198 protein-coding genes, 2 pseudogenes and 1 riboswitch (1 of these 201 running past the window's edge) are annotated in these 185955 nt (G+C 62.8%); of the genes and pseudogenes, 74 read left to right on the forward strand and 126 right to left on the reverse strand.

The window, feature by feature from the left end:
* From BJD99_RS07540 to BJD99_RS07555, 4 genes are all read left to right on the forward strand, one after another.
* Positions 1–129: the end of an SDR family NAD(P)-dependent oxidoreductase gene (locus BJD99_RS07540; protein WP_179142228.1), read on the forward strand. It extends 735 nt beyond the left edge of the window; the window shows 129 of its 864 coding nt (coding positions 736–864); the start codon falls outside the window, past its left edge; it ends in the stop codon at positions 127–129.
* 69 nt (positions 130–198) lie between these two features.
* Positions 199–675: a nuclear transport factor 2 family protein gene (locus tag BJD99_RS07545; protein ID WP_084346381.1), complete on the forward strand. Its 477-nt coding sequence runs from the start codon at positions 199–201 to the stop codon at positions 673–675.
* Positions 676–843: 168 nt separating this feature from the next.
* The gene (locus BJD99_RS07550) at positions 844–2127 is read left to right on the forward strand and encodes an Hsp70 family protein (protein WP_084346174.1); all 1284 of its coding nucleotides are present in this window, start codon (positions 844–846) and stop codon (positions 2125–2127) included.
* Between the two features lie 62 nt (positions 2128–2189).
* The gene (locus BJD99_RS07555; RefSeq protein ID WP_084346382.1) at positions 2190–3059 is read left to right on the forward strand and encodes a 1,4-dihydroxy-2-naphthoate polyprenyltransferase; all 870 of its coding nucleotides are present in this window, start codon (positions 2190–2192) and stop codon (positions 3057–3059) included.
* 4 nt (positions 3060–3063) lie between these two features.
* Here BJD99_RS07555 and BJD99_RS07560 read toward each other — a convergent pair whose 3' ends face one another.
* Positions 3064–3444, reverse strand: coding sequence for a phage holin family protein (locus BJD99_RS07560; RefSeq protein WP_084346175.1), 381 nt, complete (start codon positions 3442–3444; stop codon positions 3064–3066).
* A gap of 75 nt (positions 3445–3519) precedes the next feature.
* On the opposite strand from BJD99_RS07560, the gene pepN reads away from it, so the two are divergent.
* Both pepN and BJD99_RS07570 read left to right on the forward strand, forming a co-directional pair.
* Entirely contained in the window at positions 3520–5976 is a 2457-nt protein-coding gene (pepN, locus tag BJD99_RS07565) for an aminopeptidase N (RefSeq protein ID WP_179142229.1), read from the forward strand.
* A 49-nt stretch (positions 5977–6025) separates the two neighbouring features.
* Complete coding sequence (locus tag BJD99_RS07570; protein WP_084346177.1) at positions 6026–6328, forward strand: hypothetical protein; 303 nt, start codon at positions 6026–6028, stop codon at positions 6326–6328.
* Positions 6329–6347: 19 nt separating this feature from the next.
* Here the strand turns inward: BJD99_RS07570 and BJD99_RS07575 are convergent, their stop codons facing one another.
* The gene (locus BJD99_RS07575) at positions 6348–7436 is read right to left on the reverse strand and encodes a PLP-dependent cysteine synthase family protein (RefSeq protein ID WP_084346178.1); all 1089 of its coding nucleotides are present in this window, start codon (positions 7434–7436) and stop codon (positions 6348–6350) included.
* Positions 7436–7756, reverse strand: coding sequence for a DUF4229 domain-containing protein (locus BJD99_RS07580; protein ID WP_084346179.1), 321 nt, complete (start codon positions 7754–7756; stop codon positions 7436–7438). Before BJD99_RS07580 ends, BJD99_RS07575 begins: the two co-directional genes overlap by 1 nt.
* 337 nt (positions 7757–8093) lie before the next feature.
* Here BJD99_RS07580 and BJD99_RS07585 point away from each other — a divergent pair, with 337 nt between their 5' ends.
* Together BJD99_RS07585 and BJD99_RS07590 are read left to right on the forward strand one after the other, a co-directional pair.
* On the forward strand, positions 8094–8306 hold the full coding sequence (locus tag BJD99_RS07585; RefSeq protein WP_084346180.1) for a BldC family transcriptional regulator: 213 nt from the start codon (positions 8094–8096) through the stop codon (positions 8304–8306).
* 100 nt (positions 8307–8406) lie between these two features.
* Positions 8407–8607: a hypothetical protein gene (locus BJD99_RS07590; protein ID WP_084346181.1), complete on the forward strand. Its 201-nt coding sequence runs from the start codon at positions 8407–8409 to the stop codon at positions 8605–8607.
* 49 nt (positions 8608–8656) lie between these two features.
* On the opposite strand, the gene BJD99_RS07595 is transcribed toward BJD99_RS07590, so the two are convergent.
* The 12 genes from BJD99_RS07595 to BJD99_RS07650 form a co-directional block, all read right to left on the reverse strand.
* On the reverse strand, positions 8657–10048 hold the full coding sequence (locus tag BJD99_RS07595; RefSeq protein ID WP_256895540.1) for a MinD/ParA family protein: 1392 nt from the start codon (positions 10046–10048) through the stop codon (positions 8657–8659).
* A gap of 92 nt (positions 10049–10140) precedes the next feature.
* A complete protein-coding gene (ccsB, locus tag BJD99_RS07600; RefSeq protein ID WP_084346182.1) occupies positions 10141–11109 on the reverse strand; it encodes a c-type cytochrome biogenesis protein CcsB in 969 nt (322 codons plus the stop codon).
* Positions 11110–11112: 3 nt separating this feature from the next.
* Positions 11113–12756, reverse strand: coding sequence for a cytochrome c biogenesis protein ResB (locus BJD99_RS07605; protein ID WP_084346183.1), 1644 nt, complete (start codon positions 12754–12756; stop codon positions 11113–11115).
* Positions 12753–13574: a cytochrome c biogenesis CcdA family protein gene (locus BJD99_RS07610; RefSeq protein WP_084346184.1), complete on the reverse strand. Its 822-nt coding sequence runs from the start codon at positions 13572–13574 to the stop codon at positions 12753–12755. Before BJD99_RS07610 ends, BJD99_RS07605 begins: the two co-directional genes overlap by 4 nt.
* A complete protein-coding gene (locus BJD99_RS07615) occupies positions 13571–14173 on the reverse strand; it encodes a TlpA disulfide reductase family protein (RefSeq protein WP_084346185.1) in 603 nt (200 codons plus the stop codon). Before BJD99_RS07615 ends, BJD99_RS07610 begins: the two co-directional genes overlap by 4 nt.
* Positions 14166–14840 (reverse strand): histidine phosphatase family protein, encoded by a 675-nt coding sequence (locus BJD99_RS07620; protein ID WP_084346186.1) that lies wholly within the window; start codon positions 14838–14840, stop codon positions 14166–14168. Before BJD99_RS07620 ends, BJD99_RS07615 begins: the two co-directional genes overlap by 8 nt.
* The gene (gene hemL, locus BJD99_RS07625; RefSeq protein ID WP_084346384.1) at positions 14837–16162 is read right to left on the reverse strand and encodes a glutamate-1-semialdehyde 2,1-aminomutase; all 1326 of its coding nucleotides are present in this window, start codon (positions 16160–16162) and stop codon (positions 14837–14839) included. Before hemL ends, BJD99_RS07620 begins: the two co-directional genes overlap by 4 nt.
* Before the next feature lie 52 nt (positions 16163–16214).
* Entirely contained in the window at positions 16215–16916 is a 702-nt protein-coding gene (locus tag BJD99_RS07630; protein WP_084346187.1) for an alpha/beta fold hydrolase, read from the reverse strand.
* Between the two features lie 143 nt (positions 16917–17059).
* On the reverse strand, positions 17060–17713 hold the full coding sequence (locus BJD99_RS21245; protein WP_256895541.1) for a hypothetical protein: 654 nt from the start codon (positions 17711–17713) through the stop codon (positions 17060–17062).
* Positions 17714–17846: 133 nt separating this feature from the next.
* The gene (bioD, locus tag BJD99_RS07640) at positions 17847–18527 is read right to left on the reverse strand and encodes a dethiobiotin synthase (RefSeq protein ID WP_084346188.1); all 681 of its coding nucleotides are present in this window, start codon (positions 18525–18527) and stop codon (positions 17847–17849) included.
* Complete coding sequence (locus BJD99_RS07645) at positions 18524–19666, reverse strand: 8-amino-7-oxononanoate synthase (RefSeq protein WP_084346189.1); 1143 nt, start codon at positions 19664–19666, stop codon at positions 18524–18526. The genes bioD and BJD99_RS07645 overlap by 4 nt, the downstream gene beginning before the upstream one ends.
* Before the next feature lie 13 nt (positions 19667–19679).
* Entirely contained in the window at positions 19680–20948 is a 1269-nt protein-coding gene (locus tag BJD99_RS07650) for an adenosylmethionine--8-amino-7-oxononanoate transaminase (RefSeq protein WP_084346190.1), read from the reverse strand.
* A gap of 105 nt (positions 20949–21053) precedes the next feature.
* On the opposite strand from BJD99_RS07650, the gene BJD99_RS07655 reads away from it, so the two are divergent.
* A complete protein-coding gene (locus BJD99_RS07655; protein WP_084346191.1) occupies positions 21054–21260 on the forward strand; it encodes an inositol 2-dehydrogenase in 207 nt (68 codons plus the stop codon).
* Positions 21261–21302: 42 nt separating this feature from the next.
* Entirely contained in the window at positions 21303–23276 is a 1974-nt protein-coding gene (locus tag BJD99_RS07660; RefSeq protein WP_084346192.1) for an acyl-CoA dehydrogenase, read from the forward strand.
* Positions 23277–23367: 91 nt separating this feature from the next.
* Here the strand turns inward: BJD99_RS07660 and BJD99_RS07665 are convergent, their stop codons facing one another.
* The 14 genes from BJD99_RS07665 to BJD99_RS07720 form a co-directional block, all read right to left on the reverse strand.
* Positions 23368–24522, reverse strand: a complete 1155-nt coding sequence (locus tag BJD99_RS07665) for a sorbosone dehydrogenase family protein (protein ID WP_084346385.1) — start codon at positions 24520–24522, stop codon at positions 23368–23370.
* A 71-nt stretch (positions 24523–24593) separates the two neighbouring features.
* Complete coding sequence (locus BJD99_RS07670) at positions 24594–24770, reverse strand: heavy-metal-associated domain-containing protein (protein ID WP_084346386.1); 177 nt, start codon at positions 24768–24770, stop codon at positions 24594–24596.
* Positions 24771–24821: 51 nt separating this feature from the next.
* Positions 24822–25103 carry a metal-sensitive transcriptional regulator gene (locus BJD99_RS07675; RefSeq protein WP_084346193.1) on the reverse strand — a complete coding sequence of 94 codons (282 nt, stop codon included), beginning with the start codon at positions 25101–25103 and terminating at the stop codon, positions 24822–24824.
* 15 nt (positions 25104–25118) lie between these two features.
* Positions 25119–25367, reverse strand: coding sequence for a hypothetical protein (locus tag BJD99_RS07680; RefSeq protein WP_256895543.1), 249 nt, complete (start codon positions 25365–25367; stop codon positions 25119–25121).
* Positions 25364–25837 carry a hypothetical protein gene (locus BJD99_RS07685; protein ID WP_084346388.1) on the reverse strand — a complete coding sequence of 158 codons (474 nt, stop codon included), beginning with the start codon at positions 25835–25837 and terminating at the stop codon, positions 25364–25366. Before BJD99_RS07685 ends, BJD99_RS07680 begins: the two co-directional genes overlap by 4 nt.
* 55 nt (positions 25838–25892) lie before the next feature.
* Positions 25893–26051 (reverse strand): hypothetical protein, encoded by a 159-nt coding sequence (locus BJD99_RS20950; RefSeq protein WP_179142230.1) that lies wholly within the window; start codon positions 26049–26051, stop codon positions 25893–25895.
* A 72-nt stretch (positions 26052–26123) separates the two neighbouring features.
* Positions 26124–26246, reverse strand: a complete 123-nt coding sequence (locus BJD99_RS21250) for a hypothetical protein (protein WP_254900410.1) — start codon at positions 26244–26246, stop codon at positions 26124–26126.
* Positions 26247–26326: 80 nt separating this feature from the next.
* Positions 26327–26950 carry a hypothetical protein gene (locus BJD99_RS07690; RefSeq protein ID WP_084346194.1) on the reverse strand — a complete coding sequence of 208 codons (624 nt, stop codon included), beginning with the start codon at positions 26948–26950 and terminating at the stop codon, positions 26327–26329.
* Positions 26951–26966: 16 nt separating this feature from the next.
* Positions 26967–27941, reverse strand: a complete 975-nt coding sequence (gene hemB, locus BJD99_RS07695; protein ID WP_084346195.1) for a porphobilinogen synthase — start codon at positions 27939–27941, stop codon at positions 26967–26969.
* Positions 27942–28015: 74 nt separating this feature from the next.
* Positions 28016–29578: a bifunctional uroporphyrinogen-III C-methyltransferase/uroporphyrinogen-III synthase gene (locus BJD99_RS07700; protein WP_084346196.1), complete on the reverse strand. Its 1563-nt coding sequence runs from the start codon at positions 29576–29578 to the stop codon at positions 28016–28018.
* Complete coding sequence (gene hemC / locus BJD99_RS07705) at positions 29575–30561, reverse strand: hydroxymethylbilane synthase (RefSeq protein WP_084346197.1); 987 nt, start codon at positions 30559–30561, stop codon at positions 29575–29577. Before hemC ends, BJD99_RS07700 begins: the two co-directional genes overlap by 4 nt.
* Positions 30558–31940 (reverse strand): glutamyl-tRNA reductase, encoded by a 1383-nt coding sequence (locus tag BJD99_RS07710; RefSeq protein WP_084346198.1) that lies wholly within the window; start codon positions 31938–31940, stop codon positions 30558–30560. Before BJD99_RS07710 ends, hemC begins: the two co-directional genes overlap by 4 nt.
* A complete protein-coding gene (locus tag BJD99_RS07715; RefSeq protein ID WP_084346199.1) occupies positions 31937–32755 on the reverse strand; it encodes a redox-sensing transcriptional repressor Rex in 819 nt (272 codons plus the stop codon). The genes BJD99_RS07710 and BJD99_RS07715 overlap by 4 nt, the downstream gene beginning before the upstream one ends.
* Before the next feature lie 182 nt (positions 32756–32937).
* Positions 32938–33210 (reverse strand): glutaredoxin family protein, encoded by a 273-nt coding sequence (locus BJD99_RS07720; protein WP_084346200.1) that lies wholly within the window; start codon positions 33208–33210, stop codon positions 32938–32940.
* Positions 33211–33543: 333 nt separating this feature from the next.
* Between BJD99_RS07720 and BJD99_RS07725 the strand changes: the two genes are divergently transcribed.
* Entirely contained in the window at positions 33544–34473 is a 930-nt protein-coding gene (locus BJD99_RS07725; RefSeq protein WP_084346389.1) for an HAD family phosphatase, read from the forward strand.
* Positions 34474–34492: 19 nt separating this feature from the next.
* Here BJD99_RS07725 and BJD99_RS07730 read toward each other — a convergent pair whose 3' ends face one another.
* The 10 genes from BJD99_RS07730 to BJD99_RS21410 form a co-directional block, all read right to left on the reverse strand.
* On the reverse strand, positions 34493–34981 hold the full coding sequence (locus BJD99_RS07730) for a GNAT family N-acetyltransferase (RefSeq protein WP_084346201.1): 489 nt from the start codon (positions 34979–34981) through the stop codon (positions 34493–34495).
* An 18-nt stretch (positions 34982–34999) separates the two neighbouring features.
* Positions 35000–36058 carry a lysophospholipid acyltransferase family protein gene (locus BJD99_RS07735; RefSeq protein ID WP_084346202.1) on the reverse strand — a complete coding sequence of 353 codons (1059 nt, stop codon included), beginning with the start codon at positions 36056–36058 and terminating at the stop codon, positions 35000–35002.
* Entirely contained in the window at positions 36055–37164 is a 1110-nt protein-coding gene (locus tag BJD99_RS07740; protein WP_179142231.1) for an NAD-dependent epimerase/dehydratase family protein, read from the reverse strand. Before BJD99_RS07740 ends, BJD99_RS07735 begins: the two co-directional genes overlap by 4 nt.
* Before the next feature lie 203 nt (positions 37165–37367).
* Complete coding sequence (locus tag BJD99_RS07745) at positions 37368–37469, reverse strand: 30S ribosomal protein bS22 (RefSeq protein WP_003402602.1); 102 nt, start codon at positions 37467–37469, stop codon at positions 37368–37370.
* 231 nt (positions 37470–37700) lie between these two features.
* Positions 37701–37937, reverse strand: coding sequence for a helix-turn-helix domain-containing protein (locus BJD99_RS07750; RefSeq protein ID WP_084346204.1), 237 nt, complete (start codon positions 37935–37937; stop codon positions 37701–37703).
* A 127-nt stretch (positions 37938–38064) separates the two neighbouring features.
* Entirely contained in the window at positions 38065–38880 is an 816-nt protein-coding gene (proC, locus tag BJD99_RS07755; protein ID WP_084346205.1) for a pyrroline-5-carboxylate reductase, read from the reverse strand.
* Between the two features lie 31 nt (positions 38881–38911).
* Entirely contained in the window at positions 38912–39748 is an 837-nt protein-coding gene (locus BJD99_RS07760; protein ID WP_084346206.1) for a thioesterase family protein, read from the reverse strand.
* 143 nt (positions 39749–39891) lie between these two features.
* The gene (locus tag BJD99_RS07765; RefSeq protein ID WP_179142232.1) at positions 39892–40737 is read right to left on the reverse strand and encodes a sugar phosphate isomerase/epimerase; all 846 of its coding nucleotides are present in this window, start codon (positions 40735–40737) and stop codon (positions 39892–39894) included.
* A gap of 7 nt (positions 40738–40744) precedes the next feature.
* A complete protein-coding gene (locus BJD99_RS07770) occupies positions 40745–42025 on the reverse strand; it encodes a hypothetical protein (protein ID WP_084346207.1) in 1281 nt (426 codons plus the stop codon).
* Positions 42022–42444 (reverse strand): hypothetical protein, encoded by a 423-nt coding sequence (locus BJD99_RS21410; RefSeq protein WP_306294091.1) that lies wholly within the window; start codon positions 42442–42444, stop codon positions 42022–42024. The genes BJD99_RS07770 and BJD99_RS21410 overlap by 4 nt, the downstream gene beginning before the upstream one ends.
* Between BJD99_RS21410 and BJD99_RS07780 the strand changes: the two genes are divergently transcribed.
* A complete protein-coding gene (locus BJD99_RS07780; protein ID WP_247595957.1) occupies positions 42445–43278 on the forward strand; it encodes a hypothetical protein in 834 nt (277 codons plus the stop codon). It abuts the gene before it with no gap.
* A 60-nt stretch (positions 43279–43338) separates the two neighbouring features.
* On the opposite strand, the gene BJD99_RS07785 is transcribed toward BJD99_RS07780, so the two are convergent.
* The 4 genes from BJD99_RS07785 to BJD99_RS07800 all read right to left on the reverse strand — a co-directional run bounded on the left by BJD99_RS07785 (position 43339) and on the right by BJD99_RS07800 (position 47215).
* Positions 43339–44028, reverse strand: coding sequence for a response regulator transcription factor (locus BJD99_RS07785; RefSeq protein WP_084346208.1), 690 nt, complete (start codon positions 44026–44028; stop codon positions 43339–43341).
* Positions 44025–45200 (reverse strand): cell wall metabolism sensor histidine kinase WalK, encoded by a 1176-nt coding sequence (locus BJD99_RS07790; RefSeq protein WP_084346209.1) that lies wholly within the window; start codon positions 45198–45200, stop codon positions 44025–44027. The genes BJD99_RS07785 and BJD99_RS07790 overlap by 4 nt, the downstream gene beginning before the upstream one ends.
* A 150-nt stretch (positions 45201–45350) precedes the next feature.
* Positions 45351–46106, reverse strand: a complete 756-nt coding sequence (locus tag BJD99_RS07795; protein WP_084346210.1) for a phosphoglyceromutase — start codon at positions 46104–46106, stop codon at positions 45351–45353.
* A gap of 137 nt (positions 46107–46243) precedes the next feature.
* Entirely contained in the window at positions 46244–47215 is a 972-nt protein-coding gene (locus tag BJD99_RS07800; protein WP_084346211.1) for a pirin family protein, read from the reverse strand.
* Positions 47216–47289: 74 nt separating this feature from the next.
* Here BJD99_RS07800 and BJD99_RS07805 point away from each other — a divergent pair, with 74 nt between their 5' ends.
* Positions 47290–47643 carry a GNAT family N-acetyltransferase gene (locus BJD99_RS07805; protein WP_084346212.1) on the forward strand — a complete coding sequence of 118 codons (354 nt, stop codon included), beginning with the start codon at positions 47290–47292 and terminating at the stop codon, positions 47641–47643.
* Positions 47644–47661: 18 nt separating this feature from the next.
* Positions 47662–48111: pseudogene (locus tag BJD99_RS07810) on the forward strand (carboxymuconolactone decarboxylase family protein).
* Between the two features lie 30 nt (positions 48112–48141).
* Here the strand turns inward: BJD99_RS07810 and BJD99_RS07815 are convergent.
* Both BJD99_RS07815 and BJD99_RS07820 read right to left on the reverse strand, forming a co-directional pair.
* Positions 48142–49677, reverse strand: coding sequence for an acyl-CoA synthetase (locus BJD99_RS07815; RefSeq protein WP_084346213.1), 1536 nt, complete (start codon positions 49675–49677; stop codon positions 48142–48144).
* A 131-nt stretch (positions 49678–49808) separates the two neighbouring features.
* Entirely contained in the window at positions 49809–51407 is a 1599-nt protein-coding gene (locus tag BJD99_RS07820; protein WP_084346214.1) for an ABC transporter substrate-binding protein, read from the reverse strand.
* 100 nt (positions 51408–51507) lie between these two features.
* Here BJD99_RS07820 and BJD99_RS07825 point away from each other — a divergent pair, with 100 nt between their 5' ends.
* The 5 genes from BJD99_RS07825 (at position 51508) to BJD99_RS20955 (ending at position 55024) form a co-directional block, all read left to right on the forward strand.
* Positions 51508–52128, forward strand: coding sequence for a TetR/AcrR family transcriptional regulator (locus BJD99_RS07825; RefSeq protein ID WP_256895544.1), 621 nt, complete (start codon positions 51508–51510; stop codon positions 52126–52128).
* Between the two features lie 10 nt (positions 52129–52138).
* A complete protein-coding gene (locus BJD99_RS07830) occupies positions 52139–53083 on the forward strand; it encodes a TauD/TfdA family dioxygenase (protein WP_084346215.1) in 945 nt (314 codons plus the stop codon).
* Between the two features lie 50 nt (positions 53084–53133).
* Positions 53134–53826 carry a nitroreductase gene (locus BJD99_RS07835; protein ID WP_179142233.1) on the forward strand — a complete coding sequence of 231 codons (693 nt, stop codon included), beginning with the start codon at positions 53134–53136 and terminating at the stop codon, positions 53824–53826.
* On the forward strand, positions 53823–54572 hold the full coding sequence (locus tag BJD99_RS07840; protein WP_084346216.1) for an enoyl-CoA hydratase-related protein: 750 nt from the start codon (positions 53823–53825) through the stop codon (positions 54570–54572). The genes BJD99_RS07835 and BJD99_RS07840 overlap by 4 nt, the downstream gene beginning before the upstream one ends.
* A 311-nt stretch (positions 54573–54883) precedes the next feature.
* Complete coding sequence (locus tag BJD99_RS20955; RefSeq protein WP_179142234.1) at positions 54884–55024, forward strand: hypothetical protein; 141 nt, start codon at positions 54884–54886, stop codon at positions 55022–55024.
* 512 nt (positions 55025–55536) lie between these two features.
* Here BJD99_RS20955 and BJD99_RS07855 read toward each other — a convergent pair.
* The gene (locus BJD99_RS07855; protein WP_084346219.1) at positions 55537–56187 is read right to left on the reverse strand and encodes a bifunctional 2-polyprenyl-6-hydroxyphenol methylase/3-demethylubiquinol 3-O-methyltransferase UbiG; all 651 of its coding nucleotides are present in this window, start codon (positions 56185–56187) and stop codon (positions 55537–55539) included.
* Between the two features lie 96 nt (positions 56188–56283).
* On the opposite strand from BJD99_RS07855, the gene BJD99_RS07860 reads away from it, so the two are divergent.
* Positions 56284–56880 carry a helix-turn-helix domain-containing protein gene (locus tag BJD99_RS07860; protein ID WP_084346220.1) on the forward strand — a complete coding sequence of 199 codons (597 nt, stop codon included), beginning with the start codon at positions 56284–56286 and terminating at the stop codon, positions 56878–56880.
* 18 nt (positions 56881–56898) lie between these two features.
* On the opposite strand, the gene BJD99_RS07865 is transcribed toward BJD99_RS07860, so the two are convergent.
* From BJD99_RS07865 to BJD99_RS07890, 6 genes are all read right to left on the reverse strand, one after another.
* Positions 56899–58140 (reverse strand): ATP-binding protein, encoded by a 1242-nt coding sequence (locus BJD99_RS07865; RefSeq protein WP_143542088.1) that lies wholly within the window; start codon positions 58138–58140, stop codon positions 56899–56901.
* Positions 58141–58200: 60 nt separating this feature from the next.
* Positions 58201–59790, reverse strand: a complete 1590-nt coding sequence (locus BJD99_RS07870; RefSeq protein ID WP_084346222.1) for an AMP-binding protein — start codon at positions 59788–59790, stop codon at positions 58201–58203.
* A gap of 103 nt (positions 59791–59893) precedes the next feature.
* Positions 59894–60376 (reverse strand): YbjN domain-containing protein, encoded by a 483-nt coding sequence (locus tag BJD99_RS07875; protein WP_084346223.1) that lies wholly within the window; start codon positions 60374–60376, stop codon positions 59894–59896.
* Entirely contained in the window at positions 60373–61716 is a 1344-nt protein-coding gene (mshA, locus tag BJD99_RS07880) for a D-inositol-3-phosphate glycosyltransferase (RefSeq protein ID WP_256895545.1), read from the reverse strand. Before mshA ends, BJD99_RS07875 begins: the two co-directional genes overlap by 4 nt.
* Positions 61717–61735: 19 nt before the next feature.
* Positions 61736–62569 (reverse strand): alpha/beta fold hydrolase, encoded by an 834-nt coding sequence (locus tag BJD99_RS07885; protein ID WP_084346396.1) that lies wholly within the window; start codon positions 62567–62569, stop codon positions 61736–61738.
* Between the two features lie 54 nt (positions 62570–62623).
* Positions 62624–63919, reverse strand: coding sequence for an ROK family protein (locus BJD99_RS07890; protein ID WP_084346224.1), 1296 nt, complete (start codon positions 63917–63919; stop codon positions 62624–62626).
* Positions 63920–64221: 302 nt separating this feature from the next.
* Between BJD99_RS07890 and BJD99_RS07895 the strand changes: the two genes are divergently transcribed.
* Positions 64222–64977 (forward strand): SDR family NAD(P)-dependent oxidoreductase, encoded by a 756-nt coding sequence (locus BJD99_RS07895; protein ID WP_084346225.1) that lies wholly within the window; start codon positions 64222–64224, stop codon positions 64975–64977.
* A 23-nt stretch (positions 64978–65000) separates the two neighbouring features.
* Here the strand turns inward: BJD99_RS07895 and BJD99_RS07900 are convergent, their stop codons facing one another.
* The 3 genes from BJD99_RS07900 to BJD99_RS07910 form a co-directional block, all read right to left on the reverse strand.
* Positions 65001–66236: an Ig-like domain-containing protein gene (locus BJD99_RS07900; protein ID WP_256895546.1), complete on the reverse strand. Its 1236-nt coding sequence runs from the start codon at positions 66234–66236 to the stop codon at positions 65001–65003.
* A 91-nt stretch (positions 66237–66327) separates the two neighbouring features.
* The gene (locus tag BJD99_RS07905; protein WP_084346226.1) at positions 66328–67881 is read right to left on the reverse strand and encodes an MBL fold metallo-hydrolase; all 1554 of its coding nucleotides are present in this window, start codon (positions 67879–67881) and stop codon (positions 66328–66330) included.
* 105 nt (positions 67882–67986) lie between these two features.
* On the reverse strand, positions 67987–69003 hold the full coding sequence (locus BJD99_RS07910; protein ID WP_084346227.1) for a UDP-N-acetylmuramate dehydrogenase: 1017 nt from the start codon (positions 69001–69003) through the stop codon (positions 67987–67989).
* 57 nt (positions 69004–69060) lie between these two features.
* On the opposite strand from BJD99_RS07910, the gene BJD99_RS07915 reads away from it, so the two are divergent.
* The 3 genes from BJD99_RS07915 to BJD99_RS07925 all read left to right on the forward strand — a co-directional run bounded on the left by BJD99_RS07915 (position 69061) and on the right by BJD99_RS07925 (position 71028).
* The gene (locus BJD99_RS07915) at positions 69061–69567 is read left to right on the forward strand and encodes a DUF2505 domain-containing protein (RefSeq protein WP_084346228.1); all 507 of its coding nucleotides are present in this window, start codon (positions 69061–69063) and stop codon (positions 69565–69567) included.
* A gap of 65 nt (positions 69568–69632) precedes the next feature.
* Entirely contained in the window at positions 69633–70136 is a 504-nt protein-coding gene (locus BJD99_RS07920) for a DUF2505 domain-containing protein (RefSeq protein ID WP_084346229.1), read from the forward strand.
* A gap of 139 nt (positions 70137–70275) precedes the next feature.
* The gene (locus BJD99_RS07925) at positions 70276–71028 is read left to right on the forward strand and encodes a class I SAM-dependent methyltransferase (protein WP_179142258.1); all 753 of its coding nucleotides are present in this window, start codon (positions 70276–70278) and stop codon (positions 71026–71028) included.
* Here the strand turns inward: BJD99_RS07925 and BJD99_RS07930 are convergent.
* Positions 71025–71612, reverse strand: coding sequence for a hypothetical protein (locus BJD99_RS07930; protein WP_084346230.1), 588 nt, complete (start codon positions 71610–71612; stop codon positions 71025–71027). The genes BJD99_RS07925 and BJD99_RS07930 overlap by 4 nt on opposite strands.
* A 143-nt stretch (positions 71613–71755) precedes the next feature.
* On the opposite strand from BJD99_RS07930, the gene BJD99_RS07935 reads away from it, so the two are divergent.
* The gene (locus tag BJD99_RS07935; protein ID WP_179142235.1) at positions 71756–72490 is read left to right on the forward strand and encodes a DUF2993 domain-containing protein; all 735 of its coding nucleotides are present in this window, start codon (positions 71756–71758) and stop codon (positions 72488–72490) included.
* A gap of 39 nt (positions 72491–72529) precedes the next feature.
* On the opposite strand, the gene BJD99_RS07940 is transcribed toward BJD99_RS07935, so the two are convergent.
* Both BJD99_RS07940 and deoC read right to left on the reverse strand, forming a co-directional pair.
* On the reverse strand, positions 72530–73165 hold the full coding sequence (locus tag BJD99_RS07940) for a maleylpyruvate isomerase family mycothiol-dependent enzyme (protein ID WP_084346232.1): 636 nt from the start codon (positions 73163–73165) through the stop codon (positions 72530–72532).
* A gap of 67 nt (positions 73166–73232) precedes the next feature.
* On the reverse strand, positions 73233–73883 hold the full coding sequence (deoC, locus tag BJD99_RS07945) for a deoxyribose-phosphate aldolase (RefSeq protein ID WP_084346233.1): 651 nt from the start codon (positions 73881–73883) through the stop codon (positions 73233–73235).
* A gap of 98 nt (positions 73884–73981) precedes the next feature.
* Between deoC and purU the strand changes: the two genes are divergently transcribed.
* Positions 73982–74869, forward strand: a complete 888-nt coding sequence (purU, locus tag BJD99_RS07950) for a formyltetrahydrofolate deformylase (protein ID WP_084346234.1) — start codon at positions 73982–73984, stop codon at positions 74867–74869.
* 13 nt (positions 74870–74882) lie between these two features.
* Here the strand turns inward: purU and BJD99_RS07955 are convergent, their stop codons facing one another.
* The 5 genes from BJD99_RS07955 to BJD99_RS07975 form a co-directional block, all read right to left on the reverse strand.
* Positions 74883–75908 carry an alpha/beta fold hydrolase gene (locus tag BJD99_RS07955; protein ID WP_084346399.1) on the reverse strand — a complete coding sequence of 342 codons (1026 nt, stop codon included), beginning with the start codon at positions 75906–75908 and terminating at the stop codon, positions 74883–74885.
* A gap of 133 nt (positions 75909–76041) precedes the next feature.
* The gene (locus BJD99_RS07960; protein ID WP_084346235.1) at positions 76042–76344 is read right to left on the reverse strand and encodes a DUF2516 family protein; all 303 of its coding nucleotides are present in this window, start codon (positions 76342–76344) and stop codon (positions 76042–76044) included.
* Positions 76345–76399: 55 nt separating this feature from the next.
* Positions 76400–77197, reverse strand: coding sequence for a heparin-binding hemagglutinin (locus BJD99_RS07965; RefSeq protein WP_084346236.1), 798 nt, complete (start codon positions 77195–77197; stop codon positions 76400–76402).
* Positions 77190–77723: a helix-turn-helix domain-containing protein gene (locus tag BJD99_RS07970; protein ID WP_179142236.1), complete on the reverse strand. Its 534-nt coding sequence runs from the start codon at positions 77721–77723 to the stop codon at positions 77190–77192. The genes BJD99_RS07965 and BJD99_RS07970 overlap by 8 nt, the downstream gene beginning before the upstream one ends.
* 128 nt (positions 77724–77851) lie before the next feature.
* The gene (locus BJD99_RS07975; RefSeq protein ID WP_179142237.1) at positions 77852–79102 is read right to left on the reverse strand and encodes a DUF445 domain-containing protein; all 1251 of its coding nucleotides are present in this window, start codon (positions 79100–79102) and stop codon (positions 77852–77854) included.
* Positions 79103–79282: 180 nt separating this feature from the next.
* Here BJD99_RS07975 and BJD99_RS07980 point away from each other — a divergent pair, with 180 nt between their 5' ends.
* A complete protein-coding gene (locus BJD99_RS07980) occupies positions 79283–80038 on the forward strand; it encodes a TetR/AcrR family transcriptional regulator (RefSeq protein ID WP_256895547.1) in 756 nt (251 codons plus the stop codon).
* A gap of 55 nt (positions 80039–80093) precedes the next feature.
* Positions 80094–81062 (forward strand): iron-siderophore ABC transporter substrate-binding protein, encoded by a 969-nt coding sequence (locus tag BJD99_RS07985; protein WP_084346239.1) that lies wholly within the window; start codon positions 80094–80096, stop codon positions 81060–81062.
* A 23-nt stretch (positions 81063–81085) separates the two neighbouring features.
* On the opposite strand, the gene BJD99_RS07990 is transcribed toward BJD99_RS07985, so the two are convergent.
* The gene (locus BJD99_RS07990) at positions 81086–81547 is read right to left on the reverse strand and encodes a PPOX class F420-dependent oxidoreductase (protein ID WP_084346240.1); all 462 of its coding nucleotides are present in this window, start codon (positions 81545–81547) and stop codon (positions 81086–81088) included.
* Between the two features lie 41 nt (positions 81548–81588).
* On the opposite strand from BJD99_RS07990, the gene BJD99_RS07995 reads away from it, so the two are divergent.
* Positions 81589–82494: a PPK2 family polyphosphate kinase gene (locus BJD99_RS07995; RefSeq protein ID WP_084346241.1), complete on the forward strand. Its 906-nt coding sequence runs from the start codon at positions 81589–81591 to the stop codon at positions 82492–82494.
* Positions 82495–82504: 10 nt separating this feature from the next.
* Here BJD99_RS07995 and BJD99_RS08000 read toward each other — a convergent pair whose 3' ends face one another.
* The 7 genes from BJD99_RS08000 to BJD99_RS08030 all read right to left on the reverse strand — a co-directional run bounded on the left by BJD99_RS08000 (position 82505) and on the right by BJD99_RS08030 (position 89677).
* On the reverse strand, positions 82505–82726 hold the full coding sequence (locus BJD99_RS08000; protein WP_084346401.1) for a hypothetical protein: 222 nt from the start codon (positions 82724–82726) through the stop codon (positions 82505–82507).
* A 105-nt stretch (positions 82727–82831) separates the two neighbouring features.
* Complete coding sequence (locus BJD99_RS08005) at positions 82832–83872, reverse strand: NAD(P)-dependent alcohol dehydrogenase (protein WP_084346242.1); 1041 nt, start codon at positions 83870–83872, stop codon at positions 82832–82834.
* Between the two features lie 105 nt (positions 83873–83977).
* The gene (locus tag BJD99_RS08010; RefSeq protein WP_084346243.1) at positions 83978–84253 is read right to left on the reverse strand and encodes a hypothetical protein; all 276 of its coding nucleotides are present in this window, start codon (positions 84251–84253) and stop codon (positions 83978–83980) included.
* On the reverse strand, positions 84250–86550 hold the full coding sequence (gene metE, locus BJD99_RS08015; RefSeq protein ID WP_084346244.1) for a 5-methyltetrahydropteroyltriglutamate--homocysteine S-methyltransferase: 2301 nt from the start codon (positions 86548–86550) through the stop codon (positions 84250–84252). The genes BJD99_RS08010 and metE overlap by 4 nt, the downstream gene beginning before the upstream one ends.
* Positions 86551–86643: 93 nt before the next feature.
* Positions 86644–87528 carry a 3-hydroxybutyryl-CoA dehydrogenase gene (locus BJD99_RS08020; protein WP_084346245.1) on the reverse strand — a complete coding sequence of 295 codons (885 nt, stop codon included), beginning with the start codon at positions 87526–87528 and terminating at the stop codon, positions 86644–86646.
* A 44-nt stretch (positions 87529–87572) separates the two neighbouring features.
* Positions 87573–88862, reverse strand: a complete 1290-nt coding sequence (gene aceA, locus BJD99_RS08025; RefSeq protein WP_084346246.1) for an isocitrate lyase — start codon at positions 88860–88862, stop codon at positions 87573–87575.
* Between the two features lie 401 nt (positions 88863–89263).
* Complete coding sequence (locus BJD99_RS08030) at positions 89264–89677, reverse strand: hypothetical protein (protein WP_084346247.1); 414 nt, start codon at positions 89675–89677, stop codon at positions 89264–89266.
* A gap of 173 nt (positions 89678–89850) precedes the next feature.
* Between BJD99_RS08030 and ramB the strand changes: the two genes are divergently transcribed.
* Both ramB and BJD99_RS21415 read left to right on the forward strand, forming a co-directional pair.
* A complete protein-coding gene (gene ramB / locus BJD99_RS08035; protein ID WP_084346248.1) occupies positions 89851–91263 on the forward strand; it encodes an acetate metabolism transcriptional regulator RamB in 1413 nt (470 codons plus the stop codon).
* Entirely contained in the window at positions 91263–91544 is a 282-nt protein-coding gene (locus BJD99_RS21415; protein WP_306294094.1) for a hypothetical protein, read from the forward strand. The genes ramB and BJD99_RS21415 overlap by 1 nt, the downstream gene beginning before the upstream one ends.
* A 101-nt stretch (positions 91545–91645) precedes the next feature.
* Here BJD99_RS21415 and BJD99_RS21420 read toward each other — a convergent pair.
* The 4 genes and pseudogenes from BJD99_RS21420 to BJD99_RS08050 form a co-directional block, all read right to left on the reverse strand.
* Positions 91646–91924, reverse strand: a pseudogene (locus BJD99_RS21420) (MBL fold metallo-hydrolase); the annotation flags it as partial.
* Complete coding sequence (locus tag BJD99_RS21425; protein ID WP_306294092.1) at positions 91882–92070, reverse strand: hypothetical protein; 189 nt, start codon at positions 92068–92070, stop codon at positions 91882–91884. The gene BJD99_RS21425 and the pseudogene BJD99_RS21420, both read right to left, overlap by 43 nt.
* Before the next feature lie 54 nt (positions 92071–92124).
* A complete protein-coding gene (locus tag BJD99_RS08045) occupies positions 92125–92634 on the reverse strand; it encodes a DUF2029 domain-containing protein (protein ID WP_084346402.1) in 510 nt (169 codons plus the stop codon).
* 12 nt (positions 92635–92646) lie between these two features.
* The gene (locus tag BJD99_RS08050; RefSeq protein ID WP_084346249.1) at positions 92647–92880 is read right to left on the reverse strand and encodes a helix-turn-helix transcriptional regulator; all 234 of its coding nucleotides are present in this window, start codon (positions 92878–92880) and stop codon (positions 92647–92649) included.
* 255 nt (positions 92881–93135) lie between these two features.
* Between BJD99_RS08050 and urtA the strand changes: the two genes are divergently transcribed.
* The 10 genes from urtA (at position 93136) to BJD99_RS08100 (ending at position 102619) form a co-directional block, all read left to right on the forward strand.
* On the forward strand, positions 93136–94410 hold the full coding sequence (urtA, locus tag BJD99_RS08055; RefSeq protein ID WP_084346250.1) for an urea ABC transporter substrate-binding protein: 1275 nt from the start codon (positions 93136–93138) through the stop codon (positions 94408–94410).
* Between the two features lie 90 nt (positions 94411–94500).
* A complete protein-coding gene (urtB, locus tag BJD99_RS08060) occupies positions 94501–95385 on the forward strand; it encodes an urea ABC transporter permease subunit UrtB (protein ID WP_084346251.1) in 885 nt (294 codons plus the stop codon).
* The gene (urtC, locus tag BJD99_RS08065) at positions 95382–96473 is read left to right on the forward strand and encodes an urea ABC transporter permease subunit UrtC (protein WP_084346252.1); all 1092 of its coding nucleotides are present in this window, start codon (positions 95382–95384) and stop codon (positions 96471–96473) included. Before urtB ends, urtC begins: the two co-directional genes overlap by 4 nt.
* Positions 96470–97318: an urea ABC transporter ATP-binding protein UrtD gene (gene urtD / locus BJD99_RS08070; RefSeq protein ID WP_084346253.1), complete on the forward strand. Its 849-nt coding sequence runs from the start codon at positions 96470–96472 to the stop codon at positions 97316–97318. The genes urtC and urtD overlap by 4 nt, the downstream gene beginning before the upstream one ends.
* A complete protein-coding gene (urtE, locus tag BJD99_RS08075) occupies positions 97311–98003 on the forward strand; it encodes an urea ABC transporter ATP-binding subunit UrtE (protein WP_084346254.1) in 693 nt (230 codons plus the stop codon). Before urtD ends, urtE begins: the two co-directional genes overlap by 8 nt.
* Positions 98004–98014: 11 nt before the next feature.
* A complete protein-coding gene (locus tag BJD99_RS08080) occupies positions 98015–98692 on the forward strand; it encodes a GntR family transcriptional regulator (RefSeq protein ID WP_084346255.1) in 678 nt (225 codons plus the stop codon).
* 84 nt (positions 98693–98776) lie between these two features.
* The gene (locus BJD99_RS08085) at positions 98777–100564 is read left to right on the forward strand and encodes an amidohydrolase family protein (protein WP_084346256.1); all 1788 of its coding nucleotides are present in this window, start codon (positions 98777–98779) and stop codon (positions 100562–100564) included.
* Positions 100561–101166 (forward strand): TetR/AcrR family transcriptional regulator, encoded by a 606-nt coding sequence (locus BJD99_RS08090; RefSeq protein WP_084346257.1) that lies wholly within the window; start codon positions 100561–100563, stop codon positions 101164–101166. Before BJD99_RS08085 ends, BJD99_RS08090 begins: the two co-directional genes overlap by 4 nt.
* Positions 101163–101993 carry an alpha/beta fold hydrolase gene (locus BJD99_RS08095; RefSeq protein ID WP_179142238.1) on the forward strand — a complete coding sequence of 277 codons (831 nt, stop codon included), beginning with the start codon at positions 101163–101165 and terminating at the stop codon, positions 101991–101993. Before BJD99_RS08090 ends, BJD99_RS08095 begins: the two co-directional genes overlap by 4 nt.
* A gap of 92 nt (positions 101994–102085) precedes the next feature.
* Positions 102086–102619: a carboxymuconolactone decarboxylase family protein gene (locus tag BJD99_RS08100; protein WP_084346259.1), complete on the forward strand. Its 534-nt coding sequence runs from the start codon at positions 102086–102088 to the stop codon at positions 102617–102619.
* Between the two features lie 17 nt (positions 102620–102636).
* On the opposite strand, the gene BJD99_RS08105 is transcribed toward BJD99_RS08100, so the two are convergent.
* From BJD99_RS08105 to BJD99_RS08115, 3 genes are all read right to left on the reverse strand, one after another.
* Entirely contained in the window at positions 102637–103488 is an 852-nt protein-coding gene (locus BJD99_RS08105; protein WP_084346260.1) for an SDR family oxidoreductase, read from the reverse strand.
* A gap of 160 nt (positions 103489–103648) precedes the next feature.
* Positions 103649–105064, reverse strand: a complete 1416-nt coding sequence (lpdA, locus tag BJD99_RS08110) for a dihydrolipoyl dehydrogenase (protein WP_084346261.1) — start codon at positions 105062–105064, stop codon at positions 103649–103651.
* Positions 105065–105113: 49 nt separating this feature from the next.
* Positions 105114–106073, reverse strand: a complete 960-nt coding sequence (locus BJD99_RS08115) for a dipeptidase (protein ID WP_084346403.1) — start codon at positions 106071–106073, stop codon at positions 105114–105116.
* 106 nt (positions 106074–106179) lie between these two features.
* Between BJD99_RS08115 and BJD99_RS08120 the strand changes: the two genes are divergently transcribed.
* Entirely contained in the window at positions 106180–108210 is a 2031-nt protein-coding gene (locus BJD99_RS08120; RefSeq protein ID WP_084346262.1) for a prolyl oligopeptidase family protein, read from the forward strand.
* 18 nt (positions 108211–108228) lie between these two features.
* On the opposite strand, the gene BJD99_RS08125 is transcribed toward BJD99_RS08120, so the two are convergent.
* Positions 108229–109062, reverse strand: a complete 834-nt coding sequence (locus BJD99_RS08125; RefSeq protein WP_084346263.1) for an alpha/beta fold hydrolase — start codon at positions 109060–109062, stop codon at positions 108229–108231.
* 847 nt (positions 109063–109909) lie between these two features.
* Here BJD99_RS08125 and BJD99_RS08135 point away from each other — a divergent pair.
* Positions 109910–110110, forward strand: coding sequence for a PspC domain-containing protein (locus BJD99_RS08135; protein ID WP_084346265.1), 201 nt, complete (start codon positions 109910–109912; stop codon positions 110108–110110).
* Positions 110111–110136: 26 nt separating this feature from the next.
* On the opposite strand, the gene BJD99_RS08140 is transcribed toward BJD99_RS08135, so the two are convergent.
* The 9 genes from BJD99_RS08140 to BJD99_RS08180 form a co-directional block, all read right to left on the reverse strand.
* Positions 110137–110892: a PIG-L deacetylase family protein gene (locus tag BJD99_RS08140; RefSeq protein ID WP_084346266.1), complete on the reverse strand. Its 756-nt coding sequence runs from the start codon at positions 110890–110892 to the stop codon at positions 110137–110139.
* Positions 110892–113681 (reverse strand): aconitate hydratase, encoded by a 2790-nt coding sequence (locus BJD99_RS08145; protein ID WP_084346267.1) that lies wholly within the window; start codon positions 113679–113681, stop codon positions 110892–110894. The genes BJD99_RS08140 and BJD99_RS08145 overlap by 1 nt, the downstream gene beginning before the upstream one ends.
* 123 nt (positions 113682–113804) lie before the next feature.
* The gene (narI, locus tag BJD99_RS08150; protein WP_084346268.1) at positions 113805–114551 is read right to left on the reverse strand and encodes a respiratory nitrate reductase subunit gamma; all 747 of its coding nucleotides are present in this window, start codon (positions 114549–114551) and stop codon (positions 113805–113807) included.
* Positions 114548–115204 (reverse strand): nitrate reductase molybdenum cofactor assembly chaperone, encoded by a 657-nt coding sequence (gene narJ, locus BJD99_RS08155; RefSeq protein ID WP_084346269.1) that lies wholly within the window; start codon positions 115202–115204, stop codon positions 114548–114550. The genes narI and narJ overlap by 4 nt, the downstream gene beginning before the upstream one ends.
* Positions 115204–116856 carry a nitrate reductase subunit beta gene (gene narH / locus BJD99_RS08160; RefSeq protein WP_084346270.1) on the reverse strand — a complete coding sequence of 551 codons (1653 nt, stop codon included), beginning with the start codon at positions 116854–116856 and terminating at the stop codon, positions 115204–115206. Before narH ends, narJ begins: the two co-directional genes overlap by 1 nt.
* Positions 116856–120575 carry a nitrate reductase subunit alpha gene (locus tag BJD99_RS08165; RefSeq protein ID WP_084346271.1) on the reverse strand — a complete coding sequence of 1240 codons (3720 nt, stop codon included), beginning with the start codon at positions 120573–120575 and terminating at the stop codon, positions 116856–116858. Before BJD99_RS08165 ends, narH begins: the two co-directional genes overlap by 1 nt.
* Positions 120576–120624: 49 nt before the next feature.
* Positions 120625–121683: a tellurite resistance/C4-dicarboxylate transporter family protein gene (locus tag BJD99_RS08170; protein WP_256895548.1), complete on the reverse strand. Its 1059-nt coding sequence runs from the start codon at positions 121681–121683 to the stop codon at positions 120625–120627.
* 197 nt (positions 121684–121880) lie between these two features.
* Positions 121881–122159, reverse strand: coding sequence for a putative quinol monooxygenase (locus tag BJD99_RS08175; protein WP_084346272.1), 279 nt, complete (start codon positions 122157–122159; stop codon positions 121881–121883).
* A gap of 67 nt (positions 122160–122226) precedes the next feature.
* Positions 122227–123624, reverse strand: coding sequence for a glucose-6-phosphate dehydrogenase (NADP(+)) (locus BJD99_RS08180; protein ID WP_143542090.1), 1398 nt, complete (start codon positions 123622–123624; stop codon positions 122227–122229).
* A gap of 50 nt (positions 123625–123674) precedes the next feature.
* Here BJD99_RS08180 and BJD99_RS08185 point away from each other — a divergent pair, with 50 nt between their 5' ends.
* Positions 123675–124277, forward strand: a complete 603-nt coding sequence (locus BJD99_RS08185) for a hypothetical protein (RefSeq protein WP_084346405.1) — start codon at positions 123675–123677, stop codon at positions 124275–124277.
* A gap of 4 nt (positions 124278–124281) precedes the next feature.
* Here the strand turns inward: BJD99_RS08185 and BJD99_RS08190 are convergent, their stop codons facing one another.
* Positions 124282–124854, reverse strand: a complete 573-nt coding sequence (locus tag BJD99_RS08190; RefSeq protein ID WP_084346274.1) for an isochorismatase family protein — start codon at positions 124852–124854, stop codon at positions 124282–124284.
* Between the two features lie 32 nt (positions 124855–124886).
* On the opposite strand from BJD99_RS08190, the gene BJD99_RS08195 reads away from it, so the two are divergent.
* Entirely contained in the window at positions 124887–125672 is a 786-nt protein-coding gene (locus BJD99_RS08195; RefSeq protein WP_084346406.1) for an MOSC domain-containing protein, read from the forward strand.
* On the opposite strand, the gene BJD99_RS08200 is transcribed toward BJD99_RS08195, so the two are convergent.
* From BJD99_RS08200 to groL, 5 genes are all read right to left on the reverse strand, one after another.
* Positions 125632–126291, reverse strand: coding sequence for a cytochrome b/b6 domain-containing protein (locus BJD99_RS08200; protein ID WP_084346275.1), 660 nt, complete (start codon positions 126289–126291; stop codon positions 125632–125634). The genes BJD99_RS08195 and BJD99_RS08200 overlap by 41 nt on opposite strands.
* Positions 126275–127000: a molybdopterin-dependent oxidoreductase gene (locus tag BJD99_RS08205; protein WP_084346276.1), complete on the reverse strand. Its 726-nt coding sequence runs from the start codon at positions 126998–127000 to the stop codon at positions 126275–126277. Before BJD99_RS08205 ends, BJD99_RS08200 begins: the two co-directional genes overlap by 17 nt.
* Before the next feature lie 18 nt (positions 127001–127018).
* Positions 127019–127885: an asparaginase gene (locus BJD99_RS08210; RefSeq protein ID WP_084346277.1), complete on the reverse strand. Its 867-nt coding sequence runs from the start codon at positions 127883–127885 to the stop codon at positions 127019–127021.
* Positions 127886–127940: 55 nt separating this feature from the next.
* Positions 127941–128897, reverse strand: a complete 957-nt coding sequence (ligD, locus tag BJD99_RS08215) for a non-homologous end-joining DNA ligase (RefSeq protein ID WP_084346278.1) — start codon at positions 128895–128897, stop codon at positions 127941–127943.
* A 115-nt stretch (positions 128898–129012) separates the two neighbouring features.
* Complete coding sequence (gene groL, locus BJD99_RS08220) at positions 129013–130638, reverse strand: chaperonin GroEL (RefSeq protein ID WP_084346279.1); 1626 nt, start codon at positions 130636–130638, stop codon at positions 129013–129015.
* 362 nt (positions 130639–131000) lie between these two features.
* On the opposite strand from groL, the gene BJD99_RS08230 reads away from it, so the two are divergent.
* Positions 131001–131348 carry a DoxX family protein gene (locus tag BJD99_RS08230; RefSeq protein WP_084346281.1) on the forward strand — a complete coding sequence of 116 codons (348 nt, stop codon included), beginning with the start codon at positions 131001–131003 and terminating at the stop codon, positions 131346–131348.
* A gap of 23 nt (positions 131349–131371) precedes the next feature.
* On the opposite strand, the gene BJD99_RS08235 is transcribed toward BJD99_RS08230, so the two are convergent.
* Positions 131372–132049 carry a GPP34 family phosphoprotein gene (locus BJD99_RS08235; RefSeq protein ID WP_084346282.1) on the reverse strand — a complete coding sequence of 226 codons (678 nt, stop codon included), beginning with the start codon at positions 132047–132049 and terminating at the stop codon, positions 131372–131374.
* A 460-nt stretch (positions 132050–132509) separates the two neighbouring features.
* On the opposite strand from BJD99_RS08235, the gene BJD99_RS08240 reads away from it, so the two are divergent.
* The 7 genes from BJD99_RS08240 to BJD99_RS08270 all read left to right on the forward strand — a co-directional run bounded on the left by BJD99_RS08240 (position 132510) and on the right by BJD99_RS08270 (position 139107).
* Entirely contained in the window at positions 132510–133319 is an 810-nt protein-coding gene (locus BJD99_RS08240; RefSeq protein ID WP_256895549.1) for a DUF1206 domain-containing protein, read from the forward strand.
* A 133-nt stretch (positions 133320–133452) separates the two neighbouring features.
* Positions 133453–134340 carry a DUF559 domain-containing protein gene (locus BJD99_RS08245; RefSeq protein ID WP_256895550.1) on the forward strand — a complete coding sequence of 296 codons (888 nt, stop codon included), beginning with the start codon at positions 133453–133455 and terminating at the stop codon, positions 134338–134340.
* Between the two features lie 144 nt (positions 134341–134484).
* The gene (locus BJD99_RS08250; RefSeq protein ID WP_084346284.1) at positions 134485–134940 is read left to right on the forward strand and encodes an SRPBCC family protein; all 456 of its coding nucleotides are present in this window, start codon (positions 134485–134487) and stop codon (positions 134938–134940) included.
* 75 nt (positions 134941–135015) lie between these two features.
* Positions 135016–135285, forward strand: coding sequence for a GlsB/YeaQ/YmgE family stress response membrane protein (locus BJD99_RS08255; protein ID WP_084346285.1), 270 nt, complete (start codon positions 135016–135018; stop codon positions 135283–135285).
* Between the two features lie 101 nt (positions 135286–135386).
* Positions 135387–136103: a phosphatidylserine decarboxylase gene (locus BJD99_RS08260; RefSeq protein WP_084346286.1), complete on the forward strand. Its 717-nt coding sequence runs from the start codon at positions 135387–135389 to the stop codon at positions 136101–136103.
* 11 nt (positions 136104–136114) lie between these two features.
* Positions 136115–136972, forward strand: a complete 858-nt coding sequence (gene pssA / locus BJD99_RS08265; RefSeq protein ID WP_084346287.1) for a CDP-diacylglycerol--serine O-phosphatidyltransferase — start codon at positions 136115–136117, stop codon at positions 136970–136972.
* Positions 136969–139107 (forward strand): AAA family ATPase, encoded by a 2139-nt coding sequence (locus tag BJD99_RS08270; RefSeq protein WP_084346288.1) that lies wholly within the window; start codon positions 136969–136971, stop codon positions 139105–139107. Before pssA ends, BJD99_RS08270 begins: the two co-directional genes overlap by 4 nt.
* 35 nt (positions 139108–139142) lie before the next feature.
* Here BJD99_RS08270 and BJD99_RS08275 read toward each other — a convergent pair whose 3' ends face one another.
* From BJD99_RS08275 to BJD99_RS08290, 4 genes are all read right to left on the reverse strand, one after another.
* Positions 139143–139895, reverse strand: coding sequence for an isocitrate lyase/phosphoenolpyruvate mutase family protein (locus BJD99_RS08275; protein WP_084346408.1), 753 nt, complete (start codon positions 139893–139895; stop codon positions 139143–139145).
* Positions 139896–139965: 70 nt separating this feature from the next.
* Positions 139966–140379 (reverse strand): NUDIX domain-containing protein, encoded by a 414-nt coding sequence (locus BJD99_RS08280; protein WP_256895551.1) that lies wholly within the window; start codon positions 140377–140379, stop codon positions 139966–139968.
* Between the two features lie 38 nt (positions 140380–140417).
* On the reverse strand, positions 140418–140894 hold the full coding sequence (locus tag BJD99_RS08285; protein WP_084346289.1) for an SRPBCC family protein: 477 nt from the start codon (positions 140892–140894) through the stop codon (positions 140418–140420).
* Positions 140887–141192 carry a helix-turn-helix transcriptional regulator gene (locus BJD99_RS08290; RefSeq protein WP_084346409.1) on the reverse strand — a complete coding sequence of 102 codons (306 nt, stop codon included), beginning with the start codon at positions 141190–141192 and terminating at the stop codon, positions 140887–140889. Before BJD99_RS08290 ends, BJD99_RS08285 begins: the two co-directional genes overlap by 8 nt.
* Positions 141193–141482: 290 nt before the next feature.
* Between BJD99_RS08290 and BJD99_RS08295 the strand changes: the two genes are divergently transcribed.
* Genes BJD99_RS08295 through mnhG form a run of 6 tightly spaced genes read left to right on the forward strand, consistent with a single transcriptional unit; the run spans position 141483 to position 147819 of the window.
* Positions 141483–144326, forward strand: a complete 2844-nt coding sequence (locus BJD99_RS08295; RefSeq protein ID WP_179142239.1) for a Na+/H+ antiporter subunit A — start codon at positions 141483–141485, stop codon at positions 144324–144326.
* Positions 144323–144958 (forward strand): Na(+)/H(+) antiporter subunit C, encoded by a 636-nt coding sequence (locus tag BJD99_RS08300; RefSeq protein WP_084346290.1) that lies wholly within the window; start codon positions 144323–144325, stop codon positions 144956–144958. Before BJD99_RS08295 ends, BJD99_RS08300 begins: the two co-directional genes overlap by 4 nt.
* Positions 144955–146583 (forward strand): Na+/H+ antiporter subunit D, encoded by a 1629-nt coding sequence (locus BJD99_RS08305; RefSeq protein WP_084346291.1) that lies wholly within the window; start codon positions 144955–144957, stop codon positions 146581–146583. The genes BJD99_RS08300 and BJD99_RS08305 overlap by 4 nt, the downstream gene beginning before the upstream one ends.
* Positions 146584–146588: 5 nt before the next feature.
* Positions 146589–147224: a Na+/H+ antiporter subunit E gene (locus BJD99_RS08310; RefSeq protein ID WP_179142259.1), complete on the forward strand. Its 636-nt coding sequence runs from the start codon at positions 146589–146591 to the stop codon at positions 147222–147224.
* Positions 147221–147478 (forward strand): monovalent cation/H+ antiporter complex subunit F, encoded by a 258-nt coding sequence (locus BJD99_RS08315; RefSeq protein ID WP_084346293.1) that lies wholly within the window; start codon positions 147221–147223, stop codon positions 147476–147478. Before BJD99_RS08310 ends, BJD99_RS08315 begins: the two co-directional genes overlap by 4 nt.
* Positions 147475–147819: a monovalent cation/H(+) antiporter subunit G gene (gene mnhG, locus BJD99_RS08320; protein WP_084346294.1), complete on the forward strand. Its 345-nt coding sequence runs from the start codon at positions 147475–147477 to the stop codon at positions 147817–147819. The genes BJD99_RS08315 and mnhG overlap by 4 nt, the downstream gene beginning before the upstream one ends.
* On the opposite strand, the gene BJD99_RS08325 is transcribed toward mnhG, so the two are convergent.
* The 5 genes from BJD99_RS08325 to BJD99_RS08345 all read right to left on the reverse strand — a co-directional run bounded on the left by BJD99_RS08325 (position 147782) and on the right by BJD99_RS08345 (position 152046).
* On the reverse strand, positions 147782–149128 hold the full coding sequence (locus BJD99_RS08325; protein ID WP_373270525.1) for a DUF5933 domain-containing protein: 1347 nt from the start codon (positions 149126–149128) through the stop codon (positions 147782–147784). The two genes, mnhG and BJD99_RS08325, sit on opposite strands and share 38 nt — an antisense overlap.
* A 37-nt stretch (positions 149129–149165) precedes the next feature.
* Entirely contained in the window at positions 149166–150284 is a 1119-nt protein-coding gene (locus BJD99_RS08330; RefSeq protein WP_084346412.1) for a glutamate--cysteine ligase, read from the reverse strand.
* A gap of 81 nt (positions 150285–150365) precedes the next feature.
* Positions 150366–151064 carry a superoxide dismutase family protein gene (locus BJD99_RS08335; RefSeq protein WP_084346296.1) on the reverse strand — a complete coding sequence of 233 codons (699 nt, stop codon included), beginning with the start codon at positions 151062–151064 and terminating at the stop codon, positions 150366–150368.
* An 85-nt stretch (positions 151065–151149) separates the two neighbouring features.
* Positions 151150–151683 carry a LytR C-terminal domain-containing protein gene (locus tag BJD99_RS08340; RefSeq protein ID WP_179142240.1) on the reverse strand — a complete coding sequence of 178 codons (534 nt, stop codon included), beginning with the start codon at positions 151681–151683 and terminating at the stop codon, positions 151150–151152.
* A 33-nt stretch (positions 151684–151716) separates the two neighbouring features.
* On the reverse strand, positions 151717–152046 hold the full coding sequence (locus BJD99_RS08345) for a DUF3263 domain-containing protein (protein ID WP_084346297.1): 330 nt from the start codon (positions 152044–152046) through the stop codon (positions 151717–151719).
* 275 nt (positions 152047–152321) lie between these two features.
* Here BJD99_RS08345 and BJD99_RS08350 point away from each other — a divergent pair, with 275 nt between their 5' ends.
* From BJD99_RS08350 to BJD99_RS08360, 3 genes are read left to right on the forward strand one after another with little or no spacing between them, the layout of a single operon-like run.
* The gene (locus BJD99_RS08350; protein ID WP_084346298.1) at positions 152322–152915 is read left to right on the forward strand and encodes a peptide deformylase; all 594 of its coding nucleotides are present in this window, start codon (positions 152322–152324) and stop codon (positions 152913–152915) included.
* A gap of 13 nt (positions 152916–152928) precedes the next feature.
* Complete coding sequence (locus BJD99_RS08355; protein ID WP_084346414.1) at positions 152929–153849, forward strand: GNAT family N-acetyltransferase; 921 nt, start codon at positions 152929–152931, stop codon at positions 153847–153849.
* Positions 153850–153901: 52 nt separating this feature from the next.
* Positions 153902–154702 (forward strand): exodeoxyribonuclease III, encoded by an 801-nt coding sequence (locus tag BJD99_RS08360; RefSeq protein WP_084346299.1) that lies wholly within the window; start codon positions 153902–153904, stop codon positions 154700–154702.
* Positions 154703–154710: 8 nt separating this feature from the next.
* Here the strand turns inward: BJD99_RS08360 and BJD99_RS08365 are convergent, their stop codons facing one another.
* Both BJD99_RS08365 and BJD99_RS08370 read right to left on the reverse strand, forming a co-directional pair.
* Positions 154711–155037, reverse strand: coding sequence for a GNAT family N-acetyltransferase (locus BJD99_RS08365; protein WP_179142241.1), 327 nt, complete (start codon positions 155035–155037; stop codon positions 154711–154713).
* A gap of 78 nt (positions 155038–155115) precedes the next feature.
* On the reverse strand, positions 155116–155442 hold the full coding sequence (locus tag BJD99_RS08370; RefSeq protein ID WP_084346300.1) for a GNAT family N-acetyltransferase: 327 nt from the start codon (positions 155440–155442) through the stop codon (positions 155116–155118).
* Between the two features lie 270 nt (positions 155443–155712).
* Between BJD99_RS08370 and thiD the strand changes: the two genes are divergently transcribed.
* Positions 155713–156567 (forward strand): bifunctional hydroxymethylpyrimidine kinase/phosphomethylpyrimidine kinase, encoded by an 855-nt coding sequence (gene thiD, locus BJD99_RS08375; RefSeq protein ID WP_084346416.1) that lies wholly within the window; start codon positions 155713–155715, stop codon positions 156565–156567.
* Here thiD and BJD99_RS08380 read toward each other — a convergent pair.
* The 7 genes from BJD99_RS08380 to thiO form a co-directional block, all read right to left on the reverse strand.
* Complete coding sequence (locus BJD99_RS08380) at positions 156529–157335, reverse strand: adenylate/guanylate cyclase domain-containing protein (protein ID WP_084346301.1); 807 nt, start codon at positions 157333–157335, stop codon at positions 156529–156531. The two genes, thiD and BJD99_RS08380, sit on opposite strands and share 39 nt — an antisense overlap.
* Positions 157336–157367: 32 nt before the next feature.
* Entirely contained in the window at positions 157368–158846 is a 1479-nt protein-coding gene (locus BJD99_RS08385) for a M28 family peptidase (protein ID WP_084346302.1), read from the reverse strand.
* 24 nt (positions 158847–158870) lie between these two features.
* Positions 158871–159668, reverse strand: a complete 798-nt coding sequence (locus tag BJD99_RS08390; RefSeq protein WP_084346303.1) for an ABC transporter permease — start codon at positions 159666–159668, stop codon at positions 158871–158873.
* Positions 159668–160630, reverse strand: a complete 963-nt coding sequence (locus BJD99_RS08395) for an ABC transporter ATP-binding protein (protein ID WP_084346304.1) — start codon at positions 160628–160630, stop codon at positions 159668–159670. The genes BJD99_RS08390 and BJD99_RS08395 overlap by 1 nt, the downstream gene beginning before the upstream one ends.
* Positions 160631–160713: 83 nt before the next feature.
* Positions 160714–161454 (reverse strand): thiazole synthase, encoded by a 741-nt coding sequence (locus BJD99_RS08400; protein WP_084346417.1) that lies wholly within the window; start codon positions 161452–161454, stop codon positions 160714–160716.
* 4 nt (positions 161455–161458) lie between these two features.
* Complete coding sequence (thiS, locus tag BJD99_RS08405; RefSeq protein ID WP_084346305.1) at positions 161459–161674, reverse strand: sulfur carrier protein ThiS; 216 nt, start codon at positions 161672–161674, stop codon at positions 161459–161461.
* On the reverse strand, positions 161671–162732 hold the full coding sequence (gene thiO, locus BJD99_RS08410; RefSeq protein WP_084346306.1) for a glycine oxidase ThiO: 1062 nt from the start codon (positions 162730–162732) through the stop codon (positions 161671–161673). Before thiO ends, thiS begins: the two co-directional genes overlap by 4 nt.
* Positions 162731–162843, reverse strand: a riboswitch (TPP riboswitch). (Overlaps the previous gene by 2 nt.)
* A 25-nt stretch (positions 162844–162868) precedes the next feature.
* Here thiO and thiE point away from each other — a divergent pair.
* Positions 162869–163561: a thiamine phosphate synthase gene (gene thiE / locus BJD99_RS08415; protein WP_084346307.1), complete on the forward strand. Its 693-nt coding sequence runs from the start codon at positions 162869–162871 to the stop codon at positions 163559–163561.
* A gap of 55 nt (positions 163562–163616) precedes the next feature.
* On the opposite strand, the gene BJD99_RS08420 is transcribed toward thiE, so the two are convergent.
* A complete protein-coding gene (locus BJD99_RS08420) occupies positions 163617–164456 on the reverse strand; it encodes an NUDIX hydrolase (RefSeq protein ID WP_084346308.1) in 840 nt (279 codons plus the stop codon).
* 13 nt (positions 164457–164469) lie between these two features.
* Here BJD99_RS08420 and BJD99_RS08425 point away from each other — a divergent pair, with 13 nt between their 5' ends.
* Genes BJD99_RS08425 through BJD99_RS08435 form a run of 3 tightly spaced genes read left to right on the forward strand, consistent with a single transcriptional unit; the run spans position 164470 to position 169135 of the window.
* Positions 164470–165828, forward strand: coding sequence for a hypothetical protein (locus BJD99_RS08425; RefSeq protein ID WP_256895552.1), 1359 nt, complete (start codon positions 164470–164472; stop codon positions 165826–165828).
* Entirely contained in the window at positions 165825–166820 is a 996-nt protein-coding gene (locus BJD99_RS08430) for a glutamate ABC transporter substrate-binding protein (RefSeq protein WP_373270522.1), read from the forward strand. The genes BJD99_RS08425 and BJD99_RS08430 overlap by 4 nt, the downstream gene beginning before the upstream one ends.
* 2 nt (positions 166821–166822) lie before the next feature.
* The gene (locus BJD99_RS08435; protein ID WP_084346310.1) at positions 166823–169135 is read left to right on the forward strand and encodes a serine/threonine-protein kinase; all 2313 of its coding nucleotides are present in this window, start codon (positions 166823–166825) and stop codon (positions 169133–169135) included.
* On the opposite strand, the gene BJD99_RS08440 is transcribed toward BJD99_RS08435, so the two are convergent.
* Together BJD99_RS08440 and pta are read right to left on the reverse strand one after the other, a co-directional pair.
* Positions 169124–170308, reverse strand: a complete 1185-nt coding sequence (locus BJD99_RS08440) for an acetate kinase (protein ID WP_084346311.1) — start codon at positions 170306–170308, stop codon at positions 169124–169126. The two genes, BJD99_RS08435 and BJD99_RS08440, sit on opposite strands and share 12 nt — an antisense overlap.
* The gene (pta, locus tag BJD99_RS08445; RefSeq protein WP_084346312.1) at positions 170305–172380 is read right to left on the reverse strand and encodes a phosphate acetyltransferase; all 2076 of its coding nucleotides are present in this window, start codon (positions 172378–172380) and stop codon (positions 170305–170307) included. Before pta ends, BJD99_RS08440 begins: the two co-directional genes overlap by 4 nt.
* A gap of 61 nt (positions 172381–172441) precedes the next feature.
* Between pta and BJD99_RS08450 the strand changes: the two genes are divergently transcribed.
* Positions 172442–172960, forward strand: a complete 519-nt coding sequence (locus BJD99_RS08450) for a nitroreductase/quinone reductase family protein (protein WP_084346313.1) — start codon at positions 172442–172444, stop codon at positions 172958–172960.
* A gap of 152 nt (positions 172961–173112) precedes the next feature.
* On the opposite strand, the gene fgd is transcribed toward BJD99_RS08450, so the two are convergent.
* The 3 genes from fgd to BJD99_RS08465 form a co-directional block, all read right to left on the reverse strand.
* A complete protein-coding gene (gene fgd, locus BJD99_RS08455; RefSeq protein WP_084346314.1) occupies positions 173113–174126 on the reverse strand; it encodes a glucose-6-phosphate dehydrogenase (coenzyme-F420) in 1014 nt (337 codons plus the stop codon).
* Between the two features lie 79 nt (positions 174127–174205).
* Positions 174206–174547, reverse strand: a complete 342-nt coding sequence (locus BJD99_RS08460) for a YidH family protein (RefSeq protein ID WP_084346315.1) — start codon at positions 174545–174547, stop codon at positions 174206–174208.
* A 38-nt stretch (positions 174548–174585) separates the two neighbouring features.
* Positions 174586–175293, reverse strand: a complete 708-nt coding sequence (locus BJD99_RS08465) for a GNAT family N-acetyltransferase (protein ID WP_084346316.1) — start codon at positions 175291–175293, stop codon at positions 174586–174588.
* Positions 175294–175467: 174 nt separating this feature from the next.
* Between BJD99_RS08465 and BJD99_RS08470 the strand changes: the two genes are divergently transcribed.
* Complete coding sequence (locus BJD99_RS08470; protein ID WP_084346317.1) at positions 175468–175674, forward strand: dodecin; 207 nt, start codon at positions 175468–175470, stop codon at positions 175672–175674.
* Positions 175675–175747: 73 nt separating this feature from the next.
* Here BJD99_RS08470 and BJD99_RS08475 read toward each other — a convergent pair whose 3' ends face one another.
* Genes BJD99_RS08475 through BJD99_RS08485 form a run of 3 tightly spaced genes read right to left on the reverse strand, consistent with a single transcriptional unit; the run spans position 175748 to position 177270 of the window.
* Positions 175748–176554 carry an alpha/beta fold hydrolase gene (locus tag BJD99_RS08475; protein ID WP_084346419.1) on the reverse strand — a complete coding sequence of 269 codons (807 nt, stop codon included), beginning with the start codon at positions 176552–176554 and terminating at the stop codon, positions 175748–175750.
* A gap of 45 nt (positions 176555–176599) precedes the next feature.
* Entirely contained in the window at positions 176600–176923 is a 324-nt protein-coding gene (locus BJD99_RS08480; protein ID WP_084346318.1) for a multidrug efflux SMR transporter, read from the reverse strand.
* Positions 176923–177270 carry a multidrug efflux SMR transporter gene (locus BJD99_RS08485; RefSeq protein WP_084346319.1) on the reverse strand — a complete coding sequence of 116 codons (348 nt, stop codon included), beginning with the start codon at positions 177268–177270 and terminating at the stop codon, positions 176923–176925. The genes BJD99_RS08480 and BJD99_RS08485 overlap by 1 nt, the downstream gene beginning before the upstream one ends.
* Positions 177271–177442: 172 nt before the next feature.
* Here BJD99_RS08485 and BJD99_RS08490 point away from each other — a divergent pair, with 172 nt between their 5' ends.
* The 4 genes from BJD99_RS08490 to BJD99_RS08505 all read left to right on the forward strand — a co-directional run bounded on the left by BJD99_RS08490 (position 177443) and on the right by BJD99_RS08505 (position 181288).
* The gene (locus tag BJD99_RS08490; protein ID WP_084346320.1) at positions 177443–178930 is read left to right on the forward strand and encodes an MFS transporter; all 1488 of its coding nucleotides are present in this window, start codon (positions 177443–177445) and stop codon (positions 178928–178930) included.
* Between the two features lie 132 nt (positions 178931–179062).
* Positions 179063–179329: a WhiB family transcriptional regulator gene (locus BJD99_RS08495; protein WP_084346321.1), complete on the forward strand. Its 267-nt coding sequence runs from the start codon at positions 179063–179065 to the stop codon at positions 179327–179329.
* A gap of 85 nt (positions 179330–179414) precedes the next feature.
* A complete protein-coding gene (locus BJD99_RS08500; RefSeq protein ID WP_373270526.1) occupies positions 179415–180173 on the forward strand; it encodes an HAD-IIA family hydrolase in 759 nt (252 codons plus the stop codon).
* The gene (locus BJD99_RS08505; RefSeq protein WP_084346323.1) at positions 180173–181288 is read left to right on the forward strand and encodes an isochorismate synthase MenF; all 1116 of its coding nucleotides are present in this window, start codon (positions 180173–180175) and stop codon (positions 181286–181288) included. The genes BJD99_RS08500 and BJD99_RS08505 overlap by 1 nt, the downstream gene beginning before the upstream one ends.
* Positions 181289–181317: 29 nt before the next feature.
* Here the strand turns inward: BJD99_RS08505 and BJD99_RS08510 are convergent, their stop codons facing one another.
* Genes BJD99_RS08510 through BJD99_RS08525 form a run of 4 tightly spaced genes read right to left on the reverse strand, consistent with a single transcriptional unit; the run spans position 181318 to position 184463 of the window.
* Complete coding sequence (locus tag BJD99_RS08510; protein WP_084346324.1) at positions 181318–182556, reverse strand: O-succinylhomoserine sulfhydrylase; 1239 nt, start codon at positions 182554–182556, stop codon at positions 181318–181320.
* A 17-nt stretch (positions 182557–182573) separates the two neighbouring features.
* Complete coding sequence (locus BJD99_RS08515) at positions 182574–182987, reverse strand: rhodanese-like domain-containing protein (RefSeq protein WP_084346325.1); 414 nt, start codon at positions 182985–182987, stop codon at positions 182574–182576.
* Between the two features lie 37 nt (positions 182988–183024).
* A complete protein-coding gene (locus BJD99_RS08520) occupies positions 183025–183552 on the reverse strand; it encodes a hypothetical protein (protein WP_084346326.1) in 528 nt (175 codons plus the stop codon).
* Positions 183553–183572: 20 nt separating this feature from the next.
* Positions 183573–184463 carry a TauD/TfdA family dioxygenase gene (locus BJD99_RS08525; protein ID WP_084346327.1) on the reverse strand — a complete coding sequence of 297 codons (891 nt, stop codon included), beginning with the start codon at positions 184461–184463 and terminating at the stop codon, positions 183573–183575.
* A 439-nt stretch (positions 184464–184902) separates the two neighbouring features.
* Here BJD99_RS08525 and BJD99_RS08530 point away from each other — a divergent pair.
* On the forward strand, positions 184903–185955 hold a 1053-nt coding region (locus tag BJD99_RS08530), incomplete at its 3' end, for an FAD-dependent oxidoreductase (RefSeq protein ID WP_084346328.1).

Below are 185955 nucleotides of genomic sequence, written 5' to 3' on the forward strand. Positions count from 1 at the left end.
GGAAACGTTCTGGTCGGTGCAGAGCTCGCCGCCGAACTCGGTGTGGTCGACGTCGACGGAAATCGGCCTCCTTCGCATCGGCCGATGCTGGGCAATCCACCGCAGTACAGTTCCGCGGTAATCGATTGAGGCTCGAACCGATTCAAATTTTCCCGACGAAAGGATTCTGATGTGAGCGTTCCATCGATCGAGCAAAGAATGTCCGCCCTCGAGAAGATCGAGGCAATCAAGTCTCTCAAACATCGCTACCTGAGGGCGTGTGATGCCAAAGACGCCAACACGTTTCGCGCATGCTTCATCGAACGCGGCGCGATCATGGACTACGGCCGACTGGGAAAATACGAAGACGCGGATCCAGTCGTCGAAATCTTCCGCAAAGTTGCGCTGAAGAAGGAATCGGGAAGCTATGTCGTTCTCGACATGCACCACGCATTTCACCCGGAAATTACGCTCATCGACGATGACCATGCCGAAGGCAAGTGGACACTGGCGTTTCGCCAACTCGATATGACCGCACGCACCGAAACCGTGTCGTCCATGGAGTACGAGGACAAATACGTCGTCGAGGACGGCGAATGGAAAATTTCTTATTGCCGGGCGGTCCCACTGTGGTCCATGACCCGACCCTTGGGCGAGTCCGTCGAGGTGGTGCAAGGCTGGGGATTGGACACGTAACTCAGTGTTCGGCGGGGCATGGACCCCGATGTGTGAACGGAAACTTCACTCACCGAAAAGCACCTTCTGGTCTGTTATCGATCGGAGAACCGACCCTTACACGGTAGGCTGACGCGGAAGTTCCACAGGTGTTCCGCCGCCGGCAAGGGAAGGGAAGCCACGAGAGCAATGGATTCAGCAGTCGGCATGTCGATGGGTGTCAGTGGCATTCGAGCAGTTCGCACCGTCGACGGCCGGTCGTTCTCCACCGAATGGTTCCCCACTGCCGGTCCGAGCCCCGATGCCGAGGACGTCGCGCACGCTATCCGGGTCGTCGTCGACCGGTCGGACGCTCCGCATTCTCTCGGCGTCGCCTTCCCCGACCCCGGCTACAGTGCCGCGTTGAAGGCCGCGCTGGTAGAGGAGTACGTGTCGGAGGTACGCGTGATCTCGGAGGTTGCGGGCACTCTCGAACAGCTGAGAGCGGACCCTGAATTCCGGTATCGCACCGTCGCGCTCTACGACCTCGGGGCTACCGGTCTCGAGATGACCGTCGCGGACATCGACAGCGGAACCGTCTACGCCGCGACTCGAACATCCGAGATGAGCGGTGAGGTCCTCGATCGCGCTGTGCGAGATCATCTCCTCACCCTCGATATCCTTGCGATACCGCGCACCGAAGCCGAAGAACACGCGCTGTTGGAATTCAGTTGTGAAGTCAAGGAAGCACTGTCCACGCACGAGGCGACGCAGACTTCCGACGGCGCATTCCGACTGCTGGATCGGCACATGTTCGAACTGCAGATCATGCGGGCGGCCGAGCACTCGGCAATCGCCCTTCGCGATCTCGCCGACATGTCCGAGATTCCGCCCGAGGTGGTGGTCGCAGTCGGTGGCGGCGCCAGAATTCCCCTGTTGAAAGAGGTACTCGGGCGATATCTCCGGATTCCGGTTGTCGTTCCGTGCGATCCGGAGCTGATCAGTGCTCGCGGTGCAGCCCTGTACGCAGCCCGGGTCGACCAGCAGCAGACAGCCGGATCCGGGGCCTCACGCTGGAGCGTCACATCCTGGAGCGTCACATCACTGTTGACCCCGCTCGTACGTTTCGGACTTCCCACCGTCGCTGCATTGGGCTTCTTCATCTGGATGCTGTGGCCCGGCGCCGGTGAGGAACCGTCGCTGACCGGAACCCAGGACACCGCCGTCGAGAAACCCACTGCCGAGGCCGTGCCCACCACGACCTCCTTGCCGAAAGCAGTGGTAACCACCACGGTCGTGGTCCCGACGGCGGATGCTCCGCCCGTTACGACCACTGCGCCGCCTCCAGCTTCGACCACCGAAACTCGGTACGTGCCTGACGATGAGAGCACCGAAGCCCCACCCGCTCCGCCACCTCCGCGGCCGTTCCAGTTGCCGCCGCTTCAGCTGCCGAAATTTCAGCTACCCGAGTTGCCTCGTCTGCCTCTTCCCTGATTCGGGCCTTGTTACTCGGCCCTCCGAGTAGATCTACGACGGCGATGCGCAAGGATCACAGCATGGCCACCACTGCTCAATGGATCGAAGGCGCACGCCCGCGCACGTTGCCCAACGCGATTGCGCCCGTTCTCGTCGGAACAGGTGCAGCGGCGTCACTCGGTGACGCAGTGTGGTGGAAGGCGCTGCTCGCGCTCCTCGTATCGCTGGCGCTCATCATCGGTGTCAACTACGCCAACGACTACTCCGACGGCATCCGTGGAACCGACGACGAACGCGTCGGCCCGCTCCGGCTCGTCGGGTCGAAGGTCGCCTCGCCCGGTTCCGTCAAGGCTGCTGCCGTCGGGTGTTTCCTAGTGGGTGGAGTTGCCGGGATCGCGTTGGCGGTGACCAGCGCATGGTGGCTCATCCTCGTCGGCGCTGTCTGTATCGCGGGTGCTTGGTTCTACACCGGCGGCAAGAAGCCCTACGGGTACAGCGGCCTGGGTGAGGTAGCGGTCTTCGTATTCTTCGGCCTCGTCGCGGTTCTCGGCACCCAGTTCGTGCAGGCAGGTCGCATCGACTGGGTCGGAGCGGTCGCGGCCGTCGCAGTCGGATCGTTCTCGAGCGCTGTGCTCGTCGCCAACAACCTTCGTGACATCGACACCGATCCGGACTCAGGAAAACACACACTCGCTGTGCGACTGGGTGACTCCCGCACCCGCCTGCTCCACCTTGCACTGATGATCGTTCCGTTCGCGGTGACGGTTGCGCTCGTCGCGCGTACACCGTGGGCGTTGCTCGCGTTGCTCGCGTTGCCGCTGGCGGCACGCGCAAACACGCCGGTACGTACGGGTGCGACAGGATTCGCACTCATCCCGGCGCTTCGCGACTCCGGTCTGGCGATGCTGGTGTGGGGCTTGACGACCGGAGCCGCATTGGCGTTCGCGTAGACCGTCAGCGGTTCTCGGGTACGAACGCGCCGAGCAGGAAGTTGACGATCGAAATGATGAGTGCACCCCAGAATGCTGCACCGAAGCCGGCAATCGCCAAGCCGTAATCAGTCACCGAGGAAATCCATGCGGTGAGGAGCAGCATCAGCGCATTGATGACGAGGGTGAACAGTCCGAGAGTCAGAATGACCAGGGGAAGCGACAGCAGTTTCACCATCGGCTTGATGAACGCATTGACGATGGTGAAGACCGCTGCGATGCCGGCCAGGACGATCAAATCCCATCCTGTTCCACGGCCCGAACTCGCGAGTTCGATGCCACCGACCCACTGCGCAGCCAACCAGATCGCAAGAGCGTTGATAACAAGCCGTACCAAAAATGTCATGCGCACAAGACTATGCGGCGCAGCGTCGGTGGGTGTGCCCACCCGCAGCGCTACCGAGCGGCTTACGCTCGACAGGTGAACACTGCGAACCTCACCCGTACCGAGACACGCCGTCGCTCGCGACACATCACCGAAGTCTCGTATCGGATCGAGCTGGATCTACTCGGTGCGACCGACGCCGACACCGACACGTTCACTTCTCGCACCACCATCGACTTCGACGCGTCCACCCCGGCGACCTGGATCGATTTCCTCGGCGCGGAAGTAAAATCGGTCAGGCTCAACGACGTCGAAATTCCAGTGGTCTACGACGGCGCACGCATTCAGCTCTTCGGCTTGGCCTCGAGAAACACGGTCGTCGTCGACGCGTTGGCTCGCTACAGCCGGTCCGGTGAGGGTCTTCACCGTTTCGTCGACCCTGTCGACGACGAGGTATATCTCTACACCCAGTTCGAACCTGCCGACGCCCGACGCGTGTTCGCGAATTTCGAACAGCCCGATATCAAGGCGCCGTTCACCTTTGTGGTCACCGCGCCGTCGGGCTGGGAAGTTCTCTCCAACCGGACTGGAATCCGCACGGGAGACACGGTGACCTTCGCCCCCACCTTGCCCATCTCGACGTATATCACCGCCGTCGCCGCAGGCCCCTATCACCGGTCCGAATCATCCTGGACTCGAGACGATCTCACCGTGGAGCTCGGCGCACTGTGCAGAGCTTCGCTCGCCGAATACTTCGATCCCGAGGACATCTTCGATATCACTCGTCGGGGGCTCGACTTCTTCCACGACAAATTCCGATACCCGTACCCGTTCGGCAAATACGACCAGATCTTCGTTCCCGAGTACAACCTCGGCGCAATGGAGAATCCCGGCTTGGTCACGTTCACCGAATCCTACGTATTCCGTTCCGCTGCAACAGATGCTCAGTACGAAGCTCGTGCCAACACGATTCTGCACGAAATGGCGCACATGTGGTTCGGCGATCTCGTGACCATGGAGTGGTGGGACGACCTGTGGCTGAAAGAATCCTTCGCCGACTTCATGGGCGCATTCGCCTCCGCAGACGCAACGCGCTTCACCGACGCCTGGGTCAGTTTCGCGAACAGGCGTAAGGCCTGGGCGTATCTGCAGGACCAGCTCCCGACGACCCACCCCATCGTCGCCGACATCACCGACCTCGAAGCTGCCAAACTGAACTTCGACGGCATCACCTACGCCAAGGGCGCCAGCGTGCTCAAACAACTGGCGGCATACGTCGGCGACGAGGCTTTCTTCGAGGCCTCGCGGCGGTATTTCGCCGAGTTCGCTTTCGGCAACACGACACTGGCCGATCTGCTGACTCATGCCTCCGCCGCCTCCGGGAGGAATCTGGACAGCTGGGCCACCGCCTGGCTACAGACCAGCGGCGTATCGACACTCTCCTACACCGGCAGCAGCGTCGAGCAGACCGATCCACGCCCGCACCGCCTGGCCATCGGACTGTACGACGCGGATGCCGATGGCAATCTCGTTCGGACGGAGCGTCGCGAGGTCGATATCGTCGATGCGAGTACACCTATCGAATTGCCCAGTGCCGCATTGATTCTCCTCAACGATGACGACCTGACATACGCCAAGATTCGACTCGACGAGAAATCCCTTGCCACTATCTCCGGCTCTCTGGACCGAATTGTCGATCCCTTGGCTCGGGGATTGATCTGGTCGGCACTGTGGAACGCGACACGGGACGCAGAATTCGCACCGACGAAGTTCTTGGACCTCGTCTCGCGGTTCGCGCCGTCGGAGAGCAAGGTCGGCATCTTGGAGGCCGTTCTCGCCAACGCCCAGTACACGATCGATCACTACCTTCCGGACGGTCAGGATGCTGCTCGACTCTGGTTGGACACGTGCTGGTCTCGACTGATGTCGGCCGATGCTGGAAGTGACGCCCAAGTGGTGTGGCTGCGCGCGGTCGGCGCGGCGGCCCAGAACTCCGATTCCAGGGCCGAGGACATCTTCGGACTACTCGACGGCACCCTGCCCCTCGCGGGCCTCGATCTCGATCCACAGCAACGGTGGTTGCTGATGCGCGCTCTCAGCGCATCCGGCCGCGCCCACAAGGACGCGATCGATGCCGAATTGACCTTGGACGCCTCGGCTTCCAGCCGCAATTCGTATCGCGCTGCGATCTCGGCCCGACCGACGTCCGAAGCGAAGTCTGCGGCGTGGTCGGCCTTGATGGACTCCGACGACCTGTCCAACGACGCAGTCGACGCAACGGTCTCCGGGTTCCGTGCCGGTGGGCGACGTGATGTGTCGGCGTCCTTCGACTCTCGCTACTTCGAGGCGATCGCTGACCTCTGGGCCGGGCGAAGTATCGAGATCGCCCGGAGGCTCGTCATCGGATTGTTCCCGCAGCAGCAGAGCACCGAGGACGCCGACGCGTGGCTCGCTGCTCACCAGTGGGCGCCTGCGGCGCTTCGCAGGCTCGTCATCGAACAGCGGGACCACCTCGCCCGGGCCATTCGGGTGCGTGAAGCGGCGAAGTCCTGACCGAACTCGTATGCGGCGTGCGGCGCCCTTCGGCACTACTGTCGGGGGTATGGCTCTGAATACGATTGCAACGTCAGCGCTCGCGGCCGGCGGACTCCTCGGCGGTTTCGCGGTGGCACGGAAGACGAAGAACCGGCCACTCGGAGGCGCTGTCCTCGCGGCGGCAAGTGTCGCATGCACGCTCTCATGGAATGCGTCCTCGGGCCCGAAGGTCGCCGGCGCGCTCCTGGCGACCTACCTCGTGGGTTTCGGGGCCTCGCACCCGCTGGCGAAGAAGATCGGCGCCTGGCCTGCCGTGGGTTCGGTGGCGGCGGCGACGGCAGCGGCGTCGGTCGTGTTGATGCGGGAGTAGAGCCTGCGGGACTGGGGGTTCAGGGTGCGAATTCTCCGGTTTTGAGGAAGTTTTCGAGGACCGATGTCGGGCCGGTCAGGTCCATTCCTTGCTCGGCGACCCAGCTGTCGTCGAAGTAGGTGTCGGCGTAGCGTTCTCCGCCGTCGCACAGCACTGTCACGACGCTGCCGTGGTTGCCGGCGGAGATCATGTCGGAGATGAGCCCGAAGGCACCCCACATGTTGGTTCCGGTCGATCCGCCGACGCGCTTCCCGAGAACTGTGGATGTGTGTCTGGTGGCGGCGACGGATGCTGCGTCGGGCACGGCGATCATGCGATCGATGACCTGTCCGACGAAGGATGGTTCGATTCGTGTACGTCCGATTCCTTCGATCCGAGATGGTTTGTCGGTCTCGTAGTCGGCGCTTCCGCTTTCGTACCCTCCGATGAAGGCGGAGTTCTCCGGGTCCACGACGGCCAATCGTGTGGCGTGCCGTCGGTATCGGATGTAGCGGCCGATGGTGGCGCTGGTGCCGCCGGTTCCTGCTCCTACGACGACCCAGGTGGGTATGGGTGACTCTTCGCGGGTGAGTTGGTCGAAGATGGATTCGGCGATGTTGTTGTTTCCGCGCCAGTCGGTTGCGCGTTCGGCGTGGGTGAACTGGTCCATGTAGTGCGTGTCGGGTTCGGCGGTGAGTCGGTGCGCTTCGGTGTACATCGCGGCAGGGTCGTCGACGAAGTGACATTTTCCGCCGTGGGTTTCGATGAGCGCAATTTTGGCGGGGCTGGTGCTGCGCGGCATGACGGCGACGAAGCGCAGGCCGAGTAGGCGCGCGAAGTATGCCTCACTGACTGCTGTCGATCCGGAGGATGCTTCGACGACGGTGGTGTTCTCGGTAACCCAACCGTTGCAGATCGAGTAGAGGAACAGTGAGCGCGCGAGCCGGTGCTTGAGGCTTCCGGTGATGTGCGTGGACTCGTCTTTGAGGTAGAGCTGGACGTTCCAGGCGGCCGGCAGTGGGTAGCGCAGCAGATGGGTGTCGGCGCTACGTTGGGCGTCGGCGTCGATCAGCCGGACTGCGTTGTCGACCCATTCACGCGACGCCGAGTGATCGACGATGCGGGTCATCAACGGCCGTCTTCTCCGCGGAGCTTCGATTGCAGATCTGCACGCGCTTGCCTGCGTCCCTCGTCCACTCCGGCGATCGACACGTTGACCCGTATGCGAAGTGACTTGAACAGCAGCAGCGACAGCGGCAGGGCGATCAGCACTCCGAACACCGCGGCGACGAGTATGGGCACCTCGACGCCGAAGATGAGACCGATTCCGAAGATGGCGGCGGCGATGACGATGACGAGCAACAAGCGTGCTCCGGTGTAAAGAGCTATGTCACGGAACAGCTGACCCTTTGTTGCGGTGGGCGCGGGGGGCGTGTTGCTTTCGGTCACGACCCCAGGCTACCGCTCGGAACAACCCTTCTCGATGCCGCCTGACTTATCCGATTTGTCCATTACCTCCCCTTTACCAACTTTAGGTCAGTCGAGTACCTAGGGGTCTGGATGTAACCATGGGTCTCGTACACCACGCGTGCTCGACCGATCGGACGAGAACGCAGGTCCTCGCGGGCGGGTCCCGATTCGGGATTCACACCTCACGAGGGCGGGTCTTGCTTCACCGAGGACCCCGTAGGGGTGAAGACACACCAGCAGTACCGGACACATCAGCAGTACCGGACACATCAGCGATCGATCAAACGCGATTCAGCACGCAGGAGGACACGAGAAGATGAGCGCACCAACTCTGCACAAGGCTCAGGATTCACTGCTCACACCGGGGCAGGTAGCGGCGCTCTTTCATGTCGATCCGAAGACTGTGACCCGATGGGCACACGCAGGACGGCTCGGATCACTTCGGACACCCGGCGGCCACCGTCGTTTCCGTGAGTCCGAGGTCATGGCTTTGCTGACCTCGCTGACCACCGAGGCCGGACACAGGTAGCTCGCCGCTCACACAGAAGAGGCGATTCTCAGGAAACTGCGAGCCGCGTGGGGTGCACATCGCATCCCCACGCGGCTACCCTCTTATGAGGAGGTGCGACATGATCTATCTTTTGGCGATGATCGGCTTGGTAGCAGTGATCGTCTTGTTCTGGAAGGCGTTCGGTCCGACGATGCAGGAACCCGCAGGCAAGGTGATCGGGCCTGACGACGACCCAGAATTCCTGTGGAAGATGAATCGCGATACTCGACGCTCGGGCACCGATGGTCAGGATTCGGGAAAACAAGATCAACCAGAGTAACGAGCGAGACGGGTGAACCGTCCTCGCGCCTCTGTCTGCAGCCCGCTCCTCAGGAGCGGGCTGTTCTTGTCCGATCTTCCGTGCGCGCGGCGTCCGGCCGAGTGCTGGGGAAGTCTGCGGCTACGGCAGCAGCCAATTCCAACAGAGCGAACCGAGTCTTGGGTTTGAGTCGACCGAGGTCGATCTCCGCTCCCTCTTCCAGGTGCGGGTCGAAGGGCACGAGCACGACTTGCCTGCAGCGTTGCGCAAAGTGCTCGACCACCTTTGCCAAATCGACTTTCCCCGCTCGCGGCCGCACGGCATTGACGACGGCTACCGAGGATCGAACGAGATCTCGGTAGCCGTGTGCGTCGAGCCAATCGAGGGTGGCCGACGCACTCCTAGCCCCGTCGACCGAGCTGGAACTGACCACAACCAGTGAATCGGAGCCGGACAGGATGCTGTCCATGGCGGAGTGCATCAAACCGGTACCGCAATCGGTCAGGACGATGCTGTAGAACTTTTCGAGCAGATCGACGGCGCGATCGTAGTCGCTGCCGCTGAATGCTTCCGACACAGCAGGGTCGGAGTCCGACGCAAGCACCTCGAGCCTGAACTCGTTCTGCGAGGTGTATCCGCGTACGTCGCTGTATCGATCCAAACTGTCGATGTCGCGCAGCATGTTTCGCACTGTCGCCGGCGTTTCGATGGGCACTTTCTGACTCAGCGTGCCTCGATCGGGATTGGCGTCGACAGCTATGACGCGGTCGCCTCTGATGTCCGCGAACATGGATCCGAGAGTCGCCGTAGTCGTGGTCTTTCCGACGCCGCCCTTGAGGCTGAGCACCGACACTCGGTAGCAGCCGACCAGTTGGCGGTCGACCTGTCGAACGAGGCGCAATTGTTTTTCGTCCCGCGGACTGTTGCCCAGGTTCACCCGCTTGCCCGACGCGGAATACAGCCACCGGCGCCAACCCGATAGTGGCGCGGGGCTGACCTGTTTCACCAGCAACGCATTGGTCAGATCGAGTGCGGACGAAGCGATTACCGGCGTAGGTAGCGAAGTCTGCGGCGCAGTGCGTGGATGCCGATCCTCGGTCGGCATCGGTACCGGCGTCGACCGGAAACCAGGGTCGGGTGCAGTTTCGACCATAGCCTCAGGTGGGTCGAGCAGGGCCTCGGGTGCAGCGTCGGCTGGCGGCTCGGCGATCGTGACAACAGGAGCCTCGGCCTCGTGCACCGCTGCAGCCACGGGTTCAGGTTCAGGCTCACGGGATGGAGCCTCCACCGGCGCGACGACCGAGGCCGTGACGCCCAGTGGTGTGGCTTCTGGCGGTGTGACTTCTGGAGGGGTGACTGCTGGAGGCGTGACTTCAGCAGGTGTAGTGATCGACGAAGGCCGGTCCTCGTCCGGCTCTTCCGGCCGCACCGCCTGCCACGAACTCATTTGCCAATCGGCCATGAACTTGTCCCCCCACCGTTACCGAGACAGGTGACGCGCTCCCCAGCACGCCACCTTCGGTCCTGCCAATAATTTCAGGCGGACGTTACCAGCTAGTTCAGACCGGCATAGGAGTGCAGACCGGAGACCACCATATTGATGATGAAGAGGTTGAACAACATGGTGACGAAACCACCGACGTTGATCCAGGCTGCGCGGGTGTTCCGCCATCCCGACGTTGCACGAGCATGCAGGTACGCGGCGTAGATGACCCAGGTGATGAAGGACATCGTTTCCTTGGGATCCCAGCCCCAGAAGCGACCCCACGCTGCTTCTGCCCAGATTGCACCGAGGATGACGCCTGCACCGAACAGAGGGAACGCCATGATCGTCGTCTTGTACGCGAGCCGATCGAGCGCTTGAGCGTCGGGCAGCTTGGCGGCGAATCTGCCGAGCGCGGTGCTCTTCTCCTCGCCGGCGGGCTGCTTGATGCGCAGCAGAAACAGCAGGCTCGCGACGCCGGAGACGAGCAGGATTCCACTGCCGACGCTGACGATGGTGACGTGGATAGGCAGCCAGTAGGAGCGCAGTGCAGGCACGACGGGTGCTGCGTCGGCGTAGAGCTTCGTGGCGGCAAGGAACATCAGAATGATGATCGGCGCCAGGACGAAGACGAGCATCGGGCGCATCGCTCGCTTACGCAGCAACACGATCGAGGTCAGGGTCGCAGCGGCGGTGGCCATGGTGACGAACTCGTACATGTTGCCCAGCGGGAACCGGTGCGTTGCGAACCCGCGCAGGACGACCGCTGCGACATGCAGCACGAGTGCGAGGATCAGCAGCGCGTATCCCATACCGGCCAGACGCTCGGACAGCGGACGCTTCGGCGCGTCGGCAATGCGCCCCGGGCCGGTGGCTGTCGCGATCGGCGCACCGGAGCCGACAAGTTCCTCGGAGTGGACGGCCGAGGCCTTCACCGAGGCGTACTGCGCAATGAGCAGGATGAATGCGAGTACGTAGATCGTGAATGAGGACTCGAAAGACCAGTCGCTGTACTGCGAGAGCGTCTCGTTAATCGGCATCGGTCAGTTCTCCTGGTCGTTCTTCGTGTTCACAGAGTTTGCGTCGACAGTTTTCACGTCGGCAATCAGACGCTCGCAGAGGTTGTCGAACTCCTCACCCCACCCGGCCTGATCGGTACGAGCCAACCCGCCAAGTTCTACTACAGTACGTCGTGGGTCAGCATCCGCAAGGAGTCGGACCCACACTCGGCGCCTCTTGATCACCAGCGAGACCAGCAGTCCGCTCATCATCGTCAGCGCGAAAACGAGCACCCAGGTCTGCGCCGGATCGTGCGACACCTGCAGATTCACGAACTCTTCGGCACCGTCGAATCGGACCGTCGTGCCGTCGGACAGCGTCGACGCCTCACCTGGCTTCAGGTTGATTCGGTCCTGCTTGACGAGCCTGCCTTGGTTGATCATCTCCTGGTTCAGCGTGAACAGTGACTGCGGAAGTCCGGTATCGAGTCCGGTGTCACCCTTGTAGATGTCGATGGCGACGGCGGGGTCGGTCATCGCCGGGAAGCTGGAGGAGAGCAGCTTGTCGTGGAAGAACGCAGTCGGTGCGAATAGGCCCTCGATCGCGATCTGGTTCTTGCGACGGTCCTCTGCGTCGGGGTAGAGCCCTCCCGGTGGGTCGATGCGCATCACGCCGCTGGAGAGGAAGGTCGTGGCGTCGGTCGGTTGCCACTGGATGGTCTCGGTGCGGGTTTCGCCGTTCGGGAAGGTCACCGTGAATGTCGGTGCGTATCCGTGGCCTTGCAGGTAGACACGGTCCCCTGCCACCCGTAGCGGATGGTTGACCTGCAGGACATCGGACTTCCAGACATTGTTCGCGAGGTCGTCCCCTGCCTGGTACTCGATGTTGGACGTGAACTGCTCGGCCTGACCGTTCTCCAGGTAGTCGGCCTTGAAATCCTCGACCCGGACGCACAGTGGTTCGAGTCCGGTGCCGTCGACGAGGTTGCCTGCGCGGAAACTGTCGTAAATTGCCGGTGAGGTGCTACAGATCCCTGGCCCGTCGTTGGCGATGACCACGACGTTGCCTTCGTATCCGAACAGCTTGCCCAGCGCGATGGCGGCAAGGAGCAGGACGAGCGAGATATGGAAGACGAGGTTGCCGAACTCTCGGAGGTACCCCTTCTCCGCAGACAGCGTCACCTCCCCGTTGCTTTCACGCTTCTCCACGCGCCAGCCGCGCAATTGTGCCTGCACGATTGCTGCAGTGTCCTCGGGTGACCCGTCGGCGACGTACCGACGATGGTGCGGAAGTCGCGACAGGTTCCGGGGAGCCCGAACAGGTCTGGTACGCAAGGCTTTTCCGTGCTCTATGCAGCGCGGAAGAATGCAGCCGATGAGTGAGACGAACAGCAGTACGTAGATGGCGGTGAACCAGAAGCTGCTGAAGACGTCGAACAGTTCCAGCTTGTCCATCAGCGGGCCGAGCGTCGGGCGGGCGGCGATGTACTCGTCGACCTTGCCCGCGTTGAGGCTGCGTTGGGGAACCAATGCACCGGGAATCGCCGCGAAGGCCAGCAGGAAGAGCAGCACGAGCGCCGTCCGCATGCTCGTCAGGCCACGCCAGGTGTTGCGGGCGCCTGCGAGGACGCGTCGCGGCGGGGATTGGCGCCGGGGCGCCTGCTCCGGCCGGGTGTCGAGATCGGTCATATCGGCAACACCACGTCCGATACGAAAGCGTCACGGACCCAACCGACGAACACGTCCCACGCGCCGGTCACGAGGGCAATTCCTACTGCTATCAACATGATTCCGCCGAATACCTGTATCTGTCGTGAATGGGTACGAAGCCAGCCGACTCCGCGAAGTGCGCTGACCGATCCGAAGGCGAGAATGACGAACGGCAATCCGAGTCCGAGGCAGTACGCGACGATGAGTATCACTCCGCGTGCCGCCGTCGCCCCTTCGGTTCCCGCGGCGAGCGAGATGACGCCCGCGAGGGTCGGTCCGAGGCACGGGGTCCATCCCAATGCGAACACGCCACCGAGCAGTGGTGCGCCGACGAGACTGCCGACTCGGCGCGGCTCGAATCGGACGTCGCGCTGCAGGGCAGGCACCAGTCCGACGAACACCAACCCCATTGCGATGGTGACGACGCCACCTATTCGCATCAGCAGTTCGCGATTGACTGCCAGTACCGAGATCGCGCCGAAGACCGTGGCCGTCGCCAGTACGAACACCACGGTGAAGCCGAGGACGAACAGCCCTGCCGCACCGGCGACTCGCATGCGAGTCCGAGTCCGCACCTTCGTCGTCGCAGCTTCCGTCGCGGTCACCGCCGGTGCGTCGGCCCCGACTACCCCCGCGAGATACGACAGATATCCGGGAACCAGCGGAACCACGCACGGCGACGCGAACGAGACGAGACCGGCGAGCACGCACACGCCGAAGGCGAGGACGAGTGGACCCGTCGACGCCGTCGTCTGAAACGTCTCGCCGATGCCCGCCAAGTGGACCGTGTTACTCACTGTTGCTCGGGCCCCTCGCCCGCGACCCGTTCGACGACGGGTTGCAGGTCCTCGGCGAGCAGTTCACGTAGGAAGACTGCTGCGACGCGGTGTTCCTTGTCGAGCACGATCGTGGTGGGAACCACCGAAGTCGGTATGCCGCCGAGAGCGGTGAGGGTGCGCATCGGGGGGTCGTAGATCGACGGGTAGGTCACGTTGTTGTCGATGACGAAGTCCTGGGCCTTGTCCTGGGCGTTGTCGCGGACGTTGATACCGAGGAACTGGACGCCGAGATCCTTGGTGTTCTCGTAGACCTCTTCGAGGTCGTCGGCCTCACCGCGGCACGGTCCGCACCACTGCCCCCAGACATTGATCACGACGGCCTTACCTTCGTAATCGGACAACGACGTCGTGTCGCCTTCGGTCATCAGGTCGGGCCCGGACAACGTGCCGACCGTGCCGCGCTCGGACGGCGGGTCGTAGAAGATCTCGGTCTGGCCACCCGGCGAGACGAAGTCGAAGGTACCGCCGGTGGCAACCGCGTCGGTGCCGGTAGCGCAGGCGCCGAGCAGTGCCACCACGGAGATGCCGGCAGATGCGGCAGTGAGAAATCTACGCACCGGTGATCCTGGGATCGCTGGCACCGCCGGGCTCGGAGTAGACGATGTCCACGAGGGTGTCGCCCTCGTAGACGAGAGAGGTGAGCGAAGCGAGACCGCACTGACGGTGCCGCGGGTCGTGCCAGAGTCGTTCTCCCTGCAGGAATCGCCGCAGTGTCCACACCGGCAACTGATGGCTGACGACGACGGCTTCGTGGCCCACCGCGGCGACACGTGCAGCTCCGACCGCGGCGAGCATGCGGTGCGCGATCTGTAGGTACGGCTCGCCCCACGACGGGGTGAACGGGTTACGTAGCTTCCACCAGTGGCGCGGACGGCTCAGAGCGCCGTCGCCGACTGCGACGCGAAGGCCCTCGAAGTCGTTTCCCGCTTCGATGAGGTTCTCGTCCTCCGCCACCGTGAGCCCGTGCGCCGCCGCGATCGGTGTCGCAGTTTCCTGCGCGCGTTGGAGCGGCGATGCGACAACGAGCGCTATGTCGTGTCCGGCAAGAGCATTGGCGACGGCAGTGGCTTGGGCCTGGCCCGTGACCGACAGCCGGAATCCGGGGAGGCGTCCGTACAGGATGCCCTTCGGATTGTGCACTTCACCGTGACGCAGGACATGGACGATTGTCCTGCTGGCCTGGTGCGGATGCGTGGCGTCGTTCGTGGTGGGCGCGTCGGTCACTTGGAGGTTCCAGCTTCTGCTTGGGCTGCTGCACGAGCGGCGGCGGGTAGAGCGTCGGCGATGATCGAGAAGGCTGTGTCGTCCAGGGCTGCGGAGACGAACCAGGCTTCGAATGCGCTCGGCGGCGGATAGACGCCGCGGGAGAGCAGGCCGTGGAAGAAGGCCGGGTAACGCCAGGTCTCGGCTGCCTTGGCACCTGCATAATCGGTGACCGGTCCGTCGGAGAAGAACACGCTCACCATAGTGCCCGCGAACTGCACATGATGACGAACGCCTGCCGCGGTGAGGGCATCGCCGAGGAGTCCGCCGAGCTGCTTGGAGTTGTTCTCGAGCTTTTCGTAGACCGCCGCATCGGCCAGTCGCAGGCTGGCCAGTCCGGCTGCGACGGCAACCGGGTTACCGGACAAGGTGCCCGCTTGGTAGACCGGACCGGCTGGGGCGAGGTAGGCCATGATGTCGGCGCGACCACCGAATGCAGCTGCGGGGAGCCCGCCGCTCATGACCTTGCCGAAGGTGTAGAGATCGCCTGCGACGCCGTCGATGCCGTACCAACCGGCGGCGCTGACACGGAATCCCGTCATCACTTCGTCCATGATCAGCAGTGCACCGTTGTCGGTGGCGATGCGACGTAGACCCTCGTTGAAGCCGGTGACCGGCGGGACTGCGCCCATGTTGCCTGCGGCAGCCTCGGTGATGATGCAGGCGAACTCGCCTGGATTCTCCGCGAACGCGGTCTCGACGGCAGCGAGGTCGTTGTACGGAACCACGATCGTGTCGCCGGCCTGCGCACCCGTCACGCCTGGCGACGTCGGCAGCCCGAGTGTCGCGAGACCCGAGCCTGCATCGGCGAGCAACGCATCGACATGTCCGTGATAGCAGCCGGAGAACTTGAGGATCTTGGTGCGTCCGGTGAAACCGCGCGCGAGGCGGACCGCGCTCATCGTGGCCTCTGTGCCGGAATTCACAAGGCGAATCTGCTCCACCGGACCCACACGGCCGATGATTTCCTCCGCGAGCTCGATTTCCCGCTGGGTCGGCGCGCCGAACGACAGGCCCGTCGCTGCTGCCTTCTGGACCGCTTCGACCACGACCGGATGGGCGTGTCCGTGGATCATCGGACCCCACGAGGAGATCAGGTCGACGTAGGACTTTCCGTCGGCGTCGATCATCGTGTATCCGCTGGCCTCGGCGATGAACCGTGGGGTTCCACCTACCGATTGGAAGGCGCGAACCGGGGAGTTCACTCCACCAGGAATCACCGCGCTCGCGCGCTCGAAGAGTCGGGCCGAAACAGGGGCATCGTCGCCGGTCGGAACAGTCACGAACTCCAGTGTCCCAGGTTTACCCGTTTCGCCAACTACAGGGCGTAATAATTCACCGATCGCCACCGAGTTCGGCTCGATACGCCTGAAGTCTGTCGGCGAGCAGAATGGGCTGCGACAGTGCCGCCAAGTGCCCACCGGGCATCTCGTCGAGGTCCATCCCGAGCCGTTCTGCTACGACTCTTCGCTGAAACTCGATCGGGAAGAAACGGTCCTCCGCACCCTGCAGGAAACGCGTCGGGACATCGGGCCACTGCGTCGACGGGTACGGAAGGACGAACGGGCCGTCGGATTGTTCGGGAGCACCACGCCGCATGGCCTCGGCAGTGACCTCAGGGGGAACGTCGTGAAAGAAGACGTCGGTAACGAGATCCTCGGTGTCGATCGAACGGCCCTCACGCTGTGCCTGTTCGGCTCGCGCCTGCGCCGACCCCGTCGCCTCCCACCACTCGCCCGGTGACTCTCCGGGCTTCGGCGTCATCGCATTGAGCAGGACGATCATCGAGACTTCTGTTCTCTGCGCGACGAGGGGCGCGGTGAAGCCGCCCAACGATTGCGCAACGAGAACATCGGTACCGACGCCACCCATCGCAGCAAGGACTGCGTCGGTGTACTCGACCAGACCGGCGTCCGGGTCGTCGGCCGGCAGGGTGACCGCGACGACGTCGTAGCCTCGTCGTACCAGCTCCGCTTCCAACAAATGCCAGTACCAGCCGTCGCCGCCCGCACCTGGAATCAGAACGAAATCGTGCATCGACTTCTCCTGCCGTTTGCGGAAATATTTTAATGGCCGGCCGGCTGCGGGATGTAGCAACGACAAAACCCGCCCGCCGAAGTTCCGCTCCCAATAGGAGAACAGACTTCGGCGGGCGGACAGTAGAGAGCTACAGCTGAAACCTACGGTGCGCGGTGCTCGCCACCACGCGGGTCGTTCGGCAGGTGCTCGTCACCACGAACAACCTTGTCACCACGAACAGCACTGTCACCACGGACAGCACTGTCACCACGAACGGCACTGTCCTCGTTGCCTACGACGCCGTCCGGACGCACGTTGCCGTCGCGAACTCCCTCGTCATGGATCGCACCCTCATGGCGGCCGGTTTCGTGATGGGCGGTTTCGTGGTGGCCGGTGTGAGTGGCATTCGGGGCGACCATCTTCTCCGCGGATGCCTTGTCGACACTGCCCGACTTGCTGGTGCCGGTCTTGGTGTTCACGTCGGGATCGATCTTGTTGGCGCGGGCGAACTCCGCATCCAATTCGTCGCGCGAGGTTGCAGCATCACCCTGGTGGGTTTCGGCCTGCAACGACAGACGGCGAGCTTCGGCCGCCTTGGCCTCGGCATCGGCCTGCGAGCGGCGCGCTTTCGCTGCGCTCTCGTCGGCTATCGCCTGGCGCTCCTCGACCTGCACGGACTTTTCGGCAGCCTTCTCACGAATACGTTCGGCTTCCACGCGTCGGCCGGATTTTTGCTTCCTGGCAAGCGCCAGTGCGATCGCAACGATGAGCAGTACTACTACAACAGCAATCACTATCCATACTGCAGTGTTCATTTCCAGCCCCCAACTGTAGGTGTGGCCTCTTGAGTACCCGACGCCGACGGCAATAAACGAAAAGTCCGGTTTTTCTCCCCGTTCTCCCCTTTCACCAGCGGCGCAGTGGTCGAAATTGTGGGCGAATCTCGTGTCACCGAAACAGAATGTCTTCGATTCCGTCGAACCAGGACGGCGCTGCAGCGGTGAATTCGGGTGAGCTCAGCTTGCCCGCGCCTTCCGGTAGGCGGCCCAGCAGTGCCGTCGACGTCACCTCGGGCAGTTCGTCGAGGTTCGAAGTGGCCGCCGTATCGGGCGCACTCGGCCATGACCCGATCACCAGGCCCGCGCACCACACACCGGCCGCTTCGAGCGCAGACACGGTGAGAGCGGAATGATTGAGCGTTCCCAACCCGGCACCGCAGACGACGAGGACCGGGGCGCCTACTCTGCGGGCGACGTCGACAAGAGTGAATCCGCCGAGTCCCAGTCGTACGAGCAGCCCACCTGCGCCCTCGACGAGCACCACGTCGGCGTCGAGGGCGCTCACGGCACCGCAGACGTCTTCGAGTCGAAGTAGCGGCATCGAGCTGCGACGAGCCGCGACGTCGGGTGCCAATGGTTCCGGGTAGCGGGCCAGTTCCAGTAGATTTTCGACCCCGGTGAGTCGAGAAATCTCTTCGAGGTCACCCGGCTCGCCAGTTGCGACACCGGTCTGTGCGGGTTTACATACCGCAACAGAGCGTCCCGACGCTCGTACTGTCGCCGCGAGTGCCGCGGTGACGATGGTCTTGCCGACGTCGGTGGACGTTCCGGTGACGAAGAGAACGCTCACAGAAGTGACCGGTTCAGCACGGATCGCAGGACTTCGCGAACAACGGTGAGGTCGTCCTCGGTCAGCGTGGCCCGTGCGGTGAGTCGCAACCGCGAGGTGCCCTCGGGGACGGACGGCGGGCGAAAGCAGCCGACGTGCACGCCTTGTCTGCGGGCGTACTGCGCGGCTTCAAAGGCTTCGATCGCATCCCCGAGCACGACCGACACGACGGCCGATTCCGGTTCCGCTACTCCGACGATGTCGGCCAAATCCTGCGCCCGCTCGCGCACTGCGACTGCGCGCGCAGGTTCGCGGACGAGTACCGAGAGAGCGGCTCGAGCTGCCGCGACGGCCGCCGGTGCGAGTGCAGTGTCGAAGATGAACGGCCTGGCGACGTCGACGAGGTGCTCCCGCACTGCGGGCGGGCCCAGAACCACCCCGCCCTGGGAGGCGAGGGCCTTCGACAGCGTCGCGGTGATGACCAGGTCCGGCAGGCCGTGCAGACCGAGTTCGTGCACCAACCCACGTCCGCCGGCTCCCCGGACACCGAGTCCGTGTGCTTCGTCGACGATCATCAGAGCGGAGTACTTGCGGCAGAGTGCATGTAGTTCGGTCAGCGGCGCGAGATCGCCGTCGGCGCTGAACACCGAGTCGGTGACGAGGAGCGCTCGCTCTTCCTGCCTGGTCTGCAGCGTCCGCTCGACTGCGCCGAGGTCCGCTCGGTCGAATACCTCGATACGAGCGCGCGAGAGCCTGCAGGCATCGACGAGCGAAGCATGAGAGGCCGAGTCGGACATCACGAGTGCGCCACGACCCGAGAGCGCCGACACCACAGCAAGATTCGCGGTGTATCCCGAGGAGAACACCAATCCCGATTGCGCGCCGACGAAGGCTGCGAGTTCGGATTCGAGCTCACAGTGCAGCGTCGTCGTGCCGGTGACAAGTCTCGATCCGGTCGAACCGGTGCCCCAATCACGCACGGCAGCGCAGGATGCCTCGACAACTTCGGGGTGCCGAACCAGGCCGAGGTAGTCGTTCGACGCGAGATCGATGACCGAATCGCCTCGACGGCGTGCTGTCGGCGTGCGATGTAGCCCGAGCGTTCGGCGGGTGTTCGCCGCTTCGGTCAGCCAGTCGAGTGTCCTCACCCGAGAGACCATACTTGAACAGTGTTCAAGTTGCTGAGGCGATAGCCACCATTGCCTTCGCGATGCGCTCTACGTCCTGCTTCTCGCACACGTACGGCGGCATGGCATAGACCAGCCTGCCGAACGGACGAAGCCACACACCATGAGCCACAGCCGTATCCGTCGCGAGTTGCATGTCGACGGATTCTTGCATCTCGATCACCCCGATCCCGCCTCGCACCCGGACGTCCGCAACACCGGGTAGTGACTGGGCAGGCGCCAAACCCGAGCGCAGGCCCGATTCGAGTGCAGCGACCTCCGTACGCCAGTCTCTGGCGAGAAGTAACTCGACAGCAGCAACCGCGACCGCACACGCCAACGGATTCGCCATGAACGTCGGGCCGTGCATCAAGCCACCGGCCTCGCCTGCACTGATGACCTCCGCGACCTCCGAAGTGCACAGTGTGGCCGCCAGAGTCATGTACCCGCCGGTCAAAGCCTTTCCCACGCACATGACGTCCGGGGCAACGCCCGCGTGGTCGGCCGCGAAGAGTGCGCCGGTTCGACCGAAACCAGTGGCGATCTCGTCGAATACCAGCAAGACATCGTGGTCGTCGGCCATCCGACGCAACTCGGCGAGGTAGCGCGGATCGTGGAACCGCATCCCGCCCGCACCCTGCACTACCGGTTCGACGACGATCGCTGCGATTTCGCCTGCGTTGCTCGCGAGAATCTTTTCGAACAGTTCGACGTAGCCCGGATCGAATTCACTCGGCGGTACGGGAGCGAAGAGCTGGGCATTGAGCACATCGGTCCACAGTGTGTGCATCCCGCCGTCGGGATCACAAATGCTCATCGGCGCGAAAGTGTCGCCGTGATATCCGCCGCGCCAGGTCAACAATCTGCTCTTGCGGGGCAGACCGCGACTGCGCCAGAACTGAATACACATCTTGACCGCGACCTCGACCGAGACCGACCCGGAATCGGCGAGGAACACCTTGTCGAGGCCATCGGGGGTGATGGACACCAGAAGTTCTGCAAGCCGAGCGGCCGGCTGGTGGGTAAGTCCGCCGAACATGACGTGACTCATCTTGCCCAGCTGGTCGCGCACCGCCGCGTCGAGCACCGGATGGCGATATCCGTGCACGGCCGCCCACCACGAGCTCATGCCGTCGACCAGCTCGCGGCCGTCGCTCAGACGCAACCGGACGCCGGCTGCACTCTCCACGACAAGTGGTGCGGTCGAGGCGGGAAAACCGCCGTACGGGTGCCAGACGTGCGCGGCATCGGTTCGCAGAATCTGTGAGGTATCGATGCGCCGACACTAGAGGATCGACCGAGTCGGAAGATTCTGCGGTGCGGGGTATTCGAACGGCAGAACATGTTACGACGATGTTACCGCTGCATTACAGTGAGATGGGTGGAAGCACAACACGAACCCGCGCGGTGCGCATGGCCGGACGGCTGGCGCGAGCACCTCATCAGTGAATTCGACGGCTCCAGCCCACTTGTCACTCGTGCGCTCGCGGACAACGGTGCGTCCCTTTTTCACGACGGCCCGTATGCCCGCAACGAATTCTGGTTGCGACTGCGAGCTTTCGGCCGTAATTATCTGTGGCCTTCCTGACCCTTCACTCCCGGCTCGGCGCCCGAAAGGTTACCGTCGAGTATGGCAACCACTTCTGAGCACCTTCGCAACACCTTGGACGGCCGCTGGCGTGATGTGAAGAACGAGGCCCGCAGGCAACTCGTTCGAGACGAGTTCCGTCCGCACTACACCCCGAACACCGTGATCGCCCGCACCAAAGCTTTGGAACAAATGAAGCTACTTGCTCGAAACGGCGTAGCCGAAGACGGTTTCAAGAAGGAACACGGCGGCGGCGGAGACGTCGGCGGGGCCGTGACGATGATCGAGATGCTCGCCATGTCGGACCTCTCACTGATGGTCAAAGCCGGAGTGCAATGGGGACTGTTCGGCGGGGCCATCGAAAACCTCGGCACCGAACGCCATCACGAGGCCTACGTACGGCGCCTCATCGACCTCGATCTCCTCGGCTGTTTTGCGATGACGGAGACCGGCCACGGCAGCGATGTGCAGGCCCTCGAGACCACCGCCACGTACGACGCCGAGACCGACGAATTCGTCGTGCACTCCCCCACGCCGTCCTCACGCAAGGACTACATCGGCGGCGCGGCCGAAACTGCGACCGTCGCAGCAGTATTCGCGCAGTTGATCACCGCAGGACCGGGCGAGGAGCCGGAAGGACACGGAGTCCACTGCTTCTTCGTTCCGTTGCGCGACGAGAACGGCGCGGACCTCCCCGGAGTTACGACCAGCGACTGCCAGTACAAGGGCGGACTCCCCGGAGTCGACAACGGGCGCATCATGTTCGACCACGTCCGCATTCCGCGCGACAACCTGCTCAACAAGTACGCCGACGTCGCCGCGGACGGCACGTACTCCTCGCCAATCGAGAACTCGAGTCGACGCTTCTTCACGATGCTCGGCACGTTGATTCGTGGTCGCGTCACCGTCGGTGGCAGCGCGGCCGCCGCTGCTCGCGTCGCCCTGGATATCGCGACGCAATATGCCCTGCAGCGCAGGCAGTTCACGGCACCGGATTCCGAAGAAGAAGTCCTCATCATGGACTACCTGGTGCATCAACGTCGACTGTTCCCACTGATCGCCAAGTCCTATGCGTTGCAATTCGCTCAGAACGAGCTCGTGGCAAAGATGCACGAGCTTCAGACGAGTGACGATCCGGATCCAGAGGAGCAGCGCGAGCTGGAGTCCCGCGCAGCGGGGTTGAAAGCAGCCAACACCTGGCACGCGACCGCCGCAATTCAACAAGCGCGCGAAGCCTGCGGTGGCGCAGGCTATCTGGCCGAGAATCGACTCATCTCACTCAAAGCGGATACCGATGTGTTCACCACGTTCGAAGGTGACAACCACGTGTTGACGCAACTCGTCGCGAAAGAGCTACTCACCGCCTATGCCGACGACGTGAAGAGCATGAGCCCGGTCGAGTGGGTTCGCTTCGCCGCGGAGTTCGCCGGCGATCGCGTGATCAAACGCACTGCAGCACAGACGATCATCCAGACCATCCTCGACTCTCGCCAGGACAACGAGGAAGAGGGATCGCTGTTCAATCGCGGCACGCAGGTCGGCATGTTCGAGGATCGCGAGAACTATCTTCTGTCGACGGTCGCACGGCGCCTACAGAAGAACTCGAAGGAAATGAGCGCGTTCGACGCCTTCAACTCCGTCCAGGACCATGTGTTGCACGCGGCGCGCGCGCACATCGATCGGATCGTTCTCGAAGCGTTCTGCGCCGGTATCAACTCGTGTGAGGACGAGGCAGCCAAGACGATTCTCGAGCAGGTGTGCGATCTCTATGCACTCTCCGTCATCGAGGAGGACAAAGCCTGGTTCGTCGAGCACCGCTATCTCTCGACGGAGCGATCGAAGGCCGTCACCCGCGGGATCAACGAGCGGTGCCGCTCGCTGCGTCCGCATGCACTCGAGCTGGTCGAGGGCTTCGGCGTGCCGGAAGAACTCCTCGGCGCCGCGATGCTCGGTCATCCGGGCGCGGGAAGCGACGAGGAGTCTGCAGATCATCCGAGCAAGGCTCACGCAGTCTGACGCCGCCATGAGTTGGGGACCATCGCCGGTTGCGTGATGGTCCCTGAGCGTCATCCGGGGAAAGATGGGCGCCATCGGGGAAAGATGGGCATCATCGAGGAGATATGCGCAGCACCTTGTCATCCGAGCCGTTGTCGGTGGTGAGCAGAAGCGAACCGTCGGGCAGACTCGTGACCGAACGGAGCCTGCCGTACTCGTTCTCGAGCGCAACGGCATGCTGAGCGACCCCGGTACCGTCGTCCGTCAGCTTCAGAAAAACCAGCTTCTGGCCCTGTTGACTGGAAACGACAGCTGCACCGTTCCACTCACCCCACGCTGCGCCGTCGGTGAATGCCAGCCCTGGCGTCGCAATCGTCGGTGATCCGGAACTCCAGACCGCAGCGTGTGCACCCGGCACGCGATCGGGGTCGGTCATCTCCACCGACTCGTCGTAGATTCCCGGCTCGCGATCCGGCTTGTATCCGTAGTTCCCGCCGGGAACCAAGAGGTTCAGTTCGTCGTCTCGGCTCGTGCCCTGCTCCACCTCGTACAGTCGGCCGGCGCCGGGTGCGAATGCCAGGCCCTGCACGTTGCGATGTCCGAGTGTGTACACGCGGTCGGGTGCGTCTGCGGCGGGCGAGCCGTCGGCATCGATGTGAAGCACTTTGCCGCCCAGCGAAGTTCGGTCCTGCGGGACAGTCGGGCTCGCAGTGTCCCCGGTTCCGACGAACAGCGAACCGTCTTCTGCAGCCAGGATTCGGCAGCCGCCATGACGGCCGTTGCCGGCGACCGGGATACCGTCGAGTACGGTCGCGACCCGCGTCAATTTCGTCCAGGCCGCGTCGACGGACCAACGAACGACGGCGATGCGGTTCCCCTCGGAGTCGCCTGAACTGTCCATTCCAGCGTCCCCGCCGAGGACGCCTTGGCAGGTGTACAACGTTCTGGACGAGGAAAAATCCCTTGCCAGTTCGATCCCCATCAGACCTGTTTCACCCTCGGCATAGAGATCGCCGAGATCGGCTTCGAGGTCTGCCACCGATCCGTCCGCACGCTCGACGACGAATCGGCCCGACCGTTCGCCGGTCAGGATTGCGCCGTCGGGCGCCACCACCACATCCCATGGCCTGCTCAGGCCGTCCAGTTCGGTTGTCACATCCAGCGCAGGTGCCCCGCTGTCATCCTGGGCAACCGATCCGGACGAGCACGCCAAAGTCATCGTCATGGCCAGGACAACAATTCCGGAACCGGACAGCAGCTTGTTCATTGCACTGCGCCGGATGGTCTGCCCTCGTGGCGATTCGTTGTCGGGTACACGATCAGGTGCAGTTTCGCTCATCAGGACACGAGTGTGTATCCCGCTTCGGTGACCGCGGAAGCGATGGCAGCCGCGTCGATGTCCTGATCGCTCGTGACGACAACTTCACCGCTGGCGACGTCGACGTCCACGCCGCTCACGCCTGCCAGTTCGGATATCTCCTCGGAGACCGATGCGGCGCAATGCTGGCAGGTCATTCCCTCGACGATGTATTTGTTCTGCACTTGTTCACCTTTCTGTACAGGGAATCAGGATCGGACGAGTCGCGCGATCGCGTCGGACGCTTCTTTGACCTTGGCGTCTGCCTCGGGGCCACCTTTGCGCGCCGCCTCGACGACGCACCCGGCGAGGTGCGCGTCGAGCAATTTCAGCGATACCGACTGCAACGCTTTCGTTGCCGCAGACACCTGTGTGAGTACGTCGATGCAGTAGCGATCCTCGGTGACCATCCGCGAAATGCCCGCAACCTGTCCCTCGATGCGTCTGAGCCTCTTCAGCAGGTCGTCTTGTTCAGTGGCATAGCTGCTCATAGGCCCACTATACCCCTACCGGGTATGCGGAGGTGGCTGAAGGAGTCGTCGAACGCCATCGATCAGCAACAACCCCGCGACGATGACACTCACCGCACCCAGCGCGATCCATGGCCCGGCATAACGGGTGGAGACATACTCGGGCCCACCGTTGTCGGCCGCAGCGAACACCGTCTCGGTCACACCCGCGTTCCAACACAGGATCGCAAGAGCCACGAACATCACCGCGGAGACGATCTCGGTGATAGCGAGTCCCCGGATCACGAGTACTCGATGCGCGCATGTTCGAGCGCTGCCCGCAGTCCGTCGTCGTCCTTGGCCCATGCCTGCACGAGAGCCCCATCTTTCACTCGGAGACCTATCGCAGTGCGTCGACGTGGCACCGAATGCAATTCACCGAGCACTCGCGCTGTCTCCCACTTCTTCGGTTCGTAGTCGCCATCGGAGTAATCGATCGGAGGCAGCACCTCCTCTATGTCCGAGATGTCGAGGGTCTCGGACCCCTGCCGTAAGTGATGGGGCGTAACCGCGACGCTCACATGCTTACGTGCGGCACTGACCTGTACGTAGGTGAAGCCGACCAGGATGAGCGCAAACAGCGCCAGAGCGAACCAGTGGACAACGGGGCCGGTCAGGAGTTCGATCACCAACACCAGCACGCAGAACAGCGGCCCCCACAGCAGTGCCCGCCAGCGAGCGCCCTCCTCGCCGAACAGCAATTCCATGTCCGGCAACGGCGAACCGGCCTGGCGTCCATATGTCACTGTGCAAGCGCCCGGGTCGGAGGCGTCAGCTACTGACGACAGCGGGCAGGACGATCGCGAACGCCGCGAGGATGCCCATGGTCACTACGAGGCCGATCAACAGCAACTCCATCCGCATGCTGTGATCCACACGCTCGGTGCGATCGACATGGGGCGTTTGCCTGGACTCGGTCCGAACCTGCATACGACTCCTCTGACCGCCGATTGTGATGGCTGTCACGCTAGCTCAGGCGGCCACGGAAGACAAAACCGCAGGTCAACCCGCACTGAATCCGAGCGCCATGATGAATACCGCAACGGATACTGCCAGCAGCAAACCGAGAAGCGCCCAGGGCTTACCGCGCTCCTGCTCGACCTCGCGGACTTCCGGTTGCGTCATGTGGGATCCGATCACTCGAGGATGATACCGAGTGATGCTATTCACATGATCAGAGAGGGGCGCAAGTGACACGCCGACATTCACTTCTTGCGTGAAGCGAGAAAATACTCGGTGGACTCCTTGCGGTGCATCAGATAGATCGCACCGGCTGCAAGGACACCCTGCGCGATACCCGCAACCGCCATCGACAGCGCCAACGCACCGTCGGCGGAACCGAGTCCGAACAGCTGAGGCAAGGCAAGAACCACTGTCACCGTCCCGATCATCGTCAGGACCATCCGTGCCCACATCCGGCCGAGCCGCATCTTGTTCACCCAGAACAAGAACAGCGCTCCGAAACCCACTCCTAGGAAGACCATGAAGACGAGCGCTGCGGTCAGGTAACTCTCCGCCGACTCCGCGGTCAACGGCACTGATGGCTGCTGGAGCGCGACATCGTCGACGAGTTGCTGCGCGAAGATCGACTTGTCGCCGTAGACGACAACGAGCGTCATCAGCAACTCGAGCATGCCCAGGAGCGCTACACCCCACCACAGATGCCGCGAAGTCTCGACATCCACCGGCGCCGGTCGTTGGACGGACTCGAGCGGCAGGACATCGAACGACGGAATCTTCATCGACGGTGGGCCGTGTTCGGCCTCCCAGCGTTCCCAGTCCGGCTGTGGCCGGGGACTATCGCCTTCGGGCTGCGATGGATCGGTCATCTCTCACCATGCTCGGTCATAGCCACCCAGCTGCTTCCGTCGCCCAATAGGTCAACACCACATCGGCGCCGGCCCGTCGAATACTGGTCAGGGACTCCAGTATTGCCTCGTCGCGATCGATCCAACCGTTCTGCGCGGCCGCGGTGATCATCGAGTACTCACCCGAAATCTGATATGCGGCAACGGGAACCGAAGAAATATTGGCGATGTCTCGCAGAATATCGAGATACGACATGGCTGGTTTGACCATCACCATGTCCGCCCCCTCCGCCAAGTCGAGCTCGACTTCATGGGCAGCTTCGCGGCGATTAGCCGAATCCTGTTGGTAAGTACGCCTATCACCCTGCAGCGAAGACCCGACCGCCTCCCGGAAAGGGCCGTAGAAAGCCGACGCGTACTTGGCCGAATAAGCGAGCTGGCCGACGGCGTCGTGGCCTGCCGTATCCAGACCTTCCCGGATCGCGGCCACCTGCCCGTCCATCATTCCGCTCGGACCCAATAGATGCGCGCCGGCATCTGCCTGCGACAGAGCCATCTCGACGTACCGTGCCAGCGTCGCATCGTTGTCCACGACGCCGTCGGGGGTCAGTACGCCGCAATGTCCGTGATCGGTGAATTCGTCCAGGCACGTGTCCGCCATGAGCACAGTCGAGTCACCGAGATCGGCCTTCAGGCGCCGAAGTCCGCGATTGAGGATTCCGCCGGGATCACTTGCTCCGGAACCCTCCGCGTCCTTGTCCTCGGGGCGCGGCACGCCGAACAGCATCAGACCACCGACGCCCGCCGCCACGGCATCTTCTGCCGCAGCGCTCAGAGAGTCGAGCGTGTGCTGAAAGACACCGGGCATCGAAGAAATCTCGCGCGGCTCACTCAGCCCGTCCGCCACGAACATGGGCAGCACCAGATGCCGCGCTTGCAAAGACGTTTCAGCCACCAACCGACGCAACGCCGGAGTCCGGCGCAGTCGGCGGGGGCGGTCTACGGGAAACAACTGTACGGGCCCTCCTTCGTCGGGCAGCTACGTGAAAACACCTCTACCAGAGCTATTTCCACGCAGCTCGGGCGTCAGCGCCTGCGACTCTTCTTTCGCGGGGGCGGCAATGCACCTTCGGCACGCAGACGAGCAGCATGCTCGGCCAGTGCCTCGATGAGCGGACCGACCTGCGCGGTCTCCGGCTGAACGTCGACGCGCAGACCGAACTCGACAGCAGTCTCTGCTGTCTTCGGACCGATGCACGCAACGAGCGTGCGCGCGTGCGGCTTTCCAGCGATACCGACGAGATTTCGAACGGTCGAACTCGACGTGAAGCACACCGCGTCGAACCCTCCGGTCTTGATCATCTCGCGGGTCTCGGCGGCAGGCGGCGCGGCGCGCACAGTTCGGTAGGCAGTGACATCGTCGATCTCCCACCCGCGCTCACGAAGTCCCTCGGCAACCGTTTCGGTAGCGATATCGGCACGCGGCAACAGAACCCGATTGACCGGGTCGAACACCTCGTCGTACGGCGGGAAGTCCTCGAGAAGACCGAGCGAAGACTGCTCGCCCGACGGCAGCAGTTCGGGGTTGATACCGAACGACCGAACCTTCTCCGCCGTCGCTTCGCCGACGCACGCGATCTTCACACCCGAAAATGCACGGGCATCGAGACCGAACTCTTCGAACTTCTCCCACACGGCGCGAACTGCATTGGTCGAGGTGAAGACGACCCACTGGTATCTGCCGTCGACGAGTCCCTTGACCGAACGTTCCATCTGAGCCGGGCTACGCGGAGGCTCGACGGCAATGGTCGGAACCTCGATCGGGATGGCACCGTGCGTCACGAGACGATCGCTCATCTCCCCAGCCTGATCCTTGGTACGTGGCACCAGAACGGTCCAGCCGTACAGTGCGCGAGACTCCCACCAGGACATCTTGTTTCGGCCGGAAACGACCTTACCGACCGTGACGACGAGCGATCCGACGAGCTCACTGCCTGCATCGTTCAGCGTGGCGAGGGTGGCCTCGACGGTGCGCTGCTGACGGGTCGTGCCCCGGACCGTGATGGCCGCGGGTGTCTGCGGAGCCAGACCGTGTTCGACGAGCGCACTGGCCGTCTCGGCCAGATGCCCCGACGTCGCGTGCAGTACGAGCGGCCCTGGTGCGGCAGCAAGCGCCGCCCAGTCGACCTCGCCTCGGACGTCGGCCTCGGTGTGTCCGGAACCCAACGCTATTCCGGCGTAACTCGGCACCGCTGAACCGGACGGTAGTCCGGGAAGAACCTCGAACTGGACATGTGTGCGTGCGACGGCGTTGACCTCGGCGATGACCGAGTCGGTGGTCAACGGATCCCCGGACACCAGGCGCACGACATCGTGGCCGTTCTTCGCCTCGGCCAGAAGGGTTTTGGCAACCTCGGCAGGCTCGCCGAGTGCCGGCCGGACATCGACTCCGGTCTCGCCGGTTTCCGGGTCGCGCGGAAGATCGTGACCGACGAGCGCGATAACGCCCTTGTCGACATCGGGGTCGGTGAACGCGAGTTCGGCGGAGCCGAGTACTTCGCGGGCTCGGACCGTCAGCAGAGCTGGGTCACCCGGCCCCGATCCCACGAACAGGATCCGTCCGTTGGCATTCTTGCGGACTGGGCTCATCGGTTGTTCTCCAGTGCTTTCTTGTGTGGGTGGTGAGACGTAGTGGCGGCCGGCTCGGTTATGTCGACCAGCCTGCGGGCGCCTAGATCGAGCATCTCGCGGGCCAGGTCGCGGCCCAGCTCCTCGGCATTGTCGGTGGCACCGACAATCGACGCGCGAATGGAATCGCTGCCGTCGAGGGCTGCCACGCAGGCACGCAGTGACAGTTCTTCGAAGACGTGGCCACTCTCGTCGATGGACTCGACGATGTCGGCGATGGCACCGACCGGAGCCGAGCATCCTGCTTCGAGTTCGGCCAGCAGACCACGCTCGGCGGCAACGCAGGTGCGGGTGTTCGTATCGTCGAGCGTGCGAATCGCCTCGATGAGCTCGGTATCGGCGATCCTGCATTCGACAGCCAATGCACCCTGCGCTGGAGCAGAGATCATCTGTACCGGATCGAGTGCTTCGGTGATGACGTCGAGCCTGCCGATCCGAGCGAGTCCGGCTCGTGCCACGACGACGGCGTCGAGTTCCCCGGACGCCACCTTCCCGATACGGGTGTCGAGGTTTCCCCGCAAGGGCCTGACATCGAGTCCCTGGCCGAGTGCACGCAACTGCGCGGCACGGCGCGGCGCCGACGTCCCGACGGTCGCTCCGACGGGTAGCTCGCCGAGCACGAGGCCGTCACGAGCGACCAGCGCGTCGCGCGGATCTTCCCGCTCGGGGATCGCAGCAATGACGAATCTTTCGTCGGGAGCGGTAGGCAGGTCCTTGTAGGAGTGCACCGCGATGTCGACCTTGCCGTCGGTGAGTGCCTCACGCAACGCCGCAGTGAACACGCCGACTCCGATGGTCTGCACCGGAGCGGCCGACATATCACCGGCAGTTTTGATGATCACGAGTTCTGCGTCGAGACCTGCTGCGATCAGCCCACGCCGGACTGTGTCGGCCTGGGTCGTTGCGAGCAGGCTTCCTCGTGTTCCGATTCTTACGACGGTCACCGCTGTGGTCCCTTCTTGCCGTCGATCCGGCTGGCAGTGAAATCGTCCACGAGTTCCATTCCATTGATCTCGATCGGGCTGGCGACAGCGTCGACCGTTCCCGGGCTCAGTTCGAACAACTCCCGCAGCGCTGCTGCATAGGAGTCGCCGCCAGGGGTGGTGGCTAGTTGCTTGACGCGGACAGTGGGTGAATGCAGGAGCTTGTCCACGACGCGTCGCACTGTCCGGGCGACCTCGTCGCGCTGCGGCGAGTCCAGGCTGGGCAGTCGCGAATCGAGTCGCATGAGTTCTGCTTCGACGACCTCGGCGGCACGCTGGCGTAGCGCTGTCACTGTCGGCGTCACCTCGGCGAGCCGTTGACCGGCGAGGTATCCGGAGAGTTCGGCGGAGACGATTTCGCGCGCGGCAGCAGCGTCGGAAGATGCCGCGCCTGCAGCCGGGTCCCGTTGTAGGGACTCCATATCGAACACGCTGACGCCGGGTAGCCCAGCGACCGTGGGATCGACGTCGCGGGGCAGTCCGAGGTCGCAGATGGCGAGAAGCCGCCCCGGGTCTCGCTGGGCAAGCGCGAGGTGTGCATCCGCAAGGGAGACGACAGCACCGACCGCGCCCGTACAGGTGACGAGCACGTCGCCGTCGGACAGCGCAGCGGGGAGTTGGTCGAAATCCATCGCCGACGCGGGTACACCGGCGGACAGTGCCGTTTCGGCGAGGTGCTCGGCGCGTTCGCGGGTGCGGTTCACCACGATCAGGCGACCGATTCCGGCACGTCCGAGGTGCGCTACGGACAGTCCGCCCATAGCGCCGGCGCCCACCACTACGGCGGTCTTTCCTTCCAGGCTTCCACCGAACATGGCCGCTGCGCGCTCGATCGCCACCGAGACGACGGATGCACCAGCGGAATCGATTCCGGTCTCCGAATGAACACGCTTTCCGACGCGCAACGCCTGCTGCGCCAGTTCGTGGAGCACTCGACCGGACGCCTGCTGGTTGTCCGAAGCCGCGTACGCAGCACGAATCTGTCCCAGAATCTGCTGTTCGCCGATGACCATCGAATCGAGGCCACTGGCTACGGCGAAGAGATGCTCGACGGCTGCTTCGCTGTATCGAACGTAGGCGTGCTGGGTCAGTTCTTGCACTTCCAGACCGGAGTGCTCGGCAAGCACTTCTCCGACGGCGGTCAGAGCGCCATGGAAGGCGTCGACTACGGCGTAGATCTCGACTCGGTTGCACGTCGAGACGACCATGACTTCGGAGATGCTCCCGGTAGCCATGAGCTTGTCGGTAAGTTTCGGTCGATCCGTGTCGGTGACAGCGACACGTTCGAGAACTGCGACGGGAGCGCTACGGTGCGAAATCCCGACGAGAAGGACACTCACGGTGCAATCACCGATCCGTTTCTTGTCGAACTGCTAGGGCTGATGGCTCCGGGTAGTGAACCGGGCGTCACTCGTGGTCCTCGGCTACGTCCGAGGCGCGGATTTCCGGGCAGACTCGGTGATCCATGAGCAGCCTCGTTCCGCGAACTGTTGAAAGAGAGAACCTGCATCTCCACTGCCAGGTCGACTCGACGCACCTCGACACTATCCGGCACGTCGAGCATCACCGGGGAAAAGCTGAGGATGCACTCGACGCCGCCTGCGACGAACGCGGAGGCCACACTCTGAGCGGCGGCGTCGGGGGTGGCGATCACACCGATCGTGGCTTCGAGTTCGCGACACGACTGTTCCAACAGGTCAACGTGTCGGACTTCGAGTCCATCGATGTCGGTGCCGACTCTCTTCGCATCCCGATCGAACAGTCCGACCATCGAGAATCCGCGACGGCCGAAGCCGCCGTATCGCGCAAGTGCCTCACCGAGGTTCCCGACACCGACGAGGACAACCTTGTGTCCGCGATCGAGACCGAGTGCGCTCTCGATCTTGGCCCGCAGGCGCATGACGTCGTAACCGACTCCACGCACGCCGTTCGGGCCGAGGAAGGAGAGATCCTTGCGGAGTTTTGCCGAGCCGACACCCGCGGCGTTGGCCAGTTCTTCGCTCGATACGATGATTACTCCGTCGTCGGCAAGAATTCCGAGGACCCGCAAGTAGGCCGCTAAACGCGTCACCGTAGCCTGTGGAATAACGCGTTCGACCCCAGCAGACCGTTCAACGGTCGCCGGTACAGCCGGGCGCTCTTCGGTCACGTTCATGGCTCCTCGTCCGAACGGCAGCGATGCCGGTCCTCACGCTGATCCTGATACATCCAGATCACGACTCTTTACGAGCATTGATATTGTTCGCACCACGGTAACCGCTTGTGAACGAATGAACAAAGTCGCTGGATCCGTGCTAGAGGGGCCCTCACCTGCAAAGCGAGAGCAATCGCACGTTCTTAGGGTGCCCTGGTGACCGTCAGATCCGCTCGCAATCGTGGCTCGTCGACCTCCCAGTAGCTGTGTTCGCGCCCGTCGAGCAGCACCACCGGAACACGGTCTCCGTACTCCGCTCGCAGGTCAGGGTCGGTGGCCGCCGCTTGGTCCACATCGACGGCCGAGGGAACGATTCCGAAATCAGCACACACCGCAGTCAACTTCTCGAACGCGACGACACAGGTGTGACAACCGGCGCGGGTGAGAAGAACCACGGAAGATTCGTTGGAGCTCATACCCCTACTGTCTCACTGCCAGATGCAGAGACGAAGCTCACAGGCAGGCCGAGACGCCACAGGTATGGATCGAGCCCGCGCGTACGCGCTCGCCCACAGTGACACGGACTAGGGTTGTGGCAGTGCTCGAGCAGGGAGGTGCGCAAGACGATGAACGACGAGAACCCGAAAAAGCCCGACATCAACAGCGAAGATTCCGGCGATTCACACACGCAGGTGTCGGATTCACATGATTCGACAGCGCACGAGCCCGAGGCAGCAGACAGGGCCGAGGAAGTTCGTGGGGACTCGACAGTGCCGGACTTGCCGATAGCGGAGGTGCCGGACGCAGTCATGGTCGACACCCGGCAGCCCGCGGCCGACAAGCGCCGCAAACGTCGATTCCGCAGTCCACTCGGCCCTACCGACGCGCAGGTCCGCGCCAACGTCGCCGGAGAGGCAAGTGCCGATGCAGCACTCGCGCTCCAACTCGACAGCGACGGCTCGGTGCCACTCGACCTGACCGCCGCCGCGTTCTTCGACGTCGACAACACGATGGTGCAGGGCGCGTCGATCATTCACTTCGCCCGCGGTCTGGCCTCCAGAAAGTACTTCACCAGCGGCGATCTGGCCCAGTTCGCTTGGCAGCAAGTGAAATTCAGAGTCAGCGGCAAGGAGAACAGCGACGATGTCGCCAGTGGCCGAGAAAAAGCCTTGTCCTTCATCACCGGAAGATCGACCGCCGAACTGACTCGCCTGGGCGAGGAAATCTACGACGAGATGATCGCCGACAAGATTTGGCCGGGCACCGCCGCACTTGCACAGATGCACCTGGATGCAGGTCAGCAGGTCTGGCTGGTCACCGCGACACCACTGGAGCTGGCTCAGATCATCGCCAAACGACTCGGCCTTACCGGTGCACTAGGAACCGTCGCCGAAAGCAAGGACGGAATATTCACCGGCCTGTTGGTCGGAGATATTCTGCACGGACTCGGCAAGGCTCACGCCGTTCGCACACTCGCCGTCCGCGAGGGTTTGAACCTCAAACGGTGCACCGCGTACTCCGACAGCCACAACGACGTTCCCATGCTGTCGCTGGTCGGCACGGCCGTCGCGGTCAATCCAGACGCAGACCTGCGGGAAGTGGCCAAGAACCGAGGCTGGGAGATCCGTGATTTCCGGACGGGGCGTAAGGCCGCGAGGATCGGGGTCCCGACGGCCCTTGCCATCGGTGCCGTCGGCGGCGGGCTCGCTGCCGTGCTCGGTCGCCGTCGGGCTGCCTGACCAGCTCGGGTTCAAGACGTCACAGACTCAGTTGCATCAGCGTCAGGTCGAGCCACCTGTCGAATTTGACCCCCACTTCGGGGAGCTGTCCGACGGTGACGAAGCCGAATTTGTCGTGCAACGCGATCGAGGTGGCGTTGCCACTTTCGATACCCGCGATCATTGCGTGGATTCCTGCGGCACGGGCGCGCGCTATCAACTCCGCCAGCAGGGCGCTGGCAATGCCCTGACGGTGAAAAGCTTTGTCGACGTATACCGAGTGCTCGACCGTCAGCCGGTACCCACTTTTCGGACGCCACTGCCCGTACGACGCGTACCCAGCGATGAAACCGTCGACGACGGCCGTCAGGACGGGAAATCCAGCCCGAAGACGGCCGTCGAACCAGGTGATTCTTTCGTCGAGTCCCACTTCGGTCTCGTCCCAGATCGCCGTCGTGGTGGCGATGGCGTCGTTGTGAATGGCGAGTATCGAAGGCAGGTCTTCGGTGATGGTGTCACGGATCAGCACCGCGAGGACTTTACAGAGCTACCCGAGGAAGACGTTGCGACGCTTGGCGAGAAGTCGATAGAGCGTGTGCTGGATCGTTTCGCGAACATGGTCGGTCAACTCGAAGAGCACCATCGGATCGTCCGAAGCTTGGGCTTCGTAGGAGTCGGTGTAGATCGGCTTACCGAACTCGATGTACCACTTCGACGGCAGCGGGATGAGACCGAGTGGGCCGAAGTGCGGGAAGAGCGGTGTGACCGGAAAGTACGGCATCCCCATCAGCCGAGCGAGCGTGGTGAGGTCGCCGATTTTCGGGTAGATCTCTTCCGACCCCACGATCGAGCACGGGATGATCGGGGCCCCGGTACGCAGGGCGGCCGATACGAAACCGCCGCGGCCGAACCGTTGCAACTTGTAGCGCTCGCTGAACGGCTTGCCGATTCCCTTGAAGCCCTCGGGGAAGACCGCCGCTACCTCCCCCATACGCAGCAATCGCTCGGCGTCGGGGTTGCAGGCGAGCGTGTGTCCCGCTTTGCGTGCGATCGATCCGACCCCGGGCATCTCGAAAGCCATGTCGGCTGCCAACATTCGCAGTGGTCGGTGCGCGGGATGGTGATCACGCACGGCGACGGAGGTCATCAACGCATCGATCGGGATGACGCCGGCGTGATTGGCGACAACGAGTGCACCACCGTCGTTCGGAATGTTCTCGATGCCCTTGACCTCGACGCGGAACCATTTGTCGAACAATGGCCGCAGCAGCGGAAGCCATACGGCATCGGCGAAGTGGGGGTCGTACCCGAATTCGTCGATCTGGTAGTCACCGGCGAGCCGACGTCGCAGGAACTCGGCGGTTCCGGCAATCTGGTCGACCAATTTTTCTCTGATCGCGTCGATGGGCACGGACACCGGAGCTGTTGCCACCGGCGGTGCGGCGAAGGTCGGAGTGATGAGTGGTGTGGGCGGCCGGACCTCGGAGTACGAGGACGGGTGGCGGCTGCGACTTCGTTCTACCCGGCTTTGGTCTGTGTTTCTCGCGGACGCCGTTCTACCGGACCCACCGCCGTGCAGCGGAATTACCTTCGCCACGTCGCTCACCTCCTTCGTCCTGGACTCGCGACGGTCAGTACCTTCGTCGACACTGCTGCACCTGCATCGACGATCGACAACAGGTGTTTCTCTGCGGCATCGATCCACTCGGTTTTGAGGACCGGACGCAGTGCTGCGCCGCGCACGAAGTCGTCGAATGCCTGCACGGTCGTCCACCGAGGTTCGAAACCGAGGTCGGATCTCATACGGGTCGTGTCGAGCCCGCAGCCGAAATGGAAATAGTCGAGTTGTTCGGTGGTGAACTCGCGCATCATGCCACCCATCAGTGCTCGACCTACGCTCTTGAACAACGCGAACGGAACGGGCGCTTCGATGCGACCCGCACGCCGGATAGCCTGAGAGAGCATGATCGTTCCGTCGGCTCCGACGTTGAACGTGCCTGCCGGTCCGCCGATCGTGGCCCGCTCGAGTGCGGCCAGGGCGTCTTCTTCGTGCAGCAATTGCATGCGTGCATCGCGGCCGACGATACTCGGGATGATCGGGGACGTCATGTACCGCGAGATGGTCCCGTTGAGCCGTGGTCCGATCAGCGGCGCCATCCGCAAAATCGACACAGCGACGTCCGGACGGCGACGGCCGAGCCCGCGGACGTAGCCCTCGATGTCGATGGTGTCCCGAGCGTAGGCGCCCTGCGGCGGACGCCGGGCACTCATCTCCTCGGTGAAATTGACCGGGTCTTTGGCACTGCACCCATAGACGGACGACGAAGACCGCAGGACGACCTTGCGCACAGTCGGTGAGTTCTGACAGACGGCGAAGAGCTGCATCGCCCCGATGACGTTGAGATCCTTCATGGTTGCTCGACCGCCGGAACTGGGCGGTTTGGCAATGGTGGCGGCATGGACGACGGTGTCCACGCCCGCGCTGCGGACGACCTTGCCGATGAGCGGATTGCGGATATCCGCGCGCACGAACTCGGCGCGGCCCATCTTGCGCAGCAGGTCTTTGCTCGGTGAGAGCGTATCGACAGCGATGACACGTTCGATCGATGGATTCTGCGCGAGCCGAGTGACGAGGTAACCCCCGAGAAAACGGCTTACACCGGTCACGAGGACCACTTTCGGCGCCGCTACGCCTCGATCGTTCGAGTTCACACACACCCCCAGGATTCGTGCCGCAACAAGCAGCCTACTGGAATCCAGCGAAGATGTGAGAGTACGAGAAATGGCACCCTGTGCAGGAAGAATGCAGATTCGGACAAGAGTGCTTTTCAGGACTCTCGATGTCGAAAACTGGGTGCATCGACTGCACGAAAAAGGCCCGACACCATAAGGTGACGGGCCTCTTTCGAGGAACTCTATTTACCGAGTTTCCTGCGCTGAACTCGGGTACGACGAAGCAACTTGCGGTGCTTCTTCTTCGACATGCGCTTGCGACGCTTCTTGATCACTGAACCCATGGCGGGTGTTCCTCACGTTCTGTCTACGTTTTCGCGCACGCGAAGTTGCGTACGCCTACCTGGCATCCTCGAACCCCTTACGGAGTTGTCGATCCCCAAGCTGGCGCTCGGGCGCTGCAGAAGCCAGAGCCCGATGCAACAACAGCGACTGGCACGACGAGTGTAGATCTTACCGGTGCAGACATTCGTCTGCGAAACCGGCCCGACTTCACCCGAGAGCGCGAGCGCTACTCAGCCCGCATCGAAGTACGAGGTCTCGAGGTAATCGTGCACAGCTTTTGCATGCACACGAAACGATCGACCCACCCGTACAGCGGGCAACTCTCCGCCGTGTACCAATCGGTACACAGTCATTTTGGACACCCTCATCAGTGACGCCACTTCGGCGACTGTGAGGAACTGCGTTCCAGCAAAAGCTGGTTGGCCATCCAGGGACGAACCCTTGGAAGACTTGCTTATAGGCGTCATTGATCCACTTACCTCCGGCACGTCTCGCGCGGCAGGCTTCCCCTCCTGCCGAACAGACACGCACGTGCTATTGATGAGCTTAGCGGGACCAATGGGGTTACTGCGACGGGTGTAGGCAATCGAATCTCTATTCAGCTGTGATGCCCATCTCAGTGGATCGACGCTTCGCGGCCCCCAAAGCGTCGAAAAACGCTGCTCGGAGGCCGTTTGTTTCCAATTCACGCACTGCTGCGGCCGTCGTTCCGCCAGGAGAAGTTACCGCGTAACGAAGCTCCGTTGCGGACTCTTCGGACCGATCGAGCATCGCCGCGGACCCCACCATCGTCTGAACGACGAGAGAAGTGGACACATCCCGGGCCAATCCGAGGCCGACACCCGCGTCGATCATCGCCTCGGCGACGAGGAAGAAGTACGCCGGCCCGGACCCCGAAACAGCTGTTACAGCGTCGAGCTGAGACTCTTTCACCGTCACCACCTTGCCGACCGAGGACAGAACGGTCCGTACGAGTGCCAGGTGCTCGGCCTTCGCGTGTCGCCCCGGGGCCAGCGCGCTCATGCCCTCGCCCACCAGCATCGGCGTATTCGGCATCACCCGGACGACCGGGAAGCCTGCTGGAAGCTTGGATTCGAACTTCGAAGTCGGCACCCCGGCGGCGAGTGAGACGATCAGTTGTTCGCGTTCTCCGTCCAGGTCGATCTTGGCGACCTCGGTGAGCACGGCATCCACATCACCAGGCTTGACCGCCAGCACGATGACATCCGCGTTCTCCGATGCCTCCGCGATCGACGCCGTCAGGATCCCGAACGTCGAGGCCAACTCGCGGGCTCGGGCCTCGAACTTCTCCGCTACCACCAGGTCGCGGACAGGGTGCCCCGATTCGAGCAGGCCCGCGATCAGCGCCTCACCGATGCGGCCACCGCCGATTACAGCAATTCTCGTCATGGCCGCAACTCTAGAGGCGACCTCACCGTGCCTAGCGCGGGACCATCGCCAGCTGCCTGCTCTGCACGACCACGGCTCCGGTCGAGTCCAGTACCAGGTGATCTTCTTCGAACCACGTAGCGCCGATCACGGTGCTGCTCGCAGCTACCCGCAACCAACCGGGAGCGGGTCGACGACGAAGGTAGGACGTCAACTGCACGGTCGGAGCCCAGCCGAACAGTCCGCGGTTCATCGTCACGGGTGCGCAGATGTCACCGGTCATGTGTGCGAACAGGACGGCGGTGTCGGCATCGGCCTCGTCGCCCGGACGGGGCCGGACCCACATGCGAATCTCCGATTCGCCCTGTTTACCGGTAAGAAAGTGCGCCGATGTCGGGTCGATTCGCATATCGCACCCCTGCGCCAGGTGCACTACCGACGCCATCGGATGTTCCCCGCCGACCGCGTCGGCATCCGCAGGGGGTTCGATAGCCATCGACGCGAGCGCCGAGGGAACTTCGTGTCGCGGCGAGTCGGTATCCGGGCGCCCCAGAGTGACGACGGCCCGCACCGCCACCCGGCCGGCCTGGGACATTTCGACGTCGACGCTCGATACTTGCTTGCCTCGCTTGCGGACGATCGTCGTCAGATCCACCTGGCCGGGGTCGGGCGCATTCAAGTAGCTGACGCTGACGGCGAGAGGTTGCGCCTCCGCGTCGTCGAGCTGAGCCTTCGCTGCCGCTGCACAGGTGGCGAGCATCGTGCCACCGTGCACTTTGGGGCCGATGGTCCAGACGGAGTCGATCACTGCTGCGAAGGAACCCTCGACGTCGGTACGCGCGAGGATCGTCAGTGCGGTAGCCGAACGAAAGGGGCTGGGTTCGGTCATCGGTCGGGCCTTTCGTGGGGGGGTGAAGTCATGGGGGGTGAAGATCGTTTGCGCATGGATTCCACCGGCGTCATCGCCAGGTCGGTCTCGGCGATCCCCCACCGTGCGAGTCCGAAAATGAGTGCGCTGTCGCAGGAGCCGAACTATCCGAGATACCGCCGTGCGAATGCCAAAGCCTGCCCGAGCATCGACGCCCGCTCGGGCAGCGTGCGTGCGTTCTGCGTATTGATCTCGATGACGGCCTGCCCGCGAAAACCTCGACGAACCAACTCTGTGCACACCTCGGCGCATGGTTGTTCGCCGTGCCCGGGGATGAGATGCTCGTCGACCGACGCACCTCGACCGTCGGCCAGATGGAGATGGGCCAGACCCGCACCCATGCGATTCATCATCTCCAACGCATCGGTCCCGGCAGTTGCCGTATGTGACAGATCCAGCGTGTAGTGCGCGTGCCCGGAATCGGTCGGGTCGTAGGACGGCGCGAACGCCGAGAGCGCAGCACCAGGGCCGCCGCGCTTGCGAAGTCTCGCCGCAGATCCTTCCTTGCGGCCGAACAACCGATCTGCACGCATCGGAAACATGTTCTCGACGGCGACCACGACGTCCGAACCCATCTCGAGGTCCGCCACCTGATCGGCGAATCCGTCGGCATACTTCCGCTGCCACCGAAACGGCGGATGCACCACGACTGTCGAGGCACCCAATTTCTCTGCAGCCTGCACCGAACGTTCCAGTTTTGCGGCCGGGTCGGCGCCCCAGACTCGTTGGGAAATCAGCAGGCAAGGGGCATGGATGGCCTGCACCGGAACCGAATACTTACGAGAGAGCGCCGCGACGGCGTCGACTTCCTGGCTCACCGATTCGGCCCACACCATCAGCTCGATGCCGTCGTAGCCGAGTTCTGCCGCATAGCGAAACGCCGCTTCGGTGTTCTGCGGATACACCGAAGCTGTCGACAATCCGACTGCTACCAAGCCTTTCGACGCCACCGTCGACTCAGCCCGTACTCAATTGGAAAGCCAGCGGTCCCAACGTCACGAACACCCCGACTGCGATGGCTATGACCATGCTGAGCAAATCGTCGGTTCGACGCAGAATTCGCACCACGGCCACCAACCCGACGATGACGATGACTGCCAGAGTCAGGGCAACCCATGGCAGCATGTCCCAGAGCTTCTCGAAGCCTTTGAACAAGAGTGCGCCCACCACGATTGCGACGGCGCCCTGTCCTGCGAGTGCGAGCCATTGCTTGGCAGCATTCTTCTTGTCGGATCGTTCCTTCGAGGCGTCCGCGGCCTCAGTCGCGAGATCGTCCTCGGCGACAATCTGGTCTTTCTCATCCTTCTTGTCGACCGCCTCGACCTTCTTGTCGACCGGTTCGAGGACGACGGCATCGGTCACCTCGGTCACAGCGTCATCGGGCTTCGATGCTGCGCGGCGCTCGAACGCTCTCCCGAATTTCGGCTTCGCATCCGGTGTCGGTGCTGCAGCGGGCGACGCCGCTGTCTTCTTCTCGGTTTCCGGTGCCTTCTTTTCGACTGCCTTCTTTTGAGCCACCGCGACCGGGTTGGAGGGTTGCGGTCGCGACTGAGCGGGCATCGCGGCTGTGCTGGGCTGATCGGCCGCCCGCGGCCGAGCCTGCGACGGCTTGTCGACCACGTCGGTCTTCGGAACAGCGTCTGCTTCGGTGCGTGAGAACCGACTGCGTTGAACGAAGCCTGACGTGCGGGAACTGCGCTCGACCGGTTTCGCTTCCTGGTTCGGCTTCGCCACTGTTTCCTGGCGCGACACTGGTTCTTGACGCGGCACTGGTTCTTGACGCGACACTGGGTCTTGACGCGACACTGCTTCCTGACGCGACACGGTGTCTTGACGCGAACGGACCGGCACCGGTCGCGGTGTGGCTGCCGACCCGTAAGGCCGACGCTCGTTCTCGTCGTGAGCCTGATTCAGCAGATCGGCTGCAGCTGTCGTCGATCCCGACAACAGTTCCGGCTCCTGCTGCCTGCGAGAAGATTGCTGGAACTGAGGCTTGGGCGTCGGCTGCGGTGACGGCGCGGCGGCACGCGGCGGTTCGACGACCGGCGCTTCGGCAGAGACCGGTTCGTCGCGCACGACGGGGATTTCCCCGGTCAACTCGGCGACGGAGATACCGCCCTTGACGCCTCGACGGCGGCGTCCGCCCGAATTGAGGTTCGACTTCTGACCGTTCCGCGCGAGTAGCTCGGCAACGGAAATCTGCCCGGTGTCCTCCGGGTTTGCGTTGTTGTTCGTCATGTCGAGCTCACTACCGGATCGCCGGTCGTTTCGGTGTCCAGCTTCCGCACAATCAAACCTTCCCTCAGCGCCCTCGAACGGATTTCGATCGGGTCGATCGACAGTGCTCGCATGCTCGCCTCCGCTACCAAAGCTCCTGACACCGACTGTGGTGACCGATCGTCACCGACGCATCCCCATCCTGCACGGTCCGCGCCCGACCTTCGGACCAACGATCGAATCGTCCTCGACGTTCCCACCGTACGGTCCGGGTTGCCCACAGTAGGTAAATACGTCGGCAGTTCCGATTCGAGCCCACTCCGCAGAACGTCGAAGCGTTCGTTCGCGGCTAGTTCCGGGTCGGGACGGCCACCGACAATCGCATCCATCACCGATGGATGTGTGGTGTTGCTTTCGACGTCGAGCACCCCTAATCGCACATGACCACGGTACTGGGTCTACCGTCCTCTCTTGTGACACCAGGTAGTGGGCAGCAGACTTTTGCTGCAGAAGTTGATCTGGATTTCCCTCGCGAATGGGTGGAATTTCCCGATCCCGACAATGCCGAGCACATCATTGCGGCCGATCTGACATGGCTTCTGTCCAATTGGACGTGTGTCTTCGGCACTCCGGCCTGTCAGGGCACGGTTGCCGGTCGCCCGGACGACGGTTGTTGCTCACATGGCGCCTTCCTGTCCGATGACGACGACAAGCGCAAGCTCGACGAGTCGGTGAAGCTACTTACTCCGGAAGACTGGCAACTGATGGACAAGGGCCTCGGGAAGAAGGGTTACGTCGAACTCGACGACCTCGACGACGAGCAATCGCTGCGCACACGTCGGTACAAGGGTGCGTGCATCTTCCAGAACCGCCCCGGATTCGCCGGCGGCATCGGCTGCGCGCTGCACTCGATGGCCCTACGCAAAGGCATCGAGCCGCTCGAGGTCAAACCCGACGTGTGCTGGCAATTGCCCATCCGCCGCACGCAGGATTGGATCACCCGGCCCGACGGCACCGAGATCCTCAAGACGACCATCGGCGAGTACGACCGTCGCGGTTGGGGCGAGGGCGGTCACGACCTTTCCTGGTACTGCTCCGGCTCCCCCGACGCGCACGTCGGAGAGAAGCAGGTTTTCGAGTCGTACAAGCCCGAACTGACCGAGATGCTCGGAAAGCCCGCGTACGACGAGTTGGCGTCGCTGTGCAAACGCCGTCGCGGATTGGGCCTCATAGCGGTCCACCCGGCAACCCGCGAGGCGCAGCGGACCAAGTAGTTTCAGGCGAGTGGAAATGCTTCGTGGACAAGCACTTCCACTCCCCTGCGATGCGGTCGCCTACCCCTCGAGCTTGTAGCCCAACCCGCGTACGGTGACGAGACGTTCGGGTTTGGCCGGATCCTGCTCGATCTTCGATCGCAGCCGTTTCACGTGCACATCGAGGGTTTTGGTGTCGCCGACATAGTCCGCACCCCACACCCGATCGATCAACTGACCCCGGGTGAGTACGCGCCCGGAGTTGCGCAGCAAATATTCGAGTAGATCGAATTCCTTGAGCGGCAACGTGATCTGCTCGGTGTTCACCAGCACGACGTGCCGTTCGACGTCCATGCGAACAGGCCCGGCTTCGAGCACACCAGTGTCGACGATGCCGTCGAGCTCGGCATCGTTGCCCCGACGCAAGACCGCGCGGATACGTGCGATCAACTCTCTGGCGGAGTAAGGCTTGGTGACGTAGTCGTCTGCGCCGAGTTCGAGCCCGACCACCTTGTCGATCTCACTGTCACGTGCCGTCACCATGATGACGGGAACACCTGAGCGCGAACGTAATTGCTTGCACACGTCCGTTCCGCTCATGCCGGGAAGCATCAAATCGAGGAGCACGATGTCCGCACCTGCCCGATCGAATTCTGCGAGCGCCGAAGGGCCGTCTACGGCGACGGTGACCTCGAAACCCTCCTTCCGGAGGATGAAGGCCAAAGGTTCGGCCAACGATTCCTCGTCCTCGACGATAAGCACGTTGGTCACTGTGTCTCTCTTTCTGTCGACGCAGGGTCGTCTTCTTCGAAGTACGCCGGGATCTGCAGGGTGAAGGTGGATCCGGTGCCGAGCTTGCTCCACAACGAAAGACTGCCGTTGTGGTTGGCTGCGACGTGTTTGGCGATCGCCAGACCGAGGCCGGTGCCGCCGGTGGCTCTCGAACGCGCCTTGTCGACGCGGAAGAATCGCTCGAAGACCCGCTCCTGATCTTCCTTGGCGATGCCGATTCCACGATCGGTAACCGCGAACGCAACATTCGAGCCACGAAGACCTCGACTCACCGAAACGGGTGAACCATCGGGCGAGTATGCGATCGCGTTCTGAATCAGGTTGGCGAGTGCCGTCACGAGTAGCGCCTGGTCCCCCAGTACTTCCAGGCCGCTCGGGTGGTCCGTGGTGACACTGATTCCGGCGTTCTCCGATGCGAGCTTCGACCGATCGAGGGCTTCGTTGACTACGGTATCGACATCCACGACGTCGAGGTCGGGGAGCCTCTCGGCCCCCTGCAGGCGCGAGAGTGCGATCAGCTCGCTCACCATGCTGCCCAGCCTCTTGGATTCGGCGACGACCTTACCGCCGAAATGACGGACCGAGTCCGGGTCGTCAGCTGATTCGAGTAGAGCTTCGGCCAGCAGGCTCATCGCACCGACTGGAGTCTTCAATTCGTGGCTGACGTTGGCGACGAAGTCCCGACGCGTCGCTTCCATCCGGGCCTGCTCGGAATCGTCGTCGGCGAACAGGACAACGAAACGTTGGTCCTCTTTGCTCAGCAGCCGAGCCACGCACCGGACCGCCATCCGGTCTCGACTCGTCGTCGTCCTGGCTTCCTTCGAACTGATGTCGACCTCGACGGGATTCCCGTCGCCGAGAACCTTTTGTGCGGCTTCCCATGCACGACCGTCGATGAGTCGATTACGCACCAGACCGAGTTCCTCGGCCCTCGGATTCGACAGGACGACGTCGTGGAACCTGTCTACGACGGCGATGCCGCTCTCGGACGCGAGAATGATCAGGTCCAGCACCTGCGGCATCGTCAATCCCGATGCCGCGCGTGTCCGCGCCGAATGCCGAGTCGCGAGGTACGGGATCAGAACACCGCCGACGAGGTACCCAACGAAGGCCGCTGCGATAGCCAGCAGCACAGCCGATGCAACACTCACACCGGAATCGTACGTTCGATGTGGAGCTCGTATACGCAGGGCGCAGGCATTCCCCTGGTCGCAACCGGCCTCGCCGACAGTGTTCTTCGACCGTTCATCTGAAGTTCGGGGAATCGGACACCGAATGGAGCCGCCGAACCACCGGAGAGCCTATTTTCCGCCCTGATTGGCGACGGCTGCCGCTCCCGCTGCCGCTGCTTCGGGGTCCAGGTATGTTCCTCCCCGGTTGCTCGGAACCAGCTTGCCCTCGCCGGCTTCGAAGTCGTAGCGCAGCGGAATGCCGGTAGGAATGTTCAGTGCCGCGATATCGGCGTCGGAAATCTCGTCGAGATACTTCACCAACGCCCGCAGTGAGTTGCCGTGCGCCGCGACCAGAACGTTCTTGCCAGCCTTCAGCTCGGCGACGATCGTCTCCTCGAAGTACGGGATGAGCCGGTCTACTACGTCCTTCAGGCATTCGGTCAGCGGCACGGTCGGCAGGTCGGCGTAGCGCGGGTCCGCGTCCTGGCTGTACTTGCTGCCTGCTTCGATCGCGGGCGGCGGCGTGTCGTAGCTACGACGCCACAGCATGAACTGCTCGTCGCCGTACTTGTCCTTGGTCTCCGCCTTGTTCAATCCCTGCAGCGCACCGTAGTGACGCTCGTTGAGGCGCCAGTCACGAACGACGGGGATCCAATGCCGGTCCGCTGCGTCGAGCGCGAGGTTCGCCGTGCTGATCGCTCGACGCAGAAGCGAGGTGTACAACACGTCGGGCAGCAGGTTCGCGTCGACCAGGAGCTCGCCGGCACGCTTGCCTTCGGCCTCTCCCTTGTCCGTCAAGCGGACATCGACCCACCCGGTGAACTGGTTGGAGAAGTTCCATTCACTCTCGCCGTGGCGGAGCAGAATCAAGGTTCCGATACTCATGGGGTCAGTTTCTCATGAACTGCGCAACAGTTGGCGCGCGTGGACCGGACACCGTTTTTACCGACCTGCGCGCCACATTCAGGTCCGAGCACGTGTGCGCGGTTTACAAAAACGGTGTTCGGTCTGCCGAGTGCGTCTCATCCGCGTGGTTGTAACCGGGTGTTCGGCAATTCCGGTGCTGGCAGCGTGCTTTCCCATTCTGCGGGAAATGCCCCGTACTGCGTGGCGGACGAATTGTCTCGACGCGCCTGCTCCCATTCCGTGCGGAACTGGACTATCTCCTCGTGACTGCGTCCGATGAGGTTCCACCACATGATGATTCGCTCGTTCAGCGGTTCACCTCCGAGGAGCAGAACTCGTGCGTCGAGGTCTGTGGATGCGTGCACGGTGATCGTCTCCACGCCGGGCTCGTGATAGATCAATTGCCCGGTGCTGGCTGCTATCCCGGACACGGTGACCTCACCCGTGTCGACGAGGACGCCGTGTTCGAACGTGACATCGACATCGAGACGCGCAGTGCTTCCCGCCGGCACGACTATCTCGGCTCCCACCAAAGGGCTGAACATCTCGACGGGCGAAGTCTGGCCGAACAGCGATCCTAGAAAGACCGCTGCACGAATCCCGCCATGCTCGACTATCGGCGGAACGTAGTGGTGAAATGCAGGTTCGGTGAACCGATGATCGGCCGGCAATGCGATCCACAACTGCACACCGTGCAGGACGGAAGTGTTCGGTGTCGAGAATTCCGAATGCGCTATTCCTGTGCCCGCCGTCATCACGTTCAATTCGCCGGGGCGGACCATCGCGCGCGTTCCAGTGGTGTCACGATGCTCGATTTCACCGCGGAAAAGCCACGACACGGTTTGCAGCCCAGTATGTGGATGACCCGGGACCTGCATGCCAACGCCGGTAGAGACGTCATCTGGCCCGTAGTGATCGACGAAACACCATGCCCCGATCAATGATCGAGTGCGCTGCGGCAGAGTGCGCCGGACGGTCATTGCGCGAGGACCACCCAACGGGACTTCCCGCGCCTCGAGAACTTGTACGACTCGATCAAGACGCGATTCACACGACAACTCCTGCGGCGAGGCTTCCAGGTTACTCACAACCGACCCTCATCTCATGACAACCCGGATGCCGATTCGGACGACAGCCTGGCATTCTGGGGCATAGTGGGATCATGACCAATGGAGACCACAACGACGACGGCCACGGTTCGACAATAGTCGATGCTCCCGATCACCACCGTTACGAAATCCATGTGGACGGGCAGCGCGCCGGGTTCGCGGCCTACATCGATGCCGACAACCAACGGATTTTTCATCACACTGTGATCGACGATCAGTATTCCGGACGAGGCCTGGCCGGAGAATTGGTTGCCGCTGCGTTGAGTCGCACCCGCGATGCCCGTAAGCGCATAGTCCCGGTCTGCTCGTACGTTGCCAGATTCGTCGAAAAGCACCACGACTTCGACGACGCCCTCGACCCGGTTACACCTGCCACACTCGAAATCGTCCGGGCCGAGAACAAGTGACCGCAGGGTCGAGTATTCATCGACAAGCAAAGCCCAACGGTATACAAGGCAATGGCCGCTGCTGCAGGCGAACTCCGGTCGCAGGCCGCTGACGTAGGGCTCGATCGAATCATTTTGGAGCTGGTAAACCTTCGGGTTTCACAGATCAACGGGTGTGCCTTCTGCCTCGACGTGCATAGCGCCGCCGCGTTCAAGGCCGGTGAAACCCTGCAACGCGTTGCGGTCCTACCCAGCTGACGCGAAACCACCCTGTACACCGTGAAAGAACGTGCGGCCCTGCACATCGCCGAAGCCGTCACCCTGGTGAACAAAGAACACTCGAGCGACGAAGACTACGATCTGGTTCGGCAATCTCTCTCCGACGACGAGATATCGTTGCTGATCCTCACCGCGATCACCATCAACTCTTTCAACCGCATTTCGATCTTCAGTGGGCATCCCGTTGTGCCGCGGCCACATTCGTCCTGACCCGCACCCCCACAGCCGGACTCTCTCGGCTCACACGGGAAGGTAGTCCGCGCGCAGGACGTCCTTACGGAGTTTGCCGGACTCCATCCGGGGCAGCTCTTCCCGGAAATCGAGGACCCGCGGCACCTTGAACCGCGAGAGCCCCTCGCGCGCGAACTCCAGCAGCTCCGCTGCCAGCTCAGGACCAGCAACGATGCCTGCCGCCGGCTGCACGATGGCGTGCACGTACTCACCCATGTCCGCGTCGGGCAGGCCGAACACCGCGACGTCGGCGACCGCCGGGTGCATGATCATGTGGCCCTCGATCTCGGCGGGATAGATGTTGACGCCGCCGGAGATGATCATGAACGCCTTGCGGTCGGTCAGGTACAGGTAGCCGTCGGCGTCGACGCGGCCCATGTCGCCGATCGTCCACCACGTCGGCCGGTCCGGGTGCATCGCGCCGGCGGTCTTCGCGTCGTCGTTGTGATAATTGAAGGGTATGTCCTCCCGCGCGAAGTACACGGTCCCGACTTCCCCCGTGTCCACCTCCGCACCGTCGTCGTCGCAGATGTGGATCACGCCCGTCACCGATCGGCCGACGGTGCCTGGCCGCTCCCCCCAGTCCCGCGCCGCGATGAACGTGACGCCGATGCCCTCGGTGCCGGTGTAGTACTCGTCGACGATCGGGCCCAGCCAGTCCAGCACCCCCCGCTTGACGTCGACAGGGCACGGCGCGGCCGAGTGCAGCAGACCCTGCAGCGAGGACAGGTCGTGGCGAGTGCGGATCCCCGGGTCGAGCTTGAGAAGCCGCACCATCATCGTGGGGACGACCTGGGTGTGGGTGACGCGGTGCCGCTCGATCTGCGCGAGGAACTCCTCAGGATCCCACTTCGGCATCACCACGACGGTGCCGCCTATCTCCTGCACCGCGATCGACCAGTTGAACGCCGCCGCATGATAGAGCGGCGCGGGCACGAGATACACCGACTCCTCGTCGATCGTGGTGATCTTGCGGGCCAGGCCGGAGCTCCGGGGTGCGGCCGGATCGTCGACCCGCAGACCGGTCAGTGCACGCTTGACGCCCTTGGGCCGGCCCGTCGTGCCGGAGGAATACAGCATCAGCTGTCCGCGGGGCTCGTCGTCGAGAGGCTCCGCCGACTGCCGCGCCAGCAGCTCCTCGTAGGGCTCGACGCCGTCGATCACGCCGTCGAACATCATGCGGTGCACGGCGGGGTCGAGCAGCGGCAGCAGCCCGGCGGTGGTCTCCCGCAGGCCGTGCGAGCAGATCAGCACCTTCGCGCCGGAGTCCGCCATGATGTAGGCGGCTTCCTCTGGCGTGCTGTGCCGGTTGATCGCAGTGATGTAAAGACCAGAACGCACTGCAGCCCAATAGCTCTCGAAGAACCGGACGTGGTTCTCGGCGAGGATCGCGATGCCGTCGCCCACCTGCAGACCCCGCCCCCGCAGTTCACGGGCCAGCCGGATGGAGCGCTCGTCGAGCTCGGCGTAAGTGACGCCGGGGCCATCGCTCATCCGGACGGCGACGCGGTCGGGATGGGTGCGGGCGTGCAGTGCGGGGTACATCGAGGTCCTCCAGTGTTGGTCGATTGGTTTCATCGGCTCGGAGCCGGGACTTTTTCGTCTCTACAAAACTGATGATCGTCCGGGCTCGGTCCGTTGCCGCAGCATCGCCTCGCGCTCCCCGGAAGAGGTGATCAGTCGGTGGTCCACGCTTTGTCGAACAACAGGATGCCGTCCGAGCTCAATTGCACGCCGCGCACGTTGTCCGCGAACGGCATGAACAACCGATAGGGCCCGGTCACTGCCATCGGCGCGGTCTCGTTGACCAGAGTCTGGATCTCCGCCAGGGTCTGGCGCTGGTCGTCGTCCTCGCGAGCCGTCTGAAGCCGGCCCAGCAGCTCGTCCATGGCGGGGTTGGCGTAACCGAGCACGTTGGACGCGGACGCACTGTGGAGGTTGCCGTACATCCGGATGAACGGGGCCTCGTCGAGCACGTTGAAGCCGGCGTAGGAGACGTCGTAGTCGTGCTGCGCGTACAGCATCTTGACCAGGTCGTTGATCGAGCTGGCGTAGTTGATCTGGACCTCGAAGCCCACGTCCTGAAGCATCGCCTGGATCGCGAGGGCGCTGCGCTGGGTCTCGGGGTCGTTGGTGCCCACGTACGTGATCTTGCCGTCGTAACCATCGGCCTTGGCCTCGGCGAGCAGGCTGCGGGCCGTGTCCGGGTCATAGCCGGCGCCCGGGACGTCGGAGTGCCACCGCGACTGCGGCGCGAACATGTCGCTGCTCGCCACTCCGCTGTCGCTCTGCACGCGCTGGTTGAACAGATCGGGGTTGTACGCGGCGACCAGCGACCGACGGACCCGTTCGTCCGCACCCGGGCGGCCCTCACGGTTGTTGATGATCACCGTGCCGCTCATGTTGGCCGTGTACAACGCGCCGGGCAGACCGGCCTCCTCTGCCTTGTGCACGTTCTCGGGGTTGCGCAGGTAGGCGATCTGCACGTTGTCGGACTGCACCGACTCCAGGCGAGTGGTCTCGTTGACGATCGCGGGGAAGCGCACGGAGTCCAGGTACGGCTTGCCACCCCGGTAGTCCGCCCGCGCCGTCAGCACCAGCTCCTCCTGCGAAGCGAACCGCTCGAGCGTGAACGGCCCCGCCCCGATGGGAGCGAACTCGCCGCCGGCCATCGACGACGGCGCGACGACCATGCCCGGTCCGCTGGTCAGCAGTGCCGGGAACTCCCGCCACGGACGCTGGAGAGTGAACGTGACCGTCGAGTCGTCGGTCGCCTGTGTCTTCTCGACCGAGGCCGCCCACACCTGCGTGTGGGTTCCCTTCTTCTCCAGGTAGCGCTCGATACTCCAGGTCACCGCCGCCGCGTCGACGGGCGTGCCATCGCTGAAGGTGGCGCCGTCGCGGAGTTTCACGGTCCAGACGGTGTTGTCCTCGTTCGCGGCGATCGACTCCGCGAGTTGGGGGACGTATTCGCCGGAATCCTGGTCATAGCGCAGCAGTAGGTCGTAGAGCGCGGCCATCTCGGTGCCGCCAGTGGAGCCGCCGTCCTGCCGGGCGGCCGGGTCCAGGCTGCTCACCGAGGAGTAGCCGGCGTAAGCGATGGTCCCGCCCGGCCTCGGATCACCATCGGCCTGCACCCCGACGAGCCCGTTGGCCACGTCGTCCGAACTCGCCGATGAGGCGGATTCGCCGCTCGAACAACCCACGAGGAGCAGTCCCACCGCGGCGCACGCAGCCACCACGCGGCCGGTTCCCGATAGTGCACGCAAGGCCATATCGCACTCTTTCTTTCAGTCGGAGGCATGCCAGACTTCACCGCCCGCACAGCTCAGGCGACGTTTGACAGCTTAAGGTTACGACCTTAACCTACATCTTGTGACCCCAATCACGGCACGAATCGCGATGATCGACGCCGCCGAGCAGATCATCGCCGAACGCGGACTGCCCGCGCTCACGCTCAAAGACGTCCAGCTCGCGGCGGACCAGTCGAACAAGTCGGCGGCCAAGTACCACTTCGGGTCCCGCGAGGGACTCATCGAGGCCCTCGTCGCGGCGCGTATGGGACCCATCAACGCCCGCAGGACGCAGCTGCTCGAGGAAATAGAGACGTCCGGCGATCCGACGCCCGTCCGACAAGCCGTGAAAGCCCTCGTGCACCCCCTCGCCGCCGAGACACTCGGCCGGCCCGGCAGCCGCTATGCGCGCTTTCTCGTGCAGGCGGTGATCGATCCCGTACTCGCCGAGGTGACCCAGAAACACTTGCAGGCGGAAAGCTACCGTCGCGTCCACCAGCTATTGGTCGCGCTCTGCCCCGCGCCAGGAAAGATCGCGACCTGGCGCACCAACAACGCCGTCATGTTCAGCATGACTGCCCTCGCCACGCGGGAAGGCACAGACCGGACCGACGCCGAGACCACGGCGATCGTCTCCAACCTCGTCGACACCCTCGCCGCCATGATCGAAGCCCCGGTCTCGACCCCCACCCCGTATCTCTAGGAGCCACGCCATGACCTACGCGCTTCCCAGCACCGCAGCCCCCACTCCGACCGACCCGCTGGCATACTTCGGGCCGATCATCGCCCCCCGTCTGACAGCAGCCACGGACGATCGGCCCTACGAACTGTTCACGCTGAACCCGCAGACCCCCACCATCGGCGCCGAGATCTCCGGCATCCGACTCGGCGGGAACCTCACCGAGGAGGTCCTGGCGGAATTGCGCCGCGCGCTGCTCGAGTGGAAGGTGCTGTTCTTCCGCGACCAGGACATCACGCGGGCTGAGCACCGCGCGTTCGCCGCACGGTGGGGAGAGCTCGAGCAGCATCCGTTCTACAAGTACACCCAGCCCGGGCAGAGCGACATCGACGTCGCGACACTGGCCAAGGACGCGACCGCCGTCGGCGCCGAGAACATCTGGCACAACGACGTCACCTGGCATCGGACGCCCTCGTTCGCGGCAGTCCTGCGCGCGGTCGAGATCCCCCCAGTCGGCGGGGACACGCTGTGGGCAGACATGGGCGCGGCATACGATCTGCTGCCCGAAGACATCAAGGCGCGGATCGACCACCTCGAGGCCGAGCACGACTGGCTACGTTCGTTCGGGTCCGGGATGCCACAGGACGCGATCGACATGCTGCGACCCCAGTTCCCGCCGGTCACGCACCCGGTGGTGCGGGTCATCCCCGAGACCGGCCGCCGCGTGCTGTTCGTCAACGTCGCCTTCACCCAGCGCATCCTCGGCATCTCGGCGGACGAATCGAACGAGCTGCTGCGCATGCTCTACCGGCATGCCATGCGCCCAGAGCTGCAAGTTCGGCTGCGCTGGCAACCGAATACGATCGCCTTCTGGGACAACCGCGCCAGCCAGCACTACGCCTCGAGCGACTACTTCCCGGCGCGTCGCGTCATGGAGCGCATCTCGATCGTCGGCGACACGCCCATCGGCGTCGACTAGCACCACCGCGCTATCCCCTTGTCCGGCAATCAAATCAGGAGAGTCCCATCGTGATAGAGGCGCAGGCCCCCAGCCACCACTCCGAGCTGAAAGCGCTGCTCGACACGCGCAGCAGCTGCCGCGCGTTCCGCACCGACCCCGTGCCCAGCAGCACGATCGAGCAGATCCTCGAGATGGCGCAGCGCACGCCGTCCTGGTGCAACACCCAGCCCTGGCAGGTGTCGATCACCGAGGGCGAGGGCACCGAACGGTTCAGGAAAGGGCTCGGCGAGTACGTGCTGACCTCTCCGCAGGCGCCGGACTTCCCCTTCCCCACCGCGTATCAGGGTGATTACGGCGCCCGCCGTAAGGACTGCGCGATGCAGCTGTACGCGAGTGTGGGCATCGCGGCCGGCGACCGCCAGGCATCGTCGGCGCAGACGATGAAGAATTTCGAGCTGTTCGGCGCACCCCATGTCGCCGTCATCACCTCGGACGAGGCCCTCGGGATATACGGAGCCGTCGACTGCGGCCTGTACGTCAACACCTTCCTGCTCGCCGCACACAGCCTCGGTGTAGCGACGATCCCGCAGGCCGCGCTCGCCGGCAGCGCACCCTATCTGCGCGAGTTCTTCGGCCTGCCCGAGGACCGAAAGGTGGTCTGCTCCATCTCGTTCGGCTACGCCGACGACGCGCACCCCGCCAACTCCTTCCGCACCCCGCGGGCGGACATCGGCACGGCCGCGACCTGGGTGCGGGCATGAGCGTCGTCGAGGAGCGTCAGGGCCGGGTACTCGTCATCCGCCTCGAGCGGGAGGCCAAACGCAACGCGATCGACCGGGCCACCGCCGAGGGCATCGACGCGGCACTGAACCGGCTCGAGGACGATCCGGAGTTGTGGGCCGGCATCATCACCGGGACCGCTCAGGTGTTCAGCGCGGGCACCGACCTCAGCGCGGGCGTGAGCCTGCGGACCGAGCGGGGCGGGGAGTACGGCGTCATCCGGCGCGAGCGCCGCACGCCGCTGATCGCCGCGGTCGAAGGACTCGCGCTCGGCGGCGGATTCGAGATCGCACTCGCCTGCGACGCGATCATCGCCTCCCGCACCGCGCGTTTCGGGCTTCCCGAGACCCGACGCGGACTCGTCGCTACCTCGGGCGCGCTCTTCCGCGCCGCCCGGGCGCTGCCACCGAACATCGCGCGGGAGCTACTCATCTCCGGCCGCCACCTGGAGCCAGAACGCGCATACCAGTTGGGTCTGGTCAACGAGGTGGCCGAGCCCGGCCGCGCGCTCGAGCGGGCGCTCGCCCTCGCCGAGGATATCTGCCTGTCCTCCCCCATGGCCGTGGGGGAAACCCTGCGCGCGCTGCGCGCCATCACAGCCGCCGAGGACACCCTCGGCTGGCAGGCCACCGAACAGGCCATCGAGGTATTCCGCGCCTCCGAGGACATGAGCGAGGGCATCAGCGCATTCTTCGACAAGCGTCCGCCCCAGTGGCGCGGCCGCTGACCGTCCAGCAGCGTCGCGGTGGGACGTCCCGGGGTCATCGCCGGCAAACGGGCGGGCCCGGTCCCATCGTGGACCGGCGTCAGATCCAAGATCGCTGCGACGTAACTGGGTTCGCCGTGTCTCCCCACCTGTGCTCGTCCACGCCGATTATGCGGATCCCGCATTGGAGGCTGGAGAGCCGAAAACGAGTAGACAATAGGGGCGGCCGCAGCATCTCGACGCCTGTCCCGTAGCGGGGGTGGTCACAGCTTCTAACGCGTCGAGAAAGTGACACGTACCGAATACCCGCTATGCCCGACATGTGCGCGGCCATGATCACGAACACGATGGCCAGACCGGCGAATCCGGCAGTAGCCAGCCAACTTCCGTTGGCAACTCCCTTGAACAACGCTACGAAAACCAGTACGGCGAAGGCCGCGATGAACACAGCACTCGAGAAACCCGTCCACTGAATTCTCTGCGGCCACCGTGGAATCCACTGGAGCACAGGAAGATCTCTGCGAGGATGCGGATGGTCTCTTTCAGAACCCATGTCAATCCCACAGATTCTGCATGACCTTGGAACCGCCCCAGGCAACGAGACCACCCAGGGCCGCGGCGAACATGCTTAAAATTTCGGTGTCGACCTTCAACGATTCCCCCAATCGTGACCCGAACGGCACTCCAGCTCGGGTGAAAATGCTCGCACCAAAACGATGAACTACCATCACCTGCTGCCGATCAGCGCACCCCCGGTCGTCACCGCGATCCGAAGCTCACTCCCTACGGAATTCCGAGGAACGACGTGACAACGCCGGCGCGTTGTCCGCGCAACCGGCCCTGAGCGATCTCGACAGTGACGTCAATCCCTCATCGGTATCCGAACAGGTGGGCATGGTGTTCCGGTTGCGCGGTTTTCAGGCGGGATCCCGCCGAAAGGTCGTCTTGGTGGAACACCATGCCCACACGCCGGTCGCCCACAAGCTCACGGGCGGCGGACGGCCTTGACGACCACGTCGTGAATCGGGGTACGGCGGCCGTCGGGTGCCGTCGATTCTCGGTGTGATTCGGCGGCGGTGACGACCTCCCAGACGGCAGGGTCGAGGCGTGCCGTGATGCCGGCGGCCGTCGCAGAGGCCGACGCGGGCGGATCCTCGTGCCCATGACCATGACCATGCTCGGTGTCCGCGCCGTGATTCTCGTGATGAAGATGGCCCACGATGAACAAGGTGCCTGCGGGGGCGACCCAGGATGCGATGCGGTCGTAGAACTCGAGTTGCGGCATCGCGGGATGCGCATAGTGAGTGGTCACCAGGTCGTACTTTGCGTCGGGTTCCCAGGTGGACAGGTCGGCCTCGATCCACTGCACCTGATCGGCGACGCCCATGGCGGTGGCTCGCTGGGCCGCGTGAGCAAGAGCATCGGTCGCAATGTCGGCTGCCGTGACCTGCCAACCGCGTTCGGCGAGCCAGATCGCTTCGACTCCGGCGCCACATCCCGCTTCGAGTGCGGTGCCGGGGGTCGAGTCTGCGAATTCTCGGACCAGGTGCGGGTTCGGTTCACTGGCAGCCATCCCCGCAGCGCGGTCGCCCTGCCAGATCTGGTCCCAGTAATTTTTGTCGAACGAGTGCGTCATCGCATGTTCTCCTTCTCGATATAGGTGGCTTCTTCGACAGTGACCGGAGCAGCGCGGTATTGCAAACCTTGTTGCCGAATGGCAAAGTCGAACCGCATGAACAAGGCCACGGATCGCACCATCGATGCCGTAGGACCGCGGCTCAAGCAATTACGACAGCGCCGCGAGATCACGTTGATCGCTCTCGCCGAAGAGACAGGCATTTCAACCAGCACGCTGTCCCGACTCGAAGCAGGACTTCGGCGCCCCACCCTCGAACAGCTGTTACCGCTGGCCCGCGCTTACGGCGTCACTCTGGATGAGCTTGTCGACGCCCCGCCCACCGGTGACCCCCGCATCAACATGCGCCCACTACCCACTGACGACGGCACCACCATCGTGCCTCTGTCGCGTCGACCTGGTGGTATTCAGGCCTACAAGTTCGTCCTCCCCGCCGGTCGTGACGACGCAACTCCTGTGCTACGCACGCACGAAGGTTTCGACTGGGCCTTCGTTCTCGACGGCAGATTACGGCTCGTCCTCGGCGAGCTCGATCTCATCCTCGAACCCGGCGAGGCCGCGGAGTTCGACACCAGGACCCCCCACTGGTTCGGCGCTACCAGCTCCGGCCCGGTGGAGTTTCTCAGTCTGGTCGGCAAGCAGGGCGAGCGCGCGCACGTCCGCGCCGCGCCGACGAAGGCGAGTTCAAAATAGGACGGCTCTTCGAAACTGTTACGGATCGAACCGACGTCGGCGCGCGGCCCGAGCGGGAACGGTGAGAGAAGGCATGACCCTGATGATGAAGCGGTCGAAATGAGGAGCAGTGAATGCCACACCGCCACTGTCGAATTCGTACAACAGCCCTCGGTCCAACAACGATCGGCGGGTCTGCGAACACTGTGTAACCGTGCGGTCGAGCATTCGGGCGATATCGCTCTCGTGCTGCGGATCGGAACCGGCCTCGGCCATCGCCCGCAGATACGAGCGATCCAGATCAGTTGTCGGACCGAACTTTCTGGCGAAGAACGTGGCGTCGAGCGCCTTGCAATACTGCGCCGACGCGGCAGCAACATCCTGCGCGCTGATCGTGTTGCCGGCCTTGTTGGACCAGACCGCACCACCGAGTTCCTGCAGGAAGTAGGGGTACCGGCCGGTGAGTTCGACGGCGGCATCCAACGCGGCTTCCTCGAACTCCACTCCGAGTGCAGCCGCCGGTTCGCTCAGGACACGCCGGGAGTCTGCGTCCGTCAAGGCACCCAGGGCAGGGAACTCGAAGATCCGCTTGGCGTAGCGCTCGATCTCTTCGGTCAGGCCCGCGCGCGGTAAACCTGCCCCCACCAACGTAATCGGCAATTCACGCAGGAACGGTCGGTGAAATGCCGAGACCAATGCAGCGTATTGAGTCTGCGACAAGAGCTGGATTTCGTCGACTGCTATCACCACACCTCGCGAGTTCTCGAGTGCGGCGTCACCCATTGCCAAGATCACCTGAGTCAGGTCGGCGGCCAGATCACCACTGTCCGCTACTCCATCAGCGGTTGCGACGTCCCACTTGGCCATCATCGAGCCGTCTGCACCGCGTCCGAAGGACTGCAGGACCGCGGCTGCGCGAGTGGCAGCCTTGCCCCACCGTGAGCGGGGTGAGAGTCCGAGTAGTGCTCCACGCAATTCGAAGGTGAGTTGACGGCGAAACGCGTCGTCCTCGCGTTTGCTCACCTCGATATCGATGATCACCCAGTTCCGTGCACGTGCCTTCTCCACGCAATCGCGCAACAGTGCCGTCTTGCCCACCCCGCGTAGCCCGACAACGAGCATCGAACGCATGGATCGTTGCCGCTCCAACCCGGTAAGCAACGCGTCGAACAAGCCTTGTTGTTGGGTTCGCCCGATCAACGCCTGCGGTCTTTCCCCCGCGCCAGGGGTGTACGGATTGCTTGTCCCCACCATGACGACGCCCCCCTCGAGTTCCCCCACCGACACGAGCGCACCCCGCTCCTCGCGGAACGGGGTGCGCTTGTCTTCTACCTGCTGTTGCTACTTGCCCGATTCCGCGGCGCGAAGGTCTTTGCGCAGAATCTTGCCTGCCGCGGACTTCGGCACGATATCGATGAATTCGACCTTGCGCACCTTCTTGTGCGGCGATACGCGCTCGGCGACGAAGGCCATCACGCCGTCCGCGTCGATCTTCGCGTCGGCCTGCAGCACGACGAATGCCTTCGGAACCTCTTCGCCTGCTTCGTCGATGACTCCGATGACGGCCGCGTCGGCGATATCCGGGTGCGTCAGCAGTAGCGCTTCCAGCTCTGCGGGCGGCACCTGGTAGCCCTTGTACTTGATCAGTTCCTTCAGGCGATCGACGATGTACACGACGCCCTCGGCATCGACGACGGCGATGTCGCCGGTGTGCAGATAACCGTCGGCGTCAAGTGTTTCGGCTGTCGCCTCGGGGTTGTTGAGGTAACCGACCATGACGTTCGGGCCCTTGACCCACAGCTCGCCGGGCTCCGAGCGCCCCTCGGTCGGAAGAGCGATCTCTTCGAGTGTCCCCGGGTCGACGATCTTGTTGACGGTGTTCGCCAGCGGCAACCCGACCGAACTCAGCGGCATGTCGTCGCGGTCGAATGGAATGGCATGGCTGACGGGGCTGAGCTCGCTCATCCCGTAGCCCTGACGAACTCGCGTATTCAGACGCTTCGCGACGGCCTTGCCGAGCTCCTCGTCGAGCGGGGCAGCACCGGAGAAGATGGTGTGCACGCTCGAGAGGTCGTACTGGTCCACCAGTGGATGCTTGGCCAGCGCCACGGCAACGGGTGGTGCGATGAAGAGGTAGGTGAGCTTGTTGTCCTGGATTATGCGCAGGAATTCGACGAGGTCGAATTTCGGCATCGTGACCAGACGAGCACGCAGTTTCAACGCGATGTTGAGCAGAACGGTCAGCCCGTAGATGTGGAAGAACGGCAGCAGTGCGAGGATCGCGTCGTCGGTGTCGATGCCGACGCGAGGCTCCATCTGGGCAACGTTCGCCACGAGGTTGCGGTGCGTCAGAATCACGCCCTTCGGGACACCGGTCGTGCCCGAGGAGTACGGCAGCACGGCGATATGTGTCGACGGATCGAACGACACCTCCGGCGCGGGCGCGCCCTGCGTGAGGAGGTCCCGCAGACTGGGGTGGCCCTCTGCACCGTCGAGAACGATGATGTGATCGTCCGCCATTCCGACCTTCTCGGCTGCGACCTTGGCCTGCGGGTACAGCGGTGAGACGGTGAAGAGGAACTTCGCGCCGGAGCCGGTGAGCTGCTTGGCGATGTCCTCGGCCGTGTAGAGCGCGTTGATCGTCGTCGCGGTACCACCTGCGCGAAGAATGCCGTGCAACACCGAGGCGAACGCGGGGATGTTCGGCGAGTGCAGCGCTACGACGTCGCCGAGTTCGAGACCGCGGGCTGCGAGGGCTCCGGCGATGCCGTCGATCTGCCCGATGAGAGCCTTGTAGGTGGTGACTGCTCCGGAGCTGCCGTCGACGAGCGCAGGCTTGTCGAGATCAGCCTCCGCGATGGACCCGAACAGATAGTCGTAGACACTGAGGTTCGGGATCTCGACATCGGGAAAGGGGCTGTTGAAGCTCATGGCTCTCCTTCGAACACGCTTACGGCAGATGCTCGAAATCCTACAGTGAACCCCGTCACAACGGGTGATAGACCCATTCGAAACCGACTGTCGGCCACACCGATCAGTCGTCGATGAGATGCTCGAACGCTGCCAGATTGGTCAACGGTTCTCCACGCGAAACACGCCATGCCCATTCACGTTTGATGGATTCGGCGAAACCGAGTTCGAGCAGAACATTGAAGTCACCGTCGGCAGCCTCGAGAATTTGGCCCAGCACTCGGTCGATCTCGTCCCCGGTCACCGCGTGCAGCGACATTCCACCGACGAGGTAGATGTCGCCTACTTTGTCGATCGTGTAGTGAACTCCGTACATTCTCCGGTTGCGTCGGAGGAGGTACTTGTAGACGCCTTCGAAGTTCTCGTCGGGCTTGCGGCACACGAATGCCTCGATGCGAACACCGTGACGACCGACAGTGAGCATCGTCGCGGTCTTGAGCTTGCGCTCCCCCGGCAACTCGACGATGAAGGAATTGTCGTTCTTGCGTTGATATTCGAGTCCGCGCTCGGTCAAGACCTCGTCGATGAGAGTGATCGTGTCGCTCATGCCGTGACGGCTCCTGTTCGTCGTAGTTTCCAGAGTCCCCGTGATCGGCGCGGCGAGAATTCACTCGGCGCTTCATGGCGATCGAAGTGGAACTTGGCGGCCCGGTAGCTCTCCATGAGGCCTTCGGCGGTGCGCTCCCACGAGAAGTCTGCGGCGTGAATCGGCGCGGCAGATGCCATGCGCGCGAGCGCAGTACGGTCGCGCAGCATGTTTCCCAATGCAGTAGCCCAGTCCTCGGTGCGGTGACCCTGTACCAACACACCGGTCTCGCCCGATCGGACCGCGACACCGAGACCGCCTACATCGGCGGCAATCACCGGGGTTCCGCATGCTTGCGCTTCGATGGCAACCAATCCGAACGATTCGTTGTAACTCGGAACGGCTACCACATCAGCGGCGCGATAGATCTGCGCGAGCTTCTCCGAACGCTGTGGCGGCAGAAACGTCACACGCGCCGAAATGCCCAGTACAGCAGCAAGTTCGATGAGACTGTCGGGCCGGTCCAGACCGCTACCCGACGGTCCACCGACCACGAGAATTCGAAGCGGCACACCCGGGTCACGTGCGAGAAGCTCGGCGGCTGCCCGGAGCAGCACGTCGGGTGCTTTGAGCGGTTGGATCCTGCCGACGAACGCGACGACAGTCTCGCTCGGGTCGATTCCGAACTCTGCGCGGGCTGCCTTTTTGTCATCTGGTCGGTACCTGCTCAGATCGGCGCCGGGCGCAACGACGTCGATCGAATCCGGTGATGCCCCGTAGATGTCGATGAGCTGCTGGGCCTCTCCCGAGGTGTTGGCGATCAACCGATCAGCCTCGGCCACGACCTGTTGTTCACCGATCTGCCGGGCTGCTGGTTCCGGTGAGTCACCAGCGGCCATCGATGCGTTCTTGACGGCGGCGAGCGTATGAGCGGTATGCACCAACGGCACACCCCATCGGTCGCGCGCAAGCCAACCGACTTGTCCGGATAGCCAGTAGTGGGAGTGAACGAGGTCGTAGTACCCGATGTCGTGACGCGCTTCTTCGCGAAGTACACCTGCCGCGAATGCGCACAACTGGGTCGGCAGATCCTGCTTGTCCAGGCCCTCGAACGGCCCGGCCACGATGTTGCGCACCAGAACACCTGGTGCTGCCTCGGTGACAGGTTCGTCGGCCGAGGACGTCGCCCGGGTGAAGATCTCCACCTCGACGCCGCGCTTGGCCAGCTCTTTGGCGCTCTGAAGCACATAGACATTCATGCCACCGGCATCACCCATGCCGGGCTGTGCCAGTGGAGAGGTATGCAGTGACAGCACCGCAACCCGGTTCAACTGGCGACCACTCACCGTTCCAGTTTGCACTCCCCCACAGTACGGACGTTCACAGACCCTCGATGAAGGCCCCGACCTCCGCCACGAAACGAGCAGGGTCGGTAACGAACGGACCGTGGTCGACACCCTCCCAATACGACTCGGTGACCTTCGGGATCAACGATGCAGCGTGTCGTCCGGACGAGACGTCGACGACCGTATCGGCGGTTCCGTGCAGGACGAGGGCCGGCACCCCGAGGCTGCTCAGAAGATCATCGTGGGAGGCCGTCCGGTCGAACAATGCGGCCCGGACGCGAGGGGGTGTCGCGAGAGTGAGCCCGAAGAGTTGCTGTGCCTGCGCTCCCTTCCCCTCGACCGGGCCGGTGAGTGCATTACCGAAGCTACCGAGTGCGCGAATGGCGACGCTCGGCACCTCCGACATCGCATCTGGGATCGCCGCGCGCATCGAACTCCCGACCTTTCCGCCGGCTTCCCCTCGGCCGATACCGGTGATCGCGCCCACGAGGACGACCCCCGCCGTCGCCTCGCTCCCGTGTTCGGCGAGGTAGTCGCAGATCACGAGACCGCCGTAGGACCAGCCGAGTAGAACGGCATTCGCCGCTACTGCCTCCGCGGTGAGGACTGCGTGGACGTCACCCGCCCAATTGAGGGGGTCCGCGTAACCGTCGGCGGGCGCGTCCGAATACCCATGTCCGCGCAGATCCACGGCAATCAACCGATACGAGTCGGCCAACCCGTTCAACACGCCCTCACCCCAGCACGCCGAGGACTGCGCCCAGCCGTGCAGCAATATCAACGGCCGAGCGGCAGGATCACCGGAAACTCGGTAGACGATGTTGGTGCCGTCGATGCTGCATGCCTGCCGAACCTCACTCGTTGCCATGGCGCCCATTGTCGCCGAGAGCAGGGCCCGACTCGGCAGCGGCCCAACGCCCGTTCAGGCTGCGGCCCGACGCATGGAGGCGAGCGGATCGGAGTACACCGAACTGAGCGAGACCACTGCTGCCGCGAACTCTTGAACCTTGCTGCCGAAGCCGGTGATGCGAATGTCCCTACGCGGCAACGTCGATGATCGCGAGAACGCCGATGCGACGTGTGGGATTCCGGCGGGATACTCAGTGAAAGCCTGGCCACCGAGCAAAACCCGATCCGGGTTGAAGAGATCACGCAACAACCCGACGGTCTTGCCGAGCGCCTGCGCTCGCTCGGTCAGCACCTCCTGCGCTCCGAGCGATCCGTTCTGTGCGAGTTGATGCAGCGTCGCAACCGACCGGCGTGGCTCGGCCGCCGTCAACACACCTCGCTCGACGGCCGCCGCTACGACGGCTCGGTCGCTGACGGTGGCTTCGAGGCATCCGCGACTGCCGCAGAAGCACTGCGCATTCGATCCGGTCGGCACATGTGCGATCGATCCCGGGCCGGTCGACGGAGTGTGGACGCGTCCGTCGATGGTCAGCGCGATTCCAGCGGTTTCACGGGCGTAGAAGTACAGACTCGTTCCGGTCGTGACCTCGGCGGTCCGCACCGGCGCCAGCAACAGCTCCGATGCGGCCATGGCTTCGACGTGCCCTGACACGGACACCGGAAGCCCCAACCCCCCACCGATGATCGTCCCGACCTGAGCGCCTTCCCAACCCAGTCGTGGATGATCGACCGAGCCGGTCGCCGTATCGACGCGACCACCCACGGCAACTCCCACCCAGAGTGGGGTGCGGCGATGCCACCGCGCGGCGAAAGCACCTGCGCTACGGGTGATGGACGCAAGTGCAGCCGGCGCCGACCCTGGAGGCGTCGAGATCTCGACAGCGCCGAGAATGCGACCACGCAAGTCGCTGATGACGACTTTGGTGACCACGGCACCGATGTGAATTCCGATGGTGGCGTATGGCTCGTGGTTGATCTCGAACGGTATCCGCGGACGTCCGACGGCACCGGAGGCGGTGAGGTCTGCTCGTTCACGAAGAAGTCCGACGCCAAGCAGTGCGGATACTTGCCGGTTGACGGTTGCGATGCTCAATCCTGTTGCACGAGCGGCACTATCGCGTGAGATCGGACCTTCCGCGGAAGCGACACGAAGGACCGATGCAGCGGGGTTGTCCGCGATCCGAAGATCCGGAGCAACGACCTGCACACCCGTCCTCGGCGGTGCGGGCGAACGCACGAGTGTGGGAGTGGATCGAGCGTTGCGCCGCAATGGAATCGGCGGCGAGGTAGGCAAAATAGCGATAGCCACAGTGTTCGGTCCTCAGCAGTAGACCCGTCTTCGCGAGACAGGTGGTGCATGAAACTCGAGGCAGAAAACACGCAATACGACGCGATTCAGCCCGGCGAGTGCGGAAACTAGCGGGAGGTTCCGAGACCGGGACAACACAGTTCCCTGGGAAGTGGCAGCCGAGAACCCAGGGCGGCGGTCACATAGGTGACCCGCAATGCATGGGTGAGGCTTGCGGACATGTGGGCAAAATTAGCACTGCACGGCCACTTCACCAATCCCGGGTCCCGTATGCAGGCGAAATCGGCGTCTAGAATCGATGCATGACATTGTCCGAACACATTTCGCCCGACGCTCGCATCGCCGTCGTCACCGGCGCAAGCTCGGGAATCGGCGAAGCCACTGCTCGCCAACTCGCCGCCCAGGGATACCACGTCGTCATTGGGGCACGTCGCCTCGACCGACTCGAAGCGGTTGCCGACGAAATCGGCGGCACCGCACTGGAACTCGATGTGACAGACGAGGATTCGGTGGCCGCGTTCACCGCAGTCATCCCCAGGGTTCACGTGCTGATCAACAATGCCGGCGGCGCCAAAGGTCTGGCACCTGTCATCGATGCCGACCTCGAGGACTGGCGCTGGATGTGGGAGACCAACGTTCTGGGGACCCTGCGCATCACCAAGGCGCTACTGCCCAAGTTGATCGAATCCGGCGACGGACTCGTGGTGACCATCACCTCGGTTGCGGCCTTCGAGGCGTACGACAACGGATCGGGATACACCTCGGCCAAGCACGCACAGGCGGTCCTGCATCGCACGCTGCGCGGCGAACTGCTGGGCCAACCCGTCCGCCTGACCGAGGTCGCACCGGGTGCGGTCGAGACCGAGTTTTCGCTGGTGCGATTCGATGGTGACGAGGCCAAGGCCGACGCGGTGTACCAGGGAATCACCCCGCTCGTTGCGCAGGACATCGCCGAGGTGATCGGCTTCGTGGCGTCGCGTCCGTCTCATGTGAATCTGGACCAGATCATCATCAAACCCCGTGATCAAGCGGGTCCTGGACGCTTTTCACGCACGTAGCCCTCCCTAGCCGGGCCCGGTAGCTAGCTTGCCGGGACCGGCGCCGGAACTGCTGCTCCGACGGGCAATTCGGACATCGACTGCCACGTCGGCCAGTCGATAGCCCAGTCGTACAGGTCTCCGTCCGCGGCGGAGAGGTCGATGCGCGTACCCGTGACCTCCACCGGGTCGCCGTACATCGCCGTAGCGAAGTATTGCTGAGCATCGGCGTCCGAGAGGTTGATGCAGCCGTTGGTGACGTTGGATGCGCCCTGAACTCCAGTGGTCAGCGGGTTGGCGTGAATGAACTCGCCGTTGTTGGAAATCCGCACTGCCCAGCGTTCGCGCACGTTCTCGTAGAACGGCGGATTCGACATGAGAAAGTCCTCGTGCTTCTCGGTCACCACATGGATACCGCTGCGCGTCACATTGCGTTCTTCGTCGCCCTCGCCGTAGCTGACGGGAATGTCCATGATGGTCTCACCGTCACGGACGACCTGCATGCGGTGACTGGCGGCATCGGCTTTCACCACCTGACTGCGCCCGACAGTGAAGTCGATGGACACATCGTCGGCGCCGTACGCGCCGTCGCCGTAATCCAAGCCGTACAGTTTTGCCTCGACCGATACGGCGGTGCCGGGCGCCCAGTAGTTCGTCGGACGCCAGTGCACGCGCGAGCCGTTGTCATCGGGGAACCAGGCCCAGGCACCGGGCGTCGGCGGGTTGGTCGTGACCGTCAATGCCTTCTCGACCGCGGCCTTGTTCTCGATCGCCGAATCGAACTGCAGAATGACCGGCGCCGCGATGCCCACCTCTTGGCCGTCACCGATGTTGGTGCTGACCGAAGTACGACTGTCGGGCTCGACCGTGGTGAAGCCTGCCTCGACGGCGACGGACTTATCGTCGGTGCCGACGGCAGTGCCCGCCCAGCTGTAGGTGATGCCGTATCCGAGCGGCTCGGTGACGGCATAGGACGTCTTGTCCGGCGCAAGGACACCTTGAACTACTTTGCCGTCTTCGTTGGTGAGCGTGACCTCGCCCAGCGTCCCGTTCTTCACCGACACCGAAATCGGCGCGATAGGACTGACGTCCTCGGCACCGTCGGCGGGAGTCGAGGATACTTCGGCGACGGGAGCCGCCTCGGCTGCCGGCGCTCCGTTGGAGGAGCCCGCGTCGTTACCGCCTATGGTGCAGCCCGAAACCAATGCCGCCAATGCTGCGAAAACCGTGATCAACCACAGCAATCGCGTTCGATTTGTCCGTTCTACCTGCGTATGCACGCTTTCCAACGTACCCGCGGAAATCGCGGTCCGACCTATCCGAGCCGCCGGTGCGGCCAGATTCACATCGAATTCACTTCGGCCCGAACCGTCAGTCGAGCTTTCTCGTCCTCAGCTCGTGCCCATTCGATGTCAGGCAGCGTCCGGTGTCGAGGTTCCAGTCCCACCCGTGCAAATTGCAGGTCAGCTTGTTGCCCTCGACGATTCCGAACTTCGACAGATCTGCCTTCAAGTGCGGGCACCGACGCTGGATCTCGTAGCCGTCCTTGACGATGGTCGCGGTGTCGTCGTGTGCTTCGGCGAACCAACCGTCCGCGTACGCAATACGCTCGTCCGTCAAGCATTTGAAGAATGTGTACAGAAACTCGTTGTATCCGCCGACTCGGCGAGCCCGGAAGCGTGTGGACAGGAAAATCGAGTTGACCCAATCGGGCTCCTCGTCACGCACGGCTGTGCGAACCAGTTCGGGCGCGATGGTGAAGCTGTAGCGGAACCGTTCCTTCACGATCGGCTCACGCACGATCCGTTTCGGAAAATCGAGTACGACGGTTTCCTCGCCGAGCATCATCGCAACCGGGTAGCCGATGCCATCGCAGATCTGATCGGACTGAATCATGATCGGTTCGAACAAGGCGCGAAGCGGCTCGAGCAACAGCTCACCCTCAGCCGGAGCCCAGGCAGCTTTCTCGGCGGCGATGACCCCGGCTTGACGCTGGGCATACGCCTCGATGTAGTCGGCCTTTCCGGTGGTGAAGATCGCCTCGACCTCGTCGACCGGAATCGGATGCTCATGCGCGAGCAACTCACTGCCGTCGAAGGTCGAGGTGGTTCCCGGCATCATCAACAAACCCTTGTCGTGGCCGTTGCGACGCATCTGGTCGAGGAAGACCATCTGGTCCGGGAAGATGTTCGACGGATCTTCGTAGACGTCGTTGAGGAACCGCAACTCGTCGTCGAGAAAGCACGGGGGCCCAGCGGACGGGATGACCCAGGTGGCGTCGATCTGCTCGATGTACTGACGCGCACGGTCCATCTGACGCTGACGCTTCTGTTCACCGAACGTTCGCTTCGCGCGCTCGACCATGTCGTAGACCATCGGGTACCAGATTGCGCCGGAGTACTGCAGCATGTGCACGTCCACGTGCCCGAACTGCTCGGTGAGGACATCGAGGTCGACCGGCCGCGCGTCGTTCATGTTGAACGCGACGGTCTTGCCGTCGGACACCACGAGTCCCGAGTCACCGATGGGGCCGTCCGCGGGTGCGCGGAGCGCGATGATCATGATGTCCAGGTCGCCCTTGGGGCCGGACACCGTGTGCTTCACCGACGTCGTGGTCTCGAAGAATTTATGGAAACCGAGCTTCTCGAGTTCGTGCCGAAGGTCCGGGACCGGGTAGTCCGGCAACAGCACGGTCGTGTCCTTGTTGACGTGCTCGGCCAGGTTCTTCGGGTCGAAGTGATCCTTGTGCAGATGCGAGACGTAGAGGTAGTCACAGTCGCCGAGAACGTCCCAGTCCAGCTGCGAGTTGTCGGGGAAAGGGAACCACGAGGTGAAGTAGGCGGGGTTCACCCACGGATCGCACAGAATGCTGCCGGCATCGGTCTGAATATGAAATCCGGCATGCCCGACGCTTGTGACCTGCAAAGAATTACTCCTCTTTCATGCGTGGTACCCACAGCCTGCACTCCCGCAGCTGCCGTGGATCAGAACTCCCATGTAACTGCTTCGATGGTAGGCCGAGTGAACAGGTCAGTTCAGCGAGCAACCGACCAAATCGCATTCGGGGACGAGGGTGATGCCGAACTCGGCTTCGACTCCGTCGCGAATATGTGATGCGAACGCCATGACATCCGCAGTGCGTGCACCGCCCCGGTTGGTGACGGCCAGCACGTGTTTGGTCGACAGCGAGACGGTCCCTGCACCGAATTCACGGCCGTACCCGTGCGCGAAGCCTGCGTTCTGGATGAGCCATGCAGCGTGCACCTTGATACCCGACGGGTCGGGGTACTGCGGAGCGCGCGCTGCCTTGGCCGGAACCTCGGTCAGCACCGGGTTGAGAAAAAATGATCCGACACTCCAGGTGTCGTGGTCCTCGGCGTCGAGGACCATGCCCTTCTGCCCGCGCAGATCCAACACTGCTTCACGGACTTCCTTGGCTGCGACCGTGTCGCCGATGCTCACCCCGAGTCGGTCGGCGAGCCCCGCATACCGGACCGGATCCGAGGATTCGGACCGACGAAGCTTCATCGTGGTATCGAGAATGACGTACCTGCTCGAGTGCTTGAACACCGATTGGCGATGCAATCCGAACCCACACCGATCCGGCGACCAGGTTGCTCTCTCACCGGTCTCGCGGTCGTAGACGGTCAAGCTCGCCAACACGTCCGACGTCACCGTGCCGTACGCGCCGACGTTCTGCACGGGCGTCGCACCGGAAAGACCGGGGATCCCCGAGAGCGCTTCGAGTCCGGCCAATCCCTCGTCCAGCGAGGCGGCCACCACCGAATCCCACGACGTCCCTGCAGCGACCCAGAGCGACTCGCCGTCGATTCGCGTCCCCGACGTCTCGACCTTGACGACCAGTCCGTCGAACCCGTCGTCACCGACAACGAGGTTCGATCCTCCACCGACGAGCAGCACAGGCGTCCCCGACGCATCGGCATCCTGGACCAGGGAGACAAGCTCGTCACTGCTGGCGGCGACGGCGAACTCACGAGCCGGGCCGCCGACACGCATCGTGGTGAGCTCGGAAATTGCGGTAGGCACGGGAACCCAGGGTACCGGTCTCACATGTACGTCCGAGCCACCCGGTAATCTCCGCGTATGCCTCGCCCCATCGCGCACAGCGCGTCCGTTCCCGCACCCGTCGACAAGGTGCACGCCGCGCTCGTGTCCGAGCAGTACTGGAAAGACCGTATCGAGGAGATCGGCGGCCCCAGCGCACGCCTGGTCAGCGTGCATGCGATCAACGGGACGATCAGCGTCGTCATGTCCCAATCCATCCCGGAAGAGGAACTGCCCGCTGCCGTCACCGCATTCAAGAAGGGCCCGCTCGTCATCGAGCGCACCGAATCCTGGGGCCCGATCGGCGGAAACCGCGCCGAAGGCAAATTCGGTGCCACGGTCGAGGGGGCTCCCGCCGCAGTCTCCGGAACCACACTGCTCGAAGGAAACGCCGAGGCGTCGACCATGTCGTTGTCCGGCACCACAGAGGTGAAGGTTCCGATCTTCGGCGGAAAGATCGAAGCCATGATCAGCGAGCAAGTTCTCTCGCTCATCGACAACGAGCACGGATTCACCGCGAAATGGATCGCCGAAAACCTGAGCTGACCGGACATACCGGCGGGTAGGCACCCTGGCCAGGCCCGCCGACGAAGCCGGTACCCTGTTGCACTATGGCTCGCCGCATGAACTACTCAGCCCGGTTCACCCACTCCACCGAGCAGGTGTACGCCGCGTTGTCCAGCCGCGATCACTGGGACGCTCGTATCGAGGAGATGAAGAAGTACTCCCACAACGAGCTGAAAAGCTTCGAGGTCGGAGACGGGGGAATCGACATCGTGATGCACCACATCATTCCGCGGACCGAACTGCCGGACATCGCGCAGACAGTCCTCAAAAAGGACATGATCATCACCCGAAACGTGCACTTCGATCCATTCGGCGAAACCACATCGGGCAAATACGATGCCTCCATCCCGGCCGGCCCCGGCAGCCTGAAAGGTTCCACCTCACTGTTCGCAACCGAAGCCGGATCCACCCTTCGAACCTCCTCGGAAGCCAAAGTCTTCCTGCCGTTCATCGGTAGCAAACTCGAGCAGCTCATGCTGGTCAACCTCATCGACCTGTGGCGCGGTGAAGGCGAAGTGACAGCCGACTGGCTTGCGCAGAACTCCTGACCACCACAGCCGTTCCGCAGGCTCCACTCCTGCTTTTCATGGTCGTTCCGCAGGCTCCACTCCTGCTCACCCGGGTCGTTCCGCAGGCTCCACTCCTGCTCACCCGGGTCGTTCCGCAGGCTCCACTCCTGAAGGCGTCATAACCAGAGGGACTACCGGAATCAACCGACTCCGTCGCAGCGATCGGTGGCTCACCCACAGCGCGGCCGTGCGGCACACGCTCGTCGAGGCAACCGATCCGCTCGTCGTCGATCTCGGCTACGGAGCTCGACCGGACACCACTCTGGAAATGGCCCGTCGCTTACGCACGATCCGGCCCGATCTGCGCGTCACCGGACTCGAAATCGATCCCGCTCGCGTGGTGGACTCGGTCGAGGGGGTGAATTTCGCCCGCGGCGGCTTCGAAATGGCAGGGCTCCGTCCTAACCTCGTTCGCGCATTCAACGTGCTTCGGCAGTATCCCGAAGAAGCTGTGCCCGAAGCCTGGTCACGCATTCTGTCCGGACTCGCGCCCGGCGGACTGCTCGTCGACGGCACCTGCGACGAGCTGGGCCGACGCTGTGCATGGGTCCTGCTCGACGCTCACGGACCGATCTCGTTGACCCTCGCATGGGATCCGTTCACCGTGGCCATGCCCTCGGATATCGCCGAGCGGTTACCCAAAGTGCTCATTCACCGCAATATCCCAGGCGAACCCATTCACCGATTACTCCAGGCCGCAGACCGCGCCTGGTCGACGGCTGCGCCGTTGGCACCGTTCGGACCGCGGGTGCGGTGGCACGCCGCGCTGAGACAGCTCGCCGTCAATGGAGTACCGACGGTGCCTCCCCGTCGACGGATGCGGGACAACGTTCTTACGGTGCCGTGGGACCTCGTGCGGCCCAACACCTAGATACAGGCGGAGAGAGCCAATTCGATGCGCTCGGAGACACGGTCGGATCCAGCAGTAGCTTCCTGATACAACGCTCCTGCGTCGACGCGACCGATGGCAACAGCGTCACCGACGACCTCGTCGAGGGTTATCTGGGAAATTCCGCCTCCCGCAAGGTCGAGGACCGTGCGGATCGGCGTCGTGAGCCTGAAGGTGCCCGTCGACTCGAAGTCGTGAGGTGCGAGTTGGAGCCGATGAACGGCCAGGCGGGTGTCGGTGAGACGAAGATCGGTGAACGCGGATACGTGTACGAACTGCGGATGCAGGTGACCGAATCCGTGTAGTTCCGCCGCACTCTGATGCGAGATGACGGCATCGCCGCCGAACCACGCGCACCACATTGCGAACTGTTCGAGGTCGCTTCGCGGCCAATCGCTTAGCCGACAGAGGTTGCGCTCGACTCGCATCCAATCACCGGCGACGAAGTTGGCGTGGAGCGCCGAGCGACCGAACCCGAGACCTTCGGCCTGTTCGGTGGTGAAATATCCGTCCTGACTCGCCGCGAGACGACGGAGTTCGGCGGCGCTTCCTTCTATCGTGCTCATGCACTAGACAGTACGTGAAGGTGTGTTGCAGATCACAAAAATGCGCGGCGGATTGCGTCGACGTTTCACTTCCATGTCCTCCGACTCGCCGCATCGGCCGGATTCACAGAGCTCTTTCAGATTCTTCGGGAAGACTGCTCCGAATGACACGAAGCAAAACTCCCTTGATCTTGGTGCTCGTTGCCGTCCTGGTGGTCGCGGCGCTGCTCGGCGGAGAACTGTTCTTCCGTCAGCAGATCAAGTCCTGCCTGGCAGGCCAGCTCGAAAGTGAGATCGGCAGTCAGGTCGATGTCGGCCTCGGCTGGAAGCCGATACTGGTCTCGCTGATCGACAAGCAGGTCTCCTCGGTGACCCTGGACAGCGACGACGCACGGTTCGGGCCTGCCGAAGGCATGACAGTGCACGCCGAGGTCAACGACGTGAACCTTCAGCAGAGCGCGGACAGCAACGGCACGATCGGCTCGTCGAGCGCGGACATCGACTGGTCCACAGCCGGGATCGCGTCGACGCTGCAGTCGCAGGGCATCGGCGCGCTCGTCACCGGCGTGACAAGCGATGCAAGTGCGGGCACGTTGGCCTTCGCAGTCGGCGGCCTTGCGGAGCTGACCGTCAAGCCGGTCGTCTCAGGTGGCCGCGTGGACGTCCAGACCGTCGGCGCGTCGATTCTGGGACTCGGAATCCCAACCGATCTGGTGGACAGCATCGTCGGGGTTCTGTCGGACAGCTTGCAGCAGTACCCACTCGACATGGCACCGACCTCGCTGACCGTCACCGACTCCGGCATCGAACTCACTTTGCAGGGAGATCAGTACACCCTCCCGCCCGTTTCGGCGGACCAGACCCAGCAGACGCCCGAGGGCTGCTCCTTGATCGCCTGACCTGGAGTGCGGGGTCGAAGCCGACCCCGCACTACTGCGTCACTCGGCCGAATTCGCCAGACGTTCGAAGCCTGGTCCGGTGACATCGGCAAGAGCCGAAGTTCGGCCGGTGAGAACGAGCATCAGCGATGCCGCCGGACCTTGAACAGTAAGTCCGCTGCCGAAGGTCCAGTCGAGGTCGGTGGCCTTCCAGTGCAGTGTGGCGTCCGGGATCGGAAAGATGCCGCGTGAAGGTGTACTCGTGATGAAGTCGAGTACCGCGACCTGACGTTCGTCGGTAATCCGATGCACGAGGTGCAACGGACGGCGGATGTCGTAGCCGTGCACGACAACGTCGGTGAGTGGCGCCAGCGGGCCGTTGCCCGGTGGGGTGAATCGACTGTCCGCATTCCGAGAAAGCAGTTCGGGGAGTCGTGTCGAGTACCGTCGGCCGACACCTCTCGCCATGAGTTGATTTGCGCGGTGGAAATTTCCACGCGCTCTCACCATCGTCAACCCGAACTTCCAGACTGGGGTAACCAACGGCACGACAAGATGCGCGACAACGTCTTTCACTGTCCACTCGCTGCACAGCGACGGAGTCGCCCACTGCTCAGAACTGAGATCCCACACCGTTGCAGCCAAAGCCCGACGCTCCTCCGCAATCGCGGAAAAAATCTCGTCGGCGCTACTCATCTTCGGAGGATAAGCCGATAAGGCCCGATAGCTACCGAACTTCGACGAAGTTTCGAGAAAACCGGACTCAGAGACCGTCCAACACTGCTCGCGTCCCGGACAGACCCAATCGCGTTGCACCTGCTTCGACCATGGCCAACGCCGCCTCGGTCGTCCGGATACCGCCGCTGGCTTTCACCCCGAGCCTGCCCCCGACGGTGGCGGCCATCAACTTCACCGCCTCGACACTCGCGCCTCCGGCGGGATGGAAGCCGGTGGACGTCTTGACGAAGTTTGCGCCAGCTCTCTCCGCCGCCACACAGGTTTCGACGATCGCTTCCTCCGACAGTGCGGCCGATTCGATGATGACCTTCAGGATCGCCGAAGATCCGATGGCTTCACGAACCGTCAGAATGTCGGCGAGCACCGCGTTGTAATCTCCCTCGACCGCCGCACCTATGTCGATCACCATGTCGATCTCGCGGGCGCCCTGATCGACTGCCAGTCGTGCTTCCGCCCCCTTGACGAGGGAATGATGCTTGCCGGACGGAAATCCGGCCACGACGGCGGTCACCAAACCTTCAGCGTGGATGGGCAGCATCGACGGCGAGACGCAGACCGCGAGCACGCCGAGAGCGCGGCCCTCGACAATCAGGGCCTCCACGTCTGCGCGGGTCGCTTCCGGTTTGAGCAGCGTGTGATCGACCATGCGGGCCAGTTCGGCGCGGTTGAGAGACATGGAGGCAAGCCAACCACAGCCCGACGGCCGAGGAGGACTCGCGCGCTGCGCGCACACTGGTGGACACAGCGGTCCGGACCACCTGAGACAATCGAGAAATGAGTTCCGCTGCTGTCGCCGACGACCGTCGCTACGTCCTTTCACTCGGATGCCCCGACCGCACGGGCATCGTCGCCAAGATCTCGACATTCCTCGCCGACGTCGGTGGATGGATCGTCGAGGCCGCGTACCACGCCGATCCCGACACCGACTGGTTCTTCACTCGGCAAGCGGTCCGTGCGTCTTCGGTCGATATGAGCATCGACGAATTACGGGCTCGCTTCGAGGCCGTCGCCGCCGAGATCGGCCCGGAAACCGAATGGACGCTCCATGATTCGGGCGAACGTAAGCGTGTCGTCATTCTGGTCAGCAAGGAAGCCCACTGCCTGCACGACCTGCTGGGGCGCGCCGCCGGCGGCGAGCTGCCCGCCGAGATTTCCGCAGTGATCGGCAATCACAAGTCTCTCGAGTCGGTTGCGACCGCGCACGGCGTTCGGTTCCACCACGTCGAATTCGCCAAGGACCCCGCTGAGCGCGGCCCTGCATTCGACGAAGTCCGTGACCTCGTCGACTCGTACGACCCACATGCCGTCGTACTCGCCCGGTTCATGCAGGTGCTACCGGAGGAGCTATGCGCCCATTGGTCGGGCCGCGCCCTCAACATCCATCACAGCTTCCTGCCGTCGTTCGTCGGCGCGCGTCCGTATCATCAGGCATTCGCCCGCGGCGTGAAGCTGATCGGGGCAACGTGTCACTACGTGACAGCCGAACTCGACGCAGGCCCGATCCTGGAGCAGGACGTCATCCGCGTCGACCACTCCGACGAGGTCGCGGACATGGTCCGGCAAGGCCGCGACATCGAAAAACTGGTTCTGTCCCGCGGACTGCGCTGGCACCTCGAGGACCGAGTCCTCGTTCACGGCAAGAAGACCGTCGTCTTCAGCTGAGGCCCCGGAGTCATCAGAGAAGCCGCAGGCGCAAGACCTCTTCGTTGAACTCGTCGATCGCCTCGACGGAGCTCATATGCCCGATCCGCGGTATCTCGATAAGCCTGCTGAGGTGATCGTGGCTCTCCAACGCCCGCGCAAGCTTGCGCGCCTGCACCGGTGGAGTCAGCCGATCCGCGGTACCGACCAGCACACTCGTCGGCACGCTCATGTTGGCCAACGCTTCGTGAATGTCGAGCTCGGTCAGCGCAGCTCCCCAGATCCCCCGCGTCCGAGGTTGGCACTCGAGCACGATTTTTTCGCAGAACGCGACCTCGGCAGGTGTCGCACCCGGGGCCATCGAGACGTACTTGATGGCCTGTCTCATCACCGGTGACGGCCGAAGTGGCACGGCCGACCCGAGTACCGCGCGCGACAGTGGCAACGGGACTCGACGAAAACGCTCCGGAAGTGGAATGACCGTTGTCTCGCGAACGAGGCTGTCGGTGGCAGTGCTTGCAAGGAGTACCGCACTGACGAGTCGGTCGACCTGTTTCGGGTAGCGGCCGGCCCACGCCATGATCGACATGCCGCCCATACTGTGCCCGACCAGAACGGCCTTGTTGTCCTCGGTGACGGTAGCGGCCAGGACGCCGGCGAGGTCGTCGGCCAGAACGTCGGGTCCGAGCAACCTGGTACCGACGTCGCTGCGACCGTGGCCGCGTTGGTCGTACACGATGACCGAGTAGTTCTCGGCGAACGCGTTGATCTGCGGGATCCAGTAGTCCGCCGAACATGTCCACCCGTGACTGAACACGATCGGTGGAGCATCCGGGTCGCCGTACACACGGACGTGAAGTTCTGCACCGTCATCGGTGACGACAGGGACGATGCGGGGAACGAACGTCGGCGTCCGAAGTAATGCGTCCGGGGCAGTGTCGGTGGTCCTTGTGATCGAAGTGCGAGCCCGTCGCCGCACGAGGTAGACACCGATTCCTGCCGCGGCAGCCAGTCCCCCGATGCCGAGGATGGCACCTTCTACAGCTCTACGTGAAACCACGAACCGAACTCCTTCGATATTGGTGACAGGACTGATCGATACGACGCAGCCGAGGGCTTTGCGTCGTATCGGATCTGTACGGGTCACACGCGTGCGCCAACGGCCCGGCCGCTGCAGCAACGCCGTGGTGCAGCTACCAGCGCGGTCCGCGCTGAATGCTGTCCACCTTCGGTCGCACGTCGATCAGGTAGACGCACACCGCGACCACACCGATCAGGCCGATGAAGTTGATGGCTCCGAAAACGAAGATGACCAGCAACGCCACGATCAGGATGGCGAGCCATACAGGCTTGGTCAGCTTGTCCACCGCGGTGAAGGCGTCGGGCCGCTGCCTGACGGCGTGGAACACCGCGTAGGCAGCACCGCCGAGCGCGATGAAGCGAAGGATGAGAAGGATCCACGAAGTGAGACTGTCGACGGCTAACACGAGACCCATACTACGCAAAACGCCCCCCACACCGCTCGATGCAGGGGGCATTCAGGGTTGAAAATCAGCTAGTGGACTTCTTTGCAGGCGCCTTCTTGGCAGGCGCTGCGGTCTGCTTGGCTGCGGTAGCAGGCGTGGGAGTCGAGGCAGACTCGGCCTTCTTCGCCGGAGCCGCCTTCTTCAAGGGAGCATCCACGTTGCCGCGGGTCTTGGACTCGACCTTTCCAGCGGTTCCGCTGACCTTCTGCGAAGCGTCGGTGGCAGCTTCCTTGGCGTTGTCACCGGCCTCGTCGATCTCGTCGGCCAGTTCGTCCGCGGTGTCGCGGACCTTGTCCGACGCAATGCCTGCGAGTGCAGCTGCGCGTTCGCCGACAGCGCGCGTCTGCGAAGCAACGGTTCCCAGCGCTTGCTCGGTGAGATCGACGACGTCGTTGGCTGCGGCGTTCGCACGATCGAGACCTTCTTCGACAGCCGGTGTGCGACGGATGCGCTCGACGGCCTCTTCGCCGCGCTCGGCGAGAGAAGTGTAAAGATCCGATGCAACCTTCAGGTATGCCTCTGCCACCTTGCGCAGCTCGTCCTGGGTGAAACGCTCACGCAGGTCGGCGATTTCGTCAGGGAGTTCGGCGGGCAACTTAGCGAGGCGCTCACGAAGACCCTCTACGCCCTCGGTCACATCTTCGGACAGGTCGGCGATCCGGGCCCGTGCGGTGTCGACACGCTCGGTGACCTCGGTGCTGCGGGACTCGGCGCGTGAACGAACCTGCGCTACGACGTCCGCGACAGCCTGGACAACTGCGTCGCCTGCGCCGACTGCGGCGTACAGCGGGGTCTGAATATCGAAGTTTTTGGGATCAGTCATGAGAAGACTCCTGTGTGGGTGATTCTGGGTCTGTTGACACATCGGGTTCGGGCGGCGACGACGCTGCGTCGCTCGCTTTACGCGCTTGTTCGTTCTCACGACGAAACGAGTCGTAGATTTCGATCAGCACGTGCTTTTGCCGTTCGGTGATCTCGGTGTCGCCGAGCAGCGTGTCTCGAACCGGACCGTGTGGACGTTCTTCCAAGAACCCGGCCCGTACGTATAGAGCTTCCGAGGACACACGCAGACCCTTGGCGATCTGCGCGAGCACGTCGGCGGAGGGTTTACGAAGCCCGCGTTCGATCTGACTCAAATACGGATTGCTCACCCCCGCCCTCGACGCGAGTTGCCGCATGGACACCTGCGCGGCCTCGCGTTGCGAACGGATGTAACTGCCGATGTCCGATGCTGCTGTGGTCACGACACTGGCGACGAGATCACTCGCCTCCGCCACGACCTCCGTAGCTTCGGAGACCTTGGCGACTATCCCCTGATTGTCGGTCTGATCATCATTGCTGGGGGTCATGTTCACTACTCGTTCCTGCATCGAAACTTGTGGTCTCGGCGTCAGGACCGACCATACCCAAGGGTGCTTGCTATTGCAAGCACTCTGCTAGCACTCCTGCCCAGGGACACAATCGGCGGGTTGGCGAATCAAAAAATCAGATTCGACACCGAGTAGATGGCCAAACCTGCCAACGCCCCGACAACGGTGCCGTTGATACGGATGAACTGGAGATCGCGACCCACCTGCAACTCGATCTTCGAACTCGCCTCTTCCGCATCCCAGCGAGCGACCGTGTCGGTAATGATCGTGGTGATCTCGTCTGCATAGTTGGCGGCGATGTAGCGCGCTCCGCCGAGCAGCCAGCCATCGACCTTGCCGCGGAGTTCGTCATCGTCGCGCAGCCGAACACCCCAGCCGGCCGCGTTCTCGCTGATCTTGCGTCGCAAGGTGCTCGACGGGTCGTCCACCGACTCCATGATCAACCGCTTGGCGACCTTCCAGGTGGCGGATGCAAGCCCCGTGACCTCGGCGCGACCCATGATCTGGGACTTCAGCGATTCGGCCTTCTCGATCGTCGCCGGATCATGCTGGAGATCGTGCGCATAGTCGACGAGGAACTTGTTGGCGGCCAGCCTCAGCTCGTGCTCCGGCGTCGACCTGACTTTCCAGGTGAACTCGACGAGTTCCTTGTATATCTTCTCCCCGAGCAGCGTGTCGACGAACTTCGGCGACCAGGTCGGAGAATCGCGACTGACGACGCGTTCGATCGTCTCCTGACTTCCCAGCGCCCACTGGTGAGCACGCTCGGCGAGCATGTCGATCAACGGCAGCTGGCGATTCTCCTTGATGAGTTCGCCCAACACCCGACCGATCGGCGGACCCCATTCCGGGTCGGCGAGCCTCCGCACGATGGTGTTGTCGATCACCTGCGTGATGTCGTCGTCGTTGAGCACTTCGACGACCCCGCGCAGCACCGTCGCCGATTCGGCCGCGACCCTGTCCGCGTTCTCCGGCTGCGCCAACCAGGTCCCGAGCCGGAGCGGAATTTGTGCCGAACCGATCTTTTCCGACACGACATCGGGCGCCAGGAAATTGCTTCCGACGAACGAGCCGAGGCTGGCACCGAGCTGATCCTTCTTCTTCTTGATGATGGCCGTGTGTGGGATCGGAATACCCAACGGGTGCTTGAAGAGTGCGGTCACCGCGAACCAGTCCGCCAGCGCACCGACCATTCCCGCCTCGGCCGCGGCCCGGACGTAGCCGACCCACTCGCCTGCGCCTCGGGACTCCTGCCATCTGCAGAACATGTAGACCACGGTGGCGAATACCAGGAACCCCGTTGCGAGGCCCTTCATCTTGCGAAGGTCGCGACGCTTGGTCGCATCGTCGAAGTTCATCAGCTGCACCTCGCCATTGTGCCTGCGTTCGGCGAGAGCGGTCGTCCCGGATGCACCGATCCGCACAGGCAGCTCGGTGCGGCAGGAATCGATACAACAGGACGCCTAAGCTGAGGCGGGAACGAAAACGACGGGATACGGCGGACACACGTGGCGAGAAATGCGACGACAGCGGCAAAAGTGAGCAGTCCGAAAGCGACGGAAGACGGCACACTCGAAGCAGAAGTCGACACCAAGAAGGCAGATACCGAGGCGGCAACGAAGCCAGCGAAGCCGGACGGCAGAAAACGGCGGTGGCGCGATCACAAGATCGCCCGGCGTGAAGAACTCGTCGACGGCACGTTGGCCGCAATTCGCTTGCGGGGCCGCGAGATCGGCATGGACGAGATCGCATCGGAGATCGGGATCTCGAAGACGGTTCTCTACCGCTACTTCACCGACAAGAACGATCTGACCAACGCAACGATGACTCGTTATGTCGAGACGACCCTCGCCCCACGGATCTACACGGCCATCTCGGAAGAACTCGATGAATATCAACTCACCCGGGCTGTCATCGCGGCCTACGTGGAGACGGTCGCCACCGACCCCGAGGTCTACCTCTATGTGATGGCCAACAATGCCGGCACCAATCGTGACGTTGTCGCCGAGTCGGAGCGCATGATCGCCGAGTTGCTCGCGACCGTCCTCGGCGAACGACTGCGCGCTCGCGAAATGGACTCCGGCGGGTCGGTGCCCTGGGCGTTCGCGATCGTCGGCGCCGTCCAGCTGGCCACGCACTGGTGGATCTCGAACAAGTCGATGTCGGCCGAGGACCTCATCGACTATCTATGCATGTTGATGTGGGGTGGAATCCACGGCGTCGCGCAGGCCGACGGATCGCCGGCGAAGTTCAAATCGCAGCCGCACCCGCTCGTCGACGAGGACCGCCCCTGAGCAGGACACGTGGGGGCAGGTACTCAAAAACAAGCAATGTAGGTTAGCGTTGCCTATGCGCTTACGGACACTCTCGACATTCGCCCCGGTGATCGCTGCCCTCGCGGTAGTAACCATGACAGCCTGTGGCACCGATTCCGGCAGCGAACCCGCTGCCGACGGACCCACCGTCGACACGATATTCGGCGAAGTCACCGTACCGGCCGCTCCTCAACGCGTCGTCGCACTCGGATGGTCGGACGCCGAGACGGCGCTAGCACTCGGAGTGCAGCCCGTCGCTGCAAGCGACTGGCTCGCCGTCGGCGGTGACGGACTCGGACCATGGGTCGAGGAAAGCTACGACACCGCGCCGACGATCCTCGGTACCTACGAGATCGACGTCGAATCGGTGGCCGCACTCGAGCCAGACCTGATCCTGTGGACTCGCAGCACGAACGACCAGGCAGTCTACGAGGACCTTTCCGACATCGCTCCGACCGTCGGCGCACCCGTCGGCACCGACATCGCCTACGGAACAACGTGGGACGGGCAGACCCAGTTGATCGCCGACGTGCTCGGCAAATCCGAGGACGGTCGCCAGATCATCGACGAGACCAACGAAAAGTTCGACGAGGCCGTCGCGGCGAACCCGCAGTTCGCCGACAAGACCGTTGCCGTCGGCACCCTCTACAGCGGCCAACTCGGCGCCTACGTCGACGGGGACGTCCGCGTGGACTTCATGAAGAGGCTCGGTTTCGTCAACAAGCCCGAAATTCAGGCGCTCGCCGAGCCGAACAAGTACGCAATCACGCTCTCTGCCGAGAACACAGCTGCCCTCGACGCCGATCTGACCGTGATGTTTCCGATCGGAAGCAGTGCCGAGTCGATCACCAACGACGCTGCCATCCAAGCACTCCCCTCCGCTCGCGACGGCCGACTCGTCGTCCTCGGAGACCAGAACCTGAACAACGCTTTCTCTTCCGCGTCCGCGGCAGGCACCCAGTACGCCCTCGACAACGCGGTACCGCTCTTCGAAAAGGGTTGATCACACTCTCCCCGGCGGGCTGGTCACACTCTCCCCGGCGGGAAGCCACCTTCGGCGATCGGCCCCCAGCTCTCGATCGTGATGCGTATCAACGATTTTCCCTGTTTGCGCATCGCCTCCCGATACTCGTCCCAGTCGGAATGCTCACCGGCGACGCTACGGAAGTACTCGACGAGCGGTTCCACCGAATCCGGGAGGTCGATGATCTCGGCCGTACCGTCGATTTGGACGTAAGCATCGTTCCACTCGTCCGAGTGAATCAACGCGGTCACCGACGGGTTGCGACGAATGTTGTAGACCTTCGCGCGCTCCGGGTACGTCGCAATGACGATGCGGCCTTCCGAATCGAGCCCGGACGTCACCGGCGAGACTTGCACTCCGCCGTCGCGTTTACGGGTGATCAGGGTCAGGTGGTGTCGAGGAGAAACGAAGTCGAGCATCGTGGAGCGGTCGACGGATTGTGCTGACGCAAGTTTCGGGGCCATGAATCCCAGGGTAGATCTCCGCCGCGGACTAGGGTCTGTTCATGGCCAAGTCATCCGAGAAGTCGGCGTCACCGGACAACGTGGAATCGAAGGACGAGAAGCCTTCGTTGTGGTCTACCCCGCCCGGCAAAATCCTCCGCGCGACCGATTCGACGCGTATCGAGGACATCGACTTCGATGAGACGCCCGGATTCGAGGGCACGAAAGAGGAGGGTCAGGATCTCCTCCTCGAGCGCGGTGAAGTTCTTTCCGCCCTTCAGGAAAAGTTGTACGCCAACGGACGTGCCGGAGATCTGCGCTCGATTCTTCTGGTACTGCAGGGAATGGACACTGCGGGCAAGGGCGGGATGGTCCGCAATGTCATCGGGATGGTCGATCCGCAGGGCGTCGACCTTGCCTCTTTCGGGGTTCCCACCAAGGAAGAGAAGCAGCACCATTATTTGTGGCGAATTCGTAAGGCCCTACCCCGCGGCGGCAAGATAGGGGTCTTCGATCGGTCGCATTACGAGGATGTGTTGGTCGTAGCGGTCCACGACCTGGTTCCGCGCCAGGTGTGGGAACCAAGATTCGACGAGATCAACGCTTTCGAGAAGGACCTCACCGAACAGGGCACGCTCATCATCAAGGTCGCCTTGTTCGTCTCGCCGGAAGAGCAGCGAGCGCGACTGCAGGAGAGGCTGGACCGTCCAGACAAGCACTGGAAATATAATCCGAGCGATGTCACCGAGCGTAAATTCCTACCGCAATATCGCACCGCGTACCAACGTGCCATCGATCGAACGAATACCGATTACGCACCGTGGTTCGTCATCCAGGCCGACCGGAAGTGGTACAGCCGACTGGCAGTAACGGAGTTGCTGATCGATGCACTGGAACAGCTCGAACTCGACTGGCCCGCTGCCGATTTCGACGTCGAGCTGGAAAAAAGGCGGCTGGCTGAAAGCTAGTGCCGAACCGTCAGAGCAGTCTTGGGGTAGTGCGGTGGAGTCGGTGATCGTGCTTGACCACTCCGCCCACCAGGCCCATGGCCCCCGCAATTGCCACCACGCAGACACTGCCTGCCAACACTGCCAGAGCGTCGTAGCCAGAACCTACTGCGACCAGGAACAAGCCCATCGCAGTGACGGCAAGCAATGCCAGTCCGTAACCAACCCAGCCTGCGAACGTATTGAGTTTCATCTCGGGTCCCTTCGCCGAAGAGAACTGTGCTGACCCGACTTCGACGCTACGCCCGCGTAGTACGCCTTTCGCATACATTTTCGGATACGAAAGGCGTACGAGAACTCAGAATGTCTTGGCGTCGATCACGAACCGGTAGCGGACGTCGCTCTTCAACACGCGCTCGTACGCCTCGTTGATCTTGTTGGCGGCAATGGTCTCGATCTCGGCACCGATGTGGTGTTCAGCGCAGAAGTTCAACATTTCCTGCGTCTGCGCAATGCCACCGACCATCGAACCCGCGAGGCTACGACGGTTGGCCGCAAGGGTGAATCCGCGCACCTTGATGGGCTCGGACGGAAGCCCCAGGATGACGAGCGAGCCGTTCATCGCGAGCAATGACATGTGCTTGTCCATGTCGATCTCTGCCGACACGGTATTGATGATCAGGTCGAATTCACCACGAAGCTTCTTGAACGTCGCGGCGTCGGAAGTGGCGTAGTAGTGATGCGCACCGAGGCGCTTGCCGTCCTCTTCCTTGTTGAGCGACTGACTGAGCACGGTCACCTCGGCGCCGAGTGCATTGGCGATCTTGACGCCGACATGTCCCAGTCCGCCCATACCGATGATGGCGACCTTCGTTCCGGGTCCGGCTCCCCAATGCTTGAGCGGGGAGTACAGCGTGATGCCTGCGCACAGGAGAGGCGCCGCGACGTCGAGCTCGATTCCCTCCGGAATGGAAAGAACGAACCCTTCGGTGACGACGATGTGCGTGGAGTATCCGCCCTGGGTGATGGTGCCGTCGGCCTGCTTGGAGTTGTAGGTCGCCGTCACACCCTTGCTGCAGTACTGCTCTTCGTCGGCAAGGCAGGCCTCGCACTCGCCGCAGGAATCCACGAAGCACCCGACGCCGACGCGGTCGCCGACCTTGTGCTTACTGACATCGGAACCGACCTCGGAGACGATGCCCGCGATTTCGTGTCCCGGAACGACGGGGTAGGTGGTGCCGCCCCACTCGTTCCGGGCGGTGTGGATATCGGAGTGACAGATACCGGCGAACTTGACCTCGATGAGGACATCGTTGGGTCCGAGCTCACGACGCTCGATGGTGACCTTCTCGAGCGGAGCATCAGGGGCCGTCGCGGTATATGCAGTAGCTGAAGTCATAGCTACATTGCTACCTACCCATCGGTAGCCATGCAAAGCGGACACTCCCGCCAGCAGGGTATTCCCAGCAGGCGGGAGTGATTCACAACAATCCGGACCGGTGCTCTAACCGTTGCGGGCGATATTGAGACCCAGCCAGCCGACATACGTGCCGAGTCCGATGAGGCCGATCTTACGAGTCTTGGGGTACGCAATGGCAGCACCGACAGCGAGTTCGGTAGCTCCGTTGCGGCTGATCCAGGTCCTGGTGTCGCGAGGGAAAGGACGCTTGGTGATTCCTTCGAACGCCTCGGGAACGACGAAATGCGCGGCACCCGTCGCTGCCAATACAATTCCGAACACCTTCGGAACGAGTCCGCCGGACTTCTTCGACTTGCTCACTCTGCTGTCCCCTGTTCTGCGCGTCGGCGCACCCGTCGCGCCGCTGCCACCAAGTTACGCAACGACGGTTCCAGTTGCCAATACTGGCGTGTTTTGAGGCCACCGTCGGGATTGGCCCACAACCGGTCGATGTCGATCGTCGCGGCTGCCTGTGTCAGTAGCTCGTCGAGTTCGTCGATGTCGGGGATACGCGCCGAACGACTCTCGTACACGCCCGGACCGACTCCATGGCTGAGGACGTTCTCCTGCAAAGCACCGAGAACCCAGTCGATGGATCGTGTTGCCACGATCGCCGTGACATCGGCATCGAGGTTCTCGATCGCGTCGACCACCGACGCACGAGTGGAGTACCCCAGATGCGTGTGAATCTGGGTCTCGGCCTTTGCACCCGACGTCGCCAGCCGAAACGCCTCGACCGACCAACGGAGGTATTCTTTGCGCCCCTTCTCACGCGAGGGCAACAGTTCACGCAACGCCGGCTCGTCGACCTGAATGATCCCGATCCCGGCTTTCTCGAGATCGGCGATCTCGTCACGAATGGTCAGGGCAACCTGGTCGGCCACCTCGTGCAGTGGGAGATCCTTCCGCACGAACGAACGGGCGAGCATGGTGACCGGTCCGGTCAGGATTGCTTTGACCGGCTTGTCCGTCAACGACTGCGCGAACGCTGTCCACTCGACGCTCATCGGTTCCGGCCGGGCCACGTCGCCGTACAGAATGGGCGGACGCACGCATCGTGAACCGTACGTCTGGACCCACCCGTTGGTCGTCGTGGCGAACCCTTCGAGCGCTTCGGCGAAGAACTGAATCATGTCGTTGCGTTCCACCTCGCCGTTCACCAAGACGTCGAGCCCGATGTCCTCCTGCAGCCGAATGACCTGCTCGATCTCGTCCTCGACGAGCGCGTGATAGTCAGCAGTATCGATACGGCCCTGTCCCAGTTCGTATCTCGCCTGCCTCATTGCCGAAGTTTGCGGGAACGAACCGAGGGTGGTGGCGGGCACCAGCGGAAGATTCAGCTTCTTGTGCTGCGCGATCTTCCGCTCGGCGTACGGCAGTCGAACCCGCATGTCGGGCGTTACGTTGTAAACCCGGTGCCGCACCGCGTGCTTCTGCTTGAAGTGCACCTCGGTCGGCTTCTTGCGCCACCTGTCCGACGGCCCGTCGGTGAGCGCCTTTGCCAAGGCAACGACCTCGCCGACTTTTTGCTTCGCGAACGCAAGACGATCGGCGACGTTGCCGTCGATGTCGTACTCGCTCAGCACGTCGTACGGAACGTGCAGCAGTGTCGACGACGTCGAGACGACGAGGTCTTCGCACACCTCTTTCAATCGCTCGAGGTAGTCGAGCACGACGACGCGGTCGGCACGCCACACGGTGCGGCCGTCGATGACTCCAGCGTAGAGGCGTTTGCGTTTCATTCCGGAAATGGCGGCGAGCTCTTCCGGCTCGAGCCTGCCTGCGACGAGGTCCAGACCGATTGCCTCGATCTTGGTGGCTGCGAGAATCGGCAGCGCAGGGCCGAGAGACCCGTATTGACCTGTCACGAGAAGTCGGGGTCGCAACGCCGTCGTCGACAGGGCGGTGTACGCGCGGTCGAGTGCTGCCAGCTCCTCGGCTGTTCGTTCAGCAGTGAATGCGGGCTCGTCCAGCTGGACGCAGGTAGCACCTCGCAGGGCAAGCAACTCGAAGAGGGCACTGTACTGCGTAAGCAGATCCCCCAGCCGATCGAGCGGGGAGAATCCTTGCGCTGCCAGAGATCCGGCCTTGGACAACAACAGCAGCGATACCGGGCCGAGCACAACGGGGCGCAGTTCGATACCGCGGGCCTTCGCCCGATCGAACTCATCGAGCAGGCTCTCCGCGTGCAGTGAGAACGGCGTCGACTCGTCGATCTCGGGTTGGCGGTAGAAGTAATTGGAGTCGAAATACCGCACCAGCTCCAGCGGCGGGAGATCAGGCTTGCCGCGAGCAACGGTGAAGTAGAAATCGAGCGGATGCATCTCCCCTTCGAGCGGGGCGAAGCGCGTCGGAACTGCCCCGAAAAGCAATGCGTCGTCGAGGACATGATCGTAGAAGGAGAAGGTGTTTCCGGGGACTTGCGTCAACCCGGTTGCATGGAGTTCGTCCCAGGTGTCTTCCTGAAGGGAACGACCTACGGACTGGAGTGCGGCGCGGGCGGCAGGCGTCGACCTACCGTTCCAGTAGGTCTCGAGTGCGCGCTTCAATTCTCGCCGCGGGCCGATTCTCGGGTATCCCAGGATGCTCGAACCGAATTCGGCTGCGCTACTCGCCACGAAAGGGTTCCTTCCAGTGAGGGTGCAACGGCAGACGCGAGTGGGAATACGTTGCCGACAACGTATTCCCACTCACCTGCGCGAAGCGCCTACCTATTTTGCGAAACGACCGTTCTCGTACTGGTAGAAACCTGATCCGGTCTTCTTGCCGACCAGCCCTGCCTCGACCATACGTAGCAGAAGCGGCGGGGCGGAGAACAACGGTTCCTTGAACTCTTCGTACATCGAGTCGGCAATCGACTTGACGGTGTCGAGTCCGACGAGGTCGGCCAATGCCAAGGGCCCCATGGGATGTGCGAGGCCCAGCACTGTCGCTTTGTCCACGTCTTCCTTGGTGGCGAACCCGGACTCGACCATGCGAATAGCCGAGAGCAGGTACGGCACCAGGAGCGCGTTGACGACGAAACCCGAACGGTCTGCAGACCGGACGACCTGCTTGCCGAGTACTTCGCTGGCGAATTTCTCCGCACGCTCGGCGACAGCCTGGCTTGTCTTGAGAGTGGTGACGAGCTCGACGAGCGGGAGCACCGGCACCGGGTTGAAGAAATGCATACCGACGACACGATCCGGTGACTTGGTCGCAATTCCCAGCTTCATGATGGGGATCGACGACGTGTTGGACGCGAGTACTGCATTCGGGTCCGTCACCACCGAATCGAGCTCGGCAAAAATGTCGGCCTTGATCTTCTCGTCCTCGAGAACGGCCTCGACAACGAGCTGACGGTCGGCGAAGTCACTGAGGTCGGAGGTGAACCGCAACCGCCAGGCTGCCTGCTCACGTTCTCGCTCGGTGATCTTGCCGCTGCTGACACCACGGTCCAACGACCGCAGGATGCGTGCGCGTCCTGCAGCCGTCAGCTCACGTGTCTGTTCGTAGACCAGCACGTCGACGTGTGCGCGTGCGCACACCTCGGCAATTCCGGCACCCATCTGCCCGATGCCGATAACGCCGACTCGCTGAATTTTCTCGCTGGTCACGTCAGCTCCTTGGCCTTACTGGTCGTTCGAGTCGGACGTGGCGATCAGTGGAACTGGCCCTCTTCGGTGGAGCCCTTCAGCGCTGCGGTCGAGGTGTTCGGGTCGACCGTGGTGGCGATGGTGTCGAAGTAGCCTGCGCCGACCTCACGCTGGTGCTTGACGGCGGTGAAGCCACGCTCTTCGGCAGCCTTGAACTCGCGCTCCTGCAGGTCGACGAACGCCGTCATGCCTTCGCGGGCGTAACCGTGGGCCAGGTCGAACATGCCGTAGTTGAGCGAGTGGAATCCGGCGAGGGTGATGAACTGGAACTTGAAGCCCATCGCGCCGAGCTCCTTCTGGAACTTGGCGATGGTCGCATCGTCCAGGTGCGCCTTCCAGTTGAACGAAGGCGAGCAGTTGTAGGCGAGCATCTGGTCCGGGAATTCGCTACGAACCGACTCGGAGAAGCGCTTGGCAACCTCGAGGTCAGGAACGCCGGTCTCCATCCAGATGAGGTCCGCGTACGGTGCGTAAGCCTTCGCACGAGCGATGCACGGCTCGATGCCGTTCTTGACGCCGTAGAAACCTTCTGCGGTGCGGGTTCCGTCGAGGAACTCCACGTCGCGCTCGTCCACATCGGACGTGATGAGGGTTGCGGCCTCGGCGTCGGTGCGGGCGATGATGACCGAGGGGACATCGGCGACGTCGGACGCGAGGCGAGCCGAGGTCAGGGTACGGATGTGCTGCTGGGTCGGGATGAGCACCTTGCCACCGAGGTGGCCGCACTTCTTCTCCGAAGCGAGCTGATCCTCCCAGTGCACACCTGCGGCACCGGCAGCGATCATGGCCTTCTGCAGCTCGTAAGCGTTCAGCGCGCCACCGAATCCTGCTTCGGCGTCGGCGACCACTGGGGCGAGCCAGTTGCTGACCGAGGTGTCACCCTCGACCTTGGCGATCTCGTCGGCGCGCAGCAGTGCGTTGTTGATGCGGCGAACGACGGTCGGCACCGAGTTGGCCGGGTAGAGGCTCTGGTCCGGGTACGTGTGGCCCGAGAGGTTGGCGTCGCCGGCAACCTGCCAGCCGGAGAGGTAGATGGCTTTCAGGCCGGCGCGAACCTGCTGCACGGCCTGGTTGCCGGTGAGTGCACCGAGCGAGTTGATGTAGTCCTCGTTGGTCACGAGGTCCCACAGGATCTCGGAGCCGCGGCGGGCAAGTGTTGCTTCCTCTACCACGGTGCCCTGCAGCTTGGAAACCTGTTCTGCGGTGAAATTACGCGTCACGCCCTTCCAGCGAGGGTTGGTGTCCCAATCCTGCTGGATCTCGGCGGTGGTCTTCGGGGTGCCGGTGGTCGACATCGGAGCTCCAGTCTCTTCTCATCTTCTCGGCCTGCGTCGAAAGGAATTCTTCACATCGTTGCCAGGCCCTTCGGGTGTACTCCAAAACAATGGCACACCCAAAAATGCCCGTCCACCTGTTGCTAGTGCCAATCTTGGCTAGCTTTTCAACACCCGTTGCTAAGTTTGCAAAGTTCCAGCCGACGCGAACCCTCGCCGAACGGACAGGCTGGTTACCGGCCAGTAGGCCGAAACCGCAGGCTACGAACGCAATTTGAGAAACTCCCACCGGATGCCTTACCGGACGTTTGTACTGTTTGATTGCGGGCGTCTGAATCGAAACAGTGACGAAGTCGATTTGTTAGTGGTGTGAGCGTAATCACAGCAGGATGGAGACTGGCCCATGCATTCCCTGCTAGAAATCAGCTCCGCACGCGATCCCGAGCAGCCGGCTGCGAGAGAGAGGATGCGATCAATCGACTCGCTTCCGGGGCTCGACGCGTGCTGGAGACCACCCCGAGTACACCGAGCGACGCAATGAGGACGCCGCCGACGATGGCGAACATGTCGGTCACCAACAGATCCGCGGGGAACGCGAGAATCAGCGGCGAGAGCGCCAGCGTCACCCCGAGGACCACGTGCGCCCAGTGGCTCGATCTCGACGCACTGGACATCGCCCAGAGAGCAGTGCCTGCCGACAGCATGCCGAGGATGAGGATGGCGCCGGACACCCCGGTGTCTCCATCGACGGGAAGCCAAATGGTGGACGTCACGAGGACCACTCCGGTAATCAGGACGATGGCGTCGCGTACAACTTCGTTCGTGTGGTCCGACATCTGCAGACTCCCTCTTGTTCGCGGCTGAATCTTTGGTTCGAAGGCTGAAATCAACTCCCATTCCGGTATACGCCGAGATGCGACTTCGGGGTCGTTACATCACCGAATCGTGACCCGCGAGCGACCGAGGCGAACGTTGTTAAGCACTGTCTTCACAGGCGTAGCCTGGGCGCATGTCCAAAACGTTCGTCGGCGTGCGGCTGCGGCAGCTTCGGTCCGAGCGCAAGATGAGCCAGGTTGCACTGGCTGGTCAGCTCGAGATCTCGGCGAGCTATCTCAACCAGATCGAACACGACGTCCGCCCACTGACAGTGCCCGTGCTGCTTCGTATTTCCGAGGTTTTCGGTGTCGATACCTCGTTCTTCTCCTCCGAGGACGACACCAGACTCGTCGCCGAGCTTCGAGAGGTCGCACTGGATCAGGACATGGGCATCGCTGCCGACGCTCACGAGATCGCACAGATGGTCTCTTCTCATCCGCAGTTGGCTCGGGCGATGGTGAACATGCACCGCCGGTACCGCAATACGACGGCTCAGCTCGCGGCCGCCACCGACGAGCGATTCAGCGACGGCAGTGGCAGCGGTTCCATCAGCAAACCGCACGAAGAAGTACGCGACTACTTCTACCAACGGCAGAACTATTTACATGAATTGGATACCGCCGCAGAGGAGTTGACCTCTCGGATCCGATTCCACCGCGCCGACGTCGGCGGTGAGATCGCCCGCCGACTCGAAACGGTCCACGAGGTACAGATCGTCAATCGAATCGACCTCGGCGAGAATGTTCTGCACCGGTTCGATCCGCGTACCCGGGTCCTGGAAATTTCCACGCACCTCTCGGGCGGGCAGAAGGTTTTCAAGTACGCGGCAGAGTTGGCCTACCTCGAATGTGCCGATCTCTTGGACAGAATGGTCGAAGAGGGCGGTTTCACGAGCGAACAATCGAAGAAGCTCGCGATCCTCGGGTTCGCCAATTATTTCGCTGCTGCCACAGTTCTTCCGTATCGCCAGTTCCATGATGTGGCCGAGGAATTTCGCTACGACATCGAGCGATTGTCGGCCTTCTTCTCGGTCAGCTACGAGACCGTCTGCCACCGCCTTTCGACGCTTCAACGGCCCAAGCTTCGTGGAGTTCCATTCTCTTTCGTCCGTGTCGACCGTGCCGGAAATATGTCCAAGAGACAATCGGCGACCGGTTTTCACTTTTCTTCCAGCGGCGGTACGTGCCCACTGTGGAATGTGTACGAAACCTTCGCCTACCCGGGCAAGATCATGACGCAGATCGCCGAGATGCCGGACGGGCGTAGCTACCTGTGGATTGCCCGCACGGTCGAGCGACGGGCCGCGCGCTACGGCCAGCCGACCAAGACGTTCGCCATCGGCTTGGGGTGCGAGCTCCGGCATGCAACTCGGTTGGTCTACGCCGATGGGCTCGATCTACATGGTTCGGCTGTCGCCACCCCGATCGGCGCGGGTTGCCGAGTGTGCGAGCGCTCGAACTGCCCGCAACGTGCCTTCCCCCCGCTCGGCAAAGACCTCGATATCGATGAGCATCGGAGCTCGGTCTCGCCGTATCGCGTTCGGTGATGATCATCGATTCGGCGCTTTCTCGGGTTCGCTTCCCCTTGCGCAGCGTCGCGCCCGCCGCAGCGAAGGCCGCGACCCGGCGGACGAGTGTCGGCGGCGCCGCCGGTTTGCCCTCCCACAGGCGGTACAGCGTGGACATGCTCAGAAACAACCTTTCCGGTGAGCCCCACTTCGAGAAAGACAAAAATTCCGGGGACGCCATCATGTTGCGGGCGGCATGGACCGATTCGACTCCCGCATCGAAGTGTTGGCGTCCGGCCGCGTCCACCCACGTCCAATAAGCACGGAGCTCGAGCACCTCGTCGAGGCCACAGATCGGGCCGTGGCCCGGAACGTAGACCTCCGCATCGAGCGCGATCAGATGATCGAGGGCATCCACCCAATTCGGGAGTGGGCCGTGCCGAAGTATCGGGGTCGATCCGATGAACAGCACATCGCCTGCGAACACCACGCCTGCGTCCGGTACGTGGGCGATCAGGTCTCCCGCGGTGTGTGCCGGGCCGAGATATCGCAACTGGACCTGACGTGTCCCTACGTCGATCCGCTCGGTCACTTCGAACGTCTGATCTGGCAGTCTCGGCAGCTTGCGTGGGAACCGTGCTCCTCCACGAACTGTGTTCATGTAGGTTCCGACGTCGCCGATGCCACCCGCTTCGCCCATCGGGTGTCCCACACGGTGTCGATCACCATCGACGCCGCACCTGGGTCGACGATCAGCCCGGTATTCGTCTGACCCCAACTCCCCGGTGGTCGCAGGAACGCCCACACCCCGTCGGCGATCTGTTTCAGTCCTTCACCGGCACTCATGGGCGAGCACGTTACCTGCGGTGAGATGCCATAGTCGAGCATTTCCGCGGCCGGTCAACTGCCGTCGATCTCTTCGTTTTCGAAGCGGGCATGACGTTTGCGCATGTACCAGATCGCTGCTCCCACCGCTCCGCCGCCGAGAATCGCGCCGACGACGCCACCCGCCCATGAACTGGCCTGCGAGTACACGCTCGGCTGCAAGGCAACCAGGACGCTGACGTATCCGACTGCGAAGAGCACACCCACCACGATCGCGCGAACACGAACCAGCTTCGACGCCGTGTAGAGGTTGACTCCGCGGGCCGCCGAGTAGCCTGCAGTCGCGAAGTTGATCAGTGTCGAGACGACGAGGATGCCCAGACCGATCCAGGCTCCGGTTGTGCCCGCCGCCCACGGCAATATCGCGGCGCTGATCAGCGATACCCACGCAAAGAGCTGAAAGCCGATGGCAGAGGCCTCGTTCCACACATCGCGCTGGCGTTCGTCGTCATAGAACTCATCGTCGAGATCTCCGACGAACCGCATCGCCTTGATGAACGGACCTGCCGTGATGGATGTACTCATGGTCATCGCTCCTCATGTCTCCGGTTGTGCCGCGGGCACTTCGCCTGTCGCGAAAAGTGTTTCGACGGTGGTGTTCAATGCTGCGGCCAGCTCGAGCGCCAAATAGACACTGGGGGCATAGTCGCCTCCTTCGACGGAGACGATGCTCTGCCTACTGACTCCACATGCTCTACCCAGCTCCGCCTGGGTGAGCCGGGCCGCTTTTCGGTGTTCACGCACCGTGTTGGTCCTGAGTGCGGCAGCCATGACGAAAGTCAAGCGGACTTGTCATCGAATGTCAACCCTACTTGTCATCGCCAAGCGGCAAGCCACATCCATTTCTGCAGGGTTCGACATCGCCGAAGCCCTTCCCCTCGGACGAATCATCCACGCGCCGAGAAGTTAACAGCGGCGTAACGGACGAAATAGAGCCGTCACCGGGCAACATATCCGCGCAATACTTCCCCTTTACTGTCTGCAATCGCGAATACAACTCCGTATACAAGCGAAAGGGCGTCAAAGATGCCTGCAGTTTCCTCGAGCAAGATGGCCACACGTGTACTGGTTGCTCCTCTCGCTCTGGCCATGGTCGGTTTGGCGCTCACCTCGTGCGGTAGCAAAGCCGGTGACACCACCTCAGCTGACGGCGCGGCAGCAGCCGAATCCTGTGTCGACACATCCGGCGACACCATCAAGGTCGGCTCGCTCAACTCGCTCTCCGGAACCATGGCGATCAGCGAAGTGACGGTGCGTGATTCGATCGCCCTGGCCATCGAAGAGATCAACGCATCAGGTGGAGTCGACGGCAAGCAGATCCAGGTCGTCGCCGAGGACGGCGCGTCCGAGCCCACAATGTTCGCCGAGAAGGCCGAGAAGCTGATCAGCAGTGACTGTGTCGCAGCCGTTTTCGGCGGTTGGACGTCGTCGAGCCGTAAGGCGATGTTGCCGGTGTTCGAGGACAACGACGCGCTGCTCTACTACCCCGTCCAGTACGAGGGCCTCGAGTCCTCGGACAACATCTTCTATACCGGTGCAACCACGAATCAGCAGATCATCCCCGCACTCGATTACCTGAAGGAAAAGGGCGTCAAGTCTCTGTATCTGGTCGGTAGCGACTATGTATTCCCGCAGACCGCCAACCGTGAGATCAAGGCTTACGCAGCTGCCAACGGTATCGAGATCAAGGGTGAGGACTACACCCCGCTCGGTTCGACCGACTTCTCCACTATCGTGAACAAAGTCCGCTCCGCCGACGCCGATGCCGTGTTCAACACTCTCAACGGTGATTCCAATGTCGCTTTCTTCCGCGAATACACCAACGCGGGCCTCAAAGCTGCTGACATGCCGGTCCTCTCGGTATCCATTGCCGAGGAAGAAGTTGCCGGAATCGGCGCGCAGAACATCGAAGGCCAGTTGACCGCGTGGAACTACTACCAGACTGTCGACAGTCCGGAAAACAAGAAGTTCGTCGCCGACTACAAGGCGAAATATGGCGCGGACAAGCCCACCTCCGACCCGATGGAAGCCGCCTACACCTCGGTGTACCTGTGGAAGAACACCGTGGAGAAGGCAAACTCCTTCGCAGTCGGTGACATTCAAGCCGCAGCGGATGGCGTCAGCTTCGCCGCTCCCGAAGGTGAGGTCGTCATCGACGGCGCAAACCACCACATCTCGAAGACTGCACGTATCGGCGAAGTCCGCCCCGACGGCCTGATCTACACCGTCTGGGAATCCCCGGCACCGATCGCACCCGATCCGTTCCTCGAGACCTACGAGTGGGCTTCCGACCTCAACTAATTCCCAGGCACTCCGCGCAGATGAGTGGAAATGCAGCTAGCGAAAACATGTCCACTCATCTGTGCGGAGCTGCACTGAAAAGGAGCGCTCATGGATGTCGTAGTCGGGCAGCTTTTCACCGGCTTGAGTATTGGTTCGATTCTTCTGCTTGCCGCATTGGGACTCTCGCTGACCTTCGGTCAGATGGGTGTCATCAACATGGCCCATGGTGAGTTCATCATGGCCGGTTCGTACACCGCGTACGTCGTGCAGCAACTCTTCTCCACCGGCGGTGCATCGCTGTTCATCTCGCTGATCGTCGGGTTCTTCGTCGGCGGCGCCATGGGCGCCCTGCTCGAGGTTACGCTGATCCGTCGCATGTATCACCGCCCACTCGACACGCTGCTGGTGACATTCGGTGTCGGGCTCATCCTGCAGCAATGTGCGCGCGATATCTTCGGCGCCCCCGCCGTCAACGTCGTCTCACCGGGCTGGCTGTCCGGTGGCATCGACATCCTCGGCGCTGTCGTTCCCAAGACCCGCATCTTCATTCTGATTCTCGCCGTGATCTGTGTTCTCGCATTGTCGTTCGCCCTCGCGAAAACCCCGATGGGTCGACGCATCCGCGCGGTCGTGCAGAACCGGGACCTGGCCGAGACGTCGGGCATCTCGAGCCGTCGGACCGATATTTCGACGTTCTTCATCGGGTCCGGCCTCGCCGGTGTCGCCGGTGTCGCGTTGACGCTGATCGGTTCGACGAGCTCTACCGTCGGGCAGAGCTACCTGATCGACGCATTCCTCGTGGTCGTCGTCGGCGGACTCGGCCAGATCAAGGGTGCGGTCATCGCAGCGTTCGCGCTCGGCATCCTCAATTCGTTCATCGAGTACAGCACGACAGCCTCGATCGCCAAGGTAATCGTGTTCGTGCTGATCGTGTTCTTCCTTCAAGCCCGCCCACAGGGTCTGTTCGCGGTCAAGACAAGGAGTTTGGTATGAGCACCTTCGTCCAGCAGCGCCGCGCATGGCTGGGATTCGCCCTCGCCGCCGTCCTCCTGTTCGCGGTCGCACCGGCCGTTCTCAGCGAGTTCCGGCTCAACCTTCTCGGCAAGTTCATCTGCTACGCCATCGTTGCGGTCGGTATCGGATTGGCCTGGGGCCGTGGCGGAATGCTCACGCTCGGCCAGGGAGTGTTCTTCGGGCTCGGCGCTTACATCATGGCCATGCATCTGAAGATCTCCGACGCCGACCTACGCGGCGACGCGGTGCCGGACTTCATGTCCATCGCCGGGATTCGCGAACTGCCTTCGTATTGGGTTCCGTTCGCTTCGCCGTTGGTGACGATTCTCGGGATTCTGTTCATCCCGGCTATCGTCGCGCTCGTTCTCGGCCTCGGTGTCTTCAAACGACGCGTCAAGGGGGCGTACTTCGCGATCCTGAGCCAGGCTCTCGCTGCTGCATTCGCAATTCTGTTGGTGGGTCAGCAGACCACGGGTGGGTCCAACGGGCTCAACAGATTCCGGACGTTCTTCGGGTTCGATCTCAAGGATCCGGCCAACAAGCAGATGCTGTTCTTCATCGCGGCCGGTGTGCTGCTGGCGGTCGTCGCCATCACTCGGCAGCTCATGTATTCGCGCTACGGGGAACTGCTCGTCGCGGTCCGCGATCAGGAAGAACGAGTGCGCTTCCTGGGGTACGACCCCGCCAATGTGAAGATCGTCGCCTACGTGAGTGCGGCATTCTTCGCCGGCCTCGCCGGGGCGCTCTTCGTGCCGATCGTCGGCATAGTCTCCCCCAACGACGTCGGCATCGTTCCCTCCATCGCGTTCCTCATCGGTGTGGCGATCGGCGGACGCAGCACGCTGCTGGGACCGGTTCTCGGCGCACTCGGTGTGGCCTGGGCGCAGACAACTCTGTCGGAACAATTTCCGTCAGGCTGGACCTACGCTCAGGGACTGATGTTCATCGTCGTGGTCGGGTTCTTCCCCGCAGGCATCGCAGGCTTGTTCGCTCTCCGAAGTCGCAAGAAAGCTGCAGACGAACCCGGTGCCGTCATCGATGTCGAAGAGAAGGAGCTCGTCACATGACTCACCTCGACAACCATCAGCCGACTTTCGGTGGCAACGCCGGTATGTCGAGCCAGTACCTCGAAGTACGCGGGCTTACCGTGAGTTTCGACGGATTCAAGGCCAACACCGACGTAGACCTGACGCTCATGCAGGGCGATCTGCGGTTCCTCATCGGACCGAACGGTGCCGGCAAGACCACCCTGATCGACGCCATCACCGGACTGGTACCGGCAACCGGGTCGATCACCAAGTCCGGCGTCGAACTGCTCGGTAAGAAGGTGCACCAGATCGCCAGACTCGGCGTCGGACGAACGTTCCAGACTGCCAGCATCTTCGAACAGCTCACCGTCCTGCAGAACCTCGACATCGCAGCCGGGGCAGGACGTTCGATCATGACCATGTTGCGCCGCCGCAGTGCGGTCTCGCCCGAGATCGAGGAGGCGCTCGAGACCATCGGTCTGACCGAAGCAAGGAACAAGCCGGCGGGCATTCTTGCCCATGGTCAGAAGCAGTGGCTCGAAATCGGAATGCTGTTGGTGCAGAACGCCGATGTACTGCTTCTCGACGAACCGGTTGCCGGGATGAGCCATGACGAACGCGAGCAGACCGGCGAATTGCTTCGTCGGATCGGCGGCGAACGGACCGTCGTCGTCGTCGAGCACGACATGGACTTCATGCGAGCATTCGCGACGTCGGTGACAGTTCTTGCCGCTGGGCGCATCCTGTCCGAAGGCACCGTCGCCGAGGTACAGGCCGACCCCAAGGTTCAAGAGGTCTACCTCGGTACCGCTGCCGCGGGCGGCGAACTCGATCAGATTGCACAGGACATCGCCGACGCCACACCAGGAGGCAAGCATGCTTGAACTCATCGACGTGCGTACCGGTTACGGCCGCAGCGAGGTCGTCCATGGGGCGTCACTCACCGTCCCCGCCGACGGCGTGGCCGCGGTCATGGGCCACAACGGTGCAGGCAAGACGACTCTGCTCCGAGCCGCCGTCGGCCTGCTCGCGGTCAACTCGGGGAAGGTCCTCTTCGATGGCGAGGACGTCAGCTCGCTACGCCCCAGCGCTCGCGTCGCACGCGGTCTTGCCTATGTCCCGCAGGGCCAGCAGTCGTTCGGCCAGTTGACCACGGCCGAGAATCTGCAGGTCGTCGCCGATGGCCGTAAGCGAGGTAAGGCGTTGATCGGTGAGGCCCTCGACCTGTTTCCCGCGTTGAAGGAACTGCTCACCAGGCGTGCGGGTCTGCTGTCCGGTGGTCAACGTCAGCAGTTGGCGATTGCCCGTGCACTCATCACCGAGCCGAAGATGCTCATCCTCGACGAGCCGACCGAGGGCATTCAGCCCTCCGTCGTCGCCGAGATCGAACGCACGATTCTCGATCTCACCCGCCGCGGCGGGCTCGGGGTGTTGCTGGTGGAGCAACATATCGGATTCGCGCTCGAATCTGCCCAGAATTACTACATTCTCGAGGCCGGGCGAATCACGTCCACCGGCCCGGGCGGTAGCGAGTCCGAAGCCGATGTACGCGCAGCCATGGCGATCTGACCGGTACTTCCATGCCGCGCAAGGACCTTCGCGACAAGGTGTATCTGTCGCTACGACGTGACCTCGTGTCGGGAGCGATTCCGGCAACCGAAAGACTCGGCGAGCAACGCCTGGCCGAGCGGTACAGCGTCTCGCGCACACCGGTGCGTGAGGCGCTCGCACGGCTGCTCGCAGACGGCCTGGTTCTCCGCGGCCACGACGGATTGCACGCGTATCGACCACACGTGGACGATCTCGCCGGGCTCTACGAGCTCCGACAGACGCTGGAAATTCGCGGCATCGTCCGCGCCATCGACGACGCGACGCTTCATCACGACGCACCGGTGATCGTCACCGAGCTCGAACTGTGGAGACGGGCACGAGAGGCCCATCCCACCGACATCACCGAAGTCGTGTCGATGGACGAGCAATTTCACACGACATTGTTGAGCGCGTCCGGGAATCCTGCGTTGACCGTCGCGCTGTGCGCCGTCAATGCCAAGGTCAGGCCGGTACGGTTGGTGGGATCGATGACCCACCAGGACATCCGATCTCGAGTCGAGGAGCACATCACGATCGGTGAGGCGGTCCTCGAAGGAAAGCTCGACGAGGCGAGGACCGCGCTGCTCGCGCACATTTCCTCGCACGAGAAAACTGTCATCGCTCGAGCCGAACAAGCGGCGTCGATGGCGGGGGCGCTGCGAATCTGAAGCGTCGTATTTTGGTCTCGACCAAACATTGCGAGCGTTCACTCTCTAAGTTATGGTTGGAACAACCATGGTGATGGAGGTCACATGAACGAGTACCTGCCCTACGACACAGTGCTGACCGGCGGGACGGTCTACGACGGCAGCGGTGGGCTGGGGGTAGTTCGCAACGTAGGAATCTCGGACGGCATCGTGCGCGCGATCACGACCGAACCGCTCGCGGTCGGTCCGAGTACCGATGTCATCGACGCGACGGGACAGTGGGTCATGCCCGGTTTCGTCGACGTACACACCCATTACGACGCGGAGGTCCTGGTCGGACCAGGACTGACCGAGTCGGTTCGACACGGCGTCACCACGGTCCTGCTGGGGAACTGCTCGTTGTCGACGTTGTACTCCACTCCCGTCGACATCGCCGACCTGTTCAGCCGAGTCGAGGCGCTACCGCGCGAGCATGTGCTGAAGGCCGTCGATGCACACAAGACGTGGACGAATCCGAACGAGTACATCGACGCGCTCGAGAGACTCCCCCTCGGGCCCAACATCGCGGCGCTGGTGGGGCATTCGGACCTGCGTGCCCACGTGATGGGGTTGGACCGGGCGACCGACCACAGCCAGAAACCGACACGTGAAGAATTCTCGGCGATGGCCGATGCGCTGACCACTGCCCTGGACGCCGGGCTTCTCGGCATGTCCACCATGACCAACCCCTGGGACAAACTCGACGGTGACAGATACCGTTCGCGGTCACTGCCGTCTTCGTACGCGCGTTGGAAGGAATTCCGCGCACTGCACAAGATTCTGCGCCGACGCGGCCGTCTGCTTCAGAGCATCCCGAATCTCAACACCAAATACGACATGATCTTCTTCCTCGGCAGCGCAACGGGACTGGGCCGGACTCCGCTCAAGATCTCGCTTCTGGCTGCCGCCGATGCCAAAGCATCCCCCTGGATTCACCACATCTTCGGGCCGCTCGCACAACTGGTGAACGGACCCGGGCGCGGACAGTTCCGATGGCAACACCTGCCCACTACGTTCGACGTCTACTCCGACGGGATCGACCTCGTCGTCTTCGAAGAGTTCGGATCCGGCCGCGCAGCTCTGCATCTCCGAGAGGAATTGGGCCGCAACGACTTGCTGTCCGACGAGGCCTACCGCCGCTGGTTCCGCGCCGACTTCGAGAAGAAATTCAGCTCACGGGTATGGCACCGAGACTTCGCCGATGCCCAGATCACCGAATGCCCGGATGCCTCGGTCGTCGGTAAGAACATCGCCGAGGTTGCGGCCGAACGCGGCATCCACGTGGTCGACGCATTCCTCGACCTCGTCGTCGAGCATGGCCGAAAACTGCGCTGGCACACCACTATCGCCAATCACCGACGGAAGCAGATGGACAAGCTCATCACCAGGCCGGGCGTCACCGTCGGGTTCTCCGACGCCGGGGCGCACCTACGGAACATGGCGTTCTACAACTTCGGGATCCGGTTGCTGCATCGTGTGCACGGCGCCCGCGGAGATCGACGGCCGTTCATGTCCGTGGAGAATGCCGTGTACAAGCTCAGTGGCGAGCTCGCAGAATTCTACGGCGTCGACGCAGGACACCTGAGGGTGGGTGACCGCGCCGATGTGGTCGTCATCGATCCGGCTGGCCTCGACGACGAGGTCCTCGCGTATCGCGAGGAGACGATGCCCGAGTTCGGTGGTTTGAGCCGGATGGTCAACCGGAACGATCAGGCCGTCACCGCGACGCTGATCGCCGGGCGGATCGTCTACCGTGAGGGTGAATTCGCGCCATGGTTCGGCGTATCGGAACGCGCTGGTAGCTTCCTGCGCGCCGGTACCACCACGGCACCGCATCCACGAGAGCGAGTATGAGCAGAACTCAGCAGGAACGACGTACCGAGACGATCGGGAAGCTGCTCGATGCAGCGATCGTGTCACTGTGCGAAAATGGCTATGCTGCAACGACGGTGATCGAGATCGTCTCCCGTGCGGGGGTGTCCTCGGGTGCGTTGTTTCGGCATTTCCCCACACGCCTCGACATCGTCGTCGCTGCTGCGGACGAAGTGCGGCGGCGACAGTTCGAGGAGTTTCGAACCGGTCTCGCGATCTTCGGTACGGCGTCCGTCGAGCATTGTCTGCTCCTCCTGCGTGCGGCGTGCCGAGCCCCGATAAACGGTGCCTGGTACGAGCTCCTCATTGCCGCTCGGAGTGATACCGAGCTGCGGGAACGATTGATTCCCTTCACTGTTCGCTACCACGAGCAAATTTCCGCGCTTGCCCGCACGCTTCCGGTCGCAGGCACCATCCCACCCGCCCAACTCGATACGGTCATTTTCACCGTGGTGCACCTACTCGACGGCGAAGCGCTCTCGGCGATCGTGCATCCGCAGCCCGAGCAGGAGGAGTTGCGATTGCAGCTCATCGCCGGGCTACTCCGAGGCGAGTCCATCTACAAACGGGGCGAGGCCGTGTGAAGACCTGGACAGTCGATTCTGTCGGAGCCCGTATCGCGGTGTACGAGTACGGAGATCCGCTGGCATCCTCGACCGTGCTTCTTGTTCACGGCTATCCGGACGATCATCGATTCTTCGAGCCGATGATCCGTGTGCTGGGACAGCGCGTGCGGATCGTTGCCTACGACACCCGCGGCGGCGGGGCCACCACCCTCGACGATCCGGACTCTCTCGAGAGCTACACCCTGGCTCACTTGACCGAGGATACGTTCGCCGTGGTCGATTCGATCCCCCACCGGAGTGGACCCCTGCACGTGTTCGCACACGACTGGGGTTCGGTTCAGATGTGGGAAACAATGGCCGCACCCCGTGCTGCATCGACTTTTGCGTCGTTCGTATCGGTGTCCGGCCCGAGCCTGGACCACCTGCGTGAGGTCTCTCGTGCCCGCGCAGTTTCGCCCCGACAGTGGTCATCGATGGCAACGCAACTCCTACGGTCCTGGTACATCTGGAGTTTCCACATTCCGGTTCTTCGCCGGTTCGTACCATCGATGATGGTATCGATCGGCAACGAGGAAGCCCCGGAACCAGAGCGCCGGAACCAACAACGCGGAATCGCGCTGTATCGTGCGAATATTCTCCGCCGTCTCCTCTCCGGACCGGATCCGAGGTGCGAGGTGCCCACCACTGTCGTCGTTCCACTCCATGACCGGTTTCTCTCCGCCGACCTTGCCGACGGACTCGAGCGCTGGATACCGGACCTACATGTGATGACAGTCGACGGCGAACATTGGTGGCCGTACACCCACCCGGCAGATGCAGCCGAGGTGGTGCTGTCGCTGCAGTAACGGTCGGCTGGTTACGTACATCGATTGTCCGCTAGCACCGATTGCTCTTTTCCGATGGTGCACAGCGGAAACCGCAGGTAGCGTGAGAAGGCGTGAGCTCACCGCGCATTGCATCCGGAACGTTCAAGGACCTCGGCCCCATCAACTGGGCCTTGTGGCGCGTCCTGTCGAAGGCTGCGGGCGCGCCCAACGCGCATCTTTTCAGTACCTTGGGACGCACCCGCGGACTTTTTCGGGGCTGGTTGTTCTACAGCGGGAAGCTGATGCCGGGCGGCCGGATCTCACGCAAGGACACGGAAGTGGTGATCAACCGCGTCGCACACGTACGTGACTGCGGGTACGAGATGGACCATCACCGCCGAATCGGCAGGCGCGTCGGAGTGACCGAAACCCTTCTCGCACAAGTAAAGGAAGGGCCCGCAGCAGTCGGTCTCGGTGATCGCTATCGAGCGATACTCACCGCGACCGACGAACTACTGGCCACCAAGAACCTCTCGGACGAAACCTGGTCAGCCTTGGCACGCGAGTTCGACGAACGCCAGCTGATCGAATTCCTGTTGTTGGTCGGGCAGTACGACAGCTTGGCGACGACCATCGAAACTCTGCGAATAGAACGCGACTTCTGAAAAGAGATTCGCTGGAGCTAGCCCTTGTTCGACCCGAACCTGGCGCCGGTAGCTCGCCCAATCCTGTTGAGCGGGGCCAAAATATCCTGATACCGTGGCCCCACTACGCGAGGGATCAGATCGAACAGTCGCGCATCCGGGCCGATGAGGATGCGCGGCTTGTTGCGCTCGACGCCGCCGAGGATCACCTTGGCGGCACGTGTGGGCGAGGTGACGGCGATCTGCTCGAAGCGTCGCACGACGGCGTCGTGATCTCCCAGATCTGCCATTCCTCGTGCGTTGGCAACGATGTTCGTCTTGATTCCGCCAGGATGGACACAGCTGACGCCGACGGGATGGCGAGCGACTTTCATTTCCTGGCGCAGCGCCTCGGTGAAACCGCGCACCGCGAACTTTGCCGAGTTGTATGCGCTCTGACCGGGGATGCCCATCAACCCGAACACGCTCGACACATTCACCAGGTGACCTTCACCGGACTCGATGAGCGCAGGCAGAAATGCTTTGGAGCCGTTGACGACTCCCCAGAAATCAATGTTCATGACCCACTCGAAATCGTCCCAGGTCATATCCAGAACATCCGCGCCGAGCGCAACCCCTGCGTTGTTGACCACGAGGTTGACGCGTCCGAATTCGCTGATGACCGCATCGGCATGGAAATACATTGCCGCGCGATCGGAGACGTCCAACTGGTAGGACACTGTGCGTGCACCGATCTTCTCGCACAACACGACCGTCTCCGTGAGTGCTTCGCCGTCGATGTCCGAGAGCGCCAGCCTGGCGCCGCGGTGCGCCAGATCGAGGGCGAGCGCGCGGCCGATCCCCGATCCGGCCCCGGTGACGACGGCAACCTTGTTGTCGAAACTTCTCATCGGTGTACTTCTTTCGCCTCGGTCGTATCGTCCTGGCCACGACCAACATCGGCCGGAAAGCCCATACTGCCATGCAAGGACGAGTCCGGACAGGGCATGAAAAAAGCTCGTTCGTCTTGTGCGCACACAAGACGAACGAGCTTCGTAACTGCTTGGAGGGTCAGAAGTTGATCATGTGTCCTGCGAGGCCGTGAATGGCCTCCTGCAATGCCTCGGACAACGTCGGATGTGTATGGACGTTGCGAGCGAGCTCGTTGACGGTCAGGTCCCATTTCTGGGCCAACGTCAGTTCCGGCAGTAGCTCGGACACGTCGGGGCCGATGAGGTGACCACCGAGAAGTTCGCCGTGCTCGGTGTCCGCGATCAGCTTGACGAAACCGGTAGCGTCGCCCAGCCCGTGGGCTTTGCCGTTGGCTGCGAACGGGAAGTTCGCGACCTTGATGTCGGAGCCACGGGCCTGTGCTTCTTCACGAGCCTGATCTTCGGTGAGTCCGAAGCTGGCGACCTGCGGCTGGCAGAACGTCGCACGCGGCATCATGCGGTAGTCCTCGATCGGCAGCGTCTCCGCGCCGGCGATGGTCTCCGCCGCCACGACGCCCTGAGCCTCGGCCACGTGAGCGAGCTGCAGCTTGGCGGTGACGTCCCCGATTGCGTAGATGTGCGGGACGTTGGTCTTCATCGTGCTGGTGATGCCGATGGCACCGCGATCAGTGAGCTCGACACCGGTCGTCTCGAGACCGAACCCTTCGACGCGAGGGGCGAAGCCTACGGACTGCATCACCTTGTCGACGGTGACGGTTTCGACGTCGCCGGACTTGTTGTTCTTGAACTTGACGGTCACCTTGGAGCCGTCGTCGTCGATGCTCTGTACAGCGGCACCGGTGACGATACGGACGCCGAGCTTCTTGTACTGCTTCTCGATTTCCTTGGAGATGTCGGCGTCCTCGTTGGGGAGCGCGCGATCGAGGTACTCGACGATGGTGACATCGACACCGTAGTTCTTCATGATGTAGCCGAACTCCATGCCGATGGCGCCTGCACCGACGATGAGCATCGAACCCGGGAGTTCACGGGTCATGATCTGCTCTTCGTACGTGACGACGTTCTCGCTCAGCGACGTTCCCGGCAGCAGTTTGGTGGTGCTGCCGGTGGAGATGATGGCGTTGTCGAAGGTGATCGTCTCGGTGCCGCCCTTGGTCAACTCCACCTCGATGGTGTTCGCATCGGTGAAGGTGCCCTGGCCGTCGAACTCGGGGATCTTGTTCTTCTTCATCAAGAAGTGAATTCCCTTGACGCGCCCCTCCGCGACCTTGCGGCTGCGGTCGAAGGCTGCGCCGAAGTCGAAGCTCGCTTCGCCCGAGATACCGAACAACTTGGCTTCTTTTGTGAAGAGGTGCGCAAGTTCGGCATTGCGGAGAAGCGCCTTCGAGGGAATGCAGCCCACGTTGAGGCAGACACCGCCCCAGTACTTCTTCTCGATGATGGCAGTGCTCAGTCCGAGTTGTGCCGCGCGGATAGCAGCGACGTACCCACCGGGACCGGCTCCGAGGACAACGACGTCATAGTGTGAGGTCACGATTCCCCAGCTTAGTCGCGTACGGATTCCCTGTCTCGAGACGGTCGGGTTACCTGCCGGTAGCAGCCTGTGTCGCCTCTGCGACCCGCCGGAAGTTCCCACCGAACACGGCGTCGACGGCGTTGTCGTCGAAACCACGACCACGCAGCACCGCGGGCAGGGTCAGCGTTCCTTCCGGCGGAACCCACTGCAGCGGCCCCCAACGCGTGTACATCTCCGAGAACGCCTCGGGGTGAATTCTCAGCTCGTGATCGAAATCCTCGTGGTCGAACGAATAGTCCGAGCCGATACCCACGTGCTCGATGCCGAGCAACTCCACGCCGTACTCGATGTGGTCCGCCATCGCCTGCACCCGTTTGCCATCGTCCTCGGGCGCGTTGACGCCGAGGAAGATGCCTACACCGTTGATCCCCACGACGCCTGTAGTGCGTGCGCATTCCAGCGCCTGCTCATCGGTGATGTTCCGCGGATGCTGCCACAGTGCAGCAAAATTCGAGTGACTGTAGATCATCGGGTGCTCGGTGCAACGTGCCACGTCGAGCCCGGTCGAGACCGAGCAGTGCGAACCGTCGACGAGCATCCCCACACGATTCATCTCGTGAACCACGTCCCTCCCGTACGCCGTCAGACCCGTGTCCTCGACGTCGAGGCATCCCCCTCCGGCCGCATTGGCGTGGTTGTAGGTCGGAAGCATGGAACGCACACCGAGGCCGTGGAAGTAGCGAATGTTGTCGAGATCGCCCTCGAGTGGACCGGAATCCTCCAGGTCGAATGCCAGGGTGATCAGCTCGACAGCTTCGGGTTCGTCCACCGCGTCGACCATGCGAAAACGCCCGTCGGCGAGGGCTTTACGACGGAAATCCTGTGCCAGCGCAGTCACGACTGCTTTGGAATGCGGCGAGAAGCCGACGTTGACGGACACGTACGACCCGAGCGGGTAGCGAGCCAATTCCGTGATGTCCGCAGTGGGCACCAGCGGCAGACAGCAGTGCTGTTCCCACAGATTCATATCCGGCGATCCTTCCTCGAACACCACGACCCCGACACGAGAGTGAGCACCGGCACGTGTCCGGTCACCGTGGGAGGGACAGTACCTACGAGGGTACAAATAGGGCATGAGCAACACCTCTGATCCGTACCTGTGGCTCGAAGAGGTCACCGACGAGCGCGCATTGGACTGGGTACGCACCCGTAATGCCGCCACCACCGCCGCGTTGGCCGGCCCAGAATTCGACGCGATGAAAGCCCGCGTGCGCGAGGTCCTCGACACCGACGCACGAATCCCGTACGCGCGGCGGCGCGGTGAGTACCTGTACAACTTCTGGCGCGACGCCGAGCACATCCGAGGACTGTGGCGTCGGACCACGATGACGGAATACCGCAAGGACTCGCCCGAGTGGGACATCCTGCTCGACCTGGACGCCGTCGCCGAGACCGAAGGCGAGAACTGGGTGTGGAGCGGTGCGCAGGTGCTGCGTCCCGATCAGCACCTCGCGTTGGTCACGATGTCCCGCGGCGGCGCCGACGCGTCGATCGTCCGCGAATTCGACTTGCGGACGCGCACGTTCCGCGACCCGTCGGGCGGCGGATTCTTCGTTTCCGAAGCCAAGACCGACATCGGGTACATCGACGCCGACACCGTCTATGTAGGAACCGACTTCGGTGCAGGTTCGCTCACCGACTCGGGATATCCGCGTGTCGCCAAGCGGTGGACCCGCGGCACCCCACTTGCCGAGGCCGAAACCGTGTACGAGGGAACGGCGAACGACATCTCGATTTCGGCGTGGCACGACCGGACTCCCGGATTCGAACGTGACTTCGTGCAACGCGCGACGGACTTCTTCAACGCCGAGTTGTATCTGCTCGATGGCACAGCCCTGACGCTGATCGATACACCGACCGATGCGACGACTTCGGTCCACAAGCAGTGGCTACTGGTCCGCACGATGACCGAGTGGACGATCGGCGACAAGACGTATCCGTCGGGCGCCCTATTGGCCGCGAACTTCGAGAGCTTCCTCGCCGGGGACCGCGAGATGACCGTACTGTTCTCGCCCGACGCACACCGCTCCCTGCATCAGTTCGCTTGGACCGAGAACCACTTGCTCGTCGTCACGCTCGTAGACGTGCGCAGCGAGTTCCGAGTACTCACTCCTGGCGCTGATGCCTGGGACGATCAGCCCCTGCTCGGCCTACCGGATTCGACCTCCACCGAGATCGTCGGCACCGACGCGGAGGAGAACGGTGACGAGTTCTTTCTGTCGTCGAGTGGTTATCTGACGCCTGCCACGCTGCTGTTCGGCACAGTCGGCGGCGACCTCGAAGTCCTCAAACAGGCGCCGTCGTTCTTCGACACCGATTCGATGGCCGTCACCCAGTATTTTGCGACTTCACTCGACGGCACTTCCGTGCCCTACTTCGTGGTCCGCAAGGAAGGCATGGGCCCCGGGCCGACGATGCTCTACGGCTACGGAGGATTCGAGATCTCGATGACGCCGTCGTACAGCGGTGCAACCGGTCTGGCCTGGCTCGAGCAGGGCGGCACGTACGTAGTGGCCAACATCCGAGGCGGCGGCGAGTACGGCCCCGAATGGCATACCCAGGTGCTGCGCGCAGGCCGACACAAGGTCCACGAAGATTTTGCGGCCGTGGCAAAGGATCTGGTGGAGCGCGAGATCACCACCCCCAGCCAGCTCAGCGCTCAGGGAGGAAGCAACGGCGGACTCCTGATCGGAATCATGCTGACCAGATACCCCGAACTGTTCGGCGCTCTGGTCTGCCAGGTACCACTGCTGGACATGAAGCGATACCACCTACTGCTGGCAGGGGCGTCGTGGGTGGCGGAATACGGCGACCCGGACGACCCCGACGAGTGGGCATTCATCTCCGAATACTCGCCGTACCAGAACATCGTGGCACCGGACGAGAGACGCTATCCGCCGATCCTCATTGCGACCTCGACACGCGACGACCGGGTGCACCCCGGTCATGCCCGCAAAATGGCCGCGCGGCTCGAAGAACTGGGCCAGCCCGTCACCTACTTCGAGAACATCGAAGGCGGGCACGGCGGCGCTGCGGACAACGCTCAGCTGGCCTTCAAGACGGCACTGTCCTTCCGATTCCTGTGGAACGCGCTACGGCCCTGACGTCGGCGACAGGAACTTTCAGCGATGTATCCACGAGCTCACGAGGTCCGCGACGGCCGTTGGATTCCGAATCCAGCCGTTGTGGCCGAGTGACTCGGCGACATGCGCGGCGGTGACGTCGGCGTTGGCGAGTTTGTCGACCAAGTTCTTCATCGACCCGGGCGGCGCCACCTCGTCCCCTTCGATCGTGATCGTCAGGACCGGTAGCTTCAGTCGGCGCATCCGCTCCTCGTAGTCCATATCTGCGCCGGACGGCTCGATCAGTCCGGTCCGGGCGAATTTGGACCAGTCTTCGATCAGCACACGCGACTGCCGCCCGAAACCACCGACACCGACGCGATCCCCTGGCCAGAAGCCGGCAATGCTGCTCGTCAACGCCATGGCTGCGGCGCCGAACAGCAATGGAACACCGCGCACGGTTCCGAAGCCTCGGTGGTACGGCGACCCCGAGGCCACCAAGATCAGCCCGGCCAGGCGACCGCGGATTCGAGCTGCATACATCGACCCGAGTTGGCCACCCATGCTGTGGCCCAGAAGATAGGGAGTGGCGGCCGGAAATTCCTCGCGCACCACCTCGAAGATGGCAGGAAAGTCCACCGATACCAGTTCCTGATAGCCGTACTTGCTGGCGGAACTGGGTTTGGGGACGCTGTCGCCTTGTCCGCGGAGATCACCGACAGCGGCGTGGAAACCGCGGGCGACCAGGGCTTCGGCGAACAGGCGGTAGTAGCCGCCCGGAATTCCGAGACCCGGCATGATCACCACGACCGGCGCATCGTCCGGTCCGTCGGCCGGAAAAAGCGATACCGGCACTGTCGAACCGTCGGGCATCTGTATGGGAACGGTGTGCACCGACCCAGACTAGGGCGTGCGTCGCCGGACAGACCGATGGCCGGTACCCCAGTATTGCGGGGTACCGGCCATAGTCGAAAGATTTAGAGGGCTGCGGCAGGCGCAGTGTCCGAGCTACCCGATGCTGCTCCGAGAAGCTTGGCCAGCAGACCGAAAATTCCAGCAAGTTCGGCGGATCCCATATAAGAACTCCTTCGTGAGAGGAAATGGATCAGAGATTCTGCGACGGTAATCACAAAACGGTCTCTGTAGCGGTATGTCTACCTCACGAGATCACATCTTGTACGTCGAAATCTGAAATTCGACTCACACTGAATTGCTGACGTCACTTATCGGACGCGTTCTCGATGCCACCGTAACCGCCCCCGACTGCGATTACAGCGTGCACCGTGAACAAAATCAGGCAGCGCTACCGGATGTCAGTACGCCTACGATCTGGTCCACGATCGACTCGACGAGCCCGTCGAGAACGCCCGAGAAAATGTCACTGATGAACCCTGCTGCTGAACCCATGAAATCTCCTGTACTAGTCATTTGGAACAGCCGTAGAAAGTACGACCTGATGTCGTTCCTACCGCACTCGGCAGTGCGGCGCAGCATTGAGTGGTCGTGTCGAATTCTTACGCCCTCATCGGTACCCGTACAACATTTATTTCACTCGGGACAATGCGCAAACCACACGAATAAACGCCTTTGGACGTCCATTCGGGCATGAGGTTTTTTATCCGAAAGGTGTCTTGACTCTTGATCGAGGGGTTGGGCACCGCGCACAACGTAGGCAACTTCAGGGTGAAGATGGGTGGACTTCCCGATGTGCAAAGACATCCACATCGAGAGACTTGTCGGCATGACTTCCACCAACCCACCCAAAGAATTCGTCCGCTCCGACTCGCAGAAGATGGTCGCAGGTGTGTGCGGCGGCATCGGCGAGTACTTCGGCATCGACGCCAACCTCGTCCGAGTCCTGACCGTGCTCGGCACTGTCGTCTCGGGCGGAACCGTCGCGCTGATCTACCTTGCCGCGTGGATGCTCATGCCGAGCAGATAATCGGTCCCTGACTTCGTGCGAGAAGCTTACGTAACCGCGACTACCTGAAACGCCTCCGCAAGTCGACCTTCGGGCAGCCCTGCCTGCGACGCGGCCGCACCCGCGAACCCACGCAACAGTGCGTCGAGCTCGTGGATATGCCCGGTTTGACTGCGATGGGCCCGCAACGCGGCCACCTTGGAATCGAACGTTGCCGTGATGTCGACGGCCCTGTTGTTGTGCGGTCCACCCATGATCCACAGTTGGTGCGCCGACCATGCCTGCAGACCTTCGTCCGCGAGCAGCTCCGGGTGCGCGAACGGGTTTCTGGCATCGGGGTACACGGCGGCGAAGGCGGCCTCACCCGCCGCCCGATGATCGGGGTGCGAGGCACCCACCCTGCTCCAATCGAACTCCGGTGACTGGATCAGCACCCGCTGTGGGCGAACCCTCCTGATTGCCCGACTGAACCCTTTGCGCAGCTCCATCGTCGGGTACAGCGCGCCGTCGTCGAACCGGAGGAACTCCACGTCGTGCACACCGACCGCAGCCGCAGCGGCCTGCTGTTCGGCTTCGCGCATCGCCGCCATCGCCTCGCGCGGAATGTCTTCGAATCCGCCGGCGTCGCCCGAGGTGGCCAGGCAATAACTGACCACGATTCCGCGCTCGGTCCAGCCGGCGACCGTGCCGGCCGCACCGAAGTCGACGTCGTCGGGGTGGGCGGCCAACACCAGGACACGCTCGACATCACGGTCGGCATCAGGACTGTCGGACTGGGGAGCTGGCGTCGAGTCGGCTGTCATCAGCCGGCCAGCATACGGCGCAGGACGTACGGCAGAATCCCTCCGTGCTGGAAGTACGCCGCTTCCGCGGGAGTATCGATGCGCACGGTCGCCGTCAGCTCACGCCCCTTCCCGTCGGTCTCGACCCGGACGGTGACCTCACTGGGGAGCGGGCCTGCGCCTTCTAGCCCGATCACCGAATACGTTTCTTCGCCGGTGAGCCCGAGCTGTTCGGCGCTCTCCCCTTCCCTGAACTGCAGCGGCAGCACCCCCATCCCGATCAGATTCGATCGGTGTATCCGCTCGAACGAGGTGGCCAGGATCGCCTTCACCCCGAGAAGCATGGTGCCTTTGGCGGCCCAGTCTCGTGAAGATCCCGAGCCGTAGTCGGCGCCGGCCAGCACCAGTAACGGCACGCCGTCTTTTTTATAGGCCATCGCGGCATCGAAGATCGACTGCTGAGAGCCGTCGGGCAGGTAGCGGGTGACACCGCCTTCGACGCCGGGGACGAGCTGGTTGCGCAGACGGACATTCGCGAACGTTCCACGGATCATCACGTCGTGATTGCCGCGACGCGAACCGTAGGAGTTGAAATCCTTCCGATCCACCCCATGCTCGCTCAGATACCGGCCCGCCGGGGAATCAGCACCGATCGCACCTGCCGGCGAGATGTGATCGGTGGTGACCGAGTCTCCGAGCAGCGTCAATACCCGAGCACCGATGATGTCTCGGACCGGCAGTGGCTCGCGGGGCATGTCGTCGAAGTACGGAGGATTGCGCACGTAGGTGGACGTGTCACTCCAGTCGAAAGTGCCGGACTTCGATACGTCCATGCCCTGCCAATTCGCGTCACCGGCGAGGACATCGGCGTATCCGTCGGTGAACATGCTCGCCTCCACGCACTCGTCGACCACTGCTTTGATCTCCGCCGTGGTGGGCCAGATATCGCGCAGGAACACATCATTGCCTTCGGCGTCCTGGCCGAGTGGCTCGATGAGTAGGTCTGCCTGGGTGGTGCCGACCAACGCGTAGGCGATGACCAGCGGAGGCGAGGCCAGGAAGTTCATCTTCGTTTCGGCGTGAATCCGGCCCTCGAAGTTCCGGTTCCCCGACAGCACCGAGGCCACCGCCAGATCGTGGCCGGTGACTGCCGCGCTGACCTCGGGAATCAACGGGCCCGAGTTACCGATGCAGGTGGTGCAGCCGTAACCCACCAAGTCGAATCCGAGCTTCTCCAGGTACGGGGTGAGCCCGGCGCGGTTGTAGTAGTCGGTGACGACCCTGGACCCGGGCGCCAGCGACGTCTTCACCCACGGCTTGCTGCGCAGTCCGCGCTCGACCGCGTTCTTCGCGAGCAGTCCTGCCCCGATCATCACGGTCGGGTTGGAAGTGTTGGTGCACGAGGTGATCGCCGCGATCACCACGTGCCCGTGATCGATGTCGAACTCGGTACCGTCGAGGGTCACCTTCGTGGGGTCCTCGGGCCAGGTGAGTGTCTCGTCGTACGAAGATGACCGAGGCGGCTCGTCGCGCTCGATACGGCGGCTGATCGCTACGGGATCGCTGGCGGGAAACGAGCCGTCCACAGCGTCGTCGAGACCGCCCTGGACCGCGTCGGAATGCGAGCGGCCGGCCAGCAGACCGCGTACCGCGCGCTGGGCCACGCGCAGTGGGATCCGATCCTGCGGTCGCTTCGGGCCCGCGATCGACGGCTCGACGGTACCCAGGTCCAGCTCGACGACCTGACTGAATTCCGGCTCGTGATCGGGGTCGTGCCAGAGTCCTTGCGCCTTGGCGTACGCCTCCACCAGCGCAATCTGCTCGGCCGGCCGGCCGGTCAGCCGCAGGTAACTCAACGTCTCGTCGTCGACGGGGAATACAGCGGCTGTCGACCCGTACTCCGGGCTCATGTTCCCCAGGGTGGCGCGGGTGGCCAGCGGCACGTTGGCCACCCCTGGACCGAAGAAGTCCACGAACTTGCCGACGACCCTGGTGCGGCGAAGCACCTCTGCCACGGTGAGGACCAGGTCGGTGGCGGTAGTCCCCTCGCTCAACTCGCCGCTCAACTTCAACCCGACCACCTGCGGAATCAGCATGCTCATCGGCTGGCCGAGCATGGCCGCCTCTGCTTCGATTCCTCCGACACCCCAACCCAGTACTCCGAGCCCGTTGATCATCGGGGTGTGCGAATCCGTCCCGACCAGGGTGTCCGGATAAGCCACCGTGCGATCGGGTCCGTCCTTGGTGAACACCACCCGAGCCAGGTACTCCAGGTTCACCTGATGGCAGATTCCGGTATCGGGCGGGACCACCTGGAAACCGTCGAACGCCTGTTGAGCCCACCGGAGCAACTCGTAGCGCTCGTGATTGCGCTCGAACTCGAGTTCGGCGTTGGTGTGGAATGCCTCGGGTCGGCCGAACATGTCGACGATCACCGAGTGATCGATGACCAGATCGGTGGGGATGAGCGGATTGATCCGTTGCGGGTCACCACCGAGTGCAGTCATGGCGTCCCGCATGGCCACCAGGTCCACCACGCACGGCACTCCGGTGAAGTCCTGCATCAGAACCCGTGCCGGTGTGAACTGTATTTCCGAACTGGACTGCGCATGTGGATCCCACCCTGCCAGCGCCCGCACCTGCTCCGCGGTGACCAGGTGCCCGTCCTCGTTACGCAGCAAGTTCTCCAGCAGCACTTTGAGGCTGTAGGGCAGCCGCGACGACCCCTCGACACGATCGAGGCGGAAGATGTCGTAGGCAGTCTCGCCCACCGTCAATTGATCCAGCGCACCGAAACTGTTCCCGGTCATGACCGCTCCTCGTTACCGTAGGCTGGTTCAAGGGTCGGCCGTCGAGATGGCTTCTGTCAATAGTCGCCGGAGCTCGCCCTAAAGGCATCCACCACAACTACTGCGGCACATCGTATTCGACGTTCACCTTCGCCGAGGTATCGTGTCGACCTTGTCCCAGCCACGACGGCGTTCACGGGATCCTTCGTGCGCATCACGGCTGCGGTAGATGATGTATGGCCGAAAGAGATATCCCAACGGGGCGGTGAATACGTGCACCAATCGGGTGAAAGGCCATACCGCGAAAAGACTGATGGCGGCCAGCGCATGAAATTGGAAGCTGAACGGGGCATGCGCCATCAATTCGGGCTGCGGGTCGAAGAAGAAGATGCCACGGAACCAGACGGACACACCTTCGCGGTAGTTGTATTCTCCGACGACGCCGGACCCGGTGTTGACCAGGCCGCCCAGGATCACCAGGGTGAGCATGAGATACATCAGCTTGTCCATCCTGGTCGTCGCCCCCATAACGGCCTTGGTGAAGCGCCGACGATAAAGCAGACCTGCCAAGCCGACGAGGGTGAATACACCGGCCACGATGCCCACCGTGACCGCCATGAAGTGGTAGATGTTCTCCGAAATCCCGACGGCCTCGGTCCAGCTTTCGGGAATGCCCAGGCCCATTACATGTCCGAGGAATACGGCAAGAATGCCGAAGTGGAACATCGGGTTCGCCCAGCGCAGAATGCGGCTTTCGTACATCTGACTCGATCGGGAAGTCCAGCCGAACTTGTCGTAGCGATAGCGCCAGATGTGGCCGAGAACAAAAATGGTCAGGCAGATGTAAGGGAAGATCAACCACAGGAACACATCCCGGACATTGTCCATCATGCACCTCCAGGCATCGGTAGCAAATCGGGCGAACCATAGGGATCGAGACCCACCTGCTCGTCTTCCGGCCCCTCGGCGATCAATCGTTCGACAGCTTCGTGATCCTTGCCTTTGAGCGGGGGCAAGGTGGCGCACACTGCCTCCATCGCCCCGCTCCACGGCGATTCGATGTCGCGTAGATGCAGGCGGAGCAACTCCAGGCCGGCGCGATTGTCCAATATAATCTTCAGACCCGCCCGCTGATCGGTCGTAGCGGCGAATTCCAATACGACACAGAGATGATCGGGTAGTTGATCCTCGGCAAGCATCAGCCCCGCCTTGGTGTAGACCTGCTTGATACGCAGCAGCGCGAGCCCGCGTTTTCGAGTCTCTCCGTTCGAGAAGTAGGTCAAGAACAGGCAGCCGCGCCTGCGAGTGTCGAAGGTGTCGACGTAGTCGGTCTCGGACTCCGGTAGCGGCCGAGTGCGTAGGTGATCGATCGTTTCCTGCAGTCCCGTACCGAGTTTCGCCGGCAGGGTGGCAGCGACTCGGCCGAGAAGGTCGAGATGAGACATCAGGTGCGCGTCCGGGTAATCCATCAGCATCGAGGCGGACTGCCAGGTGCGGGTGAGTTCGTCGGTGGAATATCTGAGTTTGGGCACGCGTGGGGTCATTACCGGTGCTCCGTCTCCGCCGACTCGGACGATCCGGCAACCTCAGGGAAAAGCCCATCGGGGGTGCCCTGCCCATTCCAGTCCATCAGGTTGATCCGCACACCCGCCGGGCGTCCCGGCCCTGCCGGTGAACCGACACCAGGATCGGCACCCATACCGGGGTCGCCACCGAACGAGCCGTCCATCCCGCCCATCCCGGGCCCACCCTCGACGTCGAGGGAACACTCGGTGGCGATGTTCTCGAGCTTGTGGGCGTCCTCGTAATGGGCCGCCGGTACGACGTATCGCTCGTCGTACTTTGCGATGGCGAGCAGACGGTACATGTCCATCATTTCTTGCCCGGTCATCCCGACGGACTCGGGGATGGATTCGTCTACCTCCCAACCCATATTGATATCGCGCATGAACGAACGCATCGCGGCAAGCTTGCGGAGCACCATGTCCACCGGAGCGGTATCCCCTGCCGTGAACAACCCGGCGAGATACTCGATAGGGATCCGCAGGGAGTCTATGGCAGCGAACAGGTTTCCCTTCCGTTCGGCGTCCTCACCGGTTTCGCGGACTGCATCCACAACCGGAGACAGCGGCGGTATGTACCAGACCATCGGCATCGTTCGGAATTCCGGATGCAACGGAAGCGCGACCTCGTATTCGTTGATCAACGCCCAAATGGGCGAGCGTTGCGCACTTTCGATCCAGTCGTCGGGGATATCGGCACGCTGCGCCTGTCGAACAACTTCCGGATCGTTCGGGTCGAGAAAGACGTTGCGTTGGGCTTGCAGCAGGTCGTGTTCGTCGGTCACCGAGGCCGCATCGAGCACCCGGTCTGCGTCGTACAACATCAGTCCGAGATACCGCAGCCGTCCCACGCACGTTTCGGAACAGATTGTGGGCTGGCCGATCTCGATACGCGGGTAGCAGAAAGTACATTTCTCGACCTTGCCGGTCTTGTGGTTGAAGTACATCTTCTTGTACGGGCAGCCGCTGACGCATTGCCGCCAGCCACGGCAGCGATCCTGGTCGACGAGGACGATGCCGTCCTCTACTCGCTTGTATATCGCCCCGGTGGGACACGACGCCACGCAGGACGGATTGAGGCAGTGTTCACAAATACGTGGCAGGTAGAACATGAATGCCTGCTCGTACTCGAATTTGATCTTGTTGCCGATCTGCTGGAGTATCGGATCGTTGTGCCCGTGCTCGACCGACCCGGCAAGGTCGTCGTCCCAGTTCGAGGACCAGGTGACTTTCGTATTCTCACCGGTCAGCAAGGATTTGGGCCGTGCTACCGGCATATGATCCTGAGCCGGGGCGGTGGTGAGGTTCTCGTAGTCGTAGGTCCACGGCTCGTAATAGTCGTTGATGCCGGGCAGATTGGGGTTGGCGAAGATGGTGGCGAGGTTCTTCAGTCGACCGCCTGCCTTCAGCTTCAGCCGGCCACGCTTGTCGAGTGTCCAGCCACCTTTCCACTTCTCCTGATCTTCGTAGGTGCGCGGATAACCTTGGCCGGGCCGCGTCTCCACATTGTTGAACCAGACGTGTTCGGCGCCGGTGCGATTGGTCCACACCTGCTTGCACGTGACCGAGCACGTGTGGCACCCGATGCACTTGTCCAAATTCATGACCATCGCCATCTGAGCCATTACTCGCATCAGTACTCCACCTCCTGATTACGACGGCGGATCACGGTGACTTCGTCGCGTTGATTGCCGGTAGGTCCCATGTAGTTGAAGGCGTACGTCTGTTGGGCGTATCCGCCGATCATGTGCGTGGGTTTGATCATGAGCCTGGTGAGCGAGTTGTGATTACCGCCGCGCTGGCCGGTCGTCTCCGAAATCGGTGTGTCGATGAGGCGGTCCTGCGAGTGATACATGAAGACAGTGCCTTCGGGCATCCGATGCGAGATGATGGCACGCGCGTCGACCACACCGTTGCGGTTGACGGCTTCGATCCACTCGTTGTCTCGCACACCGATCTTCTCCGCATCCTGCGGGCTCATCCAGATTCCTGGCCCGCCGCGGAACAGCGAGAGCATGAGCAAATTGTCTTGGTATTCGGAATGAATCGACCACTTGTTGTGCGGCGTCAAGTATCGGACCGAGACCCCGTGGTCGGGCGTCGCTCCGATCTCCGGTTCGTCGAAGAGTGCGGTCATGTTCAGCGGTGGCCGGAAGGTGGGCAGCCCTTCGCCCAGCTCGGTCATCCAATCGTGATCGAGGTAGAAGTGCTGACGACCGGTCAGCGTGTGCCACGGTTTTTCCCGTTCGACATTGATCGTGAACGGCGAGTATCTACGGCCGCCGGTCTCGGATCCGGACCATTCGGGTGAGGTGATCACCGGAACCGGGCCGTGTTGGGTATCGGAGAACGTGATGCGCTTGCCCTCGTTTTCGGAGGCCAGGTCGTGCAGCATTCTGCCGGTGCGCTTTTCGAGTGTCTTGAAGCCCTGAGTGGCGAGCCTTCCATTGGTGGTGCCGGACAGGGCCAGGATCATCTCGCAGGCCTGGATGTCACGGAGAATATCGGGACGGCCATCGGCCGGACCACCGCGCACGACACCGTTCTTCTCTTTGAGATCAGCGATTTCTCGGCTCAGATCGAAGGTGACTCCCTTGGTGGTCGCACCCAAGGTGTCCAGCAACGGCCCGACGGCGCGCATCTTGTCACCGATCGCCGTGTAGTCCCGCTCGACTTCGATAATTTTGGGCATCGTGACGCCGGGCTCCGGTTCGCATTCTCCGTACTTCCAGTCGCGGACCTTGCCGTGCGGTGCTGCCATCGCATCCGGGGTGTCGTGGGTCAGGGGTGCGGCGACCACATCGGTTTGCGTACCGAGGTGACGCACCGCGAGCTTGCTGAATACCTGGGAAATCTGTTGCCAGGCATCCCAATCGGTACGCGACTGCCACGGCGGGGAGATCGCGGGATTGAAAGAGTTGACGAACGGATGCATATCCGTCGTCGACAGGTCGTGTTTTTCGTACCAGGTTGCGGCCGGCAGGACGATGTCCGAGAGCAGCGTCGAACTCGTCATCCGGAAATCGAGGGTCGTCAGGAGATCGAGCTTGCCGATGGGCGCCTCGTCGTGCCAGCGAACGTCCTGCGGTCGGAAGCGCTGCGCAGTCTCCCGGGCGCTGACGGTGTGTGACGTGCCGAGGAGGTGATTGAGAAAGTACTCGTTTCCTTTCGCCGAGGAACCGAACAGATTCGACCGCCACAACGACAGAACCCGCGGAAAGTTCTCCGGCGCATCAGGATCCTCGGCCGCGAACTTCAGCCGCCCGGCCTTCAACTCCTCGACGACATAGTCCTTGGCCGACTCCCCCTTCTGCTCGGCCTGCGCACCGATCACCAAGGGATTTCGATCGAATGTGGGGTAGGACGGCATCCAGCCCAGACGCGCGGACTGTGCGATCACGTCGGCAGTCGTCTTGCCCGCCAGTTGGCCTTTGCCGGTCTGTGCCGTCAGCGTGTCGGCACCGAATTGGTCATAGCGGAACTGGTCGGTATGCAGGTACCAGTAGGCCGTCTGCACCATGTTTCTCGGCGGTCGTACCCAGTCCAGGGCATTGGCCAACTGGTTGTACCCGGTCAGCGGACGGACCTTTTCCTGGCCGACGTAATGCGCCCAACCGCCACCGTTCACGCCCTGGCATCCCGTGATCGTCGTCATCGTCAGGAAGGTCCGATAGATGGTGTCGGAATGGAACCAATGATTGGTGCCCGCACCCATCAGAATCATCGACCGACCCTTGGAGTCCTCGGCGTTCTGGGCGAACTCGCGGCCGATCCGTTCGGCAGCGTCCGCGGAGACTCCGGTGATCGCAGCTTGCCACGCGGGCGTGTAGGGGGATTCTGCGTCGTCGTAACCGCTGGGCCAACTCCCGGGTAGTTCGGGTCTACCAACGCCGTACTGGGCGAGCATCAGGTCGAATACCGTGGTGACGAGCCGCCCTGCCACGCGGCGTACCGGTACACCGCGTCGAATCACGCCGACCTTGCCCTGGCCTGCATTGCCCTGGCCTGCATCGAAGCGCGGCATATCGATCGGAACGTACTGATCCGCGCCGTCGATCAGCGACAGTGTCGGATCGATGTCGCCGAGATCGAGGTTCCACTTGCCCTCGCCGGTTTCACCGTAGCGATGGCCCAGCGTGCCAGGGGGCACGACGAGCCGGTTGGTTCTCGCGTCGACCATGACCGTCTTGAACTCGGAGTTCTCCTGCTCGCTCACGATCTCGTCGGTGAGGTCCGAGGCGGTCAAGAACTTTCCGGCGGTATAGGTGACCTCGCCCTCCGGATCGTGTGTTTCGTCGAGAGTGACAAGAAACGGCAGATCCGTGAACTTCTTGACGTACTCGGTGAAGTAGGGAGTCTGCCGGTCGACGTAGAACTCTTTGAGGATCACGTGTCCCATGGCCATCGCCAGAGCACCATCGGTACCGGGCTCGGCAGGGAGCCACTCGTCGGCGAACTTGGTGCTGTCGGCGAAGTCCGGTGAGACGACGATGACTTTCTGTCCGCGGTAACGGGCTTCGATCATCCAGTGCGCGTCCGGTGTCCGGGTGACCGGCACGTTGGTACCCCAGATGATCAGGTAGCTCGAATCCCACCAGTCCCCGGATTCGGGGACGTCCGTTTGATCCCCGAACATCTGAGGGGAAGCGACCGGCATGTCCGCGTACCAGTCGTAGAAGCTCAGCATCGATCCCCCGATGAGGTTCACGAAGCGGGCACCGGACGCGTGCGAGACCATCGACATCGCGGGAATGGGAGAAAACCCGGCGACGCGGTCGGGGCCCCATTTTCGGATCGTGTGCACGTGCGCCGCCGCCACTATCTCGATGGCCTCGTCCCACGTGGCACGCACCAAGCCACCCTTGCCTCGCGCGCGCTTGTAGCGTGCGGCGCGCTCAGGATCCTCGGTCACGTCTGCCCAGGCGAGCACTGGATCTTTCAACCGGGACTTCGCTTCCCGGTACATCTCGAGCAGTACCCCACGAATGTAGGGATACCGGGTTCGCGTCGGCGAGTAGGTGTACCAGGAGAAGGAGGCACCGCGAGGACACCCGCGCGGCTCGTACTCAGGCTTGTCCGGTCCGGCAGTCGGATAGTCGACGGCCTGGGTCTCCCACGTGATGATGCCGTCCTTGACGTAGACGTTCCAGGAGCACGATCCGGTGCAATTCACCCCGTGGGTCGACCGGACCACTTTGTCGTGACTCCAACGATCCCGGTAGAACGAATCGCCCGAACGTCCCCCGATCGCGAGCAGCGTCCGCCCATCGGCAGAAACAGGCTGGTTGCTTCGAAAGAATCGACGAGTCTTGATCAAAGCATCTGTCAATCCACTGTTGATGGTGGCGCTCATGAAAGTCCTCCCGAGAATTGGAGTAGCGAGGCAAGACAAGCCGAAACCTTCAGGGGTGAACCACCAATCGGTCGACGAGATGCCAGATCATCGCCAGGAAAACGATCGACCACGCACCCAACGCAACCCAGGACACCGCGTCGCCGACGACTTCCATCATGGATAAGTTGTCCGCCTGGCCCAGGTAGTGCGAGGCGACGCCGTACATCCCGAGAGGGAAGATGATGCTCCACAGAGTCGCGTCGTAGACCAGCGGAACTCGATTCTTGACATGCCGCCACCACGCCGCGGCGAACAGGACTGGGATGAGCCAAGTTCCGAAGGACCAGAACATCACCGCAGTGCCACCGATCAGGCCGCGGGTGGCATCGACCATAGGGGCATCGGCCATTTGAACGATGCGGGCGCCTGCGAGGACGGTGATAGCGGTTGCGCCCATCGCAACCCAATAGACCGGAGTGAGGTCGACCGGGTTCAGCGGATAGAGCAGCAGCCTCGCCGCGACCAGAATCGCTACGCCCGCATAGAGAAAAGCGCCGACGGACCAGGAGAACACGGCCACCAGTGCGAGTTCGTTCCTACCGGTTGTGACCACAGGTTCGAGGGCAGCAGCGAGCACGGCAACGGATTGACAGGCAACCACCCAGATGAACCAGGTGCCGTTCGCGCCCATGAGTGCCGGGCGAATCGACGGATTCAGTATCGCCGTCGAGGGCACCACGTATCCGAGCACGAACCAACTCAGCGCCCCGAGAGCCAGGAACCCCAGGGCCACCGTGTGCACTCCCCCGGCGGCGAAGCGGGTGCCCAGGACGTCTGTGGCGGCGACGAAGGTGAAGAATCCGAATCCGCGTCGCGGATCGGTGAAATCCGCGCGCAGCAGAGACCCGAAGCGCAGTAACCGCCAGCAGTGCAGCACCACCAAAACTACCCAGGCGAGAACCCCGATCACGAACAGCGCCGAGGAGATGAGCGGCTGGTCGTTGTTCTTCATCGCGACGGAGATGATTCCGGTGGCCATGACCAACGCGAAGTAACCCGGGTTGAGAGTCGAGACGGCACCTCGAACGGCGGTTACCGTGCGCCCGCCGCCACTCCGCACCGTCACCACGTGTTACCGATTCGCCGGTCCATGACGCCCCGAGATGCTCGCTGTGCCATTCGGAATCCTCACCTATGACATGCCAGCCAGTGCACTGGCGTTGCACAGTGCACGCTACGCCGGATACACCCGGATTCGATGCACAACGCCGATCGACCAAGCGGGACTATATATCTGAAGCCTGCGACACGCCGAATCCACCGCTAAGCCCGCTCGGAAGCATCGAATTCGCGGACGTTGGCGTCGAGGATCGCGGCCTGCTGTTCGGAATCGGGACCGGATCCACGGAAGGCGTGCAGCTGCGCTTCGTCGGCCCAACGCTCGTACACGTTGATCCGTCGCTCGTCGAACAGGTCCGCAGCGATCGCGAAGTCCTCGCATCCTTCGGACTCGCGCGCGAGCCGAACCACCTCGACACAACCCTGCAGATACCGATCTCTTTCGTTCGGATCGACAGTCAGATACCCAGCAACAATGATCATGAGCCTCAGACCTCGACGGAGAGCAAAACTCATCGCCCCAACGAACCCGACACGGCCGAGGAATGCGTCAGTGCACCAACCATCCGCACGGCGCCGCGAGATCGGCAGATCCCTCCGGACCCATCGACCCCTCCGCGTACGGCTTCACCTCGGGTGGATCGTTCAACAGCGGTGCCGCCACTTCCCAGACGTGTGCAAGCCCGTCGGGGCGAGTGAACAACGAACGATCACCGTTGAGCACGTCGAGAATCAGGCGTGAGTACGGCGACAGTGGGTCGGCGTTGGGAACGGACGGCAACGGCAGAGACAGATGCCCGACGGACAGATCGAAGTCCGGTCCCGGCTCCTTCACCGTCATCGCCATATCGATCGAACCGCTGCCGGACAAGTCGAAGGACAGCACCGCGCCGTCGTCCGGGAGATCGGTCAGCGGGCTGTTCTCCGGCTTCCGGAACACCAGAGACACACGCTGAGCACTGACTCCCAACATCTTTCCGGTTCGAAGCAAGAACGGCACGCCGCGCCATCGATCGGTGTCGACCCACAGCTTGGCTGCGACGAACGTGTCCACGGTCGAATCGTCGGCGACACCCTCGACGTCGCGATAGCCGTCGTACTGGCCGAGTACGACCTCGGCCGTGTCGATCGGACGGAAGCATCCGATGACCGTTTCCCGCGCGGATTGCAGATCGTCGGCAGCCAAGGACGCAGGCGGTTCCATCGCGATCTCGGCGGCGACCTGAAAGAGGTGAGTCACCAACATGTCGAGCACGGCCCCGGTGCTGTCGTAAAATTCGGCTCGGTCGTCGATGTTCAGGGTCTCGGGGACGTCGATCTGCACCTGGGCCACGTGTTCGGCATTCCAGATGCCGTCGATCATGCCGTTCGCGAACCGCAGGACGTGCAAATTCTGGGTCGCTTCCTTGCCGAGGAAATGGTCGATTCGGTAGACCTGCTTCTCGTCGAGAACCTCGTGCACCACCTTGTCGAGCTCTTCGAAAGCCTGCTGCGACGTGCCGAACGGCTTCTCGTAGACCACCCGTGCACCATCGGCGAGGTCGTGCGCGCCGAGGGCCTTGGTGTAGTCCTGAAACGTGCTCGGCGGCAATGCAATGTAGTGCACCAACTGCGCGTTCTCGCCCACCTCGTCCTTGGCCGACGCCACCGCCTCCGGTAGCGCACCCGGGTCTTCGACGGTGAATCCGTTGCCTGCGAATCGGATCCGTTTCGCGAACTCGTCCCAGTCCTTGCTGCCGAGTTCGGAGCCGAATTCCTTCAACGCTCCGTGGACGTGGTCGCGGAACTCGTCGTCGGCGGTGTCGTGACGACCGTTGCCGATGAGCAGCCACTTCTCGGGCAGCAGTCCCTCGACATGGAGTTGGTAGAACGAGGGCAGGACCATGCGCTTCGCGAGGTCACCGGTCGCACCGAACAGGACGAATATCGTAGGTTGCAAAGTCGCCATGGATTCCATCATGCCCGCACCGATCGTGCGGTGTGGTTAAAGTCGATCTGGTGACACGATCGAAATTCCACGGCGAGATCTACGGGATGGGCACATCCTCGGGCACACGCATCGTCGTCGGCAACTGGACGCGGTCTCCGCTCGGCACCTTCACCGACGTCATGGTCGAGTTCGAGAACGGCCACCGCCTACTCTTGGCCCCTGATGACGAGGTGCGTGAATTCGTCTCGGCCACATACACATTCGACGAGACGATTCTCACGCCGGTGTCGTTCGAGCGCCTGCCGGACGGATCGAGGGAAGTGCAGGCAGGTCGACTGGACCTGCGAATCCAGACCGGCCGAATCACACCGCTCGGCGTGCTGCTGAAGCTCGTCCCCACGGCCATCTCGACCGCCCCGTGGTTCTGCACTCTGACCGACCCCATCGCCCGAGTGGCGCTCCGCGGCGTGAGGACCCGCGGCAGCGCCGGCGGTGGGCGCCGCGAGTACTACGGGGCTCACACCCAATACCGCGTCACCGCAGTCGAGGCGTCGTGGGACGGAAAGAATCTCGGCTCACTGACCCGCGTCACGCCACCGGTCCGATTCGGATTCGGTTCCACACCCCAGGCCCCGAGCGTCACCTACATCACCACCACCATCGACGACTGACTCGTCAGACCAGCACTGCACCCGCGGCGACGAGCTCGGTCAGTGCCTTCTCCGAAGACTCGGGAGCAACACCGGCGATCAGATCGGTGAGAATACGTACCTTCAGCCCGAGAGCGATCGCGTCGAGAGCCGAAGCTCGCACGCAGTAGTCGGTAGCCAGTCCGACGACGTCGAGATCGGTCACCTCGTTGCCTCGCAGCACCTCCGGCAACGTGACGCCCTCGTCGGTGATGCCTTCGAAAGCCGAGTACGACGGCCTCCCCTGACCCTTGTAGACGTGCACGTCCACCGATCCGATGACGAACTCGCCGTGGTACTCCGACCCGACCGTGTCCGCGACGCAGTGCATGGGCCACGTGTCGACGAAGTTGGGCACCTCATCGGTCGCGAAGTGGCCACCGTTGTCGCCGAGAGCGTCGTGCCAGTCACGCGAGGCCACGATGACGTCGTACTCGTCGCCCTTCTTCGCCAGCAACTCACTGACCTTGCGTGCTACTTCGCCGCCGCCCTCGATGCCGAGGGCGCCGCCCTCGGTGAAATCGTTCTGTACATCCACTACCAACAAAGCACGAGTCATGGTGACCAGTATCCTCTGAACGTGAGATGGGCATGAACGCGACAGTGACCGAATTGATGTGCTACCCGGTGAAGGGATGCGCGGGCCTGTCGCTCAGCACCGCGTCGATGACGTTCCGGGGGCTCGAACACGATCGCGAGTTCATGATCGTCGGTGCAGACGGATCGTTCCGCAGTCAACGCAGCGATCCTGTCCTCGCCGTCGTCCATCCCTCGATCGTCGACGACGTCCTTACCCTGTCGCACGCCGATTTCGGATCGATCACCGTCGAGGTGAATCGGCATTCCCGGCTACGAGATGTCACGATGTTCGACGAACCGTTTCAGGGCATCGACCAGGGCGACGACGTTGCACGTTGGCTCGGTGAAATCCTCGGCGAGGAGTGCCGACTGGTCAGGATCACCTCGACTGCCCCTAGCTTCGCGGACAGCACGGCAGTCCACATCCTGTCCGATGCGTCGATGCGCGGCCTGAACGCTCGGCTCGACGCACCGATTCCGTTCGATCGGTTCCGGCCCAACATCGTCGTCACCGGCTGGGCGGATGCGCACCGGGAGGACCTGGTACGCCGCGCTTCCGTCGGCGCCTGCGAACTCGCGTTCGACAAGATTGCCATCCGGTGCGCCGTCACGACCGTCGAGCAGACAACCGGCATTCGCACCGGCCCCGAACCACTGCGTACCCTCGCCGCCTACCGCCGCGGCCCCACCAAAGGCGTCGTCTTCGGTGCGAAGTTCTCGGTGAAGACCGTCGGCCGGGTGTCGGTCGGGGACGAGTTCACCGTTCTCGAGGAGGAATCTTCGGGTCTCGATCGCTAGTCACGGGCCGCTCTGCTGCCTTGACTTCGCGAGCCCATTCCGGATGCTCGTTCTCGGCCCACGCGCGCAGAACCGACCCGCCGCGCATACCGCGCATCGCTTCGGAATCCTTGAACGCGTAGAAGATGTGGCCTACGACGAGAAGCCCGAAGGCGAGAGCGAACCAGTCGTGTACGAACGTCGCTCCTGTCCGCCAGTTCAGCGGACTCCACTCCGGAAAGAACATCACCGTCCCCGTGAGCAGCAGTACCGCGATCGATCCACCACTCAACCCGCCGTTGAGCTTCTGGCCGGCATTGAACTTTCCGACGCCCACTGCCCGGAGCCGACGAGCCTTGGACTGCAACCACTTCCAGTCATCGTCGACGAACCGGTTGAGGCGCTGCAGATCCAGCCGATAGGCCCGCGAGAGAAGACCGAGAATCAGCGGTATCGGGATACCGAAACCTGAATAGACGTGCACCACTTCGACCAAGTGCCGATTGCCGACGAGGACTGCCAACGAACCGTTGTACAGAATCGCCGCCGTCGCAATGCATACGAGGGTCAGCACGCCGACGGACCAGTGCACCCAACGTTCGATTCGGTGGAAGCGCAGCAGTTCAGCTCGTGGCGTCATCGTCACGTCCGTTCGACGCGCCGACCCAGCCGTCGATCGAGTATCCCCGCGGCTCCCAGTAACCGGGCACCACATCCGAAGTCAACTCGATTCCGCCGAGCCATTTCAGACTCTTGTAGCCGTACATCGGTGCAACGTAGAGCCGAACTGGACCGCCATGATCATGAGTGACCGGGCCGCCGAGCATGGTGAGGGCGAGAATGACGTCGTCGCGACGTGCTTGCTCCAGCGTCAAGCTCTCGGTGTAAGTGCCGTCGAACGAGGTGAATCGGACTGCCGTCGCATCGGCCGTCGGCGAGGCTGCATCGAGGATCTCCGACAGGCGCACGCCGCTCCACGGAACCTGTGGAACACGCCATCCGGTCACGCATTGGAAGTCTCGCACCAGAGACGTCTGGGGCATTGCCCGCAAATCCTGTAGTCCGAGAGTGCGTGGTGTTGCTACCAAACCACCGACAGTCAATTGGTAGCTGCTCTCGTCCTTGCGCGGTGCACCCGTGGTCACCGAATAGAATCGAAAGTTGTTGCCCAGCGGGATCAGGCCGACCAGTCCGGTGGGATCGTGGTTACCGATCGGGCCCATCACGGTTGCGAGCCCATTTTGAATGGCGCCACCGCCCAGAATTCCTGCCGCGCCGGCGACGACCAGTCCGAGGAAGAGGCGTCGACCTACCGGTGCACCGGGAATATCGGGATCGTTGCGACGCATCACTCCACTGTCCACGAATTACCGATCGCGTGTCGCTATCTGCACGGCAAGCAGAATTCGCGCCTGACCAGCTCGCAATGTTGAGAACAGTGCGCCCGCGTCGACGAGGTCTGCACCGCCACCTCCGCCGCCGTAGCTGGGTTCGACAGAGCCGAGCGGAACCCGCGTCGTAACCACGACGGGGATCCCTGCGGCCGTGGCGCGCTGCACCGCCGCCACGACCATGCTGTTCGTGTTCCCCGAACCGAGAGCCTGCAGCACGAGCCCCTGACTTCCGGCGCTGAGATAAGCGTCGATGGCGACCGCATCCACACCTGGGTACAGCGCAACGATGTCGACTCTGGTGTCCGAAATTTTCTGCCGGTCGAAGACGGTGCGTTCCTGCGCCGATCCGAAAAATGCGTCCAGGTCCGATGTATGCCATTTCATCAACCCCCGCGCAGACAGAGTTCTGCCTCCGAAGGAAACGAGGACTCCCTTTCCCCGGTTACTCGGATTCCGCACAGCTTCGATCGCTGCTGTGACGTTGTCGGGCCCATCGGGCTCGCTGTGATCCGACGTCCGCTGCGCACCGGTGAACACCACCGGCCTCGGATCATCGTGGAACAGGTCGACGAGAAGTGCCGTCTCCTCCATCGTGTCCGTACCGTGCAGAACCACGGCACCGACGCAGTCCGGATCGGTCAGCGCGTTCCCGACAGCGTCGGCAACGGCATCCATGTCGGCGAAATCGAACGCTGAACTGTCCTTGGACATGACCTCACGAACCTCGACATCAGCGGCCAACGAGAACCCGAGCGGATCACTGCCCGGACGGCTGATGCCGTTCTCGTCACGGCTACTGGCAATGGTTCCGCCAGTGGTCAGCAGGGCGATGCGAGACACAGAAGTGATACCTCTCGTTCGGGTGAGGGCGTGCGAATCTTGGGTCGATTCCGGGTTATTCCTCCGGCTCCTTCAATCCCTCCCGCTCGTCACTTTCGGCCCATTCCAAGAGTGGATCAATGGAGAACACGGCGTCGTCGATGCCCTCGTGCAGGTCGCCCAGTTCGGCGAACCTCGCCGGGACGGTGAACATCGTGAATGCCTGTGGATCGACATCGCCCAACTCGCCCCAGGAAATCGGCGTCGAGACAGTTGCTTCCGGGTTTCCACGTACCGAGTAGGCGCTCGCGATCGTGTGGTCGCGGGCATTCTGGTTGTAATCGACAAACAGTTTCTTCGGGTCACGGTCCTTGCGCCACCAGGTGGTCGTCACGTCTTCGGGTGCCCGGCGCTCGACTTCCCGCGCGAAAGCCAGTGCGGCCCTTCGCACATCCTTGAAACCCCAGTCCGGCTGAATCCGCACGTAGACGTGAAGGCCATGTCCGCCAGAGGTTTTCGGCCAGCCGACGGCTCCGAGGTCCTCCAACACTTCCTGCACGACACCTGCGACGCGACGAACTCGGTCAAACGGACAGTCCGGCATCGGATCGAGGTCGATACGCCATTCATCGGGCTTCTCGACGTCGGCCCGACGGCTGTTCCACGGATGAAACTCGACCGTCGACATCTGCACAGCCCACGCCACATGCGCCAACTCGGTCACGCACAGCTCGTCGGCGGTGCGGTTGTAGCGCGGAAATTTCACGCGCACGGTCTCGAGCCACGGCGGCGCACCGTGGGGCACTCGCTTCTGGTGGACCTTCTCCCCTGCGAGGCCACTCGGAAAGCGGTGCATCATGCAGGGACGTTCACGTAGAGCGCGGACGATTCCATCTCCGACGCTCAGGTAATAGTTCACCAAGTCGAGCTTGGTCGCCCCACTCTCGGGGAAGTACACGCGATCGGGGTTGGAGATGCGCACCGTACGTTCGCCCACCTCGAGTTCGATCGACGGTGATGCTGCGCGGGCCATGCTCGAAAGCCTAGGTGCAGCTCCACCGCATCGCTGCACTTTCTCTGCGCACACGAAAAAGCCCGACTCCACGAGGGAGTCGGGCTTTTTCAGCGGTAAAGCTGGGGGAACGGACTCAGAAGTCCATGCCGCCCATGCCACCGGTCGGATCGCCTGCAGGCGCTCCGGCCTTTTCGGGCTTGTCGGCTACGACGGCCTCGGTGGTGAGGAACAGAGCCGCGATGGACGCTGCGTTCTGCAGCGCCGAGCGGGTGACCTTGACCGGGTCGTTGATGCCTGCAGCGAGCAGGTCCTCGTACTCGTTGGTCGCGGCGTTGAGGCCGTGACCTGCGGGCAAGTTGCGGACCTTCTCAGCGACGACGCCGGGCTCGAGGCCAGCGTTGAACGCGATCTGCTTCAGCGGTGCTTCGAGGGCGACGCGAACGATGTTCACGCCGGTTGCCTCGTCGCCGTCCAGCTTGAGGGAGTCGAGTGCGGGGGACGCCTGCAGAAGCGCGACGCCACCTCCGGCAACGATGCCCTCTTCGACAGCAGCCTTGGCGTTACGCACAGCATCTTCGATGCGGTGCTTGCGCTCCTTGAGCTCGACCTCGGTCGCTGCTCCGGCCTTGATGACTGCAACGCCGCCGGCCAGCTTGGCCAGACGTTCCTGCAGCTTCTCGCGGTCGTAGTCGGAATCGGAGTTCTCGATCTCGGCACGGATCTGGCTGACGCGACCGGCGATAGCGTCGGAATCGCCCGAGCCCTCGACGATGGTGGTCTCGTCCTTGGTGATGACGACCTTGCGTGCCTGGCCGAGCAGTTCGAGTCCAGCGGTCTCCAAGGAGAGGCCGACCTCTTCGCTGATGACCTCGCCACCGGTGAGGATGGCAATGTCGGCAAGCTGTGCCTTACGACGGTCACCGAATCCGGGAGCCTTGACGGCAACGGACTTGAAGGTGCCACGAATCTTGTTCACCACGAGAGTGGAGAGAGCTTCGCCCTCGACGTCCTCGGCGATGATGACGAGCGGCTTGCCGGACTGGATAACCTTCTCCAGCAGGGGCAGCAGGTCCTTGACGGTGCTGATCTTGGAGCTGACGAGCAAGATGTACGCGTCTTCGAGGACGGCTTCCTGACGCTCTGCATCAGTGGCGAAGTACGCCGAGATGTAGCCCTTGTCGAAGCGCATGCCCTCGGTGAGCTCGAGCTGCAGGCCGAAGGTGTTGGACTCCTCGACCGTGATGACGCCTTCTTTGCCGACCTTGTCCATTGCCTCGGCGATGAGCTCGCCGATGGCTGGGTCGCCCGCGGAGATACCAGCGGTAGCAGCGATCTGCTCCTTGGTGTCGATCTCCTTGGCGGAAGCGAGCAGCGACTCGGTGACGGCTGCAACAGCCTTCTCGATGCCGCGCTTGAGGCCGAGCGGGTTGGCGCCGGCTGCGACGTTACGCAGGCCTTCGCGGACCAGAGCCTGAGCGAGAACGGTGGCGGTGGTGGTGCCGTCGCCTGCGACGTCGTCAGTCTTCTTGGCGACCTCCTTGACGAGCTCGGCACCGATCTTCTCGTAGGGATCTTCGAGCTCGATCTCCTTGGCGATGGAGACACCATCGTTGGTGATCGTGGGAGCTCCCCACTTCTTTTCGAGCACGACGTTGCGACCCTTGGGTCCCAACGTCACCTTTACTGTGTCAGCGAGGGCGTTGAGGCCTCGCTCGAGGCCACGGCGTGCCTCTTCGTCGAACGCGATGATCTTGGCCATTACGAAGTGATCCTCCGGATTGGGGGTGACACATTTCTGGCCGAGTTGGGTGCCCGCGACGGACGACCAGGGGTGTCCTTGATCCCCAGCCTCACCGTGTCCCGACCTGGCACTCACGTATCGAGAGTGCCAACTGCATTTCTAGCACTCGACCATGGCGAGTGCAAGGTCGACGGGCACTACATGGTCGATTTGCTGGCCCGACTTGCTCAGCGTTCGCTCAGGGCGCACCCGCCCAAGGTCGACGGCGGACAGAAACTCATGCTCACAACTCTCCCCCGGACCGCCGCCGTCGACCCTATTCTTGTTCTCGACAACGGACGCCCGGTGAGAACTCGGGCGACACAATAGATTGGGCACCGATGTTCATCGCAACAGTCGCAGTATCGATTTTCCTCGCTGTATCGCTGACCTTCTCGGCGGTCGGAAAGTTGACCAAGAACCCCAAGGTCATCCCCATCATGGAACAGGTCGGTGTGCCTGCCGACAAGATCCCCTGGCTTGCCTACATCGAAATTCTCGGCGCGATCGGACTGATCCTCGGACTGTTCGTCTGGCCCATCGGGGTCGCCGCCGCAGTCGGAGTGATCCTGTACTTCGTGGGCGCGGTCATCGCTCACCTCCGAGTGAAGGACAGCGGTTTCGGTCCCGCTGCATTCCTCGGCGCTGTCGCCATTGCCGCGCTGGTTCTGCGCCTGCTGTCCGCGTGAGCAGTCGGTTGCCGGCAGGTCCGTTACGAACCGGACGAAACGATGATGGGGACCATGACGGCAGCCATGACCGCGACATTGACATCCTCCACTGCTTTTCGGACCGCTGAACTGGCCCAATCGCCCTCGGCAATCTCTTTGGCGCGCTTCTTTGCAGCCTTCTTGTCCACTCCCGCTGGCAATATCTTGGGGATGGCATCGATGGCCGACACCAGCGAAATCAACACCGAAATCTCAGGGGCCGGTGTCGTGCCGTCGACGATCGCGCTACCGACCCCCTGACGCGCCCAATTCTTGCGAGTCACCTCGCGCGCCGGCCAGGACACCGTAGGGAAGAGCCCGAGCACCTTGTCGTGACGTTCGAGAACCAAACCCTGCTGGGCGAGTCTGGAACCCACTTCCTTGTTCAAATTCCTCTGAAGTTTCTCGATCACACGCTGCGGCTTCAGCCGACCGTTTCGAGCGCCGATCAAGGCATGCGCACGGGCGAGGAGGGGATCAGAGGGCGCAGGCCCCGTCACCACGAGCCGTCCCGCCTTGAAGGACTCATTCTTCTCCGTGATGCGAACGCAACCCTCGACAGCCAATTCCAGAACGACCGCACCGGCCAGCACGCGGGGAAATTTGGTGCTGTCGACAATCGGCTTACCGGTGACATCGTCTACCAGCAGCAGGAACAGGTCCTCGGCGATCAACGTCATACGCCGAGGTTACCGAGTACCCATGGATTAGTAGGTCCTGCTCTTGTTCTCGGCAGCCGGGTCAGTTCAGCAACTGCTGCCAGTTCGACGGCACCAGACCCACCGGGAACCACGTGCGCAGGCCTTCTGGCCGAAGATCAGATCTGGCCACGTCTTATCAAGTCGATTTCCCGTGGTGTCAGCAGCCGTTCCAACTGCTCACTCGGCCACTTACGGGGCCGCCCACTCATCCGGGCAGACTCGAGCAGTGGCACATCCGCGCTGGTACGTCGCAACATCGAATGAAGGTTCACGATCGATCACTCCGTCGAACTGATTTGGCTGATTCCTCGTTTGTTCTATCGCCAGTGTTCGCCCCTTGTTACCCGTTGTGTGTGAGGCGCGCTGAGGCGTTTCGGATCCGTCGACCATGGGTAAGGTCCAGCCGAACGGGAAGCCACAATCGATCGGGGCCACAAAGTTGAGTAAGACCGGGGATTCATCTGCATCCGACGTCGTCGAGTCGATACAGGACAATGGCGCATTCGAGAAGGCCGCACGCGCCGGCCATTTCGTCAGTGGCCTGCTCCATATTCTCATCGGCTACATCGCCATCAGGTTGGCGTTCGGGCAAGGTGGAAACGCAGACCAATCCGGCGCGCTCGCCGAGCTCGGCGAGAAGCCCGGCGGAGCCATCGCTCTGTGGGTTGCCTTCGTCGCCTTCGTGGCACTGGCTCTGTGGCGGGTCGTCGAAGCCATCGTCGGTAAGAAGTCCGACGACGATTCCGGCAGCGTGATGGACCGATTGAAGGCCGCATCGCTCGCGCTCGTCTACATCGTCTTCGCGTGGACGACCTTCGGGTTTGCCAGCGGATCCGGCAAGTCGAGTGGCAAGCAGAACGCATCCATGACGGCAGACTTGATGGGTAACGGCTTCGGCAAGTTCGTTCTCGTCGTCGTCGGACTCGTCATCATCGGCGTCGGCGGCTACCACGTCTACAAGGGCGTATCCAAGAACTTCCTCGACGACCTGGAGGGCTACACCGGCAAAACCGTCGAGCGCCTCGGGATCGTGGGTTACTGCGCCAAGGGCATCGCCCTGATCGGTGTAGGAGCGCTCGTCATAGCTGCTGTCTTCACCTCGGACCCGAGCAAGGCGACGGGAATGGACGGCGCGCTGAAGACCCTCGGCCAACAGCCGTTCGGTCAGGTGTTGTTGATCGTGGCAGGCGTGGGCATCGCGCTGTACGGGCTGTACTCCTTCGTGCTCGCACGGTACGCACGGATGTAGTAACTCGGCTGTCGATATGGGCATGGCGTTCCAGTTGCACCTCTACCAGGCGGGAAGCCGTCTCCTTCGAGCGCAATCGGAACACCATGCCCGCGGTTGTCCACAATCCGCACCTCCATCCACAGGGTTTCTGTTGCCCCAGCTCACGTCGATCGAACGCGTTCGGACGTCGGCGATGCTCACCGCCGTGCATCCCCACGGAATCGCCACCCGTAGCCAACTTCTCGCCGCGGGCATACCCAACAGCACCATCACCCGCAGATACGAACGCGTGCTGCCTGGGATCTACAGCGCCGACCAGCCGACCACCATCGCGCGCTGCTACGCCGTCACCTTGTGGCAGCCGAACGCACTGCTCAGTCACCGAACGGCAGCATGGCTGTACGGGTGGGTGGACGAGCATTCGATGATCGAAGCGACGCTGCCCGCGACATCCAAGGCTCGAACTCCCTGCTGGCTCAGGATGTATCGCCGAGACCTGCCCGCATCCGACACCACCGAGGTCGTGCGGCTCCCCGTCGTCGCCCGCGAACGAACGCTGATCGATTGCATCGCCGTGATGACACCGGAGGCCGTCGCTCGAATCGTCGACGAACGCCTCGCAACAGACATCCATGCGCAAGACATCGCCGCGAAAATTCGAAGTACCCCCAGACGTCGCGGCAACTCCCGCGCGTCCGGTCAGCTTCGCAGTGCCGCGTCGGGATTTGCCTCGGAGCCCGAACGCGTACTTGATCGCGCGCTCATTGCATGCGGTCTCCGGCTCGCAACCAACCATTGGGTTGGCAATTACGTATGCGACTTCGTCGACGAACTCGCACGGGTCGTCGTCGAGGTGGACGGCCGTGAGTTCCATAGCGCGCCCGAGGTGTTCAGCAAGGATCGGCGTCGGCAGAACGATCTGGTCCTCGACGGTTGGCTCGTACTGAGATTTTCGGCGTTCGATGTGATGGCGAACCCGGAAAAGACTGCCCGTCAGATCGCCGGGGTGGTGCGCAGGCGCCGGCGTTCACGAAATTGATGGGCATGGTGTTCCAGTTACGTCCTCCCCGAACGAAATCCCGCTTCGTGTGTGCAGAATCGGAACACCATGCCCACACCCCGGTATACGATCCTGCCCAACTGCGTGTGACGCCCGGTTGCACTCATCATCACGGAGGTATATGTGAGCAAGACACTCGAAGCCACGATCGACATCGACGCCAACCCTGAGCAGGTATGGAAAATAATCTCCGACCTGAAGCGGATGGGCGAGTGGAGTCCGCAGTGCAAGCTCATGAAGGTCTTCGGCGGAGATGTTCGACGCGGCACCACCACCCTCAACATCAACCGCAAGGGACTTCTCGTCTGGCCGACCAGGTCGAAGGTGATCGAATTCGAACCGAACAAGAAGATCGCATTCCGCGTCCTGGACAACAAGACGATCTGGTCGTATTCACTGACCCCGAACGGGACCGGCACCTCGGTCGTCGAAAAGCGCGAAGCGCCGAGCGGCACCACCGCAATTTCGTCGTTCCTGGTCAAGAACGTGCTCGGCGGTAGCGATCGATTCGACATCGAATTGGTCGACGGCATGAACAAGACCCTCCAGCGCATCAAAGCGGAAACCGAAAAGGGCTGACATGTTTGGTTGGTGATTCGCCTGGGAATGCTGGTTGAGCACTATCCACGGCTTATTAGCAAGAGGGGGCACCAAATGTTGGGCCTAGGAATCATCGGCTGGATCATCATCGGCGGTCTCGCCGGATGGATCGGCAGCAAGCTCATGAAGACCGACGCCTCGATGGGCATCATCTTGAACATCGTCGTCGGAATCATCGGCGGACTACTCGGTGGCTGGCTACTGAAGGTATTCGGAGTCGACGTCGAAGGCGGCGGACTCATCTTCAGCTTCATCACCTGCCTGCTGGGCGCAGTCATCCTCTTGTTCCTCGTCAAGTTGGTCATGGGCCGTAGCAGGGTCTGATCGACTCACACTTACCGACTGCCGGGGCTTCCACGTACTGTGTGAGGCCCCGGCAGTCGTCTGTGCCGAGGCCTTGTATATCAACAGTCATAAGGAGCGAAGTGGCACGCCGTCCCACCCCGATCGGTCAACCGCCCCGAACTGGGGTCGCGCACGTCGTCGACCTGGTCCGAGAGACAGTCCCGCCCCTGCACCCGGCAGGGCTACCGTTCGTCGCAGGCCCCCTTGCGGTGGCCGTCCTCGGCCGTAAGTACAAGTGGGTTCGGCTTGCCGGCCTCACAGCAGCGGGAGCCTGCGCCACATTCTTTCGGCATCCGAGCCGCGTTCCACCGAACCGCCCCGGCGTCGTAGTCGCTCCGGCAGACGGGCTGGTGACACTCGTCGATACAGCAGTGCCTCCTACCGAGCTCAGCCTCGGTAGCGATCCGGTGCCGCGCGTCAGCATCTTCCTGTCCGTCCTCGACGTCCACGTGCAGCGTGTCCCTGTCGGTGGCGAGGTGCTCGAGGTCGTGCACCGCAGCGGACAGTTCAAGTCTGCCGATCTAGCCGAAGCCAGCGAGGTCAACGAGCGAAACAGCATGCTTATCCGCACCCCTGCAGGTCAGAACATCGCAGTTGTGCAGATCGCCGGACTCATCGCCAGGCGCATCATCAACAACGCCAAGATCGGCGACAAGCTCACCATCGGCGACACCTACGGTTTGATCCGATTCGGCTCGCGCGTGGACACCTACTTCCCACTGGGCACCAAGCTGCTCGTCGAGCGTGGACAACGCGCAGTCGGCGCAGAAACTGTGCTCGCCGAGCTTTCCCAGTAAGGGTCCGGGCGATGATCACCAGACGCTCGCGGCCACCTGCTGCCGTCAGACTTCTGCCGTCGGTCGTGACAATTCTCGCGCTGTGCGCGGGTCTGTCCGCAGTCAAATTCGCACTGAGCGATCAGCTGGGTGTTGCACTGGCCATGATCGGAGCGGCCGCGGTCCTCGATGCCCTGGACGGACGCATCGCGCGTCTCCTCGACGCGACGAGCAAGATCGGTGCCGAACTGGACTCGCTGGCCGACGCGATCTCGTTCGGTGTGGCCCCTGCGCTCGTGTTGTACGTGACGCTGCTCGACGGCAGTAGCTTCGGCTGGATCGTCGCACTGACCTATGCAGTGGCCATGGTTCTGCGGCTCGCGCGTTTCAATACCCTGCTGGACAACGACACCCCGACCTACGCCGCGGAGTATTTCACCGGTGTTCCTGCTCCGGCGGGGGCGCTCATCGTGCTGGCGCCGATTGCGGCATTCGAAGAGTGGGGCGACGGCTGGTGGGCGTCGTTCTACGTAGTCATCGGATGGACACTGTTCACTGCAGCGCTGGCTGTGAGCCGGATTCCCACGCTCGCACTCAAGACCGTGTCGGTGCCACCGCGGATGGCGGCGGCACTCCTGATCATGGTGGCGTTGACCGCTGCTGCACTGATCACCTATCCGTTGATCCTGTTGATGGTGCTCGTGTTGGTCTACCTCGCGCACATCCCGTTCGCCATTCGCTCCCAAAGATGGGTTGCCGCGCGGCCGTACACGTGGGATGCCAAGCCGTCCGAGCGCCGGGCCGAGCGCCGGGCGATTCGTCGCGCGCCGAACACCGCGCGTAGGTCCTCCGCCCGTCTGGGTCTTCGGCGGCCGCGGAGCCCGAGGTGAGTACCCCCGAACTCGTCCTGACCGCACGCCTGAACACCTCGGCAGCCGATGCCCGTCGCGGCGTGGTGCGACTGCACCCAGAGGTGCTCGCTGCACTCGGCATTCGGGAGTGGGACGCAGTAGCACTCATCGGTTCTCGTCGGACGGCAGCGGTTGCAGGACGGGCACCGGAGGGCACCCCGCAGGGCACGGCTTTGCTCGACGACGTCACGCTGTCCAACACCGGAATCAAAGAAGATGGTTCGGTAGCCATCGCCCCGGTGACCGTCTATGGGGCGAAGTCCGTTCGACTCTCCGGGTCAGCTCTCGCCGCGGGGTCGATCTCCGATACCACCCTCCGCCAAGCACTGCTGGGCAAGATTGTGACCGTCGGCGACACGGTGTCACTGCTCCCCCGCGACCTGGGACCGGGAACCAGTTCCAGCGCTGCCACGCAAGCACTCTCGCGCACCTTCGGTGTTGCATGGACTACCGAACTTCTGACCGTCTCCGCCGTCGAACCATCCGGAGGACCGGTGAGCGTTCAGCCCAACTCCGCCGTCGGATGGGGGCAGGGCCGACCACCGACCGTCCCCGAGGTGATCCCGGCGATTCCGCCCGCCGAACTCGTGGGAGTGTCGGTCCACCAGGCGAAGTTACTCGAATGGCTTCGCCTCGCTCTCGACGAGTCCGAATTGCTCGCCAAGCTCGGTGCATCACCGCACCTCGGAGTTCTCGTGACCGGCCCGGCAGGCGTCGGGAAGGCAACGCTGGCGCGCGCCGTACTTTCCGGACGTACTGTCGCCGAACTCGACGGTCCTTCGATCGGCGCACTGGAGGCATCCGAGCGAGTGGATGCGGTCGCTGCTGCCATCGACAGCCTGGCAGGCAAAGGTGTACTGCTGGTCACCGATATCGACGCTCTCCTACCCTCGGTCCCCGAGCCTGCGTCGACGCTGATCCTCGATCATCTGCGGCGGGCCGTCGCCACCGAGGGGATCGCGTTCGTCGCCACTACTGCTCATCCCGAGAGCACGGACAGTCGAGTGCGCGCCCAGGATGTCTGCGACCGCCAGTTGACTCTGACCCTTCCGGACAGCGCGGGCCGCAAGGCGCTGCTGGAGCACCTACTCCGCAAAGTCCCGACAGACGCCCTCGAACTGAATGAAGTAGCTTCACGGACACCAGGTTTCGTCGTCGGCGATCTAGCAGCACTGGTGCGCGAAGCCGCACTACGTGCAGCGTCTCGGGCCAGTGACAACAAGAGCGATCCCGTCATCGTGCAGTCCGACCTTCTCGCCGCACTCGAGGTGATCCGACCGCTGTCACGTTCGGGCACAGAGGAGCTCGCAATCGGCACCATCACCCTGGACGACGTCGGGGACATGGTGGAGACCAAACAGGCACTGACCGAAGCGGTGCTGTGGCCATTGCAGCATCCCGATTCTTTTGCGCGGCTGGGCATCGATCCCCCGCGCGGGGTATTGCTCTACGGGCCACCCGGGTGCGGCAAGACCTTCCTCGTGCGCGCACTGGCCAGCTCCGGTCAACTCAGCGTCCACGCAGTCAAGGGCGCCGAGCTGATGGACAAGTGGGTCGGATCCTCAGAAAAGGCTGTGCGCGAGCTGTTTCAGCGCGCCCGAGACTCCGCCCCGTCGCTGATCTTCTTGGACGAGGTCGACGCATTGGCGCCGCGACGCGGTCAGGGTTCGGACTCGGGCGTCGGCGATCGCGTCGTGGCGGCGTTGCTGACCGAACTGGACGGCGTCGAACCGCTGCGCGACGTGGTCGTGCTGGGCGCAACCAACCGGCCCGATCTGATCGATCCGGCACTACTTCGCCCAGGCCGCCTCGAGCGCCTGGTCTTCGTGCCACCGCCGGATGCCGACGCCCGCAAGGACATTCTGAAAGCGTCGGGAAAGTCGGTTCCGCTCGCTGCCGACGTCGATCTCGACGCGCTTGCGGAGGGACTCGACGGATATTCGGCTGCGGACTGTGCAGCACTCCTGCGCGAAGCAGCGTTGACCGCGATGCGTCGGTCGATGGATGCCGCGGACGTCACGGCTGCCGACGTCGAGGCTGCCCGAAAGACGGTGCGCCCCTCACTCGATGCAGCACAAGTTGCGCATTTGAAGGCCTACAGCGCTACGCGCTAGCGGGATGGCCATGTCCATCCCGCCGGCGAGGAGCCTCACTTCCAGCGCGCGAGGATGCCTTCTGCATGCTTGCCGAGCGAGGCTTGGAACAGTGGCCCGAAGCTGATGCGGCCGACGCCTAGTTCAGCGAAGTGCGCCAGGTCGCCGTCCACCGGGTGTGCGATCGCGTTGATCGGGAGCGGCAGTTCGGATGCGAGACGCTTGTAGTCGGCGTCGTTGTGGAATCCGACGGGGTAGAGCGAGTCGGCCCCTGCGGCGGCAGCGAGCTTGAGGCGTGCAATGGCCCGGTCGACACGGTCGCTTTCGTCACCGACCTGCTTGACGAACAGGTCGGTGCGGGCATTGATCACCACATGTACGTCGGTTGCGTCCGATGCAGCGCGCAGCGCGCCGACGAAATCGGCATGCTCCTGTGCTTCACGCAGTCGGCCACCTTCACTGTGGACGGTGTCTTCGATGTTGAGGCCTACGGCGCCTGCCGAGATGAGACCATCGATGAGCCGCCTGGGGTCCTGCCCATAGCCTGCTTCGATGTCGACGGAGAGCGGCGCGTCCACGGCAGCGGTGATCTGTGAGACGCGGGTGAGAAGTTCTTCGAAGGTGATTCCTTCGTTGTCCGGCTTGCCGAGTGAGTCGGACACGGGATGGCTGCCGACGGTGAGCGCGGTGAACCCGGCCGAGACGGCGAGGTTCGCAGACCACGCATCCCACACGGTCGGGAGTACGACGGGATTGCCTGGCTTGTGAAGTTCGAGGAGTGTGGTGGCCTTCTGGGACAGGTTCGTCATGGGTGTGGCTCCTATACCGATCGGGAGAACGTGCGTTCTCACTCCAACGTACCCGAAGGGCCGATTGCCCTCAATCGATCAGATCGAGTTCACGCATTCGGTCGAAGACCAGCATCGACCCGGGTGCGACATCGGGCATCGCCGCATACTCGTCGCGGGTGAAGTACCGGATTTCCGCAATCTCGCTGGTCGCGACCGGCTCCGACGCCAACTCGGCCAGAAAGCAATTCATCCGCAATCCGGTGCCCTGTGGGTGCCCCCAGGCCGCACACTCGAAGACTCCGAGCAACTCCAACGAACCGTCGAGGACGGCTGCATCGAGTTCCTCACGGACCTCACGATGCAGCGCGTCCTCGGCGCTCTCACCCGGATCGATCTTTCCGCCGGCCATGTAGAACACCGACTTTCCTGCCGACCTGGCCTGGATCATCCGACGATCCCGCACGAACGCCAGCGCAGCAGTTCTGATCACATTTCCACTCACGTTCTACCCATCCCACTCATGCCATCACAAACGAGCCGTCACAGACTGGCCAGAATCTCGTCGAGACGTTCGTAACCCTCCTCGACGCCTTGCGCCATGCCGCTTTCTACCATTCCATCGCGCCCTTCCTGCGACGGATACACACTGTGGGCTTCGATGCGCGATCGACCGTTCCCGAGATCGACGAAGGTGATCGATTCGATACTCACGACATCGGGGTAGCCCTCGAATTCGAAGGTCTGGATCGCGAATTCGTTCTCCCGCACCACATGAAAAACACCTCTGAAGGTGTACTCCTCACCTTCTGGGTCGGTGTGCGCATATCGGTAGCTGCCGCCCGACTCGAATTCGTACTTCTCTATCTTCATGTCGTAGCCGCGCGGTCCGAGCCACTGCTCGAGCAGTTCCGGTTCCTTGTGTGCACGGAAGACGGATGCGACGGGCGCGTCGAACTCGCGGCTGATGTCGATGAACGGGACGCCCTCGGGGACGGAGATGGTGACAGGATTACTCATCGGGTTCCTCCTTCATGTTTGCCAGCAGCGAATCGAGCCGCCGGAATTGTTGTTCATGGATGGTTCGGTACCGGTCGATCCACGCGGTCATTTCCTCCAGGTGCGCAGCATCGAGATGGACCGGTCTGCGCTGGGCATCTCGGGATCGAGTGACCAGCCCGGCTGACTCCAGTACCGCGATGTGCTTCGAGACGGCCTGCTTGCTGATGTCGAACGGCTCGGCAAGATCGTTGACGGTCCGCGGGCCGCCACTGAGCCGAGCGACGATTGCGCGTCGAACCGGATCGGCAAGGGCCATGAAAGCTTTGTCCAACCGGTCCTCGGCATCGTCACCGTTCTTGATGATCAACCATCTCCTTTATCAATTAATCTGTTGATTACAGTACTAGGGTTTCTCGAACCGTCAAGACCCCTTCTGCACCGGGTAACGGCACCACGCCCGTGCAAAGTAAGATCGAACCCAATCCATCTCGTCGGCCGCGAACACGGCTCACGAGTGTTCTCGATAATTGCTCGACTACTCGACGCCGCCCCACGACCACCGTGTCTCCTTCTTCGGTGACACGACCCGAGACGACGGAGTAATTTTTGCTCGCTATCTTGTTGGCGCACACGGTCGCTGCCATGTTTGCGCCCCTTGCGGTCCGTTATTGGGGCCGCAACGCTTTCTTCCCGCTCGCACTGGTTCCGTTGGCGAGCCTCATCTGGGTTTTCGCCAACTGGAATACCGAGCAGACGCTGAGCATCCAATGGGTTCCCGGGCTGTCGATGAACTTCGACATGCGGTTCGACTCTCTTGCCGCGATCATGTCGCTACTGGTCCTCGGCATCGGGGCGCTGATTCTGCTCTACTGTGCGCGCTACTTCGAGGACGACGAACCTCGCCTCGGCATCTTCGCTGCGGAGATGGTCGCTTTCTCCGGCGCGATGTTCGGGCTCATCACCAGCGACAACATGTTGGTGCTGTACGTCTTTTGGGAAATCACGACAGTCCTGTCGTTCTTGCTCGTCGGCCACTACGCCGAGCGTGCCTCGTCTCGACGTGCAGCGACGCAGGCTTTGCTCGTCACCACCGCAGGCGGCCTTGCGATGCTCGTCGGCATCATCATCCTGGGTCAGGTCGCCGGAAGCTACAGCCTCTCCACCGTCATCGCCGACGCGCCCGGCGGGTGGCTTGCGGGTGTGGCCGTCGTACTGATTCTCATCGGTGTGCTCAGCAAATCGGCCATCGTTCCGATGCACTTCTGGCTGCCAGGGGCAATGGCAGCACCGACTCCGGTCAGTGGCTATCTGCACGCTGCGGCCATGGTCAAGGCCGGCATCTATCTCGTTGCGCGCATGGCCCCGGGTTTCGCAGACTCAGGACCCTGGCGAGCGACGGTCATCTCACTCGGTCTGGTGTCGATGATCCTGGCGGGCTGGCGTGCGCTACGCGCCTTCGACCTCAAGCTCATCCTCGCGTTCGGTACGGTCAGCCAACTCGGATTCCTGATGGTCCTCGTCGGGATCGGCACCGAACAAGCGATGCTCGCAGGCCTGGCCATGGTCCTGGCTCACGCCATGTTCAAAGCGACGCTGTTCATGGTCGTCGGAGTCATCGACCACACCACCGGAACACGCGATATCCGCAAGCTCGCGCACCTCGGTAAGAAGGTGCCGATACTGGCAGGCATCGCCGCGCTCGCCGCAGCCAGCATGGCCGGACTGCCGCCTTTCCTGGGCTTCGTCGGCAAAGAAGCAGCCCTGTCGGCAGTGATCGGCACCCCTGTCCTGAATCCGACGGTCAGCGTTCTCGTCATCACCGCCATGGTGATCGGGTCGATGCTGACAGTGACCTACAGCATCCGCTTCGTGTGGGGCGCGTTCGGCCGCAAGCAACTCAAGCGCCCCAGCCCGGCGGTGAAGAAGATGCACCAACCCGCCGCTCTCTTCCTGGCGGCTCCCGCATTCCTTGCAGTCCTCGGACTCCTCGCAGGCATCTTCTCCCCGGTCGTCGACGCCATCGTGAGCCCCTACGCCCGTACGACGCCGTCCTACGGGCAAGCGTCGTACCACCTCTCTCTGTGGCACGGATTCAATCTGCCGCTCGGACTGACGGTGATCGTCGTGAGCGGCGGTGTGGCTCTGTTCATCGCACACCGAATTTTGAACCGGCTCAAGTTCGAGCACCCACCGCTCGGCAACGCCGACCGCGTTTACGACGCCGTACTCAAGGGGATGGACACGCTGTCCATCCGATTGACCGGTTCCACCCAGCGCGGGTCGCTGCCGGTCACACAGGCAACCATCCTTCTCACCCTCGTGCTGCTGCCGATGATCGTGCTGGCCGTCGGGGACGTGCCGGGCTTGACCTTCAAGTTCTTCGACAACCCGCTGCAGATGGTCGTGGCCCTGATCATGATCGCCGGGGCACTCGGCGCGACGGTCATGCGTAACCGTCTCGCCAGCGTGCTCCTCGTCGGCGTCGCCGGATACGGCTGCGGCATCATCTTCGCCATCCACGGCGCTCCAGACCTGGCACTGACACAGTTCCTCGTCGAGACACTGACCCTCGTCGTCTTCGTTCTGGTACTACGCAAGCTGCCTGCCGAAGTCGACGACCGCGGATCTGCCGGTTGGCGCATCCCACGTGCACTGCTGGCAATCGCCGTCGGCGCCACGGTGACGATCCTGGGCGCATTCGCGATGAACGCCCGCAACACCGAGCCGCTGTATCTGCAACTCCCCGACGCCGCCTACCTACTCGGCGACGGTAAGAACATCGTCAATGTTCTGCTGGTCGATATTCGCGCCTGGGACACCCTCGGGGAGATTTCGGTGTTGCTGGTGGCAGCCACCGGCGTCGCGAGTCTGGTGTTCCGGAACCGACGGTTCGGCACCGCCCCACGCGTGTCCGACGCCCCGGCCAGCAGTTCCGAAAGCGGAGTCGGCTCGGATACGACCTGGTTGCTCGGCGGCGATCTGATCGACCCGCGGCATCGCTCACTGATTCTCGAAGTCACCACTCGCCTGGTCTTCCCGACGATCATGGTGATGTCGGTGTACTTCTTCTTCGCCGGCCACAACGCACCCGGCGGAGGTTTCGCCGGCGGTCTGACGGCCGGTCTGGCGCTCGTACTCCGATACCTTGCCGGTGGGCGATACGAACTGGGCGAGGCGGTGCCGATCGACGCAGGCAAGATCCTCGGCCTCGGCCTCATCTTCGCTGCGGGCACTGCCGTGACTTCTTTGTTCCTCGGCGCACCGGCATTGTCCTCTGCGACACTGGAATTGACACTGCCGATCCTCGGTGACATCAAAATCGTCACTGCCTTGTTCTTCGATCTCGGCGTCTATCTCATCGTCGTCGGTCTCGTACTCGACATACTGCGCAGTCTCGGCGCTCGTCTCGACGCCCAGGTGGAAACGAAGAAGCAGGTGAACGCGCGATGACCGCAAATCTCGGCATGCTGATCATCGTCGGAGTACTCGTCTCATGCGGGGTGTATCTACTCCTCGAGCGCTCGATCACCAAGATGCTTCTCGGGCTGCTTCTGGTCGGCAACGGGGTCAACATCCTGATCCTCACCGTCGGCGGCCCCCCGGGTAGCCCACCGATCGTGGGGCGCGAGACGACCATTTACGAAGAGATGGCAGATCCGTTGGCGCAGGCGATGATTCTGACGGCGATCGTCATCACGATGGGCATTGCCGCGTTCGTGTTGGCATTGGCGTACCGCTCCTTCACGCTCAACACCAAGGACGACGTCGAGAACGACCCGGAGGACACCAAGGTCTCCAAGCGTCGATCGGTCGCCGACGCACCGGACCGCGACCGCTCCGACGACCCCGTCACCGGCGAGCCGAGTTTCAGCGGCGACGCCTTCGACTCGCAGGGAAACCCGATACCCATCGACGAATTGAAGAATATCGAAGATCTCGAATGTTACGAGGACCTGCACGAAGGCGATTTCGACGATGACGACGACGAACCCGAGGTACAAGGTCTGGACGGGATCGACAGTGCCGTCAAAGATACGACCCCAGTAGAGAAAAGAACGAAGAAGAAGGGGGATGCGACATGACCATCCCCGCGGGCACAACCGACATTCTCACCCCTCTCCCCGTCCTCATCCCGATGATTGCCGCGGCCTTGACTCTCGTCCTCGGCCGTCGTCCACGCGCACAGCGTTTCATTACCGTCGTCGCGTTGACCGCTGTCGTCCTGGTCTCCGGTGCACTTCTGTATCTTGCCGATCGAGACGGAGCCACTGCTCTGCAGGTCGGTGGCTGGGATTCGCCCATCGGAATCTCGCTGGTGGTCGATCGGTTGGCCGCGATGATGCTGTTGGTCAGCTCGATCGTGTTGCTCGCCGTGATGGTGTACTCGATCGGACAGGGTATTCGTGACGGCAGCGAGAACCAGCCGGTATCGATTTTCCTGCCCACATATCTGGCGTTGACGGCGGGAATCTGCAACGCTTTTCTCGCGGGCGACTTGTTCAATCTGTATGTCGGATTCGAGGTTCTGCTCGCCGCCTCGTTCGTGCTGTTGACCCTCGGTGCCAGCGCGGACCGCGTCCGCGCTGGCGTCTCGTACGTCATGGTCTCGATGGTGTCTTCGTTGATCTTCCTGGTGGGAATCGGGCTCGTCTATGCCGCCACCGGCACGCTCAATCTTGCTCACATGGCGACGCGTCTGGAAGACATCCCCTCCGGAACCAGGACTGCGATCTTCGCCGTCCTCCTCGTTGCCTTCGGGATCAAGGCCGCGGTATTCCCGCTGTCGACATGGCTCCCCGATTCGTACCCGACGGCTCCGGCCCCGGTCACCGCGGTCTTCGCCGGCTTGCTCACCAAAGTCGGCGTGTACGCGATCATCCGGGCGCATACTCTGCTGTTTCCCGACGGCAGTCTCGACAATGTGCTCATGGTGTGTGGTCTGCTCACGATGCTGGTCGGTATTTTGGGCTCGATTGCCCAAAGCGACATCAAACGTCTGCTCTCGTTCACGCTCGTCAGTCACATCGGATACATGATCTTCGGTGTCGCGCTGTCCACACAATCAGGGCTGTCGGGCTCGATCTACTATGTCGCGCACCACATCATCGTGCAGACGACGCTGTTCCTCGTAGTCGGACTCATCGAGCGTCAGGCCGGGTCCTCGTCGCTACGAAGGCTCGGCGGATTGGCCGCGGCGAGCCCCGTTCTGGCCATCGTCTTCCTGGTTCCGGCATTGAATCTTGGTGGCATTCCCCCGTTCTCGGGCTTCATCGGCAAGGTCGCATTGCTGCAGGCAGGTAGCGCAGACGGCAGTGTTCTCGCCTGGATCCTTGTCGCGGGTGGCACGGTCACCAGTTTGCTGACGCTCTACGTCATCGCTCGTGTCTGGACGAAGGCATTCTGGCGAGCACGGGCCGACGCACCCGAAGGGGACCTGGCCGACCACAGCCCTTCGGCGCTGCTGGATGACTCGACGGATATCGCTTTCGGTGACCGCGAGGATGTCGGACGCATGCCGGCGTTCATGCTCATCCCGACGATAGGTCTGGTCATCGTCGGTTTGGCACTGACAGTGTTCGCGGGTCGGATCATCGACATCAGCGATCGCGCGGCAGCCGATCTACGAGACCGCTCGGTGTACATCGACGCGGTACTCGGAGCGGAATTCGCGGGCGATCGTGCTGCCGAAGCTGCGGAGGGCAAATGAAGTACATGAATCGCTTTCTGCTCCTGCGACTCTGGACGCTCGCCTGGCTGACCTCGGTGTGGGTCCTGTTGTGGGGCAGCCTCTCTCCAGCGAACGTGCTCAGCGGAATCGTCGTCGGTCTCGGCATCATGCTGCTCTTACCGCTCCCCAAGGTTCCCGTCGAGGGCCGCGTTCACGTCCTGTCGGTGTTCAAGCTCATCTGCGTATTCTTCTACTACGCAATCGCATCGAGCTTCAGTGTCGCGTGGCTGGCAGTCCGGCCGAAGGCCCCTCCCATCACCGGGGTCCTGCGAGTCCGCATCGCGATCAAGTCGGATCTGGTGCTGACACTGTGTGTGGATGCCCTCAATCTCATTCCCGGAACGATGGTTCTCGAGATCGATCAGACACGCAGGCTCGTCTACGTCCACGTCCTCGACATGGGTAGCCAGAAAGCTGTCGATGCCTTCTACCGGTCCGTTCGACTACTCGAAAAGTTGTTGATCGCGGCATTCGAGCGCGACTCCGATTGGCAGCCGAGCCCCTTGCATTTCCAGGACTACCAGCGGTATCACGGTGTTCTCGGCGACGACATCGCAACGCCGGCGGAGGTTCGAGATGACAAGCGGATCGATGACGAGAGAAAGGGCGACTGGTCATGACCGTGGTTCTGGTGATCGCGGGCGTGCTGCTGGTCTCAGCAGCCGTCATCACCACCTATCGACTTCTCGACGGCCCAAGCACCCTCGATCGCCTCGTAGCGATGGACTCGATTCTGGCGGTGTCGATGTGTGGGCTGGCCCTGTGGTCGGTCCACAGCCTCGACACCACGATCGTGCCTGCCATCGTCGCGCTGTCACTGGTGAGCTTCATCGGGTCGGTCAGCGTCGCGAGATTCCGAGTGAGGGACGAATGAACGCAGTCTTCGAAGTAATTTCGGCTGTTCTGATTTTGATCGGGGCAATGCTGGCGTTCACCGCGGCGATCGGGATCGTCCGGTTTCCGGATACTCTTTCGCGCATGCATGCTGCGACCAAGCCGCAGGTCGTGGGACTGATTCTCGTACTGACCGGTGCCGTCATCCAACTGCGCGGCAACGTCGATATCTGGATGCTCGTGCTGGTCGGGGTGTTCACCTTGGCGACCGCTCCGGTCATCGCACATATCGTCGGTCGTGTCGCCTACCGCGAGCAGCGAGGCCGCGACGGTCTGCTGGTCGTCAACGAGATGGAGCCCGACGAATCGGATCCTCGCTAGTGCTGCGTCCACCCCAGTTGGCCATCGCAGTACCGGGCGCTGCGAAGAACGTCGCGTAGAACATCACGACGACCGAGCCCATCAGCAGCAGGACCAGGGGACCGAACACCTCGGGATACGTCGCGAACGGGACGGCCAGGTAGCGGTAGCTCGACAAGAGCACCAGCAAGGTCGCCGTCCCGTACGAGACCAGCCGGATACGGCCCCCGTCCCAGCCTCGTTCGGGGTCACGCAGGATCGTTTCGAGAGTCAGACACAGAACGACACCTGCGACGAGGTCGACTCCGTAGTGGTAGCCGAATCCGAGCGTCGCGGCCAGGGTGCCCACCAACCACGTCGTGCCGCCGAGTCGAAGCCACCACGGGCCTCTGCGTGAATGAATGAACAAGCTCAATGCCCAGGCAGTGTGGAGGCTCGGCATGCAGTTGCGCGGTGTCGACGAGTCGAACGGGATCTCGGACGGCGAGGTGTCCATCGGAACTATCGTGGGCCAGAAGTCCCCGATCTCGAAGCCCTGCCCGGCCGAACCGTAAGCGAACATCGGTCCCACCACCGGAAACACGATGTAAAGGATCGGCCCGACGAGGCCTATCAGCAGAAACGTGCGCACCAGATTGTGCGCCGGCCATGGGCGTCCCGTCGCAACACCACGTAGTTGATAGATAGCGATGGCAATCGCGGCGACCGGTAGTTGGATGTAGATCCAATGTAGGACCGCATACGCGGGCGAGCCTAGGGCGGCAAGTGCAGTGCCGACGACCCACGACGGGTTTCCGAGCGCGTGATCTGCCAGCTGGACGTACTCGTCGAGTACGTTCGGCCGGACCAGCGTGGTGATCTGTAGCCAGGCGTCTCCGGCCTTCGAAGCGAGGATGAGCAAGCCGCCGAGGCACACGGATTTGATCCCATGGCTGTCCCGGGTCCACACCGTGTACACCGCGAGGCCGATCAGAACTATCACCGCGCCGTTGCCGACGGAGAAGGGAAGTCCGGATTCGGTCCTGCCGACCGCGAAGACGACATCGATAGCGACTGCGAGCGACAACGACCACAATCGGACCCGGTTGTTCACACCGACGAGTCCGAGGATCAGACCGGCCCATGGTAGTGACATCGACTTGGGCGTACCGGCGACATCGTTCCAGATACTCGCGAACGGGCCGGAGAATCCGTTGTGGTTTGCGGCGAGCTGCAGCAATCCGAGAAACGCAGCTACCGCCGCCGCACCGACGCCATAGCATCGTAAGGAATTCGGTACCGCCCCGTGGGTGGAGCCGTCCCCCTCTTCACCCGAACGCACGCCGCTAATAGTAAACGGTGAATGAACAACTATTTACAGCGAGCTGTCACGCTCGAAGATCGGCGACCAACGACGCCACGACGGCCCTGAGATCTCCACCGGATTCTGCGGCGATTCGGCGTTGCCGTTGATACGAAGCTCCCAGGCGTGGAATGTCGGCGACAGCGGCCAATTCGTCGGCGCATCCGAGACGCACGGCGGTCGGGGTCAGCTTCTCGAGCAGATCGTGCAGATCGTCGGTGACAAGACGCTCGTTACTGTCGGCATCGAGAATGATTTCGGCGTCGAGGCCGTACCTCGCTGCCCGCCACTTGTTCTCCTGCACGTGCCACGGCGGCATCGTCGGGAGCGTTTCGCCGGCTTCGAGACGTTCGTCCAGGTTGACGATCAGACAGTGCGTCAGCGCTACCAACGCCGCGAGTTCACGTTTGGTGGCCGTCCCGTCGCACACCCGTACTTCGATGGTTCCCCATCTGGGGGCGGGGCGGATGTCCCAGTGCATTCCACCGAGCTGTTCGATGACGCCGGTTTTCATCTGATCACGGACGAAGCCTTCGAACTGCCCCCAGTCCTCGAACTGGAATGGCAGCCCTGCCGTCGGGAGCTGTTGGAACATCAGTGCCCTGTTGCTTGCGTAGCCGGTATCCGAACCGGCCCAGATCGGTGACGAGGCCGATAGCGCCAACAAATGTGGATATTGCAGGAGCAGCGAGTTCAGGATTGGAAACACTTTGTCGGGCGAGGACACTCCGACGTGTACGTGCACTCCCCAGATCAACATCTGACGGCCCCACCACTGGGTCCGGGCGATCAATTCGTCGTAGCTGGGTGAGCGAGTGAGCACCTGCGTCGACCATTCTGCGAACGGGTGCGTGCCCGCGGAGAACAGATCTATGCCGAGCGGGTCCGCTGCTCGGCGAACGAGATCGAGGGATTCGCCGAGATCGTCCATGGCTTCACCGACGTTCTCGCACACTCCGGTGACGAGTTCGACGGTATTGCGCAGGAGCTCTTTGGTGACGCGTGGTGTCCGATCACCCGAGAGCTCCGTGACACCGTCCATGACCTCCTCGGCCGAGTTCACCAGGTCGAGAGACTCCTTGTCCACGAGCGCGATTTCCCATTCGACGCCCAGCGTGGGGCGTGGGGAACTCTCGAAGTGGATTGCAGGAGCGGAGCCTGCGGAGTGACCGGGAGGTTCAGGAGCGGAGCCTGCGGAGTGATCGGGTGTCTTCGGGGAACTCACCTAGTCGATGACCGCGCAGGCCACACGGCCGCCGGCGTCACCGGTCATCAGTGTGTTTGCGTCGGGCACCGCTGCGCCGTCGGGCAAGGTGTAGCGCGGTGGGATGTTGGCGAAGTTGTCTGCGCCGGCGTGGATGACGATCGCGCGGCCGCCGTCGACCTGGAGATCTTCGAGTGTGACGGCGTCCGTCGTGGTGACTACTTCGCCCGTGCCGTCTTCGCGGACCTGCAGTGAGGTCAAGTCGCCGCTGGATGGATGTCCGGTGCGGCCGTCGACCTGGAGATGTCCGCCTGCGGACAGGAAGTCACCGGGCTCGCCGCCGGTCGGTGCTACGGAGTTCGCCTCGCATTTGCCGACGGTGTGGATGTGCAGGCCGTGAAATCCTGGTGTCAGTCCTTCGGCCTCGACGGTGACGCGGAGGTAACTTCCCTCTTCGACGATCGAGACGGTGCCGACGTCTGCGCCGGACGCGTCCTTCAGCGATGCTTCGATATCACCCGATCCGACGGGCGCATCTGCTGCGACGGCCTTGGCGTTCGGATCCTCTTTGCCGGTCCACACGGGGGGCGTCGTTCCGGGAACGTCGGAGGCAGTCTCGGGAGCAGCGCATGCAACCAGGCCGAAGGCCGCGAGGGCTACGACTGGGGTCGCTAGGCGCCAGGTTCGACTCACTGGCCGAGCGATACGAATCGGTGCCATGAAATTGCTCCTTCGAAGGGCAGGCTGGGCGGTTGTGTCGATCATAACTATGGCCGGTAGTACTACCGGCCCACAGGGTTGACAGTTACTCGGTCACGACGACGATGACACCTTCACCGAAACTCGACAATGTCGTCGGTCGAGGGAATGCGGCGACGCCGAGTTGAGTCGATATTTGCTGGGCAGCGGCCTGCGCGCCCGGCGACGTGTCGTAGTAGATCGTGGTTTGTGCGATCTGCGATTCGTTGAAATTGCCGGTCTCGGCGACATTCCAGCCTTCGGCGGTGAGCGTGGCGGCTGTTCCGGCTGCGAGACCGGATACGTTGCTGTTGTTGAGAACGCGAACTTCGACGTCGGTCGGTTCGCCGGTGGGAGTCGGCGCGGATGTACGAGTGGCCGATGCGGGAGGCTGCGCTGCGGCAGGGGGTCGCGCTGCGGCGGAGCTGGTGGGAGCCTGCTGCGCGGCGCTGGTCGTCGCCTGTGCCGCTGATTCCTCGGTCTCGTCCGAACCGGTCAACGACAGTGCCCCGATTGCTGCGAAGAGAATCGCCAGCGAAATCAACACCATTGCCAGAGCGCGGAGCGGAGGACCGGACGATTCCGGATTGGGACTGCTCACATTCGAAGACACTAGTTGATCGCGGCTCGGCAACTAGACTTCGAAGCCCAGTCTGCGTGCCGCGCGGGCCTTCTGCCTGCTCGCACGCAGGCGCCGCAGCCTCTTGACCAGCATGGGGTCTGCTGCGAGAGATTCAGGACGATCCACAAGTGCGTTGAGGACTTGGTAGTACCGGGTAGCGGACATGGAGAACAGTTCCTTGATCGCCTCTTCTTTGGCGCCGGCGTACTTCCACCACTGGCGCTCGAAGGACAAAATGTCGTGCTCGCGACGAGTCAGTCCGTCTGCTCCGACCTCGTTCGGATCTTCGGAGCTTTCGGATTGCGGAGCCTGGTTCGAGTCACGCGCTGCTGCGCCGTCCATCTCACTCCTCGACTTCTCTTTTACCCGCATCGGCTGCGGATCCACGTTCGGTGCAGCATCGCCTGCCAACGTTCAACGGGCTCGCCCGACTTCGCGTCACCCATCGGGCCTGGCAGAAGGAGGCCGAGCGAATTGCACACGTGTAGTTCGGTACTGATTCAACCATGATGGGCGTGTCACACGCCGTGTACGGTGTCTGCGGCGAGTCGCGCGTGCGGCAGCTCTGGCTCACCGTGTGTAGGCGGCTCTGCACGCGGACACTATTCTTCTCGACCATGGCAATTCTTCCCATCCGGATCGTCGGAGATCCGGTTCTACACACCCCGACTGACGCAGTCACGCAGACGCCCGCCGAGCTCGCAGACCTTATCGCGGATATGTACGAAACGCTCGACATCGCCAACGGTGTCGGCCTCGCAGCCAATCAAGTCGGCGTCCCGCTGCGACTCTTCGTGTACGACTGCCCTGACGAGGGGCCCGACGGCAAGCTCGTCCGCCGAAAGGGCGAGGTGATCAACCCGGTGCTCGAGACTTCGGCAATTCCCGAAACCATGCCCGATCCCGAGGACGACGACGAAGGCTGCCTGTCGGTACCCGGCGAGCAGTACCCCACCGGGCGTGCCGACTGGGCTCGGGTCACCGGCACCGACGCGCACGGCGAACCAGTCGACATCGAAGGCACCGGCTTCTTCGCGCGCATGCTGCAGCACGAGGTCGGCCATCTGGATGGGTTTCTCTACGTCGACGTGCTGGTGGGCCGCAATGCCCGCGCAGCCAAGAAGGCCATCAAGCGCGCAGGCTGGGGCAAGCCCGGCCTGAGTTGGATACCGGGAACCGTCGAAGATCCGTTCGGCCACGAGGACGACTGAGCTCGTGGCCGTCATGCCCGGCACCCGCGTCATGCTGCGGTATCGGCTGCCCCCGGGGTACAGCCATCCGATGACCGACGTCATCGGTGAACTGGTCGAGGCAAACGACACCGCCGTAGCTGTTCGGGCCGGGGACGGTCGCGTCGTGCGGGTGGCCCGCGATCGTGTCGTGGCGATGAAGGCCCTCGGTCCACGACCGATCAGGACTTCGGAGATCAGAGCACTCGAACGTGCTGCTGCCGATGGGTGGCCGGGCCTGGAGCTGGCGTGGATCGACGGATGGCTGTTGCGGTACGGCCGCGGGTTCACCGGCCGAGCAAACTCTGCTCTTCCGGTCGAGCCGCACGCCGACGAGTCCTCGCTCGGCGAGATCGCCGCATGGTTCCGCGACCGCGGACAGTGGCCGAAGCTGCTGTTGCCCGATCGTCTCGGCGCAGTTCCCGCGGGCTGGACAACGGGTTACGAGGTCATGGTGATGGCCGCGGACATCACCTCCCTCGTGATGCCGCCCGACTCGATAGCAGTCATCACCGCCGCCCCCGACGAGGACTGGCGGAGGTTTTACCACTACCGCGGACGCGCCGCACCCGAGGATGCGATGGACGTCGTGTCGGCCATACGCGACGGGGTTGTCGGATTTGCTCGGATCGGCAATTCCGCGACAGAGATGCTGGCCATCGGACGCGCAGCCGTCACCACGGCCCCTGATCTGCGACGCTGGGTCGGCCTGTCAGCGATCGAGGTCTCCGAGGCTCATCGACGACACGGGCTCGGGACGCGTATCTGCGGTGAACTCCTCGCATGGGGAGTGCGGCAGCGAGCAACTCACGCCTACCTGCAGGTGTCGACCGACAATCTCGGGGCCCTCGCCATGTACCGGGAACTCGGATTCGTAGAGCATCACCGGTATCGGTACGCCGAGCCGCCTCGATGACCTTCTGGCACACTGCTGGGCCGACGGTCGGCGCTCGGTTAGGGTGTGTGCCGTGCGACTGGCTACCTGGAATGTGAACTCTGTCCGCTCTCGGCAGGACCGAATCGTCGATTGGCTTCAACGATCCGATATCGATGTCCTGGCTATGCAGGAAACCAAATGCAAGGACGAGCAGTTTCCGTACGAACGGTTCCGTGAGATCGGGTACGAGGTCGCTCACGACGGCCTTAGCCAGTGGAACGGCGTCGCGTTGCTCTCCCGCGTCGGCTTGGAAGATGTGCAGATCGGTTTCGAGGATCAGCCCGGTTTCAGCAAGGATCCGGAGATCGAAGCGGTGCGCGAAGCCCGCGCGATCGGGGCGACGTGCGACGGCGTCCGAGTGTGGAGCCTCTACGTTCCCAACGGCCGCGATCTTGCCGATCCGCATTACACCTACAAGCTCGAATGGCTCGCCAAGCTACAGGCCGATGCCCAGGCATGGGTGTCCGCGGACCCAGAGGCGCAGATCGCGTTGGTCGGAGACTGGAACATCGCCCCCACCGACGCAGACGTGTGGGATCCGGAGTTGTTCGAGGGCAAGACTCACACGTCGCAGCCTGAGCGCGATGCATTCGAGGCGTTCGCCCAAGCCGGATTCGCCGAGGTCACCCGGCAGTTCACGTCCGAGCCGCGAACCTTCACCTACTGGGATTACACGCAGCTGAGGTTCCCGAAGAAACAAGGAATGCGAATCGACATGGCGCTGGCCTCCCCCGCGCTCGCATCTCGCGTCTCCGGCGCATCCATAGATCGCGAAGAGCGTAAGGGTAAGGGCGCCAGCGATCACGCACCCGTCATCCTCGACATCTCCTGACCCAGGAGTTAGGCGACCAGATCGAGAAACTCGGGATTTCGTGCGAGGTATCGCTGCACATAAGTGCAGATCGGGACTATCCGCCACTGGCGGTCGCGTGCGGTGTTGAGCGCTCCGCGGACCAGGACAGCTGCCCACCCGCGATCGCTGAAGTCCTCTTTGACCACGGTGTGCATGAATGCGACGGCACCGTCGTCCGCATCTCGATACCCGAGGATTCCGACGAGTTCTTCGCCGACGAACAGGTCGAACCGATTGTGCGCGGTGTTGTCCTCGATTCGCACCGCCGCGGTGACGGCGGCCGCAGAAGTTAGGTCGATGCGACTGTGATTCATGTCACCATGAGAACAGTAGTTGGGCCGATTGGGGACGGAACCGAGTAATTCGACGCAGGCAAGGTGAAACCGTTACCTCTAGAGCGGAACGACGACGTCGGAGTAGTCGGGATTGGCGGCGACGAATCTTTGTACATAGGTACAGACCGGCTTGACCTTCCAGCCGTACGACCGAGCGCTGTCGAGTGCCCTGCGAACGAGAATCGCTGCAAGGCCTTGATGTCCGAAGTCTTCAGTGACCACGGTGTGCATGAACGAGACGACGCGAGCGCGAGAACCACGCTTGAACGAACCTTCGACTTCGTAGTAGCCGATAATCCCCACCAAGTCGCCATTCAGCCGCAATTCGAATCGATTCTGGTCCGTGTTGATGGACACCTCTGCACTGGGTGAGCTGGCGAGCATAGGTCACCTCCTTTGCTGTGTGAGACGTGAATGAGAAGTTCGAGTTGTTACTAAGATGTGACCTGCACCACTATTAAACATGCCCGTCTGAGCCTTGTCACCCATTTGCGCGAACAAACCTTCGGTTACATGGGCATGCAACGTCGTCGCAACACCCCGGCTGGTAGCCGTCATATAGGCAGCCACTATTTCACTGTGAATCAACAACATTCATGACTCTGGGCACATCTACGAAGACCGTGCGAACCGTTGCCGGTACTGTCACCTCTCGTGAAGCTCCTACCGCTGACGCCCGACGGATCCACCCCCGTCCGAGCGCTGACGATCGCCGGCACCGATTCGGGCGGCGGGGCGGGCATCCAAGCCGACAGTCGGACGATGGCACTGTGCGGCGTCCACGCCTGCGTGGCCGTGGCCGCGGTCACCGTTCAGAACACCGTCGGCGTTTCCGGCTTTCACGAGATCCCACCGAGTGTCGTCGCGGATCAAGTTCGCGTCGTGGTCGGCGACATCGGGGTCAGCGCAGCAAAGACTGGAATGCTCGCCTCCACAGCCATCATCGAGGCCGTCACCGCCGTGTGTACAGAGGTGGGAATCGGACGCGATCAGCCGGTGCCATTGCTGGTCGATCCGGTCTGCGCATCGATGCACGGCGATCCATTGCTGCACGAGGAGGCCCTCGACGCAATCCGCACGACACTCTTTCCCATTGCCACGATCGTCACGCCCAATCTCGACGAAATCAGGTTGATCACCGGCATCGTCGTGGTCGACGACGACTCCGCACGCCGCGCAGCCGAGGCGCTGCACCAACTCGGCGCCCAGTGGGCTCTCGTCAAGGGTGGTCATCTCCGTACGTCGGACAAGAGCACGGACATCCTGTTCGACGGCGACACATTCCTCGAGTTCTCCGGCCCTCGCATCGACACCGGCAACGATCACGGTGGTGGTGACACGCTCGGCGCGGCGATCACCTGCGCGATGGCGCACGGTTACTCCGTGCCCGATGCCGTCGCGTTCGGCAAGGAATGGGTCACTCGGTGCCTCGAGGCGTCCTACGACCTCGGCGCGGGCCACGGCCCGGTGTCACCGCTGTGGCGACTGCACCACACGGAGAATGCGTAGATCCTCGGGGACACCGCTGAGCTTGGGTGCGAAGAAGCCGCGACGATACGGGCGAGTTGCCAGTCCCAGTCGCTCCAGCGTCTCCGGCGGCATCGCGTCGACCGAAGGTTGCGAGATCATCAAGTTGCCGTCGCCGCCGGTTTCCATCACGCGCGCGGCCACTGTGACATCGACACCGAGCCAGTCGGATCCGATCTGTCGCGGGCTACCGGTATGAATACCGACGCGCATCGTCGGGGTATACCCGTCCAGGTTCACCTCGGCGAGGGCCGCTCGTGCGGCTATCGCAGCTTCCAGTGCCCGCTCGGGCCGAGGGAATACTGCCATGAGGCCGTCGCCCAACCGTTTGACGACGTGCCCACCGGCGAACTCGATGGCGGGTTCGATTGCCTTGGAGACCCTGCGCAGGAGCGTCAGGGTCCCGGTGTCGCCCGCCACGAGTGACCACGAGGAGAACCCGACGAGGTCGGTGAAGACGATGGTCATCTCGCGCTCGCCGCGACCGCGGCCGGTTCGTTCGAGCACGGCCTGCCACAGTTGGAGCGCACCCAAGCCGACCTCGCGGGTGGCTCCGGGTTCGTCGTCGAGAAATTTGTCCGCGGCGCGTGCCACTGCCAGCGCAGATCCGGGCCCCGCCATCGACAGCGGATCACCGAAGGACGGATCGCCGGGAAGTATTCGCCGCACTCTGCGCACTACCTCGACCACAGCGGGGCGTCGGTTGACGCTAAGGACCCACTCGACGGTCGACGCGATGTACGGACTCACAAGATCGACTGTAAACGACGGTTACACATACTTCAGTCGCCCGACCGTGCCTCGGTACGTGCCGCACCCGAGGGAACGCCGTTCGGGCCGTCGATCTCCTGCGCGAAAGTTCCGATACCGAACGCAACAGCCGATGCGTTCAAGCCCAAAGCTGTTCGGTCGATATTGGCGAGGGTGTCTTCGGCGGTGTGGTAATTCTGGTCGAACGTTTCCTCGGCCGTCCCACCCCATTTGGCCGCCTGCTCGGGAGATTTCTCCTCGTCCGCGCCGCTGAACACTCCCCCGGACGGAATTCCGACGTCGATGAACGGACCGTAATCGGAGCGGCCGTCGAAGTCGGTCCCGTCAGCTGCGATGCCCTCTTGCTGCAGACGCTCGAGAAATACCCGCTCGATCGCTTCCGATCCCGGCGGTCCCGCCGGAGCGCCGACCTTGTCCGAATCGTCACCGTCGTAGGCGAGGTATCCGGCGTTGTGCGAGGCGATCATGTCGAAATTCAGATACAGCGCAATTGCCGCTTCTTCCTCCTCGCTCAGTCCCTCGACATATTTGGTCGACCCCACGAGCCCCGGCTCCTCGGCCCCCCAGAACGTGAAACGCACGGCGTTGGTGATGTCGGGCTCGCTTCCCATTTTCAGGGCTGTCTCGAGAACCGCAGCCGTGCCGCTGCCGTTGTCGTTGATGCCCGGCCCCTCGGGAACGCTGTCGAGGTGAGCGCCTGCGACGACGACGTTGTCGGTGCTGCCCGTCTTGGTCTGCGCAATGACGTTGCGACTCTTGGTGGTTGTGGTTTCGGTGTCGAGAGTGAGCGTCAATTCCGGCGCCGACGCCACGATCGGTCCGTCTTCCTGGCTCACGCCACCGGCAGGAATCTTCGCGATGTCCGCGCTACCGAGCGTGCCGCCGTCGAGAGGTCCCGGCTCGTTGTTGACCACGATGATCGCGAGCGCACCCAGTTCTGCTACGACGGTCTGTTTCGCGCCGAACGGGCACACGCCTCGGTCGACGACGACGATGGCACCGGACACCTCGAGGCCGTTGTAATCCGTTGCCTCGCAACCAGGTGACCCATCGGCCGGGGCGCGCACCACCCGTGCGGTGATGCCGTCCGGTGGAGACGACGGTGAATAAGTCAGAGCGCTGACCGAGAGTTGCTGCTCACCTGCAGAGAGCAGTTGGGTGTCGGCGGTGAATTGATCGAACTCGAATTCGGGTGTCTCCACCGCAAATCCGGCGGACTCGAGCTGATCGACGACGTAGTCGACACTTGCGTCGTATCCAGCAGTACCCGCTGCGCGATTACCGTTGTTGTCGGTGGCAATTCGCTCGAGTTGTTCCAAGTGAGCGATGACGTTCTCTTCGGTGACGGCATCGGCAAGCCCCCGGCCGTCTGCTGTCGCAACCGGGGTAGGAGCAGAAATGGCCGGTTGTTCCTCATCCGAAGACGAGGAACAACCGGCCACCACGAGCATGCCTGCTGCGAAACCTGCAAGAAGGGTCATCCGTCGCATGCATGCACCTTAACTGCACATAGGTCAGGCGTCTCGGCGATTCGTCACCAACACTGCGGCCCCGAAGATGACAGCGGTGAACACGATGAAGTAGATCAGGCTACCGATGGGTCCCCAGTGGAAGTCGATGCCGCCGTCCTGACCGAGGAAGTTGCTGGTGTTCGCCCACGGCAAGAACGGTTGAACCGCACGACCGAAAGAGCCGAACAAACCGAACAGATTCTCGATGACCAACGGCCACAGCAGCAGTAGTGCGATAGCACCCGCCGACTGCCGAAGCAGCGCACCGACACCGACCGCGATGATGACCTGAAGGAACGCCAGAATGGCCGTGCCGTAGATGACGCGCCAGGTGCCGTCGGTGTCGAAGCTCAGCAGTATTCCGGCGTCGGGACCTGCGGTTGCCTTTGCCAGGTAGAACGCTCCGAGGCCGAGAACCAAACTGAGTAAGAAGCCGAAGACTCCGATCAGCAGCGCTTTGGACGTCAGTACTGCGGCTCGGTTCGGGATGGCCTGAAAGGTGGTCCTGATGACGCCGAAGCGGTATTCGCTGGTGACCGTCAAGGCCGCCAGAATCATCAGCACCATTGCGCCGAATCCACCGACACCGCTGCCTACTGCCTCGAACGCGGACGGAAAGAACGGTTCGAAGTCGGGCTGATCACCCTGTGCGACTTGATTGTTGTAAGAATTGACACCCAATTTTGACGTGATGCCGACGATCGCCGCCAAGCCGAGTCCGAGCACGATGATGGCTATCGTGCACCACCATGGCGACTTGGTCGAGGTGATTTTGATTCGTTCCGCTGCCAGGACACCCATCAGAGTGAACCACCCATCGCTTGCTGAATGTTCGGATCTTCGGCACCTTCGCCGTGGAATTGCACGTCGTGTCCGGTGAGCTTCATGAATGCTTCCTCCAACGACCCACGCTGCGAGGACAACTCGTGTAGCACGATGCCGGCACGGCCGGCGATGTCACCGATCGCATCCGTGGACGAGTCGACGACGACGAGCGAGGGCTGAAGCTCCTCTGCCGAGTCCGGTTCGCGCACCGTCAATCCGGCGGAGGTCAAGGCACTGCGAAGCGCGTCGAGCTGCGGGCTTCGAACTCGGACCGAGGCCTCGGACGCGTGGTCGATGAAATCCTGGACCGAAGAGTCGAAGATCAGCTTTCCGCGACCGATCACCACGAGATTTTCTGCTGTCTGTGCCATTTCGGACAGTAGGTGGCTCGAGACGAGGACCGTTCTGCCTTCGGCGGCGAGGCGCTGCATGAATTTGCGGATCCAGACGATGCCTTCGGGGTCGAGCCCGTTGACCGGCTCGTCGAAAAGGAGGACTTTCGGGTCACCCAGAAGCGCACCGGCAAGACCGAGTCGCTGTGACATACCGAGCGAGAACCCACCCGCGTTCTTCTTCGCGACGTCGGTGAGGCCGACGAGCCGAAGCACCTCGTCCACTCGAGACCTCGCGATGTCGTTGGAGGCTGCCATCCACTCGAGATGCGCCCGCGCAGAGCGATTGGGATGTACCCATTTGGCATCCAGCAGCGCACCGACCGTCCGAAGCGGCTGCTTGAGTTGGTTGTAGCGCTTGCCCTCGATCAGCGCCTCCCCACTGGTGGGGCGGTCCAATCCGAGGATCATGCGCATGGTGGTCGACTTGCCCGCACCGTTGGGTCCGAGGAACCCCGTGACGATGCCGGGCTTCACCGTGAAGGTCAGGTCTTCGACCGCCTTGGTGTTTCCGAACTGTTTGGTCAGTCCTTTGACTTCGATCATGGGACTCACTGTCCACTACCGAACCACCCCTGCGCATCACCCAGGAGTCGCGACCGAGGGTCATCCTTAGGGATGATGCGCCGCTACATCGGTGAACTCGCCTGGGCCCAGAAACGTTTCGGTATCCGGCCTGCCCGGCGGGCCTGATAACCGGCTACGACGGCATGCTTCATCGCCGACGCCATGAGCGCAGGGTCCTGTGCCCTGGTGACCGCCGTTGCCAGAAGGACGGCGTCGCAGCCGAGTTCCATCGCCAACGCCGCATCGCTTGCCGTTCCGATGCCGGCATCGAGGATGACGGGCACGGTCGCCGCGTCGACGATCATTTCGATGTTGTGCGGGTTCGAGATGCCGAGGCCGGTTCCGATGGGCGCACCGAGCGGCATGACGGCGACGCAGCCGATGTCCTCGAGCCGCTTTGCCAGGACGGGGTCGTCCGTGGTGTAAGGCAGCACGTTGAATCCGTCGTCGACCAGTTGTTCTGCGGCCTTGACCAATTCGATGGCGTCGGGCAGCAGGGTTCGCTCGTCGGCGATGACTTCGAGTTTCACCCAGTCGGTCTCGAGCGCCTCACGTCCGAGTTGCGCGGTCAGTACTGCCTCGGCGGCGCCGCGACATCCAGCGGTGTTGGGCAGGGGTGCGATGTTCAGCCGACGCAACAGGTCGAGAACACCGGTGCCACCCGCGGCGTCGACGCGACGCATTGCCACGGTGGTCAATTCGGTACCGGAGGCCAAGAGGGCTTCTTCGAGAACCGCGAGATTCGCTGCTCCCCCGGTGCCCATGATCAGGCGCGAGCCGAAGGTTCGGTCCGCGATCTTCATCGAATCAACCACCCTGCACCGCCGTCAGTACGTCGATGGTCCAACCTTTGCCCACCATCGTCGAATCCCAACGGCTCTTCGGGAGCACCATGCCGTCGACGGCGACGGCGATTCCCTTCGGTGGCATCGAAAGATGTTCGAGCAGTTGACGCATCGTCATCTCTTCGGTCAGGAGGTGGTCCTCGCCGTTGACGGTGACACCTATTGCCAGAGCAGTCATTGTTTCCTATCTGTGGTGAATCGGGCCGGGTCTGCGGCCTTCGCTTCGATGAGTGCGTCGTCTTCCAGTAGTGCAGCGACCGCGTCTGCGGTGATGGGCGTCAACAGGATTCCATTGCGGCCGTGGCCCGAGGCGACGATGACGCGGTCGGAGATCTTGCCGATGAGTGGCAACCCATCGGGGCTCATCGGTCGCAGGCCTGCCGCGCATTCGTGAAGTTCGTATTCGCCGAGGCCCGGCATCAACCGCTCTGCGTCGGCGATGAGGTCGCGGACGCCTGCGACGGTGACCTGGGTGTCCTGACCCGATTCGTATTGTGTGGCCCCGAGAACCAATCCGTCTCCGCGCGGCACCAGGTAGATCGCGCGGCCGTGGACGCTGCCGCGGATCGTTCGGGTCGGGGCAGGTGTGGCACTGGGTCTGCGTCGTAGACGCAGTATTTCGCCTTTGACTGCCCGGACCGGTACGTCGGCAAGGAGCGCGGAGGTCTGAGCGCCTGCTGCCAGCACGATGCGGTCGGTGGTCAGTGCGTCGAGATCGGTGACGGTGTCGGCGGAGAATTCGACGCCGCCGCTCACCGCTGCGGTCTGCAGTGCCTCGAGCAGCCTGCGGTTGTCGACGGCCAATTCGGTGGGTGCCAGCAGCCCGAGGCGGATGTTCGGTGCGAGGGAAGGCTCGAGCTCCCGGATCTGTGCCCGACCGAGGATCTCGAGCTGGTGACCTTGGTTTCCAACCCAGTCGGCAATGGTTCGCAGGTCCGTCGCGTCGGCTGCATCGAGGGCGACCGTCAGTGATCCGGTAGCGGAGAACACCGACGGGCCGGGGAGCGCTCGTGCGAATTCGGGCCATCTGGCGAGGGAATGAGCGCCGAGTTCGAGCAGTTCGTGTTCACCCGGCCATCCCTCGGACAGCGGGGCGAGCATTCCCCCGGCCACCCATGATGCACCGGTACCGACCGACGGATCGTGGAGCCGCACGGACCAGCCGTCGCGCGCAGATCGTGCGGCCACCGCCAGGCCGATCACTCCCCCACCGACCACGGAAAGACTCTTGGGCACTTCTCACCACCTCACTCCCTGCGCCGGCATGATCCGGTTCAGGTATTGACGGTAAGGACTGGCGTGTCCACTCTCAGCCCCACGTACCTCGGGACTCCCGTGTATCGACTCTCGCCAACAGACTACCGTTGCCGTTGTGCAAAGCGATCGGATCATCCGCAACCCGGAAGCGCGTGAGCGTTTGACATCAGCTCGGCTGTATCTGTGCACCGATGCTCGACGCGAGCACGGCGACCTCGCTCAGTTCGCCGAGGCCGCACTGTCCGGTGGCGTCGACATCATTCAACTTCGCGACAAGAACTCCGAAGGCGAGCGCACTTTCGGCCCGCTCGAAGCCAAGGACGAGCTGGCGGCGCTGGCAATTCTGTCGGCCGCCACCAAACGCCACGGGGCGCTCCTCGCAGTCAACGACCGCGCCGACCTTGCCCTCGCATCGGGCGCCGACGTGCTGCATCTCGGCCAGGGCGATCTTCCGGTCCACTATGCGCGCCAGATCCTCGGCCCCGACGTCGTCATCGGGCGGTCGACACAGAATCGAAGCCAGGCCGCTCTCGCAGCCATCGAGGACGGCGTCGACTATTTCGCAACCGGGCCGATCTGGGCCACACCGACCAAGCCGAACCGGAAAGCAGCCGGTCTGGACCTGTTGCGCAGCACCGCGGAATCCGCTCCGACGCGGCCGTGGTTCGCCATCGGCGGGATCGACGCCGAGAACGTCAACGAAGTTCTTGCCGCGGGCGCGGATCGCATCGTCGTCGTACGGGCCATCACCAAAGCTCGCGATCCACAGGCAGCTGCACGGGAGCTCAAGCTCGCGTTGCAGGGCTGACCTCGCGTTGCAGGGCTGACCTCGCGTTGCAGGGCTGACGGAGCCTAGGGCCTACCTAGCCGAGCCACCCCAGCACGGTCGACGGCGAGAGCACCTGCACCGACGTCGGGAGCCGTTGCTGCAGTCCGCGGTCCGCGGTGACCAAAGCAGTGAGTGTCGTCGACGCCTGCGCCTGTGATGCGAGTTCGTCGTCCCCACTGCCGGCGGCGTGGATGACGGGGACTCTGCTGTCCTCGAACTGTGCTGCTCGTGCTTCACCTTCGAGGACTGCCTCGATCCGGGTGAGCCAGCCGAAGCCGACACCCGGCAGCTCGACGGTTCGCGGAAGGGTGCCCGCCAGTGAGCTCAGCAACTTGCCGGTTGCGCCGCTGCGATCACGCCACCAACCGTCGGGCCTCGAGCCGAGAACGTTCGCGGTATCGAGCAGAACTCGTAGCGGGCTGATGCGCAGGGAAGCCCAGCTGGCGGCGAACCCCGGGTGCAGAGGCAGTTGATCGACCATGTCCTCCGGAACCCACCGAAGCTCGGTGCTCTCCCCGTTCATCGTCGTGTCGAGTTGGGTGGCAGCGTCGGCGACGACGGTCGTGTAGGACCATCCGCTCGCCATCCGAGCCGTCTCGACTTCGCCGCGAACGAACACGTTGTCGACACCGATTCCGGCTTCCTCGTCTGCTTCGCGAACAGCGGCGTGCACGTTGGTTTCGTGCGAGTCCTTTGCGCCACCCGGCAACGCCCACGTCCCACCCTGATGGCTCCAGAGCGCTCGGTGCTGCAGCAGGACCGTCGGCTCACCGTCCGGCGATGGGGCCCGCAGTAGTAGCCCCGCCGCGCCGTGTTTGCCCCAGTGCCGCGTGCCGTCCTCACCCACAACCCACCCGTCACCGTCGCCACGCATACCGACACCCTAGGTGAACCTTCCGGTAGGCGTACGGACGGTCGCTCCGGCTTATATGCTCGGTGCTGTGATTGTGGTCGGCACTACGCCCTCGGCTGCCGTACCTCCTACGACGGCTGCCGTGACGTCGGAGGCCGATTCTCGACGCGAACTGCAGCGTCTGATTCGGTCCACACCGGGGCGCATGATCGCTCTGGGCCTGATACTCGTCATCGCGTTCGTAGTCACCGGCACCGTTATCTCCGTCTCGGTATCCGAGCGAGCCCGGACGCTCGACACTCTTCTCGTTCGGACCGAGCCACTCGCCAACTCGGCGCAGAACCTCTACGGCGCACTGTCCGTTGCCGACGCGGCTGCCTCGACTGCATTCATCGCCGGCGGGCTGGAGCCCCGGGACGTTCGCGATCGATACACCCAGGCGATCGGAAACGCCGGCACCGAATTGATCCGGGCATCCGACGGGCTCGCGGTTTCGGACGACGAAGCACGGACGGTTCTCATGGAGATCGGCGCGGGCCTGCCGGTGTACACCGGACTGGTGGAGACCGCCCGTGCCAACAATCGCAGTGGCAATCCCGTCGGTGCGGCGTACCTGGGCGAGGCGTCTACGCAGATGCAGTCCTCGCTGCTGCCCCGTGCCGAACGCCTCTACGCCGAGCAGGCCGCTCGGGTATCGAACGACCAGGAACGCTTCGTCAATCCTCCGTTCGTGGCGATCGGTCTCGTCGTGGTGTGCCTGATATTGCTGGTCCTCGCACAGATATACCTCTCTACCCGCACCCGCCGAAAGCTCAACGCGGGATTTCTCGGCGCCTCCCTCGCGATCTCGCTCCTGCTCGGGTGGATGTTGGTGGCGGGGCTGATTTCTTCGATAGCCACCGATCGCGCACTCGACCGCGGTGTTGCTCCGCTGCAGAAACTGACCTCCGGGTTCATCCTGGCGCAGCAGGCCCGCGCCGACGAAACACTCAACCTGATCCGACGCGGAAGCACCCGAGAGTTCGACGCGGAGTTCGCGCAGAACACCGACCGTCTGACCGAACTGTTTGCAGACAATGCCGATATGACCGGCTCGGTCGCCGCGTGGAAGGCCTCGCACGAGCGGATAGACCAGGCACTCGCCGTCGGCGATTTCACTACTGCTGTCACCGTGGCCACCGGTAACGGTGTTCAGGATTCCTCGACCCAATTCCGCTTGCTCGACACGATGCTCGACAACGGAATCGACGACGCACGTGCTGAGCTGCGCGGCAATGTGGTTCGCGCCAAGTCGGTCCTGACCGGACTTGCCTCGGGTGCGATCGTCCTCGCCGTCGCCGCTGCCGCCGCAGTCGGAGCGGGGCTCATTCCGAGGTTGCGTGAGTACCTGTGAAAAACCCTGCCCCCCTTCGTTTCTCGTTCGCAATCCTCGCCGTCGTCGGCGCACTGATCGCGGGATGTGCAACCGAGGAGGCGGTACCGGACGTTCCGGTCGTCAGCTACACCGAACCACCGCTGCCCGACGGCGCAGGCCCCGCGGCCACCTCTCCCGAACCGTCGAGCCCGGATCCCCAGTGCGATCGCCCCACCGCCAGCCTGCGGCCGATACCACCCGGAGCAGCCGGTCAGAATGCCCCACCGATGCCGACCGTCGACGCGATCAAGGACCGCGGTCGATTGATAGTCGGGCTCGATGCCGGTAGCAATCTCTTCAGCTTTCGCGACCCGATGACCGGCAAACTCGTCGGATTCGACGTCGACATCGCACGGGAGATCTCCCGTGACCTGTTCGGCGATCCGGATCGGGTGGATTTTCGGATACTGTCCTCGGCCGAACGTATCGAGGGACTGCAGGATTCCACGGTCGACATCGTGGTGAAAACCATGACGATCACCTGCGCCCGTAAAGAGGACGTGTCGTTCTCGACCGTGTACTTCCAAGCGCAGCAGCGTGTTCTGGCGGTCAAAGGATCGGGGATCAACGGTGTCGCCGATCTCGCGGACAAGCGCGTGTGCGCGGTGGACGGCACCACGTCACTACGCCGACTGCAGCGCATAGTGCCGACGGCGCAGATCGTCACTGCCTCGATGTGGTCGGATTGCCTTGTCGTGCTTCAACAACGACAGGTCGACGCGATCAGCACCGACGACGCAATCCTTGCAGGTCTCGCCTCGCAGGATCCGTACCTCGAGATGGTAGGCGCCAGTTTGAGCCCTGAGCCTTACGGTGTCGGAATCAAGAAGGAGAGCGAAGACTTGGTCAGATTCGTCAACGGCACCCTCGAGCGGGTCCGGTCGGACGGCACGTGGAATCGGTTGTACGACAAGTGGCTCACGGTGATGGGCACTTCGCCGGGCCCTCCCGCTCCTACGTACGTCGACTGATCATGGGCGATCCCGACACACCCACCGGCCCGGCGACAGCCCCGGCCGCGGCACCCGATTTCACGGACCGCACCCAGGCCGTCGAGCGAACACCCACGGCGGACCGGACCCAGGCGGTGGAGCGAACGCCTGCATCCGTCCGCCGGTCCGATCGGACATCGGGGCGTGTACGGTCCGGCCGCACGCGCGGTACCGGGATCAGAAGAAGGCTCGGTGCCGGATTGGTCGAAGTCCCTCGGGTGGATCCGGTGGATCCGGCGACAGCCGTCATGCAAGATCCCACCGTTCCACAGCGAAAAAGGTACTGCTGGAAGTGCAATGCACCGGTCGGCCGAAGCGCCGAGGGGGAACCGGACAAGCCTGCGGGAACGTGTGCGCGCTGCGGTTCCCGCTACGACTTCTCACCACTGCTCGAGCCCGGCGACTTGGTGGTCGGGCAGTACGAAGTGCAGGGATGTATCGCGCACGGCGGACTGGGGTGGGTCTATCTGGCGATCGATCGCAATGTCAGCGATCGATGGGTAGTGCTGAAAGGTTTGCTCCATTCCGGCGACGACGAGGCGCATGCCGTTGCCGTCGCCGAGCGTCAGTTCCTCGCCGAAGTCGCGCATCCGGGCGTGGTGAAGATCTACAACTTCGTCGAACAACCGCGCGCCGACGGCACCGAGATCGGCTTCATCGTCATGGAGTACGTCGGCGGACGCTCGCTCCGAGACATCCTGCCGACACGGGACGAGCACAAACGTATGCCGGTGGAGCAAGCTATCGCCTACGTCCTCGAAGTACTGCCGGCAATGGCGTATCTGCACTCCATCGGCTTGGTCTACAACGATCTCAAACCCGAGAACATCATGGTGACCGACGATCAGATCAAACTCATCGATCTCGGTGCCGTCTCGGGAATCGAAGACTTCGGATACCTGTACGGCACAGCCGGATACCAGGCTCCCGAGATCGCCAAGACCGGCCCGACCATCAGTTCCGACATCTACACTGTCGGCCGCACTCTTGCGGTCCTTACGCTGGAGATGCCCTCGAGTGGGGGCAGATACGACGCAGGCATTCCTTCCGCCGACGATCACGAGTTGTTGCGCACCTATCCGTCGTTCCATCGCTTACTGAAGCGTGCCACCAACCCCGATCCATCACAACGCTTTTCGACGGCCGAGATACTGGCAAGCCAGGCCACCGGAGTGTTGCGTGAAATTCTGGCATTGAAGACGGGAACCGAACGACCTGGGCTGTCGACGGCGTTCAGTCCGCCTCGTACCACGTTCGGCACCGAGGAATCGGTGGGCCGCACCGACACGTACGTCGATGGGAAGCTCCGGGGCGAGAAGATCAACGGCCGCGAGATCGTCACCGCGCTGCCTGTCCCGCTGGTCGATCCCGCCGACCCGAGCGCACCTCTGCTCGCCGCGTCCGTACACAGCGAACCCCAGCAGACACTCGATTCGCTGGCGCATGCACGTCGCAACGGTATCGAGCGCTTCGCCGACGGCTCATCCGGCGGTCTCGAGATCACGCTCGCCGAGGTCAAGGCACACCTCGACCTAGGTGATGTCGGAGTAGCGAGTTCGGTTCTCAAACAGGTCCGCACCGACGGGAACGATCCCTGGCGGGTCGAGTGGTACGCGGGCCTCATCGGACTGCTTCGTGGCGAATTCGGTTACGCCTCGATGCATTTCGAGAAGGTTCTCGACGCACTTCCCGGGGAGCTCGCGCCGAAGATAGCCCTCGCTGCCACTGCCGAACTCATCAGGGAAGGTACCGAGAAGTTCGACACCGACGAGCGCGAGAAGTGGCGAGCGTACGCCGAGTCCTACTACCGGACAGTGTGGCGAACCAACCGCGCGATCGTCAGCTCGGCATTCGGTCTGGCGCGGCAGATGATGTATCGCGGAGATTTCGAAGGAGCGGTAGCCGCTCTCGACCAGGTACCGATCAGCTCACGCCACTACGCCGTCGCGCGGATGACCAGCGTCCTGATCATTTTGATGGATCGACCGTCGAAAGATTTGGAGGAGAAAGACTTTCGCGAGGCAGCGCGTCGAGTTGCGATGCTGCCACGCGGGGAGAGCCGTGCCCTGCAGATGCGTACGTTGGTGTTGGCCATGGCAGTGGACTGGGTGCGATCCGGGCACGCCGTCGCCGAGGAACGCGAGCCCATCCTGGGCTCTCCGTTCACCGAGACAGGCCTGCGTACCGGTACCGAAGCGGGTCTACGCGCACTTGCCCGCAATGCGACCGACCGAGCCCACCGCTACACCCTGGTGGATCTGGCGAACGCCATCAGGCCGCGATCAGTGTTCTGACTGCACCAGCTGAGCTGCCGCCCGCGCGATAGCCAGTTCCTCATTGGTCGGCACCACCAGCACCTTCACCGCCGACGCGTCGGTCGAGATGACCCGAGCCTTCTTGCTGCGCAGCGCATTTCGCTCGTCGTCCACTTCGATCCCGAACCCACCGAGGCCGGCCAGTGCGGACGCACGGACCGCTGCGGCATTCTCGCCCACCCCGGCAGTGAAGGTGATGGCGTCGAGTCTGCCGAGGTCGAGCATGTAGGCACCGATGTACTTGCGCAGGCGATGGATGTAGACATCGAATGCCAGGGTGGCGTCGGCATCACCCTCGTCGATGTGTTGCTGCAGTTGCCGGAAGTCGTTGACACCTGCCAGCCCCTTGAGCCCCGACCGTCGGTTGAGCAGCTCGTCGATGGCGTCGACCTCCATCTTCGCGCTGCGACGCAGATGCATGATGACGCCTGGGTCGATGTCTCCACTTCGTGTGCCCATCACCAGGCCTTCGAGTGGCGTCAGACCCATAGACGTATCTATCGGCGAACCGGCCCGGATCGCCGAAGCGGATGCCCCGTTGCCCAGGTGCAGAACTATCTGATTCAGATCATCGCGACCCAGGAACTCCGCTACCTGCTGAGACACGTATTCGTGAGAGGTGCCGTGGAATCCATATCGGCGAATGTCGTGCGCTTTCGCGACGTCACGGTCGATTGCATACGTCGATGCGGCGGCGGGAAGACCGTGAAAGAACGCGGTGTCGAACACTGCGACGTGCGGCACGTCCGGCAGCTGCGCCCGCGCAACCTCGATACCGAGCACGTTGGGCGGATTGTGCAGTGGCGCAAGGTTGGACAGATCCGATATCTGCTTCAGCACACCGTCGTCGATGAGGGTCGGCCGGTAGAACACCTCACCGCCGTGCACCACCCGGTGCCCGACAGCCATGACATCGGACCCCAGTTCCACGCCCGCCGCAGCGAGCATGTCGAAAGCGATCGCGAGACCGACTCCGTGATCGGCGATCTCCTGCGTTTTCTTCGTTTCCTCATCGAGGTAGTCGAGGGTCACGTGCCCCTCGGGTTCACCGATCTGCTCCACGAGCCCCGACGCGATGGAGTCGCCGCTCACCGGGTCGAGAAGTTGGAACTTCACCGAGGACGAGCCCGAGTTGACGACGAGCACACTCATTGTTCGATCTCCTGGGCTTGGATGGCCGTGATGGCAACGGTATTGACGATATCTTCCACCAGCGCACCACGAGAGAGATCGTTCACCGGCTTGCGCAGACCCTGCAGGACCGGCCCGACAGCAATGGCACCCGCACTGCGCTGCACTGCCTTGTACGTGTTGTTCCCGGTATTGAGATCGGGGAAGATGAACACCGTTGCGCGTCCGGCCACCTCGGAATTGGGAAGCTTAGACTTGGCGACCGAGGGTTCGATAGCAGCATCGTATTGAATCGGACCCTCCACCAGCAGTTCCGGGCTCCGTTCGCGGACAAGGGCAGTGGCCGCGCGAACCTTGTCGACTCCCGCGCCGGTGCCGGAATCACCGGTCGAATACGACAGCATCGCCACACGCGGTTCGATACCGAATTGCGCGGACGTCTGCGCCGAGGAAATGGCGATGTCGGCCAACTGCTCGGCCGTCGGATCGGGAACGATGGCGCAATCACCGTATGCGAGAACTCGATCCGACAAACACATCAGAAAGATCGACGACACCGTGTTCACCCCTTCGGCCGTCCTGATGATCTCGAACGAAGGCCTGATCGTGTGCGCGGTGGTGTGCGCGGCACCGGACACCATGCCGTCGGCAATTCCCTTGTGCACCATCATCGTTCCGAAGTACGAAATATCGGTCATGACTTCGCGGGCACGCTCGATGGTCATACCCTTGTGCTTACGCAACTCGGTGTACTCCGCGGCGAACACTTCCGCATAGTCGGAAGTTGCCGGATCGAGCACCTGCGCGTCGTCGAGTTGGACGCCCAGCTCCGCGGCCCGCCGACGGATCGGCCCCTCCTCGCCGAGAAGCGTCAACTGCGCCACCCGCCGCTGCAACAAGCGACCGGCCGCACGGAGAATCCGATCGTCGTTGCCCTCTGGCAACACGATGTGTTTGCGATCGGCGCGGGCGCGATGAATGAGCTGGTACTCGAACATCTGCGGGGTCGTGACCGCGGGAATAGTCAGTTCGAGGCGGTCGAGGAGCACCTTGGCATCGACCCGCTGTTCCATCAGGGAGATAGCCGTATCGACCTTGCGCTGCGAACCCACCGCCACCCTGCCACGGGTGTTCGCCGCGGCCGACGCTGTGTCGAACGTTCCCAATCCGGTCGTCAATATCGGAAGCCGCGGACCCAATCCTGCGACAAGACGCGCGATCGCCGGATGCGGGGAAATCCCGCCGTTCATGATGATGCCCGCGAGCGATGGAAAGCCTTCTGCCTCATGCGCATTGACCATGGCCAGAAGAACATCGGACCGATCTGCGGGCGCGATCACCACCACACCTTCGCTCAACCGCTCGAGAATATGCTCGGCGGTCATACCGCCGACCATGACCCGCAACGCTTCACGGCGCAACAGCTCGGGGTCGCCGCTGTACATTTCGCCATCGATCGCCGTCAGCAGTTCCGCCATCGTCGGTGCAACGAGCAACGGAACTTCCGGCAGAGTCCACGCAGGCACGCCGAGCGGCTCCAGCGCAGCCGCAATCTCGTCGAGCTTGTCCGGATCACACCGGTTGGCCACGATCGCTGCCAGATGGGCGTGGTGCGCGCGGAGTTCGGCCTTGCACAGCTCGGCGTACTGCGCGACTTCCGTAACCGTTCTTCCCGAGCCGCGCAACGCCAACAGCACCGGAGCACCGAGGTTGGCGGCAATGCGCGCGTTGTATCCCAGCTCGCTCGGGCTACCGACATCGGTGTAGTCGCTGCCGACGATCACGACGGCATCGCACTGCTCGGCCACGTCGTGGAACCGCGAAACTATTTCCCCGAGCGCCATATCCGGATCGGCATGCACTTCCTCGTAGGTGACCCCCAGCGACTGCTCGTACGTCAGATCCGCAGTGGTGTGATCGATCAGCAGTTCGAGGATGTAGTCGGTTTCGGTGGTCGAGCGCGCAATCGGCCGGAACACCCCGACCCGTGCCGCCGAAGCACACAACATCTGCAGCACCCCGAGCGCAATAGTCGACTTACCGGTGTCACCCTCGGGTGAGGCGATGTAAATGGAGGAAGCAGACTCGGCCATGCCAGCCAGACTAGCCGGTGCAGTGTTGACAGACTGTCACCCGCAGCGGGCATGATTGCTCATGACCGAATCACCATTCCCAGACGTCCGCTGGGGCAGCGAAAGCAGTATCCTCCGCAAGCCCGCCATCGCATTCGCGGCAACGAAACCGGGATCGTGGGTCATCCGACACCTCGCCGGGGTGGACCGACGGCTCCTCGAACGCACCGACGGCAGGTTCACGATCCTCGGGCCCATCGCCGCACCCGTCGTGTTGCTATCCACCACCGGCTGCAAGTCCGGCAAGATTCGAAGCAGCCCACTGCTGTACTACCGCGAAGACGATCGACTCTTCGTCGTCGGCAGCAACTTCGGCCAAAATCATCACCCGGCGTGGACGTCGAACCTCTTGAAGGAACCGCGCGCCACCGTCGCGATCGGTGGCAAGCGGATCCCGGTGACAGCGACACCGGTCACCGGCCCCGAGAAAGTCCGGATCTACGCCGAGTTCGCCGATCTCGCCCGGGCCTATAGCGAGTACCAGTCCCGCACCGACCGCGATATGCGGATGTTTGCGCTGTCGGCTGACGCTGCATCCTGACCGCTTCAATGGTCCATTCATACGATCAGTTAGCTTGAAGCGCACATTCAAGCGGTGGACGGTCAGCCCCACCCACCGCTTCAATGGTCCATTCATACGATCAGTCAGCTTGAAGCGCACATTCAAGCAGCGCACATTCAAGCAGCGAACCGTCAGCCAAGCTTGCGAAGCCTCGGTGCCAAATCCTTTTCGAACAGTTCGAGGAACCGCTTCTGATCGTGCCCGGGCGCATGGAAGACCAGGTGATTGAGGCCCGCGTCGGTGTACTGCTTGACCTGTTCGACGGCTTCGTCCGGGTCGGAGGCGACGATCCAACGCTTCGCGACCTGCTCGATCGGCAGTTCGTCGGCTGCCTTCTCCATCTCGATCGGATCTTCGATCGAGTGCTTCTGCTCCGGTGTCAGTGACAGCGGCGCCCAGAACCGGCAGTTCTCCAACGCCAACTCGGGGTCGGTGTCGTAGGAAATTTTGATCTCGATCATCTTGTCGATCTCGCCCGAGTCGCGCTCGGCTTTGCCTGCACCTTCCTCGACGGCCGGAAGCAGCTTGTCGGTGTAGAGCTCCATGCCCTTGCCCGAGGTACAGATGAAGCCGTCGCCCGCTCGGCCTGCATACCGCGCTACGACGGGTCCGCCTGCCGCGATGTAGACCGGGATTCCGCCGTCGGGGACGTCGTAGATCGATGCGCCCTTGGTGGAGTAGTAGTCGCCTTCGAAGTCGACGCGGTCGCCGAGCCACAGTTCACGCATCAGGCGCACCGATTCACGCAGCCGCGCGAACCGTTCCTTGAAGTCCGGCCACTCGCCCTTGTATCCGGTTGCGATCTCGTTGAGCGCTTCGCCGGTGCCGACACCGAGCATGATGCGTCCCGGGTAGAGGCAGCCCATGGTCGCGAATGCCTGTGCGATGACCGACGGGTTGTAGCGGAATGTCGGCGTCAGGACCGAGGTGCCGAGCTGGATGGTCTTGGTTCGTTCGCCGACCGCGGTCATCCATGCGAGCGAGAACGGTGCGTGTCCGCCTTCGTGGCGCCACGGCTGGAAGTGGTCGCTGACTGTCGCCGAGTCCATGCCGTGTGCCTCGGCGAGAACACCGAGTTCGACGAGATCCCGTGGGCCGAACTGCTCGGCCGACGCCTTGTATCCGAGCTTCAGAGCCTGTGCCACGCGCTACTCCTTCGTTAAATGTCACTAATGCCTCGATTGTGCCCTTCCCGCCGCGGCGACGAACACACCGGTACTGGTCCTAGGTGATACCGAGCACGGTGACGACTGCGGCGAGGATTGCGATGAGTCCGATTCCGACGGAGAAAATCCACAGCTCTGTCGCCTCGGGCATCGGCGCTCCTCGCTCGAGGGCGTGCTTGACCTGCATCCAGCGTCGCAAGCCGACGAAGGCTGCGGCCCCGCCCATCAGGATCAGTGTCAAGCCGAGACCGGTCCGTACCCATCCGGTACTGAAATCAGGAACCAGATGTACGACGGCGATGCCGCCGGCGAGCAAGCCGAGAGCTGTGCGCATCCACGCGAGGAACGTGCGTTCGCTGGCGAGGGTGAAACGCTCGTCCGGGCGGTCGGGTTGGGTCATGCCCCCATGGTGCCCCAGTTCCCCCTTGTATTCGAACACTAGGCAGGCGTGCGCGCCAAGGTCATCAAAGATTCTTCGCGGAGGACGAACCCGATCGACAGATACAGCCTGATTGCGCCGACGTTCGCCGCCGACGCGTGCAGGAACGGGGTCTCCCCGCGCTCGCGGATACCGTGCCCGACTGCGCGGACGAGCTGGGTAGCAAGCCCTCGTCCGCGATACGCCGGATCGGTACAGACCGCGCTGATTTCGGTCCATCCCGGTGGATGCATCCGTTCGCCTGCCATGGCGACCAGCGCACCGTTTTCGCGGATGCCCAGGTAAGTGCCGAGCTCGTATGTCCGCGGCAGAAACGGGCCGGGCTGTGTGCGGGCGATGAGATCTTCCATCTCGGGGACGTCGGCGGCGCCGAGCCGGACGGCCTCCGGCAACGGACTGGTCTCGAGGCCACTGCCGTCGAGCTGCACGATCCCGAACTTGTCGATCAGCTCCCAGCCGTCGGGAAGGGTGTGCCCGGTACCGCGGAGCGATACGACGGCGCGGGGTCCGAACAGCGTTCGTACGTCCTTCCAGTCCTGCTCCTTCATCGGCGACGGGTGCCCGAGAAACGGCGCGACCTCGGGGTCGAATCGCGAAACGCGTCCCAGCGTGCGTGCGAACCGCCGGTGCTCGCCGAGCAGCGACTCGACTACGGGATTGTCGAGAGGGTGCACGCCCTGCGTCTGATCTACTACCTGAGAACTCACTCGTTCCGACCTTTCTCCTGGGGCTATGACGGTGCAACGTTTCGACGGGCAGTCTCCATCCCGAAAGCCGAGATACCCCATCCGAGTCGGAACTTAATCGGCGGTTTTGGTTTGGAACCGGCGGGCATCGGAGAACATGGGTTCAGGACGTGTCACCTAGCGAAACGAGTGAACATGAGCGACAACATCTACCGCGTGACCGAGATCGTCGGAACCTCGACGGAGAGTTCCGACGACGCCATTCGCAAGGCCATCTCCCGCGCGAACTCCACGTTGAACAATCTCGATTGGTTCGAGGTCGTCGAGACGCGTGGACATATCGAGGATGGCGCAATCGCTCACTTCCAGGTCATGATCAAGGTCGGCTTCAAGCTCGAATAATCCGACTCGAACCTGGACAGCCCCGAGGACGCACGCGCGGTAGTGCGTCGTACGCCTCGGGGTGCACGGTAAGTCAGCCGAGCCATGCCCGGTCCTCCTCTTCGGTCGGTTCCGCTTGTTCGACAACGAAATTCGCGATCGCCACCGCGGTCCGCCGATGCCCGGTCTCGTTGAGGACGTCATGGCGCGCCCCGGCAATCTCTCGCAGTGTCAGGCTCGGTACGACATCGGCCCACCGTCGCACACCCTCGATCGGGGCCACTCGGTCCAACGTGCCGTGCACTGCCAGTACCGGGAGCCGCAGCGAGATCAGGTCGGCGTCGAATCGCTTCCACGCCCGTGACAGTTCCTGCGCCAGAAGCGCTCCCGCGTCGCTGCTGACGAAGGCAAGCGGATCGTTGACCAATGCGTCGAGATAGAAGGGATCGTTGGAAAGCTCACTCGGATCGAGTTCGAATTGTTGGGCATCGGGATCGAGCCACGGAACCGGGGACAGCGGCGCTCCCGAGATGACTGCGCCGACGTACCGATCAGGAGCGTCGAGGACCGCGAGCGTGGCCACCGCGGCACCGAGGGAATGGCCAACCACGACGATCGGCAGCTCCGACGCGGCCGATCGGGCGAGCGAAGTCAGTGTCGCGGCATCGTCGCCCAGTTCACGAAATGAGCCGAAATTTCCGCGATCGCCGGGAGAGAGTCCGTGACCGCGGTGATCGAGCGCCCAGAACTCGACGCCGTCCGAACTCAACGAGTCCGCAAGACGGTGGTACAGGCCGGAATGCTCGCCGTACCCGTGCAGAAACACCACCGACACCCGTGGGGCCTCCGCAGCCCAATGTCGGTAGTAAATCGGACCCGATACCCCGTCGAAAAATGGCACGTCCACAACTCCATCACTGCCTCATGTGCGCGTCAACGGTTCGGATCAGCTCGCCGCCGATCCGACTTCGATCAACAGGACACCACCGATGATGAGCGCAATTCCGGCCGTCATGATCCAGGTGAGTGGCTCCTTGAACAGCAACCGTCCGGCAATGGCCGTCAACGCAACCCCGCAAGCGGCCCAGACTCCGTACGCGACACCGATGGCCATCCCCGCGGAGAGTGTCAGTGACAGCAGCGCGAATGCGGCGATGTATCCCAGCACAACCGGGATCAGCCACAGTTTCACTCGCCCGCCTTCCGACGCTCGTAGTGACAGCGTCGCAGCAACTTCGGTGGCGATGGCACCTGCCAACAACCACCACATCAGAGGTCGACCTTGCGTGCTGCACGTCCTGAGCCGACTTCGACGAGAACCACTCCCCCGATGACGAGGACGACGCCGGCGATCATGGTGACGGTCAAGGGCTCACTGAAGACGGCAGTGCCGAGTATCGCGGTCAGCGCGATTCCGGCTGCCGCCCAGATGCCGTAGGTCTTGCCGATCGGCGCCCCGCTCCGCAGGATCATCGACAGCAGTACGAACGATGCTCCGTATCCGGCCACCACCACCGCGTACCAGGCTGGGGCATCGAGTGCTGCCTTCAACGACAGGGACGCCGCGACCTCGGTGGTGATGGCAGCCGCCAGCAGCACCCATACCCGTGTGCTCACTTCGTTGCCTGCATGCACATGATGGTCCCACCCCCCACCGCCCTACTGCCCGCAAGGTCAGCCGAGTTCGACGCGTCCCCGGATTGACGGATTGAGTCAGGTGAATTAACTTTGGTCAGTCAACTGCTTTAGAAATTCTTTTTGCTATTACTCATATGCCCCGGAGGCACTTATGTCCCAACGCTCGGCCGGCACCGCCCCCGCGGTCTCTGATTCCACGAAAGGCGCCGGCACGGGTCCAATAGTCGCGGTCCTGTCGTTTGCGGGAGTCGTGGTCGCGCTCATGCAGACCTTGGTCATTCCGCTGATCCCCCAGCTCCCCACCCTGTTGAACACATCTGCGTCGAACGCTGCCTGGGTGATCACCGCAACGTTGCTCGCCGGAGCTGTAGCGGTCCCCATGATGGGCCGCCTCGGTGACATGTACGGCAAGCGCAGGATGCTCCTCGTCGGTCTGGCTCTGCTCGTCGTCGGATCGGTCATCGGCGCATTGAGCGCATCCGTGGTGCCACTCGTCGTCGGCCGCACCTTTCAGGGTTTCGCAGCCGGTGTGATCCCGCTCGGAATCAGCGTCATGCGCGATGTCCTTCCTGCCAAGAAGCTCGCAAGTTCGATTGCCCTGATGAGCGCGTCGCTCGGCGTCGGCGGAGCCCTCGGAATACCCGCGGCCTCACTGATCGCCGAGTACGCAAGCTGGCATTACTTGTTCTGGGCGGCCTCCGCCCTCGGGGTCTTCGTCATCGGCCTGGTCATGGCAGTGGTACCCGAATCCAAGGTCCGTACCGGTGGGCGCTTCGACTTCGCCGGAGCGGCATCCTTGTCGGTCGCACTCATCACCTTGCTTCTCGCAATTTCCAAAGGTTCGAGTTGGGGATGGACCAGCGCCCTGACACTGGGCATGCTCGCTGCCTCACTCGTATCGTTCGTCTTCTGGGGATGGTGGGAACTGCGCACCGCAGAGCCACTGGTCGACCTCCGCGTCACCGTTCGTCGGCAGGTTCTCTTCACCAACCTCGCCTCCATTTTCGTCGGCTTCGCGCTCTTCGCGATGAGTTTGGTCTTCCCCCAGGTTCTTCAGTTGCCGACCTCCACGGGATACGGGTTGGGACAGTCGATCCTCGCTGCCGGCCTGGTGATGGCCCCCTCCGGGCTGGTCATGATGCTCGTCGCACCGATCTCCGCACACATCACCACAACGAGAGGCCCGAAAGTCACCATGATGCTGGGTGCGCTCGTCATTGCCGTCGGATACCTGCTCGGCACCCTCACACTCAGCGCGGTATGGCTTCTGGTCGTCATTTCGATCATCATCGGCGCGGGAATCGGTCTTGCATACGGAGCTATGCCCGCCCTCATCATGGGCGCAGTTCCCGCCTCGGAAACCGGCGCAGCCAACAGCTTCAACACGCTGATGCGCTCTCTTGGAACATCTTTCGCCAGTGCGGTGGCGGGCGTCATCCTTGCGCAGATGACCATCAGTACCGGAGCGGTCAGTGTCCCGTCCGAGGCCGCCTTCCATCTGACGATGGCAGTCGCAGCAGGGGCTTCCATTCTTGCCCTCGTACTCTGCATCTTCATCCCGCGCTTCCAGAGTCCGACCACTTCGACGAAGGTCGAGTCGGCGGCCGAGGCATTCGAACCCGCCACCGCGAGGAACTGAAGCCGGGACCGCAGTCTCCGGGTAGAGGAGTGGCCATGGGGTGTTCGGCGAAATCTGAAAATTCACCTCATGGTCAGACTCTCGATGATGGAAAATCTTCCAATCGGCCATTTGCCCGACCATCATCGAGTCATGGCGCCCACAATCGAAGCGTGGCAGTGGCAATTGGACGCGGCCTGCCGCGGCACCAGCTCGGAGGTCTTCTTTTCACCCTCAGGTGAAGGGCGGACCGCGAGACGAGTGCGCGAAGAACAGGCGAAAGCCCTGTGTGCGGAGTGCCCCGTCCTCACCCAATGCCGACTTTTCGCTCTCTCGTCCAACGAACCCTTCGGCGTATGGGGCGGGACAACGGCCCGTGAACGTGCACTCGAGCGTGCCCGGGCGCAAAGGGCCGGATAGAGCACATCTGCAGCTCTCGAACAGCCCGGTAGAGCACAATGGTGATGTGAGCTCACCAGAGGAACCGCAGCGTTGGACCTATCTGATGGACATGGACGGCGTCCTCGTGCACGAGGACCACCTCATTCCCGGTGCCGACGCGTTCGTTGCCGAATTGCAGTCGAACGACATCCCGTTCGTCGTGCTGACGAACAATTCGATCCGAACTCCCCGGGATCTGCGGGCCCGTCTGGAAAGAACCGGACTGGACATTCCGGAGAAGGCGATCTGGACTTCCGCGCTGGCCACCGCGAACTTTCTCGGTAATCAGCGACCGGGCGGAAGCGCATACGTCGTCGGCGAATCCGGCTTGACGACGGCACTGCACGACATCGGTTACGTCCTCACCGACTCCAATCCCGATTACGTGGTGCTCGGTGAAACCCGGACCTACTCCTTCGAAGCGATCACTACCGCAATCCGCCTGGTCGAGAAGGGCGCACGCTTCATCGCGACCAATCCCGACGCCACCGGCCCATCTCGCGACGGCTCACTGCCCGCCACCGGATCCGTCGCCGCACTCATCACCAAGGCGACCGGGAAAGAGCCCTACTACGTGGGTAAGCCGAATGCGCTGATGATGAGGTCTGCGCTCCGAAAGATCGGCGGCCATTCCGAGAGCACCCTCATGATCGGCGACCGCATGGACACCGACATCGTGTCCGGACTCGAAGCGGGGCTGCAGACCATCCTGGTGTTGACGGGCATTTCGACGGCGGCGTCGGTGGAGCAGTACCCGTTCCGCCCGACCAAGGTCATCAACTCGGTGGCAGATCTGGTCGGTCGCACCCAGACTCCCTTCTGATGGACCGAGCTATCCCGGACCATTCCGCCAACCTGAACAGCGGCACGTTCGTGTTGTCCCGCAGCGACTACAGCGTCGAAGCCAGGGGAACCGATCGTTGCTATCCGTCCGTCCAGGACGCTGTCGACGCTGTCCGTGTTGGGCGCTCCGTCGTCGGGGCGCTACCGTTCGATGTCGCCGACCCAGCGGCACTGGTCGAGCCGCTCGAACTGATCCGGCGGCAGGGTCCGTGGCAGCCATCGGGGACCGTGGTTCCACTGCCGAGCGTGCACATCGGTGGGCAGATCCCGTCCTCGGCGGTGCACGTCGAGCGAGTACGGGCGCTCGTGGATGCGTTGCGAGCAGGCGAGGCGCAGAAAGTGGTGCTGGCGCGGTCACTGCAACTGCATGCGGATGGACCGATCCCCCCACTCTCGCTTCTCGACGCGTTGGTGCGTGCAGATCGACTCGGCAACGGTTTCGCCGTCGACCTGTCCGCGGCAGGCGGCGACTTCTTGGGTAAATACCTGGTCGGTTCCAGCCCCGAGCTGCTGGTACGACGCCGCGGCACCACGGTCACCTGTCACCCCTTCGCCGGTACCGCAGCGCGTAGCGAAGATCCCCGGATGGACGCGGAGATCGCAGCACGATTACAGGCGAGTACGAAAGACCAAGCCGAACACCGTTTCGTGGTCGAGGAAATTCGAGCGGCGTTGGAGCCGCTCTGCGCAGAGCTCGATATCCCAGAGTGGCCGCAGCTCAGTAGCACTCCGCAGCTATGGCATCTCAGTACACCGATCACCGGCGTTCTCCGAGACGAAGCAACAACCGCGCTCGAGGTAGCACTCGCCCTGCATCCGACCGCCGCCGTCGCCGGAGTTCCACGCGCAGCGGCCATGGAGGCGATCGCACGCATCGAAGGAAAACGCGGCTTCTACGCCGGCACGGTCGGCTGGACGGACGGCGCCGGAAACGGCGAATGGATGGTCGCGATCCGAGGCCTCGAGCTTGCGGCAGGCGGACTCTCGGCCGTCGCAACAGCCGGCGGCGGGATCGTCGAAGCTTCCGATCCCGACGCCGAACTTGCCGAAACGACTGCAAAGTTCCGGACGATTCTCTCTGCCCTGGGCCTCTAGCCGAACCGACAGTGCGTGCGGACGAGCAGTCAGTTCAGCGCCTGCTCCAGATCTGCGATCAGGTCCACGGTGTCTTCCAACCCGATCGAGATACGCACCACGCCGTCGGTAATGCCAACCGAGGCACGACCTTCCGGGCCCATAGCGCGGTGAGTGGTGGTTGCCGGATGAGTGATGAGCGATTTCGCGTCGCCGAGATTGTTCGAGATGTCGACGATCCGTAGCGCGTCGAGGAATTCGAATGCTCGCTTCTTCCCCTCGCCCTCTGCCGCGTCGAGCTCGAACGTGATGACGGTGCCGCCGCCGCTCATCTGGGACTTCGCCAGTTCGTACTGAGGGTGCGATTCGAGGTAGGGGTACTTGACCCACGACACCGCCGAATGCCCTTCGAGGAACCGCGCGATCTCCAGCGCAGCCTGCGTCGAGTGCCGCACTCGCACCGGCATCGTCTCGAGCCCCTTGAGCAAAGTCCATGCATTGAACGGACTCAGCGCAGGGCCGGTGTGGCGCATCAGATTCTTCACCGGTCCGTCGATGTACTCGGCCGACCCGAGGATCGCGCCGCCGAGAACTCGGCCCTGACCGTCTATGTGTTTGGTGCCCGAATAGACCACGACGTCAGCACCCAGATCGAGACTCTTCTGCAACAACGGAGTCGCAAAGACGTTGTCCAACACCACAGTTGCGCCCGCAGCATGCGCAAGCTCGGATACCCGCACGACATCGACGAGAGACTGCATCGGATTCGACGGCGTCTCGAAGAACACGGCAGTCGTCGGAACCGACAGTGCTTCTTCCCACTGATCGTTGTCATCGCCGTCGACGAAGACGGTTTCCACGCCCCACCGCGGCAGAATTTCGTTGCACACCACGAAGCACGATCCGAACAGACTGCGCGCCGCTACCAGTCGGTCGCCTGCTTTCAACAACGCTCCGAGCGCGGTGAACACCGCCGACATCCCGCTCGAAGTACCGAAGCACGCCTCAGCGCCCTCGATCAGACGCAGTCGCTCCTCGAACATCTTCACGGTCGGGTTGCCGTAGCGCGAGTAGACGAAATGATCGATCTCGCCCGTGAATGCCTGCTCGGCTGCACCGGCACTTTCATAGACGAATCCGGAAGACAGGTACAGCGCCTCGGAGTTCTCGTCGAAGCCCGAGCGCATCAACCCACCGCGGACCCCCAAAGTTCCCTGACCGACACCCGTGGGCAACGGCTTCTCGAAGCCGCCCCCCTTCGGAATACTCGAGCCCTGCCCGCCACTCATCCGATTCCCCGTTTCGCTCACGACTGTCTCCAAGGCAAGCCTGCCGCACGCCACCCTGTCGCGCCGCGATGGCCTTCGGCGTCGGTTGCGCCCTCGAACCCGTCGAGAACGTTGTACGACGGGCCGATACCGGCAGCAGTTGCGGCGATGGCAGCCCCGATGGATCGCTGCCCGGATCGGCACAGGAACACCACCGGACGTGAGCCGTCGACACCGGATTCTTTCAACTGTTCGACGAAGTGCTCGTTGCGCGCACCATCCGGGTAGCTGACCCACTCGATGAGATGCGTCGGCCGCTCGATCGTCGAGGTGTCCGGCACGCCGACATATTGCCATTCCGCGTGGGTACGCACATCCACCAATACCGCATCGGGATCGCCGCGAAGCAGCTCCCAGGCTGCTCGAGGGGTTATGTCACCTGCATAAGTCACGGGTCAAGCCTTCCATTTTCGATGGATTCGACATCTTTCATACGTTGCACACCAGCCATTGATCGCCGGAGCGAACGAACTTCCACACTTCGTCGGCCGTGGCTCCGGACTTCGCTTCCTTCGTCGGCACCGTCGCGACGCCCCGGTCACCGTTGACCTGGTAGTCGGTAGGTACGCCGTCGACCGTGGTCTTGCCGTTCTCCTGAACGTATTCGGCCCGGTCGGATCGGTACTGGTCGTCAGTGCCGCTGATCAGCTTCGCGACCTGGTCCGGACACGTCGCCGATCGCAGGAGCTCGGCATCGCCGTTGTTCTGCGCGTCGACGAAATCGGTGATGCTGTCCGTCATCAACTGGGCCTGGGTGATGTTCTTCTCCGCAGGTGCAAACTTGGCGGAGAGAAAAATAGCAGCAAGAATCGCAACCACTATCCCGGCTGCAAGCACGAACGGCCAGGCCGACGCCGGACGACGCCCACCTGCCTCGGTTGCCGCTTCGGAGGCGTTGTTCTGCGCTTCCTCACGAGAATCGGCCCACTGTTGTCTTCGTTCACGCCACGACGCCATACGACCAATCTTCCTTGTCTTTACGCACCGAGGTTCGGCCGGGGTTGTCCTGTTGCGGGGCCGATCGGAATGTCGCCGCGCAGGGTGATGCGGTGCATCACTCGACGCTCGGCGCCGTAGTCGCGATTTGCATAGTGAGAGGTGCTGCGGTTGTCCCACAACACGATGTCGCCGAGACGCCAGCGGTGGCGGACCACATGCTCGGGCTTCGTGAGGTGCGCATAGAGAAGGTCGAGAATTCCGCGACTCTCGGCCTCGGACACACCGACGATATGGGAGGTGAATCCCGGATTGACGAAGATGCCCTTACGCCCGGTCTCGGGGTGCACCCGAACTACCGGATGCTCGACGGGTACCAGCGCCGTCACTTCCTTACCGTCCCAGATATTGCCCTTGCCGCCGCGATTCTGAGCAAGGTAGTAACCGAACTCGCGATTGCCGTCGTGGACAGCAGTCAACTGATCGATCATCTGCTGCACCGGCGCCGAGAGCGACTCGTATGCAAGCTGACTGTCGGCCCAATTCGTGTCACCGCCATGCGGAGGTAGTACGACGGATCGCAGAATCGAACCCATCGGCGGACGAGCCATGAACGTCACGTCCGTATGCCAGACATCGGCGAACCCGTTGTCCGCACTGTCGAGGGCATAGACCTCTTCTGCGACGTCACCGCTGTGGTGGACCGGGTGCCCGGCAGTCAACTCGCCGAGCCGGCGACCGAAATCGATCTGGCCCGAGTCGTCGAGCGATTGCCCGCGCAGCACCAGAACCTTGTGCTCGACGAGTGCCTGGCGGACCGCCAGCACCTCGGCGTCGGAAGCCGACGCAATATCGAGTCCGATCACTTCGGCGCCGAAACGCGGACCGAGCTTGTCGAGAGTGAGGGAGACGGCCGTATCGATGGTGGTCATGACTTCCTTGTCTCCTACGCTGCGGAGTCTTCTACGCTGCGGACCGCGTCATCGGCGGACCCAGCGCGGCTCTGACCTGGCGGATGTCTTCCTGCAGTCTCTCACGCATCAGCGAGCGTGGGAGAGCAGCGACAAATCCCGGGCGGAGCCGACATGGCGCGGGATATTCGAACGAAAAAGAGAATGGCCGAAAGGCTCACGAGTCGGGTGTGGTCACCGACAGCACATATTGGTGCAGACACGACAGAAGTCGACGGCTATCCGCCGGACCAGAAATGTCGTGTGCACAGTGCAATTCCTACCTGGAACTGGGCAATAGCGCAATTTCGGAGATTCGTGCCGCTCACAGCGCAGTGATGAGGACCACCGACCCAGTGAAGTGATGCCTAATTTATGCTGGGGTATCCGTACTTCCCTCGACGAAGGTAGTTCGCTGCACATGACTGATCAGACCCGTCCACTTCGCGTCGCCATCGTCGGCGCCGGACCGGCAGGCATCTACGCCGCCGACGCACTCATGAAGTCCGACTACAACATCGCCGGCCGCGGCGTCAGCGTCGACCTGTTCGAACGCATGCCCGCCCCCTTCGGACTCATCCGCTACGGCGTCGCACCAGACCACCCCCGCATCAAAGGCATCATCACCGCCCTACACAAAGTCCTCGACAAACCACAAGTACGCCTCCTCGGCAACATCGACTACGGCACCGACATCACCCTCGACGACATGCGCCGCTTCTACGACGCCGTCATCTTCTCCACCGGCGCCAACGCCGACCGCGACCTCAACATCCCCGGCATCGACCTCGACGGCAGCTACGGCGCCGCCGACTTCGTCTCCTGGTACGACGGCCACCCCGACGTCCCCCGCACCTGGCCCCTCACGGCCGAAAAAGTCGCCGTACTCGGCGTCGGCAACGTCGCCCTCGACGTCGCCCGCGTCCTCGCCAAAACCGGCGACGAACTCCTCCCCACCGAAATCCCCGCCAACGTCTACGCCGGCCTCAAAACCAACAAAGCCATCGAAGTCCACGTCTTCGGACGCCGCGGACCCGCACAAGCCAAATTCACCCCCCTCGAACTCCGCGAACTCGACCACTCCACCAACATCGAAGTCATCGTCGCCCCCGAAGACATCGACTACGACGAAGGCTCCGAAGCCGCACGCCGCGGATCCAAACAGGTCGACATGGTCGCCAACACCCTCCAAGACTGGGCCATCCGCGACGTCGGCAACCGCCCCCACAAACTGTTCCTGCACTTCTTCGAATCCCCCACCGAAATCCTCGGCGACAACGGCAAAGTCATCGGCCTACGCACCGAACGCACCGAACTCGACGGCACCGGCAACGTCCGCGGCACCGGCAAATACAACGACTGGGACGTCCAAGCGGTCTACCGCGCCGTCGGATACCTCTCCAAAAACATCGCCCAACTCCCCTTCGACGACCAAGCCGGCACCATCCCCAACGAAGCAGGCCGCGTACTCGAA

The sequence above is a fragment of the Rhodococcus sp. 1163 genome, assembly GCF_002091985.1.
Lineage (GTDB): Bacteria > Actinomycetota > Actinomycetes > Mycobacteriales > Mycobacteriaceae > Rhodococcoides.

Bases quoted from the DNA above. Each gene is read 5' to 3' on its own strand.
- BJD99_RS07545 (WP_084346381.1), top strand. From the start codon at position 199: ATGTCCGCCCTCGAGAAGATCGAGGCAATCAAGTCTCTCAAACATCGC.
- BJD99_RS07550 (WP_084346174.1), top strand. From the start codon at position 844: ATGGATTCAGCAGTCGGCATGTCGATGGGTGTCAGTGGCATTCGAGCA.
- BJD99_RS07555 (WP_084346382.1), top strand. From the start codon at position 2,190: ATGGCCACCACTGCTCAATGGATCGAAGGCGCACGCCCGCGCACGTTG.
- BJD99_RS07560 (WP_084346175.1), bottom strand. From the start codon at position 3,444: ATGACATTTTTGGTACGGCTTGTTATCAACGCTCTTGCGATCTGGTTG.
- BJD99_RS07570 (WP_084346177.1), top strand. From the start codon at position 6,026: ATGGCTCTGAATACGATTGCAACGTCAGCGCTCGCGGCCGGCGGACTC.
- BJD99_RS07575 (WP_084346178.1), bottom strand. From the start codon at position 7,436: ATGACCCGCATCGTCGATCACTCGGCGTCGCGTGAATGGGTCGACAAC.
- BJD99_RS07585 (WP_084346180.1), top strand. From the start codon at position 8,094: ATGAGCGCACCAACTCTGCACAAGGCTCAGGATTCACTGCTCACACCG.
- BJD99_RS07590 (WP_084346181.1), top strand. From the start codon at position 8,407: ATGATCTATCTTTTGGCGATGATCGGCTTGGTAGCAGTGATCGTCTTG.
- BJD99_RS07595 (WP_256895540.1), bottom strand. From the start codon at position 10,048: ATGGCCGATTGGCAAATGAGTTCGTGGCAGGCGGTGCGGCCGGAAGAG.
- ccsB (WP_084346182.1), bottom strand. From the start codon at position 11,109: ATGCCGATTAACGAGACGCTCTCGCAGTACAGCGACTGGTCTTTCGAG.
- BJD99_RS07605 (WP_084346183.1), bottom strand. From the start codon at position 12,756: ATGACCGATCTCGACACCCGGCCGGAGCAGGCGCCCCGGCGCCAATCC.
- BJD99_RS07630 (WP_084346187.1), bottom strand. From the start codon at position 16,916: ATGCACGATTTCGTTCTGATTCCAGGTGCGGGCGGCGACGGCTGGTAC.
- BJD99_RS21245 (WP_256895541.1), bottom strand. From the start codon at position 17,713: ATGAACACTGCAGTATGGATAGTGATTGCTGTTGTAGTAGTACTGCTC.
- BJD99_RS07645 (WP_084346189.1), bottom strand. From the start codon at position 19,666: ATGGTCTCTCGGGTGAGGACACTCGACTGGCTGACCGAAGCGGCGAAC.
- BJD99_RS07660 (WP_084346192.1), top strand. From the start codon at position 21,303: ATGGCAACCACTTCTGAGCACCTTCGCAACACCTTGGACGGCCGCTGG.
- BJD99_RS07665 (WP_084346385.1), bottom strand. From the start codon at position 24,522: ATGAACAAGCTGCTGTCCGGTTCCGGAATTGTTGTCCTGGCCATGACG.
- BJD99_RS07670 (WP_084346386.1), bottom strand. From the start codon at position 24,770: ATGACCTGCCAGCATTGCGCCGCATCGGTCTCCGAGGAGATATCCGAA.
- BJD99_RS07675 (WP_084346193.1), bottom strand. From the start codon at position 25,103: ATGAGCAGCTATGCCACTGAACAAGACGACCTGCTGAAGAGGCTCAGA.
- BJD99_RS20950 (WP_179142230.1), bottom strand. From the start codon at position 26,051: ATGCAGGTTCGGACCGAGTCCAGGCAAACGCCCCATGTCGATCGCACC.
- BJD99_RS21250 (WP_254900410.1), bottom strand. From the start codon at position 26,246: ATGACGCAACCGGAAGTCCGCGAGGTCGAGCAGGAGCGCGGTAAGCCC.
- BJD99_RS07690 (WP_084346194.1), bottom strand. From the start codon at position 26,950: ATGACCGATCCATCGCAGCCCGAAGGCGATAGTCCCCGGCCACAGCCG.
- BJD99_RS07700 (WP_084346196.1), bottom strand. From the start codon at position 29,578: ATGAGCCCAGTCCGCAAGAATGCCAACGGACGGATCCTGTTCGTGGGA.
- BJD99_RS07715 (WP_084346199.1), bottom strand. From the start codon at position 32,755: ATGAACGTGACCGAAGAGCGCCCGGCTGTACCGGCGACCGTTGAACGG.
- BJD99_RS07720 (WP_084346200.1), bottom strand. From the start codon at position 33,210: ATGAGCTCCAACGAATCTTCCGTGGTTCTTCTCACCCGCGCCGGTTGT.
- BJD99_RS07725 (WP_084346389.1), top strand. From the start codon at position 33,544: ATGGTCGACACCCGGCAGCCCGCGGCCGACAAGCGCCGCAAACGTCGA.
- BJD99_RS07745 (WP_003402602.1), bottom strand. From the start codon at position 37,469: ATGGGTTCAGTGATCAAGAAGCGTCGCAAGCGCATGTCGAAGAAGAAG.
- BJD99_RS07750 (WP_084346204.1), bottom strand. From the start codon at position 37,937: ATGACGCCTATAAGCAAGTCTTCCAAGGGTTCGTCCCTGGATGGCCAA.
- proC (WP_084346205.1), bottom strand. From the start codon at position 38,880: ATGACGAGAATTGCTGTAATCGGCGGTGGCCGCATCGGTGAGGCGCTG.
- BJD99_RS07760 (WP_084346206.1), bottom strand. From the start codon at position 39,748: ATGACCGAACCCAGCCCCTTTCGTTCGGCTACCGCACTGACGATCCTC.
- BJD99_RS07770 (WP_084346207.1), bottom strand. From the start codon at position 42,025: ATGACGAACAACAACGCAAACCCGGAGGACACCGGGCAGATTTCCGTT.
- BJD99_RS07780 (WP_247595957.1), top strand. From the start codon at position 42,445: ATGACCACGGTACTGGGTCTACCGTCCTCTCTTGTGACACCAGGTAGT.
- BJD99_RS07795 (WP_084346210.1), bottom strand. From the start codon at position 46,106: ATGAGTATCGGAACCTTGATTCTGCTCCGCCACGGCGAGAGTGAATGG.
- BJD99_RS07805 (WP_084346212.1), top strand. From the start codon at position 47,290: ATGACCAATGGAGACCACAACGACGACGGCCACGGTTCGACAATAGTC.
- BJD99_RS07815 (WP_084346213.1), bottom strand. From the start codon at position 49,677: ATGTACCCCGCACTGCACGCCCGCACCCATCCCGACCGCGTCGCCGTC.
- BJD99_RS07820 (WP_084346214.1), bottom strand. From the start codon at position 51,407: ATGGCCTTGCGTGCACTATCGGGAACCGGCCGCGTGGTGGCTGCGTGC.
- BJD99_RS07830 (WP_084346215.1), top strand. From the start codon at position 52,139: ATGACCTACGCGCTTCCCAGCACCGCAGCCCCCACTCCGACCGACCCG.
- BJD99_RS07840 (WP_084346216.1), top strand. From the start codon at position 53,823: ATGAGCGTCGTCGAGGAGCGTCAGGGCCGGGTACTCGTCATCCGCCTC.
- BJD99_RS20955 (WP_179142234.1), top strand. From the start codon at position 54,884: ATGATCACGAACACGATGGCCAGACCGGCGAATCCGGCAGTAGCCAGC.
- BJD99_RS07855 (WP_084346219.1), bottom strand. From the start codon at position 56,187: ATGACGCACTCGTTCGACAAAAATTACTGGGACCAGATCTGGCAGGGC.
- BJD99_RS07860 (WP_084346220.1), top strand. From the start codon at position 56,284: ATGAACAAGGCCACGGATCGCACCATCGATGCCGTAGGACCGCGGCTC.
- BJD99_RS07870 (WP_084346222.1), bottom strand. From the start codon at position 59,790: ATGAGCTTCAACAGCCCCTTTCCCGATGTCGAGATCCCGAACCTCAGT.
- BJD99_RS07875 (WP_084346223.1), bottom strand. From the start codon at position 60,376: ATGAGCGACACGATCACTCTCATCGACGAGGTCTTGACCGAGCGCGGA.
- BJD99_RS07885 (WP_084346396.1), bottom strand. From the start codon at position 62,569: ATGGCAACGAGTGAGGTTCGGCAGGCATGCAGCATCGACGGCACCAAC.
- BJD99_RS07895 (WP_084346225.1), top strand. From the start codon at position 64,222: ATGACATTGTCCGAACACATTTCGCCCGACGCTCGCATCGCCGTCGTC.
- BJD99_RS07915 (WP_084346228.1), top strand. From the start codon at position 69,061: ATGCCTCGCCCCATCGCGCACAGCGCGTCCGTTCCCGCACCCGTCGAC.
- BJD99_RS07920 (WP_084346229.1), top strand. From the start codon at position 69,633: ATGGCTCGCCGCATGAACTACTCAGCCCGGTTCACCCACTCCACCGAG.
- BJD99_RS07930 (WP_084346230.1), bottom strand. From the start codon at position 71,612: ATGAGCACGATAGAAGGAAGCGCCGCCGAACTCCGTCGTCTCGCGGCG.
- BJD99_RS07935 (WP_179142235.1), top strand. From the start codon at position 71,756: ATGACACGAAGCAAAACTCCCTTGATCTTGGTGCTCGTTGCCGTCCTG.
- BJD99_RS07940 (WP_084346232.1), bottom strand. From the start codon at position 73,165: ATGAGTAGCGCCGACGAGATTTTTTCCGCGATTGCGGAGGAGCGTCGG.
- deoC (WP_084346233.1), bottom strand. From the start codon at position 73,883: ATGTCTCTCAACCGCGCCGAACTGGCCCGCATGGTCGATCACACGCTG.
- purU (WP_084346234.1), top strand. From the start codon at position 73,982: ATGAGTTCCGCTGCTGTCGCCGACGACCGTCGCTACGTCCTTTCACTC.
- BJD99_RS07960 (WP_084346235.1), bottom strand. From the start codon at position 76,344: ATGGGTCTCGTGTTAGCCGTCGACAGTCTCACTTCGTGGATCCTTCTC.
- BJD99_RS07965 (WP_084346236.1), bottom strand. From the start codon at position 77,197: ATGACTGATCCCAAAAACTTCGATATTCAGACCCCGCTGTACGCCGCA.
- BJD99_RS07970 (WP_179142236.1), bottom strand. From the start codon at position 77,723: ATGACCCCCAGCAATGATGATCAGACCGACAATCAGGGGATAGTCGCC.
- BJD99_RS07975 (WP_179142237.1), bottom strand. From the start codon at position 79,102: ATGAACTTCGACGATGCGACCAAGCGTCGCGACCTTCGCAAGATGAAG.
- BJD99_RS07985 (WP_084346239.1), top strand. From the start codon at position 80,094: ATGCGCTTACGGACACTCTCGACATTCGCCCCGGTGATCGCTGCCCTC.
- BJD99_RS07990 (WP_084346240.1), bottom strand. From the start codon at position 81,547: ATGGCCCCGAAACTTGCGTCAGCACAATCCGTCGACCGCTCCACGATG.
- BJD99_RS07995 (WP_084346241.1), top strand. From the start codon at position 81,589: ATGGCCAAGTCATCCGAGAAGTCGGCGTCACCGGACAACGTGGAATCG.
- BJD99_RS08000 (WP_084346401.1), bottom strand. From the start codon at position 82,726: ATGAAACTCAATACGTTCGCAGGCTGGGTTGGTTACGGACTGGCATTG.
- BJD99_RS08005 (WP_084346242.1), bottom strand. From the start codon at position 83,872: ATGACTTCAGCTACTGCATATACCGCGACGGCCCCTGATGCTCCGCTC.
- aceA (WP_084346246.1), bottom strand. From the start codon at position 88,862: ATGTCGACCACCGGCACCCCGAAGACCACCGCCGAGATCCAGCAGGAT.
- BJD99_RS08030 (WP_084346247.1), bottom strand. From the start codon at position 89,677: ATGTCGGACCACACGAACGAAGTTGTACGCGACGCCATCGTCCTGATT.
- ramB (WP_084346248.1), top strand. From the start codon at position 89,851: ATGTCCAAAACGTTCGTCGGCGTGCGGCTGCGGCAGCTTCGGTCCGAG.
- BJD99_RS21415 (WP_306294094.1), top strand. From the start codon at position 91,263: ATGATCATCGATTCGGCGCTTTCTCGGGTTCGCTTCCCCTTGCGCAGC.
- BJD99_RS21425 (WP_306294092.1), bottom strand. From the start codon at position 92,070: ATGAGTGCCGGTGAAGGACTGAAACAGATCGCCGACGGGGTGTGGGCG.
- BJD99_RS08045 (WP_084346402.1), bottom strand. From the start codon at position 92,634: ATGAGTACATCCATCACGGCAGGTCCGTTCATCAAGGCGATGCGGTTC.
- BJD99_RS08050 (WP_084346249.1), bottom strand. From the start codon at position 92,880: ATGGCTGCCGCACTCAGGACCAACACGGTGCGTGAACACCGAAAAGCG.
- urtA (WP_084346250.1), top strand. From the start codon at position 93,136: ATGCCTGCAGTTTCCTCGAGCAAGATGGCCACACGTGTACTGGTTGCT.
- urtB (WP_084346251.1), top strand. From the start codon at position 94,501: ATGGATGTCGTAGTCGGGCAGCTTTTCACCGGCTTGAGTATTGGTTCG.
- urtC (WP_084346252.1), top strand. From the start codon at position 95,382: ATGAGCACCTTCGTCCAGCAGCGCCGCGCATGGCTGGGATTCGCCCTC.
- urtD (WP_084346253.1), top strand. From the start codon at position 96,470: ATGACTCACCTCGACAACCATCAGCCGACTTTCGGTGGCAACGCCGGT.
- urtE (WP_084346254.1), top strand. From the start codon at position 97,311: ATGCTTGAACTCATCGACGTGCGTACCGGTTACGGCCGCAGCGAGGTC.
- BJD99_RS08080 (WP_084346255.1), top strand. From the start codon at position 98,015: ATGCCGCGCAAGGACCTTCGCGACAAGGTGTATCTGTCGCTACGACGT.
- BJD99_RS08085 (WP_084346256.1), top strand. From the start codon at position 98,777: ATGAACGAGTACCTGCCCTACGACACAGTGCTGACCGGCGGGACGGTC.
- BJD99_RS08090 (WP_084346257.1), top strand. From the start codon at position 100,561: ATGAGCAGAACTCAGCAGGAACGACGTACCGAGACGATCGGGAAGCTG.
- BJD99_RS08105 (WP_084346260.1), bottom strand. From the start codon at position 103,488: ATGAGAAGTTTCGACAACAAGGTTGCCGTCGTCACCGGGGCCGGATCG.
- BJD99_RS08115 (WP_084346403.1), bottom strand. From the start codon at position 106,073: ATGAATCTGTGGGAACAGCACTGCTGTCTGCCGCTGGTGCCCACTGCG.
- BJD99_RS08120 (WP_084346262.1), top strand. From the start codon at position 106,180: ATGAGCAACACCTCTGATCCGTACCTGTGGCTCGAAGAGGTCACCGAC.
- BJD99_RS08135 (WP_084346265.1), top strand. From the start codon at position 109,910: ATGACTTCCACCAACCCACCCAAAGAATTCGTCCGCTCCGACTCGCAG.
- BJD99_RS08140 (WP_084346266.1), bottom strand. From the start codon at position 110,892: ATGACAGCCGACTCGACGCCAGCTCCCCAGTCCGACAGTCCTGATGCC.
- BJD99_RS08145 (WP_084346267.1), bottom strand. From the start codon at position 113,681: ATGACCGGGAACAGTTTCGGTGCGCTGGATCAATTGACGGTGGGCGAG.
- narI (WP_084346268.1), bottom strand. From the start codon at position 114,551: ATGATGGACAATGTCCGGGATGTGTTCCTGTGGTTGATCTTCCCTTAC.
- narJ (WP_084346269.1), bottom strand. From the start codon at position 115,204: ATGACCCCACGCGTGCCCAAACTCAGATATTCCACCGACGAACTCACC.
- narH (WP_084346270.1), bottom strand. From the start codon at position 116,856: ATGCGAGTAATGGCTCAGATGGCGATGGTCATGAATTTGGACAAGTGC.
- BJD99_RS08165 (WP_084346271.1), bottom strand. From the start codon at position 120,575: ATGAGCGCCACCATCAACAGTGGATTGACAGATGCTTTGATCAAGACT.
- BJD99_RS08175 (WP_084346272.1), bottom strand. From the start codon at position 122,159: ATGATCATTGTTGCTGGGTATCTGACTGTCGATCCGAACGAAAGAGAT.
- BJD99_RS08180 (WP_143542090.1), bottom strand. From the start codon at position 123,624: ATGGCGACTTTGCAACCTACGATATTCGTCCTGTTCGGTGCGACCGGT.
- BJD99_RS08190 (WP_084346274.1), bottom strand. From the start codon at position 124,854: ATGACTCGTGCTTTGTTGGTAGTGGATGTACAGAACGATTTCACCGAG.
- BJD99_RS08195 (WP_084346406.1), top strand. From the start codon at position 124,887: ATGAACGCGACAGTGACCGAATTGATGTGCTACCCGGTGAAGGGATGC.
- BJD99_RS08200 (WP_084346275.1), bottom strand. From the start codon at position 126,291: ATGACGCCACGAGCTGAACTGCTGCGCTTCCACCGAATCGAACGTTGG.
- BJD99_RS08205 (WP_084346276.1), bottom strand. From the start codon at position 127,000: ATGCGTCGCAACGATCCCGATATTCCCGGTGCACCGGTAGGTCGACGC.
- ligD (WP_084346278.1), bottom strand. From the start codon at position 128,897: ATGGCCCGCGCAGCATCACCGTCGATCGAACTCGAGGTGGGCGAACGT.
- groL (WP_084346279.1), bottom strand. From the start codon at position 130,638: ATGGCCAAGATCATCGCGTTCGACGAAGAGGCACGCCGTGGCCTCGAG.
- BJD99_RS08230 (WP_084346281.1), top strand. From the start codon at position 131,001: ATGTTCATCGCAACAGTCGCAGTATCGATTTTCCTCGCTGTATCGCTG.
- BJD99_RS08235 (WP_084346282.1), bottom strand. From the start codon at position 132,049: ATGACGTTGATCGCCGAGGACCTGTTCCTGCTGCTGGTAGACGATGTC.
- BJD99_RS08255 (WP_084346285.1), top strand. From the start codon at position 135,016: ATGTTGGGCCTAGGAATCATCGGCTGGATCATCATCGGCGGTCTCGCC.
- pssA (WP_084346287.1), top strand. From the start codon at position 136,115: ATGATCACCAGACGCTCGCGGCCACCTGCTGCCGTCAGACTTCTGCCG.
- BJD99_RS08275 (WP_084346408.1), bottom strand. From the start codon at position 139,895: ATGACGAACCTGTCCCAGAAGGCCACCACACTCCTCGAACTTCACAAG.
- BJD99_RS08285 (WP_084346289.1), bottom strand. From the start codon at position 140,894: ATGAGTAATCCTGTCACCATCTCCGTCCCCGAGGGCGTCCCGTTCATC.
- BJD99_RS08290 (WP_084346409.1), bottom strand. From the start codon at position 141,192: ATGGCCCTTGCCGATCCGGTTCGACGCGCAATCGTCGCTCGGCTCAGT.
- BJD99_RS08300 (WP_084346290.1), top strand. From the start codon at position 144,323: ATGACCGCAAATCTCGGCATGCTGATCATCGTCGGAGTACTCGTCTCA.
- BJD99_RS08305 (WP_084346291.1), top strand. From the start codon at position 144,955: ATGACCATCCCCGCGGGCACAACCGACATTCTCACCCCTCTCCCCGTC.
- BJD99_RS08310 (WP_179142259.1), top strand. From the start codon at position 146,589: ATGAATCGCTTTCTGCTCCTGCGACTCTGGACGCTCGCCTGGCTGACC.
- BJD99_RS08315 (WP_084346293.1), top strand. From the start codon at position 147,221: ATGACCGTGGTTCTGGTGATCGCGGGCGTGCTGCTGGTCTCAGCAGCC.
- mnhG (WP_084346294.1), top strand. From the start codon at position 147,475: ATGAACGCAGTCTTCGAAGTAATTTCGGCTGTTCTGATTTTGATCGGG.
- BJD99_RS08335 (WP_084346296.1), bottom strand. From the start codon at position 151,064: ATGGCACCGATTCGTATCGCTCGGCCAGTGAGTCGAACCTGGCGCCTA.
- BJD99_RS08345 (WP_084346297.1), bottom strand. From the start codon at position 152,046: ATGGACGGCGCAGCAGCGCGTGACTCGAACCAGGCTCCGCAATCCGAA.
- BJD99_RS08350 (WP_084346298.1), top strand. From the start codon at position 152,322: ATGGCAATTCTTCCCATCCGGATCGTCGGAGATCCGGTTCTACACACC.
- BJD99_RS08355 (WP_084346414.1), top strand. From the start codon at position 152,929: ATGCCCGGCACCCGCGTCATGCTGCGGTATCGGCTGCCCCCGGGGTAC.
- BJD99_RS08365 (WP_179142241.1), bottom strand. From the start codon at position 155,037: ATGAATCACAGTCGCATCGACCTAACTTCTGCGGCCGCCGTCACCGCG.
- BJD99_RS08370 (WP_084346300.1), bottom strand. From the start codon at position 155,442: ATGCTCGCCAGCTCACCCAGTGCAGAGGTGTCCATCAACACGGACCAG.
- BJD99_RS08385 (WP_084346302.1), bottom strand. From the start codon at position 158,846: ATGCGACGGATGACCCTTCTTGCAGGTTTCGCAGCAGGCATGCTCGTG.
- BJD99_RS08390 (WP_084346303.1), bottom strand. From the start codon at position 159,668: ATGGGTGTCCTGGCAGCGGAACGAATCAAAATCACCTCGACCAAGTCG.
- BJD99_RS08395 (WP_084346304.1), bottom strand. From the start codon at position 160,630: ATGATCGAAGTCAAAGGACTGACCAAACAGTTCGGAAACACCAAGGCG.
- BJD99_RS08400 (WP_084346417.1), bottom strand. From the start codon at position 161,454: ATGAAGATCGCGGACCGAACCTTCGGCTCGCGCCTGATCATGGGCACC.
- thiS (WP_084346305.1), bottom strand. From the start codon at position 161,674: ATGACTGCTCTGGCAATAGGTGTCACCGTCAACGGCGAGGACCACCTC.
- BJD99_RS08420 (WP_084346308.1), bottom strand. From the start codon at position 164,456: ATGCGTGGCGACGGTGACGGGTGGGTTGTGGGTGAGGACGGCACGCGG.
- BJD99_RS08435 (WP_084346310.1), top strand. From the start codon at position 166,823: ATGGGCGATCCCGACACACCCACCGGCCCGGCGACAGCCCCGGCCGCG.
- BJD99_RS08440 (WP_084346311.1), bottom strand. From the start codon at position 170,308: ATGAGTGTGCTCGTCGTCAACTCGGGCTCGTCCTCGGTGAAGTTCCAA.
- pta (WP_084346312.1), bottom strand. From the start codon at position 172,380: ATGGCCGAGTCTGCTTCCTCCATTTACATCGCCTCACCCGAGGGTGAC.
- BJD99_RS08450 (WP_084346313.1), top strand. From the start codon at position 172,442: ATGACCGAATCACCATTCCCAGACGTCCGCTGGGGCAGCGAAAGCAGT.
- BJD99_RS08460 (WP_084346315.1), bottom strand. From the start codon at position 174,547: ATGACCCAACCCGACCGCCCGGACGAGCGTTTCACCCTCGCCAGCGAA.
- BJD99_RS08470 (WP_084346317.1), top strand. From the start codon at position 175,468: ATGAGCGACAACATCTACCGCGTGACCGAGATCGTCGGAACCTCGACG.
- BJD99_RS08480 (WP_084346318.1), bottom strand. From the start codon at position 176,923: ATGTGGTGGTTGTTGGCAGGTGCCATCGCCACCGAAGTTGCTGCGACG.
- BJD99_RS08490 (WP_084346320.1), top strand. From the start codon at position 177,443: ATGTCCCAACGCTCGGCCGGCACCGCCCCCGCGGTCTCTGATTCCACG.
- BJD99_RS08495 (WP_084346321.1), top strand. From the start codon at position 179,063: ATGGCGCCCACAATCGAAGCGTGGCAGTGGCAATTGGACGCGGCCTGC.
- BJD99_RS08500 (WP_373270526.1), top strand. From the start codon at position 179,415: ATGGACATGGACGGCGTCCTCGTGCACGAGGACCACCTCATTCCCGGT.
- BJD99_RS08505 (WP_084346323.1), top strand. From the start codon at position 180,173: ATGGACCGAGCTATCCCGGACCATTCCGCCAACCTGAACAGCGGCACG.
- BJD99_RS08510 (WP_084346324.1), bottom strand. From the start codon at position 182,556: ATGAGTGGCGGGCAGGGCTCGAGTATTCCGAAGGGGGGCGGCTTCGAG.
- BJD99_RS08520 (WP_084346326.1), bottom strand. From the start codon at position 183,552: ATGGCGTCGTGGCGTGAACGAAGACAACAGTGGGCCGATTCTCGTGAG.
- BJD99_RS08525 (WP_084346327.1), bottom strand. From the start codon at position 184,463: ATGACCACCATCGATACGGCCGTCTCCCTCACTCTCGACAAGCTCGGT.